The following is a 228,497-nucleotide window of genomic DNA, read 5'->3' on the forward strand; positions in this document are numbered from 1 at the left end:
CCGCGCTTCCTGCTCTCGCTCGACGTGCAGCCGGCCAGTCCCAATTTCGGCCAGATCATCATCGTCACCAAGGACATCGCGGCGCGCGAGCGGCTGCGGGCCAAGCTGCGGCCGATCCTCGACCGTGACTTCGTCGGCATCGATGCCTTCGTGCACCTGCTCGATATCGGACCGCCGGTCGGCCGCCCGGTGCAGTATCGCGTCAGCGGGCCCGATATCGCCACGGTGCGCGAACAGGCGCAGAAACTGGCCAGCGCCATCGGCCAGAATGCCGGCCTCGCCGATATCGTCTATGACTGGAACGAACCTGCCCGTGTGCTGAAGATCGACGTCCTGCAGGACAAGGCGGCCCAGCTCGGCGTCACCTCCGAGACGGTCGCCACCACGCTGAACGGCCTTGTCGGCGGCTCCGCCATCACGCAGGTGCGCGACGACATCTATCTCGTCGACGTCGTCGGCCGCGCGCAGGAGAATGAACGCTCCTCGCTCGATACCCTGCAGAACCTGCAGATCCAGACCAGCAGCGGCAAATCGGTGCCGCTCGCGGCCATCGCCAACATCCGCTACGAGTTCGAGCAGCCCATCGTCTGGCGGCGGAACCGGCTGCCGACCTTGACCATCAAGGCGGCGATCAACGGCAATGCCCAGCCGGCAACCGTGGTCGCCGCGCTGGAGCCGGCGGTGAAGGCGGTGCAGGCGCAACTGCCGGCCGGCTACCACATCGCCGTTGGCGGCGCGGTGGAGGAAAGCGCCAAGAGCCAGGGGCCGATCCTCGCCGTCGTGCCGCTGATGCTGCTCACCATGGCGACCATCCTGATGATCCAGCTGCAGAGCTTCCAGCGCCTGTTCATGGTCTTCATCGTCGCGCCGCTGGCGTTGATCGGCGTTGTCGCGGCCCTGCTGCCGAGCGGGGCGCCGCTGGGCTTCGTCGCCATTCTCGGCGTGCTGGCGCTGATCGGCATCCTCATCCGCAACTCGGTCATCCTGGTGGTGCAGATCGAGGAATTGCGACACGAAGGGATGGATGGCTGGTCCGCCGTGGTGAAGGCGACCGAACACCGCATGCGCCCCATCCTGCTCACCGCCGCCGCCGCCAGCCTCGCGCTGATCCCCATCGCGCGCGAGATCTTCTGGGGCCCGATGGCCTACGCCATGATGGGCGGCATCATCGTCGGCACCGTGCTGACGCTGCTCTTCCTGCCGGCGCTCTATGTGGCGTGGTTCCGGCTGAAGGAGCCCGCACCGGAATAAGCGACCACGCCGGGCGGGAGGCGGCGCGCCATCCCCGCCCGGCGTGTCGACGAAGACAGCGCCGAGCGCGGTGTGGCCGCAGATGAACAGCCGCTCGCGCATGGCGCCGCCGGACACCGGGTTGCCCGCCCGCTCCGGCGCCCGCTCCACGCTCGACCACTGGCCTTCTCACCGGGCGAGAGCCGGCTCTACATCCCCGATTTCGCCGGCATCGGATGCCGGCACGGCCCAGCCACGGCGACGCGGAATCGAAGCTGGGGCCGATCTGTATGGCGGATCGGCACTTCCCGCGAAGCGACGCCCTGGGAACGGCCTGAACTCGAACCCGTTACCCGCGACGTTTGGCAAAAGGTTCGGCACCGACATGGGCCGAGATGTCGAGCGGCCACGCGAGGGTACGCACGCGCGCCGCATGCACCTCGGATGCACGTCGGGCGGCTGCGCCATTGCCCATCAAGCGGTTCCGACAGCCGGCTCACCATGCCGCCACGCATCATCCCGCCTCTCTGCTTCGCAGGTGAAGCACAGATCCTTCAAGCGCGGCAGCGGACCGTATCCACCGGAACGCCGCCATTCAGTCGGCACGCCAGCTCGAAGCTGTATTTTATGGGATATAAAAAGGCTGGTATCGCCAATTTTTGGACCATTTCCAGGGAAGTCATACCGAAAATCCCGTATACATGTTTCACGCACGGATATATGTTATATGCCTGATGGCGCGCACATTTTGTGCCATGCAGCAAATACAGTTTTTCGAACTGACAATAATATACGCCAGCTAAATTCAACTCAAATACCTCTCGCGATCCTCGAAACAACGCACATAACTTTCGGATCCCTCCGACGGTATTCGGATATGGGCGTGCATTTCATGGAATCCGTCGCCATCTTTCCTGTAAAGCCATTGGGATTGCGTATTTATGCAGCCGTCGCGGCGGGAATTTCTGAAATGGGGCACGGTCAGCGGCATCCTGCTGAGCATGACGCCGCTCAATGGCGCCCATGCTGCCGATTTTCAGGCCACTGATTTCAACACGCTGGAAACCCTTCCCGGCCGTGGTGTCCGCTCCGGTGGCGCACCGCGCGGCCGCGTCGACGGGCGGGCGAAGGTGACGGGCGCCAAGCTCTACGTCTCCGATTTCCGCGCCGCCGACATGCCGGGCTGGCCGCCCGAGACCTCGCATGCGCTGCTGGTGCGGGCGCCTGATGCGACGCATGTCTATCAGGGGCTGGACCTCGCGGCGCTCGAGCCCGGCGCGCAGCCGAGCGTGGTCGTCACCGCGCAGGATATCGCCACGTCCGGTCTGCGCGTGCCGCCCTTCTATGCCGGCGACCTGTTCTGTCCGGTCGGGCAGACGCCGCTCTATCTCGGCCAGCCGGTGGCGCTGCTGCTGTTCGAGCGCTTCGACGCCTATGATCGTGCGCGTACCGCCTTCCGCAACAACGACCTGCTGCGTTTCGGCGCCGAGACCGGCCCGCTCACGCGGCCCAACTATGCCGCGCTGCGCTTCACCCGCATCGCCGGGCCGACACCGGGCGCGCCCGATATCTATTCGCCGCTGCAGGAAGGCTGGATCAGCCCCGGCTTCCAGGAAAGCAGCGGCCGCCCGGTGTGGAAGCCGCTGCCGGTAGCCGAGGGCGGCACCTATGCCAGGGGCGCCACCTATGGCGAGGAGATCCGGGCGGCGCTCAAGGCGCCCGGCCCCGATCTGGTGGTGCTCGACCGCATGTTCGAAACCCAGTCGATCGACCCGATGTTCCTCGAACCGGAATGCGGGCTCGCCTGGTTCGAGCCGGGCGCCAAAACGCTGGATATCGTGATGGGCGTGCAGTCGCCCTTCGAGGCGGCGGAAGCGGTGGCGTTTCTGCTGGGGGAGGCGAGGGCCGATATCCGGCCCGCGCGCATCGAGGCCCGCTTCGCCTATATTGGCGGCGGCTTCGGCGGGCGCGACCACACGCCGTTTCCGCTCTATTCCGCGCTCGCCGCGCTGTTCCTGCCCGGCCGGCCGGTGCGGCTCGCCCATGACCGGTTCCAGCAGTTCCAGGGCGGCGTCAAGCGCCACGCCTTCGAGATGCGCTCGCAGATCGCCTTTGATCGAGCCAGCGGACGGATGGTCGCCTTCGCCGGCGACCACGTGCTCAATGGTGGCGGCCTCGCCAATTATTCGCCCAGCGTCGCCGTGGTCGGGGCCACCGCCGCCATCGGCATCTACGATATCCCCAGGGTCGACGTCACCACGCTTGCCGAGCACACGCGCGGCGTCACCGCCGGCTCGATGCGCGGCTATGGCACGCTGCAGACCCTGACGGCGCTGGAGACGCTGGTCGACGAGGCCGCCACGGAACTGAAGCTCGACCCGATCGAGCTGCGCCGCCGCAACCTGCTGAAGACCGGCGGGCGGACCATGACGGGCAATCCATGGACCGTCTCCGTGCGCACGCCCGAGATCCTCGACAAGCTGGCCGCGCATCCGATCTGGCGCGAGCGGGCGGCGCGCAAGGCGGCGGGGCAGGGGGTGCTGGTCGGCACCGGCGTCGCCTGCTGCACCAAGGACTACGGCACCGGCGCCGATTGCTCGCTGGGCCGGATCGAACTCGCCCCGGACGGCGCCATCTCCATCCATGCCGACGCGGTGGAGATGGGCAACGGCATCGGCACCTCCATCGCCCGGCGCGTCGCCGCGATCCTCGGCCGCACCTCCGACGCGGTGAGCGTGGCGCGGATCGACATGTTCGACGCGCTTGGCCTCGTCACCACGGGCGATCCCTATTCGATGACGCAGGCCGAGCAGGACGCCGCGGCGAAGAACCCGCGCTGGGTGCCGGAGATCAGCTCGGCGACCAGCGCCTCCATCGGCGCGCATGTCGGCACCCAGGCGGCGGCGCAGGCGGCGCGCATCGTGTTCCGCTTCGGCCTCTGGCCGGCGGCGCTCGCCTTGTGGGGCATACCGCCCGGCGACCCGCGCGAATTCCTGTTCGAGGAGGCGTTCTGGCAGGACAGCGAGTTGATCCTCTCCGGCCTGCCGCCGCTCGCCCAGGCGGACGTGGCGGCCAAGGCGCATGAACAGGGCGGCGTGACGGGCGCGATGGCGCATGCCTTCTCGCGCTGGGCGTGGGCGCAGGCGGCCTTCCCGCTCGGCGGCATGGACTGGGCGGCCGATATCGACGCGCTCGCCATTCGCCGCGGGGAAGGCGCCTTCACGGTGCTGGACCGCAGCTTCGTCTTCTTCCCGCCGACCGACTATAACCGCATCGGCACGTCGTTCACCTCCTCCTGCGGCACCGCCGTGCGGGTGGAAATCACGCCCGCGACCGGCGCCATACGCATCGCCGATGCCTATAGCGTGTTCGAGTGCGGCGAGGTGCTGGTGCCCGAGCTGGTCGAGGGGCAGGCGCAGGGCGGCTTCGCCATGGGCGTGGGCTACGCCCTGCTGGAGACCCTGCCGCCCTTCGAGGACGGGCCCGGCAATGGCCGGTGGAACCTCGGCGACTATGTCGTCGCGCGCGCCTCGGACCTGCCGCTGCATCAGTTGCAGATCGAGGTCCTGCCACCGGTCTCGCCGAAGGAGCCGCCCAAGGGCATGGCCGAGGTGGTGATGATCCCCGTCGTGCCGGCCTTGCTCAATGCCATATTCGACGCCACCGGCCACCGCTTCCGTTCGCTGCCGGTCACGCCCGCCATGCTGAAGGAAGTCCTGCCGTGAGCGCCATCTCCCTCACCATAAACGGCCGCGCGCATGGTCCGATCGAGGTGCGCGACGACCTGTCGATGAACGACTTCCTGCGGGAGGTGCTGGGCATGACGGGCACCAAGTTCGGCTGCGGCGCCGCGCAGTGCCTCAGCTGCGTGGTGATCGTCGACGAGCCCGATGGCACCAGCGCCACCAACCCGACCTGCGTCGTGCCGGCGCTGAATTTCGACGGCAAGAGCATCCGCACCATCGAAGGTCATGCCAAAGACGGCGAACTGACCGCTTTGCAGAAGGCGTTCATCGCGCATTTCGCCTTCCAGTGCGGCTATTGCACCGCCGGTTTTCTCAACGAGGCGCAGGTGCTGCTGGAACGGCTGGCGGCGGAGCCGGTGGCGCGCGCGCAGCTGGAACAGACCATCCTCGAGGCGCTCGACGGGCATCTGTGCCGCTGCACCGGCTATGTGCGCTATCACGAGGCGGTCCGTGAGGTCGTGCTGGCCGATCCCGCTCGCTATCTCAAAGCGGGGAGCGCGCCATGACGCGCCCGCTCGCCCGCCTTGCCGTGCCGCTGCTGGTCACTGCCGTGAGCCTGGCGACGGGTCTGCTCGCCGCCCGGGCGGTCGAGAACACGACCCCCGGCACGCTGGCGCCGCCGGAAAGCTTCGCCACCATCGCCAACACGCGCGAGCGCTCGCTGGCGCTGTTCGGCGAGATCGGCAAGGTGCTCACCAGCCCGCGCTGCATGAACTGCCATTCGGCCAATGACCGCCCGCGCCAGGGCGATAGCGGGCGCCTGCACCAGCCGCCGGTATTTCGCGGTGTGGACGGCATGGGACTGCCGGCGATGCGCTGTTCGGTCTGCCACCAGAAGGGCAATTTCGATCCCGCCCGCATGCCCGGCCACGATCCATGGGCGATGGCGCCGCGCGAAATGGTGTGGGAGGGCCGGACGCTCGGGCAGATCTGCGTGCAGATGAGCGATCCCGCCCGCAATGGCGGCAAGTCGCTGGCCGATCTCGTCGTCCATATCGGCGACGACACGCTCGTCGGCTGGGGCTGGTCGCCGGGCGTCGGCCGCACCCCCGTGCCGGGCACGCAGAAAGAGGCGAAGGCGCTCGTGCAGGCCTGGGTCGATACCGGCGCGGCCTGCCCGTAGTCGAACACCGCCGCATAATGACCGGTAGCCGCCACGCGAGTGGCCGCCGCAAGCGCGGGCGACATCAGGATCGCTCGCTTCACAAATGGGGGGAACGTGATGATCCACGCGAAGACGTGCCGTCGGGCGGGGCTATCGGCGGGCCTGTCGTCGGGGTTATCGGCGCTGCTGTGCAGCCTCGCCCTGGGATGCGCGACCCTGGGTTCCGCGGCGGCCCAGACACCGCCGGGCATTCCCGCCTATATGGACGTGATCGTCGGCGCCACCGTTCCCGATGCGGCGCAGGTGGCCAGGCAGAATGTGCTGGCACTGAACACCGGCATGTTCGACCTCTATGGCGATGCCAGCCGGCTGGTGCAGGCCAGCATCCTGGCGCAGCACCCGGTGATCCTCGGCCTGTTCTCGGGCACGGGCGGGCGCTTCATCCTCTACCGGCCGGGAAAGCCGCCGCTCGACGCGCCGCCGGTGCCCGAGGTCTACCAGCTTCTCAAGTCGGTCGGGCACAGTGTGATGGCGCTCGGCGTCGTGGTCGGCCCGCATATCGGCAAGACGAACGATACGTCATGGCAGCCGCAGGTGCTGGCCTATCGCGCGCGGCTGCAGGCAGCGCTCGACAGCCTGAACGCCACCAGCATGCCCGAGGAATGGCGCGCCAATAATCGCGAACTGATCGCGGCGAACATCGCCTTCGTCGACAAGGTCACGGCGGCTGACGTCGTGAGCTTCGCCGACGTGCAGGCCTTCGCCGCGAGCCAGAAGGACCGGCTGAAGCTCAACATCCGCTGGGCGGCCGACACGCAGGTGACGCACTGGATGGGTGTGCTCGCCGACTGGAAGCAGCAGCTCGGCCCGGATTGGGCCAAGGTCTACGCCGCCAGCAACACGATCTATGTCGCACGGCAGAACAACGTGCTCTACAGCGTGCTCGCCCAGTTCTTCGCGCCGGACGACATCAATTCGCGCCTCATCCTGATCGAGACGGTGTCGTTCACCAGCACGCCGCAGGACATGCTGGATTCGCTGACCCGCATCATCGCCGACCGCACGGTGGGCGAGACCTTCTTCGGCAGCCGCTATCTCATGGACTACGAACTGATGGGGGGCGATGCGCGCGACAGCATCGTGGCGCAGACCAAGGCGCGCGGCATGACCACCCATCTGCCGCCCAAGGTACCGTTCGGCTCCCACCAATGGCCCGCCCTCGTCACGCCCGGCCCCGGCCCGGCCTCGCTGGCCGATCTCCCCTGAACGCGGCAGCAGGGCAGGCCTGGAGGAATGGCGCCGGGTGAGGCCCGGCGTCGTCCCGCCGGTCGAGTTCTCGATCGGCGTCACACACCGCTTCCGCACGCGGATACAGGCCGTCCGATCCCGATGGCGTAGAGGCACGCGGCCGCGTGCGAGGCGAAATAGCAACCTTCCCAGTCATCGCACTGACATCGGCGCGCACTACCGAGGGGCACCTAATCCATTCGGGAGATACCGGGATGCGCCGACTGCTTGCGGCCCTCGCCACCACCACCTGCCTGATCGCCGTCGCCGATGCGGCGACCGTCTATCCGCTCGACCGCGCCACGATCCTCGCCGGCTCGCCCTTCGACTTCAAGGTCGAGTTCGACGCCGTCGTGAAGCCGGCCGACGTCAGCGTGACGATCAATGGCGAGCCGGCCGAGAAGGTGCTCGGCAAGGCGCCCGAATTCATCGAGAAGGAGAAGGGCGTCGAAGCTTCGGCGGTTCTCCTGCGCGCCGTGAACATCGCCACGCCCGGCTCCTACAAGGTGGAAGCCAAGGCCGGCAACGAGACCAAGGCGGTGACGTGGAACGTCTACGGCACCCCGGCCACCGCGAAGGCGAAGAACGTCATCTTCTTCCTCGGCGACGGCCTCTCGGTCGCGCACCGCACCGGCGCCCGTCTGATGTCCAAGGGCATGACCGAAGGCAAGGCCAATGGCCGCCTGAACCTCGACGACATTCCGCCGGTGGCCTTCATCGGCACGTCGGCGACCAATTCCGTCGCCACCGATAGCGCCAACACCATGTCGGCCTACATGACCGGCCACAAGACGGCCGTGAACGCGATCGGCGTCTATGCCGACCGCACCAAGGACAGCCTCGACGACCCGCGCGTCGAGAACATTGCCGAAGCGCTGCGCCGCACCACCGGCAAGTCCATCGGCATCGTGTCCAACACCGAAATCGAGGATGCCACCCCGGCGGCGGTGGTTTCCCATACCCGCCTGCGCGCGGACAAGGCCGACATCGTCGGCATGATGTTCGAGGTGAAGCCGGACGTGATCCTGGGCGGCGGCTCGGCCTATTTCCTGCCCAAGACCACGCCGGGCTCGAAGCGCAAGGACGAGAAGGACTATATCGCCCTGTTCCGCGATCAGGGTTATACGCTCGCCACCGACAAGGCCGAACTCGCCTCGGCCGCCGGCACCAATACCGGCAAGATCCTCGGCCTGTTCAACACGGGCAACATGGACACGACGCTCGACCGCGATTTCCTCAAGAAGGGCACCGTCTCCAAGTTCCCCAACCAGCCCGGCCTGGTCGACATGACCAAGGTGGCGCTCGGCCAGCTTTCCAAGAACCCGGAAGGCTTCTTCCTGATGGTTGAGGGCGGCAATGTCGACAAGATGTCCCATCCGATGGACTGGGACCGCGCGCTGGTCGAGACCATCGAATTCGACAAGGCCATCGGCCTCGCCGTCGAGTTCGCCAAGACCCACCCGGACACGCTGATCGTCGTCACCGGTGACCATACGCACGGCGTCTCGATCATCGGCACGGTCGACGACAACAAGCCGGGACCGGAAATGCGCGAGAAGGTCGGCGTCTACGCCGATGCCGGTTTCCCCAACTACACCGATGAGAACGGCGACGGCTACCCCGACCGGGTCGACGTCTCCCGCCGCCTTGCGGTCTTCTCCAGCAACTTCCCCGACTATTACGAGACGTTCCGCCCGAAGATGAACGGCCCGTTCGAGCCGGCGGTGCAGAACGAGAAGAAGGAATACGTCGCCAACGAAGCCTACAAGGACGTTCCCGGCGCCGTCCTGCGCATCGGCAACCTGCCGCGCTCCTCCGACACGGCGGTCCACGCCGTTGACGACGTCGTGCTGCAGGCGACCGGCCCCGGCGCCGATGGCTTCAAGGGCTACATGGAGCAGAGCGACGTCTACCGCGTTCTGGTCGATGCGCTGGCGATACCGACCGCGAAGAAGTGAGCGAGAACTGAAGTGAGACCGGCTGGCTGAAGGCCGGCGCCGCCGCGATCACCGACCCGGGCCGAAAGGCTCGGGTCGGACGTGTTTTCGGAGACAGAGATGATAATGACGGTCTCGCGACGTGGCGCCCTGCGTGGAGCCGCCTATGGCGCCCTTGGCGCCGCCCTGGGCTTGCCCGGAATCGTCCTTGCGGTTCGCCCCGCCCTCGCGGCATCGGCGCTCGATTTCGACGAACTCTACGGCAAGATCAGCGTGCTCGGCCTCACCTTTTCCGACAAGGTCAAGGCACTGGCCGGCAAGCCGGTCGCGATGCGCGGCTACATGGCCCCGCCGCTGAAAGCCGAAGCCGACTTCTTCGTGCTGACTGAGATCCCCATGTCGATCTGCCCGTTCTGCTCCTCCGATTCCGACTGGCCGGACAACATCGTCGTGGTGCGTCTGGCGAAGGCCCAGACCTTCGAGCAGGCCAACGCCCTTATCGAGGTGGCCGGCACGCTGGAAGTCGGCTCCTGGACCGATCCCGCCACGGGATTCGTCAGCCTGCTGCGCATCGTGGATGCCCGTTTTCATGCCGCCTGACACGCCACGTTCCGACGCGCCACGTTCTGGCGCTCCACGTTTCCTGCGCCTGCGCGCGGTCGAGCAGCGCTTTCCCGGCCTCGACATGCCCGCCCTCGCCATTGCCGCCCTCGACATCGCCGCTGGCGAGCAGGTCGCGGTGATGGGTCCCTCGGGCTCCGGCAAGACGACGCTGATCAACCTGCTCACCGGGCTCGAGCGGGTGGGGCAGGGCAGCCTCATCTGGGGCGACACGGATCTCGCCACCCTCTCCGAGGGCGCGCGAGACCGCTGGCGCGCGGCCAATGTCGGGCTGGTCATGCAGGATTTCCATCTGTTTCCCGGCCTTTCCGCGCTGGAGAACGTGCTGCTGCCGCAGCGTCTCGCGCGTCTTGTCCTGCCGGCGGGCGCGCAGGCGGAAGCCGGGCGGCTGCTGGCTCGCGTGGGCATCGAGCGGCAGGGGCAGGCGATCGAGACCATGTCGCGCGGCCAGATGCAGCGTGTGGCCGTCGCCCGCGCGCTGGCGGTGCGCCCCGCCATCATCGTCGCCGATGAGCCGACCGCCAGCCTGGATGCCGATTCCGGCGCGGCCGTCGCCCAGTTGCTGCTGGAACTCGCCGGCGAATCGGGGGCGACCCTGCTGGTGGCGACCCACGATGCCGCGCTGGTGGCACGCCTGCCCCGCGTGCTCCGGCTCGAATCCGGCCGGCTGAAGGACTGAGCCCATGCTGCGCTTCATCGCCGCCGACCTGCGACGCCAATGGGCCGGCGCGCTGGCCATCCTGCTCCTCGTGGCGCTCGCCACCGCGCTCGGCGTCGTGGTGACACTGCAGGAGCGGGCGCTGCGGCTCGGCAGCGCGCGGGCGGCCGATGCGTTCGACCTCGTGGTCGGCGCCCCCGGCAGCGAGACGCAGCTGGTGCTGTCCTCCGTCTTCCTCCAGGCGGCACCCTTGCCGCTGCTGCCCGGCACGGTGCTCGCCGGCCTCATCGCCGACCCACGCGTTACATGGGCGGCGCCTGTCGGCTTCGGCGACTTCATCGAGGGCTACCCGATCGTCGGCACCACGCCGGTGCTGGTGGAGGGCATGGGAGGACTGGCGCAGGGGCGCGGATTCGCGCGGCTGGGGGAGGCGGTGATCGGCGCCAATGTCGGCATGCGGCTGGGCGACCATTTCCATCCCCAGCACGGGCGCGTCGGTGAGCCGGGTGGCACCCATACCGAGATCACCTATCACGTGGTCGGCCGCCTGGCGCCCACCGGCACGCCATGGGACCGCGCCGTGCTGGTGCCGATCGAGACGGTCTGGCTCGCCCATCATCACGACGAGGCGGATGCGGCGGGCGCTGCCGCGACGAATCCGTTCCTGCGCAACGCCCACGCCGATGCCGCGCACGAGGGGGATGCGCAGGAGGCGGAGCCGCTCAACGATGAGGCGCATTCCGGCGAAACGCACGGGAGCGAAACGCATGGAAGCGAAACGCACGGGAGCGAAACGCACGGGAGCGAAACGCTTGAAGGTGAGGCCGGCCAACCCGATGCGCTCGACGCGCCCATTCGCGCCGACAGCCTCACCGATCCCCACGCACCCGGCGTCCCCGCCATCGTGGTCAAGCCGCGCAGCATCGCGGATGCCTACAAGCTGCGTCAGGCCTACCGCACGGACCATACCTGGGCCGTGTTTCCCGGCGAGGTGCTGACCCGCCTCTATGGCACACTGGGCGACGTGCGGCTGGTGCTGTCGCTGGTGGCCAGCGGCGCACAGGCGCTGGTCGGCGCGGCGATTCTGCTGGTGGTGACGATCCACGTTGTGCAGCGCCGGCGCCAGATCGGCGCGCTGCGCGCGCTCGGCGCCCCGCGCCTCGCCATCTTCGCCATCGTCTGGGGGGAGGTCGCGCTCATCGCGGCAGGCGGGCTCGCCGCCGGCTTCGCGCTTGGCTATGGGGGAGCGCTCGCGCTTTCCTCCGCCTTCAGCACCGCGAGCGGCGTGTCGCTGCCGGTCGCCTTTGTGCCCGGTGACCTTGCCCGCCTCGCGGGCCTCGTGCTGGCAGCGGCGATCGTGGCAAGCCTGCCCGCCGTGCTGGCCTATCGGCAATCGCCTGCCGCGGCGCTGCGCGGCTGAAAAAGGGGCGCCCCTCAACGCCCGGCAGGCGGACCCAGCCGTAACCCTTCCTTTACCATAATGTAATGTGCGCCCCATTTTCGCCCCACTCCCCCCGCCTCCTGTGAGACAAGAAGTGCGGTCGTGGGCTAACATTTTCGCGATCCAGGGTGACGTGCGCCCGTCCGCTACAGTGCCGAAACAGGCACGACCGGCGGGCAGGCGCTCAGGAAACGGTCGGGGTGCATGGGGACGAAACCTGCTCTTGTTCGAGCCAATGGCGTGCCGGCGCGTCGGCCCTTTACGGGGCCCAGCCGTATCGCCTTCGTCTTCGGCATCGGCCTGGTGGTCGCCAACTGCACCGGCGGCGAGAAGCTCTCCAGTATCAGCAGCAATATCGATCCTCGCCTCGGCGTGGCCGCGAGCCCGCGGGTGATTGCAGCGGGCCAGCCCATTCCCAAGGGCGGCGGCGTCTACATGGTCGGCAAGCCCTATCAGGTCGCCGGCAAGACCTACGTTCCGCAGGAACCCAAGAACTACAAGGCCGAGGGCCTCGCGTCCTGGTATGGCGACAATTTTCACGGCCGCCTGACCGCGAACGGCGAAGTCTACGACATGCACTCGATCGCCGCCGCGCATCCCACGCTGCCGCTGCCGTCCTATGTGCGCGTCACCAATCTCGAGAATGGCCGGGCGATGACCGTGCGCGTCAACGACCGTGGGCCGTTTCACAAGAACCGCCTGATCGACGTCTCGGGCCGCGCGGCCGACATGCTCGGCATCAAGGGTCCGGGCACTGCGAAGGTGCGGGTTGAATATATGGGCCGGGCGCCGATCGAGGGCTCGGACGACGTTCAACTCGCCTCGTCGCTCCGTCTGAACGGCGCGCCAGCCCCCAACATCATGCTCGCCTCGGCCGCATCCGTGCCCGTGCGCAGCAGTGCTCCGGCGGTCCGCGCCCCGGCGCTGGCCGACGTCCCACTGCCGCCCAGCCGCCCCTACGATCTCGGCGAGACGCAGGTGGCTGCCGCCTCGCTTGAGCCGGCCCAGATGGCACCGGCCCAGATGGCACCGGCGCAGATGGCGCCGGTCCGTGTGGCCACGGCCCCGGTGCGCCAGGCCGCGCCGGCGGTGGCCATGGCGGCTCCCGCCAGGACGGCGCCGAAGCCCAACATGCAGGTCGCGAGCGTTCAGCCGGCGGTCCAGCGTCCGGTCCAGGCACAGATGCAGACGCCCGCACGGCGCGTCGCCACGGCGGACCAGGCCCCGACGGGCTGGGTTGTGGGCGCGCAGCCGGTTCTCGGCTACGCTGCGGAAGGCGTCGCGACGCCGGTCGATACGGGTCGAGGCCTCTACTGATCTTCGCCGATCAGCGCATTGCCACGGCCTGAGGCGACGGGTACCTCTCCTCCCGGGCAAGAGGGGTCGATGATGATGGCACGTGCGATACGGCTCCGCCGGCAGGCGATCCAGGCTTGCGGGCTGGCGCTCGTCTGGCTCGCCTGTGGATTTTTGGTCCACCCTGCCGCAGCCCAGCAGGCGCCGACCATCGCCGCGCCGCAGGCCATTCTGGTGGATTTCGACAGCGGCACGGTGCTGTTCGAGCGCGCGGCCGACACGCCGAACTTCCCCGCCAGCGTCGCCAAGATGATGACCATGGCCGTGGTGTTCCGCGAGATCGCGGAGGGGCGGCTGACACCCGATTCCGAATTCAAGGTGAGCGAATATGCCTGGCGGCGCGGCGGCGCTCCGTCCGGCGGCGCCACCATGTTCGCCTCGCTGAACAGCACCATCAAGGTCAGCGACCTGCTGCGCGGCGCGATCATCCCCTCCGGCAATGACGCGACCATCGTGCTGGCGGAGGGCATTGCCGGCAACGAACTCGCCTTCACGGTGAAGATGAACGAGGAGGCCAAGCGCCTCGGGCTCACCGACTCGCACTTCACCAATTCCAACGGGCTTTCCGACCCGGACCAGAAGACCACCGCGCGGGACCTGTCGCGCCTCGCCGCGCATATCATCCGCAGCTATCCCGACCTCTACAAGATCTACAGCGAGCCGGATTTCCTCTGGAACAAGATCCGGCAGAACAACCGCAACCCGCTGCTGGGCATGAGCCTGGGGGCGGACGGCTTCATGACCGGCTATCTCAAGGAATCGGGCTTCAATCTGGTCGGCTCCGCCGTTCAGAACGACCAGCGCCTGATCGTAGTGATCCTGGGCGCCAAGTCCGAGAAGGAGAGGGCGGAGGACGCGCGCAAGCTGCTGGAATGGGGCTTCCGTTCCTTCGAGTCGCGGCTGTTGTTCGATGCCGGCCAGACCGTGGGCGAGGCCGTGCTCTATGGCGGCGAGCAGGGCAACGTGCCGCTCACCGCCGCCGGGCCGATCCGCCTTCTGGAGCCGCGCAACGGCACCGAGCGGGTAGCCGCGCGCATCCGCTATGAAGGCCCCGTCCACGCGCCGGTCGAGAAGGGTGCGAAGCTTGCGCGGCTGGAAATCACGCGCGGCGAGCAGCTCGTGCTGGAGATCCCGCTGATCGCCGCGCAGTCCGTGCCCGAAGGACCGCTCTGGCGCCGGGCCGTCGATGGCGCCTATGAGCTGGTCGTCGGCCTGCTGCGCGAGGGCTATGCGAAGCTGGCGGCCAAATTGCCCGTCAAGCTCGGCTGACCGGCAACCATGCCGCCCCGGCCCTCCTCCCCCCCCCGGCGCGCCGCCGGAAAGCCCGCGCCCGAGGCCGGCGTGCCGGCGGCTGGCAAGGCGACGGGCAAGGCGACGGGCCCCGTCTTCGGCGGCGCAGCAGCGGCGCGGGCGCACGGGCGCTTCATCACCTTCGAGGGCGGGGAGGGGGCGGGCAAGTCGACCCAGCTGCGCCGCCTCGCCGAAAAGCTGGCCGAGCGCGGGGTCGACGTCGTGACCACCCGCGAGCCCGGCGGCTCGCCGGGCGCCGAGATCATCCGCCATGTGCTGCTCTCGGGCGCCGCCAAGCCGTTCGGCTCCTTTGCCGAGGCAGCGCTGTTCGCCGCCGCTCGGGCCGATCATCTCGCCGTCACCATTCGCCCGGCGCTGGAGCGCGGCGCCTGGGTCATCTGCGACCGCTTCGCCGATTCCACCCGCGCCTATCAGGGCGCGGCGGGCAATCTGGATCCGGCCCTGCTCGATGCGCTGGAGGCGGCGACCGTGGGCGACACCCGCCCCGACCTGACCCTCCTGCTGGACATCCCCGCGGAGGAGGGGCTCGCCCGCGCGGCGGCTCGTTCGGGGACGGGCGCCGACCGGTTCGAGCGCGAGGGCTTGACCTTCCACCGCCAACTGCGCGACGCCTTTCTCGCCATCGCCGCGCGCGAGCCCGCGCGCTGCGTGGTGATTGACGGCCGCGACGAACCGGACGTCGTCACGAAAGCCATCTGGCAGGCCGTGTCGAAGCGCCTGCCCCTTCCCCGCGCCCGTCGACGGAGTTCACGCGCATGAGCGAGCCGGTTCTGGAAGGCGATCGCCTGGACGGCGCACCGGCTCCGCGCGAGACGCCGGCGCTGGTGGGCCACCACGAGGCGGTGGCGATGGTGCGCGAGGCGTGGGATGCCGGCCGCCTGCCGCATGCACTGCTGCTCGGCGGGCCGGAGGGCATCGGCAAGGCGACCTTCGCCTACCAGGTCGCGCGCTTCGTGCTGGCGGGCGGGGCCGCGCCGGCCGGAAGCCTCGATGTCGATCCCGCCCACCCGGCGGCGCGCCAGGTAAGGGTGCTGTCGCACCCGGACATGCTGGTGCTGCGCCGCACGCCCTCGGAAAACGGCAAGCTGCCCACCGCCATTCCCGCCGAGACGGTGCGCAAGGTGCGCAGCTTCTTCGGCTCCACCGCCGCGCTCGGTGGCTGGCGGGTGTGCATCGTCGACACGCTGGACGAGATGAACACGCAGGGCGCCAACGCCCTCCTCAAGACACTGGAGGAGCCGCCGAGCCGCGCGCTGTTCCTGCTGGTGAGCCACGCGCCGGGCCGGCTGCTGCCCACCATCCGCTCGCGCTGCCGCGCCGTCCCGCTGCGCGCGCTGTCGACCGGAGAGGTCGTGACCGCGCTGGAGCACCTGACGGGCGCCATGCCCACGCTCGACCGCGCCCGTTTCCAGGAGGCGGCGGAAGCCTCCGAGGGCAGCGTGCGCGAGGCGCTCATCCTGATGGCGGGCGAGGGGCTCGCCATCCGCAAGGCGACGGCAGCACTGCTGGGCGCGCTTCCCGCCATCGACCCCAAGGCGCTGCACGCGCTCGGCGAGAAGCTGCAGGGCGACCGGGGAGGGGCGTTCGAGAACTTTGTTTCCACTGTCGAAAGCTGGATTTCCGACCACGCGACAGGACGTCGGCACACGGCGGCGCTGCGCCTTGCACGGCTGCCTGAGGTATGGGAGAAGGTGCGGCGCGCCGCGGTCGACGCCGATGTGTACAATCTCGACCGCAAGACTTTCGTCTTTCGGATCTTCGCGACGCTCGACGAGGCCGTGCGCCACTGACCGCGCCGCGAACCGGCATCGTCGCAGGAAAGACCCGCGTGAAACCCGCCTTCTACATCACTACCGCCATCGATTATCCCAACGGCGCGCCGCATATCGGCCACGCCTATGAGAAGATCGCCGCCGACGCTCTGGCGCGGTTCAAGAAGCTCGACGGCTTCGACGTGTTCTTCCTGACCGGCACCGACGAGCACGGCCTGAAGATGGCGCAGACCGCGGAAAAGCAGGGCCTCACGCCGCTCGAATGGGCGACGAAGAACGCGACCCGCTTCCAGCAGATGGATGCGCTGCTCGGCGTCGACTATGATCGCTTCATCCGCACGACGGATGCCGATCACGCCGCCTCCTCGCAGGCGATCTGGCAGCGCATGGTCGAGGCGGGCGACATCTATCTCAGCGCCTATTCCGGCTGGTATTCGGTGCGCGACGAAGCCTATTTCGCCGAGGACGAAACGATCGTCGGCGAAGATGGCGTGCGCCGGGGCCCGCAGGGCGCCCCGGTCGAGTGGACCGAGGAGAAGAGCTATTTCTTCCGCCTGTCCGCCTATCAGGACAAACTTCTCGCCTATTACGAGGCCCATCCGGACTTCATCCGTCCCGACAGCCGGCGCAACGAGGTGCTGAGCTTCGTGAAGGGCGGGCTGCAGGATCTTTCCATCAGCCGCACCACCTTCTCCTGGGGCATTCCGGTACCGGGCGACGCCGACCATGTGATGTATGTGTGGGTCGACGCGCTCACCAACTACATCACCGGCGTCGGCTATCCCGATACCGACAGCGCCAGTTTCAGGCGCTACTGGCCGGCCGATCTGCACATTATCGGCAAGGACATCATCCGCTTCCACGCCGTGTACTGGCCGGCCTTCCTGATGTCCGCCGGCGTGGAGCCGCCCAAGACCGTCTTCGCCCATGGTTTCATCCATAATCGCGGGGAGAAGATGTCGAAGTCGGTCGGCAACGTGATCGACCCGTTCGACCTCGCCAGGGCCTATGGCGTGGATGCGCTGCGCTATTTCCTGCTGCGCGAGATCCCCTTCGGCCAGGATGGCTCCTACAGCCACGAGGCCATCGTCGCGCGCACCAATGCCGACCTCGCCAACGACCTCGGCAATCTCGCCCAGCGCTCGCTGTCGATGATCGCCAAGAACCTCAGTGGCACGCTGCCCGAGCCTGGCCCGCTGGCGCCCGATGACGCCGACATCCTCGCCGGCGCCGATGCGCTCGCCGGGAAGGTGAGGGCGGCGATGGACGGGCAGCAACTCCACCAGGCGCTGGGTGAGCTCTGGTCCGTGGTGGCCGACGCCAACCGCTATTTCGCCGGCGCCGCGCCGTGGGAACTGCGCAAGACCGACCCTGTGCGCTTCGGTACCGTGCTGTGGACCACGGCCGAGGTGATCCGGCAGGTCGCCATTCTGGCCCAGCCCTTCGTGCCCACCGGCGCCGCCAAACTGCTCGACCTGCTGGCCGTGCCGGCCGGCGCCCGCAGCCTCGACAGCCTCGGGGAGGGCGGACGGCTCACGGGCGGCACGGCCCTGCCCCCGCCGGCGCCGGTATTCCCGCGCTATGTCGAACCCGAAGCGGCGAACCCGGCATGATCGTCGACAGCCATTGCCATCTCGACTTCCCGGATTTCGCCGCGGAACTCGACGACGTGGTCGCGCGCGCCCGTGCCGCGGGTGTCGGCCGGCTGGTGACGATCGGCACGCGCGTGCGGCGTTCGGCGCAGATCCAGGCGATCGCCGAGCGCTTCGATGATGTGTTCTGCTCCGTCGGCACCCATCCGCACAATGCCGGCGAGGAGGCTGACGTCACGCTCGACGAATTGCTGGCCGCCGCCGACCATCCCAAGGTGGTCGCCATCGGCGAGGCGGGCCTGGACTATCATTACGACACCGCCCCGCGCGAGGCGCAGCACGCCGGCTTCCGCCTGCATATCGAGGCGGCGCGGCGCACCGGGCTGCCGCTGGTGATCCATGCGCGGGACGCGGATGACGATGTGGCCGCGATCCTGGAACAGGAGATGGGCGAGGGCGCCTTTTCCTTCGTGCTGCATTGCTTCACGGCCGGCGAGGCCCTCGCCCGCCGGGCGGTGGCGCTGGGCGGCTATGTCTCCTTCTCCGGCATCCTCACCTTCAAGTCCGGCGCGCCGCTGCGGGAAATCGCCGCCGGCCTGCCGGCCGACCGCCTGCTGGTGGAGACCGACGCGCCCTATCTCGCGCCGAATCCCTGGCGTGGCAAGCGCAACGAGCCTTCCTATGTGGTCGAGACGGCCCGTATATTGGGTGAGGCACGCGGCCTTTCCCCGGACGCGATCGCCGCGCTGACGACAGAGAACTTCTTCCGCCTGTTCGCACGGGCCAACTGACCAGGGCGGCATCGGCGCATGTCTGTGACCTTCACCATTCTCGGCTGCGGCTCTTCGGGCGGGGTGCCGCGAGTCGGGCAGGGATGGGGGGTCTGCGACCCCAACGAGCCGCGCAACCGCCGCCGGCGCTGCTCCATGCTGGTGGAGCGCTTCGGCGCGGCCGGTGAACCGCCAACGCGCGTGCTGATCGACACCTCGCCAGATCTGCGCGAGCAACTGCTCGATGCGCAGGTCGACCGGCTGGACGGCGTGCTGTTCACCCATGAGCATGCCGACCACACCCATGGTATCGACGATCTGCGCCCGCTCACCATCCGGCACCGCCGTCGTATCGATGTCCATGTGGATGCCGAGACGTCGGCCATGCTGCACCAGCGCTTCGGCTATTGCTTCGAGACGCCGCCCGGCAGCGACTATCCGCCGATCCTCACGGAGCACCGCTTCCACCATGGCGACACGATCCGCGTGGACGGTCCCGGCGGGCCGATCGAGGCGACGGCATTTCGCCAGTACCACGGCAACATCCTCTCCTATGGGTTCCGCATTGGCGGGCTGGCCTATTCGAGCGACCTGCACGACCTGCCGGAGGAAAGCCTGCCTTACCTTGAAGGGCTCGACCTCTGGATCATCGACGCGCTGCGCCCGGCGCCGCACCCGACGCATTTCTCGCTGAGCGAGGCGCTGGACTGGATTGCCCGCCTGAAGCCGCGCCGGGCCGTGCTGACCAACATGCACACCGATCTCGATTACGGCACGCTGGCGCGGGAACTGCCGGAGGGTATCGTGCCGGCCTATGACGGCCTGAAGATCGAGATGGACTGAAAACACAAACCTTGCAGTGGGTTACGTCAAACTTCGCAGGCCCGCGCCCTCACCCGACTATCGTTTTGTTTTCCATAATATGTCTTCTGCGACTCATTCCTGATTGGTTGGATAACGTGCTGGATAACCGGACATGACCCCGTCCCGCGACATTTCCCGTCTCATCGAGATCATGGCGGCGCTGCGTACGCCGGGCACTGGCTGTCCGTGGGACCTGGAACAGGACTTCGCCTCCGTCGCGCCCTACACGATCGAGGAAGCCTATGAGGTGGCGGATGCCATTGTGCGCGGTGACCTCGACGACCTGTGCGACGAGCTTGGCGATCTGCTGCTGCAGGTGGTCTTCCACGCTCGTATGGCGGAGGAGCGCGGCGCCTTCGCCTTTGGCGACGTTGTGATGGCCGTGACTTCGAAGATGATCCGCCGCCATCCGCACGTGTTCGGCGATGCGGGCGGCCGCGATGTCGCGGCGGTGAATGCCGCCTGGGACGCGATCAAGGCGGGCGAGAAGGCGGACAGGGCGGAGCGGCGGCGCCGGCGCGGGCTGCCACTGGCGCCGGAAGCGGGCCGGGTGCTGGACGATGTGGCGAGCGGGGCGCCTGCCCTCACCCGCGCGGTCAAGCTTCAGACCAAGGCCGCCAAGGTCGGCTTCGACTGGCCGCAGACGCGGATGGTGATTGACAAGATCCGCGAGGAAATCACGGAAGTGGAAGCGGAAATCGTCGCTGGTGACCAGCAGGCCGCCGCCGGCGAGGTGGGCGATCTGCTCTTCGCCATGGCCAATCTGGCGCGCCATCTCGGCGTCGACCCGGAAGCGGCACTGCGTGGCACCAACGAGAAGTTCGTGCGCCGCTTCGGCTATATCGAGGACAGGCTGGCGGAAGAGGGCCGGGCGCCCGCCGAGGCCAGCCTCGACGAGATGGAAGCACTGTGGCAGGCGGCGAAGGCCATGCCGACGCCGCCCCCTGCCCCGGAAAAATAGCGGCGCGAACGGGGGTCGCACCGCCCCGGCAGATCCGGGCTCAGGCCGTGCCGCGGGACTTGATCCGGTGCGCGCCGAAGCGCCGCTCGATATGCTCGGCCCGCTCCGGCGGCACGCGCACGGCGAGGTGCACATGGCCGTCGATGTCGTCGCGCCGCTCCAGCACCTCGGCATGGCGATAGAGCCAGCTCAGGCCCTCGCCGTCGCTCGCCTCAAGCTCGATCCGCAAGCTGATGCGCTCGCGCCCCAGACGCTGCGCGATGGCGGCGAGGAGGGTGTCCACCCCCTCCCCGGTCAACGCCGAGACCGGAATGGGCCGGTCGTCGCCCTCGCGCCGGGTCGCCGTGTTGAAGATGGCGGTGCGCGCGTCCTCGTCCAGCCGGTCGATCTTGTTCCAGACCTCGATCAGCCGGACATGGTCGTCCGGATCGATATCGAGATCGGAGAGCACATGCGCCACGTCCTGCGCCTGCGCATCGGCATCTTCATGCGACATGTCGCGCACATGCAGGATGATGTCCGCCTCGATCACCTCTTCCAGCGTGGCGCGGAAGGCGGCGACGAGCTGCGTCGGCAGATCGGAGATGAAGCCCACCGTGTCGGACAGGATCACCCTTTCGCCGGTCGGCATCTGCACGGCGCGCAAGGTGGGATCAAGCGTGGCGAAGAGCAGATCCTGCGCCATCACCTTGGCGCTGGTGAGCCGGTTGAACAGCGTCGATTTGCCGGCATTGGTGTAGCCGACCAGCGCCACCACGGGATAGGGCACCTTCTTGCGGCTGGCGCGGTGCAGCGCGCGGGTGCGCTTGACCTGCTCCAGTTCGCGCTCGATCTTCACGATGCGCTCGCCGATGAGCCGGCGGTCCGCCTCGATCTGCGTCTCGCCCGGACCACCGAGAAAGCCGAAGCCGCCGCGCTGACGCTCCAGATGCGTCCAGGAACGCACCAGTCGGCTGCGCTGGTAGTTGAGATGGGCAAGCTCGACCTGCAGCACGCCTTCCTTGGTGCGCGCCCGCTGGCCGAAAATCTCCAGAATGAGAGCAGTGCGGTCGATCACCTTGGCCGACCACGCCTTTTCAAGGTTGCGCTGCTGCACAGGGCTGAGCGGCGCGTCGACGAAGACCAGCCCCGCCTCCTCCGCCTTCACCAGATCGCCGATTTCCGCGACCTTGCCCGAGCCGAGATAGCTCGCCGGACGCACCTGCGCGAGCCCGACGATCAGGCTCGCCGCCACGTCGAGGTCGATCGCCATGGCAAGGCCGACCGCCTCGTCGAGGCGAGCCTGCGGCGTGCGGCGCACATCACCCTCTGGCGCCTTGCGCGTGAGCTGCGGCACGACCACGACGACCCGGGTGGTGTCGCCCGGGTCGTTCGCCTCGGGCGGCAGCCCGGCCGTCGAGCCGGCCGCGCGGCGCGATCCCTTGAGTTCCAAGTCAGCTCTTCTCGCCGGTCTCGTCCGGCTCGAACAGCTGGACGGGATGTCCGGGCATGATGGTCGAGATGGCGTGCTTGTAGACGAGCTGCGAATGGCCATCGCGGCGCAGCAGCACGCAGAAATTGTCGAACCAGGTCACGACACCCTGCAGCTTGACGCCGTTGACGAGGAAGATCGTGAGGGGAGTCTTGTTCTTGCGGACGTGGTTGAGAAAGGTGTCCTGGAGGTTCTGGGAACGTTCCGCGGCCATGGTCTTTTTGATCCGTTTGTTTGTTGTTGCTCGTAGTCGGCGCGGTCGTCTTCACGGCGAATCAGTCCCGTCCGGGAACCTCTCGCGATGAAAACGTGCAGCTTAAACATGGCACACCGCGCCTGTCGCGCAAGATGCTTTCGTTCGGCAAGCACTTGACCGCGCAGAGCACCGGCGCGTGCCCTCCCCCCAAAAGGGCGTCTTAACCTCTATTCTACAGACACTTACGCTCGTTCAGGGAGTGATTTCGGCAAAGCTATGGAAGTTCTCGCGCAGGGCGCGCGCAACCGCGCCGGGGCGTCCATCGCCAATGGGCAGGCCATCGATTCGCACCACCGGGGTTGCGAAATTGGTCGCCGAGGTGACAAAGGCCTCGCGCGCCGCGAGCGCCTCCGCCACGGTGAAGGCGCGCTCCTCCACCGTCAGCTGGAGCTGTTCGGCAACCTGCAGCATCACCGTTCGGGTAATGCCACGCAGGATCCCGTTATCGGCCTGCCGCGTCACCAGCCGACCCTCCGGCGTCACGATCCAGGCATTGGTTGAGCCGCCCTCGGTGATGCGCCCCTCGCGGTCGACGAACCACGCCTCGCGCGCGCCCGCCTCCTTCGCGGCCTGCTTGGCCAGCACGTTGGGCAGCAGGCCAACCGTCTTGATGTCGACGCGCTCCCAGCGATTATCGGGCGCCGTGATGACCGCGATACCCTCGCCCGCCACCGCCTCGCCCTTGGCGGGATCCACCGCGCGCGCCGTGACCACGAGGGAAGGCGGCGTTGACGGATCCGGGAAATAATGGTCGCGGCGGGCGACGCCACGCGTCACCTGCAGATAGACGAAACCGTTGCGCACCCGGTTGCGCCGGATCGTCTCGCGCAGCACCACCTTGAGCGCGGCGAGCGGCATGGGCAGCGCGATGCGTATCTCGCCGAGCGAACGCACGAGGCGCTCGACATGGCGGCGTTCGTCCACCAGATGCCCGCCGCGTATCTCGCACACCTCATACACGCCATCCGCGAACTGATAGCCGCGATCCTCGATATGCACGGCGGCCTGCGCGTGCGCCACATATTGCCCGTTGACATAGGCGATGCGCGACATGTCTCACCCGTTCTGCCCGTGGCGGCGTCAGCGCCGCCAGAATGCGAAATTGGCCAACCCCAGCACGACGAGAATTTCCAGCCGGCCGAGAATCATGGCGACCGCCAATATAATCTGCGCATAGGCCGGCAGGCTGCCCCATTCGGGCCAGGCGATCTGGCTCTGCCAGCCGATGGCGTAGACCGGGCCGGCATTGGAGAGCGCCGACACGACGCTGACCAGCGCCGCCTCGAAACTCGGCATGGCCGGCGCGATCGCCGCCGAGAGGCCGGCAATGACCGTGCAGGCGACGCCGAACATGATCCAGATCGCCTTCATCATCTGCAGCGTCACGCCCTGCTGGCCCAGCCGGCGGGTGCGCACCGCATGGGGATGAACGAGGCGCTCCAGCTCCAGGTAGCTCTGCAGGAACATGGTGCCGGCGCGGTACATCTTGATGCCGCCGGCCGTGGAAAAGCTGGCGCCGCCGATGAACACCAGCACCATCACCAGCGACAGCGGCAGGCTGGCAAAGGCGCCGCCATGCGGCTCGATGGCGGTGGTGGTGATGAGCGAAACCGCCGTGAACAACCCGTCCTCGATCGCCATCGGCACGGACAGATTCAAGCTCGGCGTGTTGTAGGCGATCGCCGCCGCGCCGATGCCGACGACCAGGCAGACCAGAAGCAGCGCGCTGTTCTCCTGCTGCCCGACCGCGAGACGCAGGCGCCGCGTCACCAGCATGCGGTGCCACAGAACGCTGGTGCCGCCGACGAGCATGAACACCATCAGCACCAGCTTGACCGCGAAATGGCCATAGGCGGCCACCCCATCGGCATCCGGCAGCAGCCCCCCGGTGGACAAGGCCGCGCCGGCAAGGCCGACGGCGTCGAAGGTTTTCACCCCCGCGAAGAACAGCAGCACCGCGCACAGCACGGTGGCGCCGAGATAGATCGGCAGCACAAGCTGCAGCGCGTCGTCCAGCGCCATGGATTCGCCCATGCCGAGCAGATTGACCCGGCTGGAGCGATCCGGCAGCCCGCCAATGCCGGCCGGCCCGAGCACTGCGACGACGCCCACCAGCGTCAGCAGCCCGCCCGCCCATTGCAACGTCAGCAGCCAGCCGAGCGTGACGCGCGGCACGCCGTCAAGTGCGTGGATCTGCACCGGGCCCGTCGTGGTGAAGGCCGACACCGCTTCCAGCCACGCCTCGACCGGACTGAGCGGCGTGGTCGCGACAATGGGAAAGGCCGCGATGATCGGCAGGCCCACCCAGAGCACCAGCAGCAGCCCGTAGGAGGACCGCCGGTCCAGCCGGACGGGGCGGCTGCGCACGGAGAGATACACCGCCCCCGCACCCGCCAGGGTGAGCAGCGCGGTCATCACGAAGACATCCGCCCCGCCCTCGTTGCGGAACAGCGCACCGAGGGCGGACAGCAGAAGCAGGCCGGCCATGATGGCGGCGGTGACGGCGCTGTGGCGGGCGACCGCAAGCATGAAGCGCCTTTCAGAAAAACTCGAGGCTGACGCGAAACAGCTGCTCGACCCGCTTCACCCGATTGGCGAGGGCGAACAACACCACGCGGTCCCGCGCGTGGATGACGGTGTCGCCGCGCGGCAGCAGAACGCGCCCACCCCGGATCACCGCGCCGATGCGCATGCCGTCGAACAGGTCGAGTTCCTTGAGCGGCTTGCCGACCAGCGGCGAGGTTTCCAGCGCCTCCGCCTCGATCACCTCCCCTGCCCCGTTCAGCAGTGAGTGCACCCCGCGGATGCGCCCCTTGCGCACATGCTGGAGGATCTTCGACACGGTGATCTGGCGCGGGTTCACATAGGCATCGATGCCCAGCCCGCGCGCAAAGGCGGGATAGTTGGGATCGTTGAGCAGCGACAGCATGCGTCGCGCGCCAAGCTCCCGCGACAGCAGGCACGACAGGATGTTGACCCGGTCGTCATTGGTGACGGCGATCATCGTGTCGGCGTCACCCACCGTCGCTTCCTCAAGAATGGCGCGGTCGAGCGCGCTGCCGCGCAGGACGACGGTCTTCGACAATTGCTGGGCGATCGCCTCGGCCCGCGCGGGGTCGGCCTCGATCAGCTTCACCCGCGCGCGCGGGTTGCGCAGCTCCAGCTCGCGGGCGACGTAGAGCCCGATATTGCCGCCACCGCCGATGACGATGCGGTGCGCCTGCGGCTCGTCATGGCCGAAGATCGACAGGGTGCGCGTCACCTGGTCGGCCTGGGCGACGAAATAGGCGGTGTCGCCGGCCAGCAGCGAATCCGTCGAGCGCGGCACGAATACCTTGCCCTTGCGGTTCACCGCCACCACCACCGCCCGCAGGTCCGGGAACAGGTCGGTCAGCTGGCGCAGCGGCGTGTCGAGCACGGGGCAATCGTCGAGGCAGACCACGCCCGCCACCACGACATTGCCGTCGGCAAAGCTGACCGTGTCGATGGCGCCCGGCAGCGACAGGCGCCGCAGCACCATCTCGCCGACCTCGACCTCGGGCGAGATGACCACATCGATCGGCAGGTGATCGCGCGAGAACAGATCACGCCAATGGCCCTGCAGATAGCTCTGCGCACGCACGCGCGCGATCTTGGTCGGCACGTCGAACAACGCGTGGCCCACCTGGCAGGCGATCATGTTCACTTCGTCATGCAGGGTGACGGCGATGAGCATGTCCGCTGCGTCCAGCCCCGCGCGCGCCAGCACATCGGGGTGCGAGCCGTGGCCGACAAAGCCGCGCACGTCGAGCGTATCGGTGATGGCCTGGATCAGTCGGGGCGAGGTGTCGATGATCGAGACGTCGTTCTGCTCGGCAGCCAGCCGCTCGGCGATGCCGAACCCCACCTGTCCCGCCCCGCAAATGACGACCTTCATGACATTCCCCACTGCACTTCCCACGAACGCCACCGGCGCCCTGGGCCTGCCCTGTCGATTCACTCTATAGCAGTTTCGTCGACGTCCGCAGACGCCGTGCGGGCCACACTATCGTGCATCGGAGGACACCGCAGTGCCGATCGACCGCCGCCGCTTCGCTCTCTCCCTGCTGTCCACCGTCACGGTGGCCGCCGCCGCCCTCGCCCCGCGCCCGGCCTGCGCCGCGGCGCCCGCCCCTGCCCCGCGCGACGCCCTCCTCGACGCGTTCGCGGCGATCGAGCGGGAGGCCGGCGGCGCCCGGCTTGGGGTCGCCGTCATCGATACGGCGAGCCGCGATGCCGCCATCGGCTACCACGCGCAGGAGCGGTTCCCGCTGCTCAGCAGCTTCAAGCTGCTGGCGGGCGCGGCAGTGCTGGCCAAGGTCGATGCGGGACAGGACAGGCTCGACCGCCGTGTGACCTATGATGCGGCCTCGCTGGTCCCCTATTCGCCGGAGACGTCGAAACATGTCGCGGAGGGCATGACGCTCGACGCCATCTGCGCCGCCGCCATCGCGCTCAGCGACAACACGGCCGGCAACCTCCAGCTCCACGCGATCGGCGGCCCGCCCGGGCTCACCGCCTTCCTGCGCGGTCTGGGCGACCCTGTGACCCGACTGGACCGCTGGGAGCCGGAGCTGAACGCCGTTGGTCCCGGCGAGGAGCGCGACACCACCACGCCCGCCGCGATGGCGCAGGACGTCGCCCGCCTCATCGCCGGCGAGGCTCTCTCGCCCGCCTCGCGCGAGCGCCTCGCCGCGTGGCTGGTGGCCAGCACGACCGGTGGCAAGCGGCTGCGCGCGGGGTTTCCGGCGCAATGGCGCATGGGCGACAAGACCGGCACCACCAAGGGCAGCGCCAATGACGTCGCCATCATCTGGCCACCCGACCGGGCGCCGATCGTCATCGCCGCCTACCTCAAGGGCTCCCCGCGCGGGCTGGCCGAAAACGACCCGCTCTTCGCCGCCATCGGCCAGGCTGTGGCGAGCTATGTGAAGGGTTAGGGCCTTTGTCGTGACGCGTTTTCCGCCCGTGCCGCAGCACGCGCCGGGCGGCTCCGGTCACGAATCAGAAAACGCCAGCAAGTCACTGAAGCCTATCGCCTTTCCTGCCGGCGACGAAACGCTTCAGGGACCGCGCCCGGGCGCGATCACCCGATGCCGAGCGCCTTGAGCTTGCGGTGCAGCGCCGAGCGCTCCATGCCGACGAACTCGGCGGTACGCGAGATATTGCCGCCGAAACGGCTGATCTGCGCCACCAGATATTCCCGCTCGAACACCTCGCGCGCGTCGCGCAGCGGCAGGCCCATCAGATGCTCGCCGCCCGCGCCGTTCGGCAGGTTGGGCACCAGCGAGCCGACATCGGGCGGCAGCATGTCGGCCGTCACCGGCGCATCGGCATCGCCGGCGGCGAGGATGAGCAGGCGCTCGATATTGTTGCGCAGCTGGCGCACATTGCCCGGCCAGTCATGCGATTGCAGCACGGCGAGCGCGTCGTCGGCGATGCGGCGGCGCGCCAGTCCGGTGGCCTGCGAAATCTGGTCGAGGAAGAATTCCACCAGTTCCGGCACGTCCTCGCGCCGCTCGGCGAGCGGAGGAACGCGGATCGGCACCACGCCGAGGCGGTGATAGAGGTCTTCGCGGAAGCGACCGTCGGCGATCTCCTTCTCCAGGTTGCGCCCGGTCGAGGAAATGATGCGCACGTCCACCGCCACGCGGGTGCCGCCGCCGACCCGCAGGAAGGTCTGGTCGACCAGCACGCGCAGGATGCGGTTCTGCGTCTCGCGCGGCATGTCGGCGATTTCGTCGATGAACAGCGTGCCGCCATGCGCCTCCTCCAGCGCGCCGACCTGCCGGCCGCTGCCATCGGTCGGCTCGACGCCGAACAGCTCGACCTCCATCCGCTCCGGCGTGATGGCGGCGGCATTGATGACCACGAACGGCCCGCTCGCCCGCGCCGAGGCGGAATGCACCATGCGCGCGGCCAGTTCCTTGCCGGAGCCGGACGGGCCGACGATCATGATGCGGCTATTGGTCGGCGCCACGCGCTCGATGGTCTGGCGCAGCTGGTTCATCACCGAGGAGCGGCCCACCAGCTGATGCGCCACCGAGGCGCGCTGCTTGAGGTCGCGCACCTCGCGCTTGAGCCGCAGCGTTTCCAGCGCCCGGTCCGCCACCAGAATGAGCCGGTCCGCATTGAACGGCTTCTCGATGAAGTCGTAGGCGCCCTGCTTGATGGCGGCCACCGCGGTCTCGACCGTGCCATGGCCGGAAATCATCACGACAGGCACTTCGGGATGCTGCTTCTTGATGACTTCCAGCAGTTGCAGCCCGTCCAGCTTCGATCGCTCGATCCAGATATCGAGGAACACGAGATGGGGCCGGCGGGCCTCGATGGCCGCCAGCGCCTCGTCGCTATCCTTGGCGGTGCGGGTGCCGTAACCCTCGTCCTCGAGAATTCCGGCCACGAGGCCGCGAATATCGGCCTCGTCGTCGACGATCAGGATGTCCGTCGCCATCAGCCTTTTCTCCTTCAGTCAGCGCGTTTGCCGGTCGCGGCATTTTCGCCGACACCGTTATTGTTGAGAGAGGCGGAGCCCCCGTCGAGCGCGAAGGTGAGGCGGATCCACGCCCCCCGCCCGCCCGGCGCGTCGAGCAGCTCGATGCCGCCGCCGTGCTCCTCCATGATCTTGCCGACAATGGCGAGGCCGAGCCCGGTGCCCTTCTCGCGCGTCGTCACATAGGGCTCCAGAAGCCGCGCCCGGTTCTCGCTCGGCAAGCCCTTGCCGTTGTCGATCACGTCGATCGTCACCAGCCGCCAGTCCGAATGCAGGTCGACGCGGATGGCGGCCGGCTCGGTGCGCTCCTCGGGCGGCACGGCGGCGATCGCCTCGGTCGCATTCTTGATGATGTTGGTCAGCGCCTGCGAGATGAGGCGGCGGTCGACGCGCGCCACCACGGGCACGTCCGGCACCTCGAAAGCGATGGCGATGTCGGGATTGCCGACCCGCATGAGGAACACCACCTGGCGCGCGATCTCGGCCACGTCCTGTGCTTCCGCCACCGGCTTGGGCATGCGCGCGAAGGAGGAGAATTCGTCCACCATCCGCCCGATATCGCCGACCTGGCGGATGATCGTGTCGGTGCACTGGTCGAACACCTCGCGATCCTCGCCGATCACCTTGCCATAGCGCCGCTTCAGCCGCTCGGCCGAGAGCTGGATCGGGGTTAGCGGATTCTTGATCTCATGGGCGATGCGCCGCGCCACATCCGCCCAGGCCGAGGTGCGCTGCGCCACCACCAGCTCGGTGATGTCGTCCAATGTCACCACCCAGCCATGATCCGCCTCGCGCGACTGCTCGGTCGTCACCCGCACGGCGATCACCCGGTCGCGCCCGTTGCGCGTCAGCGTGGTGTTGGACTGGACGCTGCGCTGGCCCGCCTGCATCGCTTCCGCCAGAAGCGGGGCGATTTCCGGAATCACCGCGCCGAGTTCTTGGCCCAGCACATCCGCCTCCGCCACGCCGAGCAGCCGCTCGGCCGGCCGGTTGATGATCGACATGCGCCCGGTCGAATCGAGGCCGATCACACCCGCTCCGACACCCGACAGCACCGCCTCGGTGAAGCGACGGCGGGTGTCGATCTGGTCGCGCGCCTGGACGAGGTCGTTGCGCTGGGTGCGCAATTCGTGCGTCATCTTGTTGAACGTCTCGGCGAGGCTCGACAGGTCGCCCTCCGAGCGGTGCACCGGCACTTCGACATAGAGATTGCCGGCGGCCACGAGATCGGCCGCGCCGATGAGCCGGCGGATCGGCGCCACCAGCCGGTTGGCGAAGTGAATGCCGAGCCACACGGCGCAGAGCAGCACGGTGAGCGAGATCACCGCATAGAGCAGCGCGAAGGCCACCTGCACGCCGAAGCGCTGCTGTTCCAGCAGGCGATAATCGGCCACCGCCGCCTGCGTCTCCTTGAGATATTCGATCACCCGCGGATCGATCGGCCGGGCGACATAGAGATAGAGCCCGTCGAAATCCTTGAGCGGGATGGCCGCGCCGACGAAATCGGCGTCGCTCGGCAGGTAGATGACGGGTTGTTCCTCGGTCGCGTCCTTCAGGGCGATGCCCGGCGGCACCACGAATTCCCGCCCGACGCGGATGGTGGCGCGATCGACCACGGACAGATCGCGCTGGATCACCATGGCGGCGGGCAGGCCGCGCACCACCGCCTGCGCGGTCATCACCTGGCGGAAGCGGCTGCGGTCCTGGTCCCAGAGCGGGCGCACGCGCTGCAGGTCGCGCGCCATGCCCATCACGTCGCCGCGGATGGAATAGGCATGCTCGCGCACATAGGTCTGCGCCACCGACACCGCATTGTCGACAATGGCCCGGGTGCGCACCGAGAACCAGCGATCGAGGCCGCGATCGAGCGTGATGCTCGCCAGCAGGGCCACCAGCAGCGCCGGCACCACCGCGACGATGCCGAACAGGCCGACAATGCGCACATGCAGCCGCGCCGCCGCCCGGCCCCGCCGCCGCGCCTTGACGATCCGCCAGACCTCGCGGCCGATGATGCCGACCAGCAGCAGCGACATCGCGCCATTGAGGCACAGCACGATGATGACCACGTCCTGCGAAGGCACCAGCGGAGTGATGCCCATCAGGATGATGAAGCTGGTCAGCGCCGTGATCAGCGCCAGCAGCACGACAAGCGGCGGCAGGCCCCAGAGCGAGAAACGAAAGCCCATGCCGCCGGCATCGGGGGCATCGTGCTGGTCACTATCGCGCGGCGACGCGTCGCTCATTCATCACCCTGCCGCCGGCCGGAAGCGGCCTGCCGAAGTGATGCAGTGCTACGACACTGGTGCAAAAATGTGACATGAATTGTCACCTCCCGGATTTTTTTCCGAAAGTCGGCCTGGTTCACCGGCTTGTGCGAATGATCTGGATGTCCAGATCGCGGATCTTCTTCCGCAGCGTGTTGCGATTGAGCCCCAGAAGTTCGGCCGCCTTGATCTGGTTGCCGCGCGTGGCCGCCAGCGCCGCCGAGAGCAGCGGATATTCCACGTCCTTGAGGATGCGGTGGTAAAGCCCCGGCGGCGGCAGGTTCTCGCCGAATCCGCCGAAATAGGTGTTGAGATGGCGCTCCACCGAGGAGGACAGCGTCTCGTCCTGCCCGGTCTCTTCCGGCGACGCCGTGGAAATCGGCGTCGACAGCTCCGCCTCGATGATCGAGGCGGTGATGATCTCCTGCGGGTAGAGCGCGGCGAGGCGGCGGACGAGGTTTTCCAGCTCGCGCACATTGCCCGGCCAGCGATAGCGCTTCAGCCGGTCGAGCGCGGCGGCGTCGATCTGCTTGCGCGGCAGGCCTTCGCGCTCCGCCTGGAGGAAGAAGTGGCGGGCAAGGTCCGGCACGTCCTCGGTGCGCTCGCGCAGCGGCGGCAGGCGCAGCGGCACCACGTTGAGGCGGAAGAACAGGTCCTCGCGGAACAGGCCCTGCTGGATGAGGATGCGCAGGTCCTTGTTGGTGGCGGCGACGATGCGCACGTCGGTCTTGATCGCGGTGCGCCCGCCCACCGTGGTGTATTCGCCCTGCTGCAGCACGCGCAGCAGGCGGGTCTGCGCCTCCATCGGCATGTCGCCGATTTCGTCGAGGAACAGCGTGCCGCCCTCGGCCTGTTCGAAGCGTCCGGCCGAGCGGGCATTCGCGCCGGTGAAGGCGCCCTTCTCATGGCCGAACAGCTCGCTCTCGATGAGGTCGCGCGGGATCGCCGCCATGTTGATGGCGACGAACGGCCCGTTGCGGCGCTTGCCGTAATCGTGCAGCGCACGCGCCACCAGCTCCTTGCCGGTGCCGCTCTCGCCGGCGATCATCACCGTGAGGTCGGTCTGCATCAGCCGCGCCAGCACGCGGTAGATATCCTGCATGGCCGGCGAGCGGCCCACCAGCGGGATATTGTCGACATCGTCGCCGCCGGCCCGGAGCGCGGCCTCCGGCTTCTTCGGCTCGGAGAGCGCGCGGCCGACAATGGCGATCAGCTCCTTCAGGTCGAAGGGCTTGGGCAGATATTCATAGGCGCCCTTCTCCGAGGCGCGGATCGCCGTCATGAAGGTGTTCTGCGCGCTCATGACGATGACCGGCAGGTCCGGGCGCACCTTCTTGATGCGGGGCAGCAGGTCGAAGGCGTTCTCGTCCGGCATCACCACATCGGTAATGACGAGATCGCCGTCGCCCTGGCTCACCCAGCGCCACAGCGTGGCGGCATTGCCGCAGGAGCGAACCTCATAGCCCGCGCGCGACAAGGCCTGATTGAGAACGGTGCGGATGGCGGCGTCGTCATCGGCAACGAGGATGCTTCCCGTCGGCATGGCGTTCTCAACTCTTCTCGTTACCGCGGGCGGCGCGGTACATGGGCATGAGGACACGGAATGTGGTGCGGCGCGGCTGGCTGTCGCATTCGATGATGCCGCCATGGTCGCCGACGATCTTGGCCACCAGCGCGAGGCCAAGGCCGGTTCCGGTGGGCTTGGTGGTGACGAAAGGGTCGAACAGGTGAGGCATCAGGTCCTCCGGCACGCCGGGGCCATTGTCCCTCACGCAGAACTCCAGCGGCAGGCTCACGCGGGCCGGCGCCCCCGGCATCATCAGCCGCACGCCGGGACGGAACGCGGTGGTCAGCTGGATTTCCCCGTCCGGTGAATCGCCGATCGCCTCGGCGGCGTTCTTCACCAGGTTGAGGAACACCTGGATGAGCTGGTCGCGATTGGCCAGAACCGGCGGCAGCGAGGGATCATATTCCTCGACGAAGCGGATATGCCGCGCGAAGCCCGAGGCGGCGAGCGTGCGCACATGCTCCAGCACGGCATGGATGTTCACCGGCTCGCGCGCCACCGGGCGCTCGTCGGAGAACACCTCCATGCGGTCGACCAGCTTGACGATGCGGTCGGCCTCGTCGGTGATCAGGCGGGTGAGCGAGCGGTCGTCGTCATTGGCGTTCAGTTCCAGCAATTGCGCGGCGCCGCGAATGCCGGAAAGCGGATTCTTGATCTCGTGCGCCAGCATGGAGGCCAGCGCCGTGACCGAGCGCGCCGCGCCGCGATGGGTGAGCTGGCGGTCCATCTTGTCGGCGATGGTGCGCTCCTGGAGCATGATCACCACATGACCGGGGGCTTCGGGCAGCGGCGCGACATGGATGTCCACCACCCGCTCGCCGCCATTGCGCGGCGTCCCGAGGTCGACGCGGTATTCATTCACCGCGGCGCCGCGCGAGCGCACCTGCTCCACCAGCGCCAGAAGCGGGCTGCCGAACGGCACGAATTCCTGCAGCCGGTGGCGCGCCAGCACCGCGAGGCTGGCCTCGAAGAACGCCTCCGCCGCGACATTGGCATCCACCAGCCGGTCATCGCCCGCCACGGTGAACACCGGGTGCGGCAGGGCGTTCATCACCGCTTCGGCGGTGGCGGCGCCAGCAGCCAGTTTCGAGGGGTCGGAAGAGGGCGCCTTCATGCCGCTTCACTCCATGCAAGGTCGTCGAAAGCGTCGCGAATGCCCTCCACGACGTGGGCGGGTACATCTCGCGTCAGTAATTGCTGACGCCAGTGGCGGGCGGCGTCGGGCGGACGGCCGGCGGTGACGCCGGCGGCGGCCAGCGCCCAGCCGATATGCTTGCGGGCGCAGCGCATGCCGAGTTCTCGCCCGTAATGGCCGAGCCAGCCCTCATAGAGTTCCAGCAACACGTCGCGCTGCTCCGCCAGTGGCGGATCGACGGGGGTCTGGCCGGTTTGCAGCCGCATCGCCACCTGGCCGGGAAACCACGGCCGCCCCTGCGCGCCGCGCCCGATCATCAGCCCGTCCGCGCCCGAGGCGGCGAGCATGGCCGGCGCATCCTGCGCGTCCACAAGGTCGCCATTGGCGAGAACCGGAATGGCCACCGCCTGCTTCACCGCGCGGATCGCCGCCCAGTCGGCCCGGCCGGTGTAGAACTGGCAGCGCGTGCGCCCGTGAATGGTGACGAGCTGCACGCCGATCGCCTCTGCCCTCCGCGCCAGTTCGGGGGCGATGAGGGCCGCGCCGTCCCAGCCGAGCCGGGTCTTCAGCGTTACCGGCACCTTCACCGCGCCGACCACGGCCTCGATGATGGCGGTGGCGAGGTCGAGGTCGCGCAGCAGTGCCGAACCGGCGAGGCCGGTCGTCACCCGCTTGGCCGGGCAGCCCATGTTGATGTCGATGATCGCGGCCCCGGCCGATTCGGCGAGCCGCGCGGCGCGCGCCATCGAGCCCGGCTGGTTGCCGGCCAGTTGCACGACGTGGAGCGCCACCCCCTCGCCTTCCGCCCGCAGCACCGTCTCCTCATGGCCGCTGGCGAGCGCATCGGACGCTACCATTTCGGACACGACAAGGCCGGCCCCATAACGCAGCGCCATGCGGCGGAACGGGGCGTCGGTGATGCCGGCCATCGGCGCGAGCACGACGCGGTTCGGCGTCGAGAGGGCCCCTATGGAGAGAGCGGCGTTGGCAGTCGCGGAGAAGATCAAGCGTTGATCACTCGATGCACACGAAATGGGCCCGATCGGCCGTGCCTACATAATAGCCACGCCGCGTGTGTCAGCAACCCTTCCAAAAGCCATATGTCAAAACTTTTGCAATCTGCCTTCGCTTTTGCGCTAAACGATCGCGCGGGGCAAGGGCGTGGCAAGGGCGGGCCGGTTGCACGGCGCCCAGCGGATAGGCGGTTTCTCATGGGTTTGCGGACGGACGTGGGTTTGCGGACGGACGTGATCGTGGTCGCGGCAGGCAGCGGCCAAAGAGCGGGCGACGGCATTCCCAAGCAATACCGGTCCATCGGCGGGCGCACCGTGCTGCGCCGCACGCTGGAAGGCTTCGCCGGTCTCGCCGGAATCCGTCACATCCTGCCGGTCATCAATCCCGAACACGCCGCGCTGTGCGCCGATTCGGCCGCCGGCCTGCCCGGAATACTGCCGCCAGTGCCGGGCGGGGCGACGCGCCAGGCCTCGGTGCGCGCGGGGATCGAGGCGCTGGCGGGCGATCCGCCGGATCTGGTGCTGATCCACGATGCCGCGCGGCCCTTCGTCTCGCCGCGCCTCGTCGCGCGCGCCATCGCGGCGGCCGAGCGGCATGGTGCGGCGGTGCCCGTGCTCGCGCTGGTCGACACGCTCAAATCCGTGCCCGAGGCTGGCTTCATCGCCAGCGGGCCGGACCGCGATGCCCTGCGCAGCGTGCAAACGCCGCAGGCCTTCCGCTACGCGCTGATTCGCGACGCCCACCGCCTTCAGGCGCACAGCGCCCACCTCACCGACGATGCCGCGGTGGCGGAAGCCGCCGGCCACCGCGTTGCCGCCTTCCCCGGCGACCCCGCCAATGTGAAGCTCACCACGCCCGAGGATTTCGTGACCGCCGAACGCAACGCCGCCGCCGATCTCCTCGATATACGCACCGCCACCGGCTTCGACGTGCACGCCTTCGCGCCCGGCGACCATGTCATGCTGGGCGGCGTGCGCATTCCCCACGGCTTCGGCCTGTCCGGCCATTCCGATGCCGACGTGGTGCTGCATGCGCTGACCGACGCGCTGCTCGGCACCATCGGCAGCGGCGATATCGGCCACCATTTCCCGCCCTCCGATCCGCAATGGAAGGGCGCCGCCTCCGACCAGTTTCTCGCCCACGCCGCGCGGCTGGTGCGCGATGCCGGCGGGCGCATCGCGCATCTCGATGCCACGGTCATCTGCGAGGCGCCCAAGATCGGCCCGCACCGCGAAGCGATGCGCGAGGCGATCGCCGCCATTGCCGGGATCTCGCTGGCCCGCGTGAGCGTCAAGGCGACCACCAGCGAGCAGCTAGGCTTCACCGGCCGCCGCGAGGGCATCGCGGCGCTGGCGGCAGCCACGGTGCGGTTGCCCTGGATCGACTGATCGGCGAGGATGGCGGCATGATTGCACCCTCCGATGCGCTGGATCTGCAGGCCATCCGCGTGCTGGACCTGTGCCGCGCCCGCAGCCTCACGATTGCCACCGCCGAATCCTGCACCGGCGGCCTCGTTGCCGGCATTCTCACCGACATTGCCGGCTCGTCCGATGTGCTCGACCGCGGGTTCGTCACCTATTCCAACCAGGCCAAGGTCGAGATGCTCGGCGTCAGCCCGTCGACGCTGGCCGTCCACGGCGCGGTGAGCGAGGAAACCGCGCGCGAAATGGTGCGCGGGCTGCTGCGGGCCGCCCGCACCTCGCTCGGTGTCTCCGTCACCGGTATTGCCGGCCCGGGCGGCGGCTCGCCCGCCAAGCCGGTGGGGCTCGTGCATTTCGCGGCGGGCACGGCGGGGGGAAAAATCCTCGTGCGGCGCGAAGTCTTCGCGGACCAGGACCGCGCCGGCGTGCGCCGCCTCTCCGTGCTTACCGCGCTCGCCATGCTGGCGGAACTGGCCGCTCAGGAACCGCTGACGCCCTGAGGGCCATAGACCTGATCCGCACGCGCCTCGAACGCATCGGAAAAACGGCGGAAGGCGGCATCGAACATCGCGCCCATCAAGAGGCCGAGCGTGCGCGAGCGGAATTCATAGGAGATGAAGAACTCCACCTCGCATCCGCCCCCCTCGACCGGCCGGAAGGTCCAGCGGTTTTCCAGCCGGCTGAACGGGCCGTCGAGATATTCCACCGTGATGGCGAGGCGCGGACGATCGAGCGAGACGCGGCTGGTGAAGCTCTCGCGAAACACTTTGTAGGCCACGCTCATGTCGGCGACGAGGATGTCCACCCCCTCCCCGCTCGCCACGCGCCGGCGCACATGCAGGCTCTCGCACAGCGGCACGAATTCGGGATAGCGCTCGACATCGGCGACCAGGGCGAACATGTCGGCCGCCGAGTGGCGGACGCGCCGCTTGTTGCGGAAGGAGGGCATCGTTCAGACGCTGACGGTGGAGCCGAGCTTGGCCGCACGCGCCGCGCGCAGCCGAGCGAAATCCTCGCCGGCATGATGCGAGGATCGCGTCAGCGGGCTCGACGAGACCATGAGGAAGCCCTTGGCATAGGCGATGGTCTCATAGGACTTGAAGTCTTCCGGCGTCACGAAACCCATGACCGGATGATGCTTGCGGGTCGGCTGCAGGTACTGGCCGATGGTCATGAAATCGATCTCGGCGGAGCGCAGATCGTCCATCAGCTGCAGCACCTCGTTGCGCACCTCGCCGAGGCCGACCATGATGCCGGACTTGGTGAAGATGGACGGGTCCAGTTCCTTCACTCGCTGCAGCAGCCGCAGCGAATGGAAGTAGCGCGCGCCGGGCCGCACCTTCAGGTAGAGCGAGGGCACGCATTCCAGATTGTGGTTGAACACGTCCGGCCGCGCCGCGACCACCACTTCCAGCGCCCCGTCCTTGCGCAGGAAATCGGGCGTGAGAATCTCGATGGTCGTTTTCGGGCTGGTGGCGCGGATGGCGCGGATGGTGCGGGCGAAATGCTCGGCGCCGCCATCGGCCAGATCATCACGGTCGACCGAGGTGACGACGACATGCTCCAGCCCGAGCTTGGCCACCGCATCCGCCACCTTCTGCGGCTCGTCCATGTCGAGAGGGCCCGGCAGGCCGGTGCGCACATTGCAGAAGGCGCAGGCCCGCGTGCAGGTGTCGCCCATGATCATGAAAGTGGCGTGCTTCTTCTGCCAGCACTCGCCGATATTCGGGCAGCTCGCCTCCTCGCACACGGTGACGAGGCCGTTGGCGCGGACAATATCCGCGGTCTGCTGCCAGCCGGGCGTGCCGGGCGCGCGCACGCGGATCCAGTCCGGCTTCTTCAGCGCCGGGGTTTCCACCCGGTTCACCTTTTCCGGGTGACGGGGCTTTTCGAGCGCGCGATTGAGCGTGTTGAGAACCGTGACCATAGACGACCTTCCGGACGACGCGGTTTCCGGTGCGACACGCACCGGAAACGACCGCCCATTCCTAGTCCAGCCCGGCCCCGGCGTCGACCGCCTCCGGCGCAGGGCGCCCCTGCGGCAAGAGCTTCCGGGGCAGCGGCTTCCGGGGCAGCCTGCGGGGTATCAACGCCGGAACAGGCCCAGCAGGAAAAGCAGCACCACCGCGCCCACCGACGAAACGATCAGGCTGCCGATCCAGCCCGCCTGCACATTGATGCCGAGCGTGGAGAACAGCGCGGCGCCGAGAAACGAGCCGATCAGGCCGACAACCAGATTGGTGAGGAGCCCATGGCTGCGCCCCAAGGTCTTCTCCGCGATCCACCCGGCCAGGATGCCGATGATGATCGCTCCAAAAATGCCGACGCCCGTCATTCCCAAACTCCCGATGCCGCCCCTCAATGTGGCGGGCAGCTCTGCAATCGGCAAGGTCACCGTCAGCGCCGGACGGCAATAGAGAGGCAGGCGGCGCGGTCTCCCGCCCCGCCTGCCGGCGTTCACATGTGGATGGCGCGCCCATAGGCCGCGAGCACGCTCTCATGCATGGTCTCGGACACCGTCGGATGGGGGAAGACCGCGTTGATCAGTTCTTCCTCGGTGGTCTCCAGGTTCATCGCCAGCACGAAGCCCTGGATCATCTCGGTCACTTCCGCACCCACCAGATGGGCGCCGAGCAACTGGCCCGTCTTGGCATCGAAGATGGTCTTTACCAGACCCTCGGATTCGCCCAGCGCGACGGCCTTGCCGTTGCCGATGAAGGGGAAGCGGCCGACCTTGATCTCGTAGCCGGCTTCCTTTGCCCGCTTCTCGGTGAGGCCGACGGACGCCACCTGCGGCATGCAATAGGTGCAGCCGGGAACCATCAGCTTGTCCATCGGGTGGGCGTGCCCACCGGCGATGGCCTCGGCGGCGATGACGCCCTCATGCTCGGCCTTGTGCGCCAGCATGGGCGGGCCGGCGACGTCGCCGATGGCCCAAAGGCCCGGCACATTGGTGCGGCACAGCCCGTCGATCACCACGCAGCCGCGATCGGTCTTCACGCCGAGCGCCTCGAGGCCGAGATTCTCGATATTGCCGACCACGCCCACCGCGGAAATCAGCCGATCCGCCGTCAGGGTCTGCACCTTGCCGTCCGCCGTCTCGACGGTGGCGGTGACGTTGTCCGCGCCCTTCACGACCTTCGACACCTTGGCGCCGGTGAGGATCTTGATGCCCTGCTTCTCGAACCGCTTCCGCGCGTGCGCGGCGATCTCCTCGTCCTCGACGGGGAGGATCTGCGGCAGTAGTTCGACGATGGTCACATCCGAGCCCATCGCCTTGTAAAACGAGGCGAATTCGACGCCGATGGCGCCCGAGCCCATGATCAGCAGTGACTTCGGCACGCTGGCCGGGGCCAGCGCCTCGAAATAGGTCCAGATCAGCTTTTTGTCGGGCTCGATACCCGGCAGCGCGCGCGGACGGGCACCCGTGGCGATGACGATGTTCTTGGCGGTGTAGTCGCCGGCCGCCAGCGCGCCCTTGGGCGCCGGCTCGGCGGAGGACGCGACCGAGACCTTGCCGGGAGCGGTGAGCGTCGCCTGCCCCCAGATCACGTCGACCTTGTTCTTCTTGAGCAGGAAGCCGACGCCATTGCTCATCTGCGCCGCGATGCCGCGCGAGCGCTTGACCACGCCGGCAATGTCGACGCCGGTCTTCTCGGCGACGAGCCCGTAATCCTTGGCGTGCTCGATATAGTGGAAGATCTCGGCCGAGCGCAGTAGCGCCTTGGCCGGGATGCAGCCCCAGTTCGGGCAGATGCCGCCGACATATTGCCGCTCGATGACGCCGACCTTGAGCCCGAGCTGGGCGGCGCGGATGGCCCCGACATAGCCGCCGGGGCCCGAGCCGATGAAGAGAACGTCGTAGTTATTCGCCATGATCGTTCCTCAAACCAGCATCGACATCGGCTTTTCGATGATCCGCTTGAAGGCGCCGATGAGCTGCGCGCCCATGGCGCCGTCCATCACGCGATGGTCGCAGGAAATGGTGACGGTCATCACCGTCGCCACCGCAAGCTCGCCCTTCTTCACCACCGCCCGCTGCTCGCTGGCACCGACCGCCAGGATCGTCGCATGCGGAGGATTGATGATCGCGGTGAAGTCCTTGATTCCAAACATGCCGAGATTCGAAATCGCCGAGGAACCGCCCTGGTATTCGTTCGGCGCCAGCTTCTTGTTGCGGGCGCGAATCGCCAGGTCGCGGGTCTCGTTGGAGATCGCCGACAGCGTCTTGGTCTCGGCCTTGCGGATGATCGGCGTCAACAGACCCTTGCCGCCATCGATCGCCACCGCGACGCCGATGTCGGAATGCTTCAGCTTGAGGTAGCGGTCGCCACCCCACACCATGTTGGCATCCGGCACCTGCTGGAAGGCGAGCGCATAGGCCTTGATGACGAAGTCGTTGACCGAGAGCTTGTAGCCCGGCTTGCCGTCCTTCTCGGGCGCGGACTTGTTCAGCTCCTCGCGAAGCTTCAGCAGCGCGTCCACGTCGCAATCGACCGTGAGGTAGAAGGTCGGCACGGTCTGCCGCGCCTCGGTCATGCGCTGGGCGATGACGCGGCGCATGCCGTCGAGCGGGATCTCCTCGTAGGTGCCGGGCTCGTAATAGGCCTTGGCCAGTTCGAGCACCGCGGCATTCGAGGGCGCGGCGGCGGCCGGGGCCGGGGCCGGGGCCGGCGCGGGGGCCCGGGCGGCGGGCGCGGGGACAGCGGCTGCGGCTGCGGCCGGCTTGGCGGCGCCGGGCGTCGCGCCGGCGATGTCGGCGGCGACCACGCGGCCATGCGGGCCGGAGCCCTTCACATCCGCGAGTTCGACACCCTTCTCCTTCGCGAGGCGACGCGCGAGCGGCGAAGCGAACACGCGGCCGCCGGGCGTCTTGCCATTGCCGTGATCGTAGCCGCCGGATGCGGCGACGGGAGCCGGAGCGACATCCGGCGTCGCCGTCGCGGGCTCGGCAGCCTTCGGCACCTCAGCCGCGGCTTCCGCCTTGGCGGGCGCCGCGCCGGAGCCGGCGGCAACCGCCTTGACGTCCTCGCCCTCGGTGGCGAGCACGGCGATAAGCTGGTTCACCGGCACGTCGGCGGTGCCTTCCGGCACCAGGATCTTCGCCAGCGTGCCCTCGTCGATGGCCTCGACTTCCATCGTGGCCTTGTCGGTCTCGATCTCGGCAATGACGTCGCCGGGGGCGACCTTGTCACCCTCCTTCTTCAGCCATTTGGCGAGGTTGCCCTTCTCCATGGTGGGAGACAGGGCCGGCATCAGGATTTCGACGGACATGGCGCTTCTCCGACCTCAGCGATAGGTGACGGCGCGGGCGGCGTCGATGACGTCCTGCACCGAGGGCAGCGCAAGCTTTTCGAGGTTGGCGGCATAGGGCATCGGCACGTCCTTGCCGGTGACGCGCAGCACAGGGGCGTCGAGATAATCGAACGCCTTCTCCATCAGCTGGGCGACGATTTCCGCGCCGACGCCGGACTGGTGCCAGCCCTCTTCCACCGTCACGCAGCGGCCGGTCTTCTTCACCGAGGCGAGGATGGTGTCGACGTCCATCGGGCGGATCGTGCGCAGGTCGATCACCTCCGCCTCGATGCCGAGCTTGGAGAGCTCTTCCGCCGCCTTGAGCGCGTAGTTCATGCCGATGGACCAGGCCACCAGCGTCACATCCTTGCCCGGCCGGGCGATCTTCGCCTTGCCGATCGGCACGGTGTAGTCGTCGAGCTTGGGCACCGGCGAGGCGTGACCGTACAGGATCTCGTTCTCAAGGAAGATGATCGGGTTGGGGTCGCGGATCGCCGACTTCAGCAGGCCCTTGGCATCGGCCGCCGTATAGGGCGCGACGACCTTGAGACCGGGAACATGGCTGTACCAGGCGGTGTAGTCCTGGCTGTGCTGGGCGGCGACGCGGGCGGCGGCGCCGTTGGGGCCGCGGAACACGATGGAGCAGTGCACCTGCCCGCCCGACATATAGAGCGTCTTGGCGGCCGAGTTGATGATCTGGTCGATCGCCTGCATGGCGAAGTTGAACGTCATGAACTCGACGATCGGCTTCAGCCCGGCAAAGGCCGCGCCGACGCCGACGCCGGCGAAGCCGTGCTCGGTGATCGGCGTATCGATGACGCGCCGCGCGCCGAATTCCTGCAGCAGCCCCTGGGTGATCTTGTAGGCGCCCTGATACTCGGCGACCTCTTCGCCCATGACGAAGACGTCACCGTCGCGGCGCATTTCCTCGGCCATGGCATCGCGCAGCGCTTCGCGCATGGTCTGGTTGACGAACTCGGTGCCGGCCGGCACGTCCGGCTCGGGCAGCGCTTCGGGCTGCGGGGGCGTGGCGACGGCCGAATGGATGATGGCGGGAGCGGCCGGCGCCGCGCTGGCGACGGGCGAGGGCTGGAGCGGCGGCGCCTCGGCCGGAGCAGCCTCGGCCGCCTTGGGCACGGGCGCGCTCGCCGCGCTGGCATCCTCGCCATCGGCCAGGATCACCGCGATGGGCGTATTGACGGCGACATCCTGCGTGCCCTCGGGCACCAGGATCTTGCCGAGCGTGCCCTCGTCGATCGCCTCGACCTCCATCGTGGCCTTGTCGGTCTCGATCTCGGCGATCACGTCGCCGGACTTGACCGTGTCGCCCTCTTTCTTGAGCCACTTGGCGAGATTGCCTTTCTCCATGGTCGGAGAAAGGGCAGGCATAAGAACTTCGGTCGGCATGGCGGCGTTCCCCAGAAAGAACGTGCGGCGAGATCGCGCGTCACTGCGTGTGTGCCGGCGGCACGAACGTCAGGTTGCTGTAGACAGCCATCGAGGAGATGGCGACGAGGAGGGCGAGAAAGAAGGCGACCAGCATCTTGTTGAGGCTGGCGGATATATCGGCGGGAACGCCGGCCGCCTGCCGCGCCCCGAAGGGCCAGAAGGCAACCAGCAGCCTCGCGGCGACGCCAGCCTTGCGGCGGACGGCCAGGCCATAGGCGAGGCGCACCGCCAATGCCCAGATGACCACCGCCGCCGAACCACCGGCGACGAGCCCAACCCAGAACATGCCGGCGAGCATCGACGCGCCCCGCCGCTCAGCGATGGATGTCGGTATAGAGCTCGGACGGATCCGGCTCCGGGTCGTGGCTGGCGAAATCGGCCGCCGCGTTCATCACGTCGCGGATCTCGGCGTCGATCGCCTTCAGCTCTTCCTCGCTCGCCCAGCTCTTCTCAAGCAGCCGCGCCCGCACCTGCTCGATCGGATCGTGCTCGGTACGCATCTTCTGCACCTCCTCCTTCGACCGGTACTTGGCCGGGTCGGACATGGAGTGGCCGCGATAGCGATAGGTGAGCATTTCGAGGATGTAGGGGCCCTTGCCGGAGCGGGCGAATTCCACCGCGCGCTGCCCGGCGGCCTTCACCGCCCGAACATCCATGCCGTCGACCTGTTCGCCGGGAATGTTGAAGGAGGTGCCGCGCTTGGAAAAATCGGTCTGGGCGGAAGCGCGGCTCACCGCGGTGCCCATCGCGTATTTGTTGTTCTCGATGATGTAGACGACCGGCAGCTTCCAGAGCTCCGCCATGTTGAAGCTCTCATAGACCTGCCCCTGGTTGGCGGCACCGTCGCCGAAATAGGTCAGGCAGACATTGCCGTTCTGGCGGTAGGCGTCGGCGAAGGCGAGGCCGGTGCCGAGCGAGACCTGCGCGCCGACAATGCCGTGGCCGCCGTAGAAGCCCTTGTCGGTGCTGAACATGTGCATCGAGCCGCCCTTCCCCTTGGAATAGCCGCCGCGCCGGCCGGTCAACTCGGCCATCACACCCTTGGGATCCATGCCGGTGGCCAGCATGTGGCCATGGTCGCGATAGCCGGTGATGACCTGATCACCCTGCTTGAGCGCGGCCTGCATGCCGACGACGACGGCTTCCTGGCCGATATAGAGGTGGCAGAAACCACCGATCAGGCCCATGCCGTAGAGTTGGCCGGCCTTTTCCTCGAAGCGGCGAATCTCCAGCATCTGGCGATAGGCTTCGAGTTCTTCCGCCTTGGAGAATTCGAGCGTCGAGGGGGTGCCCCCCGAAGACTTGTCGGCGCGCCGCGCCGCGCTACGGGCGGTTTTGGGGGCAGCGGTTCCGACGGTATTGCTGACGGCCGACTTCTTCGCGGCAGTTACCATGGCGCATCCTCAGCTCGCGAGTGACCTGCGAGCTTCATAACGCACCTTTCCACGCGGCGCTACGCCTGGAATGCAATGCTGCAACGCACAACATATTGTACGCGCATAGGTTTCTTGTAATTAACTGATTTCAGGTTAATTCGGCTATTTAACTTATTTCAAGTTAAGCATTTGCAATCGCAGAATTTCCTGTTCGAACGCTTCTGGCATCCAATATGCCGGATGCCGGGCAACGGCACCCATCACGGCGCCCTTTCCGCGTCCGGGCCGCGCAGCAGCACGAGATCCCTGGGGTGAACGAGGTTCAGCAGCAGCCGCGCCTCTTCGTCCAGCATGTCGGCATCGATGCGTTCGGAGGAGAGCAGGCGCACCTTCGCCTCGATCGCCTCGCGCTGGGCGCGAATCTTGTCGCGCTCCTCGATGAGTTCGGCGCGCTGCTGTTCGAAGCCGCGACGGGCGAGCAGCCCGTACTGGCCGTTATAGCCCTGGAAGGCAAAGTAACCGATGAGCGCAGCCGCCCCGAGATGCAGGGTGACGGTCTGCAGGATGGATCGCCAGCGTGTACGTATGATCATGAAAACGGAGCCTAACCGTCTCCGGTTGAGGCTCCGTTAACCGTGATGGCCGGAAGCGCGCTTCCGGAAGTTTTTGGCTCGGTCAGGCGAGCGCCTTCAGCGCCGCGCGGCCGGCATAGATGGCCTGCGGGCCCAGTTCCTGCTCGATGCGCAGCAGCTGGTTATACTTGGCGGTGCGGTCGGAGCGCGCCAGCGAACCGGTCTTGATCTGCCCGCAATTGGTCGCCACCGCGAGATCGGCGATGGTCGAATCCTCGGTCTCGCCCGAGCGGTGCGACATGACGGCGGTGTAGCCGGCCTTGTGCGCCATCTCGACCGCGTTGAGCGTCTCGGTGAGCGAGCCGATCTGGTTGACCTTCACCAGGATGGAATTGGCCACGCCCTGCTTGATGCCGGCTTCGAGCCGCGTGACATTGGTGACGAACAGGTCGTCGCCGACCAGCTGGCACTTGGAGCCGATGGTCTCGGTGAGCAGCTTCCAGCCCGCCCAATCGTCTTCCGCCATGCCGTCCTCGACGGTGACGATGGGATAGCGCGCGACGAGATCGGCGAGATACTTCACCTGCGTCTCGATATCGCGAACGGTTCCCTCGCCTTCATAGTCATAGGCGCCGTTCTTGAAGAACTCGGTGGCGGCGCAGTCGAGGCCGATGAACACATCCTCGCCCGGCCGGTAGCCGGCGGCCTCGATGGCCTTCACCACGAAGGCGAGCGCGGCATCCGCCGAGGGCAGGTTGGGGGCGAAGCCGCCCTCGTCGCCGACATTGGTGTTGTGCCCGGCGTCCTTGAGCGCCTTTTTCAGCGTGTGGAAGATCTCCGCGCCGGTGCGCAGGCCTTCCGCGAAGGTGGGCGCGCCGGCCGGCAGAATCATGAATTCCTGGAAGTCGATCGGGTTGTCGGCATGGGCGCCGCCATTGATGATGTTCATCATCGGCACCGGCAGCACGCGCGCGTTCACGCCGCCGACATAGCGGTAGAGCGGCACGTCGCGGGCAGCGGCCGCCGCCTTGGCAAGCGCCAGCGAGACGCCGAGAATCGCGTTCGCTCCGAGCCGTGCCTTGTTCGGCGTGCCGTCCAGCTCGATGAGGATCTGGTCGATCGCCGCCTGGTCCTCGGCATCCATGCCGCCGACGGCGTCGAAGATCTCGCCATTGACGGCGTCGACCGCCTTGAGAACGCCCTTGCCGAGATAGCGGCCCTTGTCGCCGTCGCGCAGTTCGACAGCCTCATGCGCGCCGGTCGAGGCGCCCGAGGGAACGGCCGCGCGGCCCTTGGAACCGTCTTCCAGAACGACATCGACCTCGACGGTCGGATTGCCGCGGCTGTCCAGAATTTCACGCCCGATGATATCGACAATGGCGGTCATGCGTTTCCCCACTTCCTCAGCTGCCTCGACCGGAGGCCAAGCGCGCTTCTACTCGACCGCCATGACATGCGAAAGAGGTGCCACAGAGACACCCGCATGCCGCGCCGGCCGTCCGCCGGCCCAAGCGCCCCAGTGCCCAGTGCCCAGTGCCCAGGAGAGGATGCATGACCGATACCCCGCTGCAGCTCGGCCGCGCCACGCAATGGCCGGCCTCCCCCGAGGAAGCGGTGCTCGACCGCGTGCCGAACCCGCAGGCCGACACGCTCTATGTCGCCCGCTTCACCTGCCCGGAATTCACCTCGCTCTGCCCCGTGACCGGCCAGCCGGACTTCGCGCATCTGGTGATCGACTACGTGCCGAAGGACTGGCTGGTCGAATCGAAATCGCTGAAGCTCTATCTCGCCAGCTTCCGCAACCACGGCGCCTTCCATGAGGACTGCACGGTCGCGGTGGGGCGCCGTATTCACGACCTGCTGGCGCCGCACTGGCTGCGCATCGGCGGCTACTGGTATCCGCGCGGCGGCATGCCGATCGACGTGTTCTGGCAGAGCGGCGCGCCGCCGGCCGATATCTGGCTGCCCGACCAGGGCGTGCCGACCTATCGCGGGCGGGGGTGAATTCGACAGATGCCGTGTCCCGGGCCAGCGGCGTCGCAGGCGAAGCGCGGAGCCGGGCCCGGCGCAGGAATCCGCCGAAGGCGCTTCAAAGATAACTATGGAGGCGGCGCCAAATCTCCCCTGGATCCCGGACCGGCCGCTCGACGCGCGGCGGGTCCGGGAAACGAAGGCAGTTCCCCGCCCCTACTCCACCGTGACCGATTTGGCGAGGTTGCGGGGCTGGTCGACATCCGTGCCCATGTGCACCGCCGTGTGATAGGCGAGCAGCTGCACCGGGATGGCATAGACCAGCGGCGCGATCAGCGGATCGACATCGGGCAGGATCAGCGTCGCTTCGGTCTCCAGCGCCGCCCGCCGGGCGCCCGCCGCGTCGGTCAGCAGGATGATGCGCCCGCCGCGCGCGGCGACCTCCTGCATGTTCGAGACCGTCTTGTCGAACACGGAATCATGCGGGGCGATGACCACAACCGGCATCTTCTCGTCGATCAGCGCGATCGGCCCGTGCTTCAGTTCGCCCGCGGCATAGCCCTCGGCGTGGATATAGGAGATTTCCTTCAGCTTCAGCGCGCCTTCGAGCGCCAGCGGATAGGCGGTGCCGCGGCCGAGATAGAGCACGTCGCGCGTCTGGGTGAAGCTGCGCGCCAGATGCTCGATCGTCGGGCCGAGCTTGAGCGCCTCGTTCATGAGACGCGGCAGCTCGATCAACGCCCGCACCAGCCGCTTTTCCTCCGCGGCGGACAGCACCCCGCGCGCCCGGCCGGCCGCGACCGCCAGCGCCGCGAGGGTCGCCAGCTGGCAGGTGAAGGCCTTGGTCGAGGCGACGCCGATCTCTGGCCCGGCGAGCGTGGGCAGCGCGACATGCGCCTCGCGCGCGATGGTCGAGGTGGGCACGTTCACCACGGCGAGCACGCTCTGCCCATTGTCCCGGGCATAGCGTAGCGAGGCCAGCGTGTCGGCGGTTTCGCCCGACTGGGAGATGACCAGCATCAGTCCGTTGGGATCGAGCGGAGCCTCGCGGTAGCGGAACTCGGAGGCGACATCGATCTCGACCGGCAGCCGCGCCAGCGCCTCGAACCAGTAGCGCGCCACCAGGCCGGCATAATAGGCTGTGCCGCAGGCGGCGATGCACATGCGGTTCAGCTTGGCGAAGTCGAACGGCAGATCCTCGGGCAGCCGCACCGTCTCGTTCGCCATGTCGATGTAATGGCCGAGCGTGTGGGCGACCACTTCGGGCTGCTCGTGCATTTCCTTGGCCATGAAATGGCGGAAATTGCCCTTCTCCACCATGAAGGCGGCGGCCGTGGTCTTCTGCGGCGCACGCACGACTACCTCGTTCGCGGCGTCGCGGATCACCGCGCCGTCGCGCGTGAGCACGGCCCATTCGCCGTCGTCGAGATAGGCGATCGTGTCGGTGAACGGCGCCAGCGCGATGGCGTCCGAGCCGAGGAACATCTCGCCCCTTCCATAGCCCACCGCCAGCGGGCTGCCCTTGCGCGCGCCGATCAGCAGGTTGTCGTCGCCGTCGAACAGGAAGACGAGGGCGAAGGCGCCCTGCAGCCGGGGCAACGAATTGGCGACCGCTTCCATCGGGCTGCGGCCGTGGTTCATCTCGCGGCTGACAAGATGGGCCACAACCTCGGTATCGGTCTCGCTCTCGAAATTGGCGCCGTCGGCCAGCAATTCCTCGCGCAGGTCGCGGAAATTCTCGATGATGCCGTTATGCACCACCGCGACCCGCGTCGTGGCGTGCGGGTGAGCATTGGCGACGCTGGGCCGGCCATGGGTCGCCCAGCGCGTGTGGCCGATGCCGATATGGCTGGCGAGCGGGGCATCCGCCAGCACCGTCTCCAGGTTGCGCAGCTTGCCCTCGGCGCGCCGGCGCGTGAGGTGCCCGCGCTCCAATGTGGCAATGCCGGCGGAGTCATAGCCGCGATACTCAAGGCGCCGCAGCGCATCCACGAGACGGTCGGCGACCGGTGCCGTTCCGACGATGCCGATAATTCCACACATGAGGCGGCCATTCTCCGTGATATCGCGCTGCGAAGCGGCGACGAGCGGGGCCGATTTAGCGGGCGCTCACCGCAATACCGAAATCAAATCAGGTATCGCTTCGTTTCGTCGCATGTCTATTTCTTGGCATGTCTATTTCTTGGGCGTGAGCCCGGCCGCCAGACGTTCGCGCAGCCGCACCGCCCAGCCCGGCTTGTTGACCTGCCGGGCACGGGCAATGGCGAGCGCATCCGCCGGCACGTCTTCGGTGATGATCGACCCCGTGCCGATATAGGCACCGTCGCCCACGCTGACCGGAGCGACCAGCAGACTGTTGGTGCCGATGAAGGCATTGGCGCCGATCACCGTGCGGTGCTTGCGGAAGCCGTCATAATTGCAGGTGATGGTGCCCGCGCCGATATTGGTATTGGCGCCGACGCTGGAGTCCCCGACATAGGACAGGTGGTTGACCTTCACGCCCGGTGAAAGCTCCGCCGCCTTGATCTCCACGAAATTGCCGACATGCACCCCCTCCCCGAGATTCGCCCCGGGCCGCAGCCGGGCGAAGGGGCCGACAATGGCGCCCGCCCCCACATGGGCGCCCTCGACATGGCTGAAGGCGCGGATGGTGGCGCCCGCCTCCACGCTGACGCCCGCGCCGAACACAACATTCGGCTCGACCACCACGTCCCGGCCCAGCCGCGTGTCGGCGCTGAAGAACACCGTGTCCGGCGCCACCAGCGTGGCTCCGCCCTCCAGCGCGCGCCGGCGCAGGCGCGCCTGCAGGATCGCTTCCGCCTCGCTGAGCTGGACGCGGCTGTTGACGCCCGCCACCTCTTCCACCGGCGCCTCGACGATACCCGCGACACGCCCCTGCGCACGGGCGATCTCGACCGCGTCGGTGAGGTAGAATTCGCGCCTGGAATTGGCATCGCCGATGGCGTCGATGAGGCCGAGCACCGCGCGCCCGTCAAACGCCATCAGCCCGGCATTGCACAGGCCGATGGCACGCTCTTCAAGGCTCGCCTCCTTTTCCTCGCGAATGGCGAGGAGTTCGCCCTCCCGCGTCACCAGCCGACCATAGCCGGCAGGGTTTTCGGGCCGGAAGCCGAGCACCGCCACCGCCGCGCCCGAGGCCAGCGGCGCGCGCAAGGCCAGCACCGTCTCGCCCCGCACCAGCGGCGTGTCGCCATACATGATGACGACATCGTCATGGCCCTCCGCCAGCGCCTCGCGCGCAGCCAGAACGGCATGGGCGGTGCCCCGGCGCTCGGACTGCACGAAAATGGCGGCGCCAGGTGCGCTGCGGCGCACCTCCTCCGCCACGGCCTGATGATCGGGGCCGACGACCACGGCGAGGCGCGACGCGCCGGCGGCCAGCGCGGCGTCCAGCACATGGCTCACCATCGCCCGGCCGGCGACCTTGTGGAGTACCTTTGGCTGGGCAGACAGCATCCGCGTGCCCTCTCCGGCCGCGAGAACGATGACGAGCAGGCTGCGCATGCGCATGAAACTCCTGAGGGCGGGGAACTCCTGAGGGCGGGAGGCTCCCGAGGGCAGGTGTGGCTGTCTAGCGCACCCCGGCGCCGGCCGGAAGCAGCGCCCCCGGCGCGCGGGCGCATCGGGTGAATTGATCGCCGGCCCGCGTCGTGCCATCCAGAGGCGGGTCGAGGAGACCGGAGGAGATCACGCCTTGGCTTACCGCAACTTCCTGCCCGGCCCGCGCGCCACGCATCTGGTCATCGCGCTTGGCGCCTTCGCGCTCGGCTGGGCCATCTACATGCGCTACGCGCTGGTCGAGCAGTCGGCCGTCGGCCTTGCCTGCCGGGGCGTTGAGACGTCCACCTGCGAGACGCGCGCGCTGGTCATCACGCTCTATGGCTATTCGGCCTTCGGCATCGCGGCGATCGTCACCTCGCTCATCCAGCTGGTTCGCCCCTCGGTGCCGATGTTCATCGTGGCGCTGATGGCCACGGCGATCGGAGTGGTGATGTACAATAACAACCTCGCCTCGCTCGCCGCCGGCCTGCTGCTCATCTCGTTCGCCCGGCCGTGGCGAGCCGCGCAAGCGTGAGCGACAGCACCACCAGGAGCGCGCCCGTCCACAGTCCCTGCCAGTTGGCGAAGGTCTCGTTGAGGGCGATGTAGAGCCCGCTGCCGAGGAAGATCGCGGCGGCGAGTGCCTCGGCCTGCCGGCCCTGCACCCCCTCGCGTGCCGGCGCCACCATCGCATAGAAGGCGAAGGCGGCGATGATCGGCGTCAGGCCGGCGAACTGGAAGTCCTTGTAGCGCGGGTCGAAGACCAGCCCGAAGGCGATCTGCACCGCCAGCACCACAGAGGCGGCGAGCAGGAAGGCCACCCCGCGCTCCAGCACGGTCCAGCCGGTCAGCAGGGCGGGGTTGAGCGCGGCCGCCAGCGTCACCAGCCGCGCCCGCGCGCCGATCGCCACCGCGCAGGCGAGCGGCACGGCGAGTGCCAGCACCAGCATGGCGATGCCGCGTATCCAGCCGCCGGCGCCCAGGCTTTCCACCGACACGGTGGCGATGAGCCGGCCATACATCAGGCCGGCGAAGAAGGCGGTGCCCGACACGGCGAGCCAGTGGCGCGTCTCCAGAGCCGCGGCACCGGCGCGGCGACGGCCAAGGGCAGCCGCGCCGAAGATGCCGCCGGCGACGGCGAGGCCCACCAGCGCCTGCCACATCCAGCCGGGATGATCGGAAACCGGCTGCCCCCAGGCAAACTTGAAGTCGCGCGAATAGGCGTCGAGAAAGCCCCAATGGCCGCCGACCGTGCCTTCCGAGGCGCGCTTCCACGGCTGGTCGAACGCCTCGATCACGTTGAGGCGATAGTTTTTTTCCTTGGCGAGCGCGAGCAGTTGCTGGATGACGTTGGCCTGGTTCGAGGGCGAGGGCAGCGCCCCCTCGCGCATGCGCCCCTCGCTCGGCCAGCCGGTTTCGCCGATCAGGATATCCTTGCCGGCAAAGACCTTGCCCACATGCTGCCGAATCTCGTCGAGATGGGCGACGGATTTCTCCGCCGCCACCGGCAGGTCCTCCCAGAATGGCAGGATATGCACGGTGACGAAATCCACCGAGTTTGCCAGATCGCGGTTGCGCTCCCAGAACTCCCACACATCGGCATAGGTGACCTGAACCGAGGCCGGCACCTTCGCGCGCACGTCCTTGATGAGCGCGGCGAGGTCCACGGCGGACTGCTCGCCGCGCAGCAGCACCTCGTTGCCGACGATCACCGCCTTGATGACGTCGGGATTCTCCTGCGCCGCCTTCACGGCGGCGTCGATCTCGATGCGGTTATTGGCGGGGTCGCGACCGATCCATATGCCCTGCAGCACGGTCAGTCCGTGCTTGCGCGCCAGTTCGGGCACCACGTGCAGGCCCATCTCGGTGGAATAGGTGCGCACGCACTGGGTGATCTTGGACAGGCGCTCGAAATCGTCGTCGATCTGCCACGCGGGAATGACGAGCCCCGCATTGAAGGGCGACTGGCCCGGCCGGAACGGGGCGTAGGAGACGCAGGGCAGCTTCTCGCCCGCCGCCAGCGGCGAAACGGGCGCGGGCACGGGATGACCCAGCCACGCCCAGACGGCGACGATCGCCACACCGACAATGGCGGCGAGCGCGAAGGGAAGTCGCATGCGCAGGTACTCCGGAAGGAACGGGCCGAAGGAGAAGGAGCCGGCCGCTGGCGGTCCGCGGCGGCACACAGGCCTGCTTTCTAGCCTTGGCCGGGCGGTCGGGGAAGCGCCTGTGTGCGAAAGGGACACACCGAAGGGCGCGCATGCAGGGGGATGGCGTGCGCGGCTGTCGTCATGCTGACAAAATCCAACGCTTCACCTAGTGTCCTTCCGCTCTCTTCCTCTTTCGCGTGTGACGTTTCCCATCATGTTATCCTTCATACGTCCTTTTGCCGCCCTGATGATCGGCGGCGTTGTCCTTGCGGCAGCCACCGCCGGTGGCGCCGTCGCCCAGAACAGCGCCCCGGAACAGAAGCCGGCTGAACAGAAATCGCCCGATGAACAGGCCAAGGAAGAGGCGCAGCGCCGCTCCGTGGAGGAGTACGCCGAGGCGGCCAAGCTCGCCGGCAATGCCGGCCTGCCGGAATGCGTGTGGAGCGGGCGGCGCATCGTGATGCTGCTGTGGCGCGACGATATCGACACCGCCCGTCGCCACATGGACCTCTACGAACGCTTCGGCTGCCCGACCGAACACCTCAAGATCGCGTTCCGCTGCCTGGTCCGGCAGGGCAATATCGATACGAAGTCGCAGGAGCGCCTGTCCGAGCGCGTCCAGAGCTGCTGGGTGAACCCGGATGCGCCGCCCCCGGCGCCCGCGACTGCCGCTCCCGCAGCGCAATGAAATCATGTCACAGCCGCGGCTGTGACATGGCGCCGCCACAGAGCGGAACCAAATTCCGGATGCATGCGTTTGCTGAGCGCGTGGGGGTTTCGGGCGGGCCGGGTTGATTCTGCCGCACTGCCCTCATGAATCTGCTGCAAATGCGTTAAACTTGAATTATATATCTCCCGTTCCTCATTCATCTGGTGGGTTAGTCTCATGCGTCCCGCTGTTCGTGTCGCTGCCGCCGCCCTGGCGGTCGTCACGTCCGTGCATGCTTTTGCGTGGTTTGCGATGCGGGAGCAGGTGAGCGCTCCCGCTGTGCCGGACCGCTTTGCCAGCATGTCCTTTGCGCCCTATGGCCGCGATGCCAATCCCGACAAGGGTCAGGGCACGACGGAGGCGCAGATCCGCGCCGACATCGACGCGGTGGCGCCCTACACCAAGGCGGTGCGCACCTATGCCTCCACCGGCGGGCTGGACATGGTGCCGCGCCTCGCCGCCGAGGACGGGCTGAAGGCCACCGTCGGCGCGTGGATCGACAAGGACGAGAAGCGCAACGAGGCGGAGATCGCCAACGCGCTCGACGCCGCGCGCAAGAACTCGAACGTCACGGGCATCGTGGTCGGCAACGAGTCGATCCTGCGCGCCGAAAAGACGCCCGAGGAACTGATCGCCATCATCCGCAAGGTGAAGAGCCAGACCAACGTCCCGGTAACGACCGGCGAGACGTGGGACGTCTGGATGGATCACCCGGAGCTGGTATCGGCGGTCGACTATATCGCCGCTCACATCCTGCCCTATTGGGAAGGCGTGCCCGCCAACCAGGTGGTCGATCGCTCGATCAACATCTATGAGCGCCTGCGCGCCGCCTATCCCGGCAAGCGCATCGTCATCGCCGAGTTCGGCTGGCCGAGCGGCGGCTATAACCGCGACGGCGCGGTGCCCGGCGAACTTGAGCAGGCCCAGATCATCCGCGATTTCGCCTCCCGCGCCGATGCGCTCGGCATCGAATACAATCTGATCGAGGCGTTCGACGCCCCGTGGAAGAGCTTCGAAGGCAGCGTCGGCCAGTATTGGGGCGTTCTCGACGCCAATCGCGCGCCCAAGTTCCCGCTCTCCGGCCCGCTCGTCGCCTCCAACTATACCGAGACGGCCGCCATCGCGCTGCTGCTGGGCATAGCCTTCTCCATCCCCGTCTTCCGCATCGGCCGGCTCACCTTCACGCAGGCGGCCGTCATGTCGGGCGCCGCGGCGCTGGTCGGCGCCTGGATCGCCACCGTCACCGACTACTGGCTGACCCACTACGTCGTCGGCGGCAACAAGGTGACATTCGTCGCCAGCATCGTGCTGCTGGTGCCGCTGGTCGTGATCATGCTGTACCGGGTCGAGGAACTCGCCACCATCGCCTTCGGCAAGACGCCGCAGCGGCTGCTGCGCAACGCCGCGCTCGCGATGCCGACCCGCACGCCCAAGGTCTCGATCCATATCCCGGCCTACAAGGAGCCGCCGGAGATGCTGAAGCAGACGCTGGACAGCGTCGCGCGGCTCAACTGGCCGAACTTCGAGTGCCTGGTCATCATCAACAACACGCCGGATCCCGCCTTCTGGGAGCCGATCGAGGCGCATTGCCGCGAGCTTGGCGATCGCTTCAAGTTCCTCAACCTGCCGAAGGTGGAAGGCTTCAAGGCCGGCGCGCTGCGCATCGCCATGCAGAAGACCGCCCCGGATGCCGAGATCATCGGCGTCATCGATGCCGATTATGTCGTGGATCCGAACTGGCTGCGCGACCTCGTGCCGACTTTCGAGGACCCCACCGTCGGCATCGTGCAGGCACCGCAGGAGCACCGCGACGGCGATCGCAGCCTGATGCACGAGGCGATGAACGCCGAATATGCCGGCTTCTTCGATATCGGCATGGTCCAGCGCAACGAGCATGACGCCATCGTCGTGCACGGCACCATGTGCCTCATCCGCCGCGCCGCCATGGTCGAGGCCGGCGACTGGTCGAGCGACACGATCTGCGAGGACACCGATCTCGGCCTCTCCATCGTCGAGCGCGGCTGGAAGAGCCAGTACACCAACACCCGCTACGGCTGGGGCCTGCTGCCGGACGATTTCGCCTCGTTCAAGAAGCAGCGTCATCGCTGGGCCTATGGCGGGATGCAGATCGTCAAGAAGCACTGGCGCAACATGCTGCCCAACGGGGGCACCCGCCTCACCTCGGCGCAGCGCCGCGAGTTCAGCATCGGCTGGGTCTCATGGCTCGGCTCGGAGAGCATCGGTGCGCTCGCGGCCGTCCTGTCGCTCGCCTGGGTGCCGTTTGTGCTCGGCCTCGGCATCGCGGTGCCGGCGCGCATCCTCACCGTGCCGATCGTGTTCTGCTTCGGCATCTATGTGCTGCATTTCTGCGCGCTCTACCGGCTGCGTGTCGCCACCACGCCGCTGCGCATGCTGGGTGCGGCCATCGCCGCCATGGCGGTGCAGTTCACCGTGGCCAAGGCGGTCTATGACGGCTTCCGCTACAAGGACCTCGCCTTCGCCCGCACCGCCAAGGGCAGTTGGCTGGCCAATGCTGCCCGCGCTTTCCCGGCGCTGCCGGAAGCGGTGATCGGTGGCGGGCTGCTGCTCTCGGCCATCGCGCTGCGCATGACCAACTGGCATGCCGTGGTGGAGATCAACCTGTTCGCCCTCGCGCTGGCGGTGCAGTCTCTTCCCTTCCTGGCCGCTGCCTTCATCGGCTGGCTGGAAGGTTCGCCGCTGAACCTGTTCGCCACCTGGCGCGCGCTGGGTGCCCGCGCCCAGGCCCTGCTGCCCGGTCGCGCGATCCGCGATAGCGAGCCGATGACCGAGAAGATCCGCTCCTGACCGCAACGGATCGGCACATCTGACGAAAAAGGCCCGGGAGCGATCCCGGGCCTTTTTCCGTTTGCCGTCCGGCCACGGCCGACGTCAGGTCACGGCCGGCTCGAATACCAGCGTGGCGCCGAGGCCGGCCTGGGCGCTGATGACGATGATGCCTTCGATTTCCTCCGCCGCCATGCGCGAGGAAGCCACACGCCGGCGGGCCTTGTCGATGTCGGAGACGGCGAATCGGGTGGCGACCAGGCGCAGCCCTTCCTCGGGCGGGGCGGCGACGCCGAAACGCTCGGTGAACAGCGCGTGGCTCATCAGGTCGACATCGCCGCGCGGGGTCTTGGCGATGTGCCAGCCATCCACCGCGCGGCGGAAGGGCGCATCGGTGAAGGCGGCGAGGAAGGGCAGGTGCCGCTCCGGCTCGGCGGCCGCCAGCACCACGCCCGCGACGCCGGTCGTTGTGTTCATGTGCCGCTGCAGGTCGGGCGCCCAGAAATTCTCCGGCCGCAACTGCTTGCAGGTGAAGAAGCCGGTATGCGGCGAGGCCGGATCGCGCGCGAAGGCGAGGGTGAACGCCACCTCGACGTCCGACCCGTCGGGCCGCTTGCCGGTGCGGGCAAAGTCAAACAGCTCGAATCCCCCGAAGCCCTCCGTATCGAAGGCCAGCTTGTCGGCCGCGGGATCGCGCCCCTCCAGCACGAGCATGGAGAGGCCCTGCCCCACATCATCGAGAAAATCGCGATTGAAGGCGCCGAAGGAGAACTTGCCGTCCTCGTGAGGCGGAATCGCCTCGGGGTCGGCGATCTCCAGCAATTCGACAAAGAAGCCGGGCGTCTGGATCAGCCGGTTATGCGTGCCCCAGGGGTGGCGATTGCGCGCCCCCACGGTGAAGCCCAGCATGTCGTAGAGTTCCCCTGCGGCCTCCAGATCACGGACGACATGGACGACATGATCGAGACCTCGAGCCACCGGCACGTTCCTTCATTCAGAACCCGTTCCGATCAGGATGGCAGCACCCGATCAAAAACGGCTCTTGTTTCAAGAGCTTGAGCCTGACCCCTCGGGATCACGCTGTGGGACCGGCGGCGCCCAGGTCGCACCTGCCGGGACTTCGCGAATCCCAGGGATGAGAGCACGGCGCGGATGGGGGAGGCAACGACGTCCGGGCCACACACGTGGGCAAACGTGCCCCGGGCGCGCGTTCCTTGACGCTCGGCTTATGCGGCAGGCGCAAACTCCCGATCGAAAAACAACGCGGCACGGGCCAAATCTGGCGGCGCGGGCCCTTCGGCCCGAGGGAGTTGACAATGATCCGCCTGTTGCGCCGCTGGCTTGTCGGCGCGTTCAAACGCCTCGACAACCGGTTCACCGATGCCGCCACACTGCATGGCCGCTACTGCGTCAGCGACGCCAAGCTGCGCCGCCACGACCTCAGCCAAGCCGCGGCGCCGGCGGCTGGCCATTGACCAGGAGCAGGTCGCTCTCGTCCTTCAGGCTCACGCCGGTCAGCCGCCGCGCCAGCGCCTGCCCCAGCAGCCAGGCGAGCTTGAAGGCAGCCTGGTCGTGCGAGAGCCCCTCGCCGCGCACATTGGAAATGCAATTGCGCTCGGCATCGGTGCGCCCTGCGCGCGGCGCGAAGGTGAGGTAGAGGCCGAGGCTGTCGGGCGAGGAAAGCCCGGGCCGCTCGCCGATCAGCACCACCACGGCCTCGGCCCGGAGCGCCTCGCCCACCTCGTCGCCCAGCGCGACGCGCGCCTGGCTGGCGATCGCCACCGGGGCGACCCGCCATCCCGCCTCCGCGATTCGCCCCTTGAACGCGGCGAGAAACGGCACTGCCTGCGCATGGATCGCGGTCGAGGACAGGCCGTCCGCTACCACGATGGCGAGATCCCGAGGCGGGAATGCGCCCGCTCGCAGCACGGCGCGGCTCGCGTCCGACAGGCGGCGGCCGAGATCGGGACGGCGCAGATAGGCGTCGCGCGCTGGTGCGGCGGAGGCGAGTTCGAGCGTCTCGAAGCCCAGCGCGGCAATCTCCCCCGCCATGCGCGCGGAATCGAACGGCGCGTGCACCGCGTCGCGTGCCTGCGCATGGGCGAGCGCGAAGCGCAGCACCTCGCGGGTCGGCAGCCCGGTTCCCACCCGTCCCAGCGCGATTCGCGCGGGGGTGATGCCGGCCAGCCGGCTCCACGAATCCTCGATGCGATATTCCCCGCCCTCGATCACAGGATCGGCCGGCACGCCCGCCTCCTTTGCCGGCTGTTCTTCGCTTTCCGGTTTGCTCATGCCGCCAGTTCCCGCGCGGCCACGAGCAGCGGATGATTGCCGCGCTGCGTCTTCAGCCGTCCGTCCGGCCCGGTAATGCCCATGGCCTGCAGCCAGGCCTCGAATTCCGGCGCCCGCTTCAGGCCGAGCACCTCGCGCAGGTAAAGCTGATCGTGGAACGAGGTGGACTGGTAGTTCAGCATCACGTCGTCGGAGCCGGGAATGCCCATGATATAGGTGACGCCGGCCGCGCCGAGCAGCGTCATCAGCGTGTCCATGTCGTCCTGGTCGGCCTCGGCATGGTTGGTGTAGCAGACGTCGCAGCCGAGCGGCACGCCCATCAGCTTGCCGCAGAAATGGTCCTCCAGACCGGCGCGGATGATCTGCTTGCCGTCATAGAGATATTCCGGCCCGATGAAGCCGACCACGGTGTTCACCAGCAGCGGCTTGAAGGGGCGGGCCACCGCATAGGCGCGCGCCTCCAGCGTCTGCTGGTCGACACCGTGATGGGCGTTGGCGGAGAGCGCGGAGCCCTGCCCGGTCTCGAAATACATCACATTGTCGCCCAGCGTGCCGCGCTTCAGCGAGAGCGCCGCCTCGCGGCCTTCCCTCAAGACGGCGAGATCGATGCCGAAGGACGCGTTCGCCGCCTGCGTTCCGGCGATCGACTGGAAGACGAGATCCACCGGCACGCCGCGATTGATCACCTCGGTCGAGGTGGTGACATGGGTCAGAACGCAGGCCTGTGTGGGAATGTCGAAGCGCTGGATGATGCCGTCGATCAGCCTCAAGAGTTCGCTCAGCACGGGCAGGCTGTCGGAGGCGGGATTGATGCCGATCACCGCATCGCCGCAGCCATAGAGCAATCCATCGAGAATCGAGGCCGTCACGCCGGCGGGATCGTCGGTCGGGTGGTTGGGCTGCAGCCGCACCGCCATCGTGCCGGGAAGGCCGATTGTGTTGCGGAATTTCGTCACCACGCGGCATTTGCGGGCGACGGCGATAAGGTCCTGATTGCGCATCAGCTTGGACACCGCCGCCGCCATTTCCGGCGTCACGCCCGGCGCGAGGGCGGCAAGCACCTCGCCGGTTGCCACGCCGGAGAGCAGGAAGTCGCGGAAATCGCCGACATTCATGTGGCTGATCGGCCGGAAGGCGCTTGCATCATGCGTGTCGATGATCAGCCGCGTGACCTCGTCGGTCTCGTAGGGCACCAGCGCCTCGCTGAGGAAGGTCGCGAGCGGCACCTCGGCCAGGCACATGCGGGCGGCGACGTTCTCCTCCGCGGACGCGGCGGCGACGCCCGCCAGCATGTCGCCCGAGCGCAGCGGCGTCGCTTTCGCCATCAATTCCCGAAGGTCGGCGAACAGATAGGTCTGCGGCCCGACAACGTGACGATACGGCATGGCGGCTCGCTCCTCCCGGCGCCCGCCCAAATCGGCGCCGTGATGAAAATGTACTCCGCCCTCACCCGCCGGCAAAGGTCCGTTGCGGTGGTGGATGGTATGCCACTGGCTGGACGGAAGGCCGGCGAAGGGCTACACGCCCGCCAAACATCCTCGGCAAGCCATTGGGGAGACGCGGCCATGGCGACCTTCATTCTCATCCACGGGTCCTGGCACTGGGGCGGCTGCTTTCAGAAAGTGGCGAACCTTCTCGGTGCCGCCGGCCATGCGGTGATCGCGCCGGACCTCGCCAGCCACGGCTTCGATCCCACGCCGACCGCCGCCGTCACCGACATCACCGAATATGCCGCCCCGGTGCGCGCCGCGCTGGAAGATATCGAGGGCAAGGCCATCCTGGTCGGCCATTCGGTGGGTGGGGCGACCTGCAGCTGGCTCGGCGAGGAAATGCCCGAGCGGATCGCCGCGCTGGTCTATCTCACCGGATTCATGGCGCCGAATGGCAGGACCGCGCGCGATTTCGTCATGACGCCGGCCTATCTCAAGGACCCCGCCATCGTGGAGACGCAGGGCATGCTGCGGCTCGGCAAGGAGGGGCTGGGCCTCGATCTCGCCAGGCGCGACCTGATCGCCCGCTCGCTCTATTCCGATTGCACCGCGCACGATATCGAGCGGGCGCTGCCGAATCTCGTGCGCGTCACCCCGCATGCGCCGTTCACCGCGGTCTCCGGCATCACGCCGGGGCGTTTCGGGCGGCTGCGCCGGCATTACATCGAATGCCTGAGGGATCGTGGTCTGCCGCTGGCCGTGCAGCGCGACATGCAGGCGGCGGTGCCGGGCGCGCATCTTCACCAGCTGGACACCGGCCACTCGCCCTTCCTCAGCGCGCCCGAGGCGGTGGCCGACATCCTGCTCGACATCGCGGGGTGACGCGGCGGGCAGTTCGGCGGGAGCCCAGCCCTTTCCCTCTCCCCGTTGGGGAGAGGTGGCCCGCGCAGCGGGTCGGTGAGGGGTGACGCGATTGCGGAGCGGATAACTCCCCTCACCCCAACCCTCTCCCCACCGGGGAGAGGGAGCGCACCGCGCTCACGGTGCTCGGCTCACGGCTGGGGCGGTCCGCAAGCCGGGCTGGCGGACCGGCTCAGGTGATGGCCGTCACGGGCTCTTCGCCTTGGCGAGGAACGAGCCGTCGAAGGTCTTGGACAGGTCGATGCTGGCGGGGTCGATGGTCGGATCGGTGGTGGCGATAAGGTTGAGCGCCGCCTTGCGGCTGGCCTCGTCAATATTGCCATTGGTGGAGAAGGACGGGCGCGAGGCGTTGAACGCCTTGATGTAGAGCGCCTTGTCACCCAGCCAGTATTCCTCCGGCACCGTCGCCGCCACCTCGTCGGGCGTCGCCTTTTCCAGCCATTTGAGCGTGCGGTAGAAGGCGTTGGTCAGCGCCTGCACGGTCTTCGGGTTGGCCTCGATGAAGCTCTCCTTGAAATAGAGCACGGCCGCCGGATTCATGCCGCCGAACAGCTTCTCCGTGCCCTCCGTGGTGCGGGTGTCGATCATCACGTTGATCAGCCCGAGGTCGTCGAGCTTGGAGATGACGGGATCGAGATGCGAAATCGCGTCGATCTCGCCCTTCTGCATCGCCGCCACGCCCGAAGCGCCGCCGCCCACGCCGATGAAGGAGGCATCGTCCGGCTTCAGCCCGGCCTTGGCGAAGGCATATTGCACCAGAATATGGGTGGAGGAACCCGGCGCGGTCACGCCGATATTCTTGCCCTTGAGGTCGGCGACCGTCTTGATCTTGTCGGCCTCGGACTTGCGCACCGCCAGCACGATGCCGGGATAGCGGCCGAGATCGATGACGGCGCGGATGTCCTGCTTCTTCTGCTGCATGCGGATCGTGTGCTCGAAGGCGCCGGTCACGCCATCCACCGAGCCGCCGATCAGCGCCTGCAATGACTTGGCGCCGCCGCCGAAATCGTTGATCTCGACGTTCAGCCCCTCGTCCTTGAAATAGCCGAGCCGCTCCGCCAGCGTCAGCGGCAGATAATAGAGTAGCGGCTTGCCGCCGACGCCGAGCGTCAGGTTCGGCTTTTCCACATCGGCCGCCTGCGCCGCGCCGAGCCCAGGGAACGCAATCGCCGGAAACAGCAGGCCCGCGGCCAGCAGCAGGGCCGGGATCTTCATTCTGGTCGTCTTCATGTGGTTTCCTCCCTTTTCTTGTCGGATGGGGTCTCAGTTCTGTTCGCTGGCGGCCTGTGGGCGCCACACGAGAAGGCGCCGCTCGACCCGCGTCACGAACCAGTCGATCACAAGCACGAAGGCGGCGAGAATGAACATGCCGGCGAACACGCCGGTCACGTCGAACACGCCCTCGGCCTGGTGGATGAGATAGCCGAGGCCCGCCGAGGAGCCGAGATATTCGCCCACCACGGCGCCGACCAGCGCGAAGCCCACCGCCGTGTGCAGCGACGAGAACATCCACGACATGGCCGAGGGCCAGTAGACGTTGCGGAACAGCTGGCGCTCGCTCATCCCCATCATCCGCGCATTGGCGAGCACCACCGGGCTCACCTCCTTCACGCCCTGATAGACGTTGAAGAACACGATGAAGAACACCAGCGTCACGCCCAGCGCCACCTTGGACCAGATGCCGAGCCCCAGCCACAGCATGAAGATCGGCGCCAGAACCACGCGCGGCAGGGCGTTGAACATCTTCACATAGGGGTCGAACACCGCCGCCACGACAGGTTTGCGGGCGAACCAGAAGCCGATGACCACGCCACCGGCCGAGCCGATGACGAAGGCCAGCACGGTCTCCGTCAGGGTGATCCACAGGTGCTTCCAGATGGTGCCGGAAACGAAGAGCTGCACCACGCGCGACAGCACGTCCCACGGCTTGGAGAAGAAGAATTCAGGCAGCAGATAGTCGCCGCCGATCGGCACCGTCGCGCCGATCTGCCAGATGGCGAGCGCGATCACCGCGACGAGGACCTGCAGGAAAAGCAGCTTGGCGGGATGCAGCTTCATCAGGGCATCTCCTCCCCATAGGTTTTGACGACTTCCGCCTTCAGCTGGTTCCAGATCTCGCGGTGCAGCTGGTGAAAGCGCGGATCGAGCCGGATATCGGCCGTGTCGCGCGGGCGGGCGAGGTCTATCGGGAAATCGCCGATGATGCGCGCCTCCGGCCCCGCCGACATGATGACGACGCGGTCGGACAGCGCGATCGCCTCTTCGAGGTCATGAGTGACGAACATCACCGCCTTGCGGTCACGCGCCCATAGCCGCAGCAGCAGCGTGCCCATGATCTGCCGGGTCTGCGCGTCGAGCGGGCCGAAGGGCTCGTCCATGAGCAGGATCTTCGGGTCGCGCACCAGCACCTGCGCGAGCGCCACGCGCTTTCTCTGCCCGCCCGAAAGCTCGTGGGGATAACGATCCGTGAAGCGCGCGAGGCCCACGCGCCCCAGCCATTCGCGCCCCTGCGCCAGCGCCTCGGCCCGGCGCGTGCCGCCAATCTCCAGCGCGATCGCCACATTGTCGAGTGCCGTCTTCCACGGCATCAGCGCGTCCTGCTGGAACAGGTAGCCGGCCTTGGCATTGAGCCCGGCCAGCGGCTCGCCGAAGATGGAGACGCGGCCACCCGCCGGCTTCAGCAGGCCCGCCGTGGCATTGAGCAGGGTGGACTTGCCGCAGCCGGTGGGGCCGACAATGGCCACGAACTCGCCATCCCCGACATGAAGCGAGGTCGGCGCCACCGCCTTGAACACCGGCCGCCCCTTGATGGCGAAACTGATGCTGACATCGTCCAGCGCGACGGCGAGCGCGCCGGCGCCTGGCGAGGCCATCGCATCGCCCGGTCGCCGCAGGGCGGTTTCCATGTCGTTTCCTCTCCTCATGTCGTTCACGACGCGGCCCGGAGTCCGGCCGGGGCGGGATGCAGATCCGCGCTGCGGCCGGCCTTCGCGACCTGCCCGGGAATGTCATGGCCGAGCAGATCCGGCAACCCGCGCGCCAGCGAGACGAGTTTTTCGAGATCGACGCCCGTAGTCACGCCCATCTCGTCCAGCATGTGCACGAGGTCCTCGGTCGAGATATTGCCGGTCGCGCCCGGCGCGAAGGGGCAGCCGCCAATGCCCCCCAGCGAGGCGTCGAAGCGTTCCGCCCCCTCCCCCAGCGCCGCCAGCACATTGGCGAGGCCCATGCCGCGCGTGTTGTGGAAATGCAGCGTCAGCGGCACCGCGCCGAAGCGCGCGCGAAAGGCCGCGACGAGACGGGCGACCTGCCGCGGATTGGCCATGCCGGTCGTGTCGGCCAGAGTGATCGAATCGAGGCCGGCATCGAGATAGGCACCCGCCAGAGCCAGCACCTTGTCCGGCGCCTGCGCGCCCTCGAAAGGGCAACCGAAGGCGGTGGCGATGGAGCCGTTCAGCGTCGCGCGCGTGCCCCTCGCGGCGCTCGCGATGGCGCGAAATCCCTCCAGCGACCGCGCCGGGGTCATGCGCATATTGGCGAGGTTGTGCGTCTCGCTCACCGACAGGACGAGGTTGAGCTCGTCCATCCCAGCTTCCAGCGCCGCCTCGGCCCCGTGCAGATTGGGCACCAGCGCCACATAGGTCACGCCCGGCCGCCGCTTGATGGCGCGCGCCACCTCGGCGGCGTCGGCAAGGTTCGGCACGGCTTTCGGCGAGACGAAGGACGTCACCTCGATCTTGGCGACGCCGGTCTCCGACAGCGCGTCGATCAGCGCGATCTTGTCAGCGGTCGGCACGAAGCGCGGCTCGATCTGCAGGCCGTCGCGCGTCACCACTTCCTGGACATAGACGCGCTCAGGGAAAGCCTCGAAGCTCATGCCGCATCTCCCCCTGCCGCATCTCCCCGCGCCACCGCCCCGCTAGCCACCAGCGCGTCGATCTCCTCCGTCCCGTAGCCCAGCCCCGCCAGCACGCTTGCCGTATGTTCGCCGAGCTTCGGCCCGAGCCAGTTCACCGCTCCCGGCGTCTGCGAAAGCTTGGGCACGATGCCCGGCAGCTTCACCTCCGTCCCATCCGGCAGGGTGGAGGGCAGGATCATGTCGCGGGCGCGATATTGCGGATCGGCGACGATGTCGGCGACCGAATAGATGCGCCCGTTCGGCACCTCGGCAGCATCGAGCGCCGCTGTGACCTCGTCCAGCGAATGCCGGCTCGTCCATGCGGTGATGGCACCGTCGATCGCCTCGACATGCGCCACCCGTCCATCATTGGAGGCGAGGCGCGGGTCACGGGCGAGGTCGTCGCGCCCGATCGCTCCCATCAGCCGCTTGAAAATGCCATCGCCATTGCCGGCGACGATGACATAGGTGCCCTCGCGCGTCGGGTAGGAATTGGAGGGCGCGATGCCCGGCAGCGAGCCGCCCGAACGGGCGCGCACGAAGTCGAACACGTCATATTCGGGAACGAGGCTCTCCATCATGTTGAACACGCTCTCATAGAGCGAGACGTCGACCACCTGTCCCGCGCCGCGCCCGGACTTGATGGCGAGGAGTGCCATCAGCGCGCCCATCACCGCGTGCAGCGCCGCCAGCGAATCGCCGATGGAGATGCCGGTGCGCGCCGGCGGCCGATCCGGATCGCCCGTGGTGAAACGCATGCCGCCCATCGCCTCGCCCACCGCGCCAAAGCCGGGGCGCTCGCGATAGGGCCCGTCCTGCCCGAAGCCGGAAATGCGCACCATGACGAGGTTGGGGTTGATCGCCTTCAGCGCCTCCCAGCCCAGCCCCCAGCGCTCCAGCGTGCCGGGGCGGAAATTCTCGATCAGCACATCGGCGTCGCGCACGAGGCGGCGGACAATCTCCTGGCCTTCGGGCAGGCGCAAATTGACGGCGACGGACTTCTTGTTGCGCGACTGGAGATACCACCAGAGCGAAGTGCCCTTGTGCAGCTTGCGCCATTTGCGCAGCGGGTCGCCCTCGCCGGGGGATTCGATCTTGATCACCTCGGCGCCGAACTCGGCCATCAGCCGCGCGGCGAACGGCGCGGCGATCAGGTTGCCGAGCTCGACGACGCGGATTCCGGTCAGCGGGCCATCCGCCCGGCCCGTCGCGGGGGCTTCCATCTGTGACGCTCCTCACCCAGTTTTTTTGGTTCTATCGGTCGAAAGCCGCGAAAGGTCCAATGGTCTTTGGACCAAGCGCGCTCGCCAGCGGTGGATGAGCGATCGGCGCGCGCCTGTCGGATGCCGGCAAAGCCTAGCACCGCCGGGCGAGGGCAGACAACCGCGAGCGGGAGGGGGCCGGAAACCATAACCGGCTTGAGCGGCGGCGCGGCCCGGTTACGAGTTGCCTCGTCGGCCAACACCGCTCATCCTTCCGCCCGCCGGGCGACGGGAGAAGCGGGGTTCATGACGACCGAAGTCACCAGCCGCGCCGTCAGTGCCGTCGCCACGCGCATCCTTGTCCGCCCGGGCATGGCGGATCGCTTTGCTGACTGGCAGGCCCGCTTCACGCGCACGGCCTCGCTCGCCCCGGGTTTTCTCAACGTTGAGATCCTCCCTGCCTTTGCCGGCTCCGGCGAATGGCAGATCGTGCAGCGCTTCGTCTCGCACGAGACGCTGGAACACTGGCTGGACGATGCCGTCCGCCGGGCGCTGCTGGATGATCTCGCGCCGCTGCGGGCGCCCGAGGACCCCGCGCTGCCGGAGGAGGTGGCGCCGGATTATCACGCCTTCGCCACTGTGACGGAGGTGATCACCACGCAGGTGGAGCCGGGCCGCGAGGCCGAGTTCTTCGCCTGGAGCGAGAACATGCAGGCCGCGCAGGCGAAGTTCCCCGGCTACATGGGCACGCTGGTGCAGGCGCCGGTTTCCACCGATCTGCCGTGCTGGACCGCGCTGGTGCGCTTCGCCTCGCCCGCCGAACTCGACGCCTGGCTGGTTTCCGCGGAACGGCGCGACCGGATCGCGGCGGCCGACCCGGCGGTGTCGCACTGGTCGAACCGCCGGCTGGCAGCCGGTTTTGCCGCCTGGTTCGCACCCGATGCCAGCGGCAATGTGCCGCCCGCCTGGAAGCAGACCGCGCTGGTTCTGCTCGTGCTGTTTCCGGTGGTGATGCTGGAAATCCGCTTTCTCAGCCCACTTCTGACCGGGCTGCCCATGGCGCTCGCCACCTTTCTCGGCAATGCCATCAGCGTGTGCCTCGTCTCCTGGCCGCTGGTCGGCCTCGCGCGGGCGGGCATGATGTGGTGGCTGCGCCCCGCGCCCACGCACCGCCGGGCGGTGGAAATCGGCGGCGCCCTCACCCTTGCCGCGCTCTATGGCGCGGAGATGGGGCTGCTGTCGCTGCTGTTCTGAGTGCCTGAAGACCCGCCGCGCCTTCACCCGCAACCCCCAACGCACCAGGGAAAGCCATGACCAGCGAGACACCCGTCACCCGCGACGACGAGACGTTCATGCGGCACGCCATCGCGCTGTCGGAGAAGACCGCGCTGGTCGACAGCGCCGGCGGCGTGTTCGGCTGCGTCATCGTCCGCGACGGCGAGATCCTCGGCGATGGCGCGAACCGCGTGGTGGCGGAGAACGACCCCACCTGGCACGGCGAGATGGAGGCCATCCGCAAGGCCTGCAAGAAGGAGGGAAGCTTCAAGCTGACCGGCGCCGTTCTCTACACCAGCGCCGAGCCTTGCCCGATGTGCATGGCGGCCTGCTACTGGGCGGGAATCGAACGCGTCTACTACGCCTCGACCAATGCCGACGCACTGGAATATGGCGATTTCGACGACAGCATGATCTATGCCGAACTCAAGAAGCCGGTCGGCGAACGTTCGATCAAGTGCGAGCAGATCCTGCGGGAGGAAGCCGTCGAGGTGTGGAAGAAATACAAGAACAAGACCGACCGCGTGCCCTACTGAGACGCGCCGGCGCCGCCGCGTTTCCGGCGCAACGCCCTGGCGGAAAACGCCGCCGCGCCGCGCCCGCGCGCCCCGTGCCGCCTTGCCCCGCGCACGGCGAAATACCATAGTCGCCGCGGGGATTCCGGGGGCAGGCTTGCCGTGGCGGCGCCGATGGCGCGCGGCGCATGGCAAAGGCCGGCCGGAGCCCGCCCGCCCGTTCTCCCGCCCGCTTCTTGCCCGCCTTCTCCCTCCTCAGCCGTTCCGAGCCCCGATGCCGCGCAAGCCATCCAACATCGTCTATTCGGCCCATGAGAAGCCTCCGCTCGGCACGCTGCTGGCGCTGGGCATCCAGCACGCGACGCTGGCGCTGCTCTTCCTCGTCTATCCGCTGGTCGCGGCGGAGGAGGCCGGGCTGAGCTTTGCCGATACCCAGGTGCTGATCACCAGCTGCATCATCTTCATGGGCATCGCGACCATCATCGAGTGCTGGCCCAAGGCCGGCGCGGGCATGCTGCTGGTGCAGATTCCCAACACGCCGCATCTGCCGCTGGCGGTGCAGTCGCTCTCCGCCGGTGGCCTGCCGCTCTATGCCGCGATGAGCCTGGTCGCCTCGGTCTCGCAGCTCTCGCTCACCCGCTTCACCAATGCGCTGCGTGCCGTGTTTCCGCCGGAAATCTGCGGCGTCGCCGTGACCATGCTTGGCATCGCGCTGGCCCCGCCGGCGCTGCGCCGCGTGTTCGGGCTGGCGCAGGAATCGGGGGGGCTGGTCGATACCCGCTACCTCATGGTCAGCTTCATCACGCTGTTCATCATCATCGTGCTGGCAATCTTCTCGCGCGGGCTGCTGCGCCTGTTCGCGGTGGCCATCGGCGCCGGGGCGGGCTGGGTCATCGCCTCCTTCGCCGGCATTGCACCAACGCCGGCGGACACGTTCGCGCAGCTTCCCTATATCGATATTCCCCGCATCGGCTTCCCCGGCTTCGCCTGGTCCTGGGCGCTGCTGCCGGCGGCCATCCTCACCGGCTTCATCTCCGCCGTCGACATGATCTCGACCGTCGTGTCGATGCAGCGCATGGACGATGCCGACTGGCGCCGCGCCGACATGGAGCAGGCCGGCCGCGCCATTCGCGCCAATACCTTCGCCGATATGGGCGCCGCGCTCACCGGCGGGTTCGCCAGCGCCTCCTCCTCGGCGGCGATCGGCGTCGCCTTCGCCACGGGCGCCACCGCGTGGCGCATCGGCATCATCGCCGGCGGGGTCATCCTGCTCGCGGCCTTCTCGCCGCGGCTGGTGGGGGCGCTGACCATCATCCCGACGCCCGTCGTCGGCGCCATCCTGATCTATGCCTCGGCCTTTCTCATCGTCGCCGGCATGGACCTGATCCTGTCCCGCCGCCTGAGCGACCGGCGCATCTTCACCGTCGGCCTCTCGGTGCTGGCCGGCCTCACGGTCGCGCTGCTGCCGGAAGTGGTGCACTCGACGCCGGACTGGGCGCAGCCCATCCTCGAATCACCCCTCTCGGTGTCGACCGCCGTCGCGGTGCTGCTCAACCTGTTCTTCCGCATCGGCATCCGCCAGGAGGCCTCGCTTCCCGTGACGCTGGGCGACAATGCCTTCCAGGTGACGACCGAGTTCCTCGAATATCAGGGCGACGTATGGGGCGCCCGGCGCGATGTCATCGCCGCCGTGATTCCCGTCGTCGCCGAGGCGGTGGAAACCCTGCTCGACACCGAGACCGCCGCCGGCGCGCTGGAATTGCGCGCCCGGTTCGACGAGAACAATTTCGACGTCACCCTGCTCTATCACGGCGAGGCGATCGAGGTTCCAACGCTGCGCCCCTCGCCCGAGGACCTGTTGGGCGATGCCAAGGCGGTCGCCCGCTTCGTCGGCTACATGCTGAGCAAGCGCGCGGACAAGCTGGTGATCGGCATGGAAGGCGAGCGGCAGGCGCTGTCCCTGCGCTTCGAGCACTGATCGACGCGCGCGGGCGGCGGGCCGACTGCCGGCTGCCGGCGCGCCGCTTGCGTGACCGGAGCTTTTCGGGCTAGCTCTGGCGCCAGCCGGGATGCTGCGCCGCACAGGCGGGCCGGTGGCCTCCGGTACAGGCTTGGACAGGATTGGCATCGCCATGCATATCGACCGCATCGTCGAGAAGGACGTTATGATCACCGCCGTGCGCGGGCGTCTCGACAGCAGTTCCTCGCCCAAGCTCGACGAGACGCTGGCCGTCATCCCGGAGGGCAGCGCCGCCATCGTGCTGGATTTCGCCGAGCTTACCTATATCAGCTCGGCCGGGCTGCGCGTGGTGCTGAAGGCCACCAAGCTGGCGCGCAGCAACGGCCTGCAACTGGTCATCTGCGGCCTTGTCCCGCAGGTGCACGAGGTGTTCGACGTGAGCGGCTTCACCGCGCTCATCCCGATTCACGAGAGCCGGGCGAGCGCGCTCGCCGCGCTCACGTGACCGCGCCTCCCTGACCGATCATCGGCGGGCGGGACCATGATCATTCGCGAGATCGACATCCGCCTGCCGAGCCGGCTCGATGAACTTGAGCCGCTGTTCGAGGCGCTCGACTTCTTCGTCAGGACCAACGCTATCCCGCAAACCCCGGCCTATCGGCTGCAGCTGGCGGTTGACGAGTTCGTCGCCAATGCGGTCGCGCATGGCTATGAGGACGGGCGGCAGGGCGAGATCGGCGTAAAGGTGCGCCTGGATGGCGACATGCTGGAACTGACCTTCAGCGATGACGGCGCGCCATTCGATCCGTTCCACGCACCGCCGCCGGACCTGACCGGCTCGATCGAGGAGCGCCGCGTCGGCGGGCTCGGCATCCACCTGGTGCGCACCCTCGCCGTCTCCGTGGCCTATCGCTACGAGCACGGCAGCAATATCGTGGTCATCCGGCTGCATCTGACCGAGCCGACCGGGTGAGCACAGCGCCGTGAGGCTGCGACGGCTCAGCTGGCCTCCGCCGCCCGGTGAACCTGCGTGAAATCGTTCACCAGCCCGCGCGCCTGCCAGACGATGCGCTCGAACAGCACCGTCATGCGGAACAGAGCATTCTGCGCGGCCGGCGCGATGTCCTCCTGCGAGGACAGCCGCAGCCGCAGCCCCTCCATCAACTGGTCGCGATGGCCGAGCAGGGCGATCACCAGCGCGGGATCCTCCGCGCCGAGCGCCTCCGCATGGTCGGCAACCGCGCCGAGAATGGCATGCAGCGCCTCGACGAGCCGCTGCGCTGTCGGCACCTCGCGCGCCTGCGCCGCCTCCTGCGCGAATTCCGCCAGCGCCTCGTGCAGCGCGCCGGCCGTGGTCGCGGCCTCATCGAGCAGTAGCGCCACCGCCACCTGCGGACGGGTGGGGCTGCTGTCGAGCAGCGAGGCGAGATAGGTCTTCACCGTCGCCGCCAGCGTGGCGCCGGCCAGCCGCAGCGCAGCCGGCGCCGGGCCGTGGGTCGGACCATCCTCGCGCACGCGGTCCAGCATCTGCGGCAGGCGTGTCGTCAGCCGCGCCACCTCGCGCAGGCTGAGTTCCAGCGCGGTGGCGGGATCGCCCAGCGCCTCGCGCAGCAGGAAGGCCGGTTCGGCCAGGGTTTCGGCCGGGCTCGCCGGCATGAGCCGGTGCAAAAGCCGCCGGCAGGGACGTTCCAGCCAACTGGTCACGAGCGCACCGCCGACCTGCGCCAGCAGGAAGACGAGGGCGATCTGCGCACCCGGCGATCCGAGCCCGTCGGTCGTGAGAAGATGGGTCATCGGATCCGGATAAACCGCGGCGACCACCGAAAGCGCCGCCAGCAGCAGCCCGCCCGCCCCCTTCTGCACGACCTGCAGCGCGAACACGGTTCGCCCCGCGGCGGTTTCGCCGGGAATCATCAGCGCGTTGTTGATGCCGCTGGCGATATTGGCGCCGGCAATCAGCGGAAACGCCGCACTGAGCGTCAGCAGCCCACCGGAGATAGAGGCCACCGCCAGCGCCGCCGCCACCGAGGAGGATTGCGCGGCGAAGGCGAAGCCGGCCCCGACCAGCGCCAGCAGCCAGGGATTGTTCACCGCGCTCTGCCACCAGATTTCCTGCATCGCCTGCTCGCGCAGCGGCCCGACGGCGCTTGAAACAAGATACATGCCGAACAGCAGCAGCGCCCCGCCCAGCGCCGCGTCCAGCGCGTTGCGCATCCGGTCGCCGCGCACCAGCCGGAAATAGGTGGCGGAGCCGACAATGCCGATCACGATGCCGGCCGGAGTCGCCGTGTTGACGGCGACGATGAGCGGCAGCAGTGCCGTGCCGACATTCGACCAGGTCGGCGCCAGCAGCGCGGGCCCCGGCGGCAGCACACCGCCCCTGACGAAGGAGACGATGATCCAGGATACCGCCGTCGAACTCTGCGTGACGATGCCGGCCACGACGCCGCTGGCCGCGCAGCCCAGGGTGCCGTGCAAGGCCCGGGCGAAGACGGCGCGGGCGCGCCGCCCCACCAGCGGCACGAGGTTGGCGGAGAGCATGCGCACGCCGATGAAGAAAAGGCCGAGGCCGCACAGCAGGGAGGCGATTGTCGACATCGCCTCAGAAATTCCCGTTCCGCAACGCCATCATATCCTTCGATGCAGTCTCAAGCCTCGGGGCAGTCTCAAGTCTCGGGGCAGTCTCAAGTCTCGGGCGGGCCGCGATCCTGACCGGGCGCCGGCATGGCTCGCGCCGCGCACCAGCCCGGCGGATCGGCCAATGGAAGGCCGGGAGACATCAGCCGCCCAGCAGCGCCTGGATCTTGCCCAGCAGCCGCGGCAGTTCAACCGGCTTGGTGTCGAAGTCGTCGCATCCGGCCGCCATGGCGTCCTCGCGGTCCTTCGCCATGGCGTGGGCGGTCAGCGCGATGACGGGGATGGCTGCCGTTTCCGGATTGGCCTTCACCTGCCGCGTTGCCTCCCAGCCGTCCAGTACCGGCAGGCTCATGTCCATGAGGATGATGTCGGGTCGCTCGGACAGGGCGAGATCGACCCCTTCCTGCCCGTTCACCGCCACCAGCACCTCGTGGCCATTGCGCGAGAGCCGGCGCGAGAGCATGTCGCGGTTCATCTCGTTATCCTCGACCAGCAGGATCTTCGCCATCGCCCGGCTCCCATTGTCCAAACCCGACCCGCTCACGCCGGCCCGCCGCCGTGCCGGACCCGCCGACCGGCGATCGCCGCCAGCGCCGAGCCGAGCGTGCCGATGGGCTGCGCGCTCTTGTTGAGGATGAGCAGCGTGTTGCGCGCGAGGAAATCGCGCTCGGGCGAACTCAGCTCCTTGGCGGTCAGCACCACGATCGGCAGGTCGACGAATTTCGGCTGCGCACGCACCTTCTCCAGGAAGGTGAAGCCGTCCATTTCCGGCATCATCAGGTCGAGCAGCACCAGCGAGGGCGGACGATGCCCCTCCAGCCATTCGAGCGCCTCGCGGCCATTGGCGACCTCGGCCACGTCGAGCCCGACGCCCTCCACCGTGGAACGCACCATGGCCCGCACCTCGGGGTCGTCATCCACCACCAGTGCCAGCGAATCCTCGCCGATCGGCGCCAGGCGGTGAATCAGCGCGATCAGCCGCTGCCGGTCGATCGGCTTGGTCATGTATTCGGAGGCGCCCAGCGAATAGCCGAGGTTCCGGTCGTCGACGATGGTGAGCATGATGACCGGAATATGCTCCAGCGCCGGCTCGGATTTCATGATGCCGAGCACCGACCAGCCGTCGATCTTGGGCAGCATCACGTCCAGCGTCACCACATCGGGCGGATCGGTGTGCATGATGTTGAGCGCCTCGACGCCGTCGCGCGCGTGGCGCAGCACGTAGCCCTCCTTGCCCAGCGTGGCGTCGAGCACCTCGTGCACCGCCGGGTCGTCGTCCACCACCAGAACGGTGATCGCACCGGGCTGCACCGGCGCGAGCGGTTGCGACATCTCGGAGGCAGCGATTTCCTGCGCCTGCGGCTTGCCTTCGATCGGCAGTTCGATGGTGAAGGTGGATCCCTTGCCCGCCTCGCTGCGCACCGCGATCGAGCCGCCCAGCATCGCGGCGAAATGCTTGGTGATGGTGAGGCCGAGGCCCGTGCCGCCGAAATTGCGGGTGGTGGAGGAATCCGCCTGCGTGAAGGCCTGGAACAGCCGGCCCATCTGCTCCTCGCTCATGCCGATGCCGCTGTCCGACACCTCGAAGCGCACCAGTCCGGCACCTTCCCTGCCCTCCTCGCGCACGATGCGCAGGGTCACGTCGCCGTTCTTGGTGAACTTCGCGGCGTTGCTCAGGAGGTTGATCAGGCTCTGCTTGAGCTTCGTGACGTCCGTGCGCAGCGAGCCGATATCGACCGGGCAATCGATGACGAAGCGATTATTGTTCTTCACCATCATCGGACCGACAATGGTCTTCACCTCGTCCACCATGCGGGTGAGGAACACCTGCTCCAGATAGACGTCCATCCGCCCGGCCTCGATCTTGGAGAGGTCGAGAATGTCGTTGATCAGGCCCAGCAGGTGCTTGCCGGCCGCCTGGATCTTGTCGAGGTCGGCCACCATGGCGCTGTTGCCCTCGTCGGCAGCGTCCTCGGCGAGGATCTCGCTATAGCCGATAATGGCATTGAGCGGCGTGCGCAGCTCGTGGCTCATGTTGGCGAGGAAGGCCGATTTGACTCGGTTGGCGGATTCCGCCGCCTCCTTCGCCTCGCGCAGCTGCTGCTCCATGCGCACGCGGTCGGAAATGTCGACGAAGGTGGCGATCACCGCCCGCGAGCCGCGGAAATCCAGTTCCTCATGCGAGACCATGGTGCAGACCGAGGTGCCGTCGGCGCGCGGCAGGTAGAATTCCTGCCGGCCGGTGGACGGCGCCAGAATCAGCTCATGCAGTTGCTTCACCTTCTCCGGGTCGGCGAACAGCTGGCCGAAGGGCAGGTCCGTCAATGTCGCCGCATCGCGGTCGATCAGCCGGCCGAAGCAGCCATTGGCGTGGCGCACCGCGGCGTGAACGAGATCGAGGATGAGAAGGCCGACCGGCGCCGCCGCGTCGATGGCGCGCAACTGCTCCTCGTCCTCGCGCAGCTTCATCTCGGCCAGCTTGCGCTCGGTGATGTCGGTATAGATGGCGATGAAGCCGCCGCCGGGCACGGGGTCGCGGCGGACCTCCAGAATGGTCCCGTCCGGGCGGGTGCGCTCGAAGGAATGAGGCTCCGCCAGCTGGGCGATGCGCTGCGCCAGCGCGATCTCGATATCGATCTCGCCGAATTCGCCGCGGCTGCCGAGATAGCGGATATAATCGGAAAACGTATGCTCGGAGGTGAGGAACTCGTCCGGCATGTCGAGATATTCGCGGAACAGCTGGTTCCACGTCACCAGCCGGTGCTCGCCATCATACATGGCGATGCCCTGCGACATGTTCTCCAGCGTCGCCCGCAGCAGCGTGGCTTCCCGCCCCGCGAGGCCGTCCTCGGGCAGGGTTCCCGAATCCGCCGTCATCGTCATCGCGCTTCCCCCTCGCCTGCGGACGTTGCCGCGTTATCTTTAAGTGGCGCCAGCGTGAGCAGGATCGCCGCCATGTCGTCGAATGCCGGCAGCCCCGCCTCGAAGGCGCGCACGTCGCTCACCAGCCGGCCCAGCGTGTCCGCCTCCGACCCGTCGAGCGCGGCGAACAGGTAGCCGAGCCGCTCCTCGCCATAAAGCGCCTCCCCGGCATCCTGCGCTTCGGTGAAACCATCGGTCACCACCAGCAGCCGGTCTCCCGGAACCAGCGGATGCGTGGCGGTGCGATAGGCAAACTCCTCCATCACCCCGAGCGCGGGCCCACCATGGCCGGAGAGCCGGGTGAGGCCCCCATCGGCGGCCCGCAGGAAGGGGGGGATATGGCCGGCGCGGACATAGGACAGCACGCCGGACGGCGCGTGCAGCACCGCCAGCAGGAACGTGACGAACATGCAGCCGACATTGCCGCGCGCCAGCGCATCATTGGCGAGCGAAACCGCGCGCGCGGGATCGGCGAACAGTTCCGGCGCATCCGGCCGCCCGGCCATGGCACGGAACATCGCATGGGTGCGCGCCATCATCAGCGCCGCCGCCGCGCCCTTGTCCGACACGTCGCCCACCACCAGCACGATAAGGTCGCTGCCCACGATGAAATGGTCGACGAGATCCCCGCCCACTTCCTTGGCCGGCTCCAGCAGGGCGCGTATGCCGACGGGCTGGCCGGCAATGGTGCCGTCAAAGGGCGCGGGCACCAGCGCGAGCTGCAAGGTGCGCGCCTCGTTGAGCTCGACCTGCTTGCGCCGGAGCTCGTCGCGCGTGCGGTCGCGCAGCGCCTTCTTCTCCAGCGTCGCCAGCACCCGGGCCCGCAGCAGCGTCGGGTTGAACGGCTTGAACAGGAAATCGTCGGCGCCCAGCTCGATGCAGCGGACCACGGGTTCAATCTCGTTCAGGGCCGAGACCACGATGACCGGCAGATCGTGGATCCGCCCATCCGCATTCATCGCCGCGAGCACGCCGAATCCGTCCAGCTCCGGCATCATGATGTCGAGCAGGACAAGGTCGTAGCGGGTCTGGGCGATGGCGGCGAGTGCCTCGCGCCCGTCGGCCGCCTGGTCGAGCCGCGTGAAGCCGAGCCGGCGCAGGCGTCGAATCAGCAGGTCGCGATTCTCGGCAACATCATCCACCACCAGAATCGTCGCGTTCTGGTCAGCCATCTGTCCGCTTCCGCCATCCGCCCGAGATGCGTTCGGGCCGGCGGAATATTCACGCAAAACACGGACTTAGCAACGCCCGCATGCGCCCTCCGCAACGTCATCCGCAACGGCGTGCCGCTTCCCGCCTTCGACAAGGCAATGGCAAAGCGGCCGACCTCACCCTAGATAAGGAACAGACCCGAGGTGATCGATGAAGAACATGTCCGGCGTCGTTCTGCTCGTGCTTGTAGCCACGGCGGGCTCCGCCCTAGCCCAGAGTTCAACCGTGAAAAATCCCTACATGCCGCAGCGACCCAATTCGGTGAAGCCGAACAGCCAGAACCTGATGCAGGGCCCCTCCTCCTGGACACCGCAGCAGCGCCGGCTGAACGTGCCGGGCGCCGATGCCAATCCCAGCCTGCGCCGGCAGACCCTGCCTTACACCGGCCAGCCGCCGGTTACGCAGCAGGCACCGCCCAGCACGCCGGCTACGCCCGTGCCGGCCGAGACACCGCCCAAGCCGCCGATCCTGTAGCGGGCCGACGCGGACGAAGGCCCGCGCCGGGAAGGCACGCGCGGCGTATCCTGCCGCGCGCGTTGCCGCGCTCAGTCGCGCAGCCGGTCCGGCGCGGTGGCCTCCGCCGTCAGGCTCGCCAGCGCCTCGTCCAGCGTCAGCGTGGTCTGGTTGGGCGAACCGAGCCGGCGGATCGAGACGGTGCGCTCCGCCGCTTCCTTGCGCCCGACCACGAGAAGCGCCGGCACCTTGGCCAGCGAGTGCTCGCGCACCTTGTAGTTGATCTTCTCGTTGCGCAGGTCGATCTCGACCCGCAGCCCCAGCTTCTTCGCCGCCGCGACGATCTCGCGCGCGTAGTCGTCGCCCTCGGAGGTGATGGTCGCCACCACCGCCTGCACCGGCGCCAGCCAGAGCGGGAAATGCCCGGCATGGTGCTCGATCAGGATGCCGGTGAAACGCTCCATCGAGCCGCAGATGGCGCGGTGGATCATGACCGGCGTCTTCTTCGAACCATCGGCATCGACATAGAAGGCGCCGAAGCGTTCCGGCAGGTTGAAGTCGACCTGCGTCGTGCCGCATTGCCATTCGCGCCCGATGGCGTCGCGCAGCGTGTACTCGAATTTCGGCCCGTAGAACGCGCCCTCGCCCGGCAGGATGCCGGTCTTGATCTTGCCGCCGGATTCCGCCTCGATCTGGGTCAGCACCCGGCCCATCACGTCCTCGGCGTGGTCCCACACCGCGTCCGAGCCGACCCGCTTCTCCGGGCGCGTGGAGAGCTTCACCACGATCTCCGCAAAGCCGAAATCGGCATAGGTGGAAAGGATCAGTTCGTTGATCTTCAGGCACTCCGCCGCCATCTGCTCCTCGGTGCAGAAGATGTGGGCGTCGTCCTGGGTGAAGCCGCGCACCCGCATCAGCCCGTGCAGCGCGCCCGAGGGCTCGTAGCGGTGCACCGCGCCGAATTCCGCAAGTCGCATAGGCAGATCGCGGTAGGATTTCAGCCCGTGCTTGAAGATCTGCACATGGCCGGGGCAGTTCATGGGCTTCAGCGCATAGACCCGGTCATTGTCCTCGGTATCGCCGGCCGGCTGCACCTTGAACATGTTGTCCTTATACCAGCCCCAGTGGCCGGAGGTCTCCCACAGCGACTTGTCGAGCACCTGCGGCGCGTTCACCTCGGCATAGTCGGCCGCGAGACGGCGGCGCATATAGGCGACGAGGTTCTGGAACAGGCTCCACCCCTTGGGGTGCCAGAACACCACGCCCGGCCCCTCCTCCTGGAAGTGGAACAGGTCCATCTCCCGGCCGAGCCGGCGGTGGTCGCGCTTCTCCGCCTCCTCCAGCTGGTGGATATAGGCGTCGAGTTCCTCGCGATTGCGCCACGCGGTGGCGTAGATGCGGGTGAGCATCTGGTTATTGCTGTCGCCGCGCCAATAGGCGCCGGCCACCTTCATCAGCTTGAAGGCATCGCCCACCTTGCCGACGCTCGGCATGTGCGGGCCGCGGCACAGGTCGAACCACTCGCCCTGGCGATAGATCTTGATGGTCTGGTCGGCGGGAATGGCGTCCACCAGCTCGACCTTGAACGCCTCGCCCTTCTCCTTGAAGACGCGCTTGGTCGTCTCGCGGTCCCACTCCTCCTTGGTGAAGGGCGCGTCGCGGGCGATGATTTCGCGCATCTTCTTCTCGATCGCGCCGAAATCCTCCGGGGTGAAGGGCTCGTTGCGGAAGAAGTCGTAATAGAAGCCGTTCTCGATCACCGGGCCGATGGTGACCTGCGTGCCCGGCCACAGATCCTGCACCGCCTCGGCCAGCACATGGGCGGCGTCGTGGCGGATGAGTTCCAGCGCCTCCGGGCTCTCGCGGGTGACGATCTCGAACTTCGCATCCCTGGTGATCGGATCGGACAGGTCGCTCAGCGTGCCGTCCAGCTTCATCGCCAGCGACTTCTTGGCCAGCGACTTGGCGATGGAGGCGGCGACTTCGGTTCCCGTGGTGCCGGAGGCATAGGCTCGGACGGCGCCGTCGGGGAAGGTGAGATGCACGTTTACCGGCTCGCCGGGGACGTTCGGGCTCACGAGATTTTCGGACATAGGCTTTTCTCCGGCCCACTCCTGCGAACCACGCAGGTAGGCTTGTTGGTCGGTCAGTTCTCGCCGGTCTCCGGTTTGGGAGCCCGTGCGTAGCGCCACGGCATATACCACACGGCTTTTGGCGGCAATTCGACCGGCACCGCCTCATAGCCCGAGCCGCCCCAGGGATGGCAGCGGCAGATCCGCCCCGCCGCCATCCAGCCCCCCGCCCACGCGCCGTGGCGCGAGATGGCCCCATCGGCGAATTCCGAACAGGTGGGGAGATAGCGGCACTGCCGGCCGATGAAGGCGGAAAGACTGTAGCGGTAGACGAGGATCGGCGCCCGCAGCGCCAGACGCGGCGCCAGCGCCAGCGCGCCCAGCAGGCCGCGCGTCGTCATCGCCCCGCGCCCCTAACGGGGAACCACCGCAGGTCCTGCGCGTTGGCGCTGGCGCAGCATGCGCAGGCAAGGACCATATGATGACCAAGAACGACGCGCTGCCGGCCCTTCTCTTGTCGTCTCTGGCGGTCATGCCGATGATCAGTCTGGCGCTGCTCACGGCTCCCGCCAGCGCCCAGCAGATGCCGGCCACCGCCGCGCCCGCCGCCGGCACCCAACCGGATCCCGCGGCTGCCGACTCCGCCGAGGCCGATCCCGATATGCAGCGCATTGCCGCCTGCAAGCAGCAGGCCCTCGCCCGGCTGAAGCAGCTTTCGCCCTCGGTGGACGATATCTACATCGATGTCGACGGCCTCACCGTCGCCACCGCCGATGCCAAGCTCGGCGACACCGCGGTCAAGGGCGTGATCATGGGCGAAGCCTATATCCAACGTGACAAATCCGATTCGGCGAACCGCTTCCTCTGCCTCACCGGCGAGAAGGGCGAGGTGCTGTTCACCTTCTTCACCATGAGGTGAGTGAATGGCGATGAGCGGACGGCGATGAGCGGACGGCGCTGGGGGCCGTGCCGAAAGGGCAGCGTTCACTCGGCCGCCTGTGTCTCATCCTGCGGCGATCCATTCTCCTGCGTCGTGCTGTCGCGCGCCGCGATCTGGTCGAGCGCCGCTATCTGATCGAGCGCATCGACCACCGCATCGAAGGTGAGCAGCGTCGAGGCGTGACGGGCCTTGTAGTCGCGCACCGGCTCCAGCACGGCCAGTTCCGCCCAGCGTCCGCCCGGCGCGGCGCCGTTCTCCTTCAGCATCCGCCGCATTGCCTCCCGCACGTCGCGCAGTTCGGCGGCCGTGGAGCCGACGACCAGCCCGCCCATGACCGAGGACGAGGCCTGGCCGAGCGCGCAGGCGCGCACCTCATGGGCAAAGTCGGTGACGACGCCGTCCGTCACGGCGAGATCGATGGTGACGGTGGAGCCGCAAAGGCGCGAATGCGCCGTTGCCGTGGCATCTGGAGAGGCAAGCCGCCCGAGCCGTGGTATATCGGCAGCCAACTCAAGTATGCGGCGATTATAGACGTCGTTCAGCATGACTTGTCCGTTCGTCGAGCCGCGGGACACGATTTGCCCGCGTTGCAGCCTGCCCCGTGCCGCCTATATAGGAACGGTGGTTGGCGTGCGAAAGCAACCGGATGCCCCTTCCGGCCATTTCGCGCGGCGACTATGGTCAAGACGTGACGCTGATCTGCGGTGGGTGATGGCACGTATGACGAGTTGGACCGGTGAAGCCTCGGTGCCGGATGTGAAATGCGCCGTCGAACGGAGTTCGTCATGGATGCCGTGCTTAAGTCGCTGATGCGTAGCGCCCAGAGCGAGAGCGAGGCCGCCGCCAGCCGGCGCCCCTCGCGCGAGGAGGCGGAAGCCGCCGTTCGCACGCTCATCGCCTGGGCGGGAGACGATCCCGCGCGCGAAGGCCTGCTGGATACGCCCAAGCGCGTGGTGCGCGCCTATGAGGAGCTCTACAGCGGCTACAGCGCCGATTCCGAGAAGATCCTCGACCGCACCTTCGGCGAGATCGGCAATTTCGACGATATGGTGCTGGTGCGCGACATCGAGTTCTACTCGCATTGCGAGCACCACATGGTGCCGTTCGTGGGCAGGGCGCATGTCGCCTATTTCCCGGTCGAGCGCGTGGTCGGCCTGTCGAAGATCGCCCGCATCGTCGACCTGTTCGCCCGCCGCCTGCAGACGCAGGAGCACCTGACATCGCAGATCATCACGGCGATGGACGAGACCCTGAAGCCGCGCGGCGTCGCGGTTCTCATCGAGGCCGAGCATATGTGCATGGCCATGCGCGGGGTGCGCAAGCACGGTGCGTCCACCGTCACCACGCAGTTCACCGGCATCTTCCGCGACGATCCGCAGGAGCAGGTTCGCTTCATGACCCTGCTGCGCGGCATGCGGCCCTGACGCCGGTGTCCACGGAACCTGCGGCGCCGCTTTTCGCCCCGCGCGGCTCCACCGCCGCGATCGAGGAGGGAGATCGTCTGGCGCCGAAATTCGACGCCGACGGCCTCCTCACCGCCGTCGCCGTGGATGCCGAGGATGGCACCGTGCTGATGGTCGCGCATATGAACGCGCGCGCGCTGGCGCTGACCATCGAGACCGGGCAGGCGCATTATTTCAGCCGCTCGCGCCAGAAGCTGTGGAAGAAGGGCGAGGAGAGCGGCCACGTCCAGACGCTGGTCGAACTGCGCGTCGATTGCGACCAGGACGCGGTGGTGATGCGTGTGCGCATGGCTGATCTTCCCGGCGGATCACCGGGCGCCGCCTGCCACACCGGGCACCGCTCCTGCTTCTTCCGCTCCGTCCCGCTCGGTGCCGCGCCGACACCCGATCTCACGCTGACGGTCAACGAGCCGGGCAAGCTTTTCGATCCGGCGGCGGTCTATGCCGCACCGAAGAAGACCGACACCCCGCATTTCTGAGCCATCCCGACGGACCGCCCCTCACCCTGCCCTCTCCCTGTCGGGGAGAGGGCATACGGGCTCCGGGATCATGTCGAGAGGATGTACTCGCGCAGCGCGGTGCTCTCGCGCTCCATCTCCGCGAGGCGGTGCTTCACCACGTCGCCGATTGAAATGAGGCCGATCAGCTTGCCCGCCTGCACCACCGGCAGATGGCGGAAGCGACCGGCCGTCATGTGCTCCATCACCTGATGCACGGTCTCGTTGCCATCGGTGGTCACGACCTTGGTCGTCATGATCGCGTGCACGGGATCGTCGAGTCTGGCCGGACCGTCACGGCCGATCACCCGCACCGCGTCGCGTTCGGAGATGATGCCCACCACGTGGAGATCGGCATCGGTGACGACGACCGCGCCGATGCGCTTCTCCGCGAGAACCGCCATCACCTCGCGCAACGTGGCATCGGGGGCGATGGTCTGAACGTCGTATCCCTTCTCGTCCAAGATCGAACGAACCGTCATGGCATTGCTCCTTCCCAGTACCGGCGGCCGGTCGGCATGCGCGCCGGCCACTCGTTATCGGCCGTCACCGCGGGCGCGGTGCATACCGTTAAGCCGGGAATGATCGATCCTAACGCTGCGCGAGGCAAGAGGCCTGCGCGCCAGCAGCCCTCAGCCGTGGCGCGAGCGGGCCACAGAGCGGTCGTCCGGGTGCCGGGATACCGGATCGAACAGCGGGAACAGCAGCAGGCCAACGAGGAAGCCGCCAATATGGGCTTCCCAGGCGATGCTGCCATCGGGCGTCGCCGTCATCACGCCGAAGGCGATGTTGATGACGAACCACACCACCACGAAGCTGATCACCCGGCGGTCGCGCATCACCACGGAGAGCGGCGGGGCGGGGAACTCCACCGACGCGCCGAGAAAGTCCGGCCGCCACGCCTCGCGGCCCTCCGCCGCGAACATGAAGCGGATGGCCGCCGCCATGCAGCCCGACACCGCCGCCGAGGCGCCGATCATCGGCACCATCTCGCCCTCATGGCTGATGAGGTGCAGCCCCGCCCCCGCCGCCGCGGCAACCGCGAAGAAGGCGAGGAACCGCATGGCCCCGAAGCGCTTCGCCACCGGACTGCCGAAGGCGAGCATCCACAAGAGGTTCAGCCCGACATGGGTCCAGCTGCCATGCAGGAACGCATAGGTGACGAAGGTCCACGCATCCGCCGCCGTGCCGCCCGGCAGCACGCCATCCGCCAGCAAGGACGGGTCGTAGCGGGCGGGAATGAAGGCGAACAGCGCGAGGATCTCGATGCCCATGTCGGGATCGAGGAAGTCGCGCGCCAGCTGGACGACAAGCATCGCCACGGCCAGCGCGGTGATCACCGGCGGCACATTGAGGATCGGCTGACGCTGCCGCGCGGCGATTTGGGATGGATCAAGCACAGAGATGACATAGGCGCCGACAGGCCCGGCGGCAAGTCGCGCCCGCAGGCCGGCAGCCACAGGGACGTTGCCACCGGCTTAATCCTTGTGATGAACGGAATGCCTATTCATATGGTTAATATCAGTAGTAAGACCCGTTAACATTCCATATCCAGCGTAGTGCAGAATTTCCGACATCGCTTAGACCAGCATAAAATTCTATCTGTCATGATCTCTTCCATAGACAGGAACGAGGCACGCGATGAACAAGAGGCTCGAACGAGCCCGTCACGCGACGGTGACAGTGATAATCGGGGCGTTGCTCGGCGTATTCGCCGGCGCGCTGCCAGTCGAGGCGAATGATCGACTGGCAATGCATTCCAGCTTTCCGGCCAACATGGTGTCGGAAGGCAAGTCGACCACGCCGATCGGCTACGCACAGTTCTGCGAGGAGTATCCGCGCGACTGCGGTAGCGGCAATGCGCGTGGTGGCAAGGTGGCGCTGACGGAAGCGAACTTCGCCCAGCTCACGGCGATCAACGCCGAGGTCAACCAGCGAATCAAGCCGATGACCGATCTCGACCATTACGGCGTCGCCGAACGCTGGACCTATGCCGAGGACGGTTATGGCGATTGCGAGGAATATGTGCTGGTGAAGCGCCGCGAACTGATCGCTCTCGGCTGGCCGGCGGAAACCCTGCTCATCACCGTGGTGCGCGACCGCGAGAACGAAGGCCACGCCGTCCTCACCGTGGTGACGGATCGCGGCGACCTGGTGCTCGACAATCAGGAGAGCGGCATCGTGCTCTGGCACGAGACCGGCTATCGCTTCGTGAAGCGGCAGGCGCAGGGCAATCCCGACCGCTGGGTTTCGCTGGGCGACGTGATGGCCCCGCTGACGGTGGGCCAGTACTGATGACCCGCGAAGGGCGGCTCCGCCCTTCGCGGCCGTCGAGCACAAGAGCCGGCGCGGCCGCTCAGCCGATCTTCGACAGCCCCTCGGCGAAGCGCCGCCAGTTGCGCACATAATGCGCGGCGGTGCCGTGAATGCGCGTCGCCATCGCGTCGTCCAACGTGCGGATCGCCTTGGCCGGGGCCCCGACAATCAGCGAATTGTCGGGAAACTCCTTGCCTTCCGTCACCAGCGCGCCGGCGCCGACCAGACAGTTGCGGCCGATCCTGGCGCCGTTGAGCAGGGTCGCCCCCATGCCGATCAGGCTGTTGGCGCCGATCGTGCAGCCGTGCAGGATCGCCCGGTGGCCGATCGTGCAGTCCTCGCCAATGGTCAGCGGGAAGCCCGGATCGGCATGCAGCACGCACAATTCCTGAATATTGACCCGCGCGCCGAGCGCGATGCGCTCATTGTCGCCGCGGATCGTGGCGCCGAACCACACGCTCGCCTCGTCGCCGAGTTGGACATGGCCGATCACCTCGGCGCTCGGCGCGATCCAGTAGCGGCCGGGGGCCGGAAGCTCCGGCGCAATGCCGTCGAGCGCGTAGATCGCCACGGCTCAGTCCTCGAGATCGGTGTCGAGAATGGCCATCTGGAAATTATAGGAGAGGTCGCCGTCTTCCTTGTCCTCGAACATGATGCCGATGAACTCGTCCCCGATGTAAACCTCGGCGGAATCCTTCTTCTTCGGACGGCCGACGACGCGGATCTGCGTGTTGTTGAACAGTCGGCGCATATAGGTCTGGATGCGCTCGAAATCCTTCTTTTCCAAAGCTCTTGTCTCCCGAAATGCGTTGGATTGGGCGGCAGGCTTGCCACGCCGGGCGCGCCGGCGCAACCCGCAAGCACGCCGCGCGCCGCCCGTCTGCCCTGCCGGGCAGGCGGGACTGGGGACGACGATCGTCAGATCGCTTCGCCGAGGAAGGACGGCACGTCGTCGATCTGATCGAACATCTGGTCCATGCTCCGCGAGGGCTCCGAGCAGCCCGCCACGCCAACCACCCGGGACGGCACGCCGGCCACCGTGGTGCCGGGCGGAACCGGCTTCAGCACCACCGAGCCGGCCGCGACGCGCGCGCATTTGCCGACCTCGATATTGCCGAGCACCTTGGCGCCGGCGCCGATGAGCACGCCGCTGCGGATCTTCGGATGCCGGTCGCCATGTTCCTTGCCGGTGCCGCCGAGCGTGACACCCTGCAGGATCGACACATTGTCCTCGATGACCGCCGTCTCGCCGACCACGATGCCGGTCGCATGGTCGAAGAAGATGCCGCGCCCGAACACCGCCGCCGGATTGATGTCCACCTGGTAGACCATCGAGGCGCGGCTCTGCAGGTAGAGCGCGAAATCCTTGCGCCCGTTCTTCCACAGCCAGTGCGCCAGACGGTGGGTCTGGATGGCGTGGAAGCCCTTGTAATAGAGCAGCGGATCGACCGCGCGCTGGGTGGCGGGGTCGCGGTCGCACACGGCGAGAATATCGGCGCGTACGGCGAGGCCCAGTTCCGGATCCTCGTTCACCGCCTCGCGGAAAGCCTGGCGGATGAGGTGGCTCGGCATGTCCACATGGTCGAGCCGCTGGGAGATGCGATGGCCGACCGCTTCCTCCAGCGAGGGATGATACAGCACGGTCGAATAGATGAAGCTGGCAAGTGCCGGCTCGCGGGCGACGATGGATTCGGCCTCGCCGCGGATGCGCGACCATATCGGGTCGATCTTGTCGATGACCCGACTGGCGATCTCGGCACGGTGGAGAGAATTCTGAGCCATTGGTCTTGTCCCTGGCCGGCTGTCCCGGTGGCGCCGACCTTTTCAACCTGAGTTGGATGGATCCTAGCACAGCGCGCGGAACGCGCCCATGCCGGCACCGTCACGGGCGCTTACGCGCCGCGAGCGACGCGCGGCCCGACGCTACATCGCAGCGGCTTCATCCCCGCTGCCTCGATCATCGGCATGCCGGCCATCGTCCAGGTCCCCCGGCGGCCCCCATCGCGCCGCCTCGATCACACAACCAAGAGGCTCGCAACCAAGAGGCGCGCAACCAAGGTTCACGCAACCAACGGGCGCGCATTCAGGGGCGCGCGTTGAGAAAGGCGAGCGCGGCTTCCTTGAACACCTTGTCGCCCACCGCCAGCATATGGTCGCGGTCGGGAATATCCACCACCTGCGCGCCGGGAATCAGCGCGGCCAGCGGACGTGCCGCGCCCGACACCGCGTCCTTGGTGCCGATGGCGATCAGCGTCGGCACGCCGATGCGCCCCACGTCCTCGCGCGTGAGCGTGCGGCGCGAACCATAGATGCACGCGGCCAGCGCCCGCCGGTCACTTTTCGTCACCTCGGCGAACATGCGGAAGGTGCGCCCGGTCGGGTCGGTCACATCCTCGAGCGAGGGGGCGAGCAGCGCCTCGGCCACCGTCACCGGCAGGCCGGCGCCTTCCACCAGATGAATGCCGATGCCGCCGAGGATGAGCGATCGCACCCGCTCGGGTGCTTCCAGCGCGAGACAGGCGGCGATCCGCCCGCCCATGGAATAGCCCATCACATCGGCGCGCGGCAGGCCGAGGTGATCCATCAGCGCCAGCGCGTCCCGTGCCATGATGGCGGGGTCATAGGCCTCGCGCTCATAGAGCTTGGTGGACGCGCCGTGGCCGCGATTGTCGAAGGCGATCGCCCGCCGCCCGGCGCGCACCAGCGTCGACATCCAGCCCGGCCCGACCCAGTTGATTTCCTTGGTCGAGGCGAAGCCGTGAATGAGCAGGACCGGCTCGCCCTCCCCCTCGTCGAGATAGGCGAAGTCGAGATCGTTATGGGAGAAGGTCGGCATGGTGCGCAGGTTCCGGCAACAGGGAGCCGGCAACCTAGAGAGCGAGGCCCGGCCTGCCAAGCGCTGCGGCGGAAACCGCACCAAGCGCCGCGGCGGAAACCGCCATGGCCGCATGAGGGGCCCGCCGCCCTGTTTGGCCGGTCGGGCGGCGGCGTTTCCACAAGGGACGCACGCCCGCCACCACCATGGCGTTGAAGGCGGAGACCAGCCCGAACAGGTTGATGGCCGCCGCGATCACCCAGAAGGCGAGCTTGGCGATCGCCTCGGTGACGAACAGCGCGCCACGCCCGAGCGTCTTGAAAATGGCCAGCGTCTGCCCGCCCTTCACGTCGGCCAGCCGCGCGAGGCGCCCGGCCCCGGCCGCATCATCGACATGGGCCAGCCCGGCGAAGGTGGCGCGCGTGCCGGCCCTGGACCCGGCGCGGCCGATATCGGCCAGTGTCGCGGCGGCCTCGACCCGGCGCCCGCCGCGAAGCGCGCCCGCGATGTCGCCCGCCAGCCGCGCGCCCACCACGCCGGCCCGTCGCGCGCCCTTGATCAGGCTCAGCCCGGCCCGCAGCGTCAGCGGCGCGCCGAAGGCGGCATAGGTGGCGCCGGTCGCGACAATCCCCGCGCCGGCCAGGCCCACCATCAGCTTATCCACCGGCTCGCCGCTCGCCCAGTGCAAGGCCTCGCGCCCGAGGTCGCGCACGTCGCCCCACACGGTGAGGTCGCCGGTCGCCGCCCCGGCCAGACCCGCCAGATCCTCGCCCTCGCCGGTCACGAAGCCCTTGCCAAAGGCACCGGCTCCGCGCGCCGCGACCATCGCCGTGCTGTTGGCCAGCGTGACGCGGGCGCGCAGGGCCGGCGCGATCTCGATCCCGCGCGCGTCGGCCAGCGCGACATAGCTCGCGGCCAGTTCGCCATCCTTTGCCGCCAGCGCGCTTTCGATCTCGCCGGCCACCAGCGCCGGCGTCAGCACGCGCGACAGTTCGATATCGGCGATGCGCGCCGCGTCATCCTGCGCCAGGGCGAGGTCCAGAGCGTAGCGCCCCGCCGGCAGCACCCAATGGGCGGCGCCGGCAAAGGCGAGCAGGAAAGCGGCGGCGGCAAGGAAACGACGCATGGCGGGGAAGGGCTGCACCCGATGAAACGACCCTGACGTCATGCCCGGCCTTTGTGGCGAAGCCATGGGTGTTTGTGGCGAAGCCATGGGTGGAGGAAACCGTCGGAGGCGATGGGAGGGGCGCCATCATTGGCCGCCGGATCCGTCACGCATCCCCGCGCGACGCGCCATCCCCTGCCCCGGCGCGCAAGCACCTTGGCCGCCGCGTTTCCAGCGGCTATGGTCCCGCCGGATCGAAACACGAGCGCGGACAGGCGGATATCATGGCGGGCCACGTCGTTCCCCACTTCCACAATTCGGCGGGCGTGCCGAAAATCTTCATCGGTGCCAAGGAGTTCATGTGCGTCGGGGCGGAGCCGCCCTTTGACCACCCGCATGTGTTCCTCGACATGGGCGCCGATCACGAAATCGTCTGCCCCTATTGCTCGACCCTCTATGTCTTCGATTCGAAGCTGCATGGCGCGCAGACCAATCCGCCGGGCGCCCTCTACGAGACGCCGGCCGCCGCCTGAACGGGTGGCATCCTGACCGGGTGGACATGACGTGTCGCAACGCCACATCCTTGTCGCCGGGGCCGGCATAGGCGGGCTGGCGGCGGCGCTCGCCCTCGCCCGCGCCGGCTGTCGCGTCAGCGTGATCGAGCGGGCCGGAGCGATCGAGGAAGTCGGCGCCGGCGTGCAGCTTGCCGCCAATGCCACGCGCTGCCTCCTCGCGCTCGGCGTCTATGAGCGCGTGCGCGACATGGCCGTCGAGCCCGCCGGCTTCGCGGTGATGGACGGGCGCAGCGGGCGCGTCATCACCCGTGCGCCGATGGGGGCGGCGGTCGAGGCGCGCTTCGGCGGGCCCTTCATCGTCATTCACCGCGCCGACCTGCAGGCCGCGCTGGCCGCGGCGGCGCGCGAAATGCCGGCCATCGATATCCGCCTCGGCCGCACGGTGCGCGGTTTCACGCAAGCCGCCGATCGTGTCAGCGTGCATCTGGCGCGCGGCGAGGGCAGCGAGACGCTGGAGGCCGATGCGCTGGTGGGGGCGGATGGCCTGCGCTCGGCGGTGCGCGGCGTGCTTTATCCCAATGCACGGCCCTCCTTCCGCCACCGCGCGGCGTGGCGCGCCACCGTGCCGGCAAGCGCCCTGCCCGCGCGCCTCGCCGACCCGGTGACGCGGCTGTGGCTGGGGCCGGGCGCGCATCTGGTCTCCTATCCCGTGAAGGCCGGCGCGGCGATCAACCTGGTCGCCGTCACGCCGGACGCGCGCGAGGTGCACGGCTGGAATCTCGAAGGGCTGCCGGGCGAACTCATCGCCCATTACCGCGACTGGAGCGCGGACGCCCTCGCCCTGCTCAAGTCCCCCGACCGCTGGTTGCGCTGGGCGCTGTTCGATCTCGACCCCCTGCCCGCCTGGGGAACCGGGCGGGTGACGCTGCTGGGCGACGCCGCCCATGCCATGCCGCCCTTTCTGGCGCAGGGCGCGGCGCAGGCGATCGAGGATGCGGTGGTGCTGGCCGGCACGCTGAAGGAGGCGGGCGACATTCCCGCCGGCCTGCGTCGCTATGAGGCCCTGCGCCAGCCGCGCACGGCACGGGTGCAGCGGGCGGCGCGATCGATGGATCGCCTCTATCATCTCGCCGGCCCGGCGCGGATTGCCCGCGATCTCGTGATGCGCGCGCGCTCGGGCGACGCGGTGCTGGAGCGCTATCGCTGGATCTATGACTGGCGCGCGTGACGGTTCACGCCGCCACGTTCAAGACTCCACGTTCACCCCGCCACGTTCACGCCGCCACTTTCAGCCCGGCAATGCCGATGACGATGATGACGACGCAGACCAGCTTCATCGGGCTCAGCGCCTCGCCGAGCACCAGCGCCCCAAGCAGCACCGTGCCCAGCGTGCCGATGGCGGTCCACACGGGATAGGCGACGCTGACCGGCAGGTCCTTGATCGCCAGCGTGAGGAAGGCGAAGCTGGCGCTGACGCTGGCGATGGTCACGACGCTCGGCCACAGGCGCGAGAAACCATCGGAATATTTCATGCTCAGCGCGAACACGACCTCGAACAGCGCGGCGATGATAAGATAGGCCCAAGCCATTATGAGACGCTCCCGCGACGACGGCGCGGGGGATGATGTCCCCCTCTGGGTGCCGGTGCCGCAGAATCCTTGTACGGGACGCGCCGCTTATTGGACAAACGCTTAATACTCATCCCATAGATGAATCCTGTTCATTCGTGAGGGGCCGATGCGCCGTCTGCCGCCGCTGGGTTCGCTGCGCGCCTTCGAGGCCGCCGCGCGGCTGGAGAGCTTCAAGCTCGCCGCCGCCGAACTGGGCGTGACGCCCACCGCCGTCAGCCATCAGATCCGCCGGCTGGAAGCCGATCTCGGCCTTGCCTTGTTCGTGCGGCAGACCCGCAAGGTCGCCCTCACCCCGCAGGGACAGGCGCTGCTGGTGCCGATGCGGGCGGCCTTTGACAGCATGGCCGGGGCGATCGACGAACTGATCGGGGAGGCGCGCCCGCGCCGGCAGGTGGCGACACTGTCGGCCACCGCCGCCTTTGCCGCGCGGCTGCTGGTGCCGCGCGTCGCCGGCTTTCGCGCCCGCCATCCCGACTGGGATCTGCGCCTGCACGCCTCGGACGAACCGGTCGATGTATCGGCGGGCGAGGCGGATGTCGCGATCCGCTATGGGCGCGGCTCCTATCCCGGCCTCGCCGCCCTGCCCCTCATCGCCGACGGCTTCGCCCCCGTCTGCGCCGCCGGCCTGCCGCTGCGCCGGCCGGAAGACCTCGCCCGCGCGACGCTGATCCATATCGAGCAACTGCCCTGGACGCGGGAGGCCAGCGTGCCGAGCTGGGAAGACTGGCGCCAGCGCGCGGGGCTCACCCGCCTCGACACTGGCGCCGGCATCTCTTTCAACGATGAGGCCAGCGCCATCCAGGCGGTCATTGCCGGCCATGGCGTGGCGCTGCTGAGCCTCGTGATGATCGCTCCCGAACTGGCCGCCGGCACACTGGTGCAGCCCTTCGGCCCGATCATCGGCGGGCTGTCCTATCACCTCGTCTTCGCGACCTCGGCGGCGGACCAGCCGGCGGTCGCCATGCTGCGCCGCTGGGTGGTGGAGGAGTTCGCCGCCGCCCCGTCCGCCGCCCCTCCCGCCGCGAGGATCACGCCGACAGGCGCCTGAAGCCACGCGACGCCGATGACGGGAGCACAGGCTCGCGGCCTGAAAGCCGCGCCTCGCGCCACATATCGATATTTCTTATCGCCCCCATGGAAACAACTCGTTTTCCGATCCAAAGCCGTTTCGCTAGCGTGCGCCACCGATCGCAAGGGACAAAAGCCGATGCCCGCCGCCGCGCCCGCGCCCCTCGCCGCGCCCCGCACCTTCCTGCCGTTGCCATTGCTGGTGGCGCTGTTCTGCGTGCTGTGGTCCTCCGCCTTCGCCGGCGCGAAGATGGCGCTGGCGCATTGCCCGCCGCTGACTCTGCTCTCCACGCGGCTCCTGCTGGCCGGCATCATCATGCTCGCGCTCGCCTGGGCGGTGGATGGACGCCCGCGCATGGGCCGGCGCGACGTGGCCGCGCTGGTCTTCATCGGCATCCTCAACAACGCGATCTATCTCGGTCTGAACTGGACCGCGCTCACCTTCACCTCCTCCGCCTATACCGCCGTGCTGACCAGCTGCCTGCCGCTGGTGGTCGCGCTGTTCGCGGGCCCGCTGCTGGGCGAACGGATGACGCTGGTGAAATGGGCGGGCATCGGCCTCGGCCTCGCCGGCGTCGTGGTGGTGCTGCGCTCGCGTCTTGCCGGGGCGCATGAGAGCGTTGAGGGCACGCTGCTCATCGGCGGCGGCATGCTGGCGCTCTCGGCCGGCACGCTCGCCTTCAAGTATTTCGTCCCGCGCGGCGGGGTGTGGAGCGGCAACGCCATCCAGTGCCTGGCCGGCGGGCTCACCCTGGTGCCGGTGGCGCTGCTGCGGGAGGATTTCCACCAGGTGAACCTGACGCCGGAACTGTTCGCCGGCCTCGCCTATCTCGTGGTGGCGGTGTCGATCGGCGGCTACGGGCTGTGGTTCTACCTGCTCACCCGCTCTTCGGCGACAGCAGCCTCCAGCCTGCACTTCCTCATGCCGCCGCTCGGCCTGTTTTTCGGCTGGCTGCTGCTCGGCGAGGCGGTGCCGCCGCTCGACATTCTCGGCATCGCACCGATCGCGCTGGGCATCTGGCTGGTGACACGCCCGGCGCGCCCGCTCCGGCTTTAAAGCGTGGCCGGCACAAGCTGCAGCGCCATCACCAGCTCATAGGAGCGCGCCTTCGCCGCGAAATCGTGAACCGGCGTGGTGATCATCAGCTCATCCGCCTGCGTGCTGTCGAGGAAACGCTCCAGCCCCGCCGCCACCCTTGCGGGCCCACCCACCAGCACTTTCTCGCGGTTACGGCGCATGAAGGCGCGATCGGCCTCGCTATAGGGAAAGGCCGCCGCCTCCTCCGGCGACGGCACCGGCCCATAATCGCCGCGCGCCCGCCTGAGTTGCGCGAGGTCGACGCTGCCGGCCAGCCATTCCGCCTCGTCGTCGCTCGGGGCGCACACCACGGAGAGGGCGAGGATGGCGTGCGGCCGGTCCAGCCGATCGGAGGGCTGGAAGGCCGCGCGGTAGCTCAGCATCGCGTCCAGCACGTCATGCTGGGCGAAATGATGGGCGAAGGCGAACCCCACGCCGATCTGCGCCGCCAGCCGCGCGCTGTAGCCGGAGGAACCGAGCAGCCAGAGCGGCGGCAGGTTCACGTCCACCGGCATCACCTTGATGTTGCGATAGGGATGATCGGCCGGCCAGAGACCGCTATCCCACAGCATCAGTTCTTTCAGCCGGTCGAGAAAATCGTCGCCGGGGTCGATATCCTGCCGCCGGCGCAGCGCGTGCGCGGTCAACTGGTCGGTGCCCGGGGCGCGGCCGAGGCCGAGATCGACCCGGCCAGGATAGAGCGCCTCCAGCACCTTGAAGCGCTCGGCCACCATGAGGGGCGCGTGGTTCGGCAGCATCACGCCGCCCGAGCCGACGCGAATGCGCTGCGTGGCGGCGAGAATCTGCCCGGACATGACATCGGGCGCGCCCGAGGCCACGGAGGGCAGGTTATGATGCTCCGCCACCCAGAAACGCTCATAGCCGAGCGAATCGACGAGGCGCGCAAGCTCGATCGTGCTGCGCAGCGCCTGCGGCCCGGTGCCGCCCGACGTGACGAAGGACAGGTCGAGGACGGAGAGCGGGACGGTGGCGAGGCGGTTGCTGGCTTCTCGGGTCATGGCTCTTAGTTGGGAAGCCGCCCCGCCGCCGCAAGACGTTTCCTGCGTGTAACCAAAGACGTTTCCTGCGCGTAACCAAAGACGTTTCCTGCGTGTAACCGGGTATGGGCGGTACCCGTCCCGCGCCGGACCGGGCGTGGATGGCGGGCCGGCTCGCCGGCGCGGGCGTCGGATGTCACCTCGCTCCTTCAGCCTATCGCCCCATGCGCGATGGAAGTCGCCGCCCGTCGGATCAGTTGCACCTCATTCCTATCAAGGTTACACTTTAACGTCAGGCTACACATCGAGACGCACCTCCAGAGGGAAACCGCATGTCCACCAGCACCATGGGCGTGAAGATCGACGAGGAGTTGCGCGCCCGCCTCAAGCTCGCCGCCGAGAGCGAGGGGCGCAGCCCGCACGCCCTGGTCAAGCAGGCCATCATCAACGCCATCGAGCGGGTCGAGCGCGGCCTGCCGCCGGTCCTACCGGAAGGTGCAACCGATATGCCGGGGCTGGAGGGGGCGGAGAGTCCCTTCCTGCCCTTCGCCCGCGGTGTGCGTCCGCAGAGCGTGCTGCGCGCCCGCATCACCGGCGCCTATCGCATGCCGGAGACCGAGGCGGTGCCGATGCTGCTCGGCCCGGCGACGCTGGTAGCCGGCAAAGCGGAGGCCGCCCGCGCGCGCGCCCTCGCGCTGGTCGAGGCCTTGCGCGAGAAGGGCCAGAAAGGCCCGGTCGAAGGGCTGATCCACGAATATTCGCTCTCCAGCCAGGAGGGTGTTGCGCTGATGTGTCTCGCCGAGGCCCTGCTGCGCATTCCCGATCGCGCTACCCGCGACGCGCTCATTCGCGACAAGATCGGCCATGGCGACTGGCAGGCGCATGTCGGCCACTCCCCCTCGCTCTTCGTCAATGCCGCGACCTGGGGGCTGGTGCTCACCGGAAAGCTCACCACCACTTCCAGCGAAAACGGCCTCACCGGCGCGCTCACCCGCCTGATCGGCCGTGGTGGAGAGCCATTGATTCGCAAGGGCGTGGACGTCGCCATGCGCATGATGGGTGAGCAGTTCGTCACCGGCCAGACCATTTCCGAGGCCTTGGCCAATTCGCGCCGGATGGAGGCGAAGGGCTTCCGTTATTCGTTCGACATGCTGGGCGAAGCCGCGACCACCGAGGCCGACGCGCAGCGCTATTACGCCGATTACGAACAGGCCATCCATGCCATCGGCAAGGCGTCGGCCGGTCGCGGCATCTATGAAGGTCCCGGCATTTCCATCAAGCTGTCGGCGCTGCACCCGCGCTACAGCCGCGCGCAATATGCCCGCGTCATCGCTGAACTTCTGCCGCGCGTGGCAGCGCTGGCGCGGCTCGCCCGGCATTATGATATCGGCCTCAATATCGACGCGGAGGAAGCCGACCGGCTTGAGATTTCGCTCGATCTTCTTGAAGCACTTTGTTTCGATGAATCCCTAAGTAACTGGAATGGAATTGGTTTTGTTATTCAGGCCTATCAGAAACGTTGCCCCTATGTGATCGACTATCTCATCGATCTCGCCCGCCGCTCCAACCACCGGCTGATGGTACGGCTGGTGAAGGGCGCCTATTGGGACAGCGAGATCAAGCGCGCGCAGGTCGACGGGCTGGAGGGTTTTCCGGTCTATACGCGCAAGGTGCATACCGACGTGTCCTACCTCGCCTGCGCCCGCAAGCTGCTCGCCGCGCCGGACGCGATCTTCCCGCAATTCGCCACGCACAACGCGCAGACGCTTTCAACCGTCATGGAAATGGCTGGCGCCAACTACTATGCCGGACAATATGAATTCCAGTGCCTGCACGGCATGGGCGAACCGCTCTATGAGGAGGTCGTCGGGCGCGAAAAACTGGGCCGGCCCTGCCGGGTCTACGCGCCGGTCGGCACGCATGAAACGCTGCTGGCCTATCTCGTGCGGCGCCTGCTGGAGAACGGCGCCAATTCCTCCTTCGTCAACCGCATCGCCGATGCGGGCGTGCCGGTGGAGGAACTGATCGAGAGCCCCGCCGAGGCGGCAGCGCGGATCGAGCCGGTGGGCGCGCCACACCCGCGCATCGCCGCCCCGTCCGATCTGTTCGGAGCCTCGCGGAAGAACTCCGCCGGGCTCGACCTGTCCAATGAACAGCGGCTTGCCTCGCTGGCCGCCGCGCTGCTGGCCGGCAGCGCCGCCCCGCTCAAGGCGAGCCCGCTGCTCGGCGACGGGCCTGTCGCGGGCATCGCCCGGCCGGTGCTCAACCCGGCCGATCACCGCGACGAACTCGGCTTCGTCGAGGAGGCGACGCCGGCGATCGTGGCGCGCGCCATGGAAATCGCCCACGGCGCCGCCCCGATCTGGCAATCCACCCCGCCGGATGCTCGCGCGGCCTGCCTGATGCGCGCCGCCGACCTGATGGAGGAGCGCCTGCCCTCGCTCATCGGCCTCATCATCCGCGAGGCCGGCAAGTCCTTCCCGAACGCCATCGGCGAGGTGCGCGAGGCCGTCGATTTCCTGCGGTACTACGCGGCGCAGGCGCGGGACACCTTCTCCGCCGACACCCACCGCCCGCTCGGCCCGGTCGTGTGCATCAGCCCGTGGAATTTCCCGCTCGCCATCTTCACCGGCCAGGTCGCCGCGGCGCTGGCCGCCGGCAATCCGGTGCTCGCCAAGCCCGCCGAAGAGACCCCGCTCATCGCCTTCACAGCGGTTGAAATCCTGCGTGAGGCGGGTGTTCCCGCCGGCGCGGTGCAACTTCTGCCCGGCGCGGGAGATGTCGGCGCCGCGCTGGTGGGTGATACCCGCGCGCGCGGTGTGATGTTCACCGGCTCCACGGAGGTGGCCCGGCTCATCCAGAAGCAGCTGGCCGGCCGGCTCAATCCCGATGGCGGGGTGATACCGCTGATCGCCGAAACCGGCGGGCAGAACGCGATGATCGCCGATTCCTCCGCGCTCGCCGAGCAGGTGGTGGCGGATGTGATCGGCTCCGCCTTCGATTCCGCCGGCCAGCGCTGCTCGGCCCTGCGCATCCTCTGCCTGCAGGAGGATGTCGCCGACCGCGTGCTGGAAATGCTGCGCGGCGCGCTGAAGGAACTCGTGGTCGGCAACCCGGTGCGGCTCTCCACCGATGTCGGGCCGGTGATCAGCCGGGAGGCGAAGGCGACTATCGACGCCCATGTGGAGCGGCTGAGAAAGGCTGGCCGGCGTGTCGAGCAGGTGGAACTCGGCGAGGAGGCGCGGCGCGGCACTTTCGTGCCGCCCACTCTCATCGAGATCGACGACCTCTCCGAGCTGACGCGCGAAGTGTTCGGCCCGGTGCTGCATGTGCTGCGCTACCGGCGCGAGGCACTCGACGCGCTGGTCGACGCCATCAACGCCACCGGCTACGGCCTCACCTTCGGCCTCCATACCCGCATCGACGAGACGATCGCCCGCGTCGCCGCGCGGATCGAGGTCGGCAATGTCTATGTGAACCGCAACATCATCGGCGCGGTGGTCGGCGTGCAGCCCTTCGGCGGTCACGGGCTTTCCGGCACCGGCCCCAAGGCCGGCGGTCCGCTCTATCTCGCGCGCCTGCTCGCGGTGCGTCCGGCCGCCAGCCTCACCGGCAGCGGCGCGCCGGAAGCCGCGCGGCGGTGGGTGGACTTCCAGTCGGACCCGCTGACGCGCGACCTGTGCGGCCGGGCGGCGGGATGCGCGCCCCATGGCTACCAGGCCGAACTCGCAGGCCCGGTCGGCGAGCGCAATGTCTATGCGCTGGCGCCGCGCGGCACGGTTCTGTGTCTCGCCGCCACCGCCCAGGGGCTGGCGGTGCAGATCGCCTCCGTGCTGGCCACCGGCAACCGCGTGCTGCTCGAAGGCTCCACGCTGCCGCCGCTGCCCGAAGGCGTGGCAGGCGAGGTGACGCTGGTCGACAGCCATGCCGGGGGGCGGTTCGACGCGGTGCTGTTCGAGGGCGATGGCGACGCGCTGCTGCGGCTCAATGCCGAGATCGCCGACCGCGAAGGGCCTATCGTTCTGGTGCACGGGCTCTCGCCCGACGCCATCGCGCGCGGCGAACTCTATCCGCTCGACCTGCTGATGCTGGAGCGCTCCACCAGCACCAACACAGCGGCGGCGGGCGGCAATGCGAGCCTGATGAGCATCGGCTGACGGCGCGACACGCGGATCGCAAGCGGACCCCGGCGGCACCTCCTGTCTTTCTGCCCGCCACGGCGCGGTATGCAGCACCCTGCGCGGGCACGAAATTTCGCGAGGTGTCGGCCCCGCTGCGCCTCGGCAAGATCATCTGCCCCGTCAGTTGTCCCGTCAGTTGTCCTGCCAGCCACGCGATGCACGCACGGAGAAGCCGGGCCGGAAGCCGGGCCGGAAGCCGGGCCGAACGAGCCCGGCCTCGCTTGCCCGCCCGCTCCCGCCACGGCGCGGGAGGGAGGGCATGACCGCAGGACTGGTCAGCGGCCAAGGTTCCTGGTCAGCGGCCGAGGTTCGATGCGGGTAGCGGATGCCTCTGATGAACCGCCTGGATGCGGCGGGCCCGCTCAACTGACGCGCGTACCGCGCCGGTTGCGGGTGCGACTGACGGCGGAGGGTCCAGCGCGGCGCGCAGCATCGCCGTGCATCATCGCCGTGCAGCATCTCATCGACCTCGCCGGCGCGCGGCGGCGGGGCGGGCCGCATAGCGCGATGCGGAAGGGCGCGCAGGGCCGTGTCGGGACATCGCGGCCCCGCGGGACGCTGGACGGGAGCGTCCATGCACCCGCCCGCCGAACGCCGATCCGCCGCCCGACGGGCGTCTGTAAGGTTGGCGTAAGCTGGCTGCGGGACAGATTCAGATCGGCCGATCTGGCCCTGCCGGAGACTATATTGCGCCACGAAACATTCGACCCGCGGCTCGAACGCACCGATGCGCGCGCCCGTGCGCTGCCCGACCTTTCCGTCGTCATCGCCGCGAAGGACGAGGCTGGCGCGATCGCCGGGCTGATCGGCGAAATAGACATGGCGCTCGAAGGCGAGCGTTTCGAGATCATCATCATCGATGACGGCTCAAGCGACGCCACGGCCGAGATCGTTCGCGGCATCGGGCGCGCCCATCCGCACGTCGTGCTGCTCGGGCACCGCGTCTCCTGCGGCCAGAGCGCGGCCATCCGCACAGGCGTGCAGGCCGCGCTCGGCCCGCTGATCGTGACGCTGGACGGCGACGGCCAGAACGATCCCGCCGATATCCCCGCCCTGCTGGCGCGCTATCGCGATGCCGCCGCGTCGGCTCCGGCACGCATGATCGCGGGGCAGCGCGCGCGCCGCAATGACAGCCTGGTGAAGCGCCTGTCCTCGCGCATCGCCAACCGCGTGCGGGCGAGCCTGCTGGGCGACGGCATCGCCGATACCGGCTGCGGCCTCAAGCTGTTCGAGCGCGAGGCCTTCCTGCGGCTTCCCTATTTCGACCACATGCACCGCTTCCTGCCGGCGCTGATGCAGCGCGAGGGCTATCGCGTCCTCACCCACAGGGTGAACCACCGCGCCCGCCGCACCGGCCGCTCGAAATATGGAACATGGGGGCGCCTACGCGTCGGCATCGTCGATCTGGCCGGCGTCTACTGGCTGCGCTCTCGCTTCACCCGCCCGGACATCATGGCATGACCGCTTCCATCTGGATGGCCTTCGGCCTCATGGGTCAGGCCCTGTTTTCAGGCCGGTTCCTGCTTCAGTGGTGGAGCAGCGAGAAACTCGGCCGTAGCGTGGTGCCGAACGGCTTCTGGTATCTCAGCATCGCCGGCTCCCTGAGCCTGCTGGCCTATGCCATCTATGTGCGCGATCCGGTGTTCATCGTCGGCCAGTCGGCCGGCTTCATCATCTATGCCCGCAATCTGCGCCTGATCCGCAACGAACGCCGCATGGCCGGCGACGCCTCCACCTGATCCACTGCGGGCGCGGCCCCCGCCCGCGGCCCGCGTCAGCCTCGGTTCATGGTGGGGGATGGGGCGAACAGGCGGGCGGCACGCCCCGGATGCCGCGCTATAGTAACCGCCCTATCGGGATGTAGCCGCCACGCGCGGACGGGGATGCGAGGGCGATGCGCCTGCTGCTGGTGGAAGATGAGCGCGAACTCGCCGGCCTGCTCAAGGCAGGGCTGAAGGCGGCGGGATTCGCGGTCGATCATGTCGCCACCGCCGCCGATGCCGAAGCCGCCCTCACCTCCGGCAGCTACGACATCGCCGTGCTCGATCTGCGCCTGCCGGACGGCGACGGGCTGGACCTGCTGCGCCGCCGCCGCGCCGCCGGCCTCACCCTGCCCGTGCTCATCCTCACCGCGCGCGACAGCCTGTCCGATCGGGTGAAGGGGCTCGAACAGGGCGGCGATGACTATGTGCTGAAGCCCTTCCACATCGACGAGGTGGTGGCGCGGCTGCGCGCGCTGCTGCGCCGGCCGAACCAGGCACTTGGCGTCAACATCGTCATCGGCAATCTGGGGCTCAACACCATGGACCTGCGGGTGATGGTGGCGGACGGCCCGCTGGCCCTGTCGCGGCGCGAACTCGGGTTGCTGGAACTGTTCATGCGCCGGGCCGGGCGGGTGCTGACCAAGGAGGTGATCGAGCAGGCGCTCTACGGTTTCAACGAGGAGCTGGAATCGAACGCCGTCGAGGTTCTCGTCCACCGCCTGCGCCGCAAGCTTGCCGGCGCCGGCGCGACGCCGTCCATCCATACGCTGCGCGGCATCGGCTATCTCATGGACGACGTGCCGTGACGACGCCCCCCGCCCGCTGGTCGCTGAAACGCCGCCTGGCCATCCGACTGCTGATCGTGCTCACGATGGGCGTGCTCGGCCCCTCCGTGGTGATGGTCGGCGCCGCCATGTGGGCGATCGATTCGATGGATGATCGCGCGCTGCAGGACCAGGCCGGCGACATCGTGCGCAATCTCGACGTCACCGTCTCGCCGCCCGCCCTGCACCTGCCCGCGCGCCTGGCCAATGCCTATGCGACATCGGGCGATTCCTATCTCTACGCCGTGCTGGACGCCGCCGGCACCATTCTCGCGGCGTCCTCCCCGGCGGCCGAGACGCTGGCCCGTGTCGCCGACGACATGACGCCCGGCGTGTTCTTCCTGGTCACGCGGCCGAATGGCGGTCAGCCCTGGTATGCCTATATGACGACCGCCGGGCCCTATTTCGTCGCGGTGGCGCAGGGTAGCCTGCACGATGACAGCCTGGCCGACAGCGTGATGCGCGACCTTGTCGGCTTCAGCTTCATCACCGCGCTGCCCCTGCTGGCGGTGACTCTGCTCGTCACCTTCTGGACGCTCAACCGCGCCTTCCGCCAAATGGAGCGGGTGGCCGGCGAGGTACGGGCGATCACGCCCGGTGGCGCCGAGGCCCGGCTTTCGAGCGAGGGGCTGCCAAGCGAGATCGCCCCGCTGGTGGCGGCGGTGAACGATGCGCTGTTCCGGCTCGGGCGCGCCTACGAGGTCGAGAAGCGCTTCACCACGGACGCGGCGCATGAATTGCGCACCCCGGTCGCCGTGCTCACCGCGCGCATCGACACGCTGCCCCCCGGCCCCACGCGCGACAGTCTCGCTGCCGACGCGGCGCGGCTCAGCCGCCTCGTTTCGCAGATGCTCGATGTCGCCCGCCTCGACGCCGCACCCCTGCCGATGAACGCGCATGTCGATCTTGTCGCCATCGTGCGCGAGGCGGTGGCCGCGCTGGCACCGCTCGCCCTTCGCGACCGCCGGACCATGGAGATGCGCGCGCCCGACACCCCGGTCATGGTGGAGGGGCATGAGGGCGCGCTGCGCCTTGCCGTCACCAATCTGGTCGAGAACGCCATGCTGCACACACCGCGCGGCACGCCGATCGACATCGAGGTCACGCCGCAACCGGCCATTCGCGTGCTCGACCGGGGGCCGGGTGTGGCCGAGACCGAGCGCGCCTCGATCTTCGAGCGTTTCCAGCGCAGCCCCTCCGCGACGAGTTCCGGCACCGGCCTTGGCCTCGCCATCGTCGCCGAGATCGCCGCGCGCCACGGCGCGCAGGCCGCCGTCAGCGGGCGCCCCGGCGGCGGCGGTATCTTCGAGATCCGCTGGCCGGATGCGACCTGAAGGCAGACATGCCGGCAGATCGCGCGGCATCGCCCCGCCCCCCCCGGCCGTGACCATCCTTTGGGCGCCGCTTGCGCGGAGGCCGGGACGAAGGGCGGATGACCTGCCGTGCCGTCTGGCTTGGCGACGGATTTGCATGCAGCTTCGGCTCCCGTCCTGATGACGACCATCGGCACGGGAGCCGCTCCACAAGCCGTCCCCCGCCACATATGACCGCCCGCGCCAATTCCTGCCCTGAGTCCCGACACATCCGGAGGTGCCTGCCATGCTGAAGCTGTTCCGTCGTCACCCCACCCGTTTCGCACCGACAGGCCCGCGCGCTCCGGCGGAAGGCGCGGCGCCGATGGCCGGTACGGCGGGCCTCGCCACGACGCTGGCCAAGACACTGACCAAGACGCTGGCCAAGAGACTGACCAAGAGACTGACCACGACGCTGGCCACGACCATGACACTCACCGCGACGCTCGCCCTTGCCGCCAGCACCGGCGCGCAGGCGCAGACCCCGGTGAAATTCACGCTCGACTGGGTGTTCCAGGGGCCGACCTCACCCTTCCTCGTCGCGCTGGAGAAGGGCTACTACAAGGCCGAGGGGCTCGACGTGACCATGGACCCCGGCCAGGGCTCGGCCGGCGCGGTGCAGCGCGTGGCCACAGGTGCCTATGATATCGGCTTTGCCGACGTGAATTCGCTCATCGAGTACAACGCCAAGAACCCCGGCAAGGAAGTGCTGTGCGTCTTCATGGCCTATGACTTTCCGCCCTTCGGCGTGCACACGCTGAAGAAGAACGGCATCGTCACGCCCGCCGACCTCAAGGGCAAGAAGCTCGGCGCGCCGGTATTCGACGCCTCGTTCCGCCTGTTCCCCGCCTTCGCGAAAAAGGTCGGGCTGGACCCCGGGAGCGTCGAACATGTTAACCTCACGCCGCAGCTGCGCGAGCAGTCGCTGGTGCAGGGCACGGTCGATTTCATCTCCGGGCACTACTTCTCGTCGGTGCTCGATCTGAAGGCACGCGGGGTGAAGGCGGAGGACATCGTGTCCTTCAACTATTCCGACTACGGCATGGACGTGTACGGCAACGGCATCATCGTTTCCCCCGCCTTCGCCGACAAGCCCGAGGTGGTGAAGGGCTTCCTGCGCGCCACCGCCAAGGCGTGGAAGGAAGTCGCCGCCGATCCCGCCATCGGCGTCGCCGCCGCCATGGCGCGCGACCCGCTGATCGACCCGAAGCTGGAGACCGAGCGCCTCAATCTCTCGCTCAAGATGAACGTGCTGACCCCCTACGTGAAGGAGAACGGCATGGGCGATGTCGACCCCGCCCGGTTCGCCCGCTCGGTGCAGGATGTGGCCGATGCTTTCGGCCTGCCGAGCGCGCCCGCGCCCGACAAGGTCTTCACCAACCGGTACCTGCCCGCTAGGCAAGACCGCATGATCGCCCCCTGACGATTCCCTGGCGGCGCCCGGAGGTGGCGCCGCTCCCCTCTGCGTGGTGCCTTTGCCAATGCCTCCTGCCCCGTCTCCCCTCGTCGACCTCCGCAATGTCAGCCTTGCCTATGGCGAGGGCAAGGATGCCACGCTGGCGCTCGGCGACGCCACGATGAGCATCGCGCAGGGCGAGTTCGTCGCCGTGGTCGGCCCCTCCGGCTGCGGCAAGTCCACGCTGATGAAGCTCGTGACCGGCCTGATCGCGCCCACGTCCGGCGAGGTGTGGGTGCGCGATGCCCGCGTGACCGGGCCGATCAAGGGCGTGGGCATGGCGTTCCAGAACTCCACGCTGATGCCGTGGCGCACCACCCGCGACAATGTCATGCTGCCGCTGGAAGTGGTGGAGCCGCACAAGCGGCGGCTGCGCACTGATCGTGCCTTCTATTTCGACAAGGCGCAGAAGCTGCTCGCCTCGGTCGGGCTCGGCGAGTTCGGCGACAAATATCCCTGGCAGCTCTCGGGCGGCATGCAGCAGCGCGCCAATGTCTGCCGGGCACTGATCCACGAACCGCAGATTCTCATGCTCGACGAGCCGTTCGGCGCGCTGGATGCCTTCACCCGCGAGGAACTGTGGGGCATCATGCAGCAATTGTGGCTGGAGCGGCGCTTCACCGCCGTGCTGGTGACGCACGACTTGCGCGAGGCGGTCTTTCTCGCCGATACGGTCTATGTCATGAGCCGCCGGCCGGGGCGGATCGTCAAGATCCGCACGGTCGACCTGCCCCGACCGCGCACGCTGGAAACCACCTTCACGCCCGCCTTCGTCGACATCGTGCATGAACTGCGCGAGCGCATCCAGCTGGAGCACGCCTGAGATGACCGCGCGCCAAGAGCGCCTTGCGCGCCTGCTCATGCCCTGGCTGACGCTGGGCGTGCTGCTGCTGGCCTGGGAACTCGCCTGCATCGTGTTCGACGTGCCGGAAATCATCGCCCCGCGCCCCTCCCGCGTGTTCGAGGTGGCGGTGCAGCGCTGGGACCTGCTGCTGCGCTTCTGCCTGGAAACCCTGTGGACGACCCTGATCGGCTTCGCGCTGGCCATCGGCTTCGGGCTGCTGCTGGGCCTCGCCATCGGCGCCTCGCCCTTCATCTATGCCGGGCTCTATCCGCTGCTCATCGCCTTCAACGCCATCCCCAAGGTCGCCATCGTGCCGATTCTGATGATCTGGGTCGGCATCGGCGCGCTGCCGGCGGTCATCACCGCCTTCGTCATCTCCTTCTTCCCCATCGTGGTGAACGTCGCCACCGGGCTCGCCACGATCGAGCCGGAAATGCGCGACCTCCTGCGCTCGCTCGGTGCCAGCCATTGGGAGATCCTGACCAAGGTCGGGATTCCCCGCGCCATGCCCTACCTGTTCGCCAGCCTGAAAGTGGCGGCGACGCTGGCCTTTGTCGGCTCGGTCCTGTCGGAAACGGTGGGCGGCAATCGCGGCATCGGCTTCCTCATGCTGTCGGCCAGCGCACGCAACGATTCGGCCACCACCTTTGCCGGGCTGTTCGCCATCGCCATCATGGGCGTGGGCGTCTATGCCGTCTGCGCGCTGATCGAGCGGCGCATGACGCGCTGGGCGTTTCGTGGTGAGCTGGTGCGGTAGCACCGCACGTTCTTCGGGCGTTTCGGCTGTGACGATGCGGAAGGGAAAGAGCGGCACGGCATTTTCCGGCATCGCTGTCTGGACGACCGAGCGGGTCGCCATCGCCAGACCGGCAGGACCCACGCCATGCTCACCCCCGACGCCATCTCCTCCGCACACAAGCCCTCGGCAACCCGCCTCCTCCTCGCCGGTGCAATGCTACTCTGCGCCGCCACCAACGCGGCCCGGGCCGATGACGGCGACTTCTACAGGATCGCCGCCGGCCGTATCGCCGGAGCGCCGGGGACGCTGCTGAAGGCGGAGCCTGTGCCGGCCCCGCCCGGCGCGGCGGCCGCCTACCGCATCGTCTATCGCTCGCGCGGCCTCGCCAACGAGGCCATCGCCGTTTCCGGTGTCGTCGCCCTGCCGGCCGCCGGCATGGGCGCCCGGCCCGTGGTCACCTGGGGGCATGGCACGACCGGCGTCGCCACCGACTGCGCGCCCTCGCTGGCTCCCGCCCGCGACTTCTCCAACATTGCCGGGCTGCAGACGCTGCTGGCCAAGGGTTACATCGTCGCCGCCACCGATTATCAGGGGCTCGGCGAGGGTGGCCAGCATCCCTATCTCGCGGGGTCGAGCGAGGCGCATTCGATGATCGACGCGGCCCGCGCCGCGCGCCGGCTGCCGGGTGCCCGCGCCGGCACGCGGTTCGCCGCCTGGGGTTTCTCGCAGGGCGGACATGCCGCGCTGTTCACCGGCGCGCTGGCCCGGCGCTATGCCCCGGAACTGCAACTGGCCGGCGTCGCGGCGGTCTCCGCGCCCACCAATCTCGACCGGCTGCTGCGCGCTGACATTCACTCCACGGCGGGCGAGGTGCTCACCTCCTATGCCGCGTGGTCGTGGAGCCGCTCCTATCACCTGCCGATCCGCCAGATCATCAAGTCCAAGGCGATAACCGACGTGCAGCGCGTCGCCTCGACCTGCAGTCTCGACCTCGCCGACGACCTCACGCTCGGCCTCGACGCCTCCGGCTTCCAGGGAACCGGACTGCTGAAGCATGGCGCCGACCGGCGTCCGGACTGGAGCCACCTCATCACCGGCAACAGCGTGCCCCCGCCCGGCACGGCTCCCGTTTTCATCGCGCAGGGGATGATGGACCAGATCGTGCGGCCGGGTCCCACCCGGGCCTACGTGAACCGGCTGTGCCGGGCGGGCATCAAGGTCGACTATGTCGAGATTCCCTGGGCCTCGCATGGCGCGGCGGAAACCGCCGGCACCGCGGCCGCGGTCCACTGGCTCACCGACCGCCTGTCCGGCCAGCCCTCCACCAGCGATTGCACGGATATCCTCGCCAAGGCCGGCAACGAATAGGGCCCGGCAGCGAAGAAAAGTGGGAGTCAAGGCTGCTCGACCAGCGCGGAGGCGAGCCGGTGTACCCAGGCTTCCACGCCCGCACGGTCCAAGATCTCGTCGTGGCGGATCTCGATGAGGATCGCCTCATGGCCACGCGCCTCGCCATGGACGGGAATGGCGTAGTCGCCATCGGCCGCGATCTGGTAAGGCTCGTTGGCCGCCACCACCAGCCCGGCTTCCCTGCCGAGGCGCGAGACGATACGCTCGCCATATGCCTTCGAGCGGGCGAACAGGATGCCGGCATGCCAGGGCCGGGCAACGCCGTGATAGACCGGCGTGAAGCTGTGCAGCGTGACCAGAATGGTCGGCCGGCCCGCGCGCTGGTCGAGATGGCGTGCCACCGCGTCATGGAACGGGGTGAACATGCGGTCGACGCGCCGCTGCCGCTCCGCCGGCGACAGGTCGATATTGCCGGGAATGTCGGTCGCCTCGGAGCGCTCGGGAATGCTGGAGGGCTCCCCCACCGGGCGGTTAAGGTCGATCAGCAGGCGGGAATAGGTGCCGAGAAACAGCGGCGCGTCGAGCCGCGTGGCCAGCCCGCGCGCCACCTCGGCGGCGCCGATATCCCAGCCGATATGCCGGCGCACCTCGCTCTGGGAGAGCCCCAGCCGCCCATATTCCGCGGGGATGTGGCAGGAGGCGTGCTCGCACAGCAGGAGAAAGGACGAGGCGCCGGCCTCGTTGACGATCTCGACCGCCGGGGGCCAGTCGAGGCCGGGCGGCGACGCGCTCGCCGGTGAAGTGCCCATAGCGGATGCGTTCACGATTGCCTCGCTCACCGGCCTGTCCGTCATGAATTGCCGCCCTTCATCGCCGATCCGCTCATGGTCGATCCGCTCATGGTCACGCCATTCGCCTCGCGCGCATTCTCGAATTCGACGACGCGCTTCTCGATCCGCTCCTGCCGCCGCGTGACGATGAGCGTGCACAGCGCCTCCACCTGCGCGAGCGGCGGCAGGAAGGTGTCGTAGGGTGATTCCACCTCCACCGGCGCCACCAGCACATGCAGCGCCCGCGCCGCCACCGGCGAGAGCCAGGGGTCGGTGAACAGCACCAGCCGCACGCCGCGCTCGGCCGCTTGCTCGCTGAACCGCACCACGTCCGACTGGTAGCGCCGGTAGTCGAACACGATCAGCACATCCCGCCGGCCCATGTCGACCAGTCGGTCGAAGGTTTCCGAGGAGCACAGGCCGAGATCGGCCACCCCCTCGCGGAACTGGCCGAGATAGCCCGCCAGCATGCCGGCCAGATGCCGGCTGAAGCGCCCGCCGATGAGATAGACCCGGCCCGGCGCCTCCATCACCAGTTCCTCGACCTGGTCGAAAATGGCGGGCGTCACCTTGTCGGAGAAATCGGCCATGCGCCGGGTCGCCGAGCGGATATAGGCGCGGGCGACGTGGTCGTCGCCGGAGGGAACGCGCCGCGCTTCCATCATCAACAGCGGCGAGTGCAGCCGCGCCTCCAGCTCCGCCAGCAGCTCGGCCTGGAAGTCGGCGAAGCTGCCATAGCCGAGCTTGGCGACGAGGCGCGCCACCGTGGGGTCGCTCACCCCCGCCCGCTTGGCGATCTGCGCGGCGGTGCCGAGCCCGCTCAAGGGATAGTCGGCGAGCAGCAGCTGCACGATCTTCGCCTCCGCGGGGGTCGGCGTCGGCAGGCCGTCCGTCAGCTTGTCGCGAACACGCATCGCGGTCTCCCCTGATGTTATTTTTCTCACACATGCGCCTGTTTTGGTCAATTGAGAAAGAATATTGACATAACCGGCAACGCCCTCACTATTACCACCCGGGACCCGCTGGGAGCTCGCAATGCGAGGTTTGTCGTCCGGAATGAAGGTGGCCCTGGTCGACGCGGCGGCGATGGCTCTCGCCGTCGCCGTGGTGGCCGGGCTGATCGCCGCCTTCGGCAGCGCCGGGGCGCAGCGCGTGGCCACCCATGCCGGCCTGCTGCTGGTCTCCGTGGTGTCGCTGCAGCTGTTTTCCGGCAATACCGGCATCGTTTCGTTCGGCCATGCCGGCTTTGCCGGCATCGGCGCCTATGTGGTGGGCGTGCTCACCATGCCGGCGGCAATCCAGGCCACGGCGCTGAAGAACCTGCCGGTCCTGCTCGCCGGCTACCAGCTCTCGCTCGGCTCCGCGCTTGTGATCGTTGCCGTCATCGCCGTGGTGCTGGGCCTCGCCACCGGTGCCGTGCTGATGCGCCTCACCGCCTCCAGCGCATCCATCGCCACGCTGGCGCTGCTGGTGATCATCGTGACGGTTCTGGTCGGCGCGCGCGAGATCACCCGCGGCAGCCAGCCCTTCTATGGCGTGCCGCGCGGTGTCGGGCTGGCCACCGCGACGGCGGCGGCGGCGATCGCACTCATCCTTGCCCGCCTGTTCCGCGACACGCGAACCGGGCGCATGACCCGCGCGAGCGCCGACGACGCGGTAGGCGCCGCCGCCATCGGCATCGACCGGCGCCACGGCGTGCTGGCCAGCTGGACGCTCAGCGTCGTCGGCGCGATGATCGCCGGCGGCCTTACCGCCCAGTATATCGGCGCCTTCAAGCCGCAGGATTTCTATTTCGACCTCGCCTTCGAGACGCTGGCGATGCTCATCGTCGGCGGCCTTCATTCCAGCTTCGGCGCGCTGGTCGGCGTCGGCGCGACGACGCTGCTGATCGAGGTGGCGCGGAGGCTGGAGGAGGGTGGCTCTTTCTTCGGGGTCGAGGTGCCGCCGGTATTCGGCTTCACCGAGGCGGTGCTGGCGCTCGCCATGCTGCTGGTGATCTGGCGCCGGCCGGAGGGGCTGAGCGGCGGGCATGAGATGGAACTGCTCCGCCGGCTGGTCCGCCTGCGCCCGCCCGCCCCCGCGCCGGAGCCGGATGTGCGCCCGCCCGCCGCCATGCTGACCACGCGCGCGGTGGGCAAGCGCTATGCCGGCGTCGCCGCCGTCGCGGATATCACCCTCGCGCTGCCGACCGGGCAGGTCACCGGCATTATCGGCCCCAATGGCGCGGGCAAGACCACGCTCATCAACCTGATTGCCGGGCAAGCCGCGCCCAGTTCGGGCGGTGTCTATGTGGATGCGGCTCCGCTCGCCGGCCTGCCCGCCTTCCGCGTGGCGCGTACCGGCATCGCCCGCACCTTCCAGAACATCCGCGTCTTCCCGCACATGAGCGTGCTGGAGAACGTGATGACGGCGGCCGAGCGCATCGAGCCGAATGCCGTCGCCGCCGAGCGCGCGGCCCGGCGCGAACTCGCCCGGCTCGGCCTTGCCGATCACGCCGACCGGCTGGCCGGCACCCTGCCCTATGGCGAGCGGCGGCGGCTGGAGATTGCCCGCGCGCTGGTGACGCGCCCGTCCTTCCTGCTGCTGGACGAGCCGGCCGCCGGCATGAACCCGGTGGAAACCGACGCGCTGATGGCCATCCTCGCGGAAGTAAAGCGCGTGCGCGGCCTCGGCATCGTGCTGATCGAGCACGATCTCGGCCTCGTCATGCGCCTGTGCGACCGTGTCGCCGTGCTCGACCATGGCCGGCTGATCACGGAAGGCCCGCCAGCGGTGGTCCGCGCCGATCCCATGGTCGTCGAGGCCTATCTCGGCAGCCGTACCAGTGCCCGCGCCCTCGCGCGACTGAGCGAACAAACACAATAATCACCTTCCGGAGAACCGTTCATGCTGCTCTCGCATCCCACCATCGGACGCCTCGTTCTCAGTGCCGCCGTCACCTGCGCGCTCGCCGCGCCGAGCTATGCCGAGGACATCCTCATCGGCGTCGCCACCGCCCAGACCGGCGGCCTCGCCCCCTATGACCAGCCCTCGCTCGCCGGCTTCCGCATGGCGATCGACGAACTGAACGCCAAGGGTGGGCTCGGCGGAAAATACACCGCCAAGCTCGCCATCAAGGACACCCGCACCGACACCGCCGCGACCATCACCGCCGTGCAGGAACTGGTCGATGCGGGGGCCTCGATCATCGTCACCCCCTGCGATGCCGACGCCACCATCGCCGCCGGGCAGATCACGGTGGCCAAGCGCATTCCGACGCTGACCTTCTGCGGCACCGCGCCGGTGCTCGCCACCGCCGTGGGCGACAACCTGTTCGGCACCTATCCCGGCGACAATCTTCAGGCCGCCGTCATCGCCGACCATGCCTATGCCAAGGGATTCCGGAAGGCCTACCTGCTGGTCTCGCCGGATTCGAGCTACACGGCCCAGCTGCCGGAATATTTCGCCGAAGTGTTCAAGAAGAAGGGCGGCGCCGTTGTCGGCACCGGCTCCTTCACCATGGGCCAGCCGGACTTTTCCGCCATCGTGACGGCGATCAAGGCGCTGCCCGAACAGCCCGACCTGATCATGACCGCTGCCTATGAGCCCGACTTCCCCGCCTTCATCCAGCAGCTGCGCGCGGCGGGCGTGACCACCACGGTCTACGGCGCCGACGCCATCGGCACCGCCACCGTGCAGGGCCTCGGCAAGCTGGTCGACGGCACGGTCTATACCGCCGCCGGCTACCCCACCCCGGGCGGGGCGCTGGAAGCCTTCAACAAGCGCTTCGCGACCACGACCGGCCACGCGGCGGAATCGGCCTATGAGGCAAATGGCTACGAGATCGGCCTCATCCTCGACGCCGCCGTGAAAGCCGCCGGCTCGACCGACCCGATCAAGCTGCGCGACGCCATTGCCGGGCTCGACAAACTGCCGATCGTCACCGGCACCATCACCTATGCCGGCACCAACGGCATGCCGGTGCGGGCGGTATCGCTGATCGAGTACAAGGACGGCAAGCCGGTCTACATCGCCACGCAGACCCCGGCCGCCGCCGACGTGCCGGCAGCGGCGCACTGACATGCTCGAGGTCGGCGCGCTCCAGGTCCGGTATGGCGAGGCGGTCGCGGTCGAGCATCTCGACCTCGCCCTCCCCGAGGGTGGCGTGCTCGCGCTCATCGGCGCCAACGGCGCCGGCAAGAGCTCGACGCTGGCCGCCATCAGCGGGGTGGTGATGCCGGCCCGCGGCAGCGTGCGGTTCGGCGGGCGGGACATCACCCGCCTGCCGCCGGAACAGCGCTCGCGGCTGGGCATCGCGCTGGTGCCGGAAGGACGGCGCGTCTTCGCCGCCCTGACCGTCGCCGAGAACCTCACCCTGGGCGGCGCCATGCATCTCGACCGCGCCGCGCGGGCCGTCCGCGCGGAGGAAATGCTGGTGCTGTTCCCGGTGCTGCGGCAGTTCTATCGCGCGCGCGCCGGCACGCTCTCGGGCGGCCAGCAGCAGATGCTGGCCATTGCCCGCGCACTGATGGCCCGGCCGAAGCTGCTGATGATCGACGAACCCTCGCTCGGCCTCGCGCCCAAGGTGGTGGACGACGTGTTCGACCTGCTCGCCGCGCTGAAGGCATCGGGGCTCACCATGCTGCTGGTCGAGCAGAACGTGGCGCTCGCGCTCGATCTCGCCGACAGCGCCTTGGTTCTCGCCACCGGCCGGGTGGTGCTCGCCGGCCCGGCGCCGGACGTGGCCGCCTCGGAACTCGTGCGCCACGCCTATCTCGGACATTGAACCATGCTGCTGCAGCAAGTCATCAACGCCATCAGCCTCGGAGGCATCTATGCCCTGCTGGCGCTCGGCCTCGCCATCGTGTTCTCCATCACCGGGCTGATCAACTTCGCCCATGGCGAGCTGATGACCCTCTCCGGCTATGCGCTGCTCGCGGCGCTGATGATGGGCATGCCGCTGCTGCCCGCCGCCATCACCGCCGTGGCGGCCGGCGCGCTGGCGGCGATGGCGATGGAGCGGGTCGCCTTCCGCCCCATGCGGGGGGCGAGCGTGACAAGCCTGCTGCTCACCTCGTTCGCCGTGTCGAACCTGCTGAAGGTCGTGTTCCAGAACGCCATCTCGGCGCGCGGCAAGCCGATCGCCATGCCGGACTGGATGGCCGGCGTGGTGCCGATCGGCTCCTTCACCATCGGCGTCGGGCCGCTCATCTCCATCGCCGTCTCCGCGCTCGCCCTTCTCGGGCTCGAACTCTTCCTGCGGCGCACCGTGATGGGCGCGGCGATGCGCGCGGCGGCGCAGGACTTCAACACGCTGCGGCTTGTCGGCATTTCTGCCAACCGGGTGATCGCCGTCGCCTTCCTGCTCTCGGGCGTGCTCGCCGGCATCGCCTCGCTGCTGTGGATCGCGCAGCGGGCCTCGGTCGATCCGATGATGGGCTTCGTGCCGGTGCTCAAGGCGTTCATCGCCACCGTCATCGGCGGGCTCGGCAGCCTGTCGGGCGCGGTGGCCGGCGGCATGCTGCTCGGGGTCCTGGAGGTGGCGCTGCAGGCATTGCTGCCGCCCTCCCTCGCGCCCTATCGCGATGCGCTGGTGCTCTCGGGCATCATCGTCGTGCTGCTCGTGCGGCCCAATGGCCTGATTCCCGCCGTCGACACCGCGCGAAGCTGAGCGCCGCCCGCCAAACCGATACGGGCCGGCTTCGCCGGCCTTGCCCCCCTTTCACTCACCGACCAAGGACTGCTGCGATGGCGAGGGAGCCGATCACCTACCTCCTGTGGAGCGACCTCGTGGGCGTCACGCGCACGCGCGGCGTGCCGACAGCGGACCTCGCCGGCAAGGAGGAAACCGGCCTCGGCTGGGCCTGCGCGGGGCAGGCGCTGACCGCCTTCGATTCCATCGTCGACAACCCCTGGGGCCCGATGGACGAAGTGCGGCAGATCCCCGACCCCGCCGCCGCCTTCAGCTTCGAGGGCGAGGTGACGGGCGAGAGCTGGAATGCGGCGATCTGCTATTCCAGGTGCTCGGTGACGGAGGACTGGGAGTGCTGCACCCGCACCTTCTACGCCCGCGCGCTCGATGCACTGAAGGCGGAGACCGGCCTGACGCTCGCGGCGAGCTTCGAGCACGAATTCACCCTGCAGGCCGAGACCCCGGTGGAGCGCGGCTTCACCTTCGCCGCCGCCCGGCGCGCCAACCTGTTCCTGCAGGATTGCGGCGCCGCGCTGCGCGCCGCCGGCGTGGTGCCGGAGAGCCTGGAGCCGGAATACGGCGCCTCGCAATATGAGATCAGCTGCGCCCCCTCGCTCGGCGTGGCGGCGGCCGATGCCGCGCTCATCGCCCGCGAGATCATCCGTGCGGTGGCGGCCGAGCATGGCGCGCGGGTGAGCTTCACGCCCAAGCCGGCGCGTGACGCGGTCGGCAATGGCGCGCATATCCATTTCAGCCTGGTCGATGCCACCGGCGCCAACGTCACGCATGATCCCGGCGGCACGCTCGGCCTCTCCACCGTGGTGGCGCAGTTCTGCGCCGGCATTCTCGCCCATCTCGACGCGCTGGTGGCGATCAGCGCGCCGACCCCGGTCTCCTATTATCGCCTGACGCCACATGCCTGGAGCTGTGGTTTCCGCGCCATCGGCCTGCAGAATCGCGAGGCGGCGCTGCGTGTCACGCCCTCCGCCTCGCCCCATCAGGCCAAGCGCCATCGCGGCTATAATGTCGAGTACCGGCCGGCCGATGCCTGCGCCTCGCCCTATCTCACGCTCGGCGCGCTGGTGCTGGCCGGGCTGGACGGCATCCGCCGCGAACTGCCGCTGCCGCCGGCCATCGACCGCGACCCCGCCGACCTCACCGTCGAGGAACGCGCGGCGCTCGGCATCGTGACGCTGCCGACCTCGCTGGACGCCGCGCTCGCCGCGCTGGAGGCGGACGAGATCGCGCGTGGCTGGTTCTCGCCGACGCTGTACAGGGTCTATCGCGACCTCAAGCTGTGGGAATGCGCGAGCGCCCGCGAACTCGACGAAGCGGCTTTGTTCGCCCGTTACAAGTCGGCCTACTGAAAGGACCTCCGCCGTGCAGAGCTACATCGACAGCCTTTCCCTCATCGATCACCATTGCCACGGCGTGGTCACACGGCCGCTCGACCGCCCGGCCTTCGAGGCGCTGATGAGCGAGGGGCACAAGCCGGTGGCGGGCTGCACGCAGTTCGACAAGCCGCTCGGCGCCGTGCTGCTGCGCTGGTGCGCGCCCGTGCTCGGCCTGCAGCCGCATGCCGAGCCGGAGGATTATGTCGCGACCCGCCTCAAGCTGGCGCCCGAGGAGGTGACGCGCCGCCTGGTCGGCTCGACCGGCGTCTCCAACCTGCTCATCGATACCGGCCATCGCTCCGACGCCATCCTCACGCCGGAGGGCATGACCCGCGCGACCGGCATTGCCGCACGGGAGGTGGTGCGCATCGAGGCGATCATGGAGGAGGTGGCGCGCCTTGGCCCGGCCGACGGCGCGGCGCTGCGCAAGGGTTTCGACGCCCGGCTGGAAGAGCGGGCGAAGGGGGCGGTCGGCCTCAAGTCCATCGTCGCCTACCGCACGACCTTCGACATCGACCAGACCCCGCCCGGCATGGCGGAGGTGGAACGCGCCGGCGATGCGTGGCTCAAGGCGCTCGCGGATGGCAGCAGCCGGCGGCTGGAGGACCCGGTTCTCATCCGCCACGCGCTGTTCCGCGCCGGCGACCTGTGCCGCACGCACCGCTATCCGCTGCAGCTGCATGTGGGTTTCGGCGATGCCGATATCTTCATGCCGAAATGCGATCCGACCGTCTTCACGCCCTTCATCGCCCAGATGGAAAGGTGGGACGTGCCGATCACCCTGCTGCACTGCTACCCCTTCCTGCGCGAGGCGGCCTTCCTCGCCGAGGTGTTCGCCAATGTCTATGTCGATATCGGCGTGATCCAGAACTTCACCGGCCCCTCCGCCCCGCGCGTGCTGGCGGAGATCATGGAACTGACGCCGTTCTACAAGCAGCTTTACTCCTCCGACGCCTTCGGCCTCGCCGAACTGCACTTCCTCGGCGCGCGGGTCTTCCGCAACGCCCTCGCCGAGGTGCTCGGCAGCTGGGTGGCGCGCGGCGACGTCACGCAGAAGAAGGCCGAGGCCATCGCCCGCGCCATTGCGTCGGAGAACGCGCGGCGGATCTATCCGGTGTGAGGACCGGCGAAGGACCCGGGCGCCCGCGATACGCCCGGGTTCACGGGAGGGGCCAGCAGCCGCGGCTTGGCGGCTTGGTTGAGAAGGATGTGGTGCGGACGACGGGACTCGAACCCGTAAGCCTATGAAGGCGCAAGATTTTAAGTCTCGTGCGTCTACCAGTTTCGCCACGTCCGCCCGGCCCGCGCCAGTCTCGCGCGGGTCGTCTCGTTGTCGTGCACCCATACCCGGCGCGGGCTCTATCCGTAGTCTGGAGGCGGATCGACCGATCCGGCTCTAGAAGACGCCGCCGATGAAGCCGGTCTCGTCGACGAAGATGTTCTCCGCCGCCGGGCGCGAGGGCAGGCCCGGCATGGTCATCACCTCGCCGCACAGCACCACGACAAAGCCGGCCCCGGCGGAGAGCCGCACGTCGCGCACCGGCAGCACGAAGCCTTCCGGCGCGCCGCGACGGCTGGGGTCGGCGGAGAAACTGTACTGCGTCTTCGCCATGCACACCGGCAGGTCGCCGAAACCCAGCGCCTCGAACTCGCCCAGCTTCTTCAGCGCACCGGGCTCGATCGCCACCGAGCCGGCGCGATAGATCTTCTTCGCCACGGCGTCGATCTTCTCGACCAGCGGCAGGTTGCTCGCATAGAGCGGGTGGAACGCCGACGGACCGTCGGCCAGCCGGACAACGTCATTGGCGAGGGAGAGCGCGCCGGCCGAGCCATCCGCCCAATGGGTGCACAGGTGAACCCGCGCGCCGACCTCGCCGCAGGCCGCCTCGATGGCGGCAATCTCGGCTGGCGTGTCGCTGGTGAAGCGGTTGATCGCCACCACCGCCGGCACGCCGAACTGGCCGATATTCTCGATGTGCCGCACGAGATTGGCCGCGCCCAGCGTCACCGCCGCGACATTTTCCGGCGCCAGATCCTTCTGCGCCACGCCACCATGCATCTTCAGCGCGCGCACCGTGGCCACGATGACGACAACGGAGGGGGCGAGCCCCGCCTGCCGGCACTTGATGTCGAGGAACTTCTCCGCGCCGAGATCCGCGCCGAAGCCGGCCTCCGTCACCACGTAATCGGCAAGGCCGAGCGCGGTACGGGTCGCCATCACCGAATTGCAGCCATGGGCGATATTGGCGAAGGGCCCGCCATGCACCAGCGCCGGGGTTCCCTCCAGCGTCTGCACGAGATTGGGCTGGAAGGCGTCGCGCAGCAGCGCGGTCATCGCCCCCGTCACCTTCAGCTGCGCGGCGATCACCGGCTGGCGGGTGCGGGTCTGCGCCACCACCATGCGGCCGAGCCGCTCCTCCATGTCCTCCAGCGAGCGGGCGAGGCAGAAGATCGCCATCACCTCGGAGGCGACCGTGATGTCGAAGCCGTCCTCGCGCGGGAAGCCGTTGCCCGGCCCCCCGAGCCCGACCACGACGCTGCGCAGCGCCCGGTCGTTGAGATCGACCACGCGCCGCCAGTTGATGCGACGGGTGTCGATGCCCAGTTCGTTGCCCCAGTAGACGTGATTGTCGATCGCCGCCGCGAGCAGGTTGTGCGCCGCGCTAATGGCGTGGAAATCGCCGGTGAAATGCAGGTTGATGTCCTGCATGGGAATGATCTGCGCGTGCCCCCCGCCGGTGGCCCCACCCTTGGAGCCGAAGACCGGGCCGAGGCTCGGCTCGCGCAGCGCGATGGCCACGCGCTTGCCGGCATGCGCCAGCGCATCGCCGAGGCCGATCGTGGTGGTGGTCTTGCCCTCGCCCGCCGGTGTCGGGCTGATCGCGGTGACGAGGATCAGCTTGCCATCCGCCTTCGCCTCCGCTGTCCGGGCGAAGGGCAGCGCGATCTTGGCCTTGTCATGCCCATAGCGGAACAGCGCCTCGGCGGGCACGCCGAGGCCGGCGCCGATCTCCTCGATCGGGCGCGGCGCGACGCTGGCGGCGATGGCCGCGTCGCTGGTGGGATCGATCGTGCGCACGGCGCTGTTCATTGCGGCATCCGTTTGTTCGGGCCCGTCAGGCGGCGCGCGTGCGCTCCGCCAGGATGGCGACCAGCAGCATGCCGCCGACAACCGAGAAATGCTCGACGGCGACATAGAACTCCAACTGCGCCATCGGGCCTTCCATGTTCCAGAAATGATGGGCGATCGGAATGGTCAGGAGGGTGAAGATCGCCAGTGCCCCGGCGCCGAGCCAGGTCGCCCGGTTGAGCAGGATCAGCAACCCGCCGACGATCTGGGTAAAGATGGTGAGCGCGGCGAAAAGCCAGGGCGGGTTGAGCCCGAAAAAGGCCATCTCCGTCTGCGCGCCGGGAAAATCGACCAGCTTGCTGATGGCACTGCCGAGAAACATGAAAACCAGCAGCAGACGCGCCACGAAGGCCGTGGCGGGCGCGCGCAGGATGGCGGAAATGATCGCGGGGGTCATCGGTGATTTCCTCTGGGGAAGAGCCATTTCTGCCATAGCGCAACCGCCCGGTGAAGGCGAGCGACCCCCGCGATGCAACCGGTTTACTGGCGGGTGTCGTCCACCGCTTCGGTGTCCGCCTCGTCGTCGCCTTCTTCGCCCTCGGCGCCTTCTTCCTCGCGCGCGGCCTTCGCCTCGGCGATGAAGTCGGGGGCCTGCTTCTTGGCCTCGCGCACGCTGTCGCCGAGTTCGCGCACGAAGCGGTCAAGGTCGAGCCTCAGGCCGCCAATGGACGGCTTCTCCGTCTCGGCGGCATAGGCCACCATGCGCAGCGACAGGCCGAGATCGGCGACGATATCGGCGAGGAAGCCGTCGCCCAGCTCGTGCTCGTCGGCATAGGCGACGATCATGTCGTACAGGCCCGAGCGATGCGTCTCATACGCCTCCTCGTAGCCGTCCTCGTTCTCGTCGTCGGGAAGATCGTCCCACTCGGCCATGATGGCGTTTCCTTGCAAGGCGTTATCGGGCGGCGTCAGGCGACGCCGTCGCGTATCGGGGGCTGGAAGCTCAGCCCCATGTCCCACGGGAAATAGATCCACGTATCCTGGCTTACCTCGGTGACAAACGTGTCGATGAGCACCCGGCCGAGCGGCTTGGCATAGACGGTGGCGAAATGCGCCTTGGGCAGCATCTCGCGCACCATGCGCGCGGTCGAACCCGTGTCGACAAGGTCGTCGATGACCAGAAGCCCCTGCCCGTTCGGCCCGGCCGCACCCGTCACCCGCTCGGCGATCGGCTTCAGGACCTCCATGTCACCCTGGGTCTTGTAGTCGTGATAGCTGGCGATGCATACCGTTTCGATGAGGCGAAGGCCGAGTTCGCGCGCCACGATCGCCGCCGGCACCAGCCCGCCGCGGGTGATGCAGACGATGCCCACGAACGGCCCCGCCGCCGCCAGCCGCCAGGCGAGCGCCCGCGCATCCCGGTGGAACTGGTCCCACGAGACGGGGAAAGCCTTGGCTTGGCGATCGTCGGACATGAAGGAAACCCCGGCAGGCGAACGGCATGTGCCAGATCAATAGCCGCAGCCTTCGCGCTTCTCCAGAGGCCGCGAGCGAAATACCCAGCTCGTCCATGTTGACAAGCCCGCCTCGCCGCCGCCCGCCTCGCCCCCCCCTCGTCCTCCATGCGCGGGCGAGGGGGTGAAGGGAGCGCCTGCGCGCGTGGGCCCTCCATCCGGCGGGCAGATCCTCAGGGCCGGCGCACGGTCTCCACCATGGCGCGCACCGCCGCCACCGCCTCTGCCAGCTTGCCGGCATCGCGCGAGCGCACCACGAGATTGGAATTGGGGCGGCCATCCTCGCCCATGAAGGGATAGGAGCCGATCGTCACGTCGGGATGCGCCTGCGCGATAAGCCGCAGCGGCCCGCCAATGTCGCCCTCGCGCGCATCCGCCCGCACCGTCTCCGAGAGAACCTTGATGCCGGTGCGCAGCTTCGGCGCCACCTCGTCCAGCATGGCCTGCATGATGGTCGGCACGCCGGCCATGACGATGACGTTGCCGATCCAGAATCCCGGCGCCTTCGACACCGGGTTGGCGACCAGATCGGCGCCGGCGGGAATGCGCGCCATGCGCAGGCGCGCCTCGTTCAGGTCCTCCGCCTTGATATATTCCAGCAGCATGGCACGGGCGCGCGGATCGACAGCGATGCCGACGCCGAACGCCTTGGCCACCGCATCGGCGGTGATGTCGTCATGGGTCGGGCCGATGCCGCCGGTGGTGAACACATAGGTGAAGCGGGCGCGCAGCGCGTTGAGCGCCGCGACGATCTCCTCCTCCACGTCCGACACCACCCGCACTTCGCGCAGCTCGATGCCGAGGCCGGTGAGATATTCGGCGATGTAGCCGATGTTCTTGTCCTTGGTGCGCCCCGAGAGGATCTCGTCACCGATGACGAGGATGCCTGCGGTCACCGGCTCAGCCGTCCCGACCATGCGAATCTTCTCCTGCCTTCGGCGCCTCGCGGCGCGTTGCCCTGTTTCGCCGCAAATGACCGCAGCGCCCGCCGCAAGCAAGGGCAGGAAGCCTCAGAAATGGGCAATCAGCGAATATTCCGCTGATTATCCCGCTCTGGATTCTTCCACCTCTTCCGCTTGCCCGGTGTTTGTAGCTAACTTGGGAGAGTTGGGGAGTAGATTTGCACCGATGAGCGTCGCCTTCGACGAGATGACAAACGCGGACGGTTCCATCCGTGCCGCTTACACCGCCCTCGCCAAGTGGTTGAACGGCGTTCCACCCGAGGTGCTCGACTTCCGCCGCAAGGAGGCCGAATTCATATTCCGGCGCATCGGCATCACCTTCGCCGTCTATGGCGACAGCGATGCCCAGGAGCGCCTGATTCCCTTCGACATCATCCCGCGCATCCTCACCGGTGGCGAATGGGGACGGCTGTCCAAGGGGCTGGAACAGCGCACCAAGGCGCTGAACCTCTACATCAAGGATGTCTATTCCAAGCGCGACATCCTCAAGGCCGGGATCGTGCCGGAGGATCTGGTCTACCAGAACCCGGTATTCCGGCCGGAGATGAACGGCCAGAAGGTGCCGCACGATCTCTATGTCCACATTGCCGGCATCGACGTGGTGCGGGTGGACGCCGAGACCTTCTACGTGCTCGAGGACAATGCCCGCACGCCCTCCGGCGTCTCCTACATGCTGGAGAACCGCGAGATCATGATGCGGCTGTTTCCCGAGCTGTTCGCGGATAACCGCGTGGCGCCGGTCGAGAACTACACGGACGAACTGCTGGCCACGCTGAAATCGCTCGCCCCGGTGACCGCGAACAATGATCCGGTCGTGGTCGTGCTCACGCCCGGCATCTTCAATTCGGCCTATTACGAGCACTCCTTCCTCGCCGACAAGCTCGGCGTCGAGCTGGTGGAAGGGCGCGACCTGTTCATCCGCAACGACGTCGTCTACATGCGCACCACCGAGGGGCCCAAGCGCGTCGACGTGATCTATCGCCGCCTCGACGACGATTTCCTCGACCCCCTCGCCTTCCGGCCGGACAGCGCGCTGGGCGTGCCCGGGCTGATGAGCGCCTATAATGCCGGCAACGTCACGCTGACCAATGCGGTCGGCACCGGCGTCGCCGACGACAAGGCGGTCTACAGCTACATGCCCGATATCATCCGCTTCTATCTCGGCGAGGAGCCGCTGCTGAAGAACGTGCCGACCTGGCGCTGCCGCGAGGCGGACCACCTGAAATACGTGCTCGATCACCTGAACGAACTCGTGGTGAAGGAGGTGCACGGCTCGGGCGGATACGGCATGCTGATCGGCCCGCGCGCCGACAAGGCGCAGATCGAGCTGTTCCGCGCCAAGCTCAAGCAGGATCCGACCAATTTCATCGCCCAGCCGACACTGGCGCTGTCCACCTGCCCGACCTTCGTCGATGAGGGCATCGCGCCGCGCCATGTGGATCTGCGCCCCTTCGTGCTCACCGGTTCCGACCGCGTGCGCATCGTGCCGGGCGGACTGACCCGCGTGGCGCTGGAGGCCGGTTCGCTGGTGGTCAATTCCAGCCAGGGCGGCGGGACCAAGGACACCTGGGTGCTGGAGGAGAGCTGATCGCGAGCGGGACGACGAGAGGCGTGAACAGGAACGGGGAGCGAGACAATGCCGATTGAAACATGGCTGGCCTTCGTCGCCGCGTCGGCGGTGCTGCTGGTCATTCCCGGGCCGACCATCCTGCTGGTCGTCTCCTATGCGCTTGGCCAGGGGCGCCGCGTGGCGCTGCCCGTCGCGGCGGGCGTGGCGCTGGGCGACTTCACCGCCATGACGCTCTCCATGCTCGGCCTCGGCGCGCTGCTCGCCACCTCCGCCCTGCTGTTCACCGGGCTGAAATGGATCGGCGCGGCCTATCTCATCTGGCTCGGCATCAAGCTGTGGCGTGCCGGTGGCACCCCGCTCGTCAGCGAGGCGCGCACCGACGGCTCGTCGCTCGGCATGCTGCTGCATGCGTGGATCGTCACGGCGCTGAACCCCAAGAGCATCACCTTCTTCGTGGCCTTCCTGCCGCAATTCCTCGATCCCGGCCGGGACTTCCTCACGCAGATGATGATCTTCGAGGCCACCTTCCTGGTCCTCGCCGCCGCCAACGCCTTCGGCTACGCGCTCATTGCCGGCCGGCTGCGCGGGGCGATCGGCAATTCGCACATCGTCGCCGCCATCAACCGGGTCGGCGGCACCCTTCTGATCGGGGCGGGCGTGGCCACGCTCGCCTGGCGTAACGCCAAATAGAACGAACGCGGTCCCCATGCTTTCACGCACTGCAGACAATCTCTACTGGCTGGCCCGCTACATGGAGCGCGCGGATTGCCTTGCGCGCATCCTCGACGTCACCCAGCGCCTCGCGCAGCTTCCCGCGGCCTATGGCGGCTCCACCAATGAGTGGCGCTCGGCGCTGCTCACGGCGGGCTGCGCCGACCTGTTCAAGCAGGTGCATGGCGAGGAGGCGACCGAGCAGAACGTCATCAACTTCCTCGCCTTCGCGCCGGAGAACCCCTCCTCGATCCGCAACTGCTTCGAGATCGCCCGCACCAATGCGCGCTCGGTGCGCACCGCGCTGACCATCGAGATGTGGGAGACCATCAACTCCGCCTGGCTGGAACTGAAGCGCTATTCCACCAAGAACATGACGCGCGAGGAGCTGGCGCGCTTCCTCTCCTTCGTGAAGGAAACCTCGCTGCGCTTCGACGGCGCCGCCTATCGCACCATGCTGCGCAACGATGCCTTCTGGTTCTCGCGCGTGGGCATGTATGTGGAGCGGGCCGACAACACGGCGCGCATCCTCGACGTGAAATACCATGTGCTGCTGCCGGACTCCGAGCACATCGGCGGACCGCTCGACTATTTCCAGTGGGCCTCGATCCTGCGCTCGGTCTCGGCGCTGACCTCGTTCCACTGGGTCTATCGCGAGAGCGTGAAACCCTGGCTGGTGGCGGACCTCCTGATCCTCAACGCGCAGATGCCGCGCTCGCTGACCAGCTGCTACCAGAACATCGCCCGCTATCTCGACGATATCGCCGCCTATTACGGCCGTCAGGGCTCCTCCCAGCGCCTCGCCCGCACCACGCTGACGCGGCTCGGCAACAGCCGCATGGATGATATCTTCCAGACCGGCCTGCATGAATTCATTGACGGCTTCGTCGTCGAGAATAATCGTCTCGGTTCCTTCGTTACCGAACAGTACCTGCTGTAGCCGGCAGACCCCGACCCGTCCCGACCTCGACACGGCCCAAACCGGACCCTGACCAAACCAGACCTGGCCTTCGCGTCATGCGCATTCATGTGAACCACGCCACGACCTACACCTACGAGCCGCCGGCCAATGGTGCGATCCAGACGCTGCGCCTGACGCCGCGCAATCATGATGGGCAATATGTCGTCGCCTGGCGCATCGAGGTGTCGGAAAGCTGCCGGCTGCGCACCCATGAGGATGCCTTCGGCAACCTCACCCACACATTCGCGCTGGAAGGGCCGCTGTCGCAGTTGCGCGTGCAGGTGGATGGCGAGGTGGAGACGCAGGAGACCGACGGCGTGGTGCGCGGCACCAAGGAGCGCTTCCCGCCCTCGCTATTCATGCGCCAGACCGACCTCACCGGCTGCGACGAGGCACTGCGCAGCTTCGCGCTGGATAAAACCGTTGGCGAAGGCGACCGCATCGCCCGGCTGCATCTCCTGATGGACGCCATCGCCGCGACCATGACCTTCGATACGGACCCGACCAATGCCGGCACCTCGGCCGCCGAGGCCTTCGCGCTGAAGCGCGGCGTGTGCCAGGACTACGCGCATATCTTCATCGCCGCGGCGCGCCATCTCGGCATTCCCGCCCGCTATGTCAGCGGCTATCTGGTCGGCGATGCCGGCAGTTCGGCGCCGACCACCGGCCAGCAGGCCGGCCATGGCTGGGCCGAGGCGCATATCGAAGGGCTGGGCTGGGTCGGCTTCGATCCCACCAACCGCCAGTGCCCGACCGAAGCCTATATCCGCCTCGCCGTCGGGCTCGACTATCTCGGCGCCGCACCGGTTCGCGGCAATCGCTATGGCGGGGGTGAGGAAAGCCTCGCCGTCGCCCTGAATGTCGACCAATCAAGCCGACAAATTCAGGGCTGAATGGTTGCCGGTCACAAAAGCGCACCGCTATAAGGGCGCAACGGGTGCAGACGTGTTCCAGACGGAGCGCGGACCAGGGGGAAGTGCCTTTCATGACCTATTGTTGCGGAATTCTGGTGCGTGACGGTCTGGTCATGGTCGCGGACACGCGTACCAATGCCGGCCTCGACAACATCTCGACCTTCCGCAAGCTCCACGTCTTCGAAGAGCCCGGCCGGCATGTGATGGGGCTGGCGACGGCGGGTAACCTGTCGATCTCGCAGGCCGTGATCTCCACCCTGCAGGAGGGGCTCGACAACCCTGAAACCGGCGAGAAGGACACGCTTACCGGCTGCACCAGCATGTTCCGCGCGACCCAGCTGGTCGGGCGCGCCGTGCGTCACGTCTATCACCTCTATGGCGAGGGGCTGAAGGAAGCCGACGTGCGGTTCGACGTCTCGTTCCTGTTCGGCGGGCAGGTGAATGGCGGCCGGCTGCGGCTGTTCATGATCTATGCCGCCGGCAATTTCATCGAGTGCACGTCCGACACGCCTTTCCTGCAGATCGGCGAGCACAAATACGGCAAGCCCGTGCTGGATCGCTCGATCACCTACAATACCGACCTGTACGACGCGCTGAAATCCGGGCTGATCTCGATGGATTCGACCATGCGCTCGAATCTCGGCGTCGGCATGCCGCTGGATGTGCTCATCGCGCGGCGCGATGCGTCGGAAGCCGAACTGAACTACCGCGTGGAGCCGGGCGAGCCCTATTTCCACGACCTGCGCGAGCGCTGGTCGGCCGCGCTGCGTGCCGCCCATAACTCCATCCCGCGCCCGCCCTATGGTCCTTCGCGCTGACCCCAGAAGCAGATGAACCGCCCGCGCGTGGCGCGCGGACGGTTCATGGCCTGGAATGAGGATCTGCCTCAGGCTGTCGACATCGATCGTCAGGTCAGCAGATAGAGCACGATGATGATCGGAATCGGAATACCGATAAGCCACATAAGAATAGCCGGCATGGGTGCTTCCTCCTGTGTCTGTAGCCTCACCTTCGCATCGATAACGCCAGAACGACTTGGTGGTTCCTTGGCAAGTTAGGAAGCTCTCGCCCGTGCCCCGGCCGGGCGATGCCTTGCCCGGCCGGCCCGGCTGGTTCATCTTCTCCGCCCTCGGGAGGAAGACCATGAACGCCAGCAACCGCATCGCCCTCGTCACCGGCGCCGGCACCGGCATCGGCCGGGCCGCCGCCCTCGCTCTCGGTGAGCTTGGCTTTACCGTCGTGCTCACCGGCCGCCGCCGCGAGCCGCTCGACGCCGTGGCCGCCGAACTGGGCGCCAAGAGTCATGTCGTGACCGCCGACGTCGCCGACGCCGAATCCGTCGCCGCCCTGTTCGAGACCGTGGCCGCGCGCTTCGGCCGGCTCGACGTGCTGTTCAACAATGCCGGCGGCTGGTCGAAGGCGAGCCCGATCGAGGATATTCCGCTCAGCGACTGGCAGCACGTGGTGAACGTGAACCTCACCGGCGTCTTCCTGTGCACGCAGGCCGCCATCCGGCTGATGAAGGCGCAGGACCCCAAGGGCGGGCGCATCATCAATAATGGCTCGATCTCGGCGCATGCCCCGCGCCCGCTGACCGCGCCCTATACGGCGACCAAGCACGCCATCAGCGGCCTGACCAAGCAGGTGGCGCTTGAGGGCCGGGCGCACAACATCGCCTGCGGGCAGATCGATATCGGCAATGCCGATACCGACATGGCGGTGAAGATGAAGACCGGCATCCTGCAGGCCAACGGCCAGATCATGGTCGAGCCGACCTTCGATCCCGCCCATGCCGGCCGCGCGGTGGCCTATATGGCGGGCCTGCCGCTCGACGCGAATGTGCTGACCATGACGATCATGGCGACCAATGCACCTTTCGTCGGCCGGGGCTGATCGCCCCTGGCTCGGGCGCGTGGCTCAGATATAGGCGAGCGCGCCCTGGTAGAGCATCCAGCTCAGGAACCCCATCACGCCGAGGCTGATGAGTGTGGCGACAATGCCGGCGGCGATGAACGCGCCGTCGCGCTCCACCAGCCCGAGCCCGAGAATGCAGACGGCAATGCCGGGCGGCAGGTTGCCGAAGATCGGAATCGGCAGCAGCAGCAGCAGGCCGAGCAGCAGCACCATGCCGCCGAGCACGAAGCGCGCGGAGGTGCCGGAAAAATACTGCAGGCGCGGACGGGAATAGCTCTCGAACTTGCGAATCCACTTCAGCGCGCCGCCGACGATCTTCTCCAGCAGGCTGCGCGAGAAGGTGCGCGCGGCCAGCCAGCGCGGCAGCCACAACTCATCGCGCCCGAGCATCATCTGCCCGCCCACCAGGCACAGCAGCACGCCGCAGATGACGGGGATGCCCGGCGGCATCGGCAGGCAGTTCGGCAGGCCGAGCAGCAGGATGGACAGGCCGAAGGCGCGGTTGCGAAGCGCATGCACGACTTCGCCCACACTGATGCGCTCCGCCGAATGGGCGGTGACGATCGCGGACAGCAATTCCGAGGTGCGCGGCGAACGGTGATCCACGAGCAGCGTTCCAGAGGCCTCATGACGTCGGGACGCCGTGACGGCCTCCGCTTCGCCGCCCTCATAGCACGGTGAAAGCGGCAAGGAGAGGGCCAAGCCGAAAAAGCCACGCCCCCCTTGTCGCCGTGCGCGCCGCTCAGTTGAGCTGGAACATGCCGTCGATGCTGCGCAGTTCCGCCGGCCGGATCAGCCGCGTATGCGCCACCGTCACCGAGTGAAGCGGGCCCTCCAGTTCGCGCTTCCAGAAGTCGAGGAAGCGGTTCAGCTCGGGGAAATGCGGGCACAGATCATAATGCTGCCAGAGATAGGTCTGCAGCAGCCCGGGATGGTCGGGCATGCGGTAGAAGATCTGGGCGGTGGTGAGACCGTAGCCGGCCAGTTGCCGGACGAAATCGGCGGACGCCTTCTGCGGGACGACGCCCGCCGACGAAGCTGCACGAGATGCCATGCGGAACCTCCTTTCGCGAGAATCCGAGTGTGGCGGCGACTCACTCGGGCAGCAAGGCGAAAAATTGGTTTTCGTGTTCAATATCAATGCACTAGCAGCATATATAACAGAGTGCTGACAGGATTCGCCCGATGGCGTTGGCACTCACTGTCGGCGACTGCTACTTTTTTCCCCTCCAGCCCTTGCGCCCTATCCGGGCCGCGCCTAGATGTCCCCTGGGCGACGCAGCGAAGCGCCCCACCAGCGCGTGCGTCGCCGGGATCAATTGATCAATCACGCTTTCTGGAGAGAGAAACGATGAAGTTCCGTCCCCTGCATGACCGGGTCGTGGTCAAGCGTATCGAAGCGGAAGAAAAGACCGCGGGCGGCATCATCATTCCCGACACCGCCAAGGAAAAGCCGTCCCAGGGTGAAGTCGTCGCTGCCGGTCCCGGTGCGCGCGACGAAGCCGGCAAGCTGGTTCCCCTGGACGTCAAGGCGGGCGACCGCGTGCTGTTCGGCAAGTGGTCCGGCACCGAGGTCAAGATCGACGGGGTCGACTACCTCATCATGAAGGAGTCCGACATCCTCGGTGTGCTCGACGAGACCGCCTCGGCCAAGAAGGCCGCCTGACGCAGGCCCTCGCCTGACGCAAGCCCCTCGGCTGACGCAAGCCTCTCGCCTGACGTAAGCCGCAACGACTTACCGGAGTTCGAATTCATGTCTGCCAAAGAAGTAAAATTTTCCGTTGAAGCCCGCGACAAGATGCTGCGCGGCGTCGACATTCTCGCCAATGCCGTCAAGGTCACGCTGGGCCCCAAGGGCCGCAACGTCGTGATCGAGAAGAGCTTCGGCGCTCCCCGCATCACCAAGGACGGCGTCACCGTCGCCAAGGAAATCGAGCTCGAGGACAAGTTCGAGAACATGGGCGCGCAGATGGTGCGCGAAGTGGCCTCGAAGTCCAACGACCTCGCCGGCGACGGCACCACCACCGCCACCGTGCTGGCCCAGGCCATCGTCCGTGAAGGCGCCAAGTCGGTCGCCGCCGGCATGAACCCGATGGACCTCAAGCGCGGCATCGACCTCGCCGTCGAAGCCATCGTGGCGGATCTCAAGAAGAACGCCAAGAAGGTCACGTCGAACGACGAGATCGCCCAGGTCGGCACCATCTCCGCCAATGGCGATTCCGAGATCGGCAAGTTCCTCGCCGAGGCCATGCAGAAGGTCGGCAACGAGGGTGTCATCACCGTCGAGGAAGCCAAGACCGCCGAGACCGAGCTTGACGTGGTCGAGGGCATGCAGTTCGATCGCGGCTATCTCTCGCCCTACTTCATCACCAATGCCGAGAAGATGCGCGTGGAATTCGAGGATCCCTATATCCTCATCCACGAGAAGAAGCTTTCGGGCCTGCAGGAACTCCTCCCGGTTCTCGAAGCCGTGGTGCAGACCTCCAAGCCGCTCCTCATCATCGCCGAGGACATCGAAGGCGAGGCTCTGGCCACGCTCGTCGTCAACAAGCTGCGCGGCGGCCTCAAGGTCGCGGCCGTCAAGGCGCCGGGCTTCGGTGATCGCCGCAAGGCCATGCTGCAGGACATCGCGATCCTGACCGGCGGCACCGCCATCTCCGACGATCTCGGCATCAAGCTCGACACCGTGACGCTCGCCATGCTCGGCCGCGCCAAGAAGGTGGTGATCGAGAAGGAGAACACCACCATTGTCGACGGCAATGGCGGCAAGAAGGACATTGCAGCCCGCATTTCGCAGATCAAGGCGCAGATCGAGGAAACCACCTCGGACTACGACCGCGAGAAGCTGCAGGAGCGCCTGGCCAAGCTCGCGGGCGGCGTCGCGGTGATCCGCGTCGGCGGCGCGACCGAAGTCGAAGTGAAGGAAAAGAAGGACCGCGTCGACGACGCGCTGCACGCGACCCGCGCGGCGGTGGAAGAAGGCGTGCTGCCGGGCGGCGGCGTTGCGTTCCTGCGCTCGATCAAGGCGCTCGAAGGCGTGAAGACCGCCAATCCCGACCAGAAGACCGGCGTCGAGATCGTCCGCCGGGCGATCCAGACCCCGGCCCGCCAGATCGCCTCGAACGCGGGCGAAGACGGCTCGCTGATCGTCGGCCGCATCCTGGAGAAGGACAGCTACTCCTTCGGCTTCAACGCCCAGACCGGCGAATATGTCGACATGTACAAGGCGGGCGTCATCGACCCGGCCAAGGTGCTGCGCTCGGCGATCCAGAACGCGGCTTCCGTGGCCTCGCTGCTGATCACCACCGAGGCCATGATCGCCGACATCCCGAAGAAGGGCGGCGCCGCCTCCCCGGCCATGCCGGGCGGCGGCATGGGCGGCATGGACTTCTGAGCGAAGTCCATTCGGCTGGTTCTACCTGCAGAAGGGCGCGGCATAGGCCGCGCCCTTTTTGTTGAACGAACGGGCCGTTTCACTCTCGAATTCGCGATATCGTTAGTGACGGGCGGCGATCGGAAACCCGGGACGCCTTCGTCTTCAGGTCACGCAGGGCGCAAGCCTATGGCTACCCTCACAGGGAGGGATTCGTAATTCCGCAGGACGCCACTGCGATGCGCGTCAGCGAGCCAACGACCGAACGCGATCGTCCGTTACGCGATTTTCTCGTCGCCAGCCGCATCCTGGCTCCGGACTGCGCCCCGACCTGTACCGATCCACGTCGCACCATTTGTTCGGTCGCCCGAGTGCGGCAGCTGGAGTTGTGAAAGACGGCAATTGCAGCGGTCCGGCAAACGGGCAGCAGGCCGGTTCACCGCAAGGTGCGTGTCGAGGATGCGGGGCTCATTGGCGAATAGCCACGCTAGAGCTTTTCCGGTGAATTCCGGTTCACCGAAAAAGCTCCAGGTTATTGTTCTGCCGTATTTTCTTCACGCGAACCGGAATCCACTTCGCTCAAAAATGCTCTAGGCGGCTATCTGCTGCATCAGACCGAACGCATCCATCAGTATGCGCGTATCCTTGATGCGGCCATTCTCCACCAGGTCGATCACCATCCCCCATACGGTAACCTTGCGACCGGTAGCCGGGGCGCCGAAAAACATGCCTTCATGTGTTCCAGTCCACGTAAAGCGCGTGAGCACCTTGCCGGACTCGCCTATCTGCTCGTCGATGGTCCAATGCATGTCCGGGAAAGCCGCGAACAGTCCGCGCAATACGTCCTTTAATCCGTCAATGCCCGGACCTTGCCCGGGGAACGGCACCAGTTCGACCATATCCACGGCCACATAGTCCCCCGCCGCGTCAAGATTCCGGTTGTTGATTACGTCCTCCACGAAACTGCGAACCAGAAGCTTGCATTCCTCGACGTCCATTGATGCCCCCTCAAAAACACCGATCGCGATATTCCCTGGATCATAGCCACCCGGAGACGCGCTTGTCCCCCTCGCGTCCACGCATTGGCTTGACAGGACCAGAGGCGTGCAGCCGCTCGCGCAAGAACTTCGCGGACCCGAGCCTAGCCGCCGCCTCGGTCGAATTCACGCAGCTTTCAGCTTCGATGTAGGTTTCGATGTAGGTGTTGAAGAAGGCCACCTCAGGGGCGGCACCGCGAGGACGCGTCTTTGAAGGCCCCCTGAAATTGCTCGAATGGACCTTCTTGCCCCCGCCGCCAAACATCCGCCTCCCTCAATCCAGCGTCTGGCGGAAGCGTTTCACGGCGATCACCATCGCCACCAGCATGATGGCGGAGAGCGCGAGAATGTCCTGCGAGAGATCGGCCACATTCGCCCCCTTCAGCAGAATGCCGCGCACCATGCGCAGGTAATGGGTCAGCGGCAGCGTCTCGGAAATCCAGCGCGCCCAGCGCGGCATGCCGTCGAACGGGAACATGAAGCCGGAGAGCAGGATGTTCGGCAGGAAATACATGAAGGTCATCTGCACCGCCTGCAGCTGGTTCTGCGCCAGTGTCGAGAAGGTGTAGCCGATCGACAGGTTGGTCACGATGAACAGCGCGGTGAGCGCGGTGAGCAGCGCCATCGAGCCGACCACCGGCACCTTGAACAGGAAGATGCCGGCCACCACGATCATCGTCGCCTGCACCGCGCCCACCATCACATAGGGCGCGATCTTGCCCAGCATCACCTCCACCGGACGGATCGGCATGGCGAGCAGCGTCTCCATGGTGCCGCGCTCGATTTCCCGCGTCACCGAAAGCGCGGTGAAGATCAGCATGGTCATGGTGAGGATGGTGCCGAGCAGGCCCGGCACGATGTTGAGCTGCGTCACCGCCGCCGGATTATAGCGGGCATGGGTGATGATCTCGAAGGGCGGCGGCGCCTCCTCCAGCCCCGAGCCCTGCGGCCCCTTCTCCCTAGCGAAACGCTCGCGGCGCACCGAGGTGTCGATGATGTTGCGCAGCGCGGCGATGGCGCTGCCGGAGGCGACGGGGTCTGTCGCGTCCGCCGCCACCAGCATGGCCGGGTTTTCCCCGCGCACCACCGCCCGCTCGAAGCCGGCGGGGATTTCGACCACGAACAGCACGTCCCCCGCCCGCATCAGGTGCTCGGCCTCGGCCGCGCTGGTCGGGTGATGGGTGACGGCGAAATATTTGGTGTTCTCGATCGCCGCGAGAATGGAGCGGGTGAGCGGCGTGTTCTCATAGGCCAGCACCGCGGTCGGCAGGTGGCGCGGCGTGGTGTTGATGGCATAGCCGAACAGCACCAGCTGCAGTAGCGGGATCATGATCATGGTCGCGAAGGACACGCGGTCGCGCAGGAGCTGGAGGAATTCCTTGCGCACCATCGCGCCGACCCGGCGCAGAAACCCGCTCATCGGAAATTGTCCTTCGAGCGGCTCATCAGGTCGATGAATACGTCCTCCAGCGTCGGCGCATCCTGACGCCACACCAGTTCCGGCCGGGCGCGGAAGGGCTCGATCGCGCGGGCCAGCGCCGCGTCGTCATGGCCGCCGACATGCACGCTGGTGCCGAAGGGCGCTACCATCTCCACGCCCGGCCGGCCGGCCAGCTCGCGCGCCAGCGCCGCGGGATCCCCGCCGGTGACGCTCCAGGTAGTGAGGCCGGAATGGGCGACGACCTGCTCCACCGTGCCCTGTGCCAACAGGTCGCCATAGGCGATATACGCGATCTCGTGGCAGCGCTCGGCCTCGTCCATGTAGTGGGTCGAGACCAGCACGGTGAGCCCCTCGGCGGCCAGTTCGTGAATCTGCATCCAGAACTCGCGGCGGGCCTTGGGGTCGACGCCGGCAGTCGGCTCGTCGAGCAGGAGAAGCTGCGGCGAGGGCAGGATGCAGGCGCCGAGCGCGAGGCGCTGCTTCCAGCCGCCCGAGAGCGAGCCGGCCAGCTGCCGCTCGCGCCCCGCCAACCCGAGCCGCTCCACCGCCTCCCGCGCCGCCCGCACCGGATCGGGCACGCCATAGATGCGGGCGACGAATTCGAGGTTCTCGCGCACCGACAGGTCGGCATAGAGGCTGAAGCGCTGCGTCATGTAGCCGACATGGCGGCGGATGGCGCGCGACTGGGTGAGGATGTCGTAGCCAAGACAGGTGCCGTGCCCGGAATCCGGGGTCAGCAAGCCGCACAGCATGCGGATCGTCGTAGTCTTGCCCGAGCCGTTGGGCCCGAGAAAGCCGTAGATCTGCCCCCGGCGCACGCGCATGGAGAGATCGCGCACCACCACCCGGTCGCCGAACGACTTACTCAGCCCCGCGACCTCGATGACGTAGTCCGCCGCGTCCTTGCCGGGCGCGGTCGGGCCCGCCGCGCTCCCCGTCACGGCGCGACCTCGACGGTGATCGGCTGGCCGGGCCGGAGCGCGCCGGGCGTTTCAGCCTTCGCCTCCAGCATGAAGACCAGCTTGGAGCGCTCGTCGAGGCTGTAGATGACCGGGGGCGTATATTCCGCGCTGGAGGCGATGTAGCTCACGCGGGCCGGCGTGGGCGCGCAGCCGTCGCAACTCACCATGACGCGGGTGCCGAGCTTGAAGCGCGCCAGATCGGGCTCCGGCACGAAGAAGCGCAGCTTGATGAGGTCCGGCGGCAGGATCGAGACGACCGGCCGGCCCGCCGGCACCAGCTCGCCCGGCCGGAAATATACCGTCTCGACGGAGCCGGCGATGCTGGCGGCAACGTTGCGCCGCTCCAGCCGGATACGCGCCGAGGCGAGGCTCGCCTGCGCGGCATCGACCTGCCGCTCGGCCGCATCGATCTGCCGGTCGCGGGAAGCCATGCCGGCGACCTTGATCTGCTGGGTGATCTCGTCCAGCGCGGCCTGGTTCTGATCATAGGTATGCTGGGCGGTATCGAGCGCGGCTTTGGAGCCGACCGCCTTGGCATAGAGCTCCTTCTGCCGGTCGAGTTCGATGCGCGAGAGGTCGAGCGCGGCGGTGGCGCGGCGACGGGTCGCCTCCAGCACCGCAATCTCCTCGGGCCGCTGGCTGCTCGCCTGCAGGTCGGCCAACTGGGCGCGCGCCTGTTCGAGGCTGGCACTGGCCGCATCCACCTCCGCCTGTTGCAGCACGGGGTCGATCTCGAACAGTTTCATGCCGGGCGTCACCGCCGCGCCCTCGTCGACATCGAGGCTCGCCACGCGGCCGGCCTCGTCCGGGCCGACGAAGATGAGTTCGCCCTCGGCATAGCCCTGATAGCGCGGTGGCCCCGCCTCGGAACAGGCCGCGAGCGCGAGGGCAAGCGCGCCCGCCACCATCGCGCCGACAAAATCGCCGATCTTCAAGGCTCTCTCCATCCCAGGCCGCGCAGCACCACTTCCGCATGGGCGTCCAGCATGGCGCTGACATCAAGCGGATCGGTTCGCTGGAAAAGGCCTTCCCATACCGCAGCCACCAGCAACGGGGCGACAAGCAATTGCGGAAAGCGCAGACCGGCGTCGGACATGATCTCGCCCCGTTGCAGCGCGCGCGCATTGATGGCGCGCAACAGATCGAGCCCGCGCGCCACCACCTCGCGATAATAGAAATCGGCCAGCGCGGGAAAGCGCTCGCCCTCGCCCAGCATCAGCCGGATGATGTGGCGGCGCGGCGAATGCACCGCCTCCTGCGCCAGATGGCGGAACAGCAGGGTGAGGAAATCGCGCGTGCTGCCGGGATAGGCGGCGAGTTCGCGCTCCATCGTGCCCAGCACCGGATCCACCGCATCGCGCACCAGCCCCTCGAACAGCGCGGCCTTGTCCTCGAAATAGAGATAGAGCGTGCCCTTGGCGATACCCGCGCGGGCCGCCACGTCCTGCATGCGGGCGGCCGCGAAGCCGGATTCGGCGAAGACCGCCAGCGCGGCATCGAGAATGACGCGCCGACGCTGCGCCGGTTCCAGCCTCTCGGCCCGGCGCCGCGCGCCGACCGGCGCGACATCGCGGGCGTCGGCCTTGCCGAAGTCGACCTTGCCGGAGTTGGCCTCGCCTGAGTTGGCCTCGCCGGAGTCGACCTCCCGGGGCGAGACAGGCGACCGGTTCGGTGGAATGTCGCGAATGGGCACCGCATCCTCATTGTGACTGACTGGTCAGTCATAACAGCAGGGCATTTTCCTCGCGACCCCGTAAACGCAAAACGGGCGCCCCGCCGGAGCGCCCGTCGCCTTGTTCGATGAGGACCGCCCGATCCAGGATCGAGCGCCGGCACAGCCCGTCAGTTCGCCAGCTTGCCGATCGCGAGGAACTGCGTCTCGCCGGAGGAATCCTTCACGCCGTCATTGTCGGTGACGATGAAGGCGTTGCCGTCGGCGTCGATGGCGAAGCTCTCCACCTTGTCCAGCACATAGCCATGCGGCGCGGCGAGCAGCGGCAGCAGGTCCTTGACCTCGGTCTTGGTCAGCGTGGGCGCAGCCGCCTCGCTGCCGAGCGCCGCCGGGGCAACGCCCTTGAGCGAAACGAAGTTCAGCTTCTTCAGCTTCGCGGTCGGCCCCACCTGGTTGTCGCGCTCGATGACGATCAGGCCGTCCTTGTAGGCGGTGATTTCCGAAAGCCCCACCCAGCCCTTGGCGGCCGTGTCGAGCGGATAGCGCACATAGGACCAGCTCTTGGCCGCCGGCTTGTAGGCGAGCAGCTTGACGAAGCCCTTGGGATCGTCCTTCCACTCGCGCTGCACGGCGATCCACACCGTCTCGTCCGCCCCGGTGCCGGTGACGGTGACGCCCTCGAAACCGTAGCGGGTGGCCTGCGCCGCCGCCGCTTCCGGCAGGGCGATCTCTTCAGCGATGGCGCCATCCGCGCCCACCCGCAGCAGGAGGTTCTGCGTCGGGTTCTCCTTCTTCTCGGGATTGCCTTCCGAAGCCAGCCAGAAGCCGCCCTCGGGACGCACGGCGATGCCTTCGAGGTCGATGCCCTTGGCCGGCTTGCCGTCACGCGTCACAACCGTGGCGGCGGTGATCTTGGCCGGCAGCGAGGTGGCATCGATGGTCAGGATGCGCGCCTGCGCATAGGCGCTGTCGGTCACCGCGTAGAGCTTGCCCGGCTGCGTGGCATCGGCCGCGAAGCCCGAGAGAGCGCCCCACCAGATCGGCAGCCCGTCCGGGCCGTTCTGCGCCTGGATGGTGGGATAGGCCGGCTTGGCGCCCGGCTGGCGCTCATACACCGTCACGACGGAGCCAATGCCGCCATCTTCCCGCAGGTCGGTCTCGCTGGCCGTGACGAACAGGTTGCGCGCGGGGATGGCGATCAGCCCTTCCGGCCCGACGCCGCCCGGCAGCACCTGCAGGAATTCCGGAGCCTGCGCGCCGCCCTTGTCGCGATAGACGAAGATGAGCGAGCCGCGCTCGGAACCGAGGAACAGCAGGCGATCGTCGCCGAAGGTCGCGACCTCGGCGCCCTCCATCTCGATGCCCTTCTTGTTGCGGGCTTCGGGATAATGGCCGAGGCCAATGGCCATGTGCTCCGGCGCCGCGCCGGATTCGAACAGCAGCGCGCCTTTCTTGTCGAAGATGCTGAAGCCGCGCGATCCGCCCTTCCAGTCGCCCTCATTGGCGATCACGAAGCGCTCGTCGTCGATCCACTGCACGGTGTCCGGCTCGCGGGCCACGCCCTTGGCCGAACCGGAAAGGTCGATCACGCCATCCTTCTTGGTGTCGATATGGTCGAGATCGACCGTGCCGGCGGAGAAATGGCTGGTCACCTTGCCCGAAGCGAGGTCGACAATGACGATATGGTTGTTTTCCTGCAGCGTGACGACGACTTCGTTGCGCGTGTTGATGTCGAGATATTCCGGCTCCGGATCTTCCGGCGCGACCGCGGCGAGACCGGTGAAATCGACGACCTTCTTCGAGGCGGCATCGACCACGCCGTTCTTCACCTGGAAATAGGTGAGGTTGCCGGCGGGCATCTGCGGGATGGCCCCGTCATTGACCTCCTCGTCGCGCTCATTCTCGATCGCGATGGCGAGGTAGGTGCCATCCGGGCTCTTGGTGATCGAATCCGGCTGCCCGCCCAGGTCATGCCTGGCCTCGACCTTGCGGCTGGCAATGTCGACCACCGCGAGATGGCCGGACGGGTTCGACTTCGATTCCGAGGTGTTGACGCCGACATAGACCTTGTCGCCGATCACCACGCTGGTGGTGGGCTCGCCGTCCAGCGCCACCACGCCGGCGGGCCGGGGCGCCTTGGGATCGGTGATGTCGATGAAGCCGATGCGCTTGCCCGGGCTGTCGCTGTAGATCAGCGTCTTGCCATCGCCGGTGAAGGTGATGATCTCGGCCGAGGTCGCCTTGGCCGCGTCGGCACCTGCCGGCAGGTTGTCGATCACGTTGAACGTGGCGATGCGGTTGAACGGCGCGGGCGCCGGGGCGGCTGTCTGGGCCAGCGCGGCCGAGGCGGCGAGGCCGAACACCAGCGCCGAGACGCCGGCGAGAAGATACGAGCGCATGGAAGATTCCCCGTCCTGATGCGGGCCGGCGCCACGGCGCAGCGCGTCCCGCTGATAGCGCCTTTCAACGGGTCGCGAATGACAGAGGGATGACGATCCAACTGCAAAACCGTTGGGAACGTGACCAGCATTCGACTTTCGTACGGTCTTGTTGACCTAGCGGAGGCGAATTAGCGCTTGCACTTGCCTCTTCGTCATCGTCTCCTTGGTTCATCGGGACAAGGTGCTCAAGCGCCGCCCGGCGGGCACGACCCGCGAGGAAACGCCACAGGAGGAACCGCCCATGACCGACATGTCGGGCAGGAACGCTGACGTGCGCCCGGACGCACGCACCAGTCGTCGCCGCTTCATCGCCACCGCCGCCGCCGCGGCCGGTGCCACCGCTCTCGCCGCTCCGGCTGTGCACGCACAGGCGCCGATCCGGCTGAAATTCCAGTCGACCTGGCCCAACAAGGACATTTTCCACGAATTCGCCGGCGACTATGTGAAGCGCGTCAACGCCATGACCGGCGGGCGCGTCGAACTGGAACTGCTGCCGGCGGGCTCCGTCGTGCCGGCCTTCCAGATGCTCGACGCGGTATCCTCCGGCATTCTCGATGGCGGCCATGGTGTCGCCGCCTATTGGTACGGCAAGAACAAGGCGTTCTCTCTGTTCGGCACGGCGCCCGCCTTCGGCTGGGATGCCGACGAACTTCTGGGCTGGGTCCGCTATGGCGGCGGGCAGGCGCTGTATGACGACCTCGTGCAGAACACGCTCAAGCTGAACGTCGTCGGCATGCTGTCGGGCCCGATGCCGAGCCAGCCGCTGGGCTGGTTCAAGAAGGAAATCACCAGCGCCGCCGACATGAAGGGCATGAAATACCGCACCGTCGGCCTCGGCGCCGACCTGTTCAAGGAATTCGGCGCGGCGGTGACGATCGTTCCCGGCGGCGAAATCGTGCCGGCCATCGATCGCGGCCTGCTGGACGGGGCGGAGTTCAACAACCCCTCCTCCGACCTCGTGCTGGGCTTCCCGGACGTGGCCAAGGTCTACATGCTCGGCAGCTATCATCAGGCGCTCGAATGTTTCGAGATCCTGTTCAACAAGACCAAGTTCGAGAGCCTGCCCAAGGACGTGCAGGAAATCCTGCGCGGCGCCTCCGATGCGACCTCCGCCACCATGATGTGGAAGGCGCAGGACCGCTATTCCAAGGACCTGGAAGCCATCAAGGCGCGCGGCGTGAAGGTGCTGCCGACGCCCAAGCCGGTCCTGGAGGCGCAGCTGAAGGCCTGGGACGTGGTGATCGCCAATCTCTCGGCCGATCCGGTGTTCAAGAAGGTGGTCGACAGCCAGAAGGAATGGGCCAAGCGGATCGTCGGCTTCCGGCTGGAATATGAGCCGGATTCCAAGTTCGCCTATGACCACTTCTTCAAGACGGCCTGAGGTGGAAGCGGCGGGTGCGCCGGGCTGGGAGCCTTTCCGAGAACTGCCATTCTCCGGAAAGGCTCCAGCGAACTGTCTCGACGCGTTTTCGGCCCGCGGACCCATATCCGCGTCGACGGAGAACGCGCCGGTGCACCCGCCCCGCCGCTCGCATCGCGCCTGACAGGCGGGTCATCGCCTGCCGCACCCGCGGCCGGAATGGCCATGCGCGGGAGGTCGTCCCTCTGCCGGCCCTCCCGTGCCGCCCCCGGTCATCGGCCCTTCGGCCGGTTTGCGCTTGCGGGCCATGCCTACACATCCGCCCGGCGGGCCTGGAAGGCCGATCCGCCACGCCCACGCGGCGCCGCGCGGCACGATCGGCGTTCCGATGGCCTGATCCGCGACCACCCCTGCAAAACCGCCCTCCCCCCGAGGCCCTGCCATGCAATCCATCCTCCTCGGCGTCGACCGGCTGAACGCCTTCATCGGCAAGCTCTTCGCCTGGTGCATCGTCATCCTGATGCTGGCGATCTGCTATGAGGTGTTCCGCCGCTACGTGCTGCGCGATCCCACGACCTGGGCCTATGACGTCAGCCTGATGCTCTACGGCACGCTGTTCATGATGGCGGGCGCCTACACGCTCTCGCGCAACGGCCATGTGCGCGGCGATTTCCTCTACCGAAAATGGCGGCCGACGACGCAGGCCCGCACCGATCTGGTGCTCTATTTCCTGTTCTACTTCCCCGGCATCCTGGCGCTGATCTATGCCGGCTGGGGCTATTTCCAGCTGTCCTACATGCTCAACGAGCATTCCTCCTTCAGCCCGGACGGGCCGGTGATCTGGCCATTCAAGGCCATCATCCCGTTTGTCGGGGTGATGATGCTGCTGCAGGGTGTGGTGGAGGTGGTGCGCTGCCTCATCTGCATCCGCGATGGCGACTGGCCCCAGCGGCTGCACGATGTGGAGGAGATGGAGAAAATCATCCTCGACGAGGCCGCCGCCAAGGCCGAGCAGCAGTCCCGGCAGGAGGCAACCCTCACCGCCATCGAGCGGGATGCCACCACAAGGGGGTCGCTGTGATGTTCATCTCCGATCCCGCCCTCGGCATCGTGATGCTGGTGCTGTTCCTCATCTTCCTGATGCTCGGCTTCCCCATCGCCTTCACGCTCATGGCGCTGGGCGTCGGCTTTGGCTATTTCACGCAAGGCGACAGCATCTTCAACCTGTTCGTCCAGCGCACCTATTCGGTGATGGCGAATGACGTGCTGATCTCGATCCCGCTCTTCCTGTTCATGGGCTACGTGATCGAGCGCGCCAATATTCTCGACCGGCTGTTCCGCGCCATCCAGCTCGCCGCCGGCTGGATCCCCGGCTCGCTCGCGGTGGCGACGCTGATCACCTGCGCGCTGTTCGCCACCGCCACCGGCATTGTCGGCGCCGTGGTGACGCTGATGGGGCTGCTCGCCTTCCCCGCCATGCTGCGCGCCGGCTACGACACCAAGATCGCCTCGGGCGTGGTCTGCGCCGGCGGCTGCCTCGGCATCCTCATCCCCCCGAGCGTGATGCTCATCCTCTACGGCGCCACGGCGGGCGTCTCGGTGGTGAAACTCTATGCCGCCGCCTTCATTCCCGGCATCACGCTGGCGGCCATGTACATGGCCTACGTCGTCATCCGCGTGATCATCAATCCGGCGCTGGCACCCAAGCTCCCGGCGGAGGAGCGCAACGTGCCGGCCGGCGAGATCGCGCTGGCGCTGCTCACCTCATTCCTGCCGCTGGTGGCGCTCATCGTCTCGGTGCTGGGCTGCATCATCTTCGGCCTCGCCACGCCCTCGGAAGCGGCCGCCATCGGCGCGATGGGCGCCATTCTGCTGGCGCTCGCCTACCGCACCTTCAGCGTCGAGAAGCTGAAGGATTCCGTGTTCCTCACCGCCCGCGCCTCGGCCATGGTGTGCTGGCTGTTCGTCGGTTCGGCGGTGTTTTCCGCCGTGTTCGCCCTGCTCGGCGGCCAGCGCGTGGTGGAAGAGTTCATCATGTCGCTGGATCTCGGGCCGGTCGGCTTCCTGATCCTCACGCAGATCATCATCTTCGTGCTCGGCTGGCCGCTGGAATGGACGGAAATCATCGTCATCTTCCTGCCGATCTTCCTGCCGCTGCTCGACCATTTCGGCATCGACCCGATCTTCTTCGGCGTTCTCGTGGCGCTGAACCTGCAGACCTCGTTCCTCTCGCCGCCCGTCGCCATGGCGCCGTTCTACCTCAAAGGCGTGGCGCCCAAGCATGTCTCGATCGACGAGATCTTCTCCGGCGTCATGCCCTTCATCTTCATCGTCGTCTTCGCGATGGCGCTGCTCTACATCTTCCCCGGCTTTGCGCTGTGGCTGCCGAACTACCTCTATGGCGGCTGAGGCGGGCCGGCTCATGGCTTGCATGACGAAACGGGTCCTTGCGGACCCGTTTCAGTTTGCCGACTCTTGATCACAGGTCGCCTCACGCCGAGGCGGGCAGGCCCTTGGGGTCGCCGGGGGCGGTCTTCCAGCCGAGCGTGGGGAAGCGCACGACGCGGCGGCCGCGAAAATCGGCCTCGCACACCAGATGGCCGCGCTCCTCCATGTAGGTCAGCAGCCAGCGCCCGCGCGAGGGCGAGCGGCTGCCATAGGCGCGCGCCAGCGCCTCGTCGGCCGGCGAGGGCGCGCCTTCCATGCCCGCGCGCGCCAGCAGCAGGAAAACGCCCTGCATCTCCTCGGGCAGGCCGGCCGCCTGCGCCACCGCGCGCTGCCAGTCCTCATCCCCCACCCGCGCATCCAGCCCGGCACGGGCGATGGCCAGCCGGCGGGTGAACTCGGCAAGGTCCGGCACGCGCGAGCCGACCCGCCGCACGCGGCAATGCACGAGGAAATCGGGGTACAGCGCCGCCGCCGAACGGAACGGCGCCTCCGGATCGGCCACGAACTGGCGCACGATCTCGGCGACCAGCGCCTCGCGCTCGGCGTCGAACGCGGCCGCCACGGCAGGATCCACCGGCGCAGGCACGGGCGCGGGCGCCACTTCCAGCGTCTCCAGAATCTCCTCGGTGGCGCGCCGCTCCACCGGGCGCGCCGGTTGGGGCGGTGGCTCGGTGGCGAGATCGTCGAAGATCAGGTCCTGGATCTGCGCCGTGCCCAGTTCCGGCGGCGGCATCAGCTCGGGCCGGCCATTGCGGCTGGCGGTCTCCACATGGCCGATCTTCACCGGCAGCGGGCGACGCGACAAAGCCGGACCCAGCGCCACGAAGGACCCGGTATTGAGATCGCGGAAGCTCTCCGCCTGCCGCTTGTCCATGCCGAGCAGATCGGCGGCGCGCGCCATGTCGATATCGAGGAAGGTGCGGCCCATCAGGAAGTTGGACGCTTCCGCCGCCACGTTCTTGGCCAGCTTGGCGAGGCGCTGCGTGGCGATGACGCCGGCCAGCCCGCGCTTGCGGCCGCGGCACATGAGGTTGGTCATGGCCGAAAGCGAGACGCGGCGCGCCTCGTCGGAAATCTCGCTGGCGCCGGACGGCGCGAAGAGCTGCGCCTCGTCGACAATCACCAGCATGGGAAACCAGTGCTCGCGGTCGGCATCGAACAGGCCGCTCAGGAATGCCGCCGCCGAGCGCATCTGCGCATCGGCATCGAGGCCTTCGAGATTGAACACCACGGAGGCGCGATGGCGGCGGATGCGCGCGGCGATGCGCTGGATCTCGCCGACCGTGCGCTCGGCGTCGATCACCACATGGCCGAAGCGCTCGCCGAAGCCGACAAAGTCGCCTTCCGGGTCGATGATCGCCTGCTGCACATGGCCGGCGCTCTGTTCCAGCAGCCGCCGCAGCAGATGCGACTTTCCGGAGCCGGAATTGCCCTGCACGAGGAGGCGCGTGGAAAGAAGCTCCTCCAGATCGAGCCGCACCGGCTGGCCGGCCGTGCTGGTCCCGAGCTCGATACCGATCTTCATTCCGCTTCCGCGATCCTTCATTCGTGCCGCACGCGCCGCCGGCCGCGCCTGCCTATCATGTCCGCCCCGGTGGGCGCGCGGGGCCAAGGACACAACTCCACAGATTCGGCGGCCTGCGACAAGGCCCGCGCCTGGATCGCGGCGAAGGCAAGGCGGAGCGCGCGGCGTCTGCCCGCGCCGACCGGGCTGTCACGGCGTGGCGGACGGCGCGTGACAGCCAGGGCTCGACGCTGCCGCCGCGCTGTGCGAGAGGAAATGCATGTCCGCGCCCCTCTTCACCATCGGCTATGAACAGGTCGCCTCCGCCGCCGTGCTCGACACGCTGCGCACGGCCGGCGTCGAATTGCTGGTGGATGTGCGCGCGGTCGCCGCCTCGCGTCGCGCGGGTTTCTCCAAGAGCCAGCTGGCCGCCGGCGTCGCGGGGCTCGATATCGGCTACCTGCATCTGCGTGGGCTCGGCACGCCGGCGGAGGGGCGCCAGGCCGCCCGCACCGGCCATTATGGCGAGCTGCGCCGCATCTACGACGCCCACCTCGCCACGCCGACCGCACGGGAGCAGCTGGACGAACTCACCGCCCTGGTGAAGGCCGGCCGGCGGGTATGCCTCCTGTGCTATGAGCGCCACCCCGAGCATTGCCACCGCCAGATGATCGCCGATCTCGTGTGCGAGCGCGTGGGCATGCCGGTCGAGCACCTGTTCGCACCGCCGGCCTGATCCCGCGCCAACGACACCTGCGACAATTCGCCCCAGATCGACGCCTCTCTCAAGGGCAGGCCTCAATCCTTGGTTGATTGAGCACAACCGCCGTCAAATGCTCGGATCGGTTGCACGCGGATACCTTTCCACCTGTCAGATTGCTGAGCGCGCCGATGCCCGGTTGGCCGACGCCGTGCCGTGCGTGCCCCTTTGCGCGCGCCCTCGGGCGGCGCTCCTGCACGCCTCATCCGCTACCCCGGCCACGGGTCCTTCGGCGCGCCCGTATTGTCGCGAGCGGGTGGCCGACCCGCCTGCTGGCCGCCCTGCTTGCCGCCGGCCTCGGGATTCCCGCCGCGGCGCAGGAGGGGGATGCGGAGACGGCGCCATTCTCGCTACGCAACCGGCTGTATTTCTTCACGGGCGTCGATATCGCCCGCGACAATGCCTATGGCTGGGGCGGCGCGGCATGGGCGCCGTTTGCCGCCATGGATCAGGAGGGGCTGCGCCTGCGCGGGCAGATCGGCGGCGGGCACTATAGCTACCGCACCGATGCGGTGCCCGGCGGCTGGAACGGTGTGAACAAGCAGGAGGGTGAGGTGCTGGCCGGCTGGCAGTGGCTGCGCGGCCCGCATGCGCTCGCCCTCTATGTCGGTGCCAACGTCATCGACAACCAGCTCGATCAGCCCGACCCGAGCAATCCCGACCAGGGCGTGGCGGTGGGGGCCAAGTTCACCGCCGAATGGTTCTATCGCCACGATGAGAACTGGACCTTCACCGCGGCGCTGTCCGGCTCCACCGCCGACGACACCGGCCATGCCCGCGCCACCGCCGCGCGCCGTGTGAACGAATGGTACGAACTGGGCGTGGAGGCCGGCGCCTCCACCGATTGGCTGTCGCAGGACGCGCGCGGCGGCCTGTTCATCACCACCACCTCCCTGCCCGGCTGGCAGGTGCGCGCAGCCGGCGGCTGGCGCTGGAGCAGCGACAGCGATGACAGTCCCTACGCCACGATGTCGCTCTTCCTGCCCTATTGAAGGCGCCGCGCGTCAGGCATCCTCGGCCTTCATCGCCTCCAGCGCGGCGGTGGCGTCCACATCCGCGCGGGCGGCGATCGCGTGGATCTCCAGCGCCTCCAGTTCCTCGCGCGTGTCGATGTCGAGAAAGGCGCCTTCCCCCTCCACCGGCAGTTCCACCACCGCATCGGCATGGGTGGCGATGAGATGGCGCGCGCCGACATCGCCGGTCAGCGCCATCAGCTCGCCAAACAGAGGACGGGCCCAGGCCACCGGGTTGCCCCGCCGCCCCGCCGCCACCGGCACGGCGATCAGCTGGCCGGCTGACGGATCGATGGCCCGGATGAGCGCGTCGACCAGCGCGGACCCGACGCTCGGCATGTCGCCGAGCATTACCACCGCCGCCTCGGTCTCCTCCGGCAGAGCGGCGAGGCCGATGCGCAGCGAGGTCGAGAGCCCGTCGGCGAAGTCGGGATTATGGGCGAAAACGACGTCCAGCCCCTCCAGCGCCGCGCGTACCTTCTCCGCCTCATGGCCGGTGACGACGATCACCGGCCGCGCTGCCGAGCCGAGCGCCGCCTGCACCGCGCGGCGCACCAGCGGCTCGCCGTCGAGCGGGGCGGAAAGCTTGTGCGCATGCGGCATCCGCGTTCCGCGTCCCGCCGCCAGCACGATGGCCGCGCGCGGGCCGGGTGCGGCGGCCGGCGTCGGCGCCGGGGCGATCTCGCGCGGCTGCGGCCGTGTCGGAATTTCCATCAGCAACCCTCCTACCCCCATCGCGGTGATGTCCGCGCGCGAGACGGCAAGCCCCGCGAGCAGCCGGTGCAGCACCCAGTCGAAACCGTTCTCGCGCGGGCTGCGCGCGCAGCCGGGCGCGCCCAGCACCGGCACGCCACCAACGCGCCCGACCAGCAGAAGGTTGCCCGGATCCACCGGCATGCCCAGATGCGCGATTACCCCGCCCGTCGCCTCGATCGCGGCAGGGATCACATCACGGCGATCGGCGATGGCCGAGGCGCCGAACACCAGCACAAGCTCGGCGCCCCCCGCCACCGCCGCATCGAGCGCCGCGGCGAGCGCGCCTTGCGCATGCGGCACTCGCCATTCGCCGGTGAGGGTCGCGCCGGTGGGCGCCAGCCGGGCCTCTGTCACGCGCAGCGTCTTGGCGATCACCTTCTCGGCCAGGCCCGGCAGCAGGGTGGAGATGACCGCGACCCGCCGCAGCCGATAGGGCGCCACCTCCACCATCGGGCGGCAGAGCCGGCCAACGGCCGCCATCGCCTCCCCCGGCACGGCGAAGGGAATGATCTTCACCGTCGCGACCATTTCGCCCAAAGCCACCGGGCGGAAGGCCGGCAGCGTCGCCAGCGTCACGGCCTCGCTGATCTGGTTGAGCGCGTCGACGCCGGCGCGGTCGACCAGCAGCACGCCGGCGGCTTGCGCCCGCAGGTTGACCCGCCCGGTAAAGGGCGCATCCGCCCGCGCCAGCGGCCCGGCAATGGCCGCCGCGACGGCGGCCGCGGCCGCGTCCTCGCCCACATCCCCCGGCTCCAGCCGCGCCGCGACGATCTCGGTGACGCCCGCCTGCGCGAGCCGGGCGATCCGCGCCGCATCCAGCACCATGCCCTTGCGCAGGTCGACACCCGGCAGGCGCAGCGAATGCACCGCCACCGCGCCCTGCGCCTCAAGGAGCGGAATGGTGCCGAACTTCACGCCGCGCGCTCCCGGGCCGGTGCGCGACGCCGCAGGTCCGCGATCACCTCGCCCAGAATGGCAACGGCGATCTCCGCCGGGCTGACCGCGCCGATATCGAGCCCGATCGGCGCGTGGATGCGGGCCAGCGCCTCACGCGGAATGCCGGTCGCGGCGAGGCGTTCCAGCCGGGCGGCATGGGTCTTCCGCGAGCCCAGCGCGCCGATATAGAAGCACTCGCGCGCCAGCGCCTCGACCAGCGCCGGATCGTCGATCTTCGGGTCATGGGTCAGCGCGGCGAAGGCGGTGAAGCCATCGAGCCGCAGTTCCGGCAGCACCCTATCGGGCCACGCGGCGCGCAGGTCGATCGCGGGGAAGCGCTCGGGCGTCGCGAAGGCGGTGCGCGGATCGATGATGATCACGTCGAAGCCGGCGCTCGCCGCCATCGGTGCCAATGCCTGCGAGATATGCACCGCGCCGGTGATGACCAGCCGGGGCGAGGGCACCTGCACGGTGAGGAAGACGCGCGCGTCGCCGTGCTCCACAAGCCGGCTGCGGCCGGTGCGCAGCGCTTCCGTGAGCTGTTCGGCCAAGGGATCGCCGGCGATCGCGTCCGGGCGGACGACGCGCTGGCGGCCGCTGCCAAGCTCGGTGACGAGAAGCGTGGCGCGGCGGGCGGCGCGCTCGGCGTTGAGCGCTTCAAGAACCGCGAGTTCCATCAGGCCACCTTCTCGACATAGACCGCGATGCGCCCGCCGCAGGACAGGCCAACCTGCCAGGCGGTGGCGTCGGCAACGCCGAATTCGAGCAGGCGCGGCGTGCCCTGCGCGATCACCTCGGCGGCCTCCGCCACGACCGCGCCCTCCACGCAGCCCCCCGATACCGAGCCGAGGAAATTGCCCTCCCCGTCAATGGCCAGATGGCTGCCGACCGGGCGCGGCGCCGAACCCCATGTCTCGATAACGGTGGCGAGCGCCACGCCGCGCCCCTCGCGCCGCCAGCGGGCGGCGGCTTCCAGAACGTCTTCCTCGCGCGCGTACATGCCGTCTCTCCCGATCGGTCTCGTCATCTTTATCGCAGAGCATCACGCCCGCGCTTGCCGATAAAGCACGAAGCGATCAAAAAGCCGCGCATGACCTTGCCCGCAACCGCGCCCGCCCCCTCTCCGCCCGTCGCCTCCATGCCGCGCACGCTGCGCCGTCTCGACGAACTGAGCGAGGCCGGCCTTCTGCCCGCGCCCGCCGATCGCCCGGATGCTCTCGACGCCGTCGCCGCGCGCTATGCGGTGGCGGTGACGCCGGTTCTCGCCGCCCTCGTCGACCGCAGCGACCCGGCCGATCCCATCGCCCGCCAGTTCGTGCCCGATACGCGCGAGCTGGACACCGGCCCTGAGGAGCTTGCCGATCCGATCGGCGACGGCGCGCACAGCCCGGTGCCGGGCATCGTGCACCGCTATCCCGACCGGGTGCTGCTCAAGCTGGTCGGCGTCTGCGCCATCTATTGCCGCTTCTGCTTCCGCCGCGAAATGGTCGGCCCCGGCGCCGAGAGCAGCCTCTCGGACGCGGCGCTGGACGGCGCGCTGGCTTATGTCGCGGGCCATCCCGAGATATGGGAGGTGGTCGTCACCGGCGGCGACCCGCTGGTCGCTGCGCCGCGTCGGCTCGCTGACCTGATGGCACGGCTCGCCGCGATCGGGCATGTGAGGATCGTGCGCTTCCACACCCGCGTGCCGATCGCCGCGCCCGAGCGCATCACCCCCGCGCTGGTGGCGGCGCTGCGCAGGCCTGATCTCACCACCTATGTCGCGGTGCATGCGAACCATGCGCGCGAACTGGGGCCGGAAGCGCGCGCCGCGCTGGGCCGGCTGGCCGATGCGGGGATCGCCCTTGTCGGGCAGAGCGTGCTTCTGGCCGGCGTCAACGATGCGGCGGACACGCTCGCCGCCCTGTTCCGCGCGCTGGTCGAGTGCCGGGTGAAGCCCTATTACCTGCACCATCCCGACCTGGCCCCCGGCACCGCCCATTTCCGCCTGCCGTTGGCACGCGGGCAGGAGCTGATGCAGGCGCTGCGCGGGCGTGTCTCCGGCCTCGCCCTGCCAACCTATGTGCTCGATATCCCCGGCGGCCACGGCAAGGTGCCGGTGGGACCGGGCTATCTCGAACCCACGCCCGAGGGCTGGCACGTCACCGATTATTGCGGCGGCGTGCATGCCTATGCCGAGGGCGTGGACGCCTCGGATGGCGGCACGTGAGGCCGTCCGCGCGCGTGGACGTGGTCGTGCTCGGCGCCGGCGCGGCGGGCATGATGTGCGCCTGGGAGGCCGGCAAGCGCGGGCGCAGCGTCGTCGTCATCGATCATGCCCGCGCGCCGGGCGAGAAGATCCGCATTTCCGGCGGCGGACGCTGCAATTTCACCCATCTCGACGCCACGCCGCGCACCTATCTCTCCGCCAATCCCGGTTTCGCCATCTCGGCGCTGAAGCGCTACACGCCGCAGGATTTCGTCCGTCTGGTCGACCAGCACGGCATCGCCTGGCACGAGAAGGCGCGCGGTCAATTGTTCTGCGACGGCTCGGCGCGGCAGATCGTCGACATGCTGACACGCGGCCTCGCCGATGTCGGCGCCGAGCTGCGTCTGGCCACCACGGTCACCGACATCGAGCGCAGCGCGGACGGCTTCATGCTGGCCACCTCGACGGGCGCCCTCGCCTGCCGCGCGCTGGTCGTGGCGACGGGGGGCAAGTCCATCCCCAAGATGGGCGCCACCGGCTTCGGCTACGATCTGGCCGAGCGCTTCGGGCTCCCCGTGCTGCCGACCCGGCCGGGACTGGTGCCGCTGACGCTCGATCCGGCGTTGCTGGAGCGGCTCGCCCCGCTCGCCGGCGTGGCGGTGGAGGCGCGCGTGCGCCACGGCAAGACGCGCTTCGAGGATGGGCTGCTCTTCACCCATCGCGGCCTGAGCGGGCCGGCCATCCTGCAGATATCCTCGTACTGGCGCGAGGGCGAGGAAATCGAGATCGCGCTGGCGCCGGCCACCGACGTCTTCACCCGGCTGCGCGAGGCGCGCGCCCACCAGGGACGGCAGGCGCCGGCCAGCGTGCTCGCCGGGTTCCTGCCCAAGCGGCTGGCGCAGCGAATCGGCGAACAGGAGGCCGGGGCGAAGAACCTCGCCGACCTCCCGGACACGCGGCTGCGCCGCATCGAGGCGGCGGTGAACGGCTGGCGCCTGAAGCCCACGGCCTCCGAGGGCTACCGCACCGCCGAGGTCACGCTGGGCGGCGTCGACACGGCGGGGCTCGATTCGCGCAGCATGCAGGCGCGCCACGTGCCGAACCTGTATTTCATCGGCGAGGTGGTGGACGTCACCGGCTGGCTCGGCGGCTATAATTTCCAGTGGGCCTGGTCCTCCGGCTGGGTGGCCGGACAGAGCGTCTAGCGCGGCTTCGGGCGACGAACCCGCCGGGTGCCGCCGGGTGCCGCAGGACTAGACGGTCAGGAAGCCTCGGCCGAGATAGGCCAGCTTGGTGCGGTCCGCGCCCAGCGTGATCGCCTCCACCCGCCCCACCAGCACGTCATGCGTGGCGATGGTGCGCACCTCGACCAGCCGGCACTCGAACGCGGCGATGGCATCGCGCAGGCACGGAATGCCGAGCCGGCCCTCATGCCAGGTGCCCGTCGCGAACCGCTCCTCGCCCGACATCCCGCCCGCCCCGCCCCCCTTGCCGCCGAAAACCTGCGCCACGGCCTGCTGCTCGCCGGCGAGCATGTTGACGGCGAAGACGCCCGCCTGCCGGAAGGCCGGGGCGGAATGGATACGCCGGTTGAGACAGACCAGCAGGGTCGGCGGGCTGTCCGAGACCGAGGCAACCGCCGTGGCGGTGAAGCCGACGCGCCCGGCCGCGCCGCGCGTGGTGACAACATGGACGGCCGCCACCAGCCGGCTCATCGCCTCGCGATAGAGCCCCGCCTCGACCGCCCCGCCAGCACTGTGCGCCGCCGCATGCCCGGCGTCCTGCCGCGTCGTCTCGTCCACCTCTGCCTCCATTTGCCGGCCCGCTCCCCGGGGTTGGTTGGCGGCTTCCTGTGCATAACTCCCCGGCGGCGACTTGGGAAACCGGCGACTTCGGAAACCACACACCCGCGCCTGCAGCGACCCGGACAATGCGTCAAAAAAGTGAAGGTGGGATGCAGATTCGGTGACGCGGCAGTCATCCAGCAAAATATTGAAGAACAAGGATATTTTGTGTTTTAGTATTATGATACCCATACATCAGCCGTTTCGATCGATTGCATTTCGTCTTTCGATCGAATTGTATCGGAGCGCGACGCGCGCTATGAGAGATGGGCGCCTACGTGATGGGCACGGTCACAATATGTGCAATCCAGCCGCACGACGCGACTTCCAAGATCGGTTGAGGGGAACCGTAACCTAAAATGGATGTATTCATTCAGCAGCTCATCAACGGGCTGACGCTCGGTTCGATCTATGGCTTGATCGCGATCGGCTACACCATGGTGTTCGGCATCATCGGCATGGTGAACTTCGCCCATGGCGACGTGTTCATGGTGTCGAGCTTCATCGCGCTGATCTGCTTCCTGCTGGTCACGACGGTGCTGGGCATCACCTCGATCTTCCTTGCGCTGGCCATCGTGCTGGTGGTGGCGATGTTCTTCACCTCGCTCACCAACTGGGCCATCGAGCGGGTCGCCTATCGCCCGCTGCGCGGCTCGTTCCGCCTCGCGCCGATGATCTCGGCGATCGGCATGTCGATCTTCCTCGCCAATTTCGTCCAGGTCTCGCAGGGCCCGCGCAACAAGCCGGTGCCCCCGATGGTGACGGACGTGATCGTGCTGATGGACAATAACGGCTATCAGGTCACGCTGGCCTGGAAGCAGGTCATCATCATGGTGGTCACGGCCGTGCTGCTGATGGGCTTCTGGTATCTGGTGCAGAAGACCTCGCTCGGCCGCGCCCAGCGCGCCGTCGAACAGGACCGCAAGATGGCGGCGCTGCTCGGCATCAATGTCGACCACACCATCTCGCTTACCTTCGTCATCGGCGCCGCGCTCGCCGCCGTCGCCGGCGTCATGTACCTGATGTATTATGGCGTGGCCCATTTCGCCGACGGTTTCGTGCCGGGCGTGAAGGCCTTCACCGCGGCGGTTCTTGGCGGCATCGGCTCTCTGCCGGGCGCCGTGCTCGGCGGGCTGCTGATCGGCCTGATCGAGGTGTTCTGGTCGGCCTATTTCTCCATCGAGTACAAGGACGTCGCGGCCTTCTCGATCCTCGCCATCACCCTGATCTTCATGCCGCAGGGCCTGCTCGGCCGGCCGGAAGTCGAGAAGGTCTGAGGTCAAGTCACCATGGCAGTTCAGCTTGCTGAAACCGCGCCGCCCCCGGCGAAGGCGTCCCCGTCCAGTTCGGTGATGGCCCACGCGTTCAAGGACGCGGTGATCACCGGCCTCATCGCCCTCGGCCTGTTCACCCCGCTGATCGGATTCGAGACCGTCATCATCGATGGCGCGCTCGGGCTCGACTACCGTCCGGGGACGCTGGCGGTGATGGTCGGCATCATCTTCGTCGGCCGCCTCCTCCTCAACCTCACGGTGTGGTCGCCCAACCGCAAGCCGAGCGTGCGCAGCGGCCCCACCATCTTCGACCGTGCCGGGACCACGATCGGCCCGGCGGTGAAGCCGCTGCTGCTGGCCTTCGCGGTCGGCTTCCCGTTCATCGCCGCCTTTGCGATGGGCGGGATGAACGAGAGCCGCTACCTCATCGACCTCGGGATCCTGATCCTCACCTATGTGATGCTGGGCTGGGGCCTCAACATCGTGGTGGGCCTCGCGGGCCTGCTCGACCTCGGCTATGTCGCCTTCTACGCGGTGGGCGCCTATACCTACGCGCTGCTCGCCACCTCGGCGCCGATCAACGACTTCTTCGCCGGCTTTCTGGGCGAAACCTTCTGGGCCAACTGGGCCTTCTGGATCTGCCTGCCCATGGCGGGCGTATTCGCGGGAATGTGGGGCATGATGCTCGGCTTCCCGGTGCTGCGCCTGCGTGGCGACTATCTCGCCATCGTGACGCTGGCCTTCGGCGAGATCATCCGCCTGGTGCTGATCAACTGGGTGGATTTCACCGGCGGCGGCGCGGGCATCGCCTCGATCCCGCGGGCGACTTTCTTCGGTGTGCCGTTCACCGCGGGGGAGAATGGATTCGCGGCGCTGTTCGGGCTTCAATTCAACCCGATGCACCGCATCATCTTCCTCTATTTCGTGATCCTGGCGCTGGCCCTGATCACCGCCTTCGCCACCGTCCGGTTGCGCCGCCTGCCGGTCGGGCGGGCCTGGGAAGCGCTGCGCGAGGACGAGATCGCCTGCCGCTCGCTCGGCATCAACACCACCAACGTGAAGCTGTCGGCCTTCGCCACCGGCGCCATGTTCGGCGGATTCGCCGGCTGTTTCTTCGCGGTGCGCGCCGGCTTCGTCAGCCCGGAGAGCTTCACCTTCGACATCTCGGCGATGATTCTCGCCATCGTCGTGCTGGGTGGCATGGGCTCGCAGATCGGTGTCGCGGTGGCGGCGGCGGTGATGATCGGCGGCATGGAAATGCTGCGCAATCTCGGTTTCCTCAACCAGATCTTCGGCGGCGATTTCGACCCGAGCCTGTACCGCATGCTGATCTTCGGCTTTGCCATGGTCGCCATCATGGTCTGGAAGCCGCGCGGGCTGGTCTCCACCCGTGCCCCCACCATCTTCCTGAAGGAGCGAAAGGCCGTGTCGGGCGACCACGTCAAGGAGGGGCACGGCTGATGGCCCCCTCTCCCTCCCCCGCTGCCGCCGGCCTTCCCAATTGGGAGGCCGACCCGATCCTCGCCGTCGAACACCTGTTCATGCGCTTCGGCGGCCTGATCGCGGTGAACGACCTGTCCTTCAAGGTCGGGCGCGGCGACATCACCGCGCTCATCGGGCCCAACGGGGCCGGCAAGACCACGGTGTTCAACTGCATCACCGGCTTCTACAAGCCGAGCGAGGGCCGCCTCGTGCTGGCGCATGGACACGCGCCCACGGCCGAGGAACTCGCCCGCGTCACGCTCATCGGCGAGCGCGCGCTGGTCGGGCGCAAGTCGAGCGTCTACCTGCTCGAACGCATGCCGGACTATCGCGTCTCCGGTGAGGCGAAGGTGGCCCGCACCTTCCAGAACATCCGCCTGTTCACCGGCATGACCGTGCTGGAGAATCTCATGGTGGCGCAGCACAACACGCTGATGGTGGCCTCCGGCTTCTCGCTCAAGGGCCTGTTCGGCCTGCCGGGCTGGAACGCGGCCCAGCGCGCCGCCACCGAGAAGGCCAAGTACTGGATGGAGAAGGTCGGTCTCACCGACCGCGCCGACGACCCGGCCGGCGACCTGCCCTATGGCGCCCAGCGCCGTCTGGAGATCGCCCGCGCCATGTGCTCGGACCCGATCCTGCTGTGTCTCGACGAGCCCGCCGCCGGCCTCAACCCGCGCGAGAGCCTGGAGCTGAACAACCTGCTGCGTTCGGTCCGTGCCGAGCACGGCACCTCGATCCTGCTGATCGAGCATGACATGAGCGTGGTGATGGAGATTTCCGACCATGTCGTCGTGCTCGATTACGGCACCAAGATTTCCGACGGCACGCCCGAGGCGGTGAAGAACGACCCGCGCGTGATCGCCGCCTATCTCGGGGTCGACGAGGACGCGGTCGAGGAGGTCGAGGCCGAGATCGACGCGGAGATCGCGGCCCATTCGACGGGAGCGCATTCGTGAGCGACACAATGACCGCCGCCCCGCCACCCGTCACCGCCGGTGGCACCAAGCCGATGCTGGCGGTGCGCGGCGTGAAGACCTTCTACGGGAACATCATGGCGCTGAAGGGCGTCGACGTGGATGTCCATCGCGGCGAGATCGTCACGCTGATCGGCTCCAACGGCGCCGGAAAATCGACGCTGATGATGACCATCTTCGGCCAGCCGCGCGCCCGCGAGGGGCAGATCGTTTATGACGGGCGCGACATCACCAAGATGCCGACTCACGAAATCGCGCAGCTCAAGATCGCGCAGTCGCCCGAGGGCCGGCGCATCTTCCCGCGCATGACCGTGTTCGAGAATCTGCAGATGGGGGCCTCGGTCGATGGCTTCGGCCATTTCGACGAGGACCTGCTGAAGGTGTTCGATCTGTTCCCGCGCCTCAAGGAGCGCATCAACCAGCGCGGCGGCACGCTCTCGGGCGGCGAGCAGCAGATGCTGGCGATCGGCCGCGCGCTGATGAGCCGGCCGCGCCTCCTGATGCTGGACGAGCCTTCGCTCGGCCTCGCCCCGCTGATCGTGAAGCAGATCTTCGACGCGATCCGCGAGCTCAATCGGGCCGAGGGGCTTACCGTGTTCCTTGTCGAGCAGAACGCGTTCCACGCGCTCAAGCTTGCCCACCGCGGCTATGTGCTGGTGAACGGGCTCGTCACCATGACCGGCGCGGGGCGCGAACTTCTCGAGCGCCCGGAAGTCCGGGCGGCCTATCTCGAAGGCGGGAAGCACTGACATGGCTCATTCCAGCGGATCCCTCATCTCCCAGGGCGCACCGAGCAGTCTCGCCGTCGTGGTGCCGGCCCTGGTCATCGTCGCCGTCATCGCCAGCGCGGTGGTTGCCCCCTGGTTTGTGGTCGAGGTCTCGCGCGGCGACTTTACCCTCGTCACCCTGTTCCTGGGCGGCGGCGCGGCGTGGCTGACCGGCCGCTCCGTGGCCGGCACCTGGCGCAGTTACCGGCAGGCGCTCATCTACGCTCTGCTGCTCGGCTGCGTGGTGCGCTTCTTCCACTTCGCGCTGTTCCTCGGCACGCTGCTGTCGTGGCACTATTTCCTGACCGACACGGCCTTCCTCATCGCGGTCGCCACGCTCGGCTTCCGTTCGGAACGTGCGCGCCAGATGGCGACACGCTATGGTTGGATCTACCGTCAGTCGGGACCGTTCGGCTGGGTCGAGGGTGGCCCTGCCGAATCACCCGGGACGCGCGCGTGAGCGTCCTCACCATCGGTTTCGCTTGCTCGTCGACAAGAGCACGAAAAAGGGCATGATAACGGCCGGAGCAATTGCTGCCGCGCCGCTCAGGCTGCGAAAAATCAAACTTCCAGGACTAGGAGAGAAGTTCATGAAGAAGCTTCTGTTGGCCGGCCTCGCGCTCGGCGCCATGGCGGCCCTGGCCGTTCCGGCCTCGGCGCAGGTGAAAGTCGGCGTTGGCGGCCCGATCACCGGCGCGAACGCGACCTTCGGCGCGCAGCTGAAGAACGGTGCCGAGCAGTGGGCCACCGATGTGAACGCGGCCGGCGGCCTGCTCGGCCAGAAGGTCGAGATCGTCGTCGGTGACGACGCCTCCAAGCCCGAGCAGGGCGTCTCGGTGGCGAACAAGTTCATCGCCGACGGCGTGAAGTTCGTGATCGGTCACTTCAACTCTGGCGTGTCGATCCCGGCTTCCGAGCAGTATGCCGAAGCCGGCGTTCTGGCCATCTCCCCGGCTTCGACCAACCCGAAGCTGACCGAGCGCGGCCTCGCCAACGTGTTCCGCACCTGCGGCCGTGACGACCAGCAGGGCCTGGTGGCGGCCGAGTACATCGAGAAGAACCTGAAGGGCAAGAAGATTGCCATCGTCCACGACAAGACCCCCTACGGCAAGGGTCTGGCGGACGAGACCCAGAAGTCGATGAACAAGGCGGGCATCAAGGAAGTCATCTACGAGGGTATCAACCCCGGCGAGAAGGACTATTCGGCTCTCGTCTCCAAGCTCAAGGGCGCGAATGTCGACGTGCTCTATTATGGCGGCCTGCACACCGAAGCCGGCCTGCTCGTGCGCCAGATGCGCGATCAGGGCCTGAAGACGGTCCTTTTCTCGGGTGACGGCATCACCGACAAGGAATTCTGGACCATCGCCGGCCCCGGCGCGGAAGGCACTCTGATGACCTTCGGCCCGGATCCGCGCAAGAACCCCGCCGCGACCAAGGTCGTCGACGAGTTCAAGAAGAAGAACATCGATCCGGAAGGCTACGTTCTCTATTCCTACGCGGCCGGCCAGGTGATCCAGCAGGCTGTCGAGGCTACCAAGTCGCTCGATACCGCCAAGGTCGCCGAGTACATCCACTCCGGCAAGGCGTTCGACACCGTTCTCGGCAAGCTGACCTTCGACAAGAAGGGTGACCGCACCAACCTCGACTACGTCGTCTACGTCTGGAAGGACGGCGGCTATACCGAGCTGTGAGGCCACGCGTCCTCGCGACGCATCGCAACAGGCCAGAATACGAAACCCGCCGGAGCGATCCGGCGGGTTTTATTTTGGGAATATGATGCCCTCTGTCAGGTCGAAGTGCTGCAGGTCGAGGTGCTGCGGGTCGAAGTGCTGACGGAGACGACATGCGGATCGAGGAGGCGCGCCCGGCGGATGCGGAAGCGATGCTGATGGCGCATCGCGCGGCCGTTCGCGGCACGGCGGCCGCGTTCTATGACGTCGAAATCATCAATACCTGGGCGCCCCTGCCGCTGCGGGCCGAGACCATCGAGTTGCTCGCCCGGCGTATCGAGCGCGGCGTGGAAGAGGCGGTTGTGGCGCGTGACCGAAGCGGCGCCATCATCGGTTTCGGCTCGATCGTGCCCAATGTCCACGAGCTGCGAGCCGTTTATGTCTCGCCCGCTCACGGCCGCTCCGGCATCGGCGGCTCCATCCTGCGGGAACTGGAAGCCCGTGCGCGAAGGCGCGGCCTTGCCGAACTGACCATGAACGCCTCGATCAACGCCGAGGCGTTCTACCGGCGTCACGGCTTCACGTCGGAAGGTTACGGCGAGCACAGGTTGGACGGCGGCTACCGGATGGCCCGCGTCCGCATGCGCCTCGCTCAGCCGAAACTTCCCAACGCCGGGAAGGTCTCCAGCATCCAGTAGCTGAACGTCGCCATCCAGCCGGAGAGAAAGCCGATGCCGGTGAGCACCAAAAGCGCGCCCATGGCTTTCTCCACCACCGGGAGATAGCGCCGCGCATGCACCAGCAGGCCCAGCGCGGGGCGGGCCATAGCCGCCACCAGCATGAAGGGCACGCCGAGCCCGGCCGAATAGACCGCCAGCAGCCCCGCCCCGCGCGTCAGCGTCTGTTCGCTCGCGGCGACCGCGAGAATGGCGGCGAGCACCGGCCCGATGCACGGCGTCCAGCCAAAGGCGAAGGCAAGGCCCATCACATAGGCGCCCGCCAGCGTGGACGGCGCATCCACATGCACGCGCCGGGTCCGGGTCATCCAGCTGAACTTGAGAATGCCGAGGAAGTGCAGCCCCATCAGCAGGATGGCGACGCCCGCGACGATCGACAGTTCCTGCGAGTAAAGCCTGAGATAGCCGCCGACCACCGAGGCGCCCGCGCCCAGCGCGACAAAGACCGTGGAAAATCCCGCGACGAACAGCACCGCCGCCCCCAGCGTGCGCCGGGCCGCGGCGTCGGTCGGCGCCTTGTGCGTGATCTGGTCGAGGCTGGTCCCGGCGAGGTAGCACAGATAGGGCGGCACCAGCGGCAGCACGCAGGGCGAGGCAAAGCTGGCAATGCCGGCGACAAAAGCGGCCGGGAGGGTGACGTCGGCCATGAAATGGGCAACCTTGGTGGGTGCGGGGATGATCCCAATGCACGGCCGGCGGCGCTTAGGCAATGCGGCCGGTTGGTGTCTCCCCGTGATGTGAAGCCGCCCGACGAGGTTCCCCTGTCCGATGCGAAACCTGATCACCGATGTTGCCGGCCTGAAGGTGGGCCATGCCACCGACCTCGCCCTCGCCTCCGGAGTCACCGCCATCCTGTTCGACGCCCCGGCCGTCGCCTCGGTCGATGTGCGCGGCGGCGGGCCCGGCACCCGCGAGACCGACCTGCTCGCCCCCGACGAGACGGTCGGCGCCATCCATGCCATCACCCTGTCCGGCGGCTCCGCCTTCGGCCTCGACGCGGCGGGCGGCGTGATGGCCGCGCTGGCCGAGCGCGGCATCGGCTATCCCGTCGGCGCGGCGATCGTGCCGATCGTGCCGGGCGCGGTGCTGTTCGACCTGATCAATGGCGGCGACAAGAACTGGGGACGCTTCTCTCCCTATCGCGATCTCGGTTATGCGGCGGCGATGGCGGCCGGGCTGGATGTGCCGCTCGGCACCGTCGGCGCCGGCACCGGGGCAACGACGGTAAACCTGAAAGGCGGGCTCGGCTCGGCGTCCATGGTCGCCGCGTCCGGCCACACGGTCGGCGCCATCGTTGCGGTCAATGCCTGCGGCGCCACCAATCTCGGCGAGGAGGGGCATTTCTGGGCAGCGCCGTTCGAGAAGGGCGGCGAATTCGGTGGCCTCGGCCTACCCTCGCCGCTGCCGCCGCTGCCCGAGCGGCCGGCGCTCAAGGGCCTGCCGCCCGGCGCCAACACCACCATCGCGCTGGTCGCCACCGATGCGGTGCTGACCAAGGCGCAGTGCAAGCGCCTCGCGGTGATGGCCCATGACGGCTACGCGCACGCCATCTGGCCCGTGCATACCCCGCTGGACGGCGACACCATCTTCGCCGCCGCCACGGGGCTGCGTCCGCTGGCCGACCCCATTTTCGACCTTGCCCTGATCGGCGATGCCATCGTGCGCACGCTGGCACGCGCCTGCGCCCGCGCGGTCTATGAGGCGACCGCGCTTCCGCAGTCGGGCACGCTGCCGGCGTGGCGCGACCAGTGGCCCGGCCATTGGCAAGCCTGACGGATGCCATGGACGGCCGGAACCACGTCCGGTCGTCCATTGTCCTGCGCCCTCAGATCACGACCCGGGCAGCGCGCCTTTGAGAAGCGTCCGCCGAGAAGTGCCCCCTGAGGCGTGCAGGCTCACGGGCACGCTTCCCAGAAACCCGTGGTCCGCTGCGGATTGGTGTAGAACCAGCAATAGTTCGGCTGCGGCGGCGGACCGGCCAGAGTGACCGCCGCGGCTCCGGCGAGGAAGCCGACAGCCGCACCCGCCGCCACGGCACCGCCGGGAGGCCAGTAGCGGTAGGGATTGGTAACGACCACCGCCCCGCGCGGACCGTAATAGGCGCCATGCGGCACCGCATAACCGCGGTTCGGGTAGAACCCCGGGCCCCGGGGATAATAGCCCGGACCGCCGGCTGCGGCACAGCCGCGCGGGCCACAGGCCGCCGCGCGCCACGCGCTCGCTTCCGGGACGGCCATGAACAGACCACCCGCCGCGACGGCAGCCAGCACCACCAGATGTCGCAACTTGCTCATTGTAAAACGTCCCCCTCAAACCGTGCCGGGCGGCGCGCCAATACGCGCCGACGCACCGCGACTCGCGAGATTAATGCATGGCGGTTCCATCCGCATCTACCGCTACGCAAGCGCGCCGTTAATTGCCGCTCCGTGATCACCATGCTAGAGGATTTCCGATGAGTTCCGGTTCGTTCAGAAAGCTCTAGGTCTTTGTTTCTCCGCGTTTTCTTTACGTGATCCGAAACCCGCCTCACTCCAAGATGCCTCAGGGCCGGCCCTGCCGGAGACGCCATCATGACCCACCGCCCCCTCATCATCGCCCCTTCCATCCTCGCCAGCGACTTCGCCCGCTTCGGCGAGGAAGTGCAGGCCGTCGACGCGGCGGGCGCGGACTGGATCCACATCGACGTGATGGACGGGCACTTCGTGCCCAACATCTCCTTCGGCCCGGATGTGGTGAAGGCCATCCGTCCGCTCTCCGCCAAGCCGTTCGACGTGCACCTGATGATCGCGCCGGTCGATCCCTATCTCGAAGCCTTCGCCAAGGCGGGAGCCGATCACATCAGCGTCCACACGGAAGCCGGCCCGCATCTGCATCGTTCGCTGCAGGCCATCCGCGCGCTTGGCAAGAAGGCGGGCGTCGCGCTCAATCCGGCCACCCCGGCCAGCGCCATCGAGCATGTGCTTGACGTCATCGACATCGTCATCGTGATGACGGTGAATCCCGGCTTCGGTGGCCAGGCCTTCATCGCGCCGGTCATGGACAAGGTGCGGCAGATTTCCGCGATGATCGGCGCGCGGCCGATCGACATCGAGATCGACGGCGGCGTGACGAAGGACACCGCGGCCGCCTGCATCGCGGCCGGCGCCAACGCGCTGGTGGCGGGTTCGGCGGTGTTCAAGGGCGGCGCCGAAGCCTATGCCGGCAACATTGCCGCCATCCGCACGGCGGCGGCGCGCACGCGCGGCGAGCTGGTCTAGCCGTCGGCATCGTCGATCATGCAGATGTCCGGGAGCAGGAATCCGTGAACACGAACCCGAATGGCGACGAACTCAGGAAAATCCTGTGCCGCCTCGAAATGGGCATGGTGCTCACCGTGCCGGACCGATGGCTCGAACGAAACATCACCGGCACCCGCGTGAGCCGCGCCCTGCTGGTGGAGGAGATCGCGCACCAGTTTCATTGCATCTGCCACCTGGAAATCGACGGCATCCGGTTCGAGCGGCAAGGCTTCCCGTTCACCGGCTGAGCGGGCCCCGCATTTGTCCCGCCCCGTGGGATCTGCTAATGCGCGACGGTCCATCGTCAGCCGAAAGAGCCGCCCGTGATCCCGCGCTATACCCGCCCCGAGATGGCCGCCATCTGGGAGCCGCAGACCCGCTTCCGCATCTGGTTCGAGATCGAGGCGCACGCCACCGACGCGCTGGCCGAGATCGGCGTGGTGCCGAAGGAGGCCGCGGCGAAGATCTGGGAAATGGCGAAGGACGCCACGTTCGACGTCGAGCGCATCGACGAGATCGAGGCGGTCACCAAGCATGACGTCATCGCCTTCCTCACCCATCTCTCCGAGATCGTCGGGCCGGAGGCGCGTTTCGTCCACCAGGGCATGACCTCGTCGGACGTGCTCGACACCTGCCTCAACGTGCAGCTGGTGCGCGCCGCCGATATCCTGATCAAGGATGTCGACCGCCTGCTCGCCGCGCTGGAGACCCGCGCCTTCGAGCACAAGCTCACCCCGACCATCGGCCGCTCGCATGGCATTCATGCCGAGCCGACCACGTTCGGCCTCAAGCTGGCGCAGGCCTATGCCGAGTTCACCCGCAACCGGGCCCGGCTGGTCGCGGCGCGCGAGGAAGTGGCCACCTGTGCCATTTCCGGCGCGGTCGGCACCTTCGCGCAGATCGACCCGCGGGTTGAGGAATATGTGGCGGAGAAGATGGGTCTGAAGGTCGAGCCGGTCTCGACCCAGGTCATCCCGCGCGACCGCCACGCCGCCTATTTCGCCGCGCTCGGCGTGGTCGCCTCCTCGATGGAGCGCGTCGCCATCGAGATTCGCCATTTGCAGCGCACCGAGGTGCTGGAGGCCGAGGAATTCTTCTCCGCCGGCCAGAAGGGCTCCTCGGCCATGCCGCACAAGCGCAACCCGGTGCTGACCGAGAACATTACCGGCCTCGCCCGCCTCGTGCGCGGCATGGTCACGCCGGCGCTGGAGAATGTGGCGCTGTGGCACGAGCGGGATATCTCGCACTCCTCGGTGGAGCGCATGATCGGCCCCGACGCCACGGTGACGCTCGATTTCGCGCTGAACCGCCTTGCCGGCGTGGTGGAAAAGCTGCTGGTCTATCCCGAGACCATGCAGCGGAATCTCGATCGTCTCGGCGGGCTGGTGCACTCCCAGCGAGTGCTGCTGGCGCTCACCCAGAAGGGGGCGAGCCGCGAGGACGCCTATCGGCTGGTGCAGCGCAACGCCATGCCGGTCTGGCGCGGCGAGGGCGATTTCCAGACGCTGCTGACCCATGACGCGGATGTGCGCCACTATCTGTCGGCCGAGGAAATCGCTGAGAAATTCGATCTCGGCTACCACCTCAAGCATGTCGACACGATCTTCCGCCGCGTGTTCGGGCGGGTCTGATAAAAACACGATGCCTGACGAAAAAAGGGCGGCACCGAGCCGCCCTTTCCAAGCATGGCCCTGAACCGGGATCACCGACCGGGGAAGCCGCCTCCGCCAAGGCCGCGTCCACCAATGCCGCCGCCGCGATAGCCGCCGCCCATCGGACGGTACATCACCGGGCGCGGACCGGCGAACCCGCCGCGATAGCCGGGGGCGCCCCGATACATCGCGCCGCCACGGTAGCCTGGCCCGCCGCGATAGACAGGTCCGCCGCGATAGCCGGGGCCTGCCCAGGCGCCCCAGTTGGGCGGACGCGGACCCGCACCGGCCCAACCCGGCGCGCCGCCGCGCCAGCCCGGCGTGCGCCAATTCGCCGGCACGCCGCCGCCGCGACCATAGACCGGGCCACCGCGCCAGTTGCCGGGAGGCGGCCCGCCGCGCCAGTTGCCAGGAGGCGGGGCCCAGTAATTGCCACGCCCACCCCAATAGCCGCGCCCACCCCAGTAACCGGGACCGCCCCAGTAGCCGGGGCCACCCCAGCCCCAGCCGGAACCCGCGACGGCGCCCAGAGCGAACGCGCCGACGCCAAGGCCGATATTGCTGTCATAACCGTCATAGTAATAGTCGGGCTGGACCACGACATTGGTGCCGGCGCGGAAGGACAAATAGTTCGCATTCACATAGCCACCGGCCGCGCGGCACCAGTTGGACGTGCAGTTGCCGGCATCGACCCGCGTGCCCGCCCGCAACGCACCGATGACGGCGTAGCGTGTGCCGGGCCCGCTGCGCACGTTCAGATCGGTGGTGACGACGGCAGGGCGGGCGATGGCCGCTGCGCTGCCGGCGATCAGCAGACCCACCGCGAGCATCAGGCTCTTGGGCAAACGCATGGCACTTCTCCCTCGAACTTTATCGGCGGGCGCGCGCGAGAAGATTCCCGGGCCTTCGCCCTCGCCGGCCCTCGCAGGCCGACACCTCAATGTGGAGTAGCAACCGTTTTCAGCGGAATTGGTTGCAATACCTACCCCGCCCGCGCCATCACGGCCGCGTCATCGAGACGCCCCTAGGGACGCCAGACCACCGGGCGCCCGTCATACCACGGGCCGGCGGCATAGGGCCCCTGCCCGCGCGGGCCGAGGCCGGAAGTGAAGCTCGCCCGCTGCGGCAGCGCGCCCTCCCCGCCACGCGACCAGTAGCTATTGCCGGCGCGGTCGCCGAAGCGGGGGGTGTCGCCATAGCCGGGATGCATGTTCCAGTAGGACGGCCGTCCGCCCCAGTAGCTCGGGCGCGTACCCCAGTAGGACGGGCGGTTGGCGCCATGGAGGCCCGGCCCCCAATAGCCCGGCCCCCAGCTTGCCCGCCAGATCGAGTCCCAGCCATAGCCGTAGCGTGGCGCGGGGGTGTCATAGCCACCGCTCACATGGAGCGCCGGGCGCGTGGCGGGGCTATCCCATCCGCCCGTCCAGCCATCCACGACCGTGGCCACCGCCGCCGCTACGCCGACCACCGGCGCCGCCAGCGTGGCCAGCACCGCGCCACCCAGCGTCGGTGCGCCGGCAGCGGAATAGATGGGATAGGTGCCGCCCGGAACGGTCTCGTCGGGATAGCCGACATAATAGGCAGGCGTCTGCGTGGCCGCGGGATAGGGTGTCGAGGGATCGACATAGGACGCGTCGGCATAGCCAGCCGGGGCGAGGCTCGCGGGACGCACCACGACGCGCGTGGTGCCCGCTGGCGCGCCCGCCGAGCCCGCCGCCGGCCCGGCCGCCAGCAGGCGCGCGTTCACATAGCCATAGGGCGTTTCGCACCACGCGCCCTCGCAGCCCACCAGGTCGACCGTCGTGCCCGCCGCCAGCGTGCCGATAACGGCATAGCCGGTGCCAGGGCCGCTGCGGATATTCGCCGCCGTGGTGGTGACGGACGAAGTGCCCGCCTCGATCGCCGAATTCACGGGCATCGATCCGGGGGTAGACCGCGAGACCGGCGCCCGCGAGAGCGACACGCGGCTGGCCGGCAGCGCGGAAGCCGTGCCGATTCCCGGCGCATAGGCGCGGCCAGCCGGCGCGGCGGCCGTGGCCTGCGCCATGGGCGCTGTACCGATTGCCGGCGCCGGCGGGTCGCGCGTCGCGGACGCGGCGACATGGCGGACGCTGACATAGCCATATTGCGTCCGGCACCATGCGCCGGCGCAGGATTCGATGTTCACCGGCAGGCCGGCCGGAAGCGTACCCAGCACGCCGAAGCGCACGCCCGGCCCGGAGCGCGCCTTGACGCTGGCCGTCGTCGCCGCGCTGGCGGCGGCTGGGCCCGGAGCGACACCGGGCGACATATTCGGCAGGGATTGAGGCGCGAGCGCTTGAGGCGACAAGGTTTGCGGCGACAAGGTTTGCGGCGACACGGTTTGCGGCGACACGGTTTGCGGCGGCTGGGCTTGCAGCGACAAGGCTTGCGGCGGCAGCACCTGCGCCACCGCGCCACGCGACAGCACATAGAGGCTGATATAGCCCTCGCTTGTGTGGCACCAGCCATTGGCGCAGCCCGTCACCTCCACCTTCGTGGCGTCCGGCAGCGTCCTGGTGATGTCGTAGTCGGTGCCCGGTCCGGAGCGCACATTGGCGGTGCCGATGGTGGTGCGCGGGCCGGCCATCGCGGCGTTGTCGACAGCATCGCCCGCTCCCGCCGTCACGGCCGCACCCGCTGCCACGCCGGGGGCATAGCCGAGTGCCGCCGCCCCGCTAGCCGCCGGCACCGCCGAAGCCGGGACGAGCGCGGTGCTCGGAAGAGCCGTGATCGCGCGGGCGGGCGAGGCGGCAGCGGTCGCGGGCGCGCCGAGGCCGGGAGCACCCTGTGCGATCTGGCGAGCGCTGACATAGCCGTATTGTGTCTGGCACCAGCTACCCGCACAGGAGACCACGCTCACCGGGAAGCCCTCTGGCAGCGTGCCGAGCACGCCATAGCGCCCGCCCGGTCCGGAACGCACTGTCGCTCTCCGGGTCACGGTCGCGTTGGCGGGTATCGCCGGAGCGCCATAGGCGGAAGTTGGCGGCTGGGTCTGAGGCGACAAGGCCTGCGGCGGTTGGGCCTGCGGCGGCAGCACCTGCGCCACCGCGCCACGCGACAGCACATAGAGGCTGATATAGCCCTCGCTTGTCTGGCACCAGCCATTGGCGCAGCCCGTCACCTCCACCTTCGTGGCGTCCGGCAGCGTCCTGGTGATGTCGTAGTCGGTGCCCGGTCCGGAGCGCACATTGGCGGTGCCGATAGTGGTGCGCGGGCCGGCCATCGCGGCGTTGTCGCTGGCGCCGCCGGCTCCGGCGGCAAGCACGGGCGCAGCGGCCGTCCCGGGCGCATAACCCAGCGTCGCGGCGCCGCTCACTCCCCGCACCGCCATGGATGGCGGCAGAGCCGGCGCGCCCTGCAGCACCGCGCCGGCGCTGACATAGCCATATTGCGTGCGGCACCAGGCGCCGGCGCAGGAAATCACGTCGATCGGCGTTCCCGCGGCCAGCGTGCCGAGCATCGCGTAATTCGCGCCCGGTCCGCCGCGCAGTTCCGCCGTGCGAGCCATCGTGGCGGGCGCGGCAAAAGCGGCCGGCGTTCCGACCGCGATCGTTCCCGCTGCCAGCGTCCCCGCGAGCGCGAAGCGGCTGACCCGCGCGAAGGATGTCGTGAACCGCATCGGCGCCTCCCCAACCGCCGCCCGCCCGCGTGGGCAGCGACGGCCATCGTCACGCTTGACCGGAATCCGGCGGGGGCGCAACGAAATGGGGAAAAGATGGTTGCCAACATGCAACCCGCGTGCTGACCGCACGACGATTCGCCGGTGGGCAGCGGCTCACACCAAAGCATCTCCCCGGCATGACCCGGGCGGGATGATCCGGCCCGCTCATGCGCAGGCCGGCCCAAGGCGGAGGCCGGCCTCGCGCGGAGACGCTCCTCAGGTGCCGGACTTCAGCTGCGCCATGGCCTGCTCAAGCAGTTCGTCCATGGTGCGGCGGATGCGGTGCTCCGAGACGTCGAGGCTCTTGGCCTCGAAATCGGCCTTCAGCTTGCGGAAGACGTCGTCATCGCCGGCTTCCTCGAGGTCGGCCTCGATGAGCGTGCGGGCATAGGCATCGGCTTCCTCGCCCGTCAGACCCAGCTTGCCGGCGGCCCACAGGCCAAGCGCGCGGTTGCGGCGCGCATGAGCCTTGAACTTCAAGGTCTCGTCATGGGCGTATTTGGCTTCGAACCCATCTTGGCGCTTATCGAATGTGCTCATGGCTTCGCCCTGTCTCTAGGTCAGTTACGGGCTTGATTATCGCGCCCGCCCCCCCAAATCAACGCCATCGACGCCCTCATGCGGTGATGTAGGTCAATGTGACGCTTGGCCCAGGGGGTATCGGCGGCGTATGCGGGAGAGATCGCGCATTTGAAACCAACCATGCGAAACCTACCATGTGAAACCAACAGGGCACGTGCACGAAACTTGCACGCTGTCATGTTTGTATCCGCTCACCCGATCGGCTAGTGTCCGCCGGTGGGCGCTACCTACCGGCGATACGAATCGTCACGGCGCTCCATACCGCAGAAAATGCTCGGCGCCCCAGCCGCTAACTCGGAACCGGAGCCCCGGCACCCTAATGGACTTCCTCAACCGACGGTACCCACCCATGAGCCGCCGCCGCCGCATTTATGAAGGTAAGGCGAAAGTCCTCTATGAGGGCCCTGAGCCTGGCACGCTGATCCAGCACTTCAAGGATGACGCCACTGCCTTCAACAACAAGAAGCACGACGTCATCGACGGCAAAGGCGTGCTGAACAACCGAATCTCGGAATATGTCTTCCTGAAGCTGAACGAGATCGGCGTTCCCACGCATTTCATCAAGCGGCTGAACATGCGCGAGCAGCTCATCCGCGAGGTCGAGATCATCCCGCTCGAAGTGGTCGTGCGCAACGTCGCCGCCGGCTCGCTGTCGACGCGGCTCGGAATCGAGGAAGGCACGCAGCTGCCCCGCTCGATCATCGAGTTCTATTACAAGAACGACGAGCTCAACGACCCGATGGTGTCGGAAGAGCACATCACGGCGTTCGGCTGGGCCACCACCCAGGAAATCGACGACATCATCGCTCTCGCCATCCGCGTGAACGATTTCCTTTCCGGCCTGTTCCTCGGCGTCGGCATTCGCCTCGTCGATTTCAAGATGGAATGCGGCCGGCTGTGGGAAAACGATCTCATGCGCATCGTCGTGGCTGATGAGATCAGCCCCGATTCCTGCCGGCTGTGGGACATCAAGTCGAACGACAAGCTCGACAAGGACCGCTTCCGCCGCGACATGGGCGGCCTCGTCGAGGCCTATTCCGAAGTCGCGCGCCGTCTCGGCATCATTTCCGAGAACGAGCGGCTGCAGGGCGGCCCCGTGCTGGTGAAGTCCGAACAGCCCGAAAAGTGAGATGAACGCCCCCGGCCTCGCCATATTCGTGGGGCAGCCATCCACAATCGACCGTTGAGCCGTTCGCGGCCAAGTGATAGGCGGGGGCCCGCAAAGCCCCCGTTTCTGTTTTCTCCCGTTCTATTTTCAAGAACGTCCTCGAGAGTGATCCCATGAAGGCGCGCGTTCTCGTCACCCTGAAATCCGCCGTGCTCGACCCGCAGGGCAAGGCCATCGAGGGCGCCCTGCGCTCGCTGGGCGTGCCCGGCATTTCCAGCGTCCGCCAGGGCAAGGTGTTCGACGTCGAATTCGACGGTTCCGACCCGGCCAAGGCCGAGGCGACGCTGAAGGACGCCTGCGAGAAGCTTCTCGCCAATACGGTGATCGAAACCTACCGCATCGAGTTCGTGGGCTGAGCACGATGAAAGCGGCCGTCATCCTCTTTCCCGGCTCGAACCGCGAGGGCGATGTCGCCAGCGCGCTCAAGCATGTCACCGGTGTCACGCCCAGCATTGTCTGGCACGCCGACACCGATCTGCCCGCCGGCACCGATCTCGTCGTGCTGCCCGGCGGCTTCTCCTATGGCGATTACCTGCGCTGCGGCGCCATCGCGGCGCGCGCCGCCATCATGGATGCCGTGCGCGCCCACGCGGCGCGCGGCGGGCTGGTGCTCGGCATCTGCAACGGCTTCCAGATCCTGTGCGAGAGCGGGCTGCTGCCCGGCGTGCTGGTGCGCAATGCGCGCCTGCGCTTCGTCTGCCGCGAGGCGCTGCTGAAGGTCGAGCGCACCGACACGCCCTTCACCCGCCGCTACGCCAAGGGCGCCATCGTGCGCTATCCCGTGGCCCATGGCGAAGGCAACTACACCGCCGATACCGAGACGCTGAAGCGGCTTGAGGGCGAGGGCCGCGTGGCTTTCCGCTATGTCATGGCCGACGGCAAGCGGGACGATACCCAGGTGCTCAACGGCGCCGCCAATTCCATTGCCGGCATCGTCTCCGAGAAGCTCAACGTGCTCGGGCTGATGCCGCACCCCGAGAACCATGTCGACCCGCTGCTCGGGCCGACCGATGGACGCGCCTTGTTCGAAAGCATAGCGGGCGTGCTGGAGCGGGCCTGAGCCTCGCGCTCGCCCCTCCCCGCCGCGCAACGGAATGACGGCCCTCGCATGACCTCCACCGAGCCGAAAATCACCCCCGAGCTGATCGCCGAACATGGCCTCAAGCCCGACGAGTACCAGCGTATCCTGACGCTGATCGGTCGCGAGCCGAGCTTCACCGAGCTTGGCATCTTCTCGGCCATGTGGAACGAGCACTGTTCCTACAAGTCGTCGCGGCTGCATCTGCGCGGCCTGCCGACCAAGGCGCCCTGGGTGATCCAGGGTCCGGGCGAGAATGCCGGCGTCATCGATATCGGCGACGGCCAGGCCGCCGTGTTCAAGATGGAGAGCCACAACCACCCCTCCTATATCGAGCCCTATCAGGGCGCGGGCACCGGGGTCGGCGGCATCCTGCGCGACGTGTTCACCATGGGCGCGCGGCCCATCGCGGCGCTGAACGCGCTGCGCTTCGGCGACCCCAAGCACCCGCGCACCCGGCATCTGGTGGCGGGCGTCGTCGCCGGCATCGGCGGCTATGGCAATTCCTTCGGCGTGCCCACCGTGGGCGGGCTGGTGGGCTTCCACACTCGCTATGACGGCAACAATCTGGTCAACGCGATGGCAGTTGGCCTCGCCGATGCCGACAAGATCTTCTACGCCAAGGCGACCGGCGTCGGCCTGCCCGTGGTCTATCTCGGCTCCAAGACCGGGCGCGACGGCATCCACGGCGCCACCATGGCCTCGGCCGAATTCGGCGAGGGCGCGGAGGAGAAGCGCCCGACCGTGCAGGTGGGCGACCCGTTCGCGGAAAAGCTGCTGCTGGAAGCGTGCCTTGAAATCATGGAAGCGGGCTGCGTCGTCGCGATCCAGGACATGGGCGCGGCGGGCCTGACCTGCTCGGCGGTGGAGATGGGCGCCAAGGGCGACCTCGGCATCGAGCTCGATCTCGACAGGCTGCCCTGCCGTGAGGAGGGCATGAGCGCCTATGAGATGATGCTCTCGGAGAGCCAGGAGCGCATGCTCATGGTGATCGCGCCGGGCAAGGAAGAACAGGCCGAGGCCATTTTCCTCAAATGGGGCCTCGACTTCGCGATTGTCGGCTACACCACGGACAATCTGCGCTTCGTGGTGAAGCACAAGGGCGAGATCAAGGCCGACCTGCCGATCAAGGAACTGGGCGACGAAGCCCCGCTCTATGATCGCCCCTGGGTGGAGACGCCGAAGCAGCAGCGCATCGACCCCGCCTCGCTGGAAATCACCGCCACCCTTCCCGGCGCGCTGGAGCGGCTGATCGGCTCGCCGGATTTCGCCTCCAAGCGCTGGATCTGGGAACAGTACGACCACCTCATCCTCAACAATACCGTGCAGCGGCCCGGCGGCGATTCGGCCGTGGTGCGGGTTGGCGAGGGGCCCAAGGGCCTCGCGCTCACCTGCGACGTCACCCCCCGCTATTGCGAGGCCGATCCGTTCGAGGGCGGCAAGCAGGCGGTGGCGGAAGCCTGGCGCAATATCACAGCCGTCGGCGGCAAGCCGCTGGCGCTGACCGATAATCTCAATTTCGGCAACCCCGAGAAGCCGGAGATCATGGGTCAGCTGGTCGGCTGCCTGCGCGGCATCGGCGCGGCGGCGCTGGCGCTGGATTTCCCCGTCGTGTCGGGCAATGTCAGCCTCTATAACGAGACCAATGGCCGCGGCATCCTGCCGACCCCGACCATTGGCGGCGTCGGCGTGGTCGACGACATCGAGAAGACGGCGACGCTGGCCTTCAAGGCGGGCGGCGAGGCGATCTTCGTCATCGGCGAGACCACGGGCTGGCTCGGCCAGTCGGCCTTCCTCGCCGAGATCCTCAACCGCGAGGAGGGCGCCCCGCCCCCGGTCGACCTGGAACTGGAACGCAAGAACGGCGATTTCGTCCGCTCGCTGATCGAGGCCGACCTTGTCACCGCCGTGCATGACGTCTCCGATGGCGGCCTGCTGGTCGCCATCACCGAGATGGCGATGGCATCGGGCATCGGCGCCAGCCTGCTCGCCCCGGAAGACGGCATCAACCCGTTCGCCTACTGGTTCGGCGAGGATCAGGCGCGCTATGTGGTGACGGTGGCCAGCGGCGAGAAGGCGCAGGTCCTGCGTCAGGCCGAGGCGGCGGGCGTCACCATCGCCAAGATCGGCGGCACGGGCGGCGACCGGTTGAACATTCCGGGCGAGCGCCCACTTGTGATCGATACGCTGCGCGAGCGGAACGAAGCCTGGCTGCCCATCTATATGGGCGCGGGCCTTATGTGAGGGAGCACCCGCGATGGCCATGGAAGCCACCGAAATCGAACGGCTGATCCGGGAGGGCCTGCCGGATGCGGCGGTCGAGATCCGCGACCTCGCCGGCGACGGCAATCATTATGCGGCAACCGTCGTGTCCGCGAGCTTTCGCGGCAAGAGCCGCGTGCAGCAGCACCAGATGGTCTATGCCACGCTGAAGGGCCAGATGGGCGGCATATTGCACGCGCTGGCGCTTCAGACCAATGTACCGGACTGAAGCCGGCGGCCGAGACTGCCACGCCTCCCGAAAGGGAGGTCGCCACCCCCACTCGCGACGCCCGCACGGGCAGAGGGCAATGCCATGAGCATTCACGATTTCATCGATAGCCAGGTGAAGAGCAACGACGTCGTCGTCTTCATGAAGGGCACGCCGCAATTCCCGATGTGCGGTTTCTCCGGCCAGGTCGCGCAGATCTTCACGCTGCTCGGCGTGGACTACAAGGGCGTCAACGTTCTGGATTCCGACGAGATGCGTCAGGGCATCAAGGAATTCACCAACTGGCCGACCATTCCGCAGATCTTCGTCAAGGGCGAGTTCATCGGCGGCTGCGACATCGTCCGCGAAATGTACCAGTCCGGCGAGTTGCAGGGCCTGCTGGAAGAGAAGGGCGTCGTGGTCGCCGGCCGCGCCACAGCGTGAGGCTGTCCACCCGCTGAGCGAAAAGGCCGTCCTTCGGGGCGGCCTTTTTTCATGCCGGGATGCCGCGCATGCCGGATTTGGGGATGGCGGCTGGGCCGGCTGCGCCAACAAAAAAGCCGCCCCGAAGGGCGGCTTTTCCGTTGGTCGCGAACGGATCGCGGGATCCGATCAGCGCGAGTAATACTCGACGACCAGATTGGGCTCCATCACGACCGGATAGGGCACCTCGTTGAGCTCGGGCACGCGGACGAACTTGGCCGTCACCTTGTTGCCGTCGACTTCGAGATAATCCGGCACGTCACGCTCGCCCGAGGCAGCCGCTTCCATGACCAGCGCGAGCTGCTTGGAAGCTTCCTTCACCTCGATCACGTCGCCGACCTTCACCTGGTAGCTCGGCACGTTGACGCGGCGGCCGTTCACCTTGATGTGGCCGTGGCTCACGAACTGGCGGGCGGCGAACACGGTGGGAACGAACTTGGCGCGGTAGATCACGGCGTCGAGACGGCGCTCGAGGAGGCCGATCAGGTTGGCGCCGGTATCGCCCTTGAGGCGCGAGGCTTCGACATAGACGGCGTAGAACTGCTTCTCGCCGATCGAGCCGTAATAGCCCTTGAGCTTCTGCTTGGCGCGCAGCTGCACGCCGAAGTCGGAAACCTTGCCCTTGCGGCGCTGGCCGTGCTGGCCGGGGCCATATTCACGCTTGTTGATGGGGCTCTTCGGGCGGCCCCAGATGTTTTCGCCCATACGGCGGTCAAGCTTGTGCTTGGCTGCTACGCGCTTGCTCATGCGCTGGTCCTCTCGCAAGTTGCGGGTTGGATCGCGCCCCCTCCTCTGCCCTCCTTTTTCGAGGGCCGACAGGTCATCTCCGAACGCGCCGGAGACATCCATGGGTGCGTGAAACGTAACACGGGGCCGTTGCCGACCCCGTGCGTGGCTGGGTGCATAGGCGGGAAAGGCCGGAAGGTCAAGGGCTGCGGCGGCGGCCCCGCCTTCGCGCCCGCAATCAGCGCCCCTTGCGCAGCGCCGCCAGCACGTCGAGCCCGGCATAGCCGTTCGGCTCAAGCCCGATCCTGCGCTGGAAATCGGCCACGGCCTTCATGGTCATGTTGCCGACCCGCCCGTCCGTGCCCCCGGTGTCGAATCCCGCGCGCGTCAGACGGCGCTGGATGTCCTGGATCTCCGCCAGCGTCAGCGCGCGCTCCCCACCGGGAAAGGGCGTGATGAAGGGTGCGCCGCCCAGCACGCGGTCGCCGAGATGGCAGACGGCCAGCGCGTAGTTCATGGAAGGGTTGTAGCTGCGCACCGCATAGAAGTTCTGCGTCAGCAGGAAACAGGGCCCCTCCGGCCCGACCGGCGCCCAGAGCCGTGCCCGCGCCTTGGGCAGCGCGAAACGCCCGCCGCCCGCCGGCTTCACGCCACGCCGGGCCCACTCCTCCACCGGGCGCCAGGTCTTGGCGTCGGCGGCCTGTTCGGGCACGCCATCCATGCGCACCTCGAAGCCCCAGGGCAGGCCGCGCTGGTAATTGCCGCGCTTGAGGAGATAGCGCGAGGAGCCGGCCAGCGCATCGGCCACGGAATAGGGCGAGGGCGTGCCGTCGCCATCATAGTCGATGCCGAGATTGAGCCAGACTTCCGGCATCCACTGGGTATGGCCCATCGCCCCCGCCCAGGAGCCGCGCATCTCCTCCGGGCTCGCCCATCCACGCTGCACGACGGCCAGCGCGTTGATGAACTCGATCTCCCAATAGCTGCGCCGGCGCGGTTCGCCCCAGGCCAGCGCGCCGAGCGAGGGGAAAACCGGCTTCATGTGGTCCGGGTCATCGACCAGTTCGCCGAAGGCGCTCTCCATGCCCCAGAGGCCGAGCAGCACATCCTGCTCGACGCCGAAATCGCCGTGCAGGCGCCGGAGCAGCGCGGCGTTCTCCTTCGCCGCCGCCCGCCCGGTCATCAGCCGCCATTCGGAAATGCGGCGGTTGAGATATTGCCAGATCTCCTCGCGAAACTCGGGCTGGGCGCTGTCCTTGGCATAGACTGAGAGGTCAGGCTCCAGCCCCCGCGTCACCCGGTCATAGACGGCATCGGAAATGCCCTTGGCACGCGCGCGGGCGCGAAAATTCACCACCCAGGCACTGAAGGGCTGCGCCGCCGTCTGCGCGCGCGCCGTGCCGCCGGCAAAGGCCAGCGCCCCGGCGCCCGCTCCCACAAGGAAGGCGCGGCGTGTCGGCGCGAGTATCGACGTCTGGCCGGCGGGGCGTGCGAAGGCGTCAAGCGTCACGGACGAATCTCCCGCGGCGCGCAATGCCGCAGCGGCATGGTGGGTTGGGATGATGTCGTCTGCAAGGCGCGGAGATGAGGGCAGACATGTTGCCGGCCACGGCTCCCGGTCGCCCGCCACCACGGCCTCGCCCGTCGCTTGCCGGAGATCAGATGGCCGGCAACGCCATCGGCACAAGTTCACCGGGCCGGCTGCTGCGCCCGACGATGCGCTCCACCAGCTTCGCATCGAGCGGATGGCCGGTGGAGAACAGGCGCAGCGGCGCCGGGTTCGCCGCGAAGGCGACCGGACCGATCAGCGAACTCAACCGGCGGGCGATGGCGGGGGCCGGGTCGATCCAGCGCACCGACCAGGGCGCCACCGCGCGCAGCCGCTCCAGCACCAGCGGATAATGCGTGCAGGCCAGCACCACCGTGTCGGTGCGCCTGTCCGCCTCGCGCACGAAGGCCGGGGCGATCTCGGCGGCGAACGCCTCGTCCGGAACCGTCTCGCCCGCCATGACGGCCTCGGCGAGCGGCGCCAGCCGGGTCGAGCCGACCAGCGTGACACGGCAATCACCCGAGAAATCGCGGATCAGCGCCTGCGTGTAGTCGCGCCTCACGGTGCCGGGCGTGGCGAGCACGCTGACCTGCTTGGTGAGCGAGCTTTCGCAGGCCGGCTTGATGGCCGGCACGGTGCCGACGAAGGGAATGGAATATTGCGCGCGCAGCGCCGGCAGAACCAGCGTCGAGGCGGTATTGCAGGCGATGACGACCGCATCCGGCGCCAGGCGGGCGATCAGCGCATCCATCACCGCCGTTACCCGGCCGATCAGGTCCGGCTCGCTGCGGGGGCCATAGGGAAAGCCGGCATCGTCCGCCGCGTAGACGAAGCGCGCATCGGGCCGGGCACGCGCCAGTTCGCGGAACACCGACAGCCCGCCCAGCCCCGAATCGAACACCAGGATCGTGGGCGCGCGCAGCGTGGGAGCGATAGCGGATAGCGGCACGGCGGATGGCCCCGTTGAACGAGGGTGCGGGACGCCGTGAACGCTGCCAGGAACGTGGCCCTCGGCGCCCTGAAGGAGCGCCGGAGAACCAGAAGCAGAAACGGGCGAAGCCTCGATACGCATCTGATGTCCTCCATCCCGGGCAGCATTGTGGCGCATCAAGGTGAACGGATCGTTGCCGTCGTCAGCCATCGGTCGCAAGCCGTCGGCCGAAAGCCGTCAGCCGAAAGCCGTCGGTCGGGCGCCATCAGCCCTCGGCGTCGCCCTCCCCGTCCCCGGCCGGCTCGGCGGGTTGGCTGGTCGCCTTCCTGGCGGGCTTCATGCCCAGCCGGGCCGCGGTGCGCGCCTCGCGCGTCTGCCGCCCCTCCACCAGCGCGGTGATGATCCCATGCAGCGTGGCGACATCCTGCCGGGTCAGCCCGACCCGGTGGAAGATGTTGCGGATGTTGCGGATGGTGACCGGCTTCTTCTGTTCGGACCGGAAGAACAGCGCCGTGTCGAGCTCGTGCTCCAGATGGTCGAAAAACGCCAGCAGGTCCTGCTTGTCGGCGAGCGGGTAGCGATCCGGCTGCTGGAAGGGCAGCGCCCCGCCAGAGGTGAGCTTGAACCACTCATAGCCGACCACCGCCACCGCCATGCCCAGGTTGAGCGAGGCAAAGGCCGGGTTTACCGGCAAGGTGAGGATCACGTCGGCGAGCGAAACCTCCTCGGTATAGAGGCCGGTGCGCTCGCGCCCGAACAGCAGCCCCACGGTCTCGCCGGCGGCGGTGCGCGCGACCGCCTCGACCGCCACCGCATCCGCCCCCAGCACCGATTTCTGCATGCCGCGCTCGCGCGCCGTCGCGGCGACGATGAAGTTGAGGTCCGCCACCGCCGAGCGCAGATCCGGGAACACCTGCGCGCCCTCCAGAATGCGATCGGCACCGGAGGCGAAGGTCACGGCCTTCGGGTTCGGCCAGCCCTCGCGCGGATTGACGAGGCGCAGCCGCGACAGGCCGAAATTGCCCATGGCGCGCACCGCCGAGCCGATATTCTCGCCAAGCTGCGGCTCAACGAGAATGACGACGGGTCCGCCTTCCGGCCACGGCCGGGTCGAATCGGTGCCGGCACCGGACATCAGGTCCAGCTCCGGCGCATGGGGACGAGAGGGATAAGCGCGCACATGCAGCCGTCCTAAACGAAGTCCCGGCAAAACTGAACGGGCTTCGCGCAGGAACGCCGCGTCGCCGCGACGAATGGCTCACCCGTCGCCGCGCGCCCTTTCCGGCGGCGCGCCCCGCGCCGGTCCTCGCGGCACCATGCGCGGAACATTCCATCCGCCGTCCACCACCCGCCGCGCCCCTTCAATCGCGCCGTTTCCGCGCCGTTTCCGCGCCCTTCCCGCCCCGTTTGCGACAATCGAGCAAAAGTCGACGCGGGAACGGCTTTCGCTTGCCGTTGCGGCGCGGTATCACGCCTTTACCGGCGCCCGCCGCGCGGACGGACGTCGAGGCCCCATTACGATCTGCATCCGCGCGAGGTGGAACCCCATGGCGAAAATCAAGGTCGCGAATCCCGTCGTCGAACTCGACGGCGACGAGATGACGCGCATCATCTGGCAGTACATCAAGGACAAGCTGATCCATCCCTATCTTGATGTGGATCTCGAATATTACGATCTCAGCATCGAGAACCGCGACGCGACCGACGACCAGGTCACGATCGACGCCGCCGAAGCGATCAAGCGGGTCGGCGTCGGCGTGAAATGCGCCACCATCACGGCCGACGAAGGGCGCGTGAAGGAGTTCGGCCTCAAGAAGATGTGGCGCTCGCCCAATGGCACGATCCGCAACATCCTCGGCGGCGTGATCTTCCGCGAGCCGATCATCGCCAAGAACGTGCCGCGCCTCGTGCCCGGCTGGACGCAGCCCATCATCGTCGGCCGCCATGCCTTCGGCGACCAGTACCGCGCCACCGACTTCAAGGTGCCCGGCAAGGGCAAGCTGACCATCAAGTTCGTCGGCGAGGACGGCACCACGATCGAGCACGATGTCTACGACTTCCCGGGTTCGGGTGTCGCCATGGCGATGTACAATATCGATGAATCCATCATCGAATTCGCCCGCGCCTCGCTCAACTATGGCCTGATGCGGAACTACCCGGTCTATCTCTCCACCAAGAACACGATCCTCAAGCAGTATGATGGCCGGTTCAAGGAGATATTCCAGAACATCTACGAGACCGAATTCAAGGCCGAATTCGAGAAGCGGAAGATCTGGTACGAGCACCGCCTGATCGACGACATGGTCGCTTCCGCGCTGAAATGGTCCGGCGGCTATGTCTGGGCCTGCAAGAACTATGACGGCGACGTGCAGTCCGACATCGTGGCGCAGGGCTTCGGCTCGCTGGGCCTCATGACCTCCGTGCTGATGACGCCGGACGGCAAGACCGTCGAAGCCGAAGCGGCGCATGGCACCGTCACCCGCCACTACCGCGAGCACCAGAAGGGCAAGGAGACCTCGACCAACTCCATCGCCTCGATCTTTGCCTGGACCCGCGGTCTCGCCCATCGCGCCAAGCTCGACGACAATGCCGCCCTCGCCAATTTCGCGCTCACGCTGGAGAAGGTGTGCGTGGACACGGTCGAGAGCGGCTATATGACCAAGGATCTCGCGCTGCTGGTCGGCGCCGACCAGAAGTGGCTGTCCACCACCGGGTTCCTCGACAAGATCTCCGAGAACCTGCAGAAGGCGCTGGCCTGAGGGCCGGCAGGACCGGGGCGCGGCGCACCCGCGCTCCGGTTTTAGCTCGGGTTCGCGGCGTGGTTCGCCGATGCTCGCGCTGTTGTCCCATTCCCTGCGCGGCACACCTGCGCGCCGGGATTATCCGCGCCGGGATTATCCGCGCGGTGCGGGCGCGCCGGCAGGCGCCCGGTTCCCCGCTCCCTGCGCGCATTCGCGCGCATCAGCCTCAGGGCATCGCGGGCCGTTCTCGGGCATCGGCGTCTCCGGAGAGCAACGCCTCACGGGCTTTCGCCGCCTGCGCCCGGCCCGGCCGGAGATACCCGACAGCCTTCGATGCCTGCGCCATCGCCGATCCAACCGAAAGCGCGCGCCCATACGGCGCGCGCCCGCTCAACTGTCCTGATCGTCCCTGGGCAGCATTTCCTCGGCAACGATATCGGACCGGCGGCGGATCGGCTGTGCCGTTTCGGCATCCCGGGCCATGGCGAGAATGCGCTCGCCCACTTCCGGATGACGGCGGATCACGTCGGCAACGTCATCGGCATCCAGCATGAGCAGCATGGAGCGGCTGCGCGCCCGCGCCGTGGCCGCCCGTCGCGCCGTATGAAGCAGCGCCCGCTCGCCGAAGAACTGCCCTTCCGTCAACACGACGGTACTGTCGGGAAATTCCAGCGCCACCTCGCCCGAGGCGATGAAATACATCGAGCGCGCCTCCTCGCCGCGCCGCACGATGATCTCGCCAGGCTGGGCCGTATGGGCCGACAGGATCTTGTGAATCTCCCCGATGCCCTTGGCGTCGAGGTCCGCGAACAGCGGCACGCGCGCCACCATGCCCCAGGTGATGATGAAGTCGCGACGCTTGATCACATCCGCGAAAGCCGTGGCGATGATGCCGACTGGCAGCGCGATCATGATGATGCCGGTGATCATGGTCAGCCCCGCGATCATCCTTCCCGCCACCGTCTTCGGGAAGACATCTCCATAGCCGACCGTCGTCACCGTCGTCATCGCCCACCACATGGCGGCGGGAATCGACCCCAGGCTGTCGGGCTGAACCTGACCTTCCACCAGATACATGGCGGTCGCCGAAATCAGCACCGCCGCCGACAGAAGCCAGAAACAGGCCAGCAGCGACTGCCGCTCGCCGTGCAGCACCTCCAGCAGCGACTGCATGCCCGGCGAGTAGCGCGCCAGCTTCACGAAACGCAGCAGGCGCAGCACGGCCAGCGTGCGCAGGTTGAGGCCCAGCGAGGCCGACAGCAGGAAGGGCAGCCACGCCACCAGATCGACCAATGCGGCCGGCGTCCGAATGTGGCGCAGCCGCGCGCCTGTCGCCGACATGCCGCGATAGCGCGGATCCTCGGGAGCCACCCACACCCGCAGCCCGTATTCGAGCGCGAAGATGGCAAGCGAAAAGATCTCGAAAGCCCGAAACAGCACCTGATCGCGCAAGGACAGGCTCGGCACCGTCTCCAGCACGGCGGCAACCACGTTCACGACAATGAGCACGATCAGCGCCCGATTGACCCGCTCCGCGAGCCTGTCGTGAAGCGAATCGCGCTCGAGTACCTCATAGCAGCGTCGACGCTGCGCCCGCCGCCAGGACACCGACAGCCAGCCTTCGTTTTTCGCCGCCATGCCGGTCTCTCCCGCCGCCGGCATTCCGCCGGCACGCTCACCCGGCGAGGGCGCTCTCGATCGCAGCCAGGGCCTCGGCGGCGCGCTCGCCGTCCGGGCCGCCCGCCTGGGCCATATCCGGGCGCCCGCCGCCGCCCTTGCCGCCGAGCGCCTCCGCCCCGCGCCGCACCAGCGCGACAGCGTCATAGGTGGCGGTGAGATCCTCGGTCACGCCGACCACGATGCCCGCGCGCCCCTCCTCGGTCACGCCGACAATCGCGACAATGCCCGAGCCAAGACGCTTCTTGCCTTCGTCCACCAGGCTCTTGAGGTCCTTCAGATCGATGCCGGTGACCTGCCGCGCCAGCAGCTTGACCGAACCGACCATGCGCAACGGCTCCTCGCCCGCCGTGCCACCGCCCATGGCCAACTTGCGTCGCGCATCGCCCAGTTCGCGCTCGAGCTTGCGACGCTCCTCGACCAATTGCCCGACACGGGCCTCCACCTCGGGCACGGATGCCTTGAGCAACCCCGCCGCCGCCCGCAGCGCACGCGTCTGCTCGTTGAGGTGATGACGGGCGACGTCCGCTGTCATCGCCTCGATGCGGCGCACGCCAGCCGCCACCGCGCTCTCGCCGAGCACCGAAACAAGGCCGATATCGCCGGTGCGCGCCACATGGGTACCGCCGCACAGTTCCACCGAATAGGGCGCCCCGTTGCCCGGATCCGTCCCCATGGAGACGACGCGCACCTCCTCGCCATATTTCTCGCCGAACAGCGCGCGCGCGCCGGAGGTGATGGCGTCGTCCACCGCCATCAGCCGCGTCACCACCGGCTCGTTGCGCAGCACCATACGGTTGGCGATGTCCTCGACCGCACGCAGTTCGGTCTCCTCCAGCGGGCGCGGATGGCTGAAATCAAACCGCAGCCGGTCCGCCGCCACCAGGGATCCCTTCTGCGCGACATGGTCGCCGAGCACGCGGCGCAGGGCCTCGTGCAGCAGGTGGGTGGCCGAATGATTGGCACGAATCGCCTGGCGGCGCTCGCCATCCACCACCAGAGCCAGCGCCGCACCGACGGTGAGCGTGCCGCTCTCGACCTCGACCTCGTGCACGAAGATCTCGCCGAGCTTCTTCTGGGTGCCGAGCACGCGCGCCGTGAAGCCGCCTTCGCCGGCAAACCTGCCGGTATCGCCGACCTGACCGCCGGATTCGCCGTAGAACGGCGTCTGGTTCAGCACGACGAGCCCGCGCGTGCCGGCACCGATCTCATTGACGCGCCGTCCATCGGCGATCAGTGCGGTGACCGCCCCTTCGGCCGTCTGCGTCTCGTAGCCGAGGAACTCGCTGGCCCCGACATCGTCGCGCACCCCGAACCACACGGTATCGGTCGCCGCCTCGCCAGACCCCGCCCAGGAGGCGCGCGCCTCGGCCCGCTGGCGCTCCATCGCCGCACTGAAAGCCGGCACATCGACCGAAATGCCGCGGGCACGCAGGGCATCCTCGGTAAGGTCGAGCGGGAAGCCGAACGTGTCATACAGCTTGAACGCCGTCTCTCCCGAGAACTTGGCGCCGGACCCCAGTCCCTCGCTCTCGCCCTCGAGAATCGACAGGCCGCGCTCCAGTGTCTTGCGGAAGCGCGTCTCTTCGAGCCGCAGCGTTTCCGCCACCAGCGCTTCGGCGCGCACGATCTCCGGATAGGCGCGCCCCATCTCGCGCACCAGCACCGGCACCAGGCGGTGCATGAGCGGATCGCGGGCGCCGAGCAACTGCGCGTGGCGCATCGCGCGGCGCATGATGCGGCGCAGAACATAGCCACGCCCTTCATTGGACGGCAGGACGCCATCCGAGACCAGGAACGTCGCGGCGCGCAGATGATCGGCGATGACGCGATGGCTGGCCTTCTGCGGCCCGGTCGCCGGCACGTCCGTGAGTTCCTCGACCGCGCCGGTCAGCGCGCGCATGAGGTCGATCTCGTAATTGTCATGCGTGCCCTGCAGCACGGCGGAAATGCGCTCGAGACCCATGCCGGTGTCGATCGACGGGCGCGGCAGGCTGACCCGCTCGCCACCCGGCAGTTGCTCGAACTGCATGAAGACGAGATTCCAGATCTCGATGAAACGATCACCGTCGGCATCCGGCGAGCCGGGCGGACCGCCGGGGATATGCGCGCCGTGATCGTAGAAGATCTCCGAGCAGGGGCCACAGGGGCCCGTGTCGCCCATCTGCCAGAAATTGTCGGAGGTCGGAATGCGGATGATCTTGGATTCGGGCAGTCCGGCAATGCGCTTCCACAATCCGAACGCCTCATCGTCCTCCGAATAGACGGTGACGAGCAGTTTATCGACCGGCAGCTCGAACTCGCGGGTGATCAGGTTCCACGCAAATTCGATGGCGTTCTCTTTGAAATAATCGCCAAAGGAGAAATTGCCGAGCATTTCGAAGAAGGTATGGTGCCTGGCCGTATATCCGACATTATCAAGGTCGTTATGCTTGCCGCCGGCGCGCACGCATTTCTGCGAGGTGGCCGCACGCGAATAGGGACGCTTCTCGATACCGGTGAAGACGTTCTTGAACTGCACCATCCCGGCATTGGTGAACATCAATGTCGGGTCGTTGCGCGGCACGAGCGGCGACGACTCGACCACCTGGTGACCGTTCTTCGCGAAATAGTCGAGGAAGGTCGATCGTATCTCGTTAACGCCGCTCATCGAAACAGGTCCGTCGAATTCACCAGGTAACCGGCGCGGTGCAGCCGCCGGCCCACGCCTCGCGGCGCGCGAGCACGGTTCTAACGACGCTCCAAGGGCTTGTCCAGAAACGCACGGGCCACCCGAGGCGACCTGTCGAAAACAGGGCCGGCGCCCTTCGGCCGCGTCCCGGGCGGGCAGATCGCCCGCCCCCGTCACCTAAACGGGCCGCACCGCCGCACCCGGCCATGGCCGGTCGCGCAAAGGTTCGTCTCAGCCTTCGGCCTCGCCGCCACCATCTTCATCGGTAGGACCGGCAAGGATCTGTTCCGCGATGAGGCCGGCATTCTGGCGGATCGCCGATTCGATGCGCGCCGCGAGATCCGGATTCTGACGGAGGAAGGCCTTGGCGTTCTCGCGACCCTGGCCAAGCCGCTGACTGTCATGGGAGAACCACGCACCCGACTTGTCCACCACCCCGGCCTTGACGCCGAGATCGAGCAATTCGCCCATCTTCGACACGCCCTCGCCATACATGATGTCGAACTCGACCTGCTTGAAGGGCGGCGCCAGCTTGTTCTTGACCACCTTCACGCGGGTCTGGTTGCCCACCACTTCCTCGCGCTCCTTGATCGAGCCGATGCGGCGGATGTCGAGGCGGACCGAGGCGTAGAATTTCAGCGCGTTGCCGCCCGTGGTAGTCTCCGGGCTGCCATACATCACTCCGATCTTCATGCGGATCTGGTTGATGAAGATGACCATGGTGTGCGAGCGATTGATGGAGGCCGTCAGCTTGCGCAGAGCCTGGCTCATCAGCCGCGCCTGCATGCCGGGCTGGTTGTCGCCCATCTCGCCGTCGAGTTCGGCACGCGGGGTCAGCGCCGCAACCGAATCGACCACCAGTACATCCACCGCGCCCGAGCGCACCAGCGTGTCGGCAATCTCCAGCGCCTGCTCGCCGGCATCCGGCTGGGAGATCAGCAGATTGTCGAGGTCGACGCCCAGCTTGCGGGCATAGATCGGGTCGAGCGCATGCTCGGCGTCGATGAAGGCGCAGACGCCGCCCTTTTTCTGGGCTTCCGCGATCGTATGCAGCGCCAGCGTGGTCTTGCCCGACGATTCCGGACCAAAAATTTCGACGACGCGGCCGCGCGGCAGGCCGCCAATGCCGAGCGCGATGTCAAGACCGAGCGATCCGGTGGAGACCGTCTCGATCTCCATGATCTTGTCGTTCTTGCCAAGGCGCATGATCGAGCCCTTGCCAAAATGGCGCTCGATCTGGGTGAGAGCGGCGTCCAGCGCCTTGGTCTTGTCCATGGAAGATCCTTCGACGAGTCGCAACGTCGCCTGAGTCATTGCCGCGCTCCCGGTTGCATGCAAGTGGTTAATGAATCTTCGCCTGATCCTGCCCGCAACGTACTCGTTTTGTTCGACGTTCGCAATATGTTCTTCCGGTTCTTACGATACGTCAGAGCCGATTATGACGCCGACATCGCTTTTTTCGTGCCCGCGGCTGGCGCCGGCTCACGGCACGCGGCGCAGACTCGGCAAGCGGACAGGAACGGCCCCGCCGCGCCCGGTCGACAGGAACCGCCGTCCAAGCCCGCTCCGACATGAGAGGCCGGCGATTGTATCGTCTCACCGGTTCCTGCTATGTTTCGCGCCGGTCGGTCGAGACAATTCGTATCGCCGAGCTTGCCCCGCGGGGAAGGTGACGTACCCCCGGCCGCCATTATTTCCTTTTGATCAGCAACGCGTTGTCTTGCCGCCATATATCGGCGAGGCGGCCGCCCGGCCCGCGAACCGCCGCCGTGGCCCGCTCCATCTCGGCGACGAGCGCGAGCAGCGACTCGCCATCCGCCATCCCACAGAGATCCGCGAGATATCGGTCACCCCGGTTCAGCTCGGTGATCCGATCCAGTAGCGCGCGGCGTTCGTCGTCGGTCATGGCTGGCTCCTTTTCGCGACACTATCACAAGCCTCCGACATCAAACGCCGGCGTCCGGGCGACGTCACGTTCGCGCCCGGGCCCCTGCCCGCCCGGCCTCACGCCAGCATGCGAATGCCGCCGCAGACCGATAGCGACTGGCCGGAAATGAGCCGGCCATGCTCGGAGGCGAGGAACAGGATCTGGTCGGAAATGGCCTCCGGCGGCACGTATTCCTTGATCGAGGTGTACTGGAAGGCCTGGGCCTCGACCTCGCCGAAGGACAGGCCCTTCTGCTGCGCCTTGGCCTCCAGCACGCGCCGCTGCCGGTCGCCGGCCACCAGCCCCGGCATGATCGTGTTGACGCGGATGCCGTAATCGCCGAGTTCGATGGCCAGCGATTGGGTCAGTCCCACCACACCCCATTTGGCGGCGGCATAGGGCGTGCGCATGCCGAAGCCGAGGCGGCCGGCCACCGAGGACAGGTTGGCGATCGAGGGATTGGCGCTTGCGCGCAGCGCCGCGACCGAGCGGGAAACCGCCAGGAACTGGCTGGTGAGCACGATGTCGATGGTGCGGCGCCAGTCGGCGGGGTGAATATCCTCCACCCGCCCGGTCGGCCCGGCAATGCCGGCATTGTTGACGAGGCAGTCCAGCCCGCCGAGCGCCTCGATGGCCCGGTCGATGAAGGCGGTGAAGTTCGTCTCGTCGGCAACATCCACCGTCTCGGCGTGCACGCCGGGGGGAAGAGTGGCCAGCGCCGTCTCGTCGATGTCGCAGGTCGCGACACGGGCCCCCTCCTTCAGAAACCCCTCAATGATGGCCCGTCCGATGCCGGCCGCGCCCGCCGTCACGATGACCTTGGCGCCCGTCAGTCCTAGATCCATGTCGCCCACTCCCTGAGTTCTTCCGCCGGCGCGCCGGGAATCCCCGGCGGCCGACACGTGTTCGTTCACAGCAGAAGTTCGTCGTGGCCGAGGCTGGCGATCAGCGCCGCGACCTCGATGGCGGGAACGTCGGCCGGCGTGGCATGGCGCCATTTCGGCTGGCGGTCCTTGTCGATGATCTGGGCGCGAACGCCCTCCATGAAGTCGGTGAGGCCCGGCAGCACCGATCGCCAGGTGACGCGGAACTCCCGCGTCAGCGCGCTGCGCAGGTCCGCCATGGCCGGCAGGCTGCGCAGCAGCACCAGCGTGCAGGCCATGGCCAGCGGCGAGTTGCGACCCATCGCCTCCGCGCCTTCGCGCGCCCAGCGCGCGTCGCTCGCCTGCTGGGCGGCCAGGATCGCGGGAACGTCCGGGCCGGCAAACGCCTGCTCGATCTCAGCCCCCGCCGCATGGAGCGGGCTGTCGGGAGCCGGCACGGCGGCGGCGGCGATCAGCCCGGCATCGCCGGTGGCCGCCAGAACGGCGGCGAGCGCCTCCCATGCCCGCTCAGGCACGAGACAATCGGCGAAGCCGGTGCGGATGGCATCGCCCGGCCCCATCCGCAGGCCGGTGAGCCCGAGATATTCGCCCAGCCGATGCGGCGCCCGAGACAGCAGCCGCGTGCCGCCGACATCGGGAATGAGGCCGATGCCCACTTCCGGCATCGCCAGCCGCGTCGTCTCGCCGACGATGCGATGGGAGACGTGGCAGCCGAGGCCGACCCCGCCGCCCAGCACGATGCCCTGCAGGAAGGCGACGACCGGCTTGGGATATTCCGCCAGCGCGACATTCATCCGGTATTCGTCGCGCCAGAAGGCGTGGCCCACACTCGCATCGCCCGCCGCGGCGGCCCGGCAGATGCGCGCCACGTCGCCGCCGGCGCAGAAGGCCCGCTCGCCCTGCCCGTCGATGATCACAAGGCGAACGGCGTCATCCGCGCGCCACGCCTCCAGCGCCGCGGCGATCGTCCGGCACATGTCGTGGGTCAGCGCGTTCAGGGCCTCCGGCCGCGCCAGCGTGATACGCCCGGCCTTCCCGTCCGTGCGGATCAGCACATGCGACATGTTTTCCTCAGGACCGGATGGGTCCGCCGGCGGACGGAGGATGGCGACGACGAGGGGGCGGCGGCTTGAAAGTGATGACCCGCCGTGAACGACGGGCGGGCGCCGCGCGACACGTGGCGGCGCCGCGCCGGGATCAGCCGCCGAAGCGCGGCTCGGGCAGGCCCTTCACGCCGAGGCCATGCACCGCGAACACCCCGCCGGCATGCGCCTCGCGCTGCGGCACGCCCTTGATCGGACGCCCCATCGAGGTCACGTAGAGGATGTCGAGATCCTTGCCGCCGAACATCACCGAGGTGAGGTTGCGCACCGGAAACTCGATTTCCCGGTCGATGCTGCCATCCGGCGCGTAGCGGATGATGCGCCCGCCGAAGACATGGGCGTTCCAGATGTAGCCTTCCGCGTCGACCGTGGAACCGTCGAACGTGCCGGGATACTGCCGGTTCGAGGCGAAGTCGCGCCGGTTGGAGAGGCTGCCCGTCTCGATGTCGTAGTCATAGGCATACATGATGTCGTCGTAGGAATCGCAGAAGTAGAAGGTGCGGTCGTCCGGGCTCCAGCACGGCCCGTTCGAGCATTTGATGCCGCTTTCCAGCCGGGTGATCGACAGGTCCGGGTCGAGCCGGTAGAGCGCGGAATTGCGCACCGGGCGCTGGCCGCGACCGGCATCGAGGCGGTCGTGGTCGTAAGACATGTAGCCGGCAATGAAACGACCGCGGCGATCCACCTTGCCGTCATTCAGGCGGTTTTCCGGCTCGTCCGCTTCCGGGTCGCCGATATGGGTCAGGCGCTGGCTGCGGAAATCATACAGGCTGAAGCCATTGGCCAGCGCCAGAACCGCGCCGCCCGTCTCGCGCAGCGCCATGGAGCCGATATGGGTCGGCACGTAGTAGAGCTTCACGTCGGAGCCATCCTCGCGGGCACTCCAGATCTCGGACGCGGAACTGTCGATCCAGTAGAGGCGCTGCTCCTCGACATCCCAAAGCGGGCCTTCGCCCAGGTGGTTCTTGGAATCCACCAGAAGCCGGATATCCACCATCATCGTTCCTCCCAGAACGTCACTGCACGGGTTTTCCCGCGTTGCCACCACCTTCGGCAAAAGCCCGGAGGCTGTCAAGATATGTGATCACAGATCAATAATTGATCGTTGACGCTCGCGCGGAGGCCATGCTTCTCTCGCGCTGCGGCTCCAAAGAGCCGCCGGAGCGGCCCGCCAAAAGGGCACGCCACAAACATCTGGGAGGAAGATTTGAACGCGGTAGATAAGCCGACTATCGACCAGCTGCTGTCGGCACTGAAGGGCATGCGGGTGGTCGATCTGGCCCCCCTTCTCGAACGCGGCATTCCGCGCTGGCCCACCCATCCGCACCTGACGATCGACAAGGCCGTCACCCACGAGCATGATGGCTATTATTGCCAGGCGATCATGATGGCCGAGCATACCGGCGCGCATGTCGACGCGCCCGCCCACATGCTGCCCGATCGCATGGACCGCACCATCGACACCTTCTCGCCCGATCACCTCATCGCCACCGCGGTGCTCTATGATTTCGGCGACCAGGACCTCAAGCCGGGCCAGCTCATCACCGCGGATGACCTGCGCCGGGTCGAGCAGCGCACCGGCATGGCCGTCGGCGAGGGCGAGATCGCCGTCGTCAATTATGGCTGGATGCAGCGCTACTGGCGCACGGATTCGCGCGCGCAATGGTACGTGCTCAACGCGCCCGGCATGTCGGAAGATGCCTGCGAGTTCTTTCGCGAGCGCAAGGTGAAGGCGGTCGCGACCGATACCGTCGCCGCCGAGACGGCGATCATCGACGGCGTGCCGCAGAACAATCCCGGCCATATGAAGAGCTGGCTGCCGCATGACATCCTGATCATCGAAATGCTGCGCAACCTCGAACAGGTGTCGCCCCGCTTCCTGTTCGTCGCCGCGCCGCTCAATATCTTTGAGGGTTCCGGCTCGCCGATCCGCCCCTTCGCCTATTGCCCGGCCTGACCGGCCAGGCGACGACGAAACGATCCGGGGCAGGCACGGCCCCATGACGGGCCGTGCCTGCGCCCGACTCGAAAGAGTTTTCGCTGCCCGAAAGAGTTTTCGCTGGAAGACTCTGGCCAGCGGCACATGGCGCGTCGAAGATGACGCCTTGGGACGTGGCGGGAGGTATGCGGCATGGAGCGTTTCACGGGCGGCTGCCGGTGCGGCACGGTTCGGATCGTGGCGTCCGGCCAGCCCTATCGGGTGGGCCTCTGCCATTGCCTCGACTGCCGCAAGCATCACGGCGCGCTTTTTCACGCCTCCGCCATTTTCCCGCAGCAGGCGGTGACGATCGAGGGCGAGATCCGCGACTATGCCGGGCGGTTCTTCTGCCCCACCTGCGGCTCGCCCGTCTTCGCCCGCTCGGGCGACGAGATCGAGGTGAATCTCGGCTCGCTCGATGCCCCCGACCAGTTGCGGCCGAGCTATGAGATCTGGACCATAAGGCGCGAATCCTGGCTGCCGCCCTTTCCCCTCGCACGACACTATGAACGCGATCGCGACCCCACGAGCCGCGTCGAGGAATGAGCCGCCTCAAAGAGGAGCGGCGTACTCGCCACGGCCAGACAAGGCCCGCCGGGATTGGCGCCCGGCGGGCTTTCTGGTCCGGAAGCAAGGCCGCATCCGGTGAAAGGGGCGATCAGAAATTGACCGAACCCGGGCCCTTCAGCTGGAGAATCTGCCGCGCCTCGTCCGGCGTCGCGATTTCCAGCCCGAGGCCCTCGATCATCTGGCGCACCAGCCGCACCTGGTCGGCGCTGGAGGTCGCCAGCTTGCCCCGACCCGCCCACAGCGAATCCTCAAGCCCCACGCGCACATTGCCGCCCAGTGCCGCCGCCTGCGCCGCGATGCGCAGCTGGCTCGCGCCGGCGCCGAGCACCGACCAGCGATAGTCATCGCCGAACAGCCGGTCCGCCGTGCGCTTCATGTGCTGCACGTCCTCGGGATGCGTGCCGATGCCGCCGAGAATGCCGAATACCGACTGCACGAAGAAGGGCGGCTTGACGAGGCCACGCTCGGCGAAATGCGCGAGATTGTAGAGATGGGCGATATCGTAGCATTCAAACTCGAAGCGCGTGCCGTTCTCGTAGCAGGTGCGCAGGATGAACTCGATGTCCTTGAACGAGTTGCGGAAAACGAGATCCCGCGTCGCTTCCAGATGCTCACGTTCCCACTCGAACTTGAACTCGTGATACTTGTCCAACAGATGGAACAGGCCGAAATTGATCGACCCCATGTTCAGCGAGGCGACTTCCGGCTTCAGCATCTGCGCCGGCAGCACGCGCTCTTCCACCCGCATATAGGGGCTGCCGCCGCTGGTCAGGTTCAGCGCGGCGTTGGTTGCCTGCTTGATCTGCGGCAGGAAGCGCATGAAGCCCTCGACCGTCTGGTCGGGCTTGCCGGTCTCCGGGTTGCGCGCGTGCAGGTGGAGAATGGCGGCCCCGGCCTCGGCGGCGCCGAGCGCGTCGTCGATGATCTGCTGCGGCGTGATCGGCAGGTAGGGCGACATGGAGGGCGTGTGGATCGCGCCCGTCACGGCGCAGGTGATGATGACCTTGCGCGGTCCCGGCTTGCTCATGGCATCTGTCCTTGTGCTGGGTACTGGTCTCAGGCGCCGATATCGCGGTCGGCGCGGTTCTTGTGGGCGATCAGCGCCATGAGGCGGCGGTCGCGCCATTCCTGTCGCGGCTGCAACTGGTCGGCCGGCAGCGCCGCGCGGCGATCGCGCGCGATCTCCTCGATGACCGGGCCGTCCCATTCCACGCGGCGCATCATGCTGGCGAAGAGGCCGCGATACAGGCCCTGATAGCGCTCGACATAGTCGCGCACCCCGCCGGGCGCGTTCAGGTCGATGGTCTCGAACGGACCCATGAACGACCAGCGCAGCGCCAGTCCGTCGCGTATGCCGATATCGACATCCTCCACCGAGGCGTAGCCATCGGCGACCAGCCGGAACGCCTCCTCCAGAATGGCGCCCTGCAGCCGGTTCATGACGAAGCCGTCGATCTCGCGCTTCATCACGATCGGCTTCTGCCCGATCGCCGTGAGGATGCGCGCCGCCCGCTCCACCGTCGCGGGCGAGGTCCAGGGCGCCGGCACCACCTCGGCTGCGGGGATGACGTAAGGCGGGTTGATCGGGTGGGCGACCAGACAGCGGGCGCGCCCGGCCAGCCCCTCGGTGAAGGCCGAGGGCAGCAGCGCCGAGGTCGAGGAGGCGATCACCGCATCCGCCGGCGTCGCGCTGTCGAGCCGCTGGAAAATGGCGATCTTCACGTCGAGCCGCTCGAAGGTGTTTTCCTGCACGTAGCCGACGCCGGCCACCGCCGCCTCCAGGCTCTCCACCGGCTGGATGCGGGTCAGCACCTCCTCGGGTGCCTGGCCGTTCAGCAAATCATGAGCGAGGAGATCGGGCAGCAGGCCGGCAATATAGTCCTTGGCGCGCCCGGTGGCGTCCGCATCCTGGTCCCACAGCCGCACCGAATTGCCCGCACGCGCGTGGCTGATGGCCCAGGCCCGGCCGATGAACCCGGTGCCGATAATGGCAACGTCTTCCATGTGTTGTCTCCCTTGGCGCAGGCGCTGCATCGGCGCGGGCGCGTGTCTGGCCTTGCGGATGGGTGGGGTCAGCGGCGCTCGCGCAGCGCGATCACGGCGGTGAGAATGACGACGCCGTAGACGATGGAGCGCACCGATGTCGGGAAGGTCGTGCCCGCCAGCAGGGTCTGCAGCGCCGTGAGCAGCAGGACGCCGCCCAGCATGCCGGCATAATTGCCGCGCCCGCCGGTGATCAGCGTTCCGCCCACCACGACGGCGGCGATCGAGGGCAGCAGATATTCGTCGCCCATGCCCAGGCTCGCCTGCCCCGACAGCCCGCTCAGCAGGATGCCGACCAGCGCGGCGCACAGGCCCGACAGCATGTAGACCATGACCACCGTGCGCTTGACCGGCACGCCGGAAAGCGCGGCGGCGCGCGCGCTGTTGCCGATGGCATAGACCCGCCGGCCGAACGCGGTGCGCCCCAGCAGCACGACGGCGGCAAGCACGAACAGCCCGAGGAAGATCACCACCGGGGTCACGCCGAACACGCGCTGCGTCATGAAGGACCGCAGCAGCGGCGCGGCGAAGCCGTCCGGCGTGCCGCCGGAATAGATCAGCGCGGTGCCCTGCAGGAACCCGTTGGTCGCCAGCGTCATGACGATGGGCGAGAGCCCGAGCAGGACGATGCCGGTGCCGTTGATCAGGCCGATCAGCGCCCCCACCAGCAGCACGAAGGGCACGGCATAGATGAGTTCGACATTCGACCCCGCCGCCATGCCGCTGACCAGGATGCCGGCCAGCGCAATGGTCCAGGGCAGCGAGAGGTCCAGCCCGCCGGTGAGGATCACGGCCCCCTGCCCCAGCGCCAGAATGGCCAGGAAGCAGGAGAGCACGAGCAGCGTGTTGTAGTAGTTGCCGTTCAACAGCGTGTTGCCGAGCATGAACTCGGTCGCCAGCAGCACCACGGCGAAGCTGATGAAGGCGGGCAGCGCCAGCAGGATGGCCGGCCGGCTACGACCGAGCCGCTGAATGAGGCTCGCGCCCTGCCCCTCGCCGAAGACCCGCACGCCATCCGCCGGCACGCCATCCGCCCGGCGGGGAAGCGCGAGGCGCTTCACATCCGTGGTTCGCTGGCGCGCCAGCACGCCCTCGCGCCAGGCCGAGAAGCGCGTACCGGCGCGGCGCAGGTTCTCCGCGAGTTCGGAACGGCGATGCAGCGCGCCCATCAGCACGGCGAGCAGCAGGATCGTGCTTTCCGCGATGGTCGAGTAATAGGCCGAGACGTTGAGGATCAAGAGGATATTGACCATCAGCACCAGCACGAAGGCGCCGATCACCGTGCCGGTCAGCCCGCCGCGCCCGCCGCCGAGCAATGTGCCCCCGACCACCACCGCCGCGAACATCTGCAGCAGCATGGGGTTGCCGACCAGCGGATCGCCCGCCCCGGTCTGGCCGGAAACGCACACCCCCGCCAGGCCATAGAAACCTCCGGCCAGCACATAGGTGAGGAAGCGCGCGCGGCGCGTGGCGATGCCCGCCGAGCGCGCGCTGTCGGCATCGCCGCCCACGGCATAGAGCGCGATGCCGAACGGCGTCGCCTTCAGCCAGTACCAGAGGGCAAGGCACGCCAGGATGAGCGCGCCGGTCATCGGCAGGAAGCCCGGGATGACCTCGGACCCCATGAATTCCCCGAGCGAGGCGTCGATCACGCCGCCGGGCTTGTCCATCACCAGCAGGGTGGCGCCCTGCAGGATGAACATGGTCGCCAGCGTCACCACGATCGGCTGCAGGCGGAGAAACGCGATGAGCGCGCCATTGACCATGCCCACCAGCGCGCCGATGCCGATGCCGATCAGCAACAGCAGCACCGGCGAGGTCACGGCATCCGGCGGCAGCGCGGCGAGGCTCACATTGACCAGCGAGATCACCGCCGCGGCGGAGAGGTCGAAGCCCCCGCTCAGGATGACGAGGGTCTGGCCCATGCCGGCGATCGCCAGCGGCGTGCCGCTCGAGACGATCTGCGAGATATCGTAATAGCTCAGCGGGGTGGCGCTGACGGAAAGGATGATGCTGGCCAGCACCACCAGCACGCCGGCGGCGGTCAGCAGGCCGCGATCGCGGCCGAGGCGCCATTTGCGGCCGGCCGTGCCGTCCCGCAGGGCGGGTTCAAGTCGCTCTGTCATCTGCATGGCCATCTCACACCGCCAGTTTTTCGCGGGAGCTATCGGGCGCCGAACCAAGCGCGGCGGCCAGAATGTGTTCCTCGGTCAGCTGGTCGCCGGCCAGTTCGGCGGCGATGCGCCCGGCATAGAACACCAGTGTCCGGTCGGTGAGATGGACGAGTTCGGGGATCTCGGTGGAGTAGAAGATCACCGCCCCGCCCGCCTCGGCATAGGCGCGCAGCAACTGGTAGATCTCGTTCTTGGTGCCGACATCGATGCCGCGCGTCGGGTCGTAGACCAGCAGCACCCGCGCCTCGCTCAACAGCCATTTGGCGATGGCGATCTTCTGCTGGTTGCCGCCCGAGAAGGATTCCGCCGGCATCCATTCCGCGCGTTCGGCGACGTTCACCTGGCCGAACACCGCGCGCACGGCGGCCGCCTCCTTCGCCCGGTCGATGATGCCGAAGCGCGTGAAGCGCTCGATCACCGGGATCGTGGCGTTCTGCGTGCCGGTGAGCTTGAGGAACAGGCCCTCGGTCTTGCGCTCCTCCGGCACCAGGCTGATGCCGATGCGCGCGGAAATCGCATCGCCGGGCGAGGTGAACACCACCTTGCGCCCATCGACGGCGAGATGCCCGCGGCTGACCGGCCTCTCGCCGAACAGGGCGAGAAACAGATCCAGTTGGCCCATGCCCTGGAGGCCGGCAATGCCGAGGATCTCGCCCTCGCGCAGGCGGAAGCTGGCCTCGCGCAGCTTGCCCGCCGTCCCCATGCCATGGGCCGCGAGAACCTCGGTGCCGAGCCTGTGGCGGGTCTGGCCGCGTGGGGGAAAGGAGTGGATCAGCGAGCGGCCGGCAATCATGCGCACCACGTCCTCATCCGCGAAGTCGCGGACATGGCCGGAGGCGATGTGCCTGCCGCTGCGCAGGATGGTGAGGTCGTCGCAGAAATCGCGCACCTCCCGCAGCCGGTGCGAAATGAAGATGACCGTGGTGCCGCGCGCCTTCTCGCGCCGGATCACGGCGCCCATCCAGTCGACATCCGGCCCCGACAGGGCCGAGGTCGGCTCGTCGAGCAGGAGGATCCGCGGCCGGCGGAACACCGCGCGGGCGATTTCGATCTTCTGGCGGATGGCGAGGTCGAGATCGCCGATTTCGTCGTCGAGGTCGAAGCCGGCGAGGCCCAGTTCCTCGAAATGCCGCCCCACGTCGCGCCGCGCCTGTCGCCGCCGCACCATGCCGAGCGGCGACAGCGGCGAGCGCGGGATCAGCATGTTGTCGAGCACGCTCATGTTGCGCAGCAGCGTCATTTCCTGGAAAGCCGTCTGGATGCCATGGCGCTGCGCGGCCAGCGGCGTCTTCAGGCTGATGCTTTCGCCGAACACCCGGAGGCTGCCGGCATCCGGCGTGACGAGGCCGGACAGCATCTTCACCAGGGTCGACTTGCCGGCGCCATTCTCGCCCAGCAGCGCGTGAACGGTGCCGGTGCGAACCTCGACGGCCATGTCATCGAGCGCGATCGTCGCCCCATAGGCCTTGCGCACGCCGGACACGACGATCGCCGTCTTTTCGAGCGGCATCGGTTCCTCCCATCAAACGGTCCGAATTCGGAGCGGTGGAGCCGGCCCGCCGCGCGATGGCGGGCCGGCGACCGATCAGTCCTCAGGCTGGCCGACGAGGGCCGCCTGCAGGCCGACTTCGGGAGTCAGCGGGGAGTAGATGGAGGCGAACCAGCCCGGGTTCGGGATGATGGCGGGCTGGAACGCGTTGCAGCCCTCCGACATCTCCTTCCAGGTCCCCTCCTTGCAGAGCTTGATCGTGTCGTTGGTGACGATGTTCTGCGGCACATTGGTGAGGGCCGGGATATCGCCGCCCTGCAGCTTCTTCACCGCGAGCTTGAGCGCCAGCGCGCCGGTGAAGTTCTGCGAGCCCGACGACCAGCGCTTGGCGCCCATCGGGCGATAGGTGCCGTTGGCGCCCTCGACCTCGGTGCCGATGGGCAGCATCTGGATGCGGCCGCCATTGGAGGCCTCGCCGACGCAGGGACGCAGGTCCTTGTCGGCGATGCCGGCCTCATTCTGCATGGAATTGGCGGTGTAGCAGCCGACCTGGGTCCACAATCCGTCGATCTGGTCCCAGTTGCGGGTGGCGAGGATCTTCGACAGCTCGGTGCGGCCCACCGCCTGGCTCCACATGCCGTTGGCCTCGCCGACGATCTGGATGCCGGGGTGCTTGGCGAAGACTTCCTTGGCGCCCTCGATGCGCAGCGCGTCGACCGTGGTGCCGGGCACGCCGTTGATCATGACGATCCGGCCCTTGCCGCCCAGCTGCTGAACCAGCCATTCCGCCGATTTGGTGCCCCAGTCGCGCTGGTCGATATGCACGTTGTAGGCGCAGGGCTCGGTGATGATCGAGTCATAGGCGATGACCAGCACGCCCTTGGCACAGGCGTTCTTCACGGCCCCGTTCAGCGCGGTGGGCGAGATCGGGTAGACCACGATGGCATCGGCGCCGGCCTGCACCATCGAGTTGATCTGCTGGATCTGCTTCTGCGCATTGGGCCCGGCCACCTGCACCTGCAGGTCGATCTTGTCGATCATGCCGGGCGAGACGGCCATGGCCTTGAGCATGTTCGCGGCTTCGGCCTGCCAGTCATTGCCGATATAGCTCATGCTCAGGAAGACTTTGAACTTGCCCTCCTTGGCCGAGGCGGGTGCGGCGATGCCGAGAGCGGCGGCGGCAAGCCCGGCGAGCATGGCGGTCGTCTTCAGGATACGCTTCATTCTTTTCCTCCTTGGTTGACCGGTTCAGGACCGGCCGGGGCGTTCCGCCAGGCGCGCTTATCCAGCGGGGAGACCTGAAAGCGCACGTGTCCGATCGCGCGAGAAACGCACGCCGGTCAGGGCGAAGACCGCCCGCTCTTTCACCGATTTCGTCCCCGGGTCCGCGCCTTTTGGCGTTCTGCCCACACTGCCTCCAACAGCACCCTCAGAAGAGCGCGCCACCGATACCCCTGTCAACATTTATCTGTGATGCGTGATCACAGATAATCTTTCCGTTTCCAGAAACTGCCGGAAGGGCTAGAATAGCCTTCCGTATCAGTGACATCCGCGAGCCAATCGCGTCATGATCGTTCCCCGACCCCGTCTTGAGCGCGCGTATGGAAAAACTCACACCGATCGACGTCAGCACCTTGCAGGAGCGCGTCTATTTTCGGCTGCGCGAGGCCATCTCGCAGGGTGATTTCGCGCCCGGGGCGACGCTGACCATCCGCACGCTGGCCGCCTCGCTCGGCACCAGCGCCATGCCGGTGCGCGAGGCGCTGAAGCGCCTGGTGGCCGAGAAGGTGCTGGAGCAGCGCTCGAACCGCAGCGTCGCGGTGCCCCAGTTCACCATGCCCTCGTTTCGCGAGCTGATCCGCATCCGCATGACCATCGAATCGCTCGCGACCCGCTGGGCGGCGCGCCGCGCCGACCCGGAGCTGCTCGATCACCTGCGCCAGCTCAATGCCCTGATGGCCGAGGCCATCGACCGGGGCGAGAGCGAGAAGGTGCTGGACGCCAACCGCCGTTTTCATTTCGCGATCTACGCGGCGGCGGACATGCCGCAACTGCTGGAGATCATCAAGGGATTGTGGCTGCGCACCGGCCCCTATCTGGGTGCCGCCTACCGGATGATTCCCGGCGCGCAATGGCATTTCCTGAACGGCACGCGGGTGCATGCGCGCATCATCGAGGCGATGTCGGCCGGCAATGCCGATCGCGCCGCCAATGGCATCGCCATGGACATCTGGTTCACGGCGCGGCGCTTCCGCCCGACCATGGAGCGCCTGTCCGGCGCCATACGGGACGGCGAGGCGGAAACAGCCCTCGATTTCGCCCAGCTCTATAGCGGGCTGCGGCTTCCCCCCGCCCTATCCCTGCCCGCCGGCGCCAAATAGGCGCACGCGGCAGATCCAGCCCGACCGGCCCGCGCGGGCCCCGCATTTCCGCGCGGGAATAAAACCGCGCAACGAACACCCGCACGCGGAAACGCCCGCGGCGGATGGTGTGCGCGATGCATTAATGTCTATACATATTCTGCCGCTGCGCTAAGTTGCTCGTTTCGGCTCATCTGTGCCGATCGATCAAGGAGCCATCCGGCGTGCCCGCCACACTCCGCCCCTCGCCCCTGGCCGAACCGAGCCAGACGCTGAGCCACCGCATCCGTACCGATCTGGAGGCAAAGATTCTCTCGGGCGACTGGGCGCCGGGGCACCGCATCCCATTCGAGCACGAATTGATGGCGCAGTATGGCTGCGCCCGCATGACGGTCAACAAGGTGATTGCCGGCCTGGTCGCCGCCGGTCTCATCGAGCGCCGCCGCCGGGCCGGCTCCTTCGTCGCCCAGCCCCGCATTCATTCGGCCGTGCTCCGCATTCCCGATCTGCCGGTGGAGATCGCGGCGCGCGGCGAGACCTATCGCTACCAGCTGATCGCCCGCAAGCGTCGTCCGGTCCGGCAGGACGATCCGGCCGGACTGGCGGACGAGGAAGGCGTGGAGGTTCTGGAACTCACCTGCCTGCATTATGCCAATGGCCGCCCGCTCGCGCTGGAACAGCGGCTCATCAGCCTGTCCACCGTGCCGGGGGCGGCCGAGGTGGATTTCGCCGCCGTCGCGCCGGGCTCCTGGCTGCTGCAGCACGTGCCGTGGACGGAGGCCGAGCACCGCATCAGCGCCCGCGCCGCCACCGCCCGCGTGGCGGAAGCGCTCGGCGTGACCAAGGGCGCCGCCTGCCTATGCCTGGAGCGGCGCACCTGGCGCTCGGGCGAGACCGTCACCCATGTGCGCCAGCTGTTCCGCGGCGACGCCTATGATCTCGTCGCCCGCTTCTCGCCGCAGGGCTGAGCGGCGCGGGGCTGATCGGCGCGGCGCTTTCCTGCGCCCTACCCGCCCGTTTCCGGCCACAGCTCGACGAGGAAGAACTCGGACGGCCCCTGCGGCGTGACATCCACCGCGCCGGGCAGCCGCGCGGCATCGTTCACGCCCAGCACCTGCCCGCCGACATCGAGGCCCGGCGAACGCGACAGCAGCAGCGCCACTTCGCCCTCCGGCACGATCCCGCACCGCGCGGCGGTGACATGCCGGGTCAGGCGGTGCGCATAGCGGCCGCGCCGCGTCATCACGTTGAGGTCGAGGATCGGCCCGCCGACCAGCGAGGCGTGCGTGCGCACATCGCCGGGGAAGCGGGCGGGCGCGCTCGCCAGCCCCACCCGCTCCGGCGCCCGCCCCTCGGCCTCCAGCACGATCCCCTCGCCCGCCAGCACGGCCAGCGAGCGATCAATCGCCGGGAAGAGCGAGAACGGACCGTCCTCGCTCACCCCCGCCATGCTGATGCGCCACAGGAAGGCGTCGAGGCCGGCACCTTCGGGAAAGACGGCGATCTCGGTGGTCGAGCCGCCGCCATTCTTCCACGGCATGACGCGATGATCGGCGGCCCGCAGGATCTGCATCGGCGTCGCCCCCGTCTCAGCCGAGAATGCCGGGCAGGTCGAGCTGATGCTCCTTCGCGCACTCGATCGCGATCTCGTAGCCGGCATCGGCATGGCGCATGACGCCGGTCGCCGGATCGTTCCACAGCACACGGGCGATGCGGGCATCGGCCTCGTGGGTGCCGTCGCAGCAGATCACCATGCCGGAATGCTGCGAGAAGCCCATGCCGACGCCGCCACCATGGTGCAGCGATACCCAGGTCGCGCCCGAGGCGGTGTTGAGCAGCGCGTTGAGCAGCGGCCAGTCGGACACCGCGTCCGAGCCGTCCTTCATCGCCTCGGTCTCGCGGTTCGGCGAGGCGACCGAACCGCTGTCCAGATGATCGCGGCCGATGACGATGGGCGCCTTCAGCTCGCCCTTGCGCACCATCTCGTTGAAGGCGAGGCCGAGCCGGTGGCGATCGCCAAGGCCCACCCAGCAGATGCGCGCCGGCAGGCCCTGGAAGTGGATACGCTCCCGCGCCATGTCCAGCCAGTTGTGCAGGTGGGCGTTGTCGGGAATGAGTTCCTTCACCTTGGCATCGGTCCTGTAGATGTCTTCCGGGTCGCCCGAGAGCGCCGCCCAGCGGAACGGACCGATGCCGCGGCAGAACAGCGGGCGGATATAGGCGGGCACGAAGCCGGGGAAGTCGAAGGCGTTCGTCACGCCCTCCTCCAGCGCCATCTGGCGGATATTGTTGCCGTAATCGACGGTGGGAATGCCGGCATGGAAGAAGTCGAGCATCGCCTTCACATGCACCGCCATCGAGGCCTTGGCCGCCTTGGTGACGCCAGCGGGATCGCTGATCTTGCGGTCCTCCCACTCGGCCAGCGTCCAGCCGATGGGCAGGTAGCCATTGACCGGATCATGGGCCGATGTCTGGTCGGTGACGATGTCCGGCTTCACGCCGCGCCGCACCAGTTCGGGCAGCACCTCGGCCGTGTTGCCGAGCAGGCCGACGGAGAGCGGCTTGCCCTCGGCGCAGGACGTCTCGATCATCATCAGCGCCTCGTCGAGGCTGGTGGTCGACACGTCGAGATAGCCCGTGCGCAGGCGGAAATCGATCGAGGACGGCCGGCACTCGATGGCGAGGCAGCTCGCCCCCGCCATGGTGGCGGCCAGCGGCTGCGCGCCGCCCATGCCCCCGAGACCACCGGTGAGGATCCACTTGCCGGTGAGCGAGCCGCCGAAATGCTGCTGGCCCATCTCCACGAAGGTCTCGTAGGTGCCCTGCACGATGCCCTGCGCGCCGATATAGATCCACGAACCCGCGGTCATCTGGCCATACATGGCCAGCCCCTTCTTATCGAGCTCGTTGAAATGCTCCCAGGTCGCCCAGCGCGGCACGAGATTGGAATTGGCGATCAGCACCCGCGGCGCGTCCTTGTGGGTGCGGAACACACCCACCGGCTTGCCCGACTGCACCAGAAGGGTCTGGTCGTCCTCCAGCGTCTTCAGCGTCGCGACGATCTTGTCGTAGCTCTCCCAGTTGCGCGCGGCGCGGCCGATGCCGCCATAGACCACGAGTTCGCCGGGCTTCTCCGCGACATCGGGGTCGAGATTGTTCATCAGCATGCGCAGCGGCGCCTCGGTCAGCCAGCTCTTCGCGTTGAGCGTGGTGCCATGGGGCGCGCGGATGACGCGGCTATTGTCGATGCGGGACATGATGGCTCTCCTCAGGCGTGCGAGCGTGCGAAGGCGAGGCACGCTGTGAGAATGTCGGTCAGCGCCGCGCGGGCGGGCGCGGCATAGGCGGGGTCGAAGGCGCTCGGCCAGTTGGTTGAGTCCACCGGCCCCAGCGTCTCGGGCATGTAGGTGCGGCAGGCGAGTTCCATCTGCACGGCATGCACGCCGCGTTCCGGCGCGCCATAGTGACGGGTGATGTAGCCGCCCTTGAACCGTCCATTGGACACGCGGGAGAAATCCGTCGCGTCGCAGATCGCCTCGATCCTGGCGAGCAGGTCCGGCGCGCAGCTCATCCCGGAATTGGTGCCGAGATTGAGGTTGGGCAGCGTGCCCTCGAACAGGCGGGGAATGACCGAGCGGATCGAATGGCAGTCATACAGAACGACCGTGCCATGCGTGGCGCGGGCATGCGCGATCTCGGCCGCGAGCGCGGCGTGGTAGGGGTCGAAATAGGCCGCGCGGCGGGTGGCGACATCCGGCCCCTTGCCGTCGCGGTAGAGCGGTTCGCCGTCGAAGGTTGTGGTCGGGCACAGCTCGGTCGTCGCCTGCCCGGGATAGAGCGAGACCCCGGAAGGATCGCGGTTCACGTCGATCGCGGTGCGGGAGATGGACGTGCGCACCACGCTCGCACCGAGCCCCGCGGCGAAGTCGTACAGCGTCTCGATCCACCAGTCGCAATCCTTGCGGGCGAGCCAGGGCGAGACGAGATCATCGGCGATGTCCTCGGGAATGTCGGTGCCGGTATGCGGCAGCGAAAGCACCAGCGGCGCGCTGCCGCGAAGGACGGTGAGGAAGGACGGGTGGGTCATGCGCGAGGCTCCCGGCAGGAGCGGCAAAGCCCCCTCTCCCCATCGGGGAGAGGGGTGGGGTGAGAGACCTTCGACGCTCCGCGAGCGTGCGCCCCCTCTCCCGGCGCTTCGCGCCGACATCTCCCCCACGGGGAGAGGTTAAGATGGCCCGTGCGAGGAAGCATCGCGTACATCTCCCTCACTCCCCCGAAATGGCCGGCAGCAGGTCTGCCGCCAACTCTGCGATGACGCCGGAACGCACCAGCGCGTTCGCCGCTTCCATGTCGGGCGAGAAATGCCGGTCCTCGTCGAGATGGGGCACCTCGGCCCGCAGCCTCTCCCGCACCGTCTCCAGCACCGGCGAGGAGGCGAGCGGGGCGTGAAAATCGCAGCCCTGCGCGCTCGCCAGCAATTCGATGCCGATCACGGCAATGGCGTTCTCGACCATCGCCAGCAGCCGGCGTGCGCCATGGGCGGCCATGGACACATGGTCTTCCTGGTTGGCCGAGGTGGGGATGGAATCGACGCTGGCGGGATAGGCCCGCTGCTTGTTCTCGGAGACCAGCGCCGCCGCCGTCACCTGCGGGATCATGAAGCCGGAATTCAGCCCCGGCCGCGGGGTGAGGAAGGCCGGCATGCCCGACAGCGCGGGATCCACCAGCATGGCGATGCGCCGTTCCGCCAGCGAACCGATCTCGCACACCGCGAGGGCGATCATGTCGGCGGCGAAGGCCACCGGCTCGGCATGGAAGTTACCGCCCGAGAGCGCCTCATGCGCGCCCGCCCCGCTCTCGTCCACGAAGATCAGCGGATTGTCGGAGACACCGTTCGCCTCGGTGGCGAGCGTGGTCGCGGCCTGGCGCAGCACGTCGAGCGCGGCGCCCATCACCTGCGGCTGGCAGCGCAGGCAATAGGGGTCCTGCACCCGCTCGTCGCCCACCAGATGCGAGGCGCGGATGGCCGAACCGTTCATCAGGGCACGCAGCGCCTCCGCCGTCTCGATCTGGCCGCGATGCTTGCGCAAGCGGTGGATGCGCGGGTCGAACGGCGCGTCCGAGCCGCGCGCGGCATCGGTCGACAGCGCGCCGGTCACCAGCGCGGAGCGGAAGAGGTTCTCCGCCTCGAACAGGCCGGCCAGCGCGTTGGCGGTGGAGAACTGCGTGCCGTTGAGCAGCGCCAGCCCCTCCTTGGGGCCGAGCGTGACCGGGGCGAGCCCGGCGTCACGCAGCGCCGCCTCGGCGGGAAGGCGGGCGCCGTCGACGAAGATCTCGCCCACGCCGATCATGGTCGCGGTCATGTGCGCGAGCGGGGCGAGGTCGCCCGAGGCGCCGACCGAGCCCTGGCAGGGCACCACCGGGGTGAGACCCCGGGCGAGCATGGCTTCCAGCAGCGCCAGCGTCGTGGGCTGGATGCCCGAGGCGCCCTGCGCGAGGCTGGCGAGCTTGAGCGCCATCATCAGCCGCGCCACCGGCACCGGCATGGGTTCGCCCACGCCCGCCGCATGCGACAGCACGATGTTGCGCTGGAGGGTGGCGAGGTCGGCGTCGCCAATGCGCACCGTGGCCAGCTTGCCGAAGCCGGTATTGATGCCGTAGACGGGCTCGCCCTTGGCGAGGATGGCCGCCACCGCCCGGGCCGAGCGCTCCACGCCCGGCAGGCAGGCGGGATCGAGACTGGCGCGGGCGCCCTTGTAGATCGCCCGCCACTGGCGGAGCGAGACATGGCCGGGATTCAGGACGATGTCGGTCATTTGCCTCTCCAGACGCGGGCGTGAAGCGGGTTGAATCCCATGCGGTAGACCAGTTCGGCCGGGCGCTCGATGTCCCAGACCGCGAGGTCGCAGCTCTTGCCGGCCTCCAGCGTGCCGGTCTCGCCGAGCCGGCCCAGCGCCCGCGCGGCCTCGCGCGTCACACCGGCAATGCACTCGTCCACCGTCAGGCGAAACAGGGTCGCGCCCATGTTCATGGTCAGCAGCAGCGAGGTCAGCGGCGAGGTGCCGGGATTGCAGTCGGTGGCCAGCGCGAGGTGGGTGCCGTGCCGGCGGAACAGGTCGACGGGCGGAACCTTGGTCTCGCGAATGAAATAGAACGCGCCCGGCAGCAGCACGGCCACCGTGCCGGCACCGGCCATGGCGGCGGCGCCTTCCTCGTCCGTGTGCTCCACATGATCGGCCGAGAGCGCGCCGAACTGCGCCGCCAGCTTTGCCCCGTGCAGGTTCGACAACTGGTCGGCATGCAGTTTCACCGGCAGCCCGAGCGCCTTGGCGGCGGTGAACACGCGCGCCACCTGCTCGGGCGAGAAGGCCAGCCCCTCGCAGAAGGCGTCCACCGCGTCGGCCAGCCCGGCTTGCGCGATCTCCGGCAGCAGGGCGATGACGTCGTCGATATAGCCGTCCTTGTCGCCCTTCGCCTCCGGCGGCAGGGCATGGGCGCCGAGATAGGTGGTCGTGACCGAGACCGGCCGCGCCGCGCCCAGCGCCCGCGCCGCCCGCAGGCTGGCGAGTTCGGCCGCGCGGGACAGGCCATAGCCCGATTTCACCTCAAGCGTGGTGACACCCTCGGCGATCAGCGCATCGAGCCGGGGCAGCGCGAGGGCGACCAGCTGCTCTTCGCTCGCCGCGCGCGTCGCCGCCATGGTGGAGACAATGCCCCCGCCGGCCCGGGCGATCTCCTCATAGGAGGCACCGGCAAGCCGCATCTCGAATTCATGCGCCCGGTTGCCGCCGAAGATAAGATGGGTATGGCAGTCGATCAGCCCGGGCGTGATCCAGCGGCCCTCGACATCCACCACCTCGTCCGGCGCGAAATCCGGCGCGTCCGACGCGGGGCCGACATGAACGATGCGCCCGTCGCGGCTGGCGATGACGCCATCCTCGATGACGCCGAGCCCCTCGCGCGACGGCGCCAGCGTAGCCAGCCGCGCCCCCCGCCATACACGATCGCAGCGCATGGACCCATCCTTCGGCGTGTGGTGACAAGACATCGATTAATGTCTATACATAATCGCATGATGACGAACTTGTCCATAGCCCTCGGGAGCGATGCCGCCATGACCCGCCTCTGGTTCGAAAACGCTTTTCTGGCAGATGGTTGGGCAAGGAACGTGAGGCTCGACATCGCGCAGGGTCGCCTCATCGGCATCACCCGCGATGTCGCCCCCGATGGCGCGGACGAGCGCCATGCCCTCGCCCTGCCCGGCCTGCCGAACCTGCACAGCCACGCCTTCCAGCGCTCTTTCGCCGGCGGGGCGGAAGTGCGCGGGCCGAGCGGCGACAGTTTCTGGACCTGGCGCGAAGCGATGTACCGGGCGGTGGACCGGCTCGATCCCGACGAGGTCGAGGCCATTGCCGCGCAGGCCTATGTCGAGATGCTGGAAGCCGGCTTCACCCGCGTCGGCGAGTTCCACTATCTCCACCATGACCGCGACGGCGGAGCCTATGCCGATTGCGGCGAACTGAGCCAGCGAATCGCGGCCGCCGCGAACGAGACCGGCATCGCCCTCACCCTGCTGCCGGTGTTCTACGCCCATGGCGGCTTCGGCGGGCAGGCGCCCACGCACGGCCAGCGCCGCTTCATCAACGATATCGAGAGCTTCGGCCGGCTGATGGAATCGGCCCGCCGCGCCGTCTCCGCCCTGCCCGACGCGGTGCTCGGCATCGCCCCGCACAGCCTGCGCGCCGCAACGGTGGCGGAGATCGCCGCCATCCTGCCGCTCGCGCAGGGCGGGCCGGTGCATATCCATGTCGCCGAGCAGACCCGCGAGGTGGAGGATTGCCTCGCCTGGGCCGGCAGGCGGCCGGTCGAGTACCTGCTCGACAATGCCGACGTCGATGCGCGCTGGTGCCTGATCCACGCCACCCACATGAGCGAGGCGGAGACGCTCGCCATGGCGCGAAGCGGCGCGGTGGCGGGGCTCTGCCCGATCACCGAGGCCAACCTGGGCGATGGCATTTTCCCGGCCCCCGCTTTCATCGCGGCCGGCGGCGCCTATGGCGTGGGCTCGGATTCCAATGTGCAGATCGACGCCGCCGGTGAATTGCGCCTGCTGGAATATTCGCAGCGCCTTGCCCTGCGCGCGCGCAACGTGCTGGCCATGAGCGAGGGCCGCTCGACGGGCGAGGCGCTGTTCGCCGCCGCGCTCTCGGGTGGCGCGCAGGCGCTGCAGGGAGCGAGCGGCCTCGCCATCGGCGCACCGGCCGATATTGTCAGCCTCGACGCCGCCCATCCGTCCCTCACTGGGCGCACCGGCGCGGCGCGGCTCGACGGCTGGATCTTCGCCGTGGCGGGAAATGCCGTTGACTGCGTCTGGCGCCGTGGTGAAAAGCTGGTGGCGGGCGGCAGGCATCGGGCGCGCGACAGCGTCAGCGCGCGTTTCCGCGCTGCCCTCGACAGGATCGCCGGGTGAGGGAGTTTTCGATGGCGCCGCAATTCTTCATGATTCCCGGCGCACCGACGCCGGTCGCGCCCTTCAGCCACGCCGTCGAGGCGGATGGCTGGGTGTTCGTCACCGGCCAGATGCCGACCTGGCCGGACGATGATTCCCGCCCGCTACCCGAGGGCGCCGAGGCCCAGACCCGCCGCGTGATGGACAATCTGGTCATCGTGCTGGCAGGGCTGGGGCTGGATCTGTCCCATGTCGTGCAGGCGCGGGTCTATCTCACCGAGTTCAAGCGGGATTACCCCGAGATGAACACGGCCTATGCCTCGTATTTCCCCGAGAATCGCCGGCCGGCCCGCACCTGCGTGGGCGTCACCGGCCTCGCCCGCGATGCGCTGGTGGAGATCGATTTCATCGCCCGCCGGCCGGACTGACACGCCGGACCGACGCGAACGGGACAAGGCAGCGCCGCACGGCACCGCCTTGTCCTTTTGCCCGGCGCGGAAACCGGCGTCAGACCACTTTCACGTCCAGTGTGCCGACCCCGTCGACGCCGCCTTCCAGATGGTCGCCGCGCACGATGGCGCCCACTCCGGCCGGCGTGCCGGACATGATGATGTCGCCGGCCTTCAGCTCGAACAGGCCGGAGAGGTAGGAGATCATCTCCGGCACCTTCCAGATCATCTGGTTGAGGTCGCCGCTCTGGCGCAGCGCGCCATTGACCTTGAGCCACACCTTGCCGCTCGCGGGATGGCCGATCTTCGCGGCCGGCACCAGCGCCGAGGACGGGGCGGAGGCCTCGAAGGCCTTGCCCACTTCCCACGGACGGCCCAGTTTCTTGGCCTCGCCCTGCAGGTCGCGGCGGGTCATGTCGAGCCCGATGCCGTAGCCCCACACATGCTCCAGCGCCTTCTCGACCGGGATGTTGATCCCGCCCTTGCCGATGGCGACAAGCATCTCAAGCTCGTAATGCACATCGCTCGACTTGTCGGGATAGGGGAAGGTGCCGTTGGTGATGACGTTGTCGGGGTTCTTCTGGAAGAAGAAGGGCGGCTCCTTGTCGGGATCGTGCCCCATCTCTATGGCGTGCTCGGCATAGTTGCGGCCGACGCAATAGATGCGATGGATGGGGAACAGCTTGTCCGAGCCCTCGACGGGCAGCGTCGGAATGCCGGGCGGCGAGATCACGTAGTGGGTGTCGATAGGCGCGTTCATCAGCGTACTCCAGCGTAATAGTCGACGCGTTTCTCTAGGGATTCGATAAGGCCCGACAGCAGCATAGCTGCCGCGAACAGGATGATGGTAAGGGCCCAGAAATTCTCCATGTCGAAGTTGCGCGAGTAGAGCTCGAACAATTCGCCATAGCCGAGGATCGAGACCAGCAGCTGCCCGATCACCACGCCCTTCACGCCACGGATGACGCCAAGGCGGATGCCGGCGAGAATCTCCGGCAGTGCCGACAGCAGGATGATCCGGAAATAGAGGGCGAAGCGTGAGGCGCCGTAGCTGCGGCCCATCTCGATCAGCGAGGGCGGCACGCCCTGGATGCCGGCGCGCGTATCGAGCACGATGATCCACACCGCGAACAGGAACACGGTGACGACCACCGTCGTCTCGCCCATGCCGAACAGGATCATCAGCACCGGCACCAGCGCCGAGAGCGGCGCCGAGACGAAGATGTTGACCCAGATGCCGAGCAGGTTGTCGGCGGCGACCGAGCGCCCCATCAGCACGCCGATCGCCACGCCGACAAGGATGGCGAGCGCCATGCCGACAAGGAAGCTGTTCAGCGTGGTGATCGCCGCCGCCTGCCAGGTGCCGGTCTGCACCAGCGCCACGGCGGCCACGAGGACATCGGAGAGCGGAGGAATGAGGAACAGCGCACCCGAGCGCCCGACCAGTTCCCAGATGGCGCACCAGACGATGAGCGAGGCCATCATCGGCACGCGATAGCCGAACAATTTCATGCCGCCCTCCTAGAACGTTTCAGTGCTTCGCAGAGATATTGAAACGTTCTATGCTTTTGTCTGTACGCATTTTCTTCACGCGAACCGGTATCCACTTCGCTCGAAAATGCTCTAATCCACATAGCGCTTCAGCCCCTGCCAGATCTCCTCGACCGTATCGAGATAGGACTGATCGCGGCGGATGGCGTCCGGCGAGGCCGAGCGGTCGATTTCCGGCTCGATGATCTGGGAAATGCGGCCGGGACGGCGGGAGAGGATGACGATGCGGTCCGAGCAATAGACCGCCTCCTCGATCGAGTGGGTGACGAAGATGAAGGTCTTCTTCTCCTTCTCGACGAGGCTGAGCAGGTCTTCCTGGAACTTGCGCCGGTTCTGCTCGTCCACCGCCGAGAACGGCTCGTCGAGCAGCAGCACGTCCGCATTCACCGCGAAGGCGCGGGCGAGGCCGACGCGCTGGCGCATGCCGCCCGAGAGTTCGTGCGGGTATTTGCTCTCGAAACCGGTCAGCCCCACCTCGGCGATGTATTTCGCCGCGATGGCCTGCCGCTCGTCCCGGCCCATGCCCTTCAGCTCAAGGCCGAAGGCGACGTTGCGCATCACCGTGGCCCAGGGCATCAGCGCGAAATCCTGGAACACGAAGGCCCGCTCCGGGCCGGGGCCGGTGACGACCTGGCCGTTGACGCGGATCTCGCCCGCCGTCGCCGGGATCAGGCCGGCTATGATCTTGAGCAGCGTGGTCTTGCCGCAGCCGGAGGGGCCGAGCAGCGTGGTGAGCTTGCCGCGGGGGAAATCGAGGTCGATGGCGCGCAGCGCCTCCACCTCGCTATAGAGCTTGGAGATGCCGCGCACCTCGACGGCCACGTCGGAGCCGGCAAGGCGGGTGGCGGCAGCGGTCGCCTGGGCGGTGATGTTGCGCATGGGTCAGGTCCTCCGCTTCTCGGGGCGCAGCACGCGCAGCTCGAAGGCTTCCAGCGCGGCCAGCGTCAGCGTCGACACAAGGATGATGGAGACCACGGCCGCGTACATTTCCGGGTAGTCCGCCACCGAGCGGTGATAGGTGATGAGATCGCCGATGCCGGTCGGGGTGATCAGCAGTTCCGCCAGGATCACGCCGATGAAACCGGCGGCCAGCCCGAGCCGCAGGCCGGCAAAGATAACCGGCGAGGCATCGGGAATGATGATCTTGGTGATGCGCTGCCAACGCGTGCCCTGGAACGAGACGCACATCGCCACCAATGACGGATTGGCATTTCGCACCGCCTTGTAGCCGTTCAGCGCGATGACCGGCAGCGCCAGCATGATGACCGCCAGCGTCTTGGCCATGAGCCCGATGCCGTACACGAAGGTGATGAGCGGAATCAGCGCCGCCATCGGCGCGGCCTGCAGCACGATGAATACCGGCGCGACCAGCCATTCGGCAAAGCGCGACAGCCCCATCACGATACCCACCCCGACGCCGACCACCGCGGAGATGGCGATGCCGATGACGAGCGGCTGCAGCGTCTGCGCATAGGCCGCCACGAAGGCGCCGTTGAACAGCATGGTGAGGAAGGCGCGCAGGGTCTCCAGAAAGGTCGGGAAGGCGAAGCTGATCGGAACGCGACCGGCAATCTCCCAGACGAGGAAGAAAAGGCCGATCGACGCCGTCCGCCAGAGCGCCGTGCGATGCTCCGAGAGCTTCCTCCACAGGAAGGAAGCCTCGGTGCTGGGGAGGGCTCGTGGCGAGCCCTTCACATGCAGGGGCAACGACATGCTCCCGGCCTCAGTTCGTGCCGACCTTGCCGAGCACGCGGTTCAGCGGCTCCAGCGACCAGAACTCCTCGATCTTGAGGCTCGCGGGCTGGCCGGTGAGCTGGCCCGACAGCGTGTAGAAGGCGAAGTCGTCCTTGGCCGCCGCCTCGCCGCCGCCATTGAGCGGGAATGCCTTGCCCTCCGCGAGTTCGGTGAAATAGGGCACGATGCTCTTCGCCTGGTCGGCCGGCAGGTCGGGCAGCAGATTGTACTTGGCGCGCCATTCGGCGACGACCGCCGGGTTCTTCGTCACCTCGCGCCAGGTGGTGAGGACGGATTCGACGATGATGTCGACCTCCTTCTGGTTCTTGTCGAGGAAGTCCTGCCGGGCGAACAGCGCCTCGTCCGTCGCGTTGACGCCATCCATCGGCAGCACGATGAACTTGCCGGGCGCCTTCTCCTCCAGCAGGCGGCGGCCGGCGGCATCGACGATGCTGGCCTTCACATTGCCCTGGATGAGCGCGCCCGCACGCACCTCGGAACCGGGGATGTAGCTGATCTTGGAGAACTTTATGCCCTGCTTGTCCTCCATAAGCCGCATGATCGCCTCGGTGCCCGAGCCGCGCGAATGGACCGCCACCTCCTGGCCGTCGAGGTCCTTCCAGGTCTTGTAGGACGCGGCGTTGACCACGGGGTAGAAGCGCAGCGTCGAAAGCTGGAGGAAGAGGCGCACCGGTACCTTCACCTTCTGGATGAGGGCATAGGGACCACCGACGCCGATATCCGCCTGCCCGCTCACCACCGCCTGCGCGGCGATGTCCTCGGACTTCAGATAGGTCATCTCGATCTCGACACCCTTCTGCCGGGCCAGTTCGAAGGCCGCGAGCAGATGCAGGTTTTCCACGCTGGCGATGTCGCCATAAGCGACCCGCACCTTCGCTTCCGCCGAGGGCGCGAAGGCGATGACGGCGCCGAAGCCGAGCACGGCAGCGGCACCGGACAGGCGGCGAATTCCGGACGTGAGGTTGCTGAGCATTTCATTCTCCCTGGTTCCGCGTGGTTTTTCCCACGGCTGGCCCAACTGGCGAGGTTGGATACCAATTTATCTTTGGTTTATATTGGCCCTCTGGTTTGGTCAAGCTCACATGCGCTTGACCAAACGATTCTGGCGTCGCATATATCGAACCAATCTAAACTTTGGTTGAGCCCGCACCCATGCTGACGCCGCCCAGCGATATCCATCCCGAGAAAGGCGTTGTCACGCAGCTGCGCGCCTATCTCGCGCAGTCCGATCTCGCGGAAGACGGCCGCCTGCCGCCCGAGCGCGAACTTGCCTCGGCGCTCGGCGTCTCGCGCGCCGAGCTGCGCAAGGCGCTGGATGTGCTGGAGGCCGAGGGCCAGCTCTGGCGTCATGTCGGCAAGGGCACCTTCATGGGCAGCCGGCCGCTCGACACATTCGCCGACATCGCCGCCCTCGCCCGCCGCAGCAACCCGGCCGAGGTGATGCGCGCGCGAATTGCCATGGAGCCGGAGATCACCCGCGCCGCCGCCTTCACGGCCACCCCCGCCGATATCTCGGAAATGCGCCTGTGCCTGGCCCGCTCGCGACAGGCGGAGACCTGGCGGCAATATGAGGGCTGGGACACGCGGCTTCACCGCACCATCGCCGAGGCCACGCAGAACAGCCTGCTGCTCGGCCTGTTCGATACGCTCAACGCCGTGCGGCGTGCGGTGACATGGGGCCGGCTGCGCTCCGTGCCGGTGCGCCCGCTGCCCAGTCACCACAGCTTCGCCGAGCATGAAGCCATCGTCGACGCCATCGAGCATCGCGACATGGCCGGCGCGGCGAGCGCCATGCGCGCTCACCTGATGACGGTGGAGCGCAAGCTGATGGAAAAGCAGATGCGCGCCGCCGGCGAAGGCTGACATCCGCGGGTGCTTGCGCCAGCGCAACGACGCAGCCTTCCGCGCGCCCCTACGGTGCCGGGAGAGCCGGAGCGTGAAAGGCTCGGAGATGACAGGTGGCCGCGCACGCGGCAGGCTGCTCGCTTCAGTGCGGCGCCCTGCCAGTCGCACGGTCGTCGCATCGCCGGCCGACATTCGACCCGAGCAGGGCCTAGAAGAAAGGACGGGCGATGAGCGAGGCGCTTTTCGTCGTCAATGCCGGCAGTTCAAGCATCAAGTTCAAGCTCTACCGCATCATCGGTGAGGACATTGCCCCGTTGATCGCCGGAGCGCTCGACGGCATCGGCACCCAGCCGAAGCTGAAGGCGACGGATGCGGACGGCGCGGTGCTGGTCGAGCGCGGCTTCACGCCCGAGAAAATCGCCAGACCCTCCGATGCCCAGCACGCCATCGGCGACTGGCTCGCCCCGCTCCTCGCCGACCACCAGCTCATCGGCGTGGGACACCGCGTGGTGCATGGCGGGCCGCATTACGCGCACCCGGTTCTGGTCGACGATACGGTGCTGGCCACGCTGGAGAGCTTCATTCCGCTGGCGCCGCTGCACCAGCTCACCAATCTCGATCCGATTCGCGTGCTCCGCGCACGCCGGCCCGACCTGCCGCAGGTCGCCTGCTTCGACACCGCTTTCCACCGCGGTCATCCCGAACTGGCCGACCGATTTGCCATCCCGCGCGCGCTGTATGATGACGGCGTGCGTCGCTATGGCTTTCACGGCCTGTCCTACGAATATGTCTCCGGCCGGCTGCGCAATATCGCTCCCGATCTGGCCGCGGGGCGCGTGGTGATCGCGCATCTGGGCTCGGGCGCCTCGGCCTGCGCGTTGCTGGACGGGCGGAGCATGGAATCCACCATGGGGTTCACCGCGCTCGACGGCCTGCCCATGGGCACGCGCTGCGGCGCGCTGGACGCTGGCGTCGTGCTGCATCTCATCGAGCAGAAGGGCATGAGTCCGGCCGAGGTCGGCCACATGCTCTATCATGATAGCGGGCTGCGTGGCCTCTCCGGCATCAGCAGCGACATGCGCGAATTGCTGGCCTCACCGGAGCCCGCCGCCGCTCTCGCGGTGGATTATTTCACGCTGCATGTCGCGCAGGCCGTCGCCCGGCTATCCGTCACGCTCGGCGGGCTCGACGCGCTGGTCTTCACGGCCGGCATCGGCGAACACGCGCCGCCGATCCGCGCGCGAATCGTGGCGCGTCTGGCGGTGCTCGGCCTTGCCCTCGACGAGGCCGCCAATGCCGCCGACGCGATCGAGATCCACGCGCGCGACAGCCACGCCCGCATCTTCGTGCTGCCGACCGACGAGGAGCGCATGATCGGCCTGCACACGCTCAAGCTGCTGCGCCCGGCCTGAACGCGTGCCGGGCGTCGCGGACCGAACAGCCTATTGCGAGGGGTGAAGGTAGGCCTTGTACTCCGACTCGATCTGCTTGCGCCGTGCCGGGTTCAGCGTGTTGGCCACCATGGACCAGTTCATCTGGTAGCCCTGCAGCACGTCCGCCCGCGTCGCGAAATCCAGTTCGAAGAAATAGCGCCGCTTCTGGTCCGCGCTGGCCGCGTCCCAGACAATGGGCATGAACGTAAGCCGCCACCGCAGGTTGTGATATTCACGTGGTGCGGTGAGGCTGGACATCTCCCAACCGGCCAGCGCGAGGTCCGGCCGCGACATGGCGAGCCCGGCGGCAGCAACATCCTCCCAGGCATTTGCCGAGACCGGGTCGATCTTCAGCACCCCGACTGCCGCTTTCATGTTCTCCGGCGCCGTCAGCGACAAGCTCCGGGTGAAATGCGCGTAATACACGCGCGCGCGATTGCGCACCCCGGGCGTATCGCGCCACTCGGCGAAAGATGCGCGCCAGGCCGGGAAGGTGCTGAAATAAGGCGTGCCGGCATATTTGGAGCTGAGCAGTGCGCTCGCCGCATATTGCAGCTGGCTGAACCTGAACAGCTGCACGCCTTCATAGACGAGGCCGGCGCCGGCGGCGAACAGGAACAGCGACAGCACCAGCCCTGCCGGCCGCAGCGCAACAGGAACCGACTGCGCGCTCATCCGACGTAGTATTTCTTGTAATAGGCGGAGGAGTAATAGGAATACCGGCCATATTTCGGCGTGCGGCGCAGATCGACCATGTTGAAGGCGATGCCGCAAACCTTGCGGTCACCGGCCAGCCGCTCCAGCGAATGGCGCACGAACTCACGCGCGGTCGAGTTCCAGCGCACGACGAAGACCAGCTTGTCGGCTATCGGCGCCAGGACGGCGGCGTCGACAACCGGCCCGATCGGGGGGGCGTCGAGCACGATCAGGTCGAAGCTCTGGCGCAGCTGCTCCACCAGGCTCTGCATGCGCCCGGAACTCAGCAGGTCCGGAGGGCTCTGCGTCTTGGCACCGGAGCCCAGAACATAGAGACCGGAAGACTTGTCACGATAGAGAATGCCCTCGGACGATGCGGTCTGGGCCAGCAGTTCGACCAGGCCGGCGCGCTCGGTGAGGCCGAATTGCTGCGACACCGAGGGGCGACGCAGGTCGCAGTCGATCAGCAGGACCCGCTTGCCCGATGTCGCCGCCGACACGGCCAGCGCAATCGCCAGCGAGGTCTTGCCTTCGCCGGGCGAGGCCGAGGTCAGTTCGATAACCTGTGGCGGATTGTCAACATCCGACATCTGCACGCCGGCGCGCAGGCTGCGTACCGATTCACTGAAGCGCGACAGCGGTTTGCTGATGAGATAATCGAGCACCGGCACACTGTCCTTGCCCTTCTCGCCCGACAGATCCACCCACTCGATGGAGGAGAGCACCGGCAGGCCGGTCGACTCCTCCACCTGGCGCGGACTGTTGAAGCCCGCATTGAGCATTTCCATCAGCAGAGCGATGCCGATGCCCGCCATCACGCCCAGCAGGCCGCCAACGGCGACCAGGATCTTCTTCTTCGGGAAGGACGGCGCGGAACTCACCACGGCCGGCGTGATGATGCGCGCGTCCTGGATCGTCACCTCGGATTGCTCGCTGGTCAGCTTGGCCTGACCGAGGAACGTCTCGTAAAGTGTCCGGTTGGCGTCCGCGTCGCGCTCAAGCTCACGCAGGTGCACGGTGAGCGCGTTGTCCGCCGTCGTCTGGCCGGAAACCGCCGCGACATTCGCCGACATGGCATCGGCACGGCTCTTGGCCACCTCATAGTCATTCTTGAGATTGGCGACGATGCGGGAAATTTCCCCGGTGATCAGCCGCTCGATCTCGCGCCGCTCCGCCCGCACATTGACCACGAGCGGATGGCGCTCCCCATAACGCGACACGAGGTCCGCCTCGCGCGCGGAGGTTGCGGCCAGCCGGCCGCGCAGGTCGCTGATGACCCCGGACGACATCACATCGGGAATGGCCTCAACCTTGCCCCCGCTGGCCATCAGCTGGCGCGCCTGCTCGTATTTCGCGAGCTTTCCGGCAGCCTCGGTCTGAATCTGCACCAGCTCCGCATTGACCTCGGACAGCTGCTGCTCGTTCAGCGTGCGGGAATCGACGGAGACAAGGTTGTTGTCGCTGCGGAACTTCTGCACCGCCTGTTCCGACTTGCGCAGCCCCTCGCGCAGCGACTGGAGGCGATCGGACAGCCAGGACGAGGCCCGGCGGGCGGCCTCGTAGCGGTTTTCCAACTGGTCGACGATGTAGGCATCGGCGATAGCGTTGGCCAGGTTGGACGCCTTTTGCGGGCTGATCGAGGTGACGGACACCGACAGGATGGGGGTGCGCGTCACGCGCTCCACCGTCAACGCTGCGCGTAGCCGCGCCACCGTGTCGCGGATCGCGGGTGAGATATCGCCCTTGGCGGCGACGTTGGCGCCCGGCGAATCGGCAAGCGATGCGCGGGTAGCCGGCGCGAAGCCGAGCCATCCGCGCATCGTGTCGAACCACGAGCGCGCGACAGGACGTTCGCCGAATTCGGGATCCTGGATCAGATTCTCGCGCTCGACCACCCGCTTGAGAAAGTTGAGCGAGGTGAGGATGGCGATCTGGCTATCGACCATGGTCGAATCGCGCTGCTCCTCCGCTCCCATGATCGCGACGCCGAGATTGTTGCGCGAGGAGGAATCAAGCAGAATCTGCGCCGTGCTCGTAAAGCGGGGCGTCAATGAATAACTGATGACGACGGCAACTATGACGAAAGTCGAAGCAATTGCGACAATCAGCAACCAGCGACGAAGAGCGAAATCGACAATATGATGAAAATCGAAACTCTCGCTGTCCTCTTGTTTCGCCACGCCCGCAATTTGTCCGTGCATCTCGACTTCTCTGAACGTCCACAGATCGGACTCGACCCTACGCGGCGCGTATGGCACGCTTAAGTCGACTCTCAGTTTGCATTATACTCGGTAGGGCTGCGATTCCTAGAGACGCCCTTGGGCGCCGATGCTAGAATTTTGTTCGTGCACGGGCGATCGCCGGCGAGACGCGGGGCAGGAATCCAGATCAGGTTCTGTTAGCCAGGCAGTAATTCCGTGCGCAAACGTGCTTTGGTCTAACAAGGTAATATAATGTTATTTCCGAGCGTAAGAGAGCTTGCCCCGTCCCGGAAGGCGATATCCACCACGCGACGGGCATTACTCATCATGATGGTCGGCTCCGCCGTGGCAGGCTGTGCCGGAACGCCCGGAGCCCCTCCCCCTGCGGCCGCTTCCGAAACCCCGCCAGAATACGTGCTCGGCACCGGCGACCGCATCCGCGTCACCGTCTTCAACGAGGAGAGCCTGTCCGGCGAGTTCGAGATCGACGCCTCCGGCGTCATTTCAATTCCGCTGATCGGCAATATCAAGGCTGCCGGCAAGACACCCCGGCAGGTCGAGCAGGATATTCGTGGCCAGCTCGCCTCCGGCTATATGCGCGACCCGCGCGTGAATGTCGAAGTGCTGAAATACCGCCCCTTCTACATCATCGGCGAAGTGACCAAGGCGGGCGAGTACGATTACCGAAACGGCATGAACCTGCTCAGCGCCGTGGCCGTGGCGGGCGGCTTCACCTACCGGGCCAATGACCAGACGGTGTATATCCGTCGCGCCGGGCAGACGCAGGAAAATTCCTATCCCGCGACCACGACGACGATGATCTATCCGGGCGACATCATCCGGGTGCCGGAACGGCTGTTCTGAGCCTACCCCTCCCCGCGTTGGGCACCGATCCGGCGAATTCCGGCGCGGTGTCACCCGGCAGGGGCCCCCACCCCGGCGCGGCGAGATCCGCCCGCGCCGGCAGTCGTCCGGTCACCGCCAGTGCTCCCGCGCCGGGCGCGCATTCGGGCAACTCAAACGGCGTAGATAAACGTGCGGATCAGGCGAGCCGAACAGCGCGCGCGCTGGCGCCGCGGATGGTGAGGACTGCCGTTCCGATGCCCCCGTTCTGGTGAAGGCCTCCCCGATCCGTTGCCACGCGGGCGCTTCGCGCGAACCGGAATCGGCCGACAGGCGACTAGCGGCTGGTATCGAGCCGCCGGCTCCAGCTCTGCGCCAGTCCCGCGCCGAGCAGGGCCGCGAAGGTGAGCGTCACCGCCTGGATCTGCAGGCTGAAATCCAGTGTCGCGTGCGCCAGCACGAGGGCACTCGCCGCCAGGGTGATCAGGCTGACCATCGGCAATGTCTCGCGCCCGAGCGCGTTGCGGATCATCTGCACGAGCAGCCCGCCCAGCAACAACGCGACGGCCAGCGTGGCGGGTAGCCCGAGATCGAACAGCAATTCCACATAGCTGTTATGCGCCTTGTCCCAATGGAAAAGAATGCTGTCCATCAGGTCGTTGGGATCGCGATAGACCGCGAAAACCCGGTCGAAGCTGCCATAGCCGAACCCCGTCCACGGCGCGTCGCGCGCCGCCTCGAAGGCGCGCCGCGCGACGCTCAGGCGCACGCCAACGTCTCCGCTATCCGCCAGCCGGTCGGCGAACAGACCGCCGAAGGACAGTACCAGCGCCGCGATCACCGCCCCCGCCACCGACAGGATGGCAATGGAGACAATCCGCTGCCGCCCCAGGGCCACCGTGGCCACCAGCAGCGTGATCACGCCGAGCAGGCTGGCCACGATGCCGGCCCGCGAACCCGTTCCCAGCAGCGCAACCGTGACCACCATCATCGCCAGGACCAGAACCAGCCCGCGGCGGATCATTGCCTCGACAAAGGCGGCCACCCGCAACGCGATCGGCTGATGCCGACCCCGGCTGGCCCGCTGGGCGACACCGAGCAGCAGCCCGACAATGGCGACCAACCCCATGCCCGCATAGGTCGCATAGCTGTTGCGGTTGACGAAGGTCGAGGTCACCGCATCGCGATAATGCGTCTTCTCGACCCAGAGCATCGTGTCCGGAAAGAACCGCACCTGAAGAATGCCATAGACCGCGTAACCGACGGCAGCGACGGCGAAGGCAACGATGAACAGATGCGCGCGCAGCGTATCGCGGCAGAGTTGCAGCGCCAGGTAGAACGCCGCCGCGCAGGTGAGCAGGCGCACCAGGCCAAGGACGCCCTCATCCGGCGTCGCCGAGATGCGCCCGGTCACCGGGCCGGCATCCGGCACCCGCGCCAGAACCTCCCGCGTCGGCTCCCAGAAAGCGCTGTCCCAGCCGCTCGGCGCCCAGCTGGACACCTGGAAGACGATCCAGCCCGCCAGGCCGACGAAGATCACCGCAGCCCAGGCCACGTGCCTCGCGGCGACCGGGCGCGTTCCCCCGCGTGCGACGACGCCCGCCTCGAACAGCACCAGGATGGAGCCGAACAGCGCCGCGTTGAGGCCCCAGGTCGCGAGATCATTGCTGCCGAACAGGAAGGGAAGCCCTGCCACGGCGAGCGCGAACAGGATCAGAAGGACGTCATCGAACGTCTCACCATACGTTCCCCGCCTCAGGAAGGACGGTCCCGAGCGAGCGCCGCGCGTCAACGGATCCCGGGAATAGCCGGCGGATTCATCGGACCGCCGGCGCCCCGCACGCGTGTTCATGTATGGATGATCCGCACCCGATCGCCCTCGAGCGCGACGCAGGTCAGCCGCCCGGTGAGATAGGCCCCCGTATCGACATTGATCCGGTTGGCCAGCACCTCGGGCTCGATGGCGGGGGTGTGACCATGAACGATTCGACCACCGTGATCGAGGCGCGAATCAACGAACAGGTCACGGATCCACATCAGGTCATCCGGCGCCTGCTGGCTCAGGGGCACGCCGGGGCGTATGCCGGCATGACAGAAGAAGTAGCCGCCAACCGCATGCGACGTCGGACGCTGCCGGATGAAGGCGATGTGCTCCCCCGGCACGCTCGCGAGCACGGCTTCACGCAGCCCGTCCTCACGCCCGGCCATGGAGAAGCCGCGCGCCGAAATGCCGTAGGAGAACAGGGTCTCCACCCCGCCATTGGCGAGCCAGCCATCCCATGGCTGGCTGCGGTCCAGAGCGCCCAGCCACATGGCCTCGTGATTGCCCTTGAGGCAGATCCAGCCGTCGCGATCCGCGCCCGTGATCAGCGCCTCGATGACCCGCCGACTGTCGGGTCCGCGGTCGATATAGTCGCCAAGGAACACGATCTGCGACGAGACGGCATCGCGACGGTCGTGCTCGATCTTGTCGAGCAGCGCGCACATGAGATCATAGCGGCCGTGGATGTCGCCGACCGCGTAGACTCGCACACCGTCCGGAATTCGATAAATCGCCGGACGCGCCGTCACGCGAAAGCGTGAAAAGAACATGACCTATCCGGCCTTCGACATTCCGACGGCATTCTGGCCCGTCATTGGGCAAACATGCCCCATATCAAAACTCCCCGCAAATCGCGGGGAGTTTCAAATTTCAGCGATCATACGGCTTCAGTACGCGAGGCTGATACCGGCCGACACGATGTTCTGAGTGTAGTTCTCGACACCGGCGATGCCGTTATAGTTCGACGTGAAGTCCTGATAATTATAGGTCAGGCGCGCCGTGGCATGACGGTTGATCAGGTAGCGCAGCTCGCCGCCGAGCGTGTACTGGTCATCGTTACGCGGCAGGTTCTGGTAATCCTGGTTGTTGTAGCTGAACCAGGCCGACATCAGCAGGTTGCGCCGGAACTCGTAATCGCCACGAACGCCAAACGTCGAGCTGATGATACTCGAACCCTCAACCGTCCCGACCGAGTAGTTCGACGTCAACACGTCCTGCAGGGCGGTGAATGTCATCGTCAGCAGAGGCGAGGCGAACCAGTTGATGTTCGCGCCGTAGGTGAAATGCGGCACGGACTCCAGCGTACCGTCCGTCGTCCAGTCGGTGTAGCCGACATAGACCTCGCCACGCGTCAGACGCGACGGCTCGAACTGCAGACCGGTGGTGATCCAATACTGCTCGGCGTCATAATCGGTGTTCTCCATAAAGGACCACCGGTACTTGCCTTCCACGAAGGCGCTGGTCAGGGGGCTGATGAAGTAGCCGACACGGCCGCTGACCGTGTAATCCTGACCGTCGCGGTATGTCTGATCCGACGGTGCGCCGTCGAGCCAGCTCGAATAGGAGCGATCGCGATAATCGAACATCAACCGCGTCCAGAAGCGGTTGAATTCCTTGCGTAGACCAGCGCCGGCCGTGGTCTGGTCATAGGGCAGCGGGGAGGTGAGGCCATTATTGGTCTCGTCATCGCCCGGCAGTTCGTTCAGATGCGAGTAGCGCGCATAGCCGAACAGTTCCAGATCCGACGACACGTCGATACGGCCATTGCCGCCGACCGAATAGTTATTCCAGTCACCCGTGCTGTAATTCGCGTAGCTACCATTCTCGAAATAGCTGTCGACCGAGAGGTAGTGGCGCGACCAGTTCGATTCCAGCTTCGCTGCCGGCCGGATGATAAAGATCGTATCGCCCTTCGGGGCACTACCCGATGCCGTGATATTGTCGTTATAGCCAACCGAACCGAACAGGGTCGGATAGAGCATAAACGAGCCAAGCTCAATTCCGGTGCTCGTCTTCGGACGATCGAGCACACCGACTTTCGCCGGGTCAAAAGGCCCCTTTTGCTGCAACGGAGGCAGATCCGACGCAAAAGCGAGCCCACCGAACACGCTACCCAAGAGACCGGATACGGCCCCGGCAGCCAATACGCGCTTCATCTGCTCGCCCCACCCATTCCCCGCGGCTCAAGCTGCCGACGAGTACCCGGTTAAACATCCGCCCTGCCCCGGCAGACCCTCAACTCAAGCCGCTGCCGCGCAAAAGCGGCAACACTGAAAGAAATTCCGAAACCTTACGCCCACCGAGCCGCCAAGGAGCAATATCGAACGGCGGCGATATTCTGCGACCATCAGTGGTGCATCGCACCATCAAGCTTCAGCTGCCGCCCCCACTGCCCGTGAACACCGTCGTAACGGACTCCGTCGGGACGAACTGGCTGGCCTGAATGTTAATCGTGGTCGACTGCGCATTCGGGCTGACGACCACGCTCGACGTGTCCTTGACCAAGGTGGGAACCGAAATCGCCAGCGGATTGGTGTTCGGTTCCGAACTATTATTGTCGGACAGCACCGAGGGAACGAGAGAACCCTGCTCAGCCAAAGCCGCTTCCACCGCGGAACCGAAGGCGCTGCCGCGGGAGAAATCATCCGAAGCCAGGAACGTATTGACCGCCACCAGCGCCGCATTCGCCGACGCGCTGGAAGACGCCTGCGACTGCCAGGCCGCCACGGCCTGAGCCAGACCCTGCGCCATCTGGCTTACCAGGGACGGGTTAACACTGACCGCGATCACGGTCCCGTCAGCGTTCGTCACCGACAGGTCACCGGCCGTACCGCTGGAAATGGCATTGAGCTGAGCGACCAGCACCGCGGCATACGCCGGATTGCTCTGCAGCAACGCCGCAATCTGCCCGGGAACCTGAGGAGGCGCATTGAACGGGACGGACTGACTGGCCGCGAGCACGGACACGATCTGAGCCGTCGCCCACGCCGCGCTTCCGACAGCCGCCGTCTGCGCCCCGGCGGGCACAATCTGAGCCACCAAGCCCAAACCCGTCGCACCAGCGCCGAGCATCAGCGCCACGGCAGCCACGCGCAGCTTTCCCCGAACCATCATACAAACCCCTATCGCCCAGCCCCATTAGGGATAACAGCTGACCGTTGTTACGCTAGTGCAGAAAAGACACACAGGTCAAGAGTTCCGCCAGAAGTCGGGCCAAAAAAAACTGAATTAAATCCGCAATTTGTGTGAAATCCGAAGCAATTTAAGTGCACCTGCAATTCAGCCTCGTCGCTTTCTGTACGGCCGATGAAACACAATACGCCGTCGATCCGAAGACTTCATCAATAACTACTTAACAACACTTAAATCAAACATGATTAACGCAATCTTATCTCGACGAATAGGCGAATACATTCGCAAACAAACGTCGTTTCAACGCTCGCGCCGCGCCGCGCTCAACTATCTGTTGCGCATCCCGTTATGGTGCATTGCAGAAGGCGGAAATCGGTCGATACGCGCGTGTGACGCACCACGCGGCGTGGAAAGCGACGGATTTCTCCCGCTACCCAAGCATTCTGGCGCTCAACGCGGCCTCGACCGGTATCGCTGCCAACCTGTTCCCGGGTCCGCTCCGGATCTTGGCGACATCTACCTCGCAACAATGCCGGCGCGGGCCACGGCTATTCCACTCCAGCTGCGAAGGTGCGAAGTGCTGCCGGCGGCTTTTCTTGGGTCCTGATGAAATCAAACTGACATAAACCGGCAGTCGGAGCCGCAATACTACTATCATACCTGCCCGAATCGCCGCAACCTGGGGAATGGGAGGCCTCCATGCCTGCATCCTCCGGATCGGGCGACGAGTTGCACCCGGCACATCTCTGGGTTATAGGCATGCAATCCCAGATTTCAGTCCGTGGACGCCCGAGAGCCGCACCCGCTGCCCGCCGCCCTCAGGTCAGGTCCGCAGCGGGCGATTCGAGCAGCGCGAGGCATAGCGCCGCCGCCGCGAAGTCGCGGTAGCGCGTGGCGCGGCGGGCGAGAGCCGCGTCATCCACGCCCCAGAGCAGTTCCTGCGCTTCCTCGTCAATATGAGCGGCGCGCCACCCCTGTTCGGCCGACAAAACCCCTCGCCACGCCGCCAGCGCAAGGATCGCGGAGCCGGATAGCGTCGTCATCAGGTTGAGCGAGGCAAGGCGCAGCGCATCGGTTGGCAGATGCTTGGCGATCACCTCAAGCGAACGCGGAGGTTGCTCGACGAAGACAATTCCTTCGCTGAGGACGAACCGGGCGCCCAATTCAACCCGCGCCCAGTCGAGCAGCGGGTCCCACAACTCTTGCTGCAGCGCAACAAGGCTCTCGGGAGCGTCGGCCCGGTAGCACAGCAGATCGCTGCCGGCGTAGCGCACGATCTCGGCCGCCACCTCGGCACGGTTCGCTTCCACGCCGTCGATCGCCGAATTGACCAGCCGCGTCACCGGCATGCTCACCGGGTCGATCCGCTCGCCCTGCCCGTCCCATTCCGCGGCAACCGCTTCCGCCAGCCCGCGCGCCGGCACGATGAAAAGGGCCCTGCCGGGCGTGCGCAACGGCCTCCCGTCCAGTTCGATGCGGAAGGCGCCGTCTTCAGTCGCAGCCGCCGCGGCACGCGCATAGAAGCGCTTGGGCATCGCCCGCTCGCCGAAACCCTGCGGCGGCGCCCCGCGTGTGGGCTCGCCGGCCGGCGGTTCAGTCTCGCTCATGGGCGATCCTCCACAGCAGATCCATGGCCGGCACCAGATGCTCCGCATCGTCGATCAGGTGCTCGGCGCCGGATCGGTTCAGCAGTTCCGCCGCATGATAGCCCCAGGTCACGCCGATCGCCCGCGCGCCCGCCGCGCGCGCCATGATCATGTCGAAACTCGTATCGCCGATCAGCACCGTGTCCTCCGGCCGCACGCCGGCCGCTTCCATCGCCTGCAGCACCATGGCCGGGTGCGGCTTGGAGGGCGCGTCATCGGCGGTCTGGATGGTGACGAAGCGCCCTTCCAGTCCGTGATGCTGCAGCACGGCGGCGACACCGCGCTGCGACTTGCCGGTGGCAATGCCCATCAGCACGTCGTCGCGCGCCGCCAGCCGGTCCAGCACGGTCCGCACGCCCGGATACATCGGCTCCAGGAAACCCGGCTCGGCGCGGATTTCGCGGAACGCCTCGCGGTAGAGATCGGCCATCGCCTCGGCCGGAAAACCGGGGTCGTGATCGCCCAGTTCGCGCATCGCCTCGACCAGAGACAGGCCCACAATGCCCAGCACGCGCCCGCGCGGTGGAAGCACATGGCCGCCGCGAGCAAAAGCACGGGTCATTGCCTCGACGATCACATGCTGGCTGTCGACCAGTGTGCCGTCACAATCGAACAGAGCGAGTTTCACGAGGCGATCATCCGAGGCTCGCCCGCCGCGCCGTGCGGCCGGCAGGCCGGAAAAATTTGGTGGGCGGTGACGGGCTCGAACCGCCGACCCTCTCGGTGTAAACGAGATGCTCTACCAACTGAGCTAACCGCCCAACATATCCCGGCCTGCCCCCTCGCCGGAGCCGATGATCGGCAGCCGGCGTGAGGGACATTGACCGGCGCCAAGCCTGACGGCTGGCAGCCATATACAGAGACCCGGCGCGGCCGTAAACCGGGCTCGCGCCGATCGCAGGTGCGCGGGAGGAGCGAAGGCCGATGCAATCCGCAGGCACTGCCCTTCCGGCGCTGGAGCGCACCCTGTAGCGGACCGTGCGGGGGATGGAGAGCGGGTAATCCGGCGGCGCGCTGGAGCCTTACAACAGCTTGCGCGCAGCCATCGACGCGCAGAACCCCGGCGCAGGCTCTCGCCCGTGACATATCCCGAAACCGACCCAACAGGAGGACGACGGCAACGGGCTATCCGTGTCTGTCGCCGCGCAGGTTGTAACCGCGATACCTCGGCCAGACCGGCCGACGAGGACCTCCCGGTCCCCACCGCCCTGCAACAATCGCCAAGCGCCGTGCTCGCCACGGGGTCGCTGCGCAGCATGCATAAGGCAACCGCACGCGACACCCGCGACGAGGAGACAACATTCCGGCTCGGCCGCGCCTCGCCCTGCGCCCCGCAACGCGAGGGGGCGCCGACCGCCGCCGGAATGCTCGAAATCAGCCGTTGACGATTTCCTTGAGGCCCTTGCCCGGCGTGAACTTCGGGGCCTTGGAAGCCTCGATCTTCACCGGGTTGCCGGTACGCGGGTTGCGGCCTTCGCGCGCGGCGCGGGTCACGACGGAGAAGCTGCCGAAGCCGATGAGCTTCACTTCCTCGCCAGCCTTGAGCGAGGCGGCGATGGCATCGAAGGTCGCGTCGACCGCGGCCGCGGCAGCGGCCTTCGTCAGCTTGGCCTGCTCGGCCACGGCGGCGACGAGTTCGTTCTTCGTGGTCATGAGACCGGTCCTTCCCTTGATTGCACAAGAATCGCCGGCTGCATGCACCAGCGACGGGCGGGCACCCTTTCTCCAAATTACGGCGAATGCAAGCGCATGGGCCGTGAAACCCGCACAAATACACGATTTTGCGGCGTCGACAGGTTACAAGATACCGCGATTCGCGTCCATTCCGGCCGCCCCCAAATTAGGCGCCCGCGCCGGTCATCGCCGACCGGGCCGGGGCCCGTCGCCCTCCCCCGTGGCAGAAATGCAAACGGCGGCGCCCCCCAGGGGGACGCCGCCGTTGCTCGCCCGCGAAAGGAGGCGATCAGTGCGCCGCGATGCCGCTCGGCTCGTCGAGGCTGCCAATCACCGGCTCCGCCGCCGCGGGAGTGGTGGGGGCGAGCTTCTCTTCCCACACGATGGACTCGGGCTGGCGCACCAGGGCGTGGTGCAGCACCTCGTCCATGCGCGAGACCGGGACGATCTCGAGGGCGTTCTTCACATTATCCGGGATCTCGGCGAGATCCTTGGCATTCTCTTCCGGGATCAGCACCTTCTTGATGCCGGCCCGCAGCGCCGCCAGCAGCTTCTCCTTGAGGCCGCCGATCGGCAGCACCCGGCCGCGCAGCGTGATCTCGCCGGTCATGGCGACATCGCGGCGGATCGGGATACCGGTCAGCACCGAGGTAAGCACGGTCGCCATGGCCACGCCCGCCGACGGCCCGTCCTTGGGGGTCGCCCCCTCGGGAACATGGACGTGGATGTCGCGGCGGTCGAACAGCGGCGGCTCGATGCCGAAATCGAGCGCGCGCGAGCGGACATAGGAGGCCGCCGCCGAAATCGATTCCTTCATCACGTCGCGCAGGTTGCCGGTGACCGTCATCTTGCCCTTGCCGGGCATCATGACGCCTTCGATCGTGAGGATCTCTCCGCCCACCTCGGTCCAGGCGAGGCCGGTGACGACACCCACCTGATCCTCGCTCTCGGCCTCGCCATAGCGATAGCGCGGCGCGCCGAGATAGTCCTCCAGCTGCTTCACCGTGATCTTGACCGACTTCTTCTTGGTCAGCATCAGGTCCTTCACCGCCTTGCGGGCGAGGTTGGAAATCTCACGCTCCAGGTTGCGCACGCCCGCTTCCCGCGTGTAGCGGCGAACCAGGGTGAGCAGCGCCTCGTCGTCGATCTCCCATTCCTTCGCAGCAAGACCGTGCTTGGTCAGCGTCGAGGGAATGAGATGGCGGCGGGCGATCTCGACCTTCTCGTCCTCGGTATAGCCGGCGATGCGGATCACCTCCATGCGGTCCAGAAGGGCCGGCGGGATGTTCAGCGTGTTGGCCGTGGTGACGAACATCACGCTCGACAGGTCATAGTCGACCTCGAGGTAATGGTCGGCAAAGGTGTGGTTCTGCTCGGGGTCCAGCACCTCCAGCAGCGCCGACGACGGATCGCCGCGGAAATCGGCGCCCATCTTGTCGATCTCGTCCAGCAGGAAGAGCGGGTTGGACTTCTTCGCCTTCCGCATGGACTGGATGACCTTGCCGGGCATCGAACCGATATAGGTGCGACGGTGGCCGCGGATCTCCGCCTCGTCGCGCACGCCGCCAAGCGCGACGCGCACATATTCGCGGCCCGTCGCCTTGGCGATGGACTTGGCGAGCGAGGTCTTGCCGACGCCGGGCGGCCCGACCAGGCACAGGATCGGCCCGGTCAGCTTGTTCTGGCGGCTCTGCACGGCGAGATATTCGACGATGCGGTCCTTCACCTTGTCGAGGCCGAAATGCTCGGCATCGAGCACGCCCTGGGCGAAGGGAAGATCCTTCTTGACCTTGGAGCGGTTGCCCCACGGGATCGACAGCAGCCAGTCGAGATAGTTGCGCACGACGGTGGCTTCCGCCGACATCGGGCTCATCTGCCGGAGCTTCTTCAGCTCATGCGTCGCCTTCTCGCGAGCCTCCTTCGAGAGCTTCACGGTCTTGATGCGCTCTTCCAGCTCGGCCAGCTCGTCGCGGCCATCCTCGCCGTCGCCCAGCTCCTTCTGGATCGCCTTCATCTGCTCGTTGAGATAGTACTCGCGCTGGGTCTTCTCCATCTGGCGCTTGACGCGCGTGCGGATGCGCTTCTCGACCTGCAGGACCGAGATTTCGCTCTCCATCAGCGAGAGCACCTTCTCCAGCCGCGTGGTGACCTTGAGGATCTCCAGCACCGCCTGCTTCTCGGGGATCTTGACCGCGAGATGCGAAGCGACGGTGTCCGCCAGCTTCGAGTGATCCTCGATCTGGGTGACGACGCCGACGACTTCGGGCGAGACCTTCTTGTTCAGCTTGACGTAGGATTCGAACTCGGCGAGCACCGAGCGGCCCAGCGCCTCGGCCTCGACCTTCGAGCCGAGATCCTCCTCCAGCGCCACGGCTTCCGCCTCATAGAGGTCGCTGCGGTCGGTATAGCGCTCGACGCGGGCGCGGGAGATGCCCTCCACCAGCACCTTCACCGTGCCGTCCGGCAGCTTCAGCAGCTGCAGCACGGAGGCCAGCGTGCCGATCTTGTAGATGGCGTTCGCCGCCGGGTCGTCGTCGGAGGCGTTTTCCTGCGTCGCCAGCATGATGAACGTGTCGTTCCGCATCACCTCCTCGAGGGCGCGGATCGACTTCTCGCGGCCGACGAACAGCGGAACGATCATGTGCGGGAAGACGACGATGTCGCGCAGCGGCAGCACCGGGAAAGTCTGCGGAACGCCGGGCGTGAGCGCGGTGCGAGGCTTGGAGCTCGTCATGGCCCTATCCTTTCTGTTGACGGCCGTCGCCGCTCCCCGGCCGTGAAACCGGGGCGGCGGACCGTGCCGCAAGGCGGCCGGAACGCGAACGGAAATCGTTGTGCGGGAGCGGGGTGTGCCGCGAGAAGCACGTCGATGCAGTCGTGGACCGGGTGTTGAAAGTCAGATGGAGACGCTCCCCCGGTCCGTCAAGGGAGACGGCCAAGCCGGCCGGGCGCGTGCGTCCGGCCTTGGTCCTCACGCAGCGGCGATCAGGCGCTTGCGCCCGCATCGCCGGCCGCCCGATCCGCATAGATGTAGAGCGGACGCGCATTCTGCTCCACGACCTCCTTCGAGATGACGACTTCCTCGACGCCCTCGAGACCGGGCAGATCGAACATCGTGTCGAGCAGGATGCCTTCCATGATCGAGCGCAGGCCGCGCGCGCCGGTCTTGCGCTCGATGGCCTTGCGGGCGATGGCGCCGAGCGCCTCTTCATGGATGGTGAGCTCGACATTCTCCATTTCGAACAGCCGCTGATACTGCTTCACCAGCGCGTTCTTCGGATCCGAGAGGATCTTCTTGAGCGCCGCCTCGTCGAGATCCTCGAGCGTGGCGATCACCGGCAGGCGGCCGATGAATTCCGGGATCAGCCCGTATTTCAGCAGATCCTCGGGCTCCACCTCGCGGAACACCTCGCCGGGGCGACGGTCTTCGGGGGCGGAGACGACCGCGCCGAAGCCGATCGAGGTGCCCTTGCCGCGCGACGAGATGATCTTGTCGAGGCCCGCGAAGGCGCCGCCGCAGATGAACAGGATGTTGGTCGTGTCCACCTGCAGGAATTCCTGCTGCGGGTGCTTGCGCCCGCCCTGCGGGGGAACCGAGGCGACCGTGCCTTCCATGATCTTGAGCAGCGCCTGCTGCACGCCCTCGCCCGACACGTCCCTCGTGATGGAGGGATTGTCCGACTTGCGGCTGATCTTGTCGATCTCGTCGATATAGACGATGCCGCGCTGCGCCCGCTCGACATTGTAGTCGGCCGACTGCAGCAGCTTGAGGATGATGTTCTCCACATCCTCGCCGACATAGCCCGCCTCGGTCAGCGTCGTCGCATCCGCCATGGTGAAGGGCACGTCGAGGATGCGGGCGAGCGTCTGCGCGAGCAGCGTCTTGCCCGAGCCCGTCGGCCCGATCAGCAGGATGTTCGACTTCGCCAGCTCGACATCGCCGGCATGCTTCGTCGCGTGGTTCAGGCGCTTGTAGTGGTTATGCACCGCCACCGAGAGAACCCGCTTGGCATGGAACTGGCCGATCACATAATCGTCCAGGACCTTGCAGATCTCCTTCGGGGTCGGAATGCCGTCCCGCGACTTCACCAGCGAGGATTTGTTCTCCTCGCGGATGATGTCCATGCACAGCTCGACGCATTCATCGCAGATGAACACGGTAGGTCCCGCAATCAGCTTGCGGACCTCGTGCTGGCTCTTGCCGCAGAACGAGCAATAAAGGGTGTTCTTGCTGTCGCCGCCGCCAACCTTGCTCATGCGTCTCTCCGTCCGCTCGGCCAGCCGGGAATTCCCGGGCCCGCCCCAGTCTCGAAGGCCGCCGCGGGCCTCCTTAGTCGGGAGAAACGCGACGGCACCCAGGCCGTCAAAAAAAGAAGCGACTAGAGGTCCCAACCGCTCGGCCTAGCCAAGCATGCTAGACGCGAAACGATCAAGAAGGCATTAGCACCATCCCCGGTTTCGCCGGAGGGGCTTCTGCCCCGTCGTCACCCCTGTCACACCTCCTGGCGACACTTCATCCAAACGTCATGCAAGCGCGATACCGCGATGCACGCAAGCCCGCGCTTCAAATCAGCGCGGGTTACCTGTTCATATAGGAAGCCGACGTGGCTTCCGAAACACGCACGATAGAACCGCTCAGGCCTTGGCGGCGGCTTCGTCGGGGCGCTTGTCGATCACATTATCGATAAGACCAAACGACTTGGCCGCTTCGGCGGTGAGGAAGTTGTCACGCTCCAGCGCGTCCTCGACCACTTTCAGGTCCTGACCCGTGTGCGTCACGTAGATTTCATTCAGCCGGCGCTTCAGACTCTCGACTTCCTTGGCGTGGATCAGGATGTCCGTCACCTGGCCCTGATAGCCGCCCGAGGGCTGATGCACCATGATTCGCGCGTTCGGCAGGGCGAAGCGCATGCCCTTCTCGCCCGCGGTCAGCAGCAGCGAGCCCATCGAGGCCGCCTGGCCGATGCACAGCGTCGACACCGCCGGCTTGATGAACTGCATCGTGTCGTAGATGGCGAGGCCCGACGTCACCACTCCGCCGGGGGAGTTGATGTACATCGAGATTTCCTTCTTGGGGTTCTCCGCCTCAAGGAACAGCAGCTGCGCGACCATGAGGGTCGACATGTTGTCCTCGACCGGCCCGGTCAGGAAGATGATGCGCTCCTTGAGGAGGCGCGAATAGATGTCGTAGGAGCGCTCGCCCCGGTTGGTCTGCTCGACCACCATGGGGACGAGATAGTTCATATAGGTATCGATAGGGTCACGCATAATCCGCTCCTAAGCGAGCCGGCGACAGGTGCCGTCCGCGATTCCGTCTCTCCCAACATAAGCGGAAAGTCCATTCCCGCTAGGGCCCGCGCATAATTCGCGCGCGACCGTTCGCCCAGCCCCCGCCTCCAGCCGCCCGAAAAGCGCCGGCCGGCGGACTGGGAAAGCACCCCGGCGGAACGGCAAAAGGGGCCGGCCAAGGCCGACCCCTTCCCCAATCCGGCGTCCGGCGCGGGGCCCGCAGGCCCGCCGGTCACGCTCGCGCGATCACGCGGCCTTGTCGGCCTCGTCCTCGGCGTAAAGCTCGTCGCGGGTCACGGGAACCTCCGTCACCTTGGCCTGATCCAGCAGGTAGTCGACAACCTTCTCCTCGAAGATCGGCGCGCGCAGGCTGGCCAGCGCCTGGGCGTTCTTGCGGTAGAACTCCCACACCTGCTGCTCCTGACCGGGGAACTGGCGGGCGCG

General features: G+C 67.6%; 208 protein-coding genes and 2 tRNA genes (2 of these 210 cut by a window edge). 97 read left to right on the forward strand and 113 right to left on the reverse strand.

The window, feature by feature from the left end:
- From QOZ99_RS00250 to mazG, 17 genes are all read left to right on the forward strand, one after another.
- Positions 1–1,251, forward strand: the 3' end of a protein-coding gene (locus QOZ99_RS00250) for an efflux RND transporter permease subunit (RefSeq protein ID WP_306887859.1). The gene continues 1,797 nt to the left of window position 1, outside the view; 1,251 of the gene's 3,048 nt are visible here — the last part of the coding sequence; its start codon lies beyond the left edge, outside the window; the stop codon is at positions 1,249–1,251.
- 920 nt (positions 1,252–2,171) lie between these two features.
- Positions 2,172–4,955: a xanthine dehydrogenase family protein molybdopterin-binding subunit gene (locus tag QOZ99_RS00255; RefSeq protein ID WP_306887860.1), complete on the forward strand. Its 2,784-nt coding sequence runs from the start codon at positions 2,172–2,174 to the stop codon at positions 4,953–4,955.
- Entirely contained in the window at positions 4,952–5,482 is a 531-nt protein-coding gene (locus QOZ99_RS00260; RefSeq protein ID WP_306887861.1) for a (2Fe-2S)-binding protein, read from the forward strand. The genes QOZ99_RS00255 and QOZ99_RS00260 overlap by 4 nt, the downstream gene beginning before the upstream one ends.
- Positions 5,479–6,099 (forward strand): Isoquinoline 1-oxidoreductase subunit, encoded by a 621-nt coding sequence (locus tag QOZ99_RS00265; RefSeq protein ID WP_306887862.1) that lies wholly within the window; start codon positions 5,479–5,481, stop codon positions 6,097–6,099. Before QOZ99_RS00260 ends, QOZ99_RS00265 begins: the two co-directional genes overlap by 4 nt.
- Before the next feature lie 99 nt (positions 6,100–6,198).
- Complete coding sequence (locus tag QOZ99_RS00270; protein ID WP_306887863.1) at positions 6,199–7,347, forward strand: hypothetical protein; 1,149 nt, start codon at positions 6,199–6,201, stop codon at positions 7,345–7,347.
- 236 nt (positions 7,348–7,583) lie between these two features.
- Positions 7,584–9,326: an alkaline phosphatase gene (locus tag QOZ99_RS00275; protein WP_306887864.1), complete on the forward strand. Its 1,743-nt coding sequence runs from the start codon at positions 7,584–7,586 to the stop codon at positions 9,324–9,326.
- A gap of 99 nt (positions 9,327–9,425) precedes the next feature.
- On the forward strand, positions 9,426–9,905 hold the full coding sequence (locus tag QOZ99_RS00280) for a hypothetical protein (RefSeq protein ID WP_306887865.1): 480 nt from the start codon (positions 9,426–9,428) through the stop codon (positions 9,903–9,905).
- Positions 9,895–10,605: an ABC transporter ATP-binding protein gene (locus tag QOZ99_RS00285; RefSeq protein WP_370876771.1), complete on the forward strand. Its 711-nt coding sequence runs from the start codon at positions 9,895–9,897 to the stop codon at positions 10,603–10,605. The genes QOZ99_RS00280 and QOZ99_RS00285 overlap by 11 nt, the downstream gene beginning before the upstream one ends.
- A gap of 4 nt (positions 10,606–10,609) precedes the next feature.
- On the forward strand, positions 10,610–12,004 hold the full coding sequence (locus QOZ99_RS00290) for an ABC transporter permease (RefSeq protein ID WP_306887866.1): 1,395 nt from the start codon (positions 10,610–10,612) through the stop codon (positions 12,002–12,004).
- Positions 12,005–12,229: 225 nt separating this feature from the next.
- Positions 12,230–13,342, forward strand: coding sequence for a septal ring lytic transglycosylase RlpA family protein (locus tag QOZ99_RS00295; protein ID WP_306887867.1), 1,113 nt, complete (start codon positions 12,230–12,232; stop codon positions 13,340–13,342).
- Positions 13,343–13,414: 72 nt separating this feature from the next.
- A complete protein-coding gene (locus QOZ99_RS00300; RefSeq protein ID WP_370876780.1) occupies positions 13,415–14,650 on the forward strand; it encodes a D-alanyl-D-alanine carboxypeptidase family protein in 1,236 nt (411 codons plus the stop codon).
- Between the two features lie 72 nt (positions 14,651–14,722).
- Entirely contained in the window at positions 14,723–15,451 is a 729-nt protein-coding gene (gene tmk / locus QOZ99_RS00305; RefSeq protein WP_370876772.1) for a dTMP kinase, read from the forward strand.
- Positions 15,448–16,482: a DNA polymerase III subunit delta' gene (locus QOZ99_RS00310; RefSeq protein ID WP_306887869.1), complete on the forward strand. Its 1,035-nt coding sequence runs from the start codon at positions 15,448–15,450 to the stop codon at positions 16,480–16,482. The genes tmk and QOZ99_RS00310 overlap by 4 nt, the downstream gene beginning before the upstream one ends.
- 38 nt (positions 16,483–16,520) lie before the next feature.
- Positions 16,521–18,077, forward strand: coding sequence for a methionine--tRNA ligase (metG, locus tag QOZ99_RS00315; protein ID WP_306887870.1), 1,557 nt, complete (start codon positions 16,521–16,523; stop codon positions 18,075–18,077).
- Entirely contained in the window at positions 18,074–18,847 is a 774-nt protein-coding gene (locus QOZ99_RS00320; protein ID WP_306887871.1) for a TatD family hydrolase, read from the forward strand. The genes metG and QOZ99_RS00320 overlap by 4 nt, the downstream gene beginning before the upstream one ends.
- 18 nt (positions 18,848–18,865) lie before the next feature.
- Positions 18,866–19,669, forward strand: a complete 804-nt coding sequence (locus tag QOZ99_RS00325; RefSeq protein WP_306887872.1) for an MBL fold metallo-hydrolase — start codon at positions 18,866–18,868, stop codon at positions 19,667–19,669.
- Between the two features lie 133 nt (positions 19,670–19,802).
- Positions 19,803–20,651: a nucleoside triphosphate pyrophosphohydrolase gene (gene mazG / locus QOZ99_RS00330; protein ID WP_306887873.1), complete on the forward strand. Its 849-nt coding sequence runs from the start codon at positions 19,803–19,805 to the stop codon at positions 20,649–20,651.
- 40 nt (positions 20,652–20,691) lie between these two features.
- Here mazG and hflX read toward each other — a convergent pair whose 3' ends face one another.
- The 5 genes from hflX to trkA all read right to left on the reverse strand — a co-directional run bounded on the left by hflX (position 20,692) and on the right by trkA (position 26,294).
- Positions 20,692–22,083, reverse strand: a complete 1,392-nt coding sequence (gene hflX / locus QOZ99_RS00335; protein ID WP_306887874.1) for a GTPase HflX — start codon at positions 22,081–22,083, stop codon at positions 20,692–20,694.
- Between the two features lies 1 nt (position 22,084).
- Positions 22,085–22,336, reverse strand: coding sequence for an RNA chaperone Hfq (gene hfq, locus QOZ99_RS00340; protein ID WP_183189493.1), 252 nt, complete (start codon positions 22,334–22,336; stop codon positions 22,085–22,087).
- 234 nt (positions 22,337–22,570) lie between these two features.
- Positions 22,571–23,431 carry a D-amino-acid transaminase gene (locus tag QOZ99_RS00345; protein WP_306887875.1) on the reverse strand — a complete coding sequence of 287 codons (861 nt, stop codon included), beginning with the start codon at positions 23,429–23,431 and terminating at the stop codon, positions 22,571–22,573.
- Positions 23,432–23,458: 27 nt separating this feature from the next.
- Entirely contained in the window at positions 23,459–24,907 is a 1,449-nt protein-coding gene (locus QOZ99_RS00350) for a TrkH family potassium uptake protein (protein ID WP_306887876.1), read from the reverse strand.
- 10 nt (positions 24,908–24,917) lie between these two features.
- Complete coding sequence (gene trkA, locus QOZ99_RS00355) at positions 24,918–26,294, reverse strand: Trk system potassium transporter TrkA (protein WP_183189496.1); 1,377 nt, start codon at positions 26,292–26,294, stop codon at positions 24,918–24,920.
- 139 nt (positions 26,295–26,433) lie between these two features.
- Between trkA and bla the strand changes: the two genes are divergently transcribed.
- Positions 26,434–27,336, forward strand: coding sequence for a class A beta-lactamase (bla, locus tag QOZ99_RS00360; RefSeq protein WP_503128545.1), 903 nt, complete (start codon positions 26,434–26,436; stop codon positions 27,334–27,336).
- A 146-nt stretch (positions 27,337–27,482) separates the two neighbouring features.
- Here bla and ntrX read toward each other — a convergent pair whose 3' ends face one another.
- The 5 genes from ntrX to dusB form a co-directional block, all read right to left on the reverse strand.
- A complete protein-coding gene (gene ntrX, locus QOZ99_RS00365) occupies positions 27,483–28,850 on the reverse strand; it encodes a nitrogen assimilation response regulator NtrX (protein WP_183189497.1) in 1,368 nt (455 codons plus the stop codon).
- A gap of 14 nt (positions 28,851–28,864) precedes the next feature.
- Positions 28,865–31,132, reverse strand: coding sequence for a sensor histidine kinase NtrY-like (locus tag QOZ99_RS00370; protein WP_306887878.1), 2,268 nt, complete (start codon positions 31,130–31,132; stop codon positions 28,865–28,867).
- 118 nt (positions 31,133–31,250) lie between these two features.
- Positions 31,251–32,696, reverse strand: coding sequence for a nitrogen regulation protein NR(I) (gene ntrC / locus QOZ99_RS00375; RefSeq protein WP_183189499.1), 1,446 nt, complete (start codon positions 32,694–32,696; stop codon positions 31,251–31,253).
- Positions 32,697–32,703: 7 nt separating this feature from the next.
- Positions 32,704–33,834, reverse strand: coding sequence for a two-component system sensor histidine kinase NtrB (locus tag QOZ99_RS00380; protein ID WP_306887880.1), 1,131 nt, complete (start codon positions 33,832–33,834; stop codon positions 32,704–32,706).
- Positions 33,831–34,862 (reverse strand): tRNA dihydrouridine synthase DusB, encoded by a 1,032-nt coding sequence (dusB, locus tag QOZ99_RS00385; protein ID WP_306887881.1) that lies wholly within the window; start codon positions 34,860–34,862, stop codon positions 33,831–33,833. The genes QOZ99_RS00380 and dusB overlap by 4 nt, the downstream gene beginning before the upstream one ends.
- 204 nt (positions 34,863–35,066) lie before the next feature.
- On the opposite strand from dusB, the gene QOZ99_RS00390 reads away from it, so the two are divergent.
- Both QOZ99_RS00390 and QOZ99_RS00395 read left to right on the forward strand, forming a co-directional pair.
- Positions 35,067–36,257: a bifunctional 2-C-methyl-D-erythritol 4-phosphate cytidylyltransferase/2-C-methyl-D-erythritol 2,4-cyclodiphosphate synthase gene (locus QOZ99_RS00390; RefSeq protein ID WP_306887882.1), complete on the forward strand. Its 1,191-nt coding sequence runs from the start codon at positions 35,067–35,069 to the stop codon at positions 36,255–36,257.
- A 17-nt stretch (positions 36,258–36,274) separates the two neighbouring features.
- On the forward strand, positions 36,275–36,790 hold the full coding sequence (locus QOZ99_RS00395) for a CinA family protein (protein WP_306887883.1): 516 nt from the start codon (positions 36,275–36,277) through the stop codon (positions 36,788–36,790).
- Here the strand turns inward: QOZ99_RS00395 and QOZ99_RS00400 are convergent.
- The 10 genes from QOZ99_RS00400 to eno form a co-directional block, all read right to left on the reverse strand.
- Complete coding sequence (locus tag QOZ99_RS00400; protein ID WP_306887884.1) at positions 36,769–37,239, reverse strand: type II toxin-antitoxin system RatA family toxin; 471 nt, start codon at positions 37,237–37,239, stop codon at positions 36,769–36,771. The two genes, QOZ99_RS00395 and QOZ99_RS00400, sit on opposite strands and share 22 nt — an antisense overlap.
- Positions 37,240–37,242: 3 nt before the next feature.
- A complete protein-coding gene (gene lipA / locus QOZ99_RS00405; protein WP_306887885.1) occupies positions 37,243–38,217 on the reverse strand; it encodes a lipoyl synthase in 975 nt (324 codons plus the stop codon).
- A gap of 159 nt (positions 38,218–38,376) precedes the next feature.
- Positions 38,377–38,685, reverse strand: a complete 309-nt coding sequence (locus QOZ99_RS00410; RefSeq protein WP_306887886.1) for a GlsB/YeaQ/YmgE family stress response membrane protein — start codon at positions 38,683–38,685, stop codon at positions 38,377–38,379.
- A gap of 62 nt (positions 38,686–38,747) precedes the next feature.
- Complete coding sequence (gene lpdA, locus QOZ99_RS00415) at positions 38,748–40,166, reverse strand: dihydrolipoyl dehydrogenase (protein WP_306887887.1); 1,419 nt, start codon at positions 40,164–40,166, stop codon at positions 38,748–38,750.
- Between the two features lie 9 nt (positions 40,167–40,175).
- A complete protein-coding gene (locus QOZ99_RS00420) occupies positions 40,176–41,564 on the reverse strand; it encodes a pyruvate dehydrogenase complex dihydrolipoamide acetyltransferase (protein ID WP_306887888.1) in 1,389 nt (462 codons plus the stop codon).
- Between the two features lie 15 nt (positions 41,565–41,579).
- Complete coding sequence (locus QOZ99_RS00425) at positions 41,580–42,992, reverse strand: pyruvate dehydrogenase complex E1 component subunit beta (RefSeq protein ID WP_306887889.1); 1,413 nt, start codon at positions 42,990–42,992, stop codon at positions 41,580–41,582.
- A gap of 40 nt (positions 42,993–43,032) precedes the next feature.
- Positions 43,033–43,320 carry a hypothetical protein gene (locus QOZ99_RS00430; RefSeq protein ID WP_306887890.1) on the reverse strand — a complete coding sequence of 96 codons (288 nt, stop codon included), beginning with the start codon at positions 43,318–43,320 and terminating at the stop codon, positions 43,033–43,035.
- Positions 43,321–43,348: 28 nt separating this feature from the next.
- The gene (gene pdhA, locus QOZ99_RS00435) at positions 43,349–44,428 is read right to left on the reverse strand and encodes a pyruvate dehydrogenase (acetyl-transferring) E1 component subunit alpha (RefSeq protein WP_306887891.1); all 1,080 of its coding nucleotides are present in this window, start codon (positions 44,426–44,428) and stop codon (positions 43,349–43,351) included.
- 242 nt (positions 44,429–44,670) lie between these two features.
- Positions 44,671–45,003 carry an FtsB family cell division protein gene (locus QOZ99_RS00440; protein ID WP_306887892.1) on the reverse strand — a complete coding sequence of 111 codons (333 nt, stop codon included), beginning with the start codon at positions 45,001–45,003 and terminating at the stop codon, positions 44,671–44,673.
- A gap of 82 nt (positions 45,004–45,085) precedes the next feature.
- Positions 45,086–46,369, reverse strand: coding sequence for a phosphopyruvate hydratase (eno, locus tag QOZ99_RS00445; RefSeq protein WP_306887893.1), 1,284 nt, complete (start codon positions 46,367–46,369; stop codon positions 45,086–45,088).
- 164 nt (positions 46,370–46,533) lie between these two features.
- On the opposite strand from eno, the gene queF reads away from it, so the two are divergent.
- Entirely contained in the window at positions 46,534–46,986 is a 453-nt protein-coding gene (queF, locus tag QOZ99_RS00450) for a preQ(1) synthase (protein ID WP_306887894.1), read from the forward strand.
- A 183-nt stretch (positions 46,987–47,169) separates the two neighbouring features.
- Here queF and glmS read toward each other — a convergent pair whose 3' ends face one another.
- The gene (gene glmS / locus QOZ99_RS00455) at positions 47,170–48,996 is read right to left on the reverse strand and encodes a glutamine--fructose-6-phosphate transaminase (isomerizing) (RefSeq protein WP_306887896.1); all 1,827 of its coding nucleotides are present in this window, start codon (positions 48,994–48,996) and stop codon (positions 47,170–47,172) included.
- A gap of 132 nt (positions 48,997–49,128) precedes the next feature.
- A complete protein-coding gene (gene glmU / locus QOZ99_RS00460; protein ID WP_306887898.1) occupies positions 49,129–50,484 on the reverse strand; it encodes a bifunctional UDP-N-acetylglucosamine diphosphorylase/glucosamine-1-phosphate N-acetyltransferase GlmU in 1,356 nt (451 codons plus the stop codon).
- 184 nt (positions 50,485–50,668) lie between these two features.
- On the opposite strand from glmU, the gene QOZ99_RS00465 reads away from it, so the two are divergent.
- Entirely contained in the window at positions 50,669–51,049 is a 381-nt protein-coding gene (locus QOZ99_RS00465) for a hypothetical protein (protein WP_306887899.1), read from the forward strand.
- Here QOZ99_RS00465 and QOZ99_RS00470 read toward each other — a convergent pair.
- Entirely contained in the window at positions 51,009–52,631 is a 1,623-nt protein-coding gene (locus QOZ99_RS00470) for a glycoside hydrolase family 17 protein (protein WP_306887900.1), read from the reverse strand. The genes QOZ99_RS00465 and QOZ99_RS00470 overlap by 41 nt on opposite strands.
- 280 nt (positions 52,632–52,911) lie before the next feature.
- Here QOZ99_RS00470 and QOZ99_RS00475 point away from each other — a divergent pair, with 280 nt between their 5' ends.
- Positions 52,912–53,352, forward strand: a complete 441-nt coding sequence (locus tag QOZ99_RS00475; protein WP_246340011.1) for a hypothetical protein — start codon at positions 52,912–52,914, stop codon at positions 53,350–53,352.
- Between the two features lie 321 nt (positions 53,353–53,673).
- Complete coding sequence (locus QOZ99_RS00480; protein WP_370876781.1) at positions 53,674–56,199, forward strand: glycosyltransferase; 2,526 nt, start codon at positions 53,674–53,676, stop codon at positions 56,197–56,199.
- 84 nt (positions 56,200–56,283) lie between these two features.
- On the opposite strand, the gene QOZ99_RS00485 is transcribed toward QOZ99_RS00480, so the two are convergent.
- Positions 56,284–57,156, reverse strand: a complete 873-nt coding sequence (locus QOZ99_RS00485; RefSeq protein ID WP_306887902.1) for a VOC family protein — start codon at positions 57,154–57,156, stop codon at positions 56,284–56,286.
- 338 nt (positions 57,157–57,494) lie between these two features.
- Between QOZ99_RS00485 and QOZ99_RS00490 the strand changes: the two genes are divergently transcribed.
- The gene (locus tag QOZ99_RS00490; protein ID WP_306887903.1) at positions 57,495–57,653 is read left to right on the forward strand and encodes a hypothetical protein; all 159 of its coding nucleotides are present in this window, start codon (positions 57,495–57,497) and stop codon (positions 57,651–57,653) included.
- On the opposite strand, the gene eutC is transcribed toward QOZ99_RS00490, so the two are convergent.
- A complete protein-coding gene (gene eutC, locus QOZ99_RS00495; RefSeq protein ID WP_306887905.1) occupies positions 57,619–58,470 on the reverse strand; it encodes an ethanolamine ammonia-lyase subunit EutC in 852 nt (283 codons plus the stop codon). The genes QOZ99_RS00490 and eutC overlap by 35 nt on opposite strands.
- Entirely contained in the window at positions 58,467–59,855 is a 1,389-nt protein-coding gene (locus QOZ99_RS00500) for an ethanolamine ammonia-lyase subunit EutB (RefSeq protein ID WP_306887906.1), read from the reverse strand. Before QOZ99_RS00500 ends, eutC begins: the two co-directional genes overlap by 4 nt.
- 180 nt (positions 59,856–60,035) lie before the next feature.
- Here QOZ99_RS00500 and QOZ99_RS00505 point away from each other — a divergent pair, with 180 nt between their 5' ends.
- Positions 60,036–60,782: an alpha/beta fold hydrolase gene (locus tag QOZ99_RS00505; RefSeq protein ID WP_306887907.1), complete on the forward strand. Its 747-nt coding sequence runs from the start codon at positions 60,036–60,038 to the stop codon at positions 60,780–60,782.
- Between the two features lie 225 nt (positions 60,783–61,007).
- On the opposite strand, the gene QOZ99_RS00510 is transcribed toward QOZ99_RS00505, so the two are convergent.
- Genes QOZ99_RS00510 through QOZ99_RS00530 form a run of 5 tightly spaced genes read right to left on the reverse strand, consistent with a single transcriptional unit; the run spans position 61,008 to position 65,942 of the window.
- On the reverse strand, positions 61,008–62,051 hold the full coding sequence (locus QOZ99_RS00510) for an ABC transporter substrate-binding protein (protein WP_370876773.1): 1,044 nt from the start codon (positions 62,049–62,051) through the stop codon (positions 61,008–61,010).
- A gap of 33 nt (positions 62,052–62,084) precedes the next feature.
- Positions 62,085–62,879 (reverse strand): ABC transporter permease, encoded by a 795-nt coding sequence (locus QOZ99_RS00515; protein ID WP_306887908.1) that lies wholly within the window; start codon positions 62,877–62,879, stop codon positions 62,085–62,087.
- Positions 62,879–63,727 (reverse strand): ABC transporter ATP-binding protein, encoded by an 849-nt coding sequence (locus tag QOZ99_RS00520; protein WP_306887909.1) that lies wholly within the window; start codon positions 63,725–63,727, stop codon positions 62,879–62,881. The genes QOZ99_RS00515 and QOZ99_RS00520 overlap by 1 nt, the downstream gene beginning before the upstream one ends.
- A 23-nt stretch (positions 63,728–63,750) precedes the next feature.
- Positions 63,751–64,698, reverse strand: a complete 948-nt coding sequence (locus tag QOZ99_RS00525) for a hydroxymethylglutaryl-CoA lyase (protein WP_306887910.1) — start codon at positions 64,696–64,698, stop codon at positions 63,751–63,753.
- The gene (locus QOZ99_RS00530; protein WP_306887912.1) at positions 64,695–65,942 is read right to left on the reverse strand and encodes a CaiB/BaiF CoA transferase family protein; all 1,248 of its coding nucleotides are present in this window, start codon (positions 65,940–65,942) and stop codon (positions 64,695–64,697) included. The genes QOZ99_RS00525 and QOZ99_RS00530 overlap by 4 nt, the downstream gene beginning before the upstream one ends.
- Before the next feature lie 285 nt (positions 65,943–66,227).
- On the opposite strand from QOZ99_RS00530, the gene QOZ99_RS00535 reads away from it, so the two are divergent.
- The 5 genes from QOZ99_RS00535 to QOZ99_RS00555 all read left to right on the forward strand — a co-directional run bounded on the left by QOZ99_RS00535 (position 66,228) and on the right by QOZ99_RS00555 (position 70,644).
- Complete coding sequence (locus QOZ99_RS00535; RefSeq protein ID WP_306887913.1) at positions 66,228–67,175, forward strand: putative antibiotic biosynthesis monooxygenase; 948 nt, start codon at positions 66,228–66,230, stop codon at positions 67,173–67,175.
- 56 nt (positions 67,176–67,231) lie between these two features.
- Complete coding sequence (locus QOZ99_RS00540; RefSeq protein ID WP_306887915.1) at positions 67,232–67,732, forward strand: nucleoside deaminase; 501 nt, start codon at positions 67,232–67,234, stop codon at positions 67,730–67,732.
- Positions 67,733–67,985: 253 nt separating this feature from the next.
- On the forward strand, positions 67,986–69,689 hold the full coding sequence (locus QOZ99_RS00545) for a uracil-xanthine permease family protein (protein ID WP_306887916.1): 1,704 nt from the start codon (positions 67,986–67,988) through the stop codon (positions 69,687–69,689).
- Positions 69,690–69,843: 154 nt separating this feature from the next.
- The gene (locus QOZ99_RS00550; RefSeq protein WP_306887918.1) at positions 69,844–70,176 is read left to right on the forward strand and encodes an STAS domain-containing protein; all 333 of its coding nucleotides are present in this window, start codon (positions 69,844–69,846) and stop codon (positions 70,174–70,176) included.
- 36 nt (positions 70,177–70,212) lie between these two features.
- Positions 70,213–70,644: an ATP-binding protein gene (locus QOZ99_RS00555; RefSeq protein WP_306887919.1), complete on the forward strand. Its 432-nt coding sequence runs from the start codon at positions 70,213–70,215 to the stop codon at positions 70,642–70,644.
- Between the two features lie 26 nt (positions 70,645–70,670).
- Here QOZ99_RS00555 and QOZ99_RS00560 read toward each other — a convergent pair whose 3' ends face one another.
- The 4 genes from QOZ99_RS00560 to QOZ99_RS00575 all read right to left on the reverse strand — a co-directional run bounded on the left by QOZ99_RS00560 (position 70,671) and on the right by QOZ99_RS00575 (position 76,402).
- Positions 70,671–72,269, reverse strand: a complete 1,599-nt coding sequence (locus QOZ99_RS00560; protein WP_306887920.1) for a Na/Pi cotransporter family protein — start codon at positions 72,267–72,269, stop codon at positions 70,671–70,673.
- A 181-nt stretch (positions 72,270–72,450) separates the two neighbouring features.
- The gene (locus tag QOZ99_RS00565) at positions 72,451–72,816 is read right to left on the reverse strand and encodes a response regulator (RefSeq protein ID WP_306887921.1); all 366 of its coding nucleotides are present in this window, start codon (positions 72,814–72,816) and stop codon (positions 72,451–72,453) included.
- 32 nt (positions 72,817–72,848) lie between these two features.
- Complete coding sequence (locus QOZ99_RS00570; RefSeq protein ID WP_306887922.1) at positions 72,849–75,191, reverse strand: response regulator; 2,343 nt, start codon at positions 75,189–75,191, stop codon at positions 72,849–72,851.
- Positions 75,188–76,402, reverse strand: a complete 1,215-nt coding sequence (locus QOZ99_RS00575) for a PP2C family protein-serine/threonine phosphatase (protein WP_306887923.1) — start codon at positions 76,400–76,402, stop codon at positions 75,188–75,190. Before QOZ99_RS00575 ends, QOZ99_RS00570 begins: the two co-directional genes overlap by 4 nt.
- A gap of 280 nt (positions 76,403–76,682) precedes the next feature.
- Here QOZ99_RS00575 and QOZ99_RS00580 point away from each other — a divergent pair, with 280 nt between their 5' ends.
- On the forward strand, positions 76,683–76,916 hold the full coding sequence (locus tag QOZ99_RS00580; RefSeq protein ID WP_306887924.1) for a hypothetical protein: 234 nt from the start codon (positions 76,683–76,685) through the stop codon (positions 76,914–76,916).
- A 71-nt stretch (positions 76,917–76,987) separates the two neighbouring features.
- On the opposite strand, the gene thrS is transcribed toward QOZ99_RS00580, so the two are convergent.
- Entirely contained in the window at positions 76,988–78,988 is a 2,001-nt protein-coding gene (gene thrS, locus QOZ99_RS00585; protein ID WP_306887925.1) for a threonine--tRNA ligase, read from the reverse strand.
- A 53-nt stretch (positions 78,989–79,041) separates the two neighbouring features.
- The gene (gene yidD / locus QOZ99_RS00590; protein WP_306887926.1) at positions 79,042–79,368 is read right to left on the reverse strand and encodes a membrane protein insertion efficiency factor YidD; all 327 of its coding nucleotides are present in this window, start codon (positions 79,366–79,368) and stop codon (positions 79,042–79,044) included.
- A gap of 80 nt (positions 79,369–79,448) precedes the next feature.
- Here yidD and QOZ99_RS00595 point away from each other — a divergent pair, with 80 nt between their 5' ends.
- Positions 79,449–79,886 (forward strand): hypothetical protein, encoded by a 438-nt coding sequence (locus QOZ99_RS00595; protein ID WP_306887927.1) that lies wholly within the window; start codon positions 79,449–79,451, stop codon positions 79,884–79,886.
- A 65-nt stretch (positions 79,887–79,951) separates the two neighbouring features.
- Here QOZ99_RS00595 and QOZ99_RS00600 read toward each other — a convergent pair whose 3' ends face one another.
- Positions 79,952–80,452, reverse strand: a complete 501-nt coding sequence (locus QOZ99_RS00600; RefSeq protein WP_306887928.1) for an iron-sulfur cluster assembly scaffold protein — start codon at positions 80,450–80,452, stop codon at positions 79,952–79,954.
- A 240-nt stretch (positions 80,453–80,692) separates the two neighbouring features.
- On the opposite strand from QOZ99_RS00600, the gene folE reads away from it, so the two are divergent.
- Both folE and hisI read left to right on the forward strand, forming a co-directional pair.
- Positions 80,693–81,331, forward strand: a complete 639-nt coding sequence (gene folE / locus QOZ99_RS00605; protein WP_183189542.1) for a GTP cyclohydrolase I FolE — start codon at positions 80,693–80,695, stop codon at positions 81,329–81,331.
- Between the two features lie 5 nt (positions 81,332–81,336).
- Positions 81,337–81,849, forward strand: coding sequence for a phosphoribosyl-AMP cyclohydrolase (hisI, locus tag QOZ99_RS00610; protein ID WP_306887930.1), 513 nt, complete (start codon positions 81,337–81,339; stop codon positions 81,847–81,849).
- A 68-nt stretch (positions 81,850–81,917) separates the two neighbouring features.
- On the opposite strand, the gene QOZ99_RS00615 is transcribed toward hisI, so the two are convergent.
- Positions 81,918–82,349 (reverse strand): CBS domain-containing protein, encoded by a 432-nt coding sequence (locus QOZ99_RS00615; protein ID WP_306887931.1) that lies wholly within the window; start codon positions 82,347–82,349, stop codon positions 81,918–81,920.
- Between the two features lie 150 nt (positions 82,350–82,499).
- Positions 82,500–83,327: a rhomboid family intramembrane serine protease gene (locus tag QOZ99_RS00620; protein WP_306887932.1), complete on the reverse strand. Its 828-nt coding sequence runs from the start codon at positions 83,325–83,327 to the stop codon at positions 82,500–82,502.
- Positions 83,328–83,508: 181 nt separating this feature from the next.
- On the opposite strand from QOZ99_RS00620, the gene QOZ99_RS00625 reads away from it, so the two are divergent.
- The gene (locus tag QOZ99_RS00625; RefSeq protein WP_306887933.1) at positions 83,509–84,162 is read left to right on the forward strand and encodes a transglutaminase-like cysteine peptidase; all 654 of its coding nucleotides are present in this window, start codon (positions 83,509–83,511) and stop codon (positions 84,160–84,162) included.
- A gap of 61 nt (positions 84,163–84,223) precedes the next feature.
- Here the strand turns inward: QOZ99_RS00625 and QOZ99_RS00630 are convergent, their stop codons facing one another.
- From QOZ99_RS00630 to QOZ99_RS00650, 5 genes are all read right to left on the reverse strand, one after another.
- Complete coding sequence (locus tag QOZ99_RS00630) at positions 84,224–84,754, reverse strand: gamma carbonic anhydrase family protein (RefSeq protein WP_306887934.1); 531 nt, start codon at positions 84,752–84,754, stop codon at positions 84,224–84,226.
- Positions 84,755–84,757: 3 nt separating this feature from the next.
- On the reverse strand, positions 84,758–84,970 hold the full coding sequence (locus tag QOZ99_RS00635) for a DUF3126 family protein (RefSeq protein ID WP_183189548.1): 213 nt from the start codon (positions 84,968–84,970) through the stop codon (positions 84,758–84,760).
- 131 nt (positions 84,971–85,101) lie between these two features.
- Complete coding sequence (gene cysE, locus QOZ99_RS00640; RefSeq protein WP_306887935.1) at positions 85,102–85,965, reverse strand: serine O-acetyltransferase; 864 nt, start codon at positions 85,963–85,965, stop codon at positions 85,102–85,104.
- A gap of 301 nt (positions 85,966–86,266) precedes the next feature.
- Positions 86,267–87,019 (reverse strand): alpha/beta fold hydrolase, encoded by a 753-nt coding sequence (locus QOZ99_RS00645; protein WP_306887937.1) that lies wholly within the window; start codon positions 87,017–87,019, stop codon positions 86,267–86,269.
- Positions 87,020–87,053: 34 nt separating this feature from the next.
- Positions 87,054–88,166, reverse strand: a complete 1,113-nt coding sequence (locus QOZ99_RS00650; protein WP_306887938.1) for a hypothetical protein — start codon at positions 88,164–88,166, stop codon at positions 87,054–87,056.
- A 221-nt stretch (positions 88,167–88,387) separates the two neighbouring features.
- Between QOZ99_RS00650 and QOZ99_RS00655 the strand changes: the two genes are divergently transcribed.
- A complete protein-coding gene (locus QOZ99_RS00655) occupies positions 88,388–88,636 on the forward strand; it encodes a zinc-finger domain-containing protein (protein WP_306887939.1) in 249 nt (82 codons plus the stop codon).
- Positions 88,637–88,667: 31 nt separating this feature from the next.
- Positions 88,668–89,846, forward strand: coding sequence for an FAD-dependent monooxygenase (locus QOZ99_RS00660; protein ID WP_306887940.1), 1,179 nt, complete (start codon positions 88,668–88,670; stop codon positions 89,844–89,846).
- 46 nt (positions 89,847–89,892) lie between these two features.
- Here QOZ99_RS00660 and QOZ99_RS00665 read toward each other — a convergent pair whose 3' ends face one another.
- Positions 89,893–90,207 (reverse strand): DMT family transporter, encoded by a 315-nt coding sequence (locus tag QOZ99_RS00665; RefSeq protein ID WP_306887941.1) that lies wholly within the window; start codon positions 90,205–90,207, stop codon positions 89,893–89,895.
- Positions 90,208–90,355: 148 nt separating this feature from the next.
- Here QOZ99_RS00665 and QOZ99_RS00670 point away from each other — a divergent pair, with 148 nt between their 5' ends.
- Both QOZ99_RS00670 and QOZ99_RS00675 read left to right on the forward strand, forming a co-directional pair.
- Positions 90,356–91,297: a LysR substrate-binding domain-containing protein gene (locus QOZ99_RS00670; protein ID WP_306887942.1), complete on the forward strand. Its 942-nt coding sequence runs from the start codon at positions 90,356–90,358 to the stop codon at positions 91,295–91,297.
- 159 nt (positions 91,298–91,456) lie between these two features.
- Positions 91,457–92,374, forward strand: a complete 918-nt coding sequence (locus QOZ99_RS00675; protein WP_306887943.1) for a DMT family transporter — start codon at positions 91,457–91,459, stop codon at positions 92,372–92,374.
- Here the strand turns inward: QOZ99_RS00675 and QOZ99_RS00680 are convergent.
- On the reverse strand, positions 92,371–93,414 hold the full coding sequence (locus tag QOZ99_RS00680) for an LLM class flavin-dependent oxidoreductase (RefSeq protein WP_306887944.1): 1,044 nt from the start codon (positions 93,412–93,414) through the stop codon (positions 92,371–92,373). The two genes, QOZ99_RS00675 and QOZ99_RS00680, sit on opposite strands and share 4 nt — an antisense overlap.
- A 311-nt stretch (positions 93,415–93,725) precedes the next feature.
- Between QOZ99_RS00680 and putA the strand changes: the two genes are divergently transcribed.
- The 9 genes from putA (at position 93,726) to QOZ99_RS00725 (ending at position 105,920) form a co-directional block, all read left to right on the forward strand.
- Complete coding sequence (putA, locus tag QOZ99_RS00685; protein WP_306887945.1) at positions 93,726–97,550, forward strand: trifunctional transcriptional regulator/proline dehydrogenase/L-glutamate gamma-semialdehyde dehydrogenase; 3,825 nt, start codon at positions 93,726–93,728, stop codon at positions 97,548–97,550.
- A 711-nt stretch (positions 97,551–98,261) separates the two neighbouring features.
- Positions 98,262–99,035, forward strand: coding sequence for a glycosyltransferase family 2 protein (locus tag QOZ99_RS00690; protein ID WP_306887946.1), 774 nt, complete (start codon positions 98,262–98,264; stop codon positions 99,033–99,035).
- Positions 99,032–99,313 carry a lipid-A-disaccharide synthase N-terminal domain-containing protein gene (locus QOZ99_RS00695; RefSeq protein WP_306887947.1) on the forward strand — a complete coding sequence of 94 codons (282 nt, stop codon included), beginning with the start codon at positions 99,032–99,034 and terminating at the stop codon, positions 99,311–99,313. Before QOZ99_RS00690 ends, QOZ99_RS00695 begins: the two co-directional genes overlap by 4 nt.
- Positions 99,314–99,468: 155 nt before the next feature.
- A complete protein-coding gene (locus tag QOZ99_RS00700) occupies positions 99,469–100,143 on the forward strand; it encodes a response regulator (RefSeq protein WP_306887949.1) in 675 nt (224 codons plus the stop codon).
- Positions 100,140–101,495: a sensor histidine kinase gene (locus QOZ99_RS00705; protein WP_306887950.1), complete on the forward strand. Its 1,356-nt coding sequence runs from the start codon at positions 100,140–100,142 to the stop codon at positions 101,493–101,495. Before QOZ99_RS00700 ends, QOZ99_RS00705 begins: the two co-directional genes overlap by 4 nt.
- A gap of 265 nt (positions 101,496–101,760) precedes the next feature.
- The gene (locus QOZ99_RS00710) at positions 101,761–102,936 is read left to right on the forward strand and encodes an ABC transporter substrate-binding protein (RefSeq protein ID WP_306887951.1); all 1,176 of its coding nucleotides are present in this window, start codon (positions 101,761–101,763) and stop codon (positions 102,934–102,936) included.
- Positions 102,937–102,994: 58 nt separating this feature from the next.
- The gene (locus QOZ99_RS00715; RefSeq protein ID WP_306887953.1) at positions 102,995–103,792 is read left to right on the forward strand and encodes an ABC transporter ATP-binding protein; all 798 of its coding nucleotides are present in this window, start codon (positions 102,995–102,997) and stop codon (positions 103,790–103,792) included.
- Position 103,793: 1 nt separating this feature from the next.
- Positions 103,794–104,570: an ABC transporter permease gene (locus tag QOZ99_RS00720; RefSeq protein WP_306887954.1), complete on the forward strand. Its 777-nt coding sequence runs from the start codon at positions 103,794–103,796 to the stop codon at positions 104,568–104,570.
- A 126-nt stretch (positions 104,571–104,696) separates the two neighbouring features.
- Entirely contained in the window at positions 104,697–105,920 is a 1,224-nt protein-coding gene (locus tag QOZ99_RS00725) for a lipase family protein (RefSeq protein WP_306887955.1), read from the forward strand.
- Between the two features lie 26 nt (positions 105,921–105,946).
- Here QOZ99_RS00725 and QOZ99_RS00730 read toward each other — a convergent pair whose 3' ends face one another.
- Together QOZ99_RS00730 and QOZ99_RS00735 are read right to left on the reverse strand one after the other, a co-directional pair.
- On the reverse strand, positions 105,947–106,726 hold the full coding sequence (locus tag QOZ99_RS00730; protein ID WP_306887957.1) for an N-formylglutamate amidohydrolase: 780 nt from the start codon (positions 106,724–106,726) through the stop codon (positions 105,947–105,949).
- A gap of 26 nt (positions 106,727–106,752) precedes the next feature.
- Complete coding sequence (locus tag QOZ99_RS00735) at positions 106,753–107,646, reverse strand: MurR/RpiR family transcriptional regulator (protein ID WP_306887959.1); 894 nt, start codon at positions 107,644–107,646, stop codon at positions 106,753–106,755.
- A gap of 142 nt (positions 107,647–107,788) precedes the next feature.
- Between QOZ99_RS00735 and QOZ99_RS00740 the strand changes: the two genes are divergently transcribed.
- The 6 genes from QOZ99_RS00740 to QOZ99_RS00765 all read left to right on the forward strand — a co-directional run bounded on the left by QOZ99_RS00740 (position 107,789) and on the right by QOZ99_RS00765 (position 114,917).
- The gene (locus tag QOZ99_RS00740; protein ID WP_306887960.1) at positions 107,789–109,597 is read left to right on the forward strand and encodes a branched-chain amino acid ABC transporter ATP-binding protein/permease; all 1,809 of its coding nucleotides are present in this window, start codon (positions 107,789–107,791) and stop codon (positions 109,595–109,597) included.
- 21 nt (positions 109,598–109,618) lie between these two features.
- Positions 109,619–110,791, forward strand: a complete 1,173-nt coding sequence (locus QOZ99_RS00745) for an ABC transporter substrate-binding protein (protein ID WP_306887962.1) — start codon at positions 109,619–109,621, stop codon at positions 110,789–110,791.
- A 1-nt stretch (position 110,792) separates the two neighbouring features.
- Complete coding sequence (locus QOZ99_RS00750; protein WP_306887963.1) at positions 110,793–111,497, forward strand: ABC transporter ATP-binding protein; 705 nt, start codon at positions 110,793–110,795, stop codon at positions 111,495–111,497.
- Positions 111,498–111,500: 3 nt separating this feature from the next.
- Positions 111,501–112,382 (forward strand): branched-chain amino acid ABC transporter permease, encoded by an 882-nt coding sequence (locus QOZ99_RS00755; protein ID WP_306887965.1) that lies wholly within the window; start codon positions 111,501–111,503, stop codon positions 112,380–112,382.
- Positions 112,383–112,459: 77 nt separating this feature from the next.
- Complete coding sequence (locus QOZ99_RS00760) at positions 112,460–113,770, forward strand: type I glutamate--ammonia ligase (protein ID WP_306887967.1); 1,311 nt, start codon at positions 112,460–112,462, stop codon at positions 113,768–113,770.
- A gap of 13 nt (positions 113,771–113,783) precedes the next feature.
- Entirely contained in the window at positions 113,784–114,917 is a 1,134-nt protein-coding gene (locus tag QOZ99_RS00765) for an amidohydrolase family protein (protein ID WP_306887968.1), read from the forward strand.
- A gap of 90 nt (positions 114,918–115,007) precedes the next feature.
- Here QOZ99_RS00765 and QOZ99_RS00770 read toward each other — a convergent pair.
- The 6 genes from QOZ99_RS00770 to QOZ99_RS00795 all read right to left on the reverse strand — a co-directional run bounded on the left by QOZ99_RS00770 (position 115,008) and on the right by QOZ99_RS00795 (position 119,298).
- Positions 115,008–115,094 (reverse strand) — tRNA-Leu (locus QOZ99_RS00770).
- A gap of 99 nt (positions 115,095–115,193) precedes the next feature.
- Complete coding sequence (locus QOZ99_RS00775) at positions 115,194–116,888, reverse strand: formate--tetrahydrofolate ligase (protein WP_306887969.1); 1,695 nt, start codon at positions 116,886–116,888, stop codon at positions 115,194–115,196.
- A 25-nt stretch (positions 116,889–116,913) separates the two neighbouring features.
- Positions 116,914–117,324 (reverse strand): DoxX family protein, encoded by a 411-nt coding sequence (locus tag QOZ99_RS00780; RefSeq protein WP_183189573.1) that lies wholly within the window; start codon positions 117,322–117,324, stop codon positions 116,914–116,916.
- An 83-nt stretch (positions 117,325–117,407) separates the two neighbouring features.
- Complete coding sequence (locus tag QOZ99_RS00785) at positions 117,408–117,800, reverse strand: hypothetical protein (protein ID WP_306887972.1); 393 nt, start codon at positions 117,798–117,800, stop codon at positions 117,408–117,410.
- A 35-nt stretch (positions 117,801–117,835) separates the two neighbouring features.
- The gene (gene gpt / locus QOZ99_RS00790; protein WP_183189575.1) at positions 117,836–118,342 is read right to left on the reverse strand and encodes a xanthine phosphoribosyltransferase; all 507 of its coding nucleotides are present in this window, start codon (positions 118,340–118,342) and stop codon (positions 117,836–117,838) included.
- Positions 118,343–118,554: 212 nt separating this feature from the next.
- Positions 118,555–119,298 carry a competence/damage-inducible protein A gene (locus QOZ99_RS00795; protein WP_306887974.1) on the reverse strand — a complete coding sequence of 248 codons (744 nt, stop codon included), beginning with the start codon at positions 119,296–119,298 and terminating at the stop codon, positions 118,555–118,557.
- Positions 119,299–119,509: 211 nt separating this feature from the next.
- Here QOZ99_RS00795 and QOZ99_RS00800 point away from each other — a divergent pair, with 211 nt between their 5' ends.
- From QOZ99_RS00800 to QOZ99_RS00825, 6 genes are all read left to right on the forward strand, one after another.
- Positions 119,510–120,931 (forward strand): circularly permuted type 2 ATP-grasp protein, encoded by a 1,422-nt coding sequence (locus QOZ99_RS00800; RefSeq protein ID WP_306887975.1) that lies wholly within the window; start codon positions 119,510–119,512, stop codon positions 120,929–120,931.
- Positions 120,932–120,979: 48 nt separating this feature from the next.
- On the forward strand, positions 120,980–121,603 hold the full coding sequence (locus QOZ99_RS00805) for a LysE family translocator (protein WP_306887977.1): 624 nt from the start codon (positions 120,980–120,982) through the stop codon (positions 121,601–121,603).
- 16 nt (positions 121,604–121,619) lie between these two features.
- Complete coding sequence (locus QOZ99_RS00810; RefSeq protein WP_306887978.1) at positions 121,620–122,564, forward strand: alpha-E domain-containing protein; 945 nt, start codon at positions 121,620–121,622, stop codon at positions 122,562–122,564.
- 77 nt (positions 122,565–122,641) lie between these two features.
- On the forward strand, positions 122,642–123,478 hold the full coding sequence (locus QOZ99_RS00815; RefSeq protein ID WP_306887979.1) for a transglutaminase family protein: 837 nt from the start codon (positions 122,642–122,644) through the stop codon (positions 123,476–123,478).
- A gap of 92 nt (positions 123,479–123,570) precedes the next feature.
- Positions 123,571–124,317: a proteasome-type protease gene (locus tag QOZ99_RS00820; RefSeq protein WP_183189581.1), complete on the forward strand. Its 747-nt coding sequence runs from the start codon at positions 123,571–123,573 to the stop codon at positions 124,315–124,317.
- Positions 124,318–124,642: 325 nt separating this feature from the next.
- Entirely contained in the window at positions 124,643–125,392 is a 750-nt protein-coding gene (locus tag QOZ99_RS00825; protein ID WP_306887980.1) for an SDR family oxidoreductase, read from the forward strand.
- 24 nt (positions 125,393–125,416) lie between these two features.
- Here QOZ99_RS00825 and QOZ99_RS00830 read toward each other — a convergent pair whose 3' ends face one another.
- The gene (locus QOZ99_RS00830) at positions 125,417–126,019 is read right to left on the reverse strand and encodes an exopolysaccharide biosynthesis protein (protein ID WP_306887981.1); all 603 of its coding nucleotides are present in this window, start codon (positions 126,017–126,019) and stop codon (positions 125,417–125,419) included.
- Positions 126,020–126,155: 136 nt separating this feature from the next.
- The gene (locus tag QOZ99_RS00835; RefSeq protein ID WP_306887982.1) at positions 126,156–126,467 is read right to left on the reverse strand and encodes an usg protein; all 312 of its coding nucleotides are present in this window, start codon (positions 126,465–126,467) and stop codon (positions 126,156–126,158) included.
- Between the two features lie 297 nt (positions 126,468–126,764).
- On the opposite strand from QOZ99_RS00835, the gene groES reads away from it, so the two are divergent.
- Together groES and groL are read left to right on the forward strand one after the other, a co-directional pair.
- Positions 126,765–127,079: a co-chaperone GroES gene (groES, locus tag QOZ99_RS00840; RefSeq protein ID WP_306887983.1), complete on the forward strand. Its 315-nt coding sequence runs from the start codon at positions 126,765–126,767 to the stop codon at positions 127,077–127,079.
- Between the two features lie 87 nt (positions 127,080–127,166).
- The gene (gene groL, locus QOZ99_RS00845) at positions 127,167–128,807 is read left to right on the forward strand and encodes a chaperonin GroEL (protein ID WP_306887984.1); all 1,641 of its coding nucleotides are present in this window, start codon (positions 127,167–127,169) and stop codon (positions 128,805–128,807) included.
- A 569-nt stretch (positions 128,808–129,376) separates the two neighbouring features.
- Here the strand turns inward: groL and QOZ99_RS00850 are convergent.
- The 6 genes from QOZ99_RS00850 to QOZ99_RS00875 all read right to left on the reverse strand — a co-directional run bounded on the left by QOZ99_RS00850 (position 129,377) and on the right by QOZ99_RS00875 (position 136,297).
- Complete coding sequence (locus QOZ99_RS00850; RefSeq protein WP_306887985.1) at positions 129,377–129,784, reverse strand: ester cyclase; 408 nt, start codon at positions 129,782–129,784, stop codon at positions 129,377–129,379.
- A 313-nt stretch (positions 129,785–130,097) separates the two neighbouring features.
- Positions 130,098–131,243, reverse strand: coding sequence for an ABC transporter permease (locus QOZ99_RS00855; RefSeq protein WP_306887986.1), 1,146 nt, complete (start codon positions 131,241–131,243; stop codon positions 130,098–130,100).
- Positions 131,240–132,205 (reverse strand): ABC transporter ATP-binding protein, encoded by a 966-nt coding sequence (locus QOZ99_RS00860; protein WP_306887987.1) that lies wholly within the window; start codon positions 132,203–132,205, stop codon positions 131,240–131,242. The genes QOZ99_RS00855 and QOZ99_RS00860 overlap by 4 nt, the downstream gene beginning before the upstream one ends.
- On the reverse strand, positions 132,202–133,161 hold the full coding sequence (locus QOZ99_RS00865; protein ID WP_306887988.1) for an HlyD family secretion protein: 960 nt from the start codon (positions 133,159–133,161) through the stop codon (positions 132,202–132,204). Before QOZ99_RS00865 ends, QOZ99_RS00860 begins: the two co-directional genes overlap by 4 nt.
- The gene (locus QOZ99_RS00870; RefSeq protein ID WP_306887989.1) at positions 133,158–133,919 is read right to left on the reverse strand and encodes a TetR/AcrR family transcriptional regulator; all 762 of its coding nucleotides are present in this window, start codon (positions 133,917–133,919) and stop codon (positions 133,158–133,160) included. The genes QOZ99_RS00865 and QOZ99_RS00870 overlap by 4 nt, the downstream gene beginning before the upstream one ends.
- Positions 133,920–134,068: 149 nt before the next feature.
- Positions 134,069–136,297 (reverse strand): esterase-like activity of phytase family protein, encoded by a 2,229-nt coding sequence (locus QOZ99_RS00875; RefSeq protein ID WP_306887990.1) that lies wholly within the window; start codon positions 136,295–136,297, stop codon positions 134,069–134,071.
- A gap of 283 nt (positions 136,298–136,580) precedes the next feature.
- Here QOZ99_RS00875 and QOZ99_RS00880 point away from each other — a divergent pair, with 283 nt between their 5' ends.
- The 3 genes from QOZ99_RS00880 (at position 136,581) to QOZ99_RS00890 (ending at position 140,108) form a co-directional block, all read left to right on the forward strand.
- Positions 136,581–137,720, forward strand: a complete 1,140-nt coding sequence (locus QOZ99_RS00880) for a TRAP transporter substrate-binding protein (RefSeq protein WP_183189591.1) — start codon at positions 136,581–136,583, stop codon at positions 137,718–137,720.
- Positions 137,721–138,141: 421 nt separating this feature from the next.
- Positions 138,142–138,780 (forward strand): TRAP transporter small permease subunit, encoded by a 639-nt coding sequence (locus QOZ99_RS00885; protein WP_306887991.1) that lies wholly within the window; start codon positions 138,142–138,144, stop codon positions 138,778–138,780.
- Positions 138,780–140,108: a TRAP transporter large permease gene (locus tag QOZ99_RS00890; protein ID WP_306887992.1), complete on the forward strand. Its 1,329-nt coding sequence runs from the start codon at positions 138,780–138,782 to the stop codon at positions 140,106–140,108. Before QOZ99_RS00885 ends, QOZ99_RS00890 begins: the two co-directional genes overlap by 1 nt.
- 82 nt (positions 140,109–140,190) lie before the next feature.
- Here QOZ99_RS00890 and QOZ99_RS00895 read toward each other — a convergent pair whose 3' ends face one another.
- Entirely contained in the window at positions 140,191–141,672 is a 1,482-nt protein-coding gene (locus QOZ99_RS00895) for a helicase HerA domain-containing protein (protein ID WP_306887993.1), read from the reverse strand.
- A 259-nt stretch (positions 141,673–141,931) separates the two neighbouring features.
- On the opposite strand from QOZ99_RS00895, the gene QOZ99_RS00900 reads away from it, so the two are divergent.
- A complete protein-coding gene (locus QOZ99_RS00900) occupies positions 141,932–142,387 on the forward strand; it encodes a DUF488 domain-containing protein (RefSeq protein ID WP_306887994.1) in 456 nt (151 codons plus the stop codon).
- Between the two features lie 155 nt (positions 142,388–142,542).
- Entirely contained in the window at positions 142,543–143,403 is an 861-nt protein-coding gene (gene bcsS / locus QOZ99_RS00905) for a cellulose biosynthesis protein BcsS (protein ID WP_306887995.1), read from the forward strand.
- A 12-nt stretch (positions 143,404–143,415) separates the two neighbouring features.
- Here bcsS and QOZ99_RS00910 read toward each other — a convergent pair whose 3' ends face one another.
- The 3 genes from QOZ99_RS00910 to QOZ99_RS00920 are packed head-to-tail and all read right to left on the reverse strand — an operon-like array spanning position 143,416 to position 146,116.
- Positions 143,416–145,095: an NTP transferase domain-containing protein gene (locus QOZ99_RS00910; RefSeq protein WP_306887996.1), complete on the reverse strand. Its 1,680-nt coding sequence runs from the start codon at positions 145,093–145,095 to the stop codon at positions 143,416–143,418.
- Positions 145,092–145,793, reverse strand: a complete 702-nt coding sequence (locus tag QOZ99_RS00915) for an XdhC family protein (RefSeq protein WP_306887997.1) — start codon at positions 145,791–145,793, stop codon at positions 145,092–145,094. Before QOZ99_RS00915 ends, QOZ99_RS00910 begins: the two co-directional genes overlap by 4 nt.
- Positions 145,793–146,116, reverse strand: a complete 324-nt coding sequence (locus tag QOZ99_RS00920) for an XdhC family protein (RefSeq protein WP_306887998.1) — start codon at positions 146,114–146,116, stop codon at positions 145,793–145,795. The genes QOZ99_RS00915 and QOZ99_RS00920 overlap by 1 nt, the downstream gene beginning before the upstream one ends.
- A gap of 90 nt (positions 146,117–146,206) precedes the next feature.
- Here QOZ99_RS00920 and QOZ99_RS00925 point away from each other — a divergent pair, with 90 nt between their 5' ends.
- Positions 146,207–147,325, forward strand: coding sequence for a lysine-2,3-aminomutase-like protein (locus QOZ99_RS00925; RefSeq protein WP_306887999.1), 1,119 nt, complete (start codon positions 146,207–146,209; stop codon positions 147,323–147,325).
- On the forward strand, positions 147,322–148,509 hold the full coding sequence (locus QOZ99_RS00930) for a BaiN/RdsA family NAD(P)/FAD-dependent oxidoreductase (protein WP_306888000.1): 1,188 nt from the start codon (positions 147,322–147,324) through the stop codon (positions 148,507–148,509). Before QOZ99_RS00925 ends, QOZ99_RS00930 begins: the two co-directional genes overlap by 4 nt.
- 48 nt (positions 148,510–148,557) lie before the next feature.
- Here the strand turns inward: QOZ99_RS00930 and QOZ99_RS00935 are convergent, their stop codons facing one another.
- Positions 148,558–149,106 carry a flavin reductase gene (locus QOZ99_RS00935; protein ID WP_306888001.1) on the reverse strand — a complete coding sequence of 183 codons (549 nt, stop codon included), beginning with the start codon at positions 149,104–149,106 and terminating at the stop codon, positions 148,558–148,560.
- A gap of 401 nt (positions 149,107–149,507) precedes the next feature.
- Here QOZ99_RS00935 and QOZ99_RS00940 point away from each other — a divergent pair, with 401 nt between their 5' ends.
- The 7 genes from QOZ99_RS00940 (at position 149,508) to QOZ99_RS00970 (ending at position 156,013) form a co-directional block, all read left to right on the forward strand.
- The gene (locus QOZ99_RS00940; RefSeq protein ID WP_306888002.1) at positions 149,508–150,425 is read left to right on the forward strand and encodes an ABC transporter permease subunit; all 918 of its coding nucleotides are present in this window, start codon (positions 149,508–149,510) and stop codon (positions 150,423–150,425) included.
- 12 nt (positions 150,426–150,437) lie between these two features.
- Positions 150,438–151,883, forward strand: coding sequence for a high-affinity branched-chain amino acid ABC transporter permease LivM (livM, locus tag QOZ99_RS00945; RefSeq protein ID WP_306888003.1), 1,446 nt, complete (start codon positions 150,438–150,440; stop codon positions 151,881–151,883).
- Positions 151,883–152,860: an ABC transporter ATP-binding protein gene (locus QOZ99_RS00950; RefSeq protein ID WP_306888004.1), complete on the forward strand. Its 978-nt coding sequence runs from the start codon at positions 151,883–151,885 to the stop codon at positions 152,858–152,860. The genes livM and QOZ99_RS00950 overlap by 1 nt, the downstream gene beginning before the upstream one ends.
- 8 nt (positions 152,861–152,868) lie before the next feature.
- Complete coding sequence (locus tag QOZ99_RS00955) at positions 152,869–153,627, forward strand: ABC transporter ATP-binding protein (protein ID WP_370876782.1); 759 nt, start codon at positions 152,869–152,871, stop codon at positions 153,625–153,627.
- 118 nt (positions 153,628–153,745) lie between these two features.
- Positions 153,746–154,105 (forward strand): DUF6867 family protein, encoded by a 360-nt coding sequence (locus QOZ99_RS00960; RefSeq protein WP_306888424.1) that lies wholly within the window; start codon positions 153,746–153,748, stop codon positions 154,103–154,105.
- Positions 154,106–154,235: 130 nt separating this feature from the next.
- A complete protein-coding gene (locus tag QOZ99_RS00965; RefSeq protein WP_306888005.1) occupies positions 154,236–155,336 on the forward strand; it encodes a branched-chain amino acid ABC transporter substrate-binding protein in 1,101 nt (366 codons plus the stop codon).
- A gap of 152 nt (positions 155,337–155,488) precedes the next feature.
- Complete coding sequence (locus QOZ99_RS00970) at positions 155,489–156,013, forward strand: GNAT family N-acetyltransferase (RefSeq protein WP_306888006.1); 525 nt, start codon at positions 155,489–155,491, stop codon at positions 156,011–156,013.
- Here QOZ99_RS00970 and QOZ99_RS00975 read toward each other — a convergent pair.
- Positions 155,968–156,699 carry a cytochrome c biogenesis CcdA family protein gene (locus QOZ99_RS00975; RefSeq protein ID WP_183189605.1) on the reverse strand — a complete coding sequence of 244 codons (732 nt, stop codon included), beginning with the start codon at positions 156,697–156,699 and terminating at the stop codon, positions 155,968–155,970. The genes QOZ99_RS00970 and QOZ99_RS00975 overlap by 46 nt on opposite strands.
- A 121-nt stretch (positions 156,700–156,820) precedes the next feature.
- Here QOZ99_RS00975 and QOZ99_RS00980 point away from each other — a divergent pair, with 121 nt between their 5' ends.
- Positions 156,821–157,825: a P1 family peptidase gene (locus QOZ99_RS00980; RefSeq protein ID WP_306888007.1), complete on the forward strand. Its 1,005-nt coding sequence runs from the start codon at positions 156,821–156,823 to the stop codon at positions 157,823–157,825.
- Positions 157,826–157,947: 122 nt separating this feature from the next.
- Here QOZ99_RS00980 and QOZ99_RS00985 read toward each other — a convergent pair whose 3' ends face one another.
- A complete protein-coding gene (locus QOZ99_RS00985; RefSeq protein WP_306888008.1) occupies positions 157,948–158,346 on the reverse strand; it encodes a hypothetical protein in 399 nt (132 codons plus the stop codon).
- Positions 158,347–158,622: 276 nt separating this feature from the next.
- Here QOZ99_RS00985 and rpe point away from each other — a divergent pair, with 276 nt between their 5' ends.
- The 3 genes from rpe (at position 158,623) to purB (ending at position 160,961) form a co-directional block, all read left to right on the forward strand.
- Positions 158,623–159,309: a ribulose-phosphate 3-epimerase gene (gene rpe / locus QOZ99_RS00990; RefSeq protein WP_306888009.1), complete on the forward strand. Its 687-nt coding sequence runs from the start codon at positions 158,623–158,625 to the stop codon at positions 159,307–159,309.
- Between the two features lie 44 nt (positions 159,310–159,353).
- Complete coding sequence (locus QOZ99_RS00995) at positions 159,354–159,578, forward strand: hypothetical protein (protein ID WP_306888011.1); 225 nt, start codon at positions 159,354–159,356, stop codon at positions 159,576–159,578.
- 75 nt (positions 159,579–159,653) lie between these two features.
- The gene (gene purB / locus QOZ99_RS01000; RefSeq protein ID WP_306888012.1) at positions 159,654–160,961 is read left to right on the forward strand and encodes an adenylosuccinate lyase; all 1,308 of its coding nucleotides are present in this window, start codon (positions 159,654–159,656) and stop codon (positions 160,959–160,961) included.
- A 71-nt stretch (positions 160,962–161,032) separates the two neighbouring features.
- On the opposite strand, the gene QOZ99_RS01005 is transcribed toward purB, so the two are convergent.
- The 3 genes from QOZ99_RS01005 to QOZ99_RS01015 form a co-directional block, all read right to left on the reverse strand.
- The gene (locus QOZ99_RS01005) at positions 161,033–161,833 is read right to left on the reverse strand and encodes an SH3 domain-containing protein (RefSeq protein WP_306888013.1); all 801 of its coding nucleotides are present in this window, start codon (positions 161,831–161,833) and stop codon (positions 161,033–161,035) included.
- Between the two features lie 173 nt (positions 161,834–162,006).
- Positions 162,007–164,622, reverse strand: a complete 2,616-nt coding sequence (locus tag QOZ99_RS01010; RefSeq protein WP_306888014.1) for an SH3 domain-containing protein — start codon at positions 164,620–164,622, stop codon at positions 162,007–162,009.
- A gap of 258 nt (positions 164,623–164,880) precedes the next feature.
- Entirely contained in the window at positions 164,881–165,204 is a 324-nt protein-coding gene (locus tag QOZ99_RS01015) for a DUF1476 domain-containing protein (RefSeq protein WP_306888015.1), read from the reverse strand.
- Between the two features lie 361 nt (positions 165,205–165,565).
- Between QOZ99_RS01015 and purC the strand changes: the two genes are divergently transcribed.
- The 6 genes from purC (at position 165,566) to grxD (ending at position 170,406) form a co-directional block, all read left to right on the forward strand.
- On the forward strand, positions 165,566–166,375 hold the full coding sequence (gene purC / locus QOZ99_RS01020) for a phosphoribosylaminoimidazolesuccinocarboxamide synthase (protein ID WP_183189614.1): 810 nt from the start codon (positions 165,566–165,568) through the stop codon (positions 166,373–166,375).
- 152 nt (positions 166,376–166,527) lie between these two features.
- Positions 166,528–166,770: a phosphoribosylformylglycinamidine synthase subunit PurS gene (gene purS, locus QOZ99_RS01025; RefSeq protein ID WP_183189615.1), complete on the forward strand. Its 243-nt coding sequence runs from the start codon at positions 166,528–166,530 to the stop codon at positions 166,768–166,770.
- A 5-nt stretch (positions 166,771–166,775) separates the two neighbouring features.
- Complete coding sequence (purQ, locus tag QOZ99_RS01030; protein WP_306888016.1) at positions 166,776–167,474, forward strand: phosphoribosylformylglycinamidine synthase subunit PurQ; 699 nt, start codon at positions 166,776–166,778, stop codon at positions 167,472–167,474.
- Between the two features lie 48 nt (positions 167,475–167,522).
- The gene (gene purL, locus QOZ99_RS01035) at positions 167,523–169,736 is read left to right on the forward strand and encodes a phosphoribosylformylglycinamidine synthase subunit PurL (RefSeq protein ID WP_306888018.1); all 2,214 of its coding nucleotides are present in this window, start codon (positions 167,523–167,525) and stop codon (positions 169,734–169,736) included.
- 13 nt (positions 169,737–169,749) lie between these two features.
- Entirely contained in the window at positions 169,750–169,983 is a 234-nt protein-coding gene (locus QOZ99_RS01040) for a BolA family protein (protein ID WP_183189618.1), read from the forward strand.
- A gap of 84 nt (positions 169,984–170,067) precedes the next feature.
- Positions 170,068–170,406 (forward strand): Grx4 family monothiol glutaredoxin, encoded by a 339-nt coding sequence (gene grxD, locus QOZ99_RS01045; protein ID WP_306888019.1) that lies wholly within the window; start codon positions 170,068–170,070, stop codon positions 170,404–170,406.
- A gap of 168 nt (positions 170,407–170,574) precedes the next feature.
- On the opposite strand, the gene rpsD is transcribed toward grxD, so the two are convergent.
- From rpsD to QOZ99_RS01065, 4 genes are all read right to left on the reverse strand, one after another.
- Positions 170,575–171,192: a 30S ribosomal protein S4 gene (rpsD, locus tag QOZ99_RS01050; RefSeq protein WP_183189620.1), complete on the reverse strand. Its 618-nt coding sequence runs from the start codon at positions 171,190–171,192 to the stop codon at positions 170,575–170,577.
- Between the two features lie 217 nt (positions 171,193–171,409).
- Positions 171,410–172,681: a lytic murein transglycosylase gene (locus QOZ99_RS01055; protein ID WP_306888020.1), complete on the reverse strand. Its 1,272-nt coding sequence runs from the start codon at positions 172,679–172,681 to the stop codon at positions 171,410–171,412.
- A 148-nt stretch (positions 172,682–172,829) separates the two neighbouring features.
- On the reverse strand, positions 172,830–173,669 hold the full coding sequence (murI, locus tag QOZ99_RS01060) for a glutamate racemase (RefSeq protein WP_306888021.1): 840 nt from the start codon (positions 173,667–173,669) through the stop codon (positions 172,830–172,832).
- A gap of 247 nt (positions 173,670–173,916) precedes the next feature.
- Complete coding sequence (locus QOZ99_RS01065) at positions 173,917–174,786, reverse strand: RNA methyltransferase (RefSeq protein ID WP_306888022.1); 870 nt, start codon at positions 174,784–174,786, stop codon at positions 173,917–173,919.
- A 412-nt stretch (positions 174,787–175,198) separates the two neighbouring features.
- Here QOZ99_RS01065 and QOZ99_RS01070 point away from each other — a divergent pair, with 412 nt between their 5' ends.
- On the forward strand, positions 175,199–176,410 hold the full coding sequence (locus tag QOZ99_RS01070; protein WP_306888023.1) for an NADP-dependent isocitrate dehydrogenase: 1,212 nt from the start codon (positions 175,199–175,201) through the stop codon (positions 176,408–176,410).
- A 372-nt stretch (positions 176,411–176,782) separates the two neighbouring features.
- On the opposite strand, the gene QOZ99_RS01075 is transcribed toward QOZ99_RS01070, so the two are convergent.
- From QOZ99_RS01075 to QOZ99_RS01105, 7 genes are all read right to left on the reverse strand, one after another.
- Positions 176,783–178,030, reverse strand: a complete 1,248-nt coding sequence (locus tag QOZ99_RS01075) for a cyclic nucleotide-gated ion channel (RefSeq protein WP_306888024.1) — start codon at positions 178,028–178,030, stop codon at positions 176,783–176,785.
- 37 nt (positions 178,031–178,067) lie between these two features.
- Positions 178,068–180,719, reverse strand: a complete 2,652-nt coding sequence (gene alaS, locus QOZ99_RS01080) for an alanine--tRNA ligase (protein ID WP_306888025.1) — start codon at positions 180,717–180,719, stop codon at positions 178,068–178,070.
- Between the two features lie 252 nt (positions 180,720–180,971).
- Positions 180,972–182,054, reverse strand: a complete 1,083-nt coding sequence (gene recA, locus QOZ99_RS01085; protein ID WP_306888026.1) for a recombinase RecA — start codon at positions 182,052–182,054, stop codon at positions 180,972–180,974.
- Positions 182,055–182,430: 376 nt separating this feature from the next.
- On the reverse strand, positions 182,431–182,646 hold the full coding sequence (locus QOZ99_RS01090; protein WP_306888027.1) for a hypothetical protein: 216 nt from the start codon (positions 182,644–182,646) through the stop codon (positions 182,431–182,433).
- A gap of 98 nt (positions 182,647–182,744) precedes the next feature.
- Complete coding sequence (locus QOZ99_RS01095) at positions 182,745–183,512, reverse strand: SDR family oxidoreductase (protein ID WP_306888028.1); 768 nt, start codon at positions 183,510–183,512, stop codon at positions 182,745–182,747.
- A 65-nt stretch (positions 183,513–183,577) separates the two neighbouring features.
- On the reverse strand, positions 183,578–184,615 hold the full coding sequence (locus QOZ99_RS01100; protein ID WP_306888029.1) for an enoyl-CoA hydratase/isomerase family protein: 1,038 nt from the start codon (positions 184,613–184,615) through the stop codon (positions 183,578–183,580).
- 133 nt (positions 184,616–184,748) lie between these two features.
- Positions 184,749–185,654 (reverse strand): SMP-30/gluconolactonase/LRE family protein, encoded by a 906-nt coding sequence (locus tag QOZ99_RS01105; RefSeq protein ID WP_306888030.1) that lies wholly within the window; start codon positions 185,652–185,654, stop codon positions 184,749–184,751.
- Positions 185,655–185,861: 207 nt separating this feature from the next.
- Between QOZ99_RS01105 and QOZ99_RS01110 the strand changes: the two genes are divergently transcribed.
- Positions 185,862–186,611, forward strand: coding sequence for a cyclase family protein (locus tag QOZ99_RS01110; protein WP_306888032.1), 750 nt, complete (start codon positions 185,862–185,864; stop codon positions 186,609–186,611).
- Between the two features lie 174 nt (positions 186,612–186,785).
- On the forward strand, positions 186,786–187,178 hold the full coding sequence (locus QOZ99_RS01115; protein ID WP_306888033.1) for a GFA family protein: 393 nt from the start codon (positions 186,786–186,788) through the stop codon (positions 187,176–187,178).
- Positions 187,179–187,290: 112 nt separating this feature from the next.
- Here QOZ99_RS01115 and kce read toward each other — a convergent pair whose 3' ends face one another.
- From kce to QOZ99_RS01140, 5 genes are all read right to left on the reverse strand, one after another.
- Positions 187,291–188,229, reverse strand: a complete 939-nt coding sequence (kce, locus tag QOZ99_RS01120) for a 3,5-dioxohexanoate:acetyl-CoA acetone transferase (RefSeq protein WP_306888034.1) — start codon at positions 188,227–188,229, stop codon at positions 187,291–187,293.
- 29 nt (positions 188,230–188,258) lie between these two features.
- On the reverse strand, positions 188,259–189,206 hold the full coding sequence (locus QOZ99_RS01125) for a 3-hydroxyacyl-CoA dehydrogenase (RefSeq protein WP_306888035.1): 948 nt from the start codon (positions 189,204–189,206) through the stop codon (positions 188,259–188,261).
- 68 nt (positions 189,207–189,274) lie between these two features.
- Complete coding sequence (locus QOZ99_RS01130) at positions 189,275–191,377, reverse strand: ABC transporter permease (RefSeq protein ID WP_306888036.1); 2,103 nt, start codon at positions 191,375–191,377, stop codon at positions 189,275–189,277.
- Between the two features lie 7 nt (positions 191,378–191,384).
- Positions 191,385–192,929 carry a sugar ABC transporter ATP-binding protein gene (locus QOZ99_RS01135; RefSeq protein ID WP_306888037.1) on the reverse strand — a complete coding sequence of 515 codons (1,545 nt, stop codon included), beginning with the start codon at positions 192,927–192,929 and terminating at the stop codon, positions 191,385–191,387.
- 75 nt (positions 192,930–193,004) lie between these two features.
- Positions 193,005–194,132: a sugar ABC transporter substrate-binding protein gene (locus QOZ99_RS01140; protein ID WP_306888038.1), complete on the reverse strand. Its 1,128-nt coding sequence runs from the start codon at positions 194,130–194,132 to the stop codon at positions 193,005–193,007.
- Positions 194,133–194,509: 377 nt separating this feature from the next.
- Between QOZ99_RS01140 and QOZ99_RS01145 the strand changes: the two genes are divergently transcribed.
- Positions 194,510–195,289, forward strand: coding sequence for a GntR family transcriptional regulator (locus tag QOZ99_RS01145; protein ID WP_306888039.1), 780 nt, complete (start codon positions 194,510–194,512; stop codon positions 195,287–195,289).
- Positions 195,290–195,492: 203 nt separating this feature from the next.
- Entirely contained in the window at positions 195,493–196,236 is a 744-nt protein-coding gene (gene hutC / locus QOZ99_RS01150; RefSeq protein WP_306888040.1) for a histidine utilization transcriptional repressor HutC, read from the forward strand.
- A gap of 38 nt (positions 196,237–196,274) precedes the next feature.
- Here the strand turns inward: hutC and QOZ99_RS01155 are convergent, their stop codons facing one another.
- From QOZ99_RS01155 to hutI, 5 genes are all read right to left on the reverse strand, one after another.
- Positions 196,275–196,841: a HutD/Ves family protein gene (locus QOZ99_RS01155; RefSeq protein ID WP_306888041.1), complete on the reverse strand. Its 567-nt coding sequence runs from the start codon at positions 196,839–196,841 to the stop codon at positions 196,275–196,277.
- 16 nt (positions 196,842–196,857) lie between these two features.
- Positions 196,858–198,525, reverse strand: a complete 1,668-nt coding sequence (gene hutU, locus QOZ99_RS01160) for a urocanate hydratase (protein ID WP_306888042.1) — start codon at positions 198,523–198,525, stop codon at positions 196,858–196,860.
- 11 nt (positions 198,526–198,536) lie between these two features.
- The gene (gene hutG, locus QOZ99_RS01165) at positions 198,537–199,355 is read right to left on the reverse strand and encodes an N-formylglutamate deformylase (RefSeq protein ID WP_306888043.1); all 819 of its coding nucleotides are present in this window, start codon (positions 199,353–199,355) and stop codon (positions 198,537–198,539) included.
- Positions 199,356–199,533: 178 nt separating this feature from the next.
- On the reverse strand, positions 199,534–201,084 hold the full coding sequence (gene hutH, locus QOZ99_RS01170; RefSeq protein ID WP_306888044.1) for a histidine ammonia-lyase: 1,551 nt from the start codon (positions 201,082–201,084) through the stop codon (positions 199,534–199,536).
- Positions 201,081–202,283 (reverse strand): imidazolonepropionase, encoded by a 1,203-nt coding sequence (hutI, locus tag QOZ99_RS01175; RefSeq protein ID WP_306888045.1) that lies wholly within the window; start codon positions 202,281–202,283, stop codon positions 201,081–201,083. The genes hutH and hutI overlap by 4 nt, the downstream gene beginning before the upstream one ends.
- Positions 202,284–202,382: 99 nt before the next feature.
- Here hutI and QOZ99_RS01180 point away from each other — a divergent pair, with 99 nt between their 5' ends.
- Both QOZ99_RS01180 and QOZ99_RS01185 read left to right on the forward strand, forming a co-directional pair.
- On the forward strand, positions 202,383–203,738 hold the full coding sequence (locus tag QOZ99_RS01180) for a formimidoylglutamate deiminase (protein WP_306888046.1): 1,356 nt from the start codon (positions 202,383–202,385) through the stop codon (positions 203,736–203,738).
- A gap of 11 nt (positions 203,739–203,749) precedes the next feature.
- A complete protein-coding gene (locus tag QOZ99_RS01185; RefSeq protein ID WP_306888048.1) occupies positions 203,750–204,145 on the forward strand; it encodes a RidA family protein in 396 nt (131 codons plus the stop codon).
- A 79-nt stretch (positions 204,146–204,224) separates the two neighbouring features.
- Here QOZ99_RS01185 and QOZ99_RS01190 read toward each other — a convergent pair whose 3' ends face one another.
- The 5 genes from QOZ99_RS01190 to QOZ99_RS01210 all read right to left on the reverse strand — a co-directional run bounded on the left by QOZ99_RS01190 (position 204,225) and on the right by QOZ99_RS01210 (position 208,445).
- The gene (locus QOZ99_RS01190; RefSeq protein WP_306888049.1) at positions 204,225–204,926 is read right to left on the reverse strand and encodes a fumarylacetoacetate hydrolase family protein; all 702 of its coding nucleotides are present in this window, start codon (positions 204,924–204,926) and stop codon (positions 204,225–204,227) included.
- The gene (locus QOZ99_RS01195; protein ID WP_306888050.1) at positions 204,926–205,678 is read right to left on the reverse strand and encodes an ABC transporter permease; all 753 of its coding nucleotides are present in this window, start codon (positions 205,676–205,678) and stop codon (positions 204,926–204,928) included. The genes QOZ99_RS01190 and QOZ99_RS01195 overlap by 1 nt, the downstream gene beginning before the upstream one ends.
- Before the next feature lie 111 nt (positions 205,679–205,789).
- On the reverse strand, positions 205,790–206,596 hold the full coding sequence (locus QOZ99_RS01200) for an ABC transporter ATP-binding protein (RefSeq protein WP_306888051.1): 807 nt from the start codon (positions 206,594–206,596) through the stop codon (positions 205,790–205,792).
- Positions 206,597–206,599: 3 nt separating this feature from the next.
- Positions 206,600–207,430, reverse strand: coding sequence for an ABC transporter permease (locus tag QOZ99_RS01205; protein ID WP_306888052.1), 831 nt, complete (start codon positions 207,428–207,430; stop codon positions 206,600–206,602).
- Positions 207,431–207,440: 10 nt separating this feature from the next.
- Positions 207,441–208,445: an ABC transporter substrate-binding protein gene (locus QOZ99_RS01210; protein ID WP_306888053.1), complete on the reverse strand. Its 1,005-nt coding sequence runs from the start codon at positions 208,443–208,445 to the stop codon at positions 207,441–207,443.
- A 179-nt stretch (positions 208,446–208,624) separates the two neighbouring features.
- Here QOZ99_RS01210 and QOZ99_RS01215 point away from each other — a divergent pair, with 179 nt between their 5' ends.
- Together QOZ99_RS01215 and QOZ99_RS01220 are read left to right on the forward strand one after the other, a co-directional pair.
- Complete coding sequence (locus QOZ99_RS01215) at positions 208,625–209,335, forward strand: FadR/GntR family transcriptional regulator (RefSeq protein WP_306888054.1); 711 nt, start codon at positions 208,625–208,627, stop codon at positions 209,333–209,335.
- Positions 209,336–209,544: 209 nt separating this feature from the next.
- Positions 209,545–210,729: an acetate/propionate family kinase gene (locus QOZ99_RS01220; RefSeq protein ID WP_306888055.1), complete on the forward strand. Its 1,185-nt coding sequence runs from the start codon at positions 209,545–209,547 to the stop codon at positions 210,727–210,729.
- A 30-nt stretch (positions 210,730–210,759) separates the two neighbouring features.
- On the opposite strand, the gene QOZ99_RS01225 is transcribed toward QOZ99_RS01220, so the two are convergent.
- Both QOZ99_RS01225 and QOZ99_RS01230 read right to left on the reverse strand, forming a co-directional pair.
- Positions 210,760–211,425 (reverse strand): hypothetical protein, encoded by a 666-nt coding sequence (locus QOZ99_RS01225; RefSeq protein WP_306888056.1) that lies wholly within the window; start codon positions 211,423–211,425, stop codon positions 210,760–210,762.
- Positions 211,422–213,647, reverse strand: a complete 2,226-nt coding sequence (locus QOZ99_RS01230) for a GumC family protein (RefSeq protein ID WP_306888057.1) — start codon at positions 213,645–213,647, stop codon at positions 211,422–211,424. The genes QOZ99_RS01225 and QOZ99_RS01230 overlap by 4 nt, the downstream gene beginning before the upstream one ends.
- Before the next feature lie 330 nt (positions 213,648–213,977).
- On the opposite strand from QOZ99_RS01230, the gene QOZ99_RS01235 reads away from it, so the two are divergent.
- On the forward strand, positions 213,978–214,511 hold the full coding sequence (locus tag QOZ99_RS01235) for a polysaccharide biosynthesis/export family protein (RefSeq protein ID WP_306888425.1): 534 nt from the start codon (positions 213,978–213,980) through the stop codon (positions 214,509–214,511).
- Positions 214,512–214,827: 316 nt separating this feature from the next.
- Here QOZ99_RS01235 and QOZ99_RS01240 read toward each other — a convergent pair whose 3' ends face one another.
- The 12 genes from QOZ99_RS01240 to tig all read right to left on the reverse strand — a co-directional run.
- Positions 214,828–216,186, reverse strand: a complete 1,359-nt coding sequence (locus tag QOZ99_RS01240; protein WP_306888058.1) for an O-antigen ligase family protein — start codon at positions 216,184–216,186, stop codon at positions 214,828–214,830.
- Between the two features lie 152 nt (positions 216,187–216,338).
- Positions 216,339–217,082 carry a metallophosphoesterase family protein gene (locus QOZ99_RS01245; RefSeq protein WP_306888059.1) on the reverse strand — a complete coding sequence of 248 codons (744 nt, stop codon included), beginning with the start codon at positions 217,080–217,082 and terminating at the stop codon, positions 216,339–216,341.
- 117 nt (positions 217,083–217,199) lie between these two features.
- Entirely contained in the window at positions 217,200–218,468 is a 1,269-nt protein-coding gene (locus tag QOZ99_RS01250) for an outer membrane beta-barrel protein (protein WP_306888060.1), read from the reverse strand.
- 217 nt (positions 218,469–218,685) lie between these two features.
- On the reverse strand, positions 218,686–219,402 hold the full coding sequence (locus QOZ99_RS01255) for a hypothetical protein (protein WP_306888061.1): 717 nt from the start codon (positions 219,400–219,402) through the stop codon (positions 218,686–218,688).
- Between the two features lie 860 nt (positions 219,403–220,262).
- Complete coding sequence (locus tag QOZ99_RS01260; RefSeq protein WP_306888062.1) at positions 220,263–221,051, reverse strand: ATP12 family chaperone protein; 789 nt, start codon at positions 221,049–221,051, stop codon at positions 220,263–220,265.
- Positions 221,038–221,718 carry an HAD-IA family hydrolase gene (locus QOZ99_RS01265; RefSeq protein ID WP_306888063.1) on the reverse strand — a complete coding sequence of 227 codons (681 nt, stop codon included), beginning with the start codon at positions 221,716–221,718 and terminating at the stop codon, positions 221,038–221,040. Before QOZ99_RS01265 ends, QOZ99_RS01260 begins: the two co-directional genes overlap by 14 nt.
- Before the next feature lie 57 nt (positions 221,719–221,775).
- Positions 221,776–221,851: transfer RNA gene (locus tag QOZ99_RS01270), tRNA-Val, on the reverse strand.
- A 613-nt stretch (positions 221,852–222,464) separates the two neighbouring features.
- The gene (locus tag QOZ99_RS01275) at positions 222,465–222,743 is read right to left on the reverse strand and encodes an HU family DNA-binding protein (protein WP_183191041.1); all 279 of its coding nucleotides are present in this window, start codon (positions 222,741–222,743) and stop codon (positions 222,465–222,467) included.
- Between the two features lie 310 nt (positions 222,744–223,053).
- On the reverse strand, positions 223,054–225,498 hold the full coding sequence (gene lon / locus QOZ99_RS01280) for an endopeptidase La (protein WP_306888064.1): 2,445 nt from the start codon (positions 225,496–225,498) through the stop codon (positions 223,054–223,056).
- 251 nt (positions 225,499–225,749) lie between these two features.
- The gene (gene clpX / locus QOZ99_RS01285; RefSeq protein ID WP_152302452.1) at positions 225,750–227,021 is read right to left on the reverse strand and encodes an ATP-dependent Clp protease ATP-binding subunit ClpX; all 1,272 of its coding nucleotides are present in this window, start codon (positions 227,019–227,021) and stop codon (positions 225,750–225,752) included.
- A 378-nt stretch (positions 227,022–227,399) separates the two neighbouring features.
- Positions 227,400–228,032 (reverse strand): ATP-dependent Clp protease proteolytic subunit, encoded by a 633-nt coding sequence (locus QOZ99_RS01290; RefSeq protein WP_183191039.1) that lies wholly within the window; start codon positions 228,030–228,032, stop codon positions 227,400–227,402.
- A gap of 267 nt (positions 228,033–228,299) precedes the next feature.
- A protein-coding gene (gene tig / locus QOZ99_RS01295; RefSeq protein WP_306888426.1) for a trigger factor crosses the window boundary here: on the reverse strand, positions 228,300–228,497 show its final stretch. Its footprint extends 1,155 nt past the window's final position; 198 of the gene's 1,353 nt are visible here — the last part of the coding sequence; the start codon falls outside the window, past its right edge; its stop codon occupies positions 228,300–228,302.

Source organism: Ancylobacter amanitiformis, assembly GCF_030814815.1.
GTDB classification, from domain to species: Bacteria; Pseudomonadota; Alphaproteobacteria; order Rhizobiales; family Xanthobacteraceae; genus Ancylobacter; species Ancylobacter amanitiformis.

Excerpts from the sequence above, each read along its gene's own strand:
- QOZ99_RS00750 (WP_306887963.1), top strand. The coding sequence starts at position 110,793 with ATGCTCGAGGTCGGCGCGCTCCAGGTCCGGTATGGCGAGGCGGTCGCG.
- QOZ99_RS01135 (WP_306888037.1), bottom strand. The coding sequence starts at position 192,929 with ATGCCGCTCGAAAAGACGGCGATCGTCGTGTCCGGCGTGCGCAAGGCC.
- QOZ99_RS01140 (WP_306888038.1), bottom strand. The coding sequence starts at position 194,132 with ATGAAGCGTATCCTGAAGACGACCGCCATGCTCGCCGGGCTTGCCGCC.
- yidD (WP_306887926.1), bottom strand. The coding sequence starts at position 79,368 with ATGACGACGCGCGGCCTGCTGGGCGCGCTGGCGCTGGCGCCGCGTCTG.
- QOZ99_RS01130 (WP_306888036.1), bottom strand. The coding sequence starts at position 191,377 with ATGCAGATGACAGAGCGACTTGAACCCGCCCTGCGGGACGGCACGGCC.
- QOZ99_RS00540 (WP_306887915.1), top strand. The coding sequence starts at position 67,232 with ATGACCAGCGAGACACCCGTCACCCGCGACGACGAGACGTTCATGCGG.
- QOZ99_RS00555 (WP_306887919.1), top strand. The coding sequence starts at position 70,213 with ATGATCATTCGCGAGATCGACATCCGCCTGCCGAGCCGGCTCGATGAA.
- QOZ99_RS01155 (WP_306888041.1), bottom strand. The coding sequence starts at position 196,841 with ATGCAGATCCTGCGGGCCGCCGATCATCGCGTCATGCCGTGGAAGAAT.
- QOZ99_RS00815 (WP_306887979.1), top strand. The coding sequence starts at position 122,642 with ATGCGCATTCATGTGAACCACGCCACGACCTACACCTACGAGCCGCCG.
- glmS (WP_306887896.1), bottom strand. The coding sequence starts at position 48,996 with ATGTGTGGAATTATCGGCATCGTCGGAACGGCACCGGTCGCCGACCGT.
- QOZ99_RS00655 (WP_306887939.1), top strand. The coding sequence starts at position 88,388 with ATGGCGGGCCACGTCGTTCCCCACTTCCACAATTCGGCGGGCGTGCCG.
- QOZ99_RS00965 (WP_306888005.1), top strand. The coding sequence starts at position 154,236 with ATGAAGAAGCTTCTGTTGGCCGGCCTCGCGCTCGGCGCCATGGCGGCC.
- QOZ99_RS01075 (WP_306888024.1), bottom strand. The coding sequence starts at position 178,030 with ATGGCGGCGAAAAACGAAGGCTGGCTGTCGGTGTCCTGGCGGCGGGCG.
- QOZ99_RS00370 (WP_306887878.1), bottom strand. The coding sequence starts at position 31,132 with ATGAGCGACGCGTCGCCGCGCGATAGTGACCAGCACGATGCCCCCGAT.
- QOZ99_RS00700 (WP_306887949.1), top strand. The coding sequence starts at position 99,469 with ATGCGCCTGCTGCTGGTGGAAGATGAGCGCGAACTCGCCGGCCTGCTC.
- glmU (WP_306887898.1), bottom strand. The coding sequence starts at position 50,484 with ATGCGCATGCGCAGCCTGCTCGTCATCGTTCTCGCGGCCGGAGAGGGC.
- QOZ99_RS00490 (WP_306887903.1), top strand. The coding sequence starts at position 57,495 with ATGATCCGCCTGTTGCGCCGCTGGCTTGTCGGCGCGTTCAAACGCCTC.
- lipA (WP_306887885.1), bottom strand. The coding sequence starts at position 38,217 with ATGGTCACGGTTCTCAACACGCTCAATCGCGCGCTCGAAAAGCCCCGT.
- QOZ99_RS00345 (WP_306887875.1), bottom strand. The coding sequence starts at position 23,431 with ATGTCGCGCATCGCCTATGTCAACGGGCAATATGTGGCGCACGCGCAG.
- rpsD (WP_183189620.1), bottom strand. The coding sequence starts at position 171,192 with ATGAGCAAGCGCGTAGCAGCCAAGCACAAGCTTGACCGCCGTATGGGC.
- QOZ99_RS00535 (WP_306887913.1), top strand. The coding sequence starts at position 66,228 with ATGACGACCGAAGTCACCAGCCGCGCCGTCAGTGCCGTCGCCACGCGC.
- QOZ99_RS00775 (WP_306887969.1), bottom strand. The coding sequence starts at position 116,888 with ATGAACAGCGCCGTGCGCACGATCGATCCCACCAGCGACGCGGCCATC.
- QOZ99_RS00545 (WP_306887916.1), top strand. The coding sequence starts at position 67,986 with ATGCCGCGCAAGCCATCCAACATCGTCTATTCGGCCCATGAGAAGCCT.
- QOZ99_RS00255 (WP_306887860.1), top strand. The coding sequence starts at position 2,172 with ATGCAGCCGTCGCGGCGGGAATTTCTGAAATGGGGCACGGTCAGCGGC.
- QOZ99_RS01190 (WP_306888049.1), bottom strand. The coding sequence starts at position 204,926 with ATGAACGCGCCTATCGACACCCACTACGTGATCTCGCCGCCCGGCATT.
- eutC (WP_306887905.1), bottom strand. The coding sequence starts at position 58,470 with ATGAGCAAACCGGAAAGCGAAGAACAGCCGGCAAAGGAGGCGGGCGTG.
- QOZ99_RS01290 (WP_183191039.1), bottom strand. The coding sequence starts at position 228,032 with ATGCGTGACCCTATCGATACCTATATGAACTATCTCGTCCCCATGGTG.
- QOZ99_RS00675 (WP_306887943.1), top strand. The coding sequence starts at position 91,457 with ATGCCCGCCGCCGCGCCCGCGCCCCTCGCCGCGCCCCGCACCTTCCTG.
- QOZ99_RS01040 (WP_183189618.1), top strand. The coding sequence starts at position 169,750 with ATGGCCATGGAAGCCACCGAAATCGAACGGCTGATCCGGGAGGGCCTG.
- QOZ99_RS01180 (WP_306888046.1), top strand. The coding sequence starts at position 202,383 with ATGACCCGCCTCTGGTTCGAAAACGCTTTTCTGGCAGATGGTTGGGCA.
- QOZ99_RS00325 (WP_306887872.1), top strand. The coding sequence starts at position 18,866 with ATGTCTGTGACCTTCACCATTCTCGGCTGCGGCTCTTCGGGCGGGGTG.
- groES (WP_306887983.1), top strand. The coding sequence starts at position 126,765 with ATGAAGTTCCGTCCCCTGCATGACCGGGTCGTGGTCAAGCGTATCGAA.
- QOZ99_RS00715 (WP_306887953.1), top strand. The coding sequence starts at position 102,995 with ATGCCTCCTGCCCCGTCTCCCCTCGTCGACCTCCGCAATGTCAGCCTT.
- QOZ99_RS01215 (WP_306888054.1), top strand. The coding sequence starts at position 208,625 with ATGCTGACGCCGCCCAGCGATATCCATCCCGAGAAAGGCGTTGTCACG.
- queF (WP_306887894.1), top strand. The coding sequence starts at position 46,534 with ATGACCGATACCCCGCTGCAGCTCGGCCGCGCCACGCAATGGCCGGCC.
- QOZ99_RS01235 (WP_306888425.1), top strand. The coding sequence starts at position 213,978 with ATGGTCGGCTCCGCCGTGGCAGGCTGTGCCGGAACGCCCGGAGCCCCT.
- QOZ99_RS01185 (WP_306888048.1), top strand. The coding sequence starts at position 203,750 with ATGGCGCCGCAATTCTTCATGATTCCCGGCGCACCGACGCCGGTCGCG.
- QOZ99_RS01225 (WP_306888056.1), bottom strand. The coding sequence starts at position 211,425 with ATGAGCGCGCAGTCGGTTCCTGTTGCGCTGCGGCCGGCAGGGCTGGTG.
- QOZ99_RS00755 (WP_306887965.1), top strand. The coding sequence starts at position 111,501 with ATGCTGCTGCAGCAAGTCATCAACGCCATCAGCCTCGGAGGCATCTAT.
- QOZ99_RS00925 (WP_306887999.1), top strand. The coding sequence starts at position 146,207 with ATGACCTTGCCCGCAACCGCGCCCGCCCCCTCTCCGCCCGTCGCCTCC.
- QOZ99_RS00310 (WP_306887869.1), top strand. The coding sequence starts at position 15,448 with ATGAGCGAGCCGGTTCTGGAAGGCGATCGCCTGGACGGCGCACCGGCT.
- QOZ99_RS00645 (WP_306887937.1), bottom strand. The coding sequence starts at position 87,019 with ATGCCGACCTTCTCCCATAACGATCTCGACTTCGCCTATCTCGACGAG.
- QOZ99_RS00320 (WP_306887871.1), top strand. The coding sequence starts at position 18,074 with ATGATCGTCGACAGCCATTGCCATCTCGACTTCCCGGATTTCGCCGCG.
- livM (WP_306888003.1), top strand. The coding sequence starts at position 150,438 with ATGGCAGTTCAGCTTGCTGAAACCGCGCCGCCCCCGGCGAAGGCGTCC.
- QOZ99_RS00290 (WP_306887866.1), top strand. The coding sequence starts at position 10,610 with ATGCTGCGCTTCATCGCCGCCGACCTGCGACGCCAATGGGCCGGCGCG.
- kce (WP_306888034.1), bottom strand. The coding sequence starts at position 188,229 with ATGAGCAAGCCGGGACCGCGCAAGGTCATCATCACCTGCGCCGTGACG.
- QOZ99_RS00400 (WP_306887884.1), bottom strand. The coding sequence starts at position 37,239 with ATGCCCTCCTTCCGCAACAAGCGGCGCGTCCGCCACTCGGCGGCCGAC.
- QOZ99_RS01090 (WP_306888027.1), bottom strand. The coding sequence starts at position 182,646 with ATGACCGACGACGAACGCCGCGCGCTACTGGATCGGATCACCGAGCTG.
- QOZ99_RS00275 (WP_306887864.1), top strand. The coding sequence starts at position 7,584 with ATGCGCCGACTGCTTGCGGCCCTCGCCACCACCACCTGCCTGATCGCC.
- QOZ99_RS01115 (WP_306888033.1), top strand. The coding sequence starts at position 186,786 with ATGGAGCGTTTCACGGGCGGCTGCCGGTGCGGCACGGTTCGGATCGTG.
- QOZ99_RS00855 (WP_306887986.1), bottom strand. The coding sequence starts at position 131,243 with ATGAGCGGGTTTCTGCGCCGGGTCGGCGCGATGGTGCGCAAGGAATTC.
- pdhA (WP_306887891.1), bottom strand. The coding sequence starts at position 44,428 with ATGGTAACTGCCGCGAAGAAGTCGGCCGTCAGCAATACCGTCGGAACC.
- QOZ99_RS00785 (WP_306887972.1), bottom strand. The coding sequence starts at position 117,800 with ATGGCCGAGTGGGACGATCTTCCCGACGACGAGAACGAGGACGGCTAC.
- QOZ99_RS00900 (WP_306887994.1), top strand. The coding sequence starts at position 141,932 with ATGTCCGCGCCCCTCTTCACCATCGGCTATGAACAGGTCGCCTCCGCC.
- QOZ99_RS01245 (WP_306888059.1), bottom strand. The coding sequence starts at position 217,082 with ATGTTCTTTTCACGCTTTCGCGTGACGGCGCGTCCGGCGATTTATCGA.
- QOZ99_RS01275 (WP_183191041.1), bottom strand. The coding sequence starts at position 222,743 with ATGACCACGAAGAACGAACTCGTCGCCGCCGTGGCCGAGCAGGCCAAG.
- QOZ99_RS00565 (WP_306887921.1), bottom strand. The coding sequence starts at position 72,816 with ATGGCGAAGATCCTGCTGGTCGAGGATAACGAGATGAACCGCGACATG.
- hutI (WP_306888045.1), bottom strand. The coding sequence starts at position 202,283 with ATGCGCTGCGATCGTGTATGGCGGGGGGCGCGGCTGGCTACGCTGGCG.
- QOZ99_RS00505 (WP_306887907.1), top strand. The coding sequence starts at position 60,036 with ATGGCGACCTTCATTCTCATCCACGGGTCCTGGCACTGGGGCGGCTGC.
- QOZ99_RS00665 (WP_306887941.1), bottom strand. The coding sequence starts at position 90,207 with ATGGCTTGGGCCTATCTTATCATCGCCGCGCTGTTCGAGGTCGTGTTC.
- cysE (WP_306887935.1), bottom strand. The coding sequence starts at position 85,965 with ATGGCTCAGAATTCTCTCCACCGTGCCGAGATCGCCAGTCGGGTCATC.
- QOZ99_RS01125 (WP_306888035.1), bottom strand. The coding sequence starts at position 189,206 with ATGGAAGACGTTGCCATTATCGGCACCGGGTTCATCGGCCGGGCCTGG.
- purL (WP_306888018.1), top strand. The coding sequence starts at position 167,523 with ATGACCTCCACCGAGCCGAAAATCACCCCCGAGCTGATCGCCGAACAT.
- QOZ99_RS00710 (WP_306887951.1), top strand. The coding sequence starts at position 101,761 with ATGCTGAAGCTGTTCCGTCGTCACCCCACCCGTTTCGCACCGACAGGC.
- QOZ99_RS01095 (WP_306888028.1), bottom strand. The coding sequence starts at position 183,512 with ATGGATCTAGGACTGACGGGCGCCAAGGTCATCGTGACGGCGGGCGCG.
- recA (WP_306888026.1), bottom strand. The coding sequence starts at position 182,054 with ATGACTCAGGCGACGTTGCGACTCGTCGAAGGATCTTCCATGGACAAG.
- QOZ99_RS00725 (WP_306887955.1), top strand. The coding sequence starts at position 104,697 with ATGCTCACCCCCGACGCCATCTCCTCCGCACACAAGCCCTCGGCAACC.
- QOZ99_RS00795 (WP_306887974.1), bottom strand. The coding sequence starts at position 119,298 with ATGGTCGGGACGGCTGAGCCGGTGACCGCAGGCATCCTCGTCATCGGT.
- purC (WP_183189614.1), top strand. The coding sequence starts at position 165,566 with ATGGACTTCCTCAACCGACGGTACCCACCCATGAGCCGCCGCCGCCGC.
- QOZ99_RS01260 (WP_306888062.1), bottom strand. The coding sequence starts at position 221,051 with ATGAGCGAGACTGAACCGCCGGCCGGCGAGCCCACACGCGGGGCGCCG.
- QOZ99_RS00300 (WP_370876780.1), top strand. The coding sequence starts at position 13,415 with ATGATGGCACGTGCGATACGGCTCCGCCGGCAGGCGATCCAGGCTTGC.
- QOZ99_RS00425 (WP_306887889.1), bottom strand. The coding sequence starts at position 42,992 with ATGCCGACCGAAGTTCTTATGCCTGCCCTTTCTCCGACCATGGAGAAA.
- QOZ99_RS01015 (WP_306888015.1), bottom strand. The coding sequence starts at position 165,204 with ATGAGCACATTCGATAAGCGCCAAGATGGGTTCGAAGCCAAATACGCC.
- QOZ99_RS01230 (WP_306888057.1), bottom strand. The coding sequence starts at position 213,647 with ATGCACGGACAAATTGCGGGCGTGGCGAAACAAGAGGACAGCGAGAGT.
- hfq (WP_183189493.1), bottom strand. The coding sequence starts at position 22,336 with ATGGCCGCGGAACGTTCCCAGAACCTCCAGGACACCTTTCTCAACCAC.
- QOZ99_RS00695 (WP_306887947.1), top strand. The coding sequence starts at position 99,032 with ATGACCGCTTCCATCTGGATGGCCTTCGGCCTCATGGGTCAGGCCCTG.
- clpX (WP_152302452.1), bottom strand. The coding sequence starts at position 227,021 with ATGAGCAAGGTTGGCGGCGGCGACAGCAAGAACACCCTTTATTGCTCG.
- ntrC (WP_183189499.1), bottom strand. The coding sequence starts at position 32,696 with ATGCCGACGGGAAGCATCCTCGTTGCCGATGACGACGCCGCCATCCGC.
- QOZ99_RS00680 (WP_306887944.1), bottom strand. The coding sequence starts at position 93,414 with ATGACCCGAGAAGCCAGCAACCGCCTCGCCACCGTCCCGCTCTCCGTC.
- QOZ99_RS00650 (WP_306887938.1), bottom strand. The coding sequence starts at position 88,166 with ATGACGTCAGGGTCGTTTCATCGGGTGCAGCCCTTCCCCGCCATGCGT.
- QOZ99_RS00740 (WP_306887960.1), top strand. The coding sequence starts at position 107,789 with ATGAAGGTGGCCCTGGTCGACGCGGCGGCGATGGCTCTCGCCGTCGCC.
- QOZ99_RS00570 (WP_306887922.1), bottom strand. The coding sequence starts at position 75,191 with ATGACGATGACGGCGGATTCGGGAACCCTGCCCGAGGACGGCCTCGCG.
- rpe (WP_306888009.1), top strand. The coding sequence starts at position 158,623 with ATGACCCACCGCCCCCTCATCATCGCCCCTTCCATCCTCGCCAGCGAC.
- ntrX (WP_183189497.1), bottom strand. The coding sequence starts at position 28,850 with ATGGCGACGGACATCCTGATCGTCGACGACGAGGCCGATATTCGCGGC.
- QOZ99_RS00950 (WP_306888004.1), top strand. The coding sequence starts at position 151,883 with ATGGCCCCCTCTCCCTCCCCCGCTGCCGCCGGCCTTCCCAATTGGGAG.
- QOZ99_RS00575 (WP_306887923.1), bottom strand. The coding sequence starts at position 76,402 with ATGGCTGACCAGAACGCGACGATTCTGGTGGTGGATGATGTTGCCGAG.
- groL (WP_306887984.1), top strand. The coding sequence starts at position 127,167 with ATGTCTGCCAAAGAAGTAAAATTTTCCGTTGAAGCCCGCGACAAGATG.
- QOZ99_RS00970 (WP_306888006.1), top strand. The coding sequence starts at position 155,489 with ATGCGGATCGAGGAGGCGCGCCCGGCGGATGCGGAAGCGATGCTGATG.
- mazG (WP_306887873.1), top strand. The coding sequence starts at position 19,803 with ATGACCCCGTCCCGCGACATTTCCCGTCTCATCGAGATCATGGCGGCG.
- trkA (WP_183189496.1), bottom strand. The coding sequence starts at position 26,294 with ATGAAGGTCGTCATTTGCGGGGCGGGACAGGTGGGGTTCGGCATCGCC.
- QOZ99_RS00595 (WP_306887927.1), top strand. The coding sequence starts at position 79,449 with ATGACCAAGAACGACGCGCTGCCGGCCCTTCTCTTGTCGTCTCTGGCG.
- QOZ99_RS00820 (WP_183189581.1), top strand. The coding sequence starts at position 123,571 with ATGACCTATTGTTGCGGAATTCTGGTGCGTGACGGTCTGGTCATGGTC.
- lon (WP_306888064.1), bottom strand. The coding sequence starts at position 225,498 with ATGACGAGCTCCAAGCCTCGCACCGCGCTCACGCCCGGCGTTCCGCAG.
- QOZ99_RS01065 (WP_306888022.1), bottom strand. The coding sequence starts at position 174,786 with ATGTCCGGTGCCGGCACCGATTCGACCCGGCCGTGGCCGGAAGGCGGA.
- QOZ99_RS00280 (WP_306887865.1), top strand. The coding sequence starts at position 9,426 with ATGATAATGACGGTCTCGCGACGTGGCGCCCTGCGTGGAGCCGCCTAT.
- QOZ99_RS00875 (WP_306887990.1), bottom strand. The coding sequence starts at position 136,297 with ATGCGCTCGTATCTTCTCGCCGGCGTCTCGGCGCTGGTGTTCGGCCTC.
- QOZ99_RS00975 (WP_183189605.1), bottom strand. The coding sequence starts at position 156,699 with ATGGCCGACGTCACCCTCCCGGCCGCTTTTGTCGCCGGCATTGCCAGC.
- QOZ99_RS00285 (WP_370876771.1), top strand. The coding sequence starts at position 9,895 with ATGCCGCCTGACACGCCACGTTCCGACGCGCCACGTTCTGGCGCTCCA.
- QOZ99_RS00615 (WP_306887931.1), bottom strand. The coding sequence starts at position 82,349 with ATGACGGTTCGTTCGATCTTGGACGAGAAGGGATACGACGTTCAGACC.
- QOZ99_RS00780 (WP_183189573.1), bottom strand. The coding sequence starts at position 117,324 with ATGACCCCCGCGATCATTTCCGCCATCCTGCGCGCGCCCGCCACGGCC.
- QOZ99_RS00600 (WP_306887928.1), bottom strand. The coding sequence starts at position 80,452 with ATGCTGAACGACGTCTATAATCGCCGCATACTTGAGTTGGCTGCCGAT.
- QOZ99_RS00380 (WP_306887880.1), bottom strand. The coding sequence starts at position 33,834 with ATGAAGGCGCCCTCTTCCGACCCCTCGAAACTGGCTGCTGGCGCCGCC.
- QOZ99_RS01210 (WP_306888053.1), bottom strand. The coding sequence starts at position 208,445 with ATGCTCAGCAACCTCACGTCCGGAATTCGCCGCCTGTCCGGTGCCGCT.
- QOZ99_RS01250 (WP_306888060.1), bottom strand. The coding sequence starts at position 218,468 with ATGAAGCGCGTATTGGCTGCCGGGGCCGTATCCGGTCTCTTGGGTAGC.
- QOZ99_RS00670 (WP_306887942.1), top strand. The coding sequence starts at position 90,356 with ATGCGCCGTCTGCCGCCGCTGGGTTCGCTGCGCGCCTTCGAGGCCGCC.
- QOZ99_RS00850 (WP_306887985.1), bottom strand. The coding sequence starts at position 129,784 with ATGGACGTCGAGGAATGCAAGCTTCTGGTTCGCAGTTTCGTGGAGGAC.
- QOZ99_RS00920 (WP_306887998.1), bottom strand. The coding sequence starts at position 146,116 with ATGTACGCGCGCGAGGAAGACGTTCTGGAAGCCGCCGCCCGCTGGCGG.
- QOZ99_RS00805 (WP_306887977.1), top strand. The coding sequence starts at position 120,980 with ATGCCGATTGAAACATGGCTGGCCTTCGTCGCCGCGTCGGCGGTGCTG.
- alaS (WP_306888025.1), bottom strand. The coding sequence starts at position 180,719 with ATGAGCGGCGTTAACGAGATACGATCGACCTTCCTCGACTATTTCGCG.
- QOZ99_RS00265 (WP_306887862.1), top strand. The coding sequence starts at position 5,479 with ATGACGCGCCCGCTCGCCCGCCTTGCCGTGCCGCTGCTGGTCACTGCC.
- QOZ99_RS00980 (WP_306888007.1), top strand. The coding sequence starts at position 156,821 with ATGCGAAACCTGATCACCGATGTTGCCGGCCTGAAGGTGGGCCATGCC.
- QOZ99_RS00625 (WP_306887933.1), top strand. The coding sequence starts at position 83,509 with ATGAACAAGAGGCTCGAACGAGCCCGTCACGCGACGGTGACAGTGATA.
- QOZ99_RS00955 (WP_370876782.1), top strand. The coding sequence starts at position 152,869 with ATGACCGCCGCCCCGCCACCCGTCACCGCCGGTGGCACCAAGCCGATG.
- QOZ99_RS00475 (WP_246340011.1), top strand. The coding sequence starts at position 52,912 with ATGATCGGCGGCGTTGTCCTTGCGGCAGCCACCGCCGGTGGCGCCGTC.
- QOZ99_RS00510 (WP_370876773.1), bottom strand. The coding sequence starts at position 62,051 with ATGAAGACGACCAGAATGAAGATCCCGGCCCTGCTGCTGGCCGCGGGC.
- QOZ99_RS01070 (WP_306888023.1), top strand. The coding sequence starts at position 175,199 with ATGGCGAAAATCAAGGTCGCGAATCCCGTCGTCGAACTCGACGGCGAC.
- QOZ99_RS00880 (WP_183189591.1), top strand. The coding sequence starts at position 136,581 with ATGACCGACATGTCGGGCAGGAACGCTGACGTGCGCCCGGACGCACGC.
- thrS (WP_306887925.1), bottom strand. The coding sequence starts at position 78,988 with ATGTCCGAAAATCTCGTGAGCCCGAACGTCCCCGGCGAGCCGGTAAAC.
- QOZ99_RS00390 (WP_306887882.1), top strand. The coding sequence starts at position 35,067 with ATGGGTTTGCGGACGGACGTGGGTTTGCGGACGGACGTGATCGTGGTC.
- QOZ99_RS00440 (WP_306887892.1), bottom strand. The coding sequence starts at position 45,003 with ATGATCATACGTACACGCTGGCGATCCATCCTGCAGACCGTCACCCTG.
- QOZ99_RS00295 (WP_306887867.1), top strand. The coding sequence starts at position 12,230 with ATGGGGACGAAACCTGCTCTTGTTCGAGCCAATGGCGTGCCGGCGCGT.
- QOZ99_RS00835 (WP_306887982.1), bottom strand. The coding sequence starts at position 126,467 with ATGGCATCTCGTGCAGCTTCGTCGGCGGGCGTCGTCCCGCAGAAGGCG.
- QOZ99_RS01195 (WP_306888050.1), bottom strand. The coding sequence starts at position 205,678 with ATGAAATTGTTCGGCTATCGCGTGCCGATGATGGCCTCGCTCATCGTC.
- QOZ99_RS01010 (WP_306888014.1), bottom strand. The coding sequence starts at position 164,622 with ATGCGGTTCACGACATCCTTCGCGCGGGTCAGCCGCTTCGCGCTCGCG.
- gpt (WP_183189575.1), bottom strand. The coding sequence starts at position 118,342 with ATGTCCGACGATCGCCAAGCCAAGGCTTTCCCCGTCTCGTGGGACCAG.
- QOZ99_RS00270 (WP_306887863.1), top strand. The coding sequence starts at position 6,199 with ATGATCCACGCGAAGACGTGCCGTCGGGCGGGGCTATCGGCGGGCCTG.
- QOZ99_RS00810 (WP_306887978.1), top strand. The coding sequence starts at position 121,620 with ATGCTTTCACGCACTGCAGACAATCTCTACTGGCTGGCCCGCTACATG.
- QOZ99_RS00890 (WP_306887992.1), top strand. The coding sequence starts at position 138,780 with ATGTTCATCTCCGATCCCGCCCTCGGCATCGTGATGCTGGTGCTGTTC.
- QOZ99_RS00915 (WP_306887997.1), bottom strand. The coding sequence starts at position 145,793 with ATGGAACTCGCGGTTCTTGAAGCGCTCAACGCCGAGCGCGCCGCCCGC.
- hutG (WP_306888043.1), bottom strand. The coding sequence starts at position 199,355 with ATGACCCACCCGTCCTTCCTCACCGTCCTTCGCGGCAGCGCGCCGCTG.
- QOZ99_RS00420 (WP_306887888.1), bottom strand. The coding sequence starts at position 41,564 with ATGTCCGTCGAAATCCTGATGCCGGCCCTGTCTCCCACCATGGAGAAG.
- QOZ99_RS00560 (WP_306887920.1), bottom strand. The coding sequence starts at position 72,269 with ATGTCGACAATCGCCTCCCTGCTGTGCGGCCTCGGCCTTTTCTTCATC.
- hutU (WP_306888042.1), bottom strand. The coding sequence starts at position 198,525 with ATGTCCCGCATCGACAATAGCCGCGTCATCCGCGCGCCCCATGGCACC.
- QOZ99_RS00395 (WP_306887883.1), top strand. The coding sequence starts at position 36,275 with ATGATTGCACCCTCCGATGCGCTGGATCTGCAGGCCATCCGCGTGCTG.
- QOZ99_RS01145 (WP_306888039.1), top strand. The coding sequence starts at position 194,510 with ATGGAAAAACTCACACCGATCGACGTCAGCACCTTGCAGGAGCGCGTC.
- folE (WP_183189542.1), top strand. The coding sequence starts at position 80,693 with ATGGATGCCGTGCTTAAGTCGCTGATGCGTAGCGCCCAGAGCGAGAGC.
- QOZ99_RS00985 (WP_306888008.1), bottom strand. The coding sequence starts at position 158,346 with ATGAGCAAGTTGCGACATCTGGTGGTGCTGGCTGCCGTCGCGGCGGGT.
- QOZ99_RS00735 (WP_306887959.1), bottom strand. The coding sequence starts at position 107,646 with ATGCGTGTTCGCGACAAGCTGACGGACGGCCTGCCGACGCCGACCCCC.
- putA (WP_306887945.1), top strand. The coding sequence starts at position 93,726 with ATGTCCACCAGCACCATGGGCGTGAAGATCGACGAGGAGTTGCGCGCC.
- grxD (WP_306888019.1), top strand. The coding sequence starts at position 170,068 with ATGAGCATTCACGATTTCATCGATAGCCAGGTGAAGAGCAACGACGTC.
- QOZ99_RS00525 (WP_306887910.1), bottom strand. The coding sequence starts at position 64,698 with ATGAGCTTCGAGGCTTTCCCTGAGCGCGTCTATGTCCAGGAAGTGGTG.
- QOZ99_RS00430 (WP_306887890.1), bottom strand. The coding sequence starts at position 43,320 with ATGTTCTGGGTTGGGCTCGTCGCCGGTGGTTCGGCGGCGGTGGTCATC.
- QOZ99_RS01200 (WP_306888051.1), bottom strand. The coding sequence starts at position 206,596 with ATGCGCAACATCACCGCCCAGGCGACCGCTGCCGCCACCCGCCTTGCC.
- eno (WP_306887893.1), bottom strand. The coding sequence starts at position 46,369 with ATGACCGCCATTGTCGATATCATCGGGCGTGAAATTCTGGACAGCCGC.
- QOZ99_RS00580 (WP_306887924.1), top strand. The coding sequence starts at position 76,683 with ATGCCGCAGCGACCCAATTCGGTGAAGCCGAACAGCCAGAACCTGATG.
- QOZ99_RS00800 (WP_306887975.1), top strand. The coding sequence starts at position 119,510 with ATGAGCGTCGCCTTCGACGAGATGACAAACGCGGACGGTTCCATCCGT.
- QOZ99_RS00515 (WP_306887908.1), bottom strand. The coding sequence starts at position 62,879 with ATGAAGCTGCATCCCGCCAAGCTGCTTTTCCTGCAGGTCCTCGTCGCG.
- QOZ99_RS01005 (WP_306888013.1), bottom strand. The coding sequence starts at position 161,833 with ATGCGTTTGCCCAAGAGCCTGATGCTCGCGGTGGGTCTGCTGATCGCC.
- lpdA (WP_306887887.1), bottom strand. The coding sequence starts at position 40,166 with ATGGCGAATAACTACGACGTTCTCTTCATCGGCTCGGGCCCCGGCGGC.
- QOZ99_RS00745 (WP_306887962.1), top strand. The coding sequence starts at position 109,619 with ATGCTGCTCTCGCATCCCACCATCGGACGCCTCGTTCTCAGTGCCGCC.
- QOZ99_RS00470 (WP_306887900.1), bottom strand. The coding sequence starts at position 52,631 with ATGCGACTTCCCTTCGCGCTCGCCGCCATTGTCGGTGTGGCGATCGTC.
- QOZ99_RS01100 (WP_306888029.1), bottom strand. The coding sequence starts at position 184,615 with ATGTCGCATGTGCTGATCCGCACGGACGGGAAGGCCGGGCGTATCACG.
- QOZ99_RS00530 (WP_306887912.1), bottom strand. The coding sequence starts at position 65,942 with ATGGAAGCCCCCGCGACGGGCCGGGCGGATGGCCCGCTGACCGGAATC.
- purQ (WP_306888016.1), top strand. The coding sequence starts at position 166,776 with ATGAAAGCGGCCGTCATCCTCTTTCCCGGCTCGAACCGCGAGGGCGAT.
- purS (WP_183189615.1), top strand. The coding sequence starts at position 166,528 with ATGAAGGCGCGCGTTCTCGTCACCCTGAAATCCGCCGTGCTCGACCCG.
- QOZ99_RS00520 (WP_306887909.1), bottom strand. The coding sequence starts at position 63,727 with ATGGAAACCGCCCTGCGGCGACCGGGCGATGCGATGGCCTCGCCAGGC.
- QOZ99_RS00825 (WP_306887980.1), top strand. The coding sequence starts at position 124,643 with ATGAACGCCAGCAACCGCATCGCCCTCGTCACCGGCGCCGGCACCGGC.
- QOZ99_RS00550 (WP_306887918.1), top strand. The coding sequence starts at position 69,844 with ATGCATATCGACCGCATCGTCGAGAAGGACGTTATGATCACCGCCGTG.
- QOZ99_RS00940 (WP_306888002.1), top strand. The coding sequence starts at position 149,508 with ATGGATGTATTCATTCAGCAGCTCATCAACGGGCTGACGCTCGGTTCG.
- QOZ99_RS01205 (WP_306888052.1), bottom strand. The coding sequence starts at position 207,430 with ATGTCGTTGCCCCTGCATGTGAAGGGCTCGCCACGAGCCCTCCCCAGC.
- QOZ99_RS00895 (WP_306887993.1), bottom strand. The coding sequence starts at position 141,672 with ATGAAGATCGGTATCGAGCTCGGGACCAGCACGGCCGGCCAGCCGGTG.
- QOZ99_RS01220 (WP_306888055.1), top strand. The coding sequence starts at position 209,545 with ATGAGCGAGGCGCTTTTCGTCGTCAATGCCGGCAGTTCAAGCATCAAG.
- QOZ99_RS01105 (WP_306888030.1), bottom strand. The coding sequence starts at position 185,654 with ATGATGGTGGATATCCGGCTTCTGGTGGATTCCAAGAACCACCTGGGC.
- QOZ99_RS00720 (WP_306887954.1), top strand. The coding sequence starts at position 103,794 with ATGACCGCGCGCCAAGAGCGCCTTGCGCGCCTGCTCATGCCCTGGCTG.
- hutH (WP_306888044.1), bottom strand. The coding sequence starts at position 201,084 with ATGACCGACATCGTCCTGAATCCCGGCCATGTCTCGCTCCGCCAGTGG.
- QOZ99_RS00885 (WP_306887991.1), top strand. The coding sequence starts at position 138,142 with ATGCAATCCATCCTCCTCGGCGTCGACCGGCTGAACGCCTTCATCGGC.
- QOZ99_RS00480 (WP_370876781.1), top strand. The coding sequence starts at position 53,674 with ATGTCCTTTGCGCCCTATGGCCGCGATGCCAATCCCGACAAGGGTCAG.
- QOZ99_RS00760 (WP_306887967.1), top strand. The coding sequence starts at position 112,460 with ATGGCGAGGGAGCCGATCACCTACCTCCTGTGGAGCGACCTCGTGGGC.
- QOZ99_RS00350 (WP_306887876.1), bottom strand. The coding sequence starts at position 24,907 with ATGCTTGCGGTCGCCCGCCACAGCGCCGTCACCGCCGCCATCATGGCC.
- bcsS (WP_306887995.1), top strand. The coding sequence starts at position 142,543 with ATGCCCGGTTGGCCGACGCCGTGCCGTGCGTGCCCCTTTGCGCGCGCC.
- QOZ99_RS00500 (WP_306887906.1), bottom strand. The coding sequence starts at position 59,855 with ATGCCGTATCGTCACGTTGTCGGGCCGCAGACCTATCTGTTCGCCGAC.